This window comes from Streptomyces sp. NPDC022552 (genome assembly GCF_055561875.1).
Genome location: NZ_JBVHGJ010000007.1, coordinates 55858 through 286543, shown reverse-complemented (window position 1 = coordinate 286543; position 230686 = coordinate 55858). Strand labels below are relative to the sequence as shown.

At 71.7% G+C, this 230686-nt stretch carries 197 protein-coding genes, 3 tRNA genes, 1 pseudogene and 1 riboswitch (2 of these 202 running past the window's edge); of the genes and pseudogenes, 120 read left to right on the top strand and 81 right to left on the bottom strand.

Going from position 1 to position 230686, the window contains the following annotated elements; all coding sequences use genetic code 11:
* From ACZ3OF_RS20925 to ACZ3OF_RS20905, 5 genes are all read left to right on the top strand, one after another.
* A protein-coding gene (locus ACZ3OF_RS20925; RefSeq protein ID WP_361671607.1) for a GNAT family N-acetyltransferase crosses the window boundary here: on the top strand, positions 1–202 show its end. It extends 323 nt beyond the left edge of the window; only the last 202 of its 525 coding nucleotides appear in the window; the start codon falls outside the window, past its left edge; its stop codon occupies positions 200–202.
* A 61-nt stretch (positions 203–263) separates the two neighbouring features.
* Positions 264–554 carry a DUF4229 domain-containing protein gene (locus ACZ3OF_RS20920; RefSeq protein ID WP_361671610.1) on the top strand — a complete coding sequence of 97 codons (291 nt, stop codon included), beginning with the start codon at positions 264–266 and terminating at the stop codon, positions 552–554.
* A 352-nt stretch (positions 555–906) separates the two neighbouring features.
* Positions 907–2223: a dicarboxylate/amino acid:cation symporter gene (locus ACZ3OF_RS20915; protein ID WP_467306109.1), complete on the top strand. Its 1317-nt coding sequence runs from the start codon at positions 907–909 to the stop codon at positions 2221–2223.
* Between the two features lie 405 nt (positions 2224–2628).
* The gene (locus ACZ3OF_RS20910) at positions 2629–3462 is read left to right on the top strand and encodes a hypothetical protein (RefSeq protein WP_467306107.1); all 834 of its coding nucleotides are present in this window, start codon (positions 2629–2631) and stop codon (positions 3460–3462) included.
* An 83-nt stretch (positions 3463–3545) separates the two neighbouring features.
* Positions 3546–4181, top strand: coding sequence for a TetR/AcrR family transcriptional regulator (locus tag ACZ3OF_RS20905; protein ID WP_361672155.1), 636 nt, complete (start codon positions 3546–3548; stop codon positions 4179–4181).
* On the opposite strand, the gene ACZ3OF_RS20900 is transcribed toward ACZ3OF_RS20905, so the two are convergent.
* Positions 4141–5010, bottom strand: a complete 870-nt coding sequence (locus ACZ3OF_RS20900; protein ID WP_467306105.1) for a MaoC family dehydratase — start codon at positions 5008–5010, stop codon at positions 4141–4143. The two genes, ACZ3OF_RS20905 and ACZ3OF_RS20900, sit on opposite strands and share 41 nt — an antisense overlap.
* Before the next feature lie 95 nt (positions 5011–5105).
* Between ACZ3OF_RS20900 and ACZ3OF_RS20895 the strand changes: the two genes are divergently transcribed.
* A complete protein-coding gene (locus ACZ3OF_RS20895) occupies positions 5106–6998 on the top strand; it encodes an AMP-dependent synthetase/ligase (RefSeq protein ID WP_361671621.1) in 1893 nt (630 codons plus the stop codon).
* On the opposite strand, the gene ACZ3OF_RS20890 is transcribed toward ACZ3OF_RS20895, so the two are convergent.
* The 5 genes from ACZ3OF_RS20890 to ACZ3OF_RS20870 all read right to left on the bottom strand — a co-directional run bounded on the left by ACZ3OF_RS20890 (position 6988) and on the right by ACZ3OF_RS20870 (position 12903).
* Complete coding sequence (locus ACZ3OF_RS20890; RefSeq protein ID WP_361438266.1) at positions 6988–7236, bottom strand: SCO4226 family nickel-binding protein; 249 nt, start codon at positions 7234–7236, stop codon at positions 6988–6990. The two genes, ACZ3OF_RS20895 and ACZ3OF_RS20890, sit on opposite strands and share 11 nt — an antisense overlap.
* 43 nt (positions 7237–7279) lie before the next feature.
* The gene (locus ACZ3OF_RS20885; protein ID WP_467306102.1) at positions 7280–7933 is read right to left on the bottom strand and encodes a pyridoxine/pyridoxamine 5'-phosphate oxidase; all 654 of its coding nucleotides are present in this window, start codon (positions 7931–7933) and stop codon (positions 7280–7282) included.
* Positions 7934–7985: 52 nt separating this feature from the next.
* Entirely contained in the window at positions 7986–10280 is a 2295-nt protein-coding gene (locus ACZ3OF_RS20880; RefSeq protein WP_467306099.1) for an FG-GAP-like repeat-containing protein, read from the bottom strand.
* Positions 10281–10360: 80 nt separating this feature from the next.
* Positions 10361–11608, bottom strand: a complete 1248-nt coding sequence (locus ACZ3OF_RS20875; protein WP_467306098.1) for an FAD-dependent monooxygenase — start codon at positions 11606–11608, stop codon at positions 10361–10363.
* A gap of 119 nt (positions 11609–11727) precedes the next feature.
* Positions 11728–12903: a thiolase C-terminal domain-containing protein gene (locus tag ACZ3OF_RS20870; RefSeq protein WP_467306096.1), complete on the bottom strand. Its 1176-nt coding sequence runs from the start codon at positions 12901–12903 to the stop codon at positions 11728–11730.
* Between the two features lie 33 nt (positions 12904–12936).
* Between ACZ3OF_RS20870 and ACZ3OF_RS20865 the strand changes: the two genes are divergently transcribed.
* The 3 genes from ACZ3OF_RS20865 (at position 12937) to ACZ3OF_RS20855 (ending at position 15093) form a co-directional block, all read left to right on the top strand.
* Positions 12937–13308, top strand: a complete 372-nt coding sequence (locus ACZ3OF_RS20865) for an iron chaperone (protein WP_361671632.1) — start codon at positions 12937–12939, stop codon at positions 13306–13308.
* 148 nt (positions 13309–13456) lie between these two features.
* Positions 13457–14623, top strand: coding sequence for an acyl-CoA dehydrogenase family protein (locus tag ACZ3OF_RS20860; RefSeq protein WP_361671633.1), 1167 nt, complete (start codon positions 13457–13459; stop codon positions 14621–14623).
* Positions 14623–15093, top strand: coding sequence for a nitroreductase family deazaflavin-dependent oxidoreductase (locus ACZ3OF_RS20855; RefSeq protein ID WP_361671634.1), 471 nt, complete (start codon positions 14623–14625; stop codon positions 15091–15093). Before ACZ3OF_RS20860 ends, ACZ3OF_RS20855 begins: the two co-directional genes overlap by 1 nt.
* Positions 15094–15251: 158 nt before the next feature.
* On the opposite strand, the gene ACZ3OF_RS20850 is transcribed toward ACZ3OF_RS20855, so the two are convergent.
* Positions 15252–15899, bottom strand: coding sequence for a TetR family transcriptional regulator (locus ACZ3OF_RS20850; RefSeq protein WP_361438282.1), 648 nt, complete (start codon positions 15897–15899; stop codon positions 15252–15254).
* A 249-nt stretch (positions 15900–16148) separates the two neighbouring features.
* On the opposite strand from ACZ3OF_RS20850, the gene ACZ3OF_RS20845 reads away from it, so the two are divergent.
* Entirely contained in the window at positions 16149–17027 is an 879-nt protein-coding gene (locus ACZ3OF_RS20845) for a VOC family protein (protein ID WP_361671636.1), read from the top strand.
* 103 nt (positions 17028–17130) lie between these two features.
* Positions 17131–19527, top strand: coding sequence for a protein serine/threonine kinase AfsK (afsK, locus tag ACZ3OF_RS20840; RefSeq protein WP_361671638.1), 2397 nt, complete (start codon positions 17131–17133; stop codon positions 19525–19527).
* Positions 19528–19549: 22 nt separating this feature from the next.
* Here the strand turns inward: afsK and ACZ3OF_RS20835 are convergent, their stop codons facing one another.
* Positions 19550–20188, bottom strand: coding sequence for a hypothetical protein (locus ACZ3OF_RS20835; RefSeq protein WP_467306090.1), 639 nt, complete (start codon positions 20186–20188; stop codon positions 19550–19552).
* 105 nt (positions 20189–20293) lie between these two features.
* Between ACZ3OF_RS20835 and ACZ3OF_RS20830 the strand changes: the two genes are divergently transcribed.
* Positions 20294–20860, top strand: coding sequence for a hypothetical protein (locus ACZ3OF_RS20830; RefSeq protein ID WP_361671643.1), 567 nt, complete (start codon positions 20294–20296; stop codon positions 20858–20860).
* Positions 20861–20945: 85 nt separating this feature from the next.
* The gene (locus ACZ3OF_RS20825; RefSeq protein WP_467306088.1) at positions 20946–21449 is read left to right on the top strand and encodes a hypothetical protein; all 504 of its coding nucleotides are present in this window, start codon (positions 20946–20948) and stop codon (positions 21447–21449) included.
* 15 nt (positions 21450–21464) lie between these two features.
* Here ACZ3OF_RS20825 and ACZ3OF_RS20820 read toward each other — a convergent pair whose 3' ends face one another.
* The 3 genes from ACZ3OF_RS20820 to ACZ3OF_RS20810 are packed head-to-tail and all read right to left on the bottom strand — an operon-like array spanning position 21465 to position 23816.
* Complete coding sequence (locus ACZ3OF_RS20820; RefSeq protein ID WP_361671648.1) at positions 21465–22235, bottom strand: enoyl-CoA hydratase/isomerase family protein; 771 nt, start codon at positions 22233–22235, stop codon at positions 21465–21467.
* Positions 22232–22657 (bottom strand): Zn-ribbon domain-containing OB-fold protein, encoded by a 426-nt coding sequence (locus ACZ3OF_RS20815; RefSeq protein ID WP_361671651.1) that lies wholly within the window; start codon positions 22655–22657, stop codon positions 22232–22234. Before ACZ3OF_RS20815 ends, ACZ3OF_RS20820 begins: the two co-directional genes overlap by 4 nt.
* Positions 22658–22673: 16 nt before the next feature.
* Complete coding sequence (locus ACZ3OF_RS20810; RefSeq protein ID WP_361671654.1) at positions 22674–23816, bottom strand: lipid-transfer protein; 1143 nt, start codon at positions 23814–23816, stop codon at positions 22674–22676.
* A 92-nt stretch (positions 23817–23908) separates the two neighbouring features.
* Here ACZ3OF_RS20810 and ACZ3OF_RS20805 point away from each other — a divergent pair, with 92 nt between their 5' ends.
* Positions 23909–25459 carry a FadD3 family acyl-CoA ligase gene (locus ACZ3OF_RS20805; RefSeq protein WP_361671656.1) on the top strand — a complete coding sequence of 517 codons (1551 nt, stop codon included), beginning with the start codon at positions 23909–23911 and terminating at the stop codon, positions 25457–25459.
* Positions 25460–25556: 97 nt separating this feature from the next.
* Positions 25557–26213, top strand: coding sequence for an LppU/SCO3897 family protein (locus tag ACZ3OF_RS20800; RefSeq protein ID WP_361671658.1), 657 nt, complete (start codon positions 25557–25559; stop codon positions 26211–26213).
* Positions 26214–26252: 39 nt separating this feature from the next.
* Here the strand turns inward: ACZ3OF_RS20800 and ACZ3OF_RS20795 are convergent, their stop codons facing one another.
* The 5 genes from ACZ3OF_RS20795 to afsR form a co-directional block, all read right to left on the bottom strand.
* The gene (locus ACZ3OF_RS20795; protein WP_467306084.1) at positions 26253–28502 is read right to left on the bottom strand and encodes an FG-GAP repeat domain-containing protein; all 2250 of its coding nucleotides are present in this window, start codon (positions 28500–28502) and stop codon (positions 26253–26255) included.
* A 47-nt stretch (positions 28503–28549) separates the two neighbouring features.
* Positions 28550–30799 (bottom strand): FG-GAP-like repeat-containing protein, encoded by a 2250-nt coding sequence (locus tag ACZ3OF_RS20790; RefSeq protein ID WP_467306082.1) that lies wholly within the window; start codon positions 30797–30799, stop codon positions 28550–28552.
* 133 nt (positions 30800–30932) lie between these two features.
* The gene (locus tag ACZ3OF_RS20785; protein WP_467306080.1) at positions 30933–31121 is read right to left on the bottom strand and encodes a hypothetical protein; all 189 of its coding nucleotides are present in this window, start codon (positions 31119–31121) and stop codon (positions 30933–30935) included.
* 337 nt (positions 31122–31458) lie between these two features.
* A complete protein-coding gene (locus ACZ3OF_RS20780; protein ID WP_361671670.1) occupies positions 31459–31635 on the bottom strand; it encodes a hypothetical protein in 177 nt (58 codons plus the stop codon).
* 202 nt (positions 31636–31837) lie between these two features.
* Complete coding sequence (gene afsR, locus ACZ3OF_RS20775; protein WP_361671673.1) at positions 31838–34801, bottom strand: SARP-family global regulator AfsR; 2964 nt, start codon at positions 34799–34801, stop codon at positions 31838–31840.
* Between the two features lie 155 nt (positions 34802–34956).
* On the opposite strand from afsR, the gene ACZ3OF_RS20770 reads away from it, so the two are divergent.
* The gene (locus ACZ3OF_RS20770) at positions 34957–36174 is read left to right on the top strand and encodes an amidohydrolase family protein (RefSeq protein ID WP_361671676.1); all 1218 of its coding nucleotides are present in this window, start codon (positions 34957–34959) and stop codon (positions 36172–36174) included.
* 55 nt (positions 36175–36229) lie between these two features.
* Here ACZ3OF_RS20770 and ACZ3OF_RS20765 read toward each other — a convergent pair whose 3' ends face one another.
* Complete coding sequence (locus ACZ3OF_RS20765) at positions 36230–37102, bottom strand: hypothetical protein (RefSeq protein WP_361671678.1); 873 nt, start codon at positions 37100–37102, stop codon at positions 36230–36232.
* Positions 37103–37308: 206 nt separating this feature from the next.
* Here ACZ3OF_RS20765 and ACZ3OF_RS20760 point away from each other — a divergent pair, with 206 nt between their 5' ends.
* The 6 genes from ACZ3OF_RS20760 to ACZ3OF_RS20735 all read left to right on the top strand — a co-directional run bounded on the left by ACZ3OF_RS20760 (position 37309) and on the right by ACZ3OF_RS20735 (position 45451).
* On the top strand, positions 37309–38229 hold the full coding sequence (locus tag ACZ3OF_RS20760) for an LLM class F420-dependent oxidoreductase (protein WP_361671681.1): 921 nt from the start codon (positions 37309–37311) through the stop codon (positions 38227–38229).
* Positions 38230–38243: 14 nt separating this feature from the next.
* Positions 38244–39005 (top strand): SDR family NAD(P)-dependent oxidoreductase, encoded by a 762-nt coding sequence (locus ACZ3OF_RS20755; protein ID WP_361671683.1) that lies wholly within the window; start codon positions 38244–38246, stop codon positions 39003–39005.
* 108 nt (positions 39006–39113) lie between these two features.
* Entirely contained in the window at positions 39114–40238 is a 1125-nt protein-coding gene (locus tag ACZ3OF_RS20750; RefSeq protein WP_361671685.1) for an LLM class flavin-dependent oxidoreductase, read from the top strand.
* A gap of 160 nt (positions 40239–40398) precedes the next feature.
* The gene (locus ACZ3OF_RS20745) at positions 40399–42138 is read left to right on the top strand and encodes an N-acyl-D-amino-acid deacylase family protein (protein WP_361671687.1); all 1740 of its coding nucleotides are present in this window, start codon (positions 40399–40401) and stop codon (positions 42136–42138) included.
* Positions 42135–43586 carry an aldehyde dehydrogenase family protein gene (locus tag ACZ3OF_RS20740; protein ID WP_467306074.1) on the top strand — a complete coding sequence of 484 codons (1452 nt, stop codon included), beginning with the start codon at positions 42135–42137 and terminating at the stop codon, positions 43584–43586. The genes ACZ3OF_RS20745 and ACZ3OF_RS20740 overlap by 4 nt, the downstream gene beginning before the upstream one ends.
* A 293-nt stretch (positions 43587–43879) precedes the next feature.
* On the top strand, positions 43880–45451 hold the full coding sequence (locus ACZ3OF_RS20735) for an APC family permease (protein ID WP_361671692.1): 1572 nt from the start codon (positions 43880–43882) through the stop codon (positions 45449–45451).
* An 89-nt stretch (positions 45452–45540) separates the two neighbouring features.
* Here ACZ3OF_RS20735 and ACZ3OF_RS20730 read toward each other — a convergent pair whose 3' ends face one another.
* Positions 45541–45759, bottom strand: coding sequence for a hypothetical protein (locus ACZ3OF_RS20730; protein ID WP_361671695.1), 219 nt, complete (start codon positions 45757–45759; stop codon positions 45541–45543).
* A 72-nt stretch (positions 45760–45831) separates the two neighbouring features.
* Here ACZ3OF_RS20730 and ACZ3OF_RS20725 point away from each other — a divergent pair, with 72 nt between their 5' ends.
* Positions 45832–46317 carry a GNAT family N-acetyltransferase gene (locus ACZ3OF_RS20725; RefSeq protein WP_467306071.1) on the top strand — a complete coding sequence of 162 codons (486 nt, stop codon included), beginning with the start codon at positions 45832–45834 and terminating at the stop codon, positions 46315–46317.
* Here the strand turns inward: ACZ3OF_RS20725 and ACZ3OF_RS20720 are convergent.
* Positions 46289–46756, bottom strand: coding sequence for a carboxymuconolactone decarboxylase family protein (locus ACZ3OF_RS20720; RefSeq protein ID WP_361671701.1), 468 nt, complete (start codon positions 46754–46756; stop codon positions 46289–46291). The two genes, ACZ3OF_RS20725 and ACZ3OF_RS20720, sit on opposite strands and share 29 nt — an antisense overlap.
* Before the next feature lie 117 nt (positions 46757–46873).
* Positions 46874–47629, bottom strand: a complete 756-nt coding sequence (locus ACZ3OF_RS20715; RefSeq protein ID WP_361671704.1) for a GNAT family N-acetyltransferase — start codon at positions 47627–47629, stop codon at positions 46874–46876.
* A gap of 99 nt (positions 47630–47728) precedes the next feature.
* On the opposite strand from ACZ3OF_RS20715, the gene ACZ3OF_RS20710 reads away from it, so the two are divergent.
* Entirely contained in the window at positions 47729–48262 is a 534-nt protein-coding gene (locus ACZ3OF_RS20710) for a GNAT family N-acetyltransferase (RefSeq protein WP_361671705.1), read from the top strand.
* Here the strand turns inward: ACZ3OF_RS20710 and ACZ3OF_RS20705 are convergent.
* Positions 48243–49763, bottom strand: coding sequence for a CehA/McbA family metallohydrolase (locus ACZ3OF_RS20705; protein ID WP_467306067.1), 1521 nt, complete (start codon positions 49761–49763; stop codon positions 48243–48245). The genes ACZ3OF_RS20710 and ACZ3OF_RS20705 overlap by 20 nt on opposite strands.
* A gap of 101 nt (positions 49764–49864) precedes the next feature.
* Between ACZ3OF_RS20705 and ACZ3OF_RS20700 the strand changes: the two genes are divergently transcribed.
* The 3 genes from ACZ3OF_RS20700 (at position 49865) to ACZ3OF_RS20690 (ending at position 54655) form a co-directional block, all read left to right on the top strand.
* Positions 49865–50698 carry an LLM class F420-dependent oxidoreductase gene (locus tag ACZ3OF_RS20700; protein ID WP_467306065.1) on the top strand — a complete coding sequence of 278 codons (834 nt, stop codon included), beginning with the start codon at positions 49865–49867 and terminating at the stop codon, positions 50696–50698.
* A gap of 88 nt (positions 50699–50786) precedes the next feature.
* A complete protein-coding gene (locus ACZ3OF_RS20695; RefSeq protein WP_361671712.1) occupies positions 50787–53378 on the top strand; it encodes a bifunctional FO biosynthesis protein CofGH in 2592 nt (863 codons plus the stop codon).
* Positions 53379–53536: 158 nt separating this feature from the next.
* Positions 53537–54655, top strand: coding sequence for an ADP-ribosylglycohydrolase family protein (locus ACZ3OF_RS20690; RefSeq protein WP_361671714.1), 1119 nt, complete (start codon positions 53537–53539; stop codon positions 54653–54655).
* A gap of 16 nt (positions 54656–54671) precedes the next feature.
* Here ACZ3OF_RS20690 and ACZ3OF_RS20685 read toward each other — a convergent pair whose 3' ends face one another.
* Both ACZ3OF_RS20685 and ACZ3OF_RS20680 read right to left on the bottom strand, forming a co-directional pair.
* Positions 54672–56219 carry a sodium:solute symporter family protein gene (locus ACZ3OF_RS20685; RefSeq protein ID WP_361671716.1) on the bottom strand — a complete coding sequence of 516 codons (1548 nt, stop codon included), beginning with the start codon at positions 56217–56219 and terminating at the stop codon, positions 54672–54674.
* A gap of 209 nt (positions 56220–56428) precedes the next feature.
* On the bottom strand, positions 56429–57211 hold the full coding sequence (locus ACZ3OF_RS20680) for an SDR family oxidoreductase (protein WP_361671718.1): 783 nt from the start codon (positions 57209–57211) through the stop codon (positions 56429–56431).
* 83 nt (positions 57212–57294) lie between these two features.
* On the opposite strand from ACZ3OF_RS20680, the gene ACZ3OF_RS20675 reads away from it, so the two are divergent.
* Positions 57295–58128: a hypothetical protein gene (locus tag ACZ3OF_RS20675; RefSeq protein ID WP_361671721.1), complete on the top strand. Its 834-nt coding sequence runs from the start codon at positions 57295–57297 to the stop codon at positions 58126–58128.
* A 105-nt stretch (positions 58129–58233) separates the two neighbouring features.
* Here ACZ3OF_RS20675 and ACZ3OF_RS20670 read toward each other — a convergent pair whose 3' ends face one another.
* From ACZ3OF_RS20670 to ACZ3OF_RS20660, 3 genes are all read right to left on the bottom strand, one after another.
* Positions 58234–58434 carry a DUF397 domain-containing protein gene (locus ACZ3OF_RS20670; RefSeq protein WP_137988782.1) on the bottom strand — a complete coding sequence of 67 codons (201 nt, stop codon included), beginning with the start codon at positions 58432–58434 and terminating at the stop codon, positions 58234–58236.
* Positions 58435–58678: 244 nt separating this feature from the next.
* Complete coding sequence (locus tag ACZ3OF_RS20665) at positions 58679–59539, bottom strand: helix-turn-helix domain-containing protein (RefSeq protein ID WP_361438358.1); 861 nt, start codon at positions 59537–59539, stop codon at positions 58679–58681.
* A gap of 179 nt (positions 59540–59718) precedes the next feature.
* Positions 59719–60423 carry a GOLPH3/VPS74 family protein gene (locus ACZ3OF_RS20660; protein WP_352187145.1) on the bottom strand — a complete coding sequence of 235 codons (705 nt, stop codon included), beginning with the start codon at positions 60421–60423 and terminating at the stop codon, positions 59719–59721.
* 162 nt (positions 60424–60585) lie between these two features.
* On the opposite strand from ACZ3OF_RS20660, the gene ACZ3OF_RS20655 reads away from it, so the two are divergent.
* The 5 genes from ACZ3OF_RS20655 to ACZ3OF_RS20635 all read left to right on the top strand — a co-directional run bounded on the left by ACZ3OF_RS20655 (position 60586) and on the right by ACZ3OF_RS20635 (position 66599).
* Entirely contained in the window at positions 60586–62979 is a 2394-nt protein-coding gene (locus ACZ3OF_RS20655; protein WP_467306056.1) for a D-alanyl-D-alanine carboxypeptidase family protein, read from the top strand.
* A gap of 252 nt (positions 62980–63231) precedes the next feature.
* Positions 63232–64920 (top strand): MFS transporter, encoded by a 1689-nt coding sequence (locus tag ACZ3OF_RS20650; RefSeq protein ID WP_467306055.1) that lies wholly within the window; start codon positions 63232–63234, stop codon positions 64918–64920.
* Positions 64921–64942: 22 nt separating this feature from the next.
* Positions 64943–65791 (top strand): adhesin, encoded by an 849-nt coding sequence (locus ACZ3OF_RS20645; RefSeq protein ID WP_361671729.1) that lies wholly within the window; start codon positions 64943–64945, stop codon positions 65789–65791.
* Between the two features lie 93 nt (positions 65792–65884).
* A complete protein-coding gene (locus ACZ3OF_RS20640) occupies positions 65885–66139 on the top strand; it encodes a hypothetical protein (RefSeq protein WP_361671731.1) in 255 nt (84 codons plus the stop codon).
* A gap of 25 nt (positions 66140–66164) precedes the next feature.
* Positions 66165–66599: a hypothetical protein gene (locus tag ACZ3OF_RS20635; RefSeq protein ID WP_361671733.1), complete on the top strand. Its 435-nt coding sequence runs from the start codon at positions 66165–66167 to the stop codon at positions 66597–66599.
* A gap of 101 nt (positions 66600–66700) precedes the next feature.
* Here the strand turns inward: ACZ3OF_RS20635 and ACZ3OF_RS20630 are convergent, their stop codons facing one another.
* From ACZ3OF_RS20630 to ACZ3OF_RS20600, 7 genes are all read right to left on the bottom strand, one after another.
* Positions 66701–67645 (bottom strand): right-handed parallel beta-helix repeat-containing protein, encoded by a 945-nt coding sequence (locus tag ACZ3OF_RS20630; protein WP_467306052.1) that lies wholly within the window; start codon positions 67643–67645, stop codon positions 66701–66703.
* Between the two features lie 25 nt (positions 67646–67670).
* A tRNA-Arg gene (locus ACZ3OF_RS20625) sits at positions 67671–67743 on the bottom strand.
* 318 nt (positions 67744–68061) lie between these two features.
* Positions 68062–68886: an ABC transporter permease gene (locus ACZ3OF_RS20620; protein WP_467306050.1), complete on the bottom strand. Its 825-nt coding sequence runs from the start codon at positions 68884–68886 to the stop codon at positions 68062–68064.
* Positions 68883–69896 (bottom strand): ATP-binding cassette domain-containing protein, encoded by a 1014-nt coding sequence (locus tag ACZ3OF_RS20615; RefSeq protein WP_361671742.1) that lies wholly within the window; start codon positions 69894–69896, stop codon positions 68883–68885. Before ACZ3OF_RS20615 ends, ACZ3OF_RS20620 begins: the two co-directional genes overlap by 4 nt.
* A 278-nt stretch (positions 69897–70174) precedes the next feature.
* Complete coding sequence (locus ACZ3OF_RS20610; protein ID WP_361671745.1) at positions 70175–72451, bottom strand: MMPL family transporter; 2277 nt, start codon at positions 72449–72451, stop codon at positions 70175–70177.
* A 457-nt stretch (positions 72452–72908) separates the two neighbouring features.
* Positions 72909–73745 carry a DUF4097 family beta strand repeat-containing protein gene (locus ACZ3OF_RS20605; protein ID WP_361671747.1) on the bottom strand — a complete coding sequence of 279 codons (837 nt, stop codon included), beginning with the start codon at positions 73743–73745 and terminating at the stop codon, positions 72909–72911.
* Between the two features lie 103 nt (positions 73746–73848).
* Positions 73849–74382, bottom strand: a complete 534-nt coding sequence (locus ACZ3OF_RS20600) for a hypothetical protein (protein ID WP_361671749.1) — start codon at positions 74380–74382, stop codon at positions 73849–73851.
* 172 nt (positions 74383–74554) lie between these two features.
* On the opposite strand from ACZ3OF_RS20600, the gene ACZ3OF_RS20595 reads away from it, so the two are divergent.
* Entirely contained in the window at positions 74555–76453 is a 1899-nt protein-coding gene (locus ACZ3OF_RS20595) for a class I adenylate-forming enzyme family protein (RefSeq protein ID WP_467306046.1), read from the top strand.
* Here the strand turns inward: ACZ3OF_RS20595 and ACZ3OF_RS20590 are convergent.
* Positions 76440–77729 carry a M6 family metalloprotease domain-containing protein gene (locus ACZ3OF_RS20590; protein WP_361671751.1) on the bottom strand — a complete coding sequence of 430 codons (1290 nt, stop codon included), beginning with the start codon at positions 77727–77729 and terminating at the stop codon, positions 76440–76442. The genes ACZ3OF_RS20595 and ACZ3OF_RS20590 overlap by 14 nt on opposite strands.
* Before the next feature lie 298 nt (positions 77730–78027).
* Here ACZ3OF_RS20590 and ACZ3OF_RS20585 point away from each other — a divergent pair, with 298 nt between their 5' ends.
* Together ACZ3OF_RS20585 and ACZ3OF_RS20580 are read left to right on the top strand one after the other, a co-directional pair.
* Complete coding sequence (locus ACZ3OF_RS20585) at positions 78028–78702, top strand: TetR/AcrR family transcriptional regulator (RefSeq protein WP_467306044.1); 675 nt, start codon at positions 78028–78030, stop codon at positions 78700–78702.
* Positions 78703–78809: 107 nt separating this feature from the next.
* A complete protein-coding gene (locus tag ACZ3OF_RS20580; protein WP_361671757.1) occupies positions 78810–80321 on the top strand; it encodes an MFS transporter in 1512 nt (503 codons plus the stop codon).
* Between the two features lie 37 nt (positions 80322–80358).
* Here ACZ3OF_RS20580 and ACZ3OF_RS20575 read toward each other — a convergent pair whose 3' ends face one another.
* Positions 80359–80889, bottom strand: a complete 531-nt coding sequence (locus ACZ3OF_RS20575; RefSeq protein ID WP_361671760.1) for a MarR family winged helix-turn-helix transcriptional regulator — start codon at positions 80887–80889, stop codon at positions 80359–80361.
* Between the two features lie 124 nt (positions 80890–81013).
* Here ACZ3OF_RS20575 and ACZ3OF_RS20570 point away from each other — a divergent pair, with 124 nt between their 5' ends.
* Complete coding sequence (locus ACZ3OF_RS20570) at positions 81014–81802, top strand: dioxygenase family protein (RefSeq protein WP_361671763.1); 789 nt, start codon at positions 81014–81016, stop codon at positions 81800–81802.
* A 56-nt stretch (positions 81803–81858) separates the two neighbouring features.
* Here ACZ3OF_RS20570 and ACZ3OF_RS20565 read toward each other — a convergent pair whose 3' ends face one another.
* Both ACZ3OF_RS20565 and ACZ3OF_RS20560 read right to left on the bottom strand, forming a co-directional pair.
* A complete protein-coding gene (locus tag ACZ3OF_RS20565) occupies positions 81859–82905 on the bottom strand; it encodes a questin oxidase family protein (RefSeq protein ID WP_361671766.1) in 1047 nt (348 codons plus the stop codon).
* Between the two features lie 49 nt (positions 82906–82954).
* Complete coding sequence (locus ACZ3OF_RS20560) at positions 82955–83494, bottom strand: GNAT family N-acetyltransferase (RefSeq protein WP_361671768.1); 540 nt, start codon at positions 83492–83494, stop codon at positions 82955–82957.
* Between the two features lie 147 nt (positions 83495–83641).
* On the opposite strand from ACZ3OF_RS20560, the gene ACZ3OF_RS20555 reads away from it, so the two are divergent.
* Positions 83642–84649 carry a sigma-70 family RNA polymerase sigma factor gene (locus tag ACZ3OF_RS20555; protein WP_361671772.1) on the top strand — a complete coding sequence of 336 codons (1008 nt, stop codon included), beginning with the start codon at positions 83642–83644 and terminating at the stop codon, positions 84647–84649.
* Between the two features lie 81 nt (positions 84650–84730).
* Here the strand turns inward: ACZ3OF_RS20555 and ACZ3OF_RS20550 are convergent, their stop codons facing one another.
* Positions 84731–85687 (bottom strand): helix-turn-helix transcriptional regulator, encoded by a 957-nt coding sequence (locus ACZ3OF_RS20550; RefSeq protein WP_361671774.1) that lies wholly within the window; start codon positions 85685–85687, stop codon positions 84731–84733.
* A 62-nt stretch (positions 85688–85749) separates the two neighbouring features.
* Here ACZ3OF_RS20550 and ACZ3OF_RS20545 point away from each other — a divergent pair, with 62 nt between their 5' ends.
* From ACZ3OF_RS20545 to ACZ3OF_RS20530, 4 genes are all read left to right on the top strand, one after another.
* On the top strand, positions 85750–87288 hold the full coding sequence (locus ACZ3OF_RS20545) for an MFS transporter (RefSeq protein ID WP_467306037.1): 1539 nt from the start codon (positions 85750–85752) through the stop codon (positions 87286–87288).
* Positions 87289–87536: 248 nt separating this feature from the next.
* Entirely contained in the window at positions 87537–88298 is a 762-nt protein-coding gene (locus ACZ3OF_RS20540; RefSeq protein WP_361671778.1) for a DeoR/GlpR family DNA-binding transcription regulator, read from the top strand.
* On the top strand, positions 88295–89248 hold the full coding sequence (gene pfkB, locus ACZ3OF_RS20535; RefSeq protein WP_361671781.1) for a 1-phosphofructokinase: 954 nt from the start codon (positions 88295–88297) through the stop codon (positions 89246–89248). The genes ACZ3OF_RS20540 and pfkB overlap by 4 nt, the downstream gene beginning before the upstream one ends.
* Positions 89245–91281, top strand: a complete 2037-nt coding sequence (locus ACZ3OF_RS20530; protein ID WP_467306034.1) for a PTS fructose transporter subunit IIABC — start codon at positions 89245–89247, stop codon at positions 91279–91281. The genes pfkB and ACZ3OF_RS20530 overlap by 4 nt, the downstream gene beginning before the upstream one ends.
* 73 nt (positions 91282–91354) lie before the next feature.
* On the opposite strand, the gene ACZ3OF_RS20525 is transcribed toward ACZ3OF_RS20530, so the two are convergent.
* Positions 91355–92704, bottom strand: coding sequence for a hypothetical protein (locus ACZ3OF_RS20525; protein WP_467306033.1), 1350 nt, complete (start codon positions 92702–92704; stop codon positions 91355–91357).
* Between the two features lie 277 nt (positions 92705–92981).
* Here ACZ3OF_RS20525 and ACZ3OF_RS20520 point away from each other — a divergent pair, with 277 nt between their 5' ends.
* Together ACZ3OF_RS20520 and ACZ3OF_RS20515 are read left to right on the top strand one after the other, a co-directional pair.
* Positions 92982–94172 carry a tetratricopeptide repeat protein gene (locus ACZ3OF_RS20520; RefSeq protein WP_467306031.1) on the top strand — a complete coding sequence of 397 codons (1191 nt, stop codon included), beginning with the start codon at positions 92982–92984 and terminating at the stop codon, positions 94170–94172.
* A 9-nt stretch (positions 94173–94181) separates the two neighbouring features.
* Positions 94182–95756: a glycosyltransferase family 39 protein gene (locus ACZ3OF_RS20515; RefSeq protein WP_361671791.1), complete on the top strand. Its 1575-nt coding sequence runs from the start codon at positions 94182–94184 to the stop codon at positions 95754–95756.
* A gap of 57 nt (positions 95757–95813) precedes the next feature.
* On the opposite strand, the gene ACZ3OF_RS20510 is transcribed toward ACZ3OF_RS20515, so the two are convergent.
* From ACZ3OF_RS20510 to ACZ3OF_RS20500, 3 genes are all read right to left on the bottom strand, one after another.
* Positions 95814–96590, bottom strand: a complete 777-nt coding sequence (locus tag ACZ3OF_RS20510; RefSeq protein WP_361671794.1) for a DUF6227 family protein — start codon at positions 96588–96590, stop codon at positions 95814–95816.
* A 133-nt stretch (positions 96591–96723) separates the two neighbouring features.
* Positions 96724–97794 carry a P1 family peptidase gene (locus tag ACZ3OF_RS20505; RefSeq protein ID WP_361671797.1) on the bottom strand — a complete coding sequence of 357 codons (1071 nt, stop codon included), beginning with the start codon at positions 97792–97794 and terminating at the stop codon, positions 96724–96726.
* A 26-nt stretch (positions 97795–97820) separates the two neighbouring features.
* The gene (locus tag ACZ3OF_RS20500; RefSeq protein ID WP_361671798.1) at positions 97821–99005 is read right to left on the bottom strand and encodes a low temperature requirement protein A; all 1185 of its coding nucleotides are present in this window, start codon (positions 99003–99005) and stop codon (positions 97821–97823) included.
* A gap of 202 nt (positions 99006–99207) precedes the next feature.
* Here ACZ3OF_RS20500 and ACZ3OF_RS20495 point away from each other — a divergent pair, with 202 nt between their 5' ends.
* From ACZ3OF_RS20495 to ACZ3OF_RS20455, 9 genes and pseudogenes are all read left to right on the top strand, one after another.
* Complete coding sequence (locus tag ACZ3OF_RS20495) at positions 99208–100632, top strand: MFS transporter (RefSeq protein ID WP_467306026.1); 1425 nt, start codon at positions 99208–99210, stop codon at positions 100630–100632.
* A gap of 169 nt (positions 100633–100801) precedes the next feature.
* Positions 100802–102096 (top strand): annotated as a pseudogene (locus tag ACZ3OF_RS20490) (pyruvate formate lyase family protein).
* Between the two features lie 115 nt (positions 102097–102211).
* Positions 102212–103009: a pyruvate formate-lyase-activating protein gene (gene pflA, locus ACZ3OF_RS20485; RefSeq protein WP_467306182.1), complete on the top strand. Its 798-nt coding sequence runs from the start codon at positions 102212–102214 to the stop codon at positions 103007–103009.
* An 82-nt stretch (positions 103010–103091) separates the two neighbouring features.
* Positions 103092–104165, top strand: coding sequence for an MFS transporter (locus ACZ3OF_RS20480; RefSeq protein ID WP_467306180.1), 1074 nt, complete (start codon positions 103092–103094; stop codon positions 104163–104165).
* Positions 104162–106480 carry a molybdopterin oxidoreductase family protein gene (locus ACZ3OF_RS20475; RefSeq protein WP_467306024.1) on the top strand — a complete coding sequence of 773 codons (2319 nt, stop codon included), beginning with the start codon at positions 104162–104164 and terminating at the stop codon, positions 106478–106480. Before ACZ3OF_RS20480 ends, ACZ3OF_RS20475 begins: the two co-directional genes overlap by 4 nt.
* 8 nt (positions 106481–106488) lie before the next feature.
* Positions 106489–107085 carry a 4Fe-4S dicluster domain-containing protein gene (locus ACZ3OF_RS20470; protein ID WP_361671807.1) on the top strand — a complete coding sequence of 199 codons (597 nt, stop codon included), beginning with the start codon at positions 106489–106491 and terminating at the stop codon, positions 107083–107085.
* Positions 107085–107741 (top strand): Rieske (2Fe-2S) protein, encoded by a 657-nt coding sequence (locus ACZ3OF_RS20465; protein ID WP_361671809.1) that lies wholly within the window; start codon positions 107085–107087, stop codon positions 107739–107741. The genes ACZ3OF_RS20470 and ACZ3OF_RS20465 overlap by 1 nt, the downstream gene beginning before the upstream one ends.
* On the top strand, positions 107738–108178 hold the full coding sequence (locus ACZ3OF_RS20460; protein WP_361671811.1) for a hypothetical protein: 441 nt from the start codon (positions 107738–107740) through the stop codon (positions 108176–108178). The genes ACZ3OF_RS20465 and ACZ3OF_RS20460 overlap by 4 nt, the downstream gene beginning before the upstream one ends.
* Positions 108179–108264: 86 nt before the next feature.
* Positions 108265–108486: a hypothetical protein gene (locus tag ACZ3OF_RS20455; RefSeq protein WP_361671814.1), complete on the top strand. Its 222-nt coding sequence runs from the start codon at positions 108265–108267 to the stop codon at positions 108484–108486.
* A gap of 19 nt (positions 108487–108505) precedes the next feature.
* Here the strand turns inward: ACZ3OF_RS20455 and mscL are convergent, their stop codons facing one another.
* The 6 genes from mscL to ACZ3OF_RS20425 all read right to left on the bottom strand — a co-directional run bounded on the left by mscL (position 108506) and on the right by ACZ3OF_RS20425 (position 114460).
* Positions 108506–109096, bottom strand: coding sequence for a large conductance mechanosensitive channel protein MscL (gene mscL, locus ACZ3OF_RS20450; protein WP_467306020.1), 591 nt, complete (start codon positions 109094–109096; stop codon positions 108506–108508).
* A 123-nt stretch (positions 109097–109219) separates the two neighbouring features.
* A complete protein-coding gene (locus tag ACZ3OF_RS20445) occupies positions 109220–109774 on the bottom strand; it encodes a hypothetical protein (protein WP_361671818.1) in 555 nt (184 codons plus the stop codon).
* Between the two features lie 155 nt (positions 109775–109929).
* Positions 109930–110781 (bottom strand): S-methyl-5'-thioadenosine phosphorylase, encoded by an 852-nt coding sequence (locus tag ACZ3OF_RS20440; protein ID WP_361671821.1) that lies wholly within the window; start codon positions 110779–110781, stop codon positions 109930–109932.
* A 145-nt stretch (positions 110782–110926) separates the two neighbouring features.
* Positions 110927–111256, bottom strand: a complete 330-nt coding sequence (locus ACZ3OF_RS20435) for an FmdB family zinc ribbon protein (RefSeq protein WP_361671823.1) — start codon at positions 111254–111256, stop codon at positions 110927–110929.
* A 68-nt stretch (positions 111257–111324) separates the two neighbouring features.
* On the bottom strand, positions 111325–112638 hold the full coding sequence (locus ACZ3OF_RS20430; RefSeq protein ID WP_361671825.1) for an MFS transporter: 1314 nt from the start codon (positions 112636–112638) through the stop codon (positions 111325–111327).
* 301 nt (positions 112639–112939) lie between these two features.
* On the bottom strand, positions 112940–114460 hold the full coding sequence (locus tag ACZ3OF_RS20425) for a potassium/proton antiporter (protein WP_361671829.1): 1521 nt from the start codon (positions 114458–114460) through the stop codon (positions 112940–112942).
* Positions 114461–114729: 269 nt separating this feature from the next.
* Between ACZ3OF_RS20425 and ACZ3OF_RS20420 the strand changes: the two genes are divergently transcribed.
* On the top strand, positions 114730–117453 hold the full coding sequence (locus ACZ3OF_RS20420) for a penicillin acylase family protein (protein WP_361671833.1): 2724 nt from the start codon (positions 114730–114732) through the stop codon (positions 117451–117453).
* On the opposite strand, the gene ACZ3OF_RS20415 is transcribed toward ACZ3OF_RS20420, so the two are convergent.
* A complete protein-coding gene (locus ACZ3OF_RS20415; RefSeq protein ID WP_467306015.1) occupies positions 117443–118057 on the bottom strand; it encodes a 5-formyltetrahydrofolate cyclo-ligase in 615 nt (204 codons plus the stop codon). The genes ACZ3OF_RS20420 and ACZ3OF_RS20415 overlap by 11 nt on opposite strands.
* Positions 118058–118162: 105 nt before the next feature.
* Between ACZ3OF_RS20415 and galU the strand changes: the two genes are divergently transcribed.
* The 7 genes from galU to ACZ3OF_RS20380 all read left to right on the top strand — a co-directional run bounded on the left by galU (position 118163) and on the right by ACZ3OF_RS20380 (position 123585).
* Positions 118163–119089: a UTP--glucose-1-phosphate uridylyltransferase GalU gene (gene galU / locus ACZ3OF_RS20410; RefSeq protein WP_361671838.1), complete on the top strand. Its 927-nt coding sequence runs from the start codon at positions 118163–118165 to the stop codon at positions 119087–119089.
* Positions 119090–119093: 4 nt separating this feature from the next.
* A complete protein-coding gene (glp, locus tag ACZ3OF_RS20405; RefSeq protein WP_467306012.1) occupies positions 119094–120431 on the top strand; it encodes a molybdotransferase-like divisome protein Glp in 1338 nt (445 codons plus the stop codon).
* Between the two features lie 57 nt (positions 120432–120488).
* The gene (gene moaC / locus ACZ3OF_RS20400; protein ID WP_361671843.1) at positions 120489–120980 is read left to right on the top strand and encodes a cyclic pyranopterin monophosphate synthase MoaC; all 492 of its coding nucleotides are present in this window, start codon (positions 120489–120491) and stop codon (positions 120978–120980) included.
* The gene (locus ACZ3OF_RS20395; protein ID WP_361671845.1) at positions 120977–121597 is read left to right on the top strand and encodes a MogA/MoaB family molybdenum cofactor biosynthesis protein; all 621 of its coding nucleotides are present in this window, start codon (positions 120977–120979) and stop codon (positions 121595–121597) included. The genes moaC and ACZ3OF_RS20395 overlap by 4 nt, the downstream gene beginning before the upstream one ends.
* Positions 121594–122217, top strand: a complete 624-nt coding sequence (locus ACZ3OF_RS20390) for a GNAT family N-acetyltransferase (RefSeq protein WP_361671847.1) — start codon at positions 121594–121596, stop codon at positions 122215–122217. Before ACZ3OF_RS20395 ends, ACZ3OF_RS20390 begins: the two co-directional genes overlap by 4 nt.
* 142 nt (positions 122218–122359) lie before the next feature.
* Positions 122360–123415 carry a divisome protein SepX/GlpR gene (gene sepX, locus ACZ3OF_RS20385; protein WP_361671850.1) on the top strand — a complete coding sequence of 352 codons (1056 nt, stop codon included), beginning with the start codon at positions 122360–122362 and terminating at the stop codon, positions 123413–123415.
* A 96-nt stretch (positions 123416–123511) separates the two neighbouring features.
* Positions 123512–123585: transfer RNA gene (locus ACZ3OF_RS20380), tRNA-Ala, on the top strand.
* Between the two features lie 105 nt (positions 123586–123690).
* Here ACZ3OF_RS20380 and ACZ3OF_RS20375 read toward each other — a convergent pair.
* The gene (locus tag ACZ3OF_RS20375; RefSeq protein ID WP_361671852.1) at positions 123691–124596 is read right to left on the bottom strand and encodes a trypsin-like serine peptidase; all 906 of its coding nucleotides are present in this window, start codon (positions 124594–124596) and stop codon (positions 123691–123693) included.
* 98 nt (positions 124597–124694) lie between these two features.
* Positions 124695–125189 (bottom strand): GNAT family N-acetyltransferase, encoded by a 495-nt coding sequence (locus tag ACZ3OF_RS20370; RefSeq protein ID WP_467306007.1) that lies wholly within the window; start codon positions 125187–125189, stop codon positions 124695–124697.
* Between the two features lie 42 nt (positions 125190–125231).
* On the opposite strand from ACZ3OF_RS20370, the gene ACZ3OF_RS20365 reads away from it, so the two are divergent.
* A complete protein-coding gene (locus ACZ3OF_RS20365) occupies positions 125232–126029 on the top strand; it encodes an exodeoxyribonuclease III (protein WP_361671858.1) in 798 nt (265 codons plus the stop codon).
* A 106-nt stretch (positions 126030–126135) separates the two neighbouring features.
* Here the strand turns inward: ACZ3OF_RS20365 and ACZ3OF_RS20360 are convergent, their stop codons facing one another.
* Positions 126136–126756, bottom strand: a complete 621-nt coding sequence (locus ACZ3OF_RS20360) for a MerR family transcriptional regulator (RefSeq protein WP_361672165.1) — start codon at positions 126754–126756, stop codon at positions 126136–126138.
* Between the two features lie 173 nt (positions 126757–126929).
* Between ACZ3OF_RS20360 and ACZ3OF_RS20355 the strand changes: the two genes are divergently transcribed.
* The 4 genes from ACZ3OF_RS20355 (at position 126930) to ACZ3OF_RS20340 (ending at position 130597) form a co-directional block, all read left to right on the top strand.
* Positions 126930–128474 carry a flavin-containing monooxygenase gene (locus ACZ3OF_RS20355; RefSeq protein ID WP_467306004.1) on the top strand — a complete coding sequence of 515 codons (1545 nt, stop codon included), beginning with the start codon at positions 126930–126932 and terminating at the stop codon, positions 128472–128474.
* Positions 128471–129421, top strand: coding sequence for an alpha/beta fold hydrolase (locus tag ACZ3OF_RS20350; RefSeq protein WP_467306002.1), 951 nt, complete (start codon positions 128471–128473; stop codon positions 129419–129421). Before ACZ3OF_RS20355 ends, ACZ3OF_RS20350 begins: the two co-directional genes overlap by 4 nt.
* A complete protein-coding gene (locus ACZ3OF_RS20345) occupies positions 129418–130299 on the top strand; it encodes an SDR family oxidoreductase (RefSeq protein WP_467306000.1) in 882 nt (293 codons plus the stop codon). Before ACZ3OF_RS20350 ends, ACZ3OF_RS20345 begins: the two co-directional genes overlap by 4 nt.
* 109 nt (positions 130300–130408) lie before the next feature.
* Entirely contained in the window at positions 130409–130597 is a 189-nt protein-coding gene (locus ACZ3OF_RS20340; RefSeq protein WP_361671871.1) for a hypothetical protein, read from the top strand.
* A 57-nt stretch (positions 130598–130654) separates the two neighbouring features.
* On the opposite strand, the gene ACZ3OF_RS20335 is transcribed toward ACZ3OF_RS20340, so the two are convergent.
* Positions 130655–133933 (bottom strand): S41 family peptidase, encoded by a 3279-nt coding sequence (locus ACZ3OF_RS20335; protein WP_361671873.1) that lies wholly within the window; start codon positions 133931–133933, stop codon positions 130655–130657.
* 175 nt (positions 133934–134108) lie between these two features.
* Between ACZ3OF_RS20335 and ACZ3OF_RS20330 the strand changes: the two genes are divergently transcribed.
* Both ACZ3OF_RS20330 and ACZ3OF_RS20325 read left to right on the top strand, forming a co-directional pair.
* Positions 134109–134681 carry a TetR/AcrR family transcriptional regulator gene (locus ACZ3OF_RS20330; RefSeq protein ID WP_467305997.1) on the top strand — a complete coding sequence of 191 codons (573 nt, stop codon included), beginning with the start codon at positions 134109–134111 and terminating at the stop codon, positions 134679–134681.
* 109 nt (positions 134682–134790) lie between these two features.
* Positions 134791–136962 carry an MMPL family transporter gene (locus tag ACZ3OF_RS20325; protein WP_467305995.1) on the top strand — a complete coding sequence of 724 codons (2172 nt, stop codon included), beginning with the start codon at positions 134791–134793 and terminating at the stop codon, positions 136960–136962.
* Between the two features lie 185 nt (positions 136963–137147).
* Here ACZ3OF_RS20325 and ACZ3OF_RS20320 read toward each other — a convergent pair whose 3' ends face one another.
* Positions 137148–138110, bottom strand: coding sequence for an endonuclease/exonuclease/phosphatase family protein (locus ACZ3OF_RS20320; RefSeq protein ID WP_467305994.1), 963 nt, complete (start codon positions 138108–138110; stop codon positions 137148–137150).
* A 70-nt stretch (positions 138111–138180) separates the two neighbouring features.
* Positions 138181–138540 (bottom strand): SsgA family sporulation/cell division regulator, encoded by a 360-nt coding sequence (locus ACZ3OF_RS20315; protein WP_361671883.1) that lies wholly within the window; start codon positions 138538–138540, stop codon positions 138181–138183.
* Positions 138541–138673: 133 nt separating this feature from the next.
* Between ACZ3OF_RS20315 and ACZ3OF_RS20310 the strand changes: the two genes are divergently transcribed.
* From ACZ3OF_RS20310 to ACZ3OF_RS20285, 6 genes are all read left to right on the top strand, one after another.
* Positions 138674–139741 (top strand): energy-coupling factor ABC transporter permease, encoded by a 1068-nt coding sequence (locus ACZ3OF_RS20310; protein ID WP_361671886.1) that lies wholly within the window; start codon positions 138674–138676, stop codon positions 139739–139741.
* 1 nt (position 139742) lies between these two features.
* Positions 139743–140504 carry a cobalt ECF transporter T component CbiQ gene (cbiQ, locus tag ACZ3OF_RS20305; protein WP_361671888.1) on the top strand — a complete coding sequence of 254 codons (762 nt, stop codon included), beginning with the start codon at positions 139743–139745 and terminating at the stop codon, positions 140502–140504.
* Positions 140501–141247: an energy-coupling factor ABC transporter ATP-binding protein gene (locus ACZ3OF_RS20300; protein WP_467305990.1), complete on the top strand. Its 747-nt coding sequence runs from the start codon at positions 140501–140503 to the stop codon at positions 141245–141247. The genes cbiQ and ACZ3OF_RS20300 overlap by 4 nt, the downstream gene beginning before the upstream one ends.
* Before the next feature lie 75 nt (positions 141248–141322).
* A complete protein-coding gene (locus tag ACZ3OF_RS20295) occupies positions 141323–142498 on the top strand; it encodes a serine hydrolase domain-containing protein (protein ID WP_361671892.1) in 1176 nt (391 codons plus the stop codon).
* A 48-nt stretch (positions 142499–142546) separates the two neighbouring features.
* Positions 142547–143317, top strand: a complete 771-nt coding sequence (locus ACZ3OF_RS20290; protein ID WP_361671894.1) for an SDR family NAD(P)-dependent oxidoreductase — start codon at positions 142547–142549, stop codon at positions 143315–143317.
* Positions 143318–143359: 42 nt separating this feature from the next.
* Positions 143360–143932 carry a GNAT family N-acetyltransferase gene (locus tag ACZ3OF_RS20285; RefSeq protein ID WP_361671896.1) on the top strand — a complete coding sequence of 191 codons (573 nt, stop codon included), beginning with the start codon at positions 143360–143362 and terminating at the stop codon, positions 143930–143932.
* Between the two features lie 52 nt (positions 143933–143984).
* On the opposite strand, the gene ACZ3OF_RS20280 is transcribed toward ACZ3OF_RS20285, so the two are convergent.
* The 3 genes from ACZ3OF_RS20280 to ACZ3OF_RS20270 form a co-directional block, all read right to left on the bottom strand.
* Positions 143985–144836, bottom strand: coding sequence for a DMT family transporter (locus tag ACZ3OF_RS20280; protein WP_361671898.1), 852 nt, complete (start codon positions 144834–144836; stop codon positions 143985–143987).
* Positions 144833–145342: a YbaK/EbsC family protein gene (locus tag ACZ3OF_RS20275; protein WP_467305987.1), complete on the bottom strand. Its 510-nt coding sequence runs from the start codon at positions 145340–145342 to the stop codon at positions 144833–144835. The genes ACZ3OF_RS20280 and ACZ3OF_RS20275 overlap by 4 nt, the downstream gene beginning before the upstream one ends.
* A 185-nt stretch (positions 145343–145527) precedes the next feature.
* The gene (locus ACZ3OF_RS20270) at positions 145528–147162 is read right to left on the bottom strand and encodes a penicillin-binding transpeptidase domain-containing protein (protein WP_467305985.1); all 1635 of its coding nucleotides are present in this window, start codon (positions 147160–147162) and stop codon (positions 145528–145530) included.
* A 123-nt stretch (positions 147163–147285) separates the two neighbouring features.
* Here ACZ3OF_RS20270 and ACZ3OF_RS20265 point away from each other — a divergent pair, with 123 nt between their 5' ends.
* Positions 147286–147585 (top strand): heavy metal-binding domain-containing protein, encoded by a 300-nt coding sequence (locus tag ACZ3OF_RS20265; protein ID WP_361671907.1) that lies wholly within the window; start codon positions 147286–147288, stop codon positions 147583–147585.
* Between the two features lie 317 nt (positions 147586–147902).
* Positions 147903–148436 (top strand): hypothetical protein, encoded by a 534-nt coding sequence (locus ACZ3OF_RS20260; RefSeq protein ID WP_361671909.1) that lies wholly within the window; start codon positions 147903–147905, stop codon positions 148434–148436.
* 306 nt (positions 148437–148742) lie between these two features.
* Here ACZ3OF_RS20260 and ACZ3OF_RS20255 read toward each other — a convergent pair whose 3' ends face one another.
* Complete coding sequence (locus ACZ3OF_RS20255) at positions 148743–150485, bottom strand: dolichyl-phosphate-mannose--protein mannosyltransferase (RefSeq protein WP_361671911.1); 1743 nt, start codon at positions 150483–150485, stop codon at positions 148743–148745.
* A 52-nt stretch (positions 150486–150537) separates the two neighbouring features.
* Between ACZ3OF_RS20255 and rsmI the strand changes: the two genes are divergently transcribed.
* The 6 genes from rsmI (at position 150538) to ACZ3OF_RS20225 (ending at position 156155) form a co-directional block, all read left to right on the top strand.
* A complete protein-coding gene (gene rsmI, locus ACZ3OF_RS20250; protein WP_361761567.1) occupies positions 150538–151425 on the top strand; it encodes a 16S rRNA (cytidine(1402)-2'-O)-methyltransferase in 888 nt (295 codons plus the stop codon).
* Positions 151426–151564: 139 nt separating this feature from the next.
* The gene (locus ACZ3OF_RS20245) at positions 151565–152032 is read left to right on the top strand and encodes a hypothetical protein (RefSeq protein ID WP_361671916.1); all 468 of its coding nucleotides are present in this window, start codon (positions 151565–151567) and stop codon (positions 152030–152032) included.
* A 51-nt stretch (positions 152033–152083) separates the two neighbouring features.
* On the top strand, positions 152084–152953 hold the full coding sequence (locus ACZ3OF_RS20240) for a TatD family hydrolase (protein ID WP_467305980.1): 870 nt from the start codon (positions 152084–152086) through the stop codon (positions 152951–152953).
* Positions 152954–153038: 85 nt separating this feature from the next.
* On the top strand, positions 153039–154301 hold the full coding sequence (locus ACZ3OF_RS20235) for a ubiquitin-like domain-containing protein (protein ID WP_467305978.1): 1263 nt from the start codon (positions 153039–153041) through the stop codon (positions 154299–154301).
* Between the two features lie 16 nt (positions 154302–154317).
* Positions 154318–155190: a 16S rRNA (adenine(1518)-N(6)/adenine(1519)-N(6))-dimethyltransferase RsmA gene (rsmA, locus tag ACZ3OF_RS20230; RefSeq protein WP_361671923.1), complete on the top strand. Its 873-nt coding sequence runs from the start codon at positions 154318–154320 to the stop codon at positions 155188–155190.
* A 32-nt stretch (positions 155191–155222) separates the two neighbouring features.
* Positions 155223–156155: a 4-(cytidine 5'-diphospho)-2-C-methyl-D-erythritol kinase gene (locus ACZ3OF_RS20225; RefSeq protein ID WP_361672167.1), complete on the top strand. Its 933-nt coding sequence runs from the start codon at positions 155223–155225 to the stop codon at positions 156153–156155.
* Between the two features lie 18 nt (positions 156156–156173).
* Here ACZ3OF_RS20225 and ACZ3OF_RS20220 read toward each other — a convergent pair whose 3' ends face one another.
* The gene (locus ACZ3OF_RS20220) at positions 156174–156866 is read right to left on the bottom strand and encodes an SMP-30/gluconolactonase/LRE family protein (RefSeq protein WP_467305975.1); all 693 of its coding nucleotides are present in this window, start codon (positions 156864–156866) and stop codon (positions 156174–156176) included.
* Positions 156867–157022: 156 nt separating this feature from the next.
* Here ACZ3OF_RS20220 and ACZ3OF_RS20215 point away from each other — a divergent pair, with 156 nt between their 5' ends.
* From ACZ3OF_RS20215 to ACZ3OF_RS20165, 11 genes are all read left to right on the top strand, one after another.
* Complete coding sequence (locus ACZ3OF_RS20215) at positions 157023–158336, top strand: acyltransferase family protein (RefSeq protein WP_467305973.1); 1314 nt, start codon at positions 157023–157025, stop codon at positions 158334–158336.
* Between the two features lie 158 nt (positions 158337–158494).
* Positions 158495–160327: a serine/threonine-protein kinase gene (locus tag ACZ3OF_RS20210; RefSeq protein WP_467305972.1), complete on the top strand. Its 1833-nt coding sequence runs from the start codon at positions 158495–158497 to the stop codon at positions 160325–160327.
* A gap of 84 nt (positions 160328–160411) precedes the next feature.
* A complete protein-coding gene (locus tag ACZ3OF_RS20205; protein ID WP_467305970.1) occupies positions 160412–162220 on the top strand; it encodes an ABC-F family ATP-binding cassette domain-containing protein in 1809 nt (602 codons plus the stop codon).
* A 135-nt stretch (positions 162221–162355) separates the two neighbouring features.
* Complete coding sequence (locus tag ACZ3OF_RS20200) at positions 162356–164221, top strand: outer membrane protein assembly factor BamB family protein (RefSeq protein WP_361671933.1); 1866 nt, start codon at positions 162356–162358, stop codon at positions 164219–164221.
* Between the two features lie 16 nt (positions 164222–164237).
* On the top strand, positions 164238–165800 hold the full coding sequence (locus ACZ3OF_RS20195; RefSeq protein ID WP_467305968.1) for an outer membrane protein assembly factor BamB family protein: 1563 nt from the start codon (positions 164238–164240) through the stop codon (positions 165798–165800).
* A gap of 45 nt (positions 165801–165845) precedes the next feature.
* Positions 165846–167669 (top strand): outer membrane protein assembly factor BamB family protein, encoded by a 1824-nt coding sequence (locus tag ACZ3OF_RS20190; protein WP_467305967.1) that lies wholly within the window; start codon positions 165846–165848, stop codon positions 167667–167669.
* A 178-nt stretch (positions 167670–167847) separates the two neighbouring features.
* Positions 167848–168537, top strand: a complete 690-nt coding sequence (locus ACZ3OF_RS20185; RefSeq protein WP_260230064.1) for a helix-turn-helix transcriptional regulator — start codon at positions 167848–167850, stop codon at positions 168535–168537.
* Positions 168538–168686: 149 nt separating this feature from the next.
* A complete protein-coding gene (galT, locus tag ACZ3OF_RS20180) occupies positions 168687–169730 on the top strand; it encodes a galactose-1-phosphate uridylyltransferase (RefSeq protein ID WP_361671939.1) in 1044 nt (347 codons plus the stop codon).
* Complete coding sequence (gene galE / locus ACZ3OF_RS20175) at positions 169727–170707, top strand: UDP-glucose 4-epimerase GalE (protein WP_361671941.1); 981 nt, start codon at positions 169727–169729, stop codon at positions 170705–170707. The genes galT and galE overlap by 4 nt, the downstream gene beginning before the upstream one ends.
* Positions 170704–171864 (top strand): galactokinase, encoded by a 1161-nt coding sequence (galK, locus tag ACZ3OF_RS20170; RefSeq protein ID WP_361671943.1) that lies wholly within the window; start codon positions 170704–170706, stop codon positions 171862–171864. The genes galE and galK overlap by 4 nt, the downstream gene beginning before the upstream one ends.
* Positions 171865–172175: 311 nt before the next feature.
* Positions 172176–172949 carry a response regulator transcription factor gene (locus ACZ3OF_RS20165; RefSeq protein WP_361438528.1) on the top strand — a complete coding sequence of 258 codons (774 nt, stop codon included), beginning with the start codon at positions 172176–172178 and terminating at the stop codon, positions 172947–172949.
* On the opposite strand, the gene ACZ3OF_RS20160 is transcribed toward ACZ3OF_RS20165, so the two are convergent.
* Positions 172908–173405, bottom strand: coding sequence for a MarR family winged helix-turn-helix transcriptional regulator (locus ACZ3OF_RS20160; RefSeq protein ID WP_361671946.1), 498 nt, complete (start codon positions 173403–173405; stop codon positions 172908–172910). The two genes, ACZ3OF_RS20165 and ACZ3OF_RS20160, sit on opposite strands and share 42 nt — an antisense overlap.
* Positions 173406–173536: 131 nt before the next feature.
* On the opposite strand from ACZ3OF_RS20160, the gene ACZ3OF_RS20155 reads away from it, so the two are divergent.
* Complete coding sequence (locus ACZ3OF_RS20155) at positions 173537–174379, top strand: trans-aconitate 2-methyltransferase (protein WP_361671948.1); 843 nt, start codon at positions 173537–173539, stop codon at positions 174377–174379.
* Positions 174380–174474: 95 nt separating this feature from the next.
* On the opposite strand, the gene ACZ3OF_RS20150 is transcribed toward ACZ3OF_RS20155, so the two are convergent.
* The 3 genes from ACZ3OF_RS20150 to ACZ3OF_RS20140 all read right to left on the bottom strand — a co-directional run bounded on the left by ACZ3OF_RS20150 (position 174475) and on the right by ACZ3OF_RS20140 (position 178047).
* Positions 174475–176184, bottom strand: a complete 1710-nt coding sequence (locus ACZ3OF_RS20150; RefSeq protein ID WP_361671950.1) for a VCBS repeat-containing protein — start codon at positions 176182–176184, stop codon at positions 174475–174477.
* Between the two features lie 214 nt (positions 176185–176398).
* On the bottom strand, positions 176399–177073 hold the full coding sequence (locus ACZ3OF_RS20145) for a TetR/AcrR family transcriptional regulator (protein WP_361438535.1): 675 nt from the start codon (positions 177071–177073) through the stop codon (positions 176399–176401).
* Positions 177070–178047 carry an acyl-CoA desaturase gene (locus ACZ3OF_RS20140; protein WP_361671952.1) on the bottom strand — a complete coding sequence of 326 codons (978 nt, stop codon included), beginning with the start codon at positions 178045–178047 and terminating at the stop codon, positions 177070–177072. Before ACZ3OF_RS20140 ends, ACZ3OF_RS20145 begins: the two co-directional genes overlap by 4 nt.
* Positions 178048–178270: 223 nt before the next feature.
* Here ACZ3OF_RS20140 and ppc point away from each other — a divergent pair, with 223 nt between their 5' ends.
* Entirely contained in the window at positions 178271–181000 is a 2730-nt protein-coding gene (gene ppc / locus ACZ3OF_RS20135) for a phosphoenolpyruvate carboxylase (protein WP_361671954.1), read from the top strand.
* 67 nt (positions 181001–181067) lie between these two features.
* Here the strand turns inward: ppc and ACZ3OF_RS20130 are convergent, their stop codons facing one another.
* The 7 genes from ACZ3OF_RS20130 to ACZ3OF_RS20100 all read right to left on the bottom strand — a co-directional run bounded on the left by ACZ3OF_RS20130 (position 181068) and on the right by ACZ3OF_RS20100 (position 186754).
* Positions 181068–181826 carry an LPXTG cell wall anchor domain-containing protein gene (locus ACZ3OF_RS20130; protein WP_361671957.1) on the bottom strand — a complete coding sequence of 253 codons (759 nt, stop codon included), beginning with the start codon at positions 181824–181826 and terminating at the stop codon, positions 181068–181070.
* A 139-nt stretch (positions 181827–181965) separates the two neighbouring features.
* Entirely contained in the window at positions 181966–182409 is a 444-nt protein-coding gene (locus ACZ3OF_RS20125) for a hypothetical protein (RefSeq protein WP_361671959.1), read from the bottom strand.
* A 39-nt stretch (positions 182410–182448) separates the two neighbouring features.
* A complete protein-coding gene (gene pth / locus ACZ3OF_RS20120) occupies positions 182449–183045 on the bottom strand; it encodes an aminoacyl-tRNA hydrolase (protein WP_467305958.1) in 597 nt (198 codons plus the stop codon).
* A gap of 126 nt (positions 183046–183171) precedes the next feature.
* A complete protein-coding gene (locus ACZ3OF_RS20115) occupies positions 183172–183774 on the bottom strand; it encodes a 50S ribosomal protein L25/general stress protein Ctc (RefSeq protein WP_361671964.1) in 603 nt (200 codons plus the stop codon).
* A 254-nt stretch (positions 183775–184028) separates the two neighbouring features.
* Positions 184029–185003 (bottom strand): ribose-phosphate diphosphokinase, encoded by a 975-nt coding sequence (locus ACZ3OF_RS20110; RefSeq protein WP_361438549.1) that lies wholly within the window; start codon positions 185001–185003, stop codon positions 184029–184031.
* 121 nt (positions 185004–185124) lie between these two features.
* Entirely contained in the window at positions 185125–186573 is a 1449-nt protein-coding gene (gene glmU / locus ACZ3OF_RS20105) for a bifunctional UDP-N-acetylglucosamine diphosphorylase/glucosamine-1-phosphate N-acetyltransferase GlmU (protein ID WP_467305955.1), read from the bottom strand.
* Between the two features lie 109 nt (positions 186574–186682).
* Positions 186683–186754 (bottom strand) — tRNA-Gln (locus ACZ3OF_RS20100).
* Positions 186755–186947: 193 nt separating this feature from the next.
* Here ACZ3OF_RS20100 and ACZ3OF_RS20095 point away from each other — a divergent pair.
* Positions 186948–188276 (top strand): sensor histidine kinase, encoded by a 1329-nt coding sequence (locus ACZ3OF_RS20095; RefSeq protein WP_467305953.1) that lies wholly within the window; start codon positions 186948–186950, stop codon positions 188274–188276.
* Positions 188277–188313: 37 nt separating this feature from the next.
* On the opposite strand, the gene ACZ3OF_RS20090 is transcribed toward ACZ3OF_RS20095, so the two are convergent.
* Both ACZ3OF_RS20090 and ACZ3OF_RS20085 read right to left on the bottom strand, forming a co-directional pair.
* Positions 188314–188805: an SUKH-3 domain-containing protein gene (locus ACZ3OF_RS20090; protein ID WP_361671970.1), complete on the bottom strand. Its 492-nt coding sequence runs from the start codon at positions 188803–188805 to the stop codon at positions 188314–188316.
* A 10-nt stretch (positions 188806–188815) separates the two neighbouring features.
* Positions 188816–189325 carry a YwqJ-related putative deaminase gene (locus tag ACZ3OF_RS20085; protein WP_361601044.1) on the bottom strand — a complete coding sequence of 170 codons (510 nt, stop codon included), beginning with the start codon at positions 189323–189325 and terminating at the stop codon, positions 188816–188818.
* A gap of 243 nt (positions 189326–189568) precedes the next feature.
* Between ACZ3OF_RS20085 and ACZ3OF_RS20080 the strand changes: the two genes are divergently transcribed.
* From ACZ3OF_RS20080 to ACZ3OF_RS20070, 3 genes are all read left to right on the top strand, one after another.
* A complete protein-coding gene (locus ACZ3OF_RS20080) occupies positions 189569–190561 on the top strand; it encodes an SMI1/KNR4 family protein (protein WP_361438561.1) in 993 nt (330 codons plus the stop codon).
* A 7-nt stretch (positions 190562–190568) separates the two neighbouring features.
* The gene (locus ACZ3OF_RS20075; RefSeq protein ID WP_467305949.1) at positions 190569–193343 is read left to right on the top strand and encodes an SUKH-4 family immunity protein; all 2775 of its coding nucleotides are present in this window, start codon (positions 190569–190571) and stop codon (positions 193341–193343) included.
* A 106-nt stretch (positions 193344–193449) separates the two neighbouring features.
* The gene (locus ACZ3OF_RS20070) at positions 193450–194379 is read left to right on the top strand and encodes a cellulose-binding protein (RefSeq protein ID WP_467305947.1); all 930 of its coding nucleotides are present in this window, start codon (positions 193450–193452) and stop codon (positions 194377–194379) included.
* On the opposite strand, the gene ACZ3OF_RS20065 is transcribed toward ACZ3OF_RS20070, so the two are convergent.
* A complete protein-coding gene (locus ACZ3OF_RS20065) occupies positions 194367–196052 on the bottom strand; it encodes an MFS transporter (RefSeq protein ID WP_467305945.1) in 1686 nt (561 codons plus the stop codon). The genes ACZ3OF_RS20070 and ACZ3OF_RS20065 overlap by 13 nt on opposite strands.
* A gap of 241 nt (positions 196053–196293) precedes the next feature.
* Here ACZ3OF_RS20065 and ACZ3OF_RS20060 point away from each other — a divergent pair, with 241 nt between their 5' ends.
* The 3 genes from ACZ3OF_RS20060 to mfd all read left to right on the top strand — a co-directional run bounded on the left by ACZ3OF_RS20060 (position 196294) and on the right by mfd (position 203563).
* A complete protein-coding gene (locus ACZ3OF_RS20060; RefSeq protein WP_361671976.1) occupies positions 196294–197082 on the top strand; it encodes an ABC transporter ATP-binding protein in 789 nt (262 codons plus the stop codon).
* Entirely contained in the window at positions 197079–199652 is a 2574-nt protein-coding gene (locus tag ACZ3OF_RS20055) for an ABC transporter permease (protein WP_467305943.1), read from the top strand. The genes ACZ3OF_RS20060 and ACZ3OF_RS20055 overlap by 4 nt, the downstream gene beginning before the upstream one ends.
* Before the next feature lie 380 nt (positions 199653–200032).
* Entirely contained in the window at positions 200033–203563 is a 3531-nt protein-coding gene (mfd, locus tag ACZ3OF_RS20050; RefSeq protein ID WP_361671980.1) for a transcription-repair coupling factor, read from the top strand.
* A gap of 88 nt (positions 203564–203651) precedes the next feature.
* Here mfd and ACZ3OF_RS20045 read toward each other — a convergent pair whose 3' ends face one another.
* Positions 203652–204929: an SGNH/GDSL hydrolase family protein gene (locus tag ACZ3OF_RS20045; protein WP_361671982.1), complete on the bottom strand. Its 1278-nt coding sequence runs from the start codon at positions 204927–204929 to the stop codon at positions 203652–203654.
* A 146-nt stretch (positions 204930–205075) separates the two neighbouring features.
* The gene (locus ACZ3OF_RS20040; RefSeq protein ID WP_361671985.1) at positions 205076–205288 is read right to left on the bottom strand and encodes an antitoxin; all 213 of its coding nucleotides are present in this window, start codon (positions 205286–205288) and stop codon (positions 205076–205078) included.
* A gap of 121 nt (positions 205289–205409) precedes the next feature.
* Between ACZ3OF_RS20040 and ACZ3OF_RS20035 the strand changes: the two genes are divergently transcribed.
* Both ACZ3OF_RS20035 and ACZ3OF_RS20030 read left to right on the top strand, forming a co-directional pair.
* A complete protein-coding gene (locus ACZ3OF_RS20035; protein WP_467305939.1) occupies positions 205410–206084 on the top strand; it encodes an HNH endonuclease family protein in 675 nt (224 codons plus the stop codon).
* Between the two features lie 40 nt (positions 206085–206124).
* The gene (locus ACZ3OF_RS20030) at positions 206125–206871 is read left to right on the top strand and encodes an N-acetyltransferase (RefSeq protein ID WP_467305937.1); all 747 of its coding nucleotides are present in this window, start codon (positions 206125–206127) and stop codon (positions 206869–206871) included.
* Positions 206872–206964: 93 nt separating this feature from the next.
* On the opposite strand, the gene ACZ3OF_RS20025 is transcribed toward ACZ3OF_RS20030, so the two are convergent.
* Both ACZ3OF_RS20025 and ACZ3OF_RS20020 read right to left on the bottom strand, forming a co-directional pair.
* Positions 206965–207732, bottom strand: coding sequence for a hypothetical protein (locus ACZ3OF_RS20025; protein ID WP_467305935.1), 768 nt, complete (start codon positions 207730–207732; stop codon positions 206965–206967).
* A gap of 119 nt (positions 207733–207851) precedes the next feature.
* The gene (locus ACZ3OF_RS20020) at positions 207852–208643 is read right to left on the bottom strand and encodes a DUF4352 domain-containing protein (RefSeq protein WP_361671995.1); all 792 of its coding nucleotides are present in this window, start codon (positions 208641–208643) and stop codon (positions 207852–207854) included.
* Positions 208644–208867: 224 nt separating this feature from the next.
* Here ACZ3OF_RS20020 and ACZ3OF_RS20015 point away from each other — a divergent pair, with 224 nt between their 5' ends.
* The 4 genes from ACZ3OF_RS20015 (at position 208868) to ACZ3OF_RS20000 (ending at position 213710) form a co-directional block, all read left to right on the top strand.
* Positions 208868–210940 carry an N-6 DNA methylase gene (locus ACZ3OF_RS20015; RefSeq protein ID WP_361671997.1) on the top strand — a complete coding sequence of 691 codons (2073 nt, stop codon included), beginning with the start codon at positions 208868–208870 and terminating at the stop codon, positions 210938–210940.
* A gap of 109 nt (positions 210941–211049) precedes the next feature.
* Positions 211050–211664, top strand: a complete 615-nt coding sequence (locus tag ACZ3OF_RS20010) for a hypothetical protein (protein WP_467305932.1) — start codon at positions 211050–211052, stop codon at positions 211662–211664.
* Entirely contained in the window at positions 211661–213181 is a 1521-nt protein-coding gene (locus tag ACZ3OF_RS20005; protein WP_467305930.1) for a protein kinase domain-containing protein, read from the top strand. The genes ACZ3OF_RS20010 and ACZ3OF_RS20005 overlap by 4 nt, the downstream gene beginning before the upstream one ends.
* A 121-nt stretch (positions 213182–213302) precedes the next feature.
* The gene (locus ACZ3OF_RS20000; protein ID WP_361672005.1) at positions 213303–213710 is read left to right on the top strand and encodes an LppU/SCO3897 family protein; all 408 of its coding nucleotides are present in this window, start codon (positions 213303–213305) and stop codon (positions 213708–213710) included.
* Between the two features lie 121 nt (positions 213711–213831).
* Here ACZ3OF_RS20000 and ACZ3OF_RS19995 read toward each other — a convergent pair whose 3' ends face one another.
* Entirely contained in the window at positions 213832–214449 is a 618-nt protein-coding gene (locus tag ACZ3OF_RS19995) for a hypothetical protein (RefSeq protein WP_467305927.1), read from the bottom strand.
* Between the two features lie 137 nt (positions 214450–214586).
* Here ACZ3OF_RS19995 and ACZ3OF_RS19990 point away from each other — a divergent pair, with 137 nt between their 5' ends.
* A complete protein-coding gene (locus ACZ3OF_RS19990) occupies positions 214587–215114 on the top strand; it encodes a GNAT family N-acetyltransferase (protein ID WP_361672010.1) in 528 nt (175 codons plus the stop codon).
* A 29-nt stretch (positions 215115–215143) separates the two neighbouring features.
* Here ACZ3OF_RS19990 and ACZ3OF_RS19985 read toward each other — a convergent pair whose 3' ends face one another.
* On the bottom strand, positions 215144–217549 hold the full coding sequence (locus tag ACZ3OF_RS19985) for a YfhO family protein (RefSeq protein ID WP_467305924.1): 2406 nt from the start codon (positions 217547–217549) through the stop codon (positions 215144–215146).
* A gap of 125 nt (positions 217550–217674) precedes the next feature.
* Between ACZ3OF_RS19985 and ACZ3OF_RS19980 the strand changes: the two genes are divergently transcribed.
* The 3 genes from ACZ3OF_RS19980 (at position 217675) to ACZ3OF_RS19970 (ending at position 220461) form a co-directional block, all read left to right on the top strand.
* A complete protein-coding gene (locus ACZ3OF_RS19980; RefSeq protein WP_467306176.1) occupies positions 217675–218661 on the top strand; it encodes a glycosyltransferase family 2 protein in 987 nt (328 codons plus the stop codon).
* A 145-nt stretch (positions 218662–218806) separates the two neighbouring features.
* On the top strand, positions 218807–219451 hold the full coding sequence (locus ACZ3OF_RS19975) for a SurA N-terminal domain-containing protein (RefSeq protein WP_467305923.1): 645 nt from the start codon (positions 218807–218809) through the stop codon (positions 219449–219451).
* A 29-nt stretch (positions 219452–219480) separates the two neighbouring features.
* The gene (locus tag ACZ3OF_RS19970) at positions 219481–220461 is read left to right on the top strand and encodes a nucleoside triphosphate pyrophosphohydrolase (RefSeq protein WP_361672016.1); all 981 of its coding nucleotides are present in this window, start codon (positions 219481–219483) and stop codon (positions 220459–220461) included.
* Positions 220462–220532: 71 nt separating this feature from the next.
* Here ACZ3OF_RS19970 and ACZ3OF_RS19965 read toward each other — a convergent pair whose 3' ends face one another.
* Positions 220533–221738, bottom strand: a complete 1206-nt coding sequence (locus ACZ3OF_RS19965; RefSeq protein ID WP_467305920.1) for a globin domain-containing protein — start codon at positions 221736–221738, stop codon at positions 220533–220535.
* Positions 221739–221836: 98 nt separating this feature from the next.
* Between ACZ3OF_RS19965 and ACZ3OF_RS19960 the strand changes: the two genes are divergently transcribed.
* The 8 genes from ACZ3OF_RS19960 to ACZ3OF_RS19925 all read left to right on the top strand — a co-directional run.
* Positions 221837–223090 carry a cytochrome P450 family protein gene (locus ACZ3OF_RS19960; RefSeq protein WP_361672022.1) on the top strand — a complete coding sequence of 418 codons (1254 nt, stop codon included), beginning with the start codon at positions 221837–221839 and terminating at the stop codon, positions 223088–223090.
* A gap of 194 nt (positions 223091–223284) precedes the next feature.
* On the top strand, positions 223285–224199 hold the full coding sequence (locus tag ACZ3OF_RS19955; RefSeq protein WP_467305917.1) for a transglycosylase family protein: 915 nt from the start codon (positions 223285–223287) through the stop codon (positions 224197–224199).
* Between the two features lie 259 nt (positions 224200–224458).
* A riboswitch (cyclic di-AMP (ydaO/yuaA leader) is annotated at positions 224459–224634 on the top strand.
* A gap of 3 nt (positions 224635–224637) precedes the next feature.
* Complete coding sequence (locus tag ACZ3OF_RS19950) at positions 224638–225327, top strand: transglycosylase family protein (RefSeq protein WP_361672027.1); 690 nt, start codon at positions 224638–224640, stop codon at positions 225325–225327.
* 373 nt (positions 225328–225700) lie between these two features.
* On the top strand, positions 225701–226987 hold the full coding sequence (eno, locus tag ACZ3OF_RS19945) for a phosphopyruvate hydratase (protein WP_361672029.1): 1287 nt from the start codon (positions 225701–225703) through the stop codon (positions 226985–226987).
* 106 nt (positions 226988–227093) lie between these two features.
* Positions 227094–227567 (top strand): FtsB family cell division protein, encoded by a 474-nt coding sequence (locus ACZ3OF_RS19940; protein WP_361672031.1) that lies wholly within the window; start codon positions 227094–227096, stop codon positions 227565–227567.
* 96 nt (positions 227568–227663) lie between these two features.
* Positions 227664–228203, top strand: a complete 540-nt coding sequence (locus ACZ3OF_RS19935; RefSeq protein ID WP_391801028.1) for a DUF501 domain-containing protein — start codon at positions 227664–227666, stop codon at positions 228201–228203.
* Positions 228200–229114 carry a Ppx/GppA phosphatase family protein gene (locus tag ACZ3OF_RS19930; RefSeq protein ID WP_361672035.1) on the top strand — a complete coding sequence of 305 codons (915 nt, stop codon included), beginning with the start codon at positions 228200–228202 and terminating at the stop codon, positions 229112–229114. The genes ACZ3OF_RS19935 and ACZ3OF_RS19930 overlap by 4 nt, the downstream gene beginning before the upstream one ends.
* 369 nt (positions 229115–229483) lie before the next feature.
* On the top strand, positions 229484–230686 hold the 5' portion of the coding sequence (locus ACZ3OF_RS19925) for an NAD(P)/FAD-dependent oxidoreductase (RefSeq protein ID WP_361672038.1). 177 nt of this gene lie beyond the right edge of the window; only the first 1203 of its 1380 coding nucleotides appear in the window; the start codon lies at positions 229484–229486; the stop codon falls past the right edge of the window.

Below are 230686 nucleotides of genomic sequence, written 5' to 3'. Positions count from 1 at the left end.
CGACCTGATGGCCGCCGTCGAGGACGCGGTCCGCGGCTTCGACGGGATCGAGGCGATCCGGCTCACCTGCCGCGGCGGCACCGGCGTCGACCGCTTCTACGGCGCCTGCGGCTACAAGGAGGTCGGGCGGGTGCCCGGCGCGATCCGGGTCGCCGAGGGCGACGACCGCGACGACATCTTCATGCTGCTCCCCCTGCATTGATCACGTTTGTCCCGTGCTTCACTGGTGGGGCGAAACGACACAGACAGAGAAAGGGGCCGTCGTGGCCGCGAACGGAACGGGTGCTGCGACCCTCCGCTACACCCTCATGCGCCTCGGCGTCTTCGTCGGCTGCTTCTTCGTCCTCTGGGGGCTCGTCTACCTCGGCGTGCTGCCCCGGGGCCTCGGCGACTCCAACCTGCTCTGGGTGCTCCTCCTCGCCATCGTGATCTCCGCGCCGCTCAGCTTCGTGCTGCTGCGGGGGCAGCGGGACGCGATGTCGGAACAGATCGTGGCCAAGGTGGACCGGGCGAAGGACCGTCTGGCGGAGAACCGGTCGCGCGAGGACGCGTAAGGTCCGGGTAAGTTTCATCACAGTACAAACACCCCGGTCAGGAGCTTCGAAGGCTCCTGACCGGGGTGTTCTGCGTTTCGGAGGCAGGGAACGCTCTCGGCATCTCAAAGAAGGGCTTTGAGGTTCTCAAAGTTCAAGTGTTAACGTACCTGCCATGACGACAGCACTGCGCCTTCCCGATGCCGCGAGCACCCCGCTCGTGGCGCGCCTGCATGTCGATCTGTGCCGCTGTATGTCCGCGGTCTGTTGCCGCGAGCTCTGACCCCGGCATCATGCGGCGGTACCGCAAGAACGCGTGTGTACCGCACCCCCGTCCCCGTATTACCCCGATACGCATCGCTGGAGTGTGTCTGTGTCCGCGTCCGCGTCCACGCCCGAGACGAAGTCCCCGACTTCCTCCCGAATACCCAAGATCCCCTTCTGGGCCCAGATCGTCGCCGGTCTCGTACTCGGCGTCCTGCTCGGCTGGCTCGCCCGCAGCCAGGACATCAGCTGGCTGAAGGAGACCCTCGGCCAGGTCGGCGACATCTTCGTCCAGCTCCTGAAGCTGGCCGTCGCCCCGCTCGTCTTCTTCGCGATCCTGGTGTCGATCACCAACCTGCGCAAGGTCAACAACGCCGCCCGGCTGGCCGCCCAGACCCTGGTCTGGTTCATGATCACCTCGCTGATCGCGGTCGGCATCGGCCTCGCGATCGGCCTGATCACCAACCCGGGCGCCGGCACCGGCCTCACCCCGCAGGACGGCGAGCTGCCGAAGCGCGAGGGCACCTGGATCGACTTCCTGACCGGGATCATCCCGTCCGACGTCATCACGCCCTTCACCGAGCTGAACGTCCTTCAGATCGTCTTCATGGCCGCCGTCGCCGGTATCGCCGCGCTGAAGCTCGGTGACCGCGCCAAGCCGATCCTCACGCTCTCCGAGTCGGTCCTGGAGCTGCTCCAGAAGGCCCTGTGGTGGGTCATCCGCCTCGCCCCCATCGGCACCGTCGGCCTCATCGGCTTCGCCATCGCCGACTACGGCTGGGAGCTGATCGGCAAGTACGCGACCTTCACCGCCGACGTCTACATCGGCTGCGCCCTGGTCCTCTTCGGCGTCTACCCGCTGCTGCTCGCGACGGTCGCCAAGGTCAACCCGATCCAGTTCTTCAAGGGCGCCTGGCCGGCCATCCAGCTGGCCTTCGTCTCCCGCTCCTCGGTCGGCACGATGCCGGTCACCCAGAAGGTCACCGAGCGCCTCGGCGTCCCGAAGGAGTACGCCTCCTTCGCCGTCCCGTTCGGCGCCACGACCAAGATGGACGGCTGCGCCGCGATCTACCCGGCGCTCGCCGCGATCTTCATCGCGCAGATCTTCGACGTGCAGCTGGGCATCCAGGACTACCTGCTGATCGCCTTCGTCTCGGTCGTCGGCTCCGCGGCCACCGCGGGCCTCACCGGCGCGACGGTCATGCTGACCCTGACCCTCTCCACGCTGGGCCTCCCGCTGGAGGGCGTGGGTCTGCTGATGGCGATCGACCCGATCCTGGACATGATCAGGACGGCGACGAACGTCGCGGGTCAGGCGCTGGTTCCGGTCGTCGTCGCCGCCCGCGAGAAGATCCTGGACGTCGACGCGTACAACTCCGCGTCGTCCTCCCCGATCGAGGACCGCGAGCCGGCTCTCGCCGCGTAACGGCCGGGCGCACAGCCGCCGTCGATGCCCATGCCCCCGGTCACGGGGGTGTGGGCATCACGCGTTCCAGCCCCGCGGACGCGGCACCGCCGAGGTCTTCGCGGGGGCCGTGACCACCCACCGGGGCGCGTGGTCACGCGCTCCGGTCGGGTGCGGTTCACCAGGAAAAGGAACGGGAGAGAACCCTCCCAACCAGCCCCCCGACCCCCCCAACTGCCCATGTCACACTAACGGCTGACGCAGTGTCGGAGACGTGGATCGGTGCGGTACGGTCTGCCGCAACAACGGCATATGCAGCTCGGCCCCCGGCAGGACGGCAATCCTGACCGAGGGCCTACCGATCAGGAAGTCGACACCTTCCCAATGGCTGAACCGAAGTCTAACGCGACCGTGTCCGCGCATCCCGTGTCTCACGTGATTCCCGAGGGCGCGCCCCGGTCCGGTGTGATCCACATCCGGCACCGCCACACCGAGCGCTTCACGGTCGTCGGCAACCATCTCGCCCAGCACGAGGAGCTCTCCGCCGTCGCGATCGGGCTCGCCGTGTACATCCAGTCGCTGCCCGACGGGGTCTCCGTGACCGCCAAGGCGCTCGCGCTCCGCTTCCGGGAGGGCGAGAAGACCGTCCGCCGGGCGCTCAACGAGCTGGAGAGCGCCGGATACCTGGCGCGCCCCCGAATCCCCGTCGGCGGCGGCAAGTTCGCCACCCGCACGCTCTCGTACGACAAGCCCGGCGCCGCACCCGAGGCGGACCCCGATCCCGATCCCGACCCCGATCCCGAGCCGGGCCGCGTTTCCGGGCGGAAGCCCGGTCCCTCGCCGAAGGCCCTTCCGCCGAGGCCGGTGGCGCCCCCGCCGCCCAGGCCTGCCCGTCCCGCCCCCACTGGCCCCGCCGCCGATCTCCTCGTCCGCCTCCGGCTCTCGGATCCCCGTCTGCTGCTCTCCGCCAGGGACGTCGAGCGGCTCGCTCCCGCCGTCGAGACGTGGCTGGACCGCTCCGCGTCCCCCGCCCAGATCGCCCGCACCCTCACCGCGAACCTGCCGCCGGAGCCCGTCCCCATCCATCACTCGGCGCGTTTCCTGGAGTACCGCCTCACGGCCTTGCTGCCGCCGCCACTCCCCGCCGCACCCGCGCCTCCGCCCGGTCCACCGCCCCTGACCACCTGCGACGGCTGCGAACGCGCCTTCCGCAGCCACGATCCCGAGGAGCGGTGCGGCGACTGCAGGGCCGCGGCCTGAGGCAACCGCACGTAGGCTCTTCCCCGGTGCAGGCGAGTGGGGTGGGAAGGGTGGCCGAGGTGGCTGGCGCGAAGGTCAAGCGGATGCCGCGGGCGGTGCGGGAGCGGCAGATGATGGACGCCGCCGTGCAGACCTTCGGGCAGCGGGGGTACCAGGCCGCGTCCATGGACGAGATCGCCGAGCTCGCCGGGGTCTCGAAACCGCTGGTCTATCTGTATCTGAACTCCAAGGAAGAGCTCTTCACCGCCTGCATCCGGCGGGAGGCGCAGGCGCTGCTCGCCTCCGTCGCCGCCGGGGTCGACGCCCGGCTGCCGGCCGAGGAGCAGCTGTGGGCCGGGCTGCTGGCCTTCTTCACGCACGCCGCCGAGCACCCCGACGGGTGGGCGGTCCTGAGCCGGCAGGCGCGGACGCACGGGGAGCCGTTCGCCGGCGAGGCGGCGCGGATGCGGGACGAGATCGTGGCGTACGTGGGGACCCTGATCGGGGCCGCCGCGCGGGAGACGCACCGCGAGACCGACCGGGACCCGGAGCTGGCCGAGCGGGACGTCGCCGGGCTCTCCCAGGCGCTGGTCGGCGCGGCGGAGTCGCTGGCCTGCTGGGCCAACGAGACGCCGGGGATGACGGCCTGGGAGTCGGCGGCGACGCTGATGAACTTCTCCTGGGCCGGGCTCGGCAACCTCATGAAGAGCGAGCGCTGGTCTCCTCGCACTCCCCGCTGAAGCCGCTGAAGCCGGTGAAGCCCGTGAGGTGCAGGCGGTCGCCGGAGCTCAGCTGGAAGCCGCCCTTGCCGTCGGCGCCGTGGCGGACCGTGCGCGGCAGCAGGACCGGTGCCCTGAACTCCGCTCGTGCGTACGGGAATTCACCCGCGCCGTCCTGTTCCGCCAGGCAGCGCGCGAACGTCCACATGCCGTGCGCCACGGTCCTCGGGAAGCCGAAGGCCCGTGCGGTGAGCGGGTGCAGGTGGATCGGGTTCCGGTCGCCGGAGACGGCCGCGTAGCGGCGGCCCAGGCCCGGTGGGAGGTGCCACTCCGTGGTCGTGGGCAGGATCGGGGTCTTCGGGGGCGGGGTGGCCCCTGTGCGCGTGTGGCGGGCCAGGTAGCCGCTCGCCGACTCCCACACCAGGCGGCCGCCGAGGCGCGCCTCCGTCACCATCGTGACCTCGGTGCCCCGGCGGTGCGGCCTCGTCTCCTGTGCGTACACGGTGAGTTCGGGGCGGTCGGCCGCCGTCAGCGGGGCGTGCCGGGTGATCGTGATCCACGTGTGGACGAGCCCGAGCAGAGGGAGCGGGAAGTCCCGGCGGCTCATCAGCCGCCTCGCCGACGGGAAGCCGAGGACGTGGGGGTAGGTCAGGGGGAGCGGCCCGCCGGTGCGGTAGGGGAAGCCGCAGACGCGGGAGTACGCGGCGAGGCGGTCCTCGTCGACGCGCAGCGGGCCGCGCGTGATCCGGGTCCGGGGCGGCGGGGTGTCCGGGCGGGCCCGGGTGAACGGGGCGCGGGTCACGGCACCGGCCAGGGCGAGGAGGTCCGTCAGCGCGTCACGCGTGGCCATTGTCCCAACTCCCTGCCGGGTCTTAGATTTACTGAAAAGTAAGGTTACTCGTACGTCAGTAGCCGGTGTCCATCCCGACGGCCGAGGAGCCGCACGTGCCCGACAACGAGCCGCAGCCGTACGTCACCGTCGTCGCCGGGAGGGTGCGCGAGGCCTCCGTACCCCCGCTCGCACCCCCGGTCCGGCGCGGCTCGCTCGCCGACATCCCCTACGACAACGCCCGCGCCGAGCCGGACGCCGTCGTCTTCGGGCGCAAGCGGTCCGGCGGCGGGCGCAAGGGGACCGGCGACACCTGGGAGGACGTCACCGCCTCCGCCTTCGCCGCCGAAGTCCACTCCGTGGCCAAGGGGTTGATCGCCGCCGGCCTGCGCCCCGGGGACCGGCTCGCCCTGATGGCCCGTACCACCTACGAATGGACCCTGCTCGACTTCGCCTCCTGGGCCGCCGGGCTGATCACCGTCCCCGTCTACCCCACCTCCTCCGCCTTCCAGACCCGCTGGATCCTCCAGGACTCCGGCGCGACCGCCTGTGTCGTCGAGGACACCGCGCTGGGCCGGATGGTCTCCGCCGAGCGCCGCGGGCTGCCCGGCCTCGCCCACCTCTGGGTCCTCGACTCCGGCGCCGTCGACCAGCTGCGCAAGGCCGGGGCGCACGTCCCCGACGAGGCCGTGACCGCCCGCCGCGGCCTGCTCACCCCCGAGACCCTCGCCACGCTCATCTACACCTCGGGCACCACCGGCCGCCCCAAGGGCTGCGCCCTGACCCACGCCAACTTCTTCGCCGAGGTCGACAACGCCATCGCGTTCCTCCACCCGGTCTTCCGTGAGATCAGCAAGGAGGTCCCGGCGACCCTGCTCTTCCTGCCCCTCGCGCACGTCTTCGGCCGGATGGTCGCGATCGGCTGCGTGCGGGCGCGGGTACGGCTCGGGCACGCGCCGTCCATCGAGAACGGCGACCTGCTCGCCGACCTGGCCGGTTTCCGGCCCACGTTCCTGCTGGCCATCCCCTACGTCCTGGAGAAGGTGTACAACTCCGCCCGGGCGACGGCGGAGCGGAGCGGCCGGGCCGGCTCCTTCGACCGCGCGGCCCGCGTCGCCCGGCGGTACGGGCACGAGGACGAACCCTCGCTGGGGCTGCGCGCGGCACGGGCGCTGTACGACCCGCTCGTCTACCGGCGGATCAGGGACGCGCTCGGCGGCCGGGTCCGGCACGTGATCTGCGGCGGATCGCCGCTGGGGACGCGGCTCTCGGAGTTCTACTCGGGCGCGGGCATCGAGGTCTACGAGGGGTACGGCCTGACGGAGACCTGCGCCGCCGCGACGGTCACCCCGCCGCGCCGGCCGCGCACCGGGACCGTCGGTCGGCCACTGCCCGGCACGGCGGTGCGGATCGCCGACGACGGCGAGGTCTGGCTCAAGGGCGGCCATGTCTTCGCCGGCTACTGGGACGCACAGCGCGGGGTCGCCCTGCCCTACACCGACGAGGGCTGGTTCCCGACCGGGGACCTGGGCGCGCTGGACGAGGACGGCTATCTGCGGATCACCGGCCGTACGAAGGACATCCTCATCACCTCGGCGGGCAAGAACGTCGCCCCCGCCCCCCTGGAGGACTGGATCCGAGCCCATCCCCTGGTCGGCCAGTGCATGGTCCTCGGCGACAACCGTCCGTACGTCACCGCGCTGCTCACCCTGGACCACGAAGGGCTCGTCCACTGGCGGCGGATGCGGAAGAAGGACCACATCGCGCTCCGTGAACTCGCGCGGGACGAGGAGCTCCTCGCCGCGCTCCAGCGCGCCGTGGACGACGCCAACCGGCTGGTGTCACGGGCCGAGGCGGTCCGCGCGTTCCGCGTCCTGACCGCCGAGTGGTCGGAGACCAGCGGTCATCTGACGCCCTCGCTGAAGCTGAGGCGGGGCGCGGTGCTGCGGGACTTCGCCCGCGAGATCGAGGAGATGTACGCGGGCGAGGGCGCGGCGGTCACACCATGAGGCTCACTTCGTGGATCTCGTCGGCGGCGTGCCCGGTGCGGGCGTGAATGCGCTGGACCGCCTCGGGCGAGGGCCCGTGGGAGAGGCAGTAGACCGTGCCGGACTCCGGGTCGGCCCAGGCCTTCTCGAAGTGGACGCCCTCGTCCTTCTCGATCGCGAGGTCGGCCGCGTGCGCTTCCCGCAGCTCGTCGGCGGTGATTCCCACCATGTTCCGGTGGACATCCATGTACGTACCCATGGTTCTCACACCTCCTTCTCTCATGGTGCGCCCCGGCCGGCGGTCACGGCCAGAGCAGCTCGCTGACCCAGCCGCCGGCCTCCCGGCGGTAGCGCAGCCGGACGTGGCGCCGCCGCTCGTCGCCCTGGAAGAACTCGACCTCGGCCGGTTCCAGGACGTAGAGCGTCCAGCTCTCGGCGTGGGCGCCCGGCTCCGCCTCCGCACGCCGCCAGGCCGCCTCGCTCACCAGGCGCAGCTCCTCCAGCGACCCCAGCACCTCGCTCTGCCGGCCCACGAGCGCCGAGGCCAGCGCCCCGGTCGTGCGGGCGTGCAGGTCGGCGTACGCCTCGTCCCGCGGCGATGCCGAGACCCGGCCGCGGACCCGGACCTGGCGGCCCTGGCGGGGCCAGTAGAAGCCGAGCGCGGCCTCGGGGCGGGCGGCGAGCTGGCGGCCCTTCGCGCTGGTGGCGTGCGAGGCGAAGTGCCAGCCGCGCTCGTCGGCACCGTGCAGCATCACCGTACGGACGTCGGGCCGTCCGTCCTCGTCCACGGTCGCCAGGGACATGGTGTGCGGTTCGACCTGCCCGACCCCGGCCGCCGACACGAACCAGTCGTGGAAGAGGGACAGGGGCGCGGCGGGCGCCGCGCCGGGGTCGAAGACGGGCAGCTCGGTGTCCCAGACCCGCAGCGAACGGAGGGCGCGGTCGAAGTCGCTCATGCGGAAACCCTAGGCCGAAGCGCCGACGCCGCGGCGCCCCGGCCTCAGGTCGTCAGAACCCGGCCTCGTAGAAGAGGTCGTCCAGGAGCACGCCGTTGGACTTCCTGGCCTTGAAGGGCGCGTTCCGGTCGCCGGTGCCCGCGTAGAAGTACGACCCGGCGCCGGTGGCGGCCCCCCGCTTCAGCGCGAGCAGGTCGGGACGGCCGTCGCCGTTGCCGTCGCCGATCCCGATGATGTCGTTGTACGTGTTCCAGCCGCTGCCGATCCGCGTCCGGGCGGTGAAGGTGCCGTCTCCCCTGCCGAGGTACAGCCAGAGGACGCCGTCCTTGTCACGCGCGACGAGGTCGCCGGCCGCGCCGCCGGCGAGGTTGCCGGTGGCGGTGAGCTGGTTGTAGATCCCCCAGCCGGTGCCGATCTTCTTCCGCGTCGAGAAGGGGGCACCGGCGTTGCCCGTACCGCTGTAGAGCCAGAGGACGCCCGCCTTGTCGGTGGCGACCAGGTCCGCCCTGCCGTCGTCGGTCAGGTCGCTGCCGCCCGCGAGCTGGTCGTAGATCTGCCAGCCGGCGCCGATCTTCGTCCGGGTGAGGAGCGGCTTCGTTCCCGCGCCGGTGCCCTGGTAGAGCCAGAGTGCCCCGCTCCTGTCCCGGGCGATCGCGTCGCTCACGGACGTGCCCGCCACGTCGCCGACGGACTCCATCCGGTCGTAGATCTGCCAGCCGCCGCCGACGTTCCAGGCACCCGCGTGGACGAGATTGTCGTCGGCCTCGGACAGGTGCGTCCCGACGCGGGTGAGGGCCCCCGACGTGTCGCGGACGAAGATGTCGGGCGTGCCGTTGTCGTCGTGGTCGTGCGGGGCGACGGGGCGGGTCACGGTGAACCGCCCGGTCGCCGTCAGCTCCGGGCCGATGCCGTCGTCCGGCCGCGCGGTGAGCTCCCAGGTGTACTCACCGTTGAGGGCGGGGCTCGCGGAGTCGAGGGTCGACAGGTCCTTGCCGTTCCAGTGCAGGCTGACCTTGCGCGGTGCCGTGGTGGAGTTCGTCGTGTGCACGAGCGGCCACTGCTGGCTCCGGCCCGTCCGTACGTGGACCAGCGTCGCCCACACGTACGCGTCGCTGCGGGACAGGTCCCAGCTCAGGTCGACGCCCTTGGCGAGCTGTTCACCGGTGATCACGGACGGAACGGTGCTGCCGAGGAGGGTCACGGCGGTCGCCTGGCCGGTCGGCGCGACCAGGGTGGTGGCAGGCTTCCCGTCCGGGCCGAGGGCCACCCGGTAGAGCCCCTCGCCCTTGGCCAGGGTGCCGCCCCGAACCATCAGGGAGCCGTCCGGGGCGGGGACGGAGGAGGAGAGGTGGGTGAGCAGCTCGACGGTCTCACCGGTCTCGGCCGACTCGGCGGTGAGGGGCCGTGGCGGTGTGGGTGTTCCACCGTGGTACGAGCCTCCGCCCTGGTCGAGCCGGGATGGTTCGCCGAGGGTCACCCAATCGCCCACGAGGCGGAAGTCGTCCTCGTAGTAGCTCTTCGTCCGGATCCGCCTGGTCTCGGTCGAGCCGCGCCGCGCGGCGCCGATCACCCGCTCCCCGTCCACCCATTCGTGCCATGCCACATGAGTGCCGGAGACGGCTGCCTCCCACAGGCGGGCGGGAGAGCCGGCCTGGACGTGTGCGGACACGACGGCTGCCGTGGCGAGATCGACGACGGCCTTGCCACGGATCTCGTTCAGGCCGAGCCCGCAGTCGAACACGGCGGTGTCCTTGGAGTACGCCGCCACGTTGAGGTCGCAGGCACCCTGCGGCATGCCGGTCACGGGGCGGTCGGTCAGGGAGCCGCCCTCCACGGTGATCAGGTGGGGCAGCCAACCCCCCTCCGGGGATTCCACGAGGACGATCAGCGTGGAGCCGATCGCGCCCGCGAACCAGTAGCCGTCGCCCAGCTCGTCGAGATCCACCTCCACCGGAGCGGCCGAAGGAGCGGCCATGTCGTGGATCTTCAGGACCCGGTTGTCCATCGGGTCGGCCTGGTCGCCCGTCACCACGAAGTCCGAGACCCCGCCGGTCACGAACGCGGCGGCCGGCAGCACGGCCGAGGTGCCGTCCGAGTACCGCGTCCAGCGGTACTCGGGGGTGCCGGAGTGGGTCTTCGACAGGAAGCCGGAGGTGCCGGCGCTGACGACCTCCGCGTTCAGCGGGAACCGTACGGCGGTCTCCTGCGGCGTCGTGTCGGCGGTGGTGGCCGGAACGGCGGCCACGGCCGAAGGCGTGGCCAGGGTCGCCCCGGTGGCCGTGAGGACGGCGGTGACGGCCAGGGCCGTCAGGCGGCGGCCGGGTCTGTGCGTATACGTGTGCTTCACGATCTTCCCTCCCCTAGAGCGCAGGACAGTAGCGGGTACTCCCGGCCGGCTTCCTGCCGGGGAGGGTGTCCTCTCCGCCGTCAGGCGGCGATGTTCCGCCGGCCGTCCCCGTACTCGTTCAGCGGGACCGCGTTCGCCGCGCGCTGGATCTCGTCGCGGATCTTCTTCGCGATCAGGTTCTTCCAGGGCGTGCGGGGGAGCGTGCGCACCATCAGCATGCGCAGGGCGATCTTCCAGCGGGCGGAGACCGGCATCTCCTTGGCGAAGCCGGCCGCGAAGCGCTGGTTCAGCTCCACGCCCGGCCGCATCACGCGCTCGTACGCCTCGAAGGCCGTGCGGTGGTCGCCGTGGGCCGCGGCGAGTTCGCCCGCGAGGACGTACGCGCCGGTGAGGGCGAGGCCGGTGCCCTGGCCCGAGGCGGGGGAGGTGCAGTGGGCGGCGTCGCCGACGAGGACGACGCGGCCGCTCGACCAGCGGTCCATCTCGATGAGCGCGATCGCGTCCAGGTAGAAGTCGTCGGCGCCGGCCGCGTCGGCGATCAGCCGCGGGATCTCCCAGTCGTCGCCCGCGAACGCGTCGGCGAGCAGCCGCTTCTGGGCGTCGGTGTCCCGGTGGTCGTAGGACAGTTCCTCGGGCGCGGCGAAGACGAAGCAGTTCTTCGCGGTGTGCGCCTGCTCGCCCGCCGTGCTGTAGACGGAGACCAGCTTGTCCGGGCGGGCGTGGTAGGTCTCCCAGCGTGTGAGGCCCAGACGGTTGGGGCCGGTGAAGATCGAGACGTACGCGCCCAGGTACCGCCGGAAGCGCCGCTCGTCGCCGAAGACGAAGCGCCGGGTGGTGGAGTGCATGCCGTCCGCGCCGACGACCAGGTCGAAGCGCCGGCGCCGCCCGCTCTCGAAGGTGACGTCGACGCCGTCGCCGTCGTCGTGCAGGGCGGTGATCGAGTCGCCGAAGACGTACTCGACGTCCTCGCGGGTCCGCTCGTACAGGATCCGGGCGAGGTCGCCGCGCATGATCTCGTCGTCCTGCTCGACCCGGCCGCCGAAGATCTCCGCGGGCATGTGGCCGACCGTGCGGCCCCGGGCGTCGACGTACGAACCGCCCTCCATGTCGGTGGACCCGGCGCGGATCTCGTCGAGGATCCCCATCCGGCGGCAGACCTCGACGGCGGTGCCGCGGATGTCGACCTTGTAGCCGCCGGTGCGGAGTTCGGGGGCGCGCTCGACGACGGTCGGGGTGAAGCCGTGGCGGTGGAGCTGGAGGGCGAGGGCCGGTCCGGCGACCGAGGCGCCGGAGATGAGGACCGTCCTGGCGGCGGGCGTGTGCGTCATGGCGGGACTCCTCGTCGGGTGGGTGCGGGGCCGGCACGGCCCCGCACCCATGACTGTACGGATGTCCTACACGCTTGTCTATGACGAATGTATAGATCCTGGCGGTGAGGGGTCCGGACTCAGCCGCGCCCGAGCACCACCGTTCCCGAGGAGCAGAACCAGCCCCCCGTCCCCGACGCCACCGCCAGCTCCGGCAGGCTGCCGTCCGGCCGGCGCACCTGGAGCCCCGGCGCCTCCCCGCGCAGCTGCCGCACCGCCTCCACCAGCAGGAACAGCCCCCGCATCCCCGGGTGGCAGGCCGAGAGCCCGCCTCCGTCCGTGTTCACCGGCAGCCGGTCCTTCTCCGCGACGAACGGCCCGCCCTCGCCCTTCGGGCAGAAACCCAGGTCCTCGAGCGTCACCAGCGTCATGTACGTGAAGGCGTCGTAGATCTCCGCGAGGTCCATGTCCTCCGGCCGCACCCCCGCCCGCTCGAACGCGAGACGGCCGCTGACCGCCGCAGGGGAGACCGTGAAGTCCTCCCACTCCGACATCGTGGTGTGCGAGACGTGCTCGCCGGTGCCGAGGATCCACACCGGCGCCTTCGCCGTGTCCGGTACGTACTCCTCGGCGGCCAGCAGTACCGCGCAGCCGCCGTCGCTGCGGATGCAGCAGTGGAGCTTGGTGAACGGGTCGGCGATCATCGGGCCGCCGAGCACCTCGTCGACCGTGACGGGCTCGCGGAACATCGCCTCCGGGTTGAGCGCGGCGTTCGCCCGCGCCTGGACGGCGACCTCGGCGAGCTGCTCCAGGGTCGTCCCGTACTGGTGCATATGGCGGCGGGCGGCCATCGCGTACTTGGCGATCAGGGTGTGGCCGTACGGGACCTCGAACTGCAGAGGGCCGCGCGCCCCGAACGAGAGGTTCGAGGTGCGCCGCCGGGCCTTGATGTCGGCGCGGGCGGTCGAGCCGTAGACGAGCAGGACGGCGTTGGCGTGGCCCGCGGCGATGGCGTCGGCCGCGTGCGCGGCCATGACTTCCCAGGTGGCGCCGCCGACGGCGGTCGAGTCCACCCAGCGGGGGCGCAGCCCCAGATACTCGGCGACCTCGACGGGTGCGAGGGTGCCGAGCCCCGCCGAGGCGAGACCGTCGATCACCGAGCGGTCGAGTCCGCTGTCCGCGAGGGCGCGGCGCGCGGCCTGGGCGTGCAGAGTGTAGGGAGTGGCCTCGTCGACCCGGCCGCAGTCGGAGAGGGATATGCCGACGACGGCGACGCGGCGCCCGGCGCGGTCGCGGTTCCGTGAAGTGGTGGGCATGAATCTGACGGTACATCAGATGTGGAGAATCGGATGGCGAGAAGCACGGCCGAAGACGTCGACTCGTACCTCGCCGAGATCGTGGAGCCGGACCGGCTGACCGCCCTCGTGCGGCTGCGCGAGCTCTGCCGCACCGAGCTGCACGGCTTCGAGGAGGCCATGGCCTACGGGATGCCCACGTACCGGCGGCCGGGCGGCGAGCCGGAGATCGCCTTCGCCTCGCAGAAGCAGTACATCTCCTTCTACCTGATGCGGCCGGACGTCCGGGAGGGCTTCGAGCAGCGGCTCGCCGACCAGGACATGGGCAAGGGATGTCTGCGCTTCCGGCGCCCGGAGCGCGTCGACTTCACCCTCGTACAGGATCTGCTGCGCGCGACCGCGAAGGCGCCGGGCGACATCTGCTGAGCGGGCGAGAGCGCCGCGGCCGGCGCCATGACCGGACGCCGCGGCCACCGGCCACCGGCGTTCCCGCGAGATCCGCCCCTCCAGACTCTGGGTTTCTTCCTCCGCCCGCCCTAGCATGACGGGCCGTCAGATACCGGAGGGGAGCTCCATGGACGCCGCCTTCACCGCGGAGCAGGACGAGATCCGCCGCACCCTGCGCGAACTGCTCGCCAAACGCTCCGGACCCGCCGAGGTCCGCGCCGCCGTCGCGACCCCCGAGGGGTACGACACCGACCTGTGGAACCGGATGTCCGGCACCCTCGGACTGCCCGGGCTCGCCCTGCCCGAGGAGTACGGCGGCGTCGGCTGCGGCCCCGCCGAACTCGCCCTCGCCTGCGAGGAGACCGGCCGCGCCCTCGCCCCCTCCCCTCTCCTCGCCACCGCCCTCCTCGCCGCCCCGGCGATCCGCGCCCTCGGCGCCGAGCAGCAGCGCGCCGACCTGCTGCCACGCATCGCCGACGGCTCCCTGACCTGCGCACTCGCCGTCCCCGGCGCCTCACTGGCGCTCGCCCTCGGCCTGACCGGCGACAACCGCTCCTGGGCCGCCGGCGGCGGACGGGCCGGCGGCGTCCAGGCGCGAGCCACCGGCGGGGGATGGCAGCTGTACGGGGAGGTGACACAGGTCCTCGACGGGCACAGCGCCGGCCTGCTCGTGGTCGCCGCCCACGCCGGCGGCTTCGCGCGAAGCCGGACCCTGCTCTTCCTCGTCCGCGGGGACGCGGCCGGACTCGTCCGCGTACGGCAGCCGACCCTGGACGCGACCCGCTCCCAGGCCTCGATCCAACTCCGCGACGTGAAAGCCGAGTTGCTCGGCGAAGAACCGGTCGACGTGGTCGGGACGCTCGCCGGGACCGGACGGACGGCCGCCGCGGCTCTCGCGGCCGAGGCGATCGGCGCGGCGCAGGCCGCCCTGGACCGCACGGTCGAGTACGTCGGCTCCCGCGAACAGTTCGGGCGGCCCGTCGGCTCCTTCCAGGCCGTCAAACACCGGATCGCCGACCTGTACGTCCAGGTGGAGGCGGCGCGCTCGCTGACGTACGGCGCGGCCCGCGAACCGGCGACCGGGGCGCTCGCCCTCGCGGCCGCCCTGGAGGCGCTGCGGACGGTCGCCGGCGAGACGATCCAGCTGCACGGCGGCATCGGCTTCACCTGGGAGCACGAAGCGCATCTGTACATCAAACGGGCGACGGCCGACGAGCTGCTCTTCGGTCCCGCGCGCCGGCTTCGCGAGCGGGCGGCCCAGATGACGGGCCTCTTCGGAGAGGTGGCGGCCTGATGCCCGTCGGAGTGCGTCTGATGCAGAAGGTGTCGTCCACGAGGACGTTCGCGAAGGTCGCCCCGCACTTCATCCCGGCGATGGACCGGGCCGTGCACCGGCTGACGCGCGGCAAGGTGCTGCTGAGCGCCCAGATGCTGCCGGGGGTGATCCTGACGGCGAAGGGCGCGAAGTCCGGGCAGCCCCGGGTCACCCCGCTCGCGTGCATGCCGGAGCCCGCCGGGACCTGGCTCCTGATCGGGTCGAACTTCGGGCGGGACGGACACCCGGCCTGGACGGCGAACCTGCTGAAACACCCCGACGCGGAGGTGAGTTGGCGCGGCGAGACGATCCCGGTACGGGCGGAGCTGCTGACGGGGGAGGAGCGCGCGGAGGCATGGCGCGCGGCGCTCGCCTTCTGGCCGCCGTACGCGACGTACCAGCAGCGGGTGGAGCGGGAGATCAGGCTCTTCCGCCTGACGAGACGGTGAGCCCACCGCGACCGCCGCCGGAACGAGGAACGCCGGCGGCGGTCTCACGAAGGGGACCGCCGCCGGCGCGACAGGACGGACGAGGAACGGGCAGGCGGGAGCGGTGGGCATGCCCGCGTGGCGGGCGTGCGGGGTGTACCGGTCGAGCAGGCGCGACGTTACTTCGTCGGCTTCTTGCCGGTGATGCCCAGATGCACCAACAGCGCCAGATTCGGCTTCAGTTCGGCCTGCTTGACACCCCAGGTCTGGAAGCCCTTCTGGTGCCCGGCGACCGAGGCCAGCATCGCCACCAGGGAGCCCGCCATCGCCGCGGGGCTGACGTCCTTGTCGACCTTGCCCTTCGCCTGGAGCTCCTTCACGCTGTCCGTAAGGGAGTTGGTGACGGAGTTCAGGATCTTCATGCGGATCTTGTAGAACCGTTTGTCGCCCTCCGCGGCGCCGAGGTCCACGACCCGCAGGATCGCGTCGTGCTTGCGCCAGAAGTCCAGGAAGCCCTCGACCAGTTCCTCGGAGGTCTGCCAGCCGGCCTTGCCGACCCAGGAGCGGCCGGAGACCAGCTCGGTCAACGCGGCGCCCTCCTTGGCCATTTCCTCCGCGATCTCGAGGACGGCGCCCTCGACGTCGGGGAAGTACTGGTAGAACGTCGCGGGTGAAGTGCCCGCCTTCCGGGCCACGTCGATGACCTTGACGTCCCGGTACGGCGAGGAGCTGAGCATCTCGCTGAGGCAGTCGAGCAGCTTCTGCCGCGTCGCCTGGCCGCGTCGTCCGGCCACGCGGCCGTCGACGGTGCGTACTTGTCCTGTCATGCCGTCAGCTTACCGAGGGGTGATCGGCGCGCGATTCGGCCGACTGCAAATGGGGTGCACCCGCCGGACGCCCCTCCCGGCGGCGCCCGGAGCGGCGGAAGGATCAGCTCCATTCGAAAAGGCTTATTAACAGCCTGTGGACAACTTCGGTGGACAACTCGGTGAGAGCCCCGCTCGCCGCCTCCCTATATGGCGGTATGTTCGATTATGGGGCGTGCGGGGCGGGTCCCCGCGGCCTAGCGTGGAGGCATGGCCGTATTCACAGAGGGCACCCCGTGCTGGGTGGAGGCGCAGCTCCCCGACCTCGAGGCGGGCAAGCGGTTCTACGGCGAGCTCTTCGGCTGGACCTTCGACCCCGACCGCGACGAGGCCCTCAGTGACGGCAGGCGCGTCGCCGGACTCGTACCGAAGCGGGACGGCAGGATGCCCACCACCTGGACCGTCTACCTCGCCACCGAGAACGCGGGCACGCTCGCGGCCCGGATCAAGGCGGCCGGCGGCCAGATGATCATGGAGCCGTACCCGGTGGGCCCCTTCGGCGTCCTCGCGCTCGCCGCAGACCCCGGCGGCGCCGTCTTCGGACTGCGGCAGGCCGGTGACGACGAGGGCTTCGAGAAGACGATGCTCCCCGGCTCCTTCTGCTGGATGGAGGTCTATACGAGGGAGCGGGACGCGGTCGACACCTTCTACGCCTCCGTCTTCGGCTACCTCGGCCGCCAGGTGGACGCGGACGAGGAGGGCAGGGAGGGCGGCTTCGACTACCGCGTCTGGTCCCCGCCCGGCTCCCGCCCCGGCGACGACACCGCCTTCGGCGGCCGGGCCGTCCTCACCGACGCCTTCCCGGCCGAGATGCCGGGGCACGTCCTCCTCTACTTCGCCGTCGCCGACTGCGACGCGGCCTGTGCGACCGCCGTCGACCTCGGCGGCCGGATCACGAACCCGCCCTTCGACACCCCGCACGGCCGCATCGCCGTCCTCCACGACAACCAGGGCGCCCGCTTCGCGGTCCTGGCGGAGTCGGACGAGCCCTCGGACGCATCGGTGGCCGGGTCGTCGACCGAAGCGGTGGGCGACGAACCCGCCGAATCGGCCGAAAGGGCTACCTCCGCGTCCGACGATATGCACTGAGACACCCCGATCCGCCCCCGGGTTCGCAACCGTCGCCCCGGACAGGAAGAATCAGGGCCACGGGGCCGTATTCTCATGGCCCGTACGGGGAGGTGGCAGGCAAGTGGAGCAGCTGACGCAGCACGACCCGAGACGGATCGGGCCCTTCGAGGTGCTGGGCCGGCTCGGTGCAGGTGGCATGGGTCTCGTCTATCTCGCGCGCTCGGCGTCCGGGCGGCGCGTGGCGATCAAGACCGTGCGGACCGAGCTCGCCGAGGACCAGCTGTTCCGTGTCCGTTTCACCCGTGAGGTGGAGGCCGCGCGGGCCGTCTCCGGCTTCTACACGGCCGCCGTCGTCGACGCCGACCCGCGGGCCGCCGTGCCGTGGCTGGCCACCGCGTACGTTCCCGCGCCCTCCCTCGAAGAGATAGTGAACGAGTGCGGGCCGCTGCCTGCCCAGGCCGTGCGCTGGCTGGCCGCCGGGGTCGCCGAGGCCCTGCAGTCCATCCACGGCGCGGGCCTGGTCCACCGCGACCTGAAGCCGTCGAACGTCCTCGTCGTCGAGGACGGTCCCCGGGTGATCGACTTCGGCATCGCCTCCGGGGTCTCCAACACCCGTCTGACCATGACCAACGTCGCCGTCGGCACGCCCGCGTACATGTCGCCCGAGCAGGCCCGTGACTCGCGCAGTGTCACCGGTGCCAGCGATGTCTTCTCGCTGGGCTCGATGCTGGTCTTCGCCGCCACCGGCCACGCCCCCTTCCATGGCGCCAACCCCGTCGAGACGGTGTTCATGCTGCTCAGGGAGGGTCCGGACCTGGAGGGGTTGCCGGACGAGCTGCGTCCGCTGATCGAGTCCTGTATGCAGATGGACGTCTCGCGCCGTCCCTCCCCGGCCGACCTCCAGGCCCAGCTCGCTCCCCATCTCTTCGGCCCGGGCAGTGACGACAGCGGTACGGCGTCGGCGTGGCTGCCGCAGTCCGCCACCGCCATGATCGAGACGCGCCGCGGTGGCCGCCCGAGCACCCCGCCGCCCCCGGCCGCCCCGCCCGCGCCGCCGCGGCCGCCCCGGCAGGCGCCGGAGTGGAGCGCCGACCCGCGCCCGGGCCATGGCGCCGATCCGCGTCCCGGTGGTGGGCGGCACGCCGCCCCGGCCGAGTCCGGTGGTCCGGTACGCCTCGCAGGCGCCGCCGTCCCGATCGGCCCCGGCCCCCGCGTCGCCGACACCCGCGCCGCGATCGGCCAGGTCGCGGACACCGCCACCGGCTGGATCCGTCCGCCCGGCGGCGGCGCGAACGGCGCCGAGCCCGGCCCTCCGCCGGGCGCCCGCCCGCTCTCGGTACCCGCTCCCGCGCCGGAGGCGGCGCCCGAGCCCGCGCACTGGCGGCCCTGGCGCTTCCGGATGTCGAACGACGTATGGGGCACCCCGGTCGTCGCCGGCGACCTGCTGTACGTGACCTCCTTCGAGGTGCACGCCCTGGACGTGGCCAGCGGCCGCCGCCAGTTCAAGACGCGGGACGTCGCCTGGTCGATGGCGGTGGCCCAGGGCCGTATCCACGCCTCCGACGGGCCGACGCTCTACGCCCTCGACGCGACCGACGGCAGTGAGCGCTGGCGGCTCCAGACGGACGCCTGGGTGTACTCGCTCAAGGTCGACCGGGGCACCGTCGTCACCGGCACCAGGGGTGGCGGCGTCCAGGGCTGGGAGGCCTCCAACGGCGCCAAGCTGTGGGAGATCACCGGCGCGCAGACGGACTTCGAGACCCCGGAGGCGGGGCCCGCCGTGCACGGCGACACGGTGTACGTGTGGCGCGACGCCCGGCTCCAGGCGCTGGACGCCCGTACGGGTGTGGAGCGCTGGTCGTACCCGGTCGGCGACGCCGCCTCGTGCGGCAACGTGCCGGTGCGGATCGCTCCGGCGGAGGACGGCTGCGTGTACGTCTCGGCCGGCACGCGTGTGCTGTCGATCGACATCGCGGGCGGGCACGTCCGCTGGCACTTCGAGGCGCCCGCCGTCTTCCTCTCGCCGCCGGCGTTCGCGCCCGGTCCGGCCGTCACGGGCGGCGGGGTCTATCTCGCCGACTACCTCGGCACGGTGTACGCGCTGGACGCGACCACCGGCCAGGACCGCTGGCGGATCGCGACCGAGTCGCGCCAGTCGATCGAGCCGGTCCTGGTCGTCGACGGCAATGTGCACGTGGGCAGCGGCAGCGCGCTCTACACGCTCGACGCGGTCACCGGCACGCCGAAGTGGCGGTTCGCGGCGGGCGGCGAGCTCACCGGTACGCCGGTCGTCGCCGACGGCCGGGTGCACTTCGGTTCGGCGGACCACGTCCTGTACACGCTGGACGCGACGGGCGGCCAGCTGCGCTGGAAGCTCGCGACCGGCGGCGAGATCACCGGCTCGCCGGTGGCGCGGGGCGGGGTCGTGTACGCGTGCAGCAAGGACCGCTGCGTGTACGCGCTGGACGCGGTGAAGGGTACGGCGACGGGTCGGGGGGCGGCGGCGCCGAGGGCGTGAGGGCTGCCCGGACCTTGCCGCGTCAGGCGCGGTGGTTCGGGGGCTGTTCGCGGTCCGGCCGGTCGCGGTCCGGGTCCCAGGCCGGGAGGTCCATGGTCCGCGTGGGTGACCCGTAGGGGTCGTCGTACGGGCCTTGAGGGCCTCCGCCGTCCGGCGGCATCGGCTCCGTGGGGCCGGTGGGCTGCGCGGGATACGCGGGCTCTGCCGACCGGGCATGTCGCGGTCCGCCGACGGGGATGCTGTGCCGGCGGGTACGGCCCGACATGACCACCGAGGCCAGCAGGAGCAGTACCCCGCCGCCGAGGGCGTTCGCGACGCCGTCACCGAGCCCCGTACCGTCGTCGGCGACCGTCAGGCCGCCCTCGACCTGGCTGACGCGGACCATCCACAGGATGGTGAAGCCGAGCACGGTCAGTCCCGCGAACGCCACGAGCAGGCGGGACCGGAACACCACACCGGCGAGGGTCACCAGGGCCGCGAAGGCGAACGGCAGCAGGATCGAACCGATCAAGTCGGCCTTGGCGTCGGTGATGCCCCCGAACAGGTCCTCGATGCGGTAGTCGCTGCCGTGACGGCCGTCGTACCAGGCACGGAAGGGGCTCCAGACGGCGGCCGTCGCTCCGGCGAGGGCCAGGATCGAGCCGATGACGTTGCGGACCATCGATCGGCCTCCTTACGGTCCGGCTCTCGGTGTCGACGCTACGCCGGGTGCGGGGGCCCCGCCACGCGGCGCTAGGGTGGCGCGGACACGACAGGAAGGCCGGGAATGGCAACGGGGACGGCGCGCCGCAGGGGCCTCAGGCTCGCGGCGACGCTCACGGTGGTGGTGCTCGCGCTGACGGGTTTCCAGACGGGCAAGGGCAGCGGCGGCAGCGGGAGCGGCAAGAGCAGGAGCGGCGGCTCCGACGGTGGTGGCTGCTCCAGCTCCAAGAAGAAGAACGACGACTACGACTACGAGTACGACGACGCCGGGAGCGGCGGTTCGGGCGGCAGTACCTACACCGCCACGCCCACGCCCACCACGAGCTCGACCTCGGACGTGGACGTCGTGGTCGTCGACTGCGTCGAGCCCGCGCGGAAGAAGCGCAAGGGCAGGCCGGCCCGCAAAGCCGACACGACCGCCACGCTGCGGATCACCTCCCGCGCGGCCGTCACGGAGACGTACAAGGTCGAGATCGGCTTCGAAGGCTCCGGCGGTGCGGACGTCGACGAGGCGGGGAAGCTGGTGACGGTCGAGCCGGGCGAGACGAAGACCTTCGACCTGGCGATGGAGTCGCCGAGGACGGTCGACCGGGTCAGGACGTGTGTGATCGCAGGCGTCTCCGTCCAGTAGGGTGACGTGCGCTCGTCAAGACGAGTGCGTTCACTCCGGCATTTGCACTCTGGTATTCGTACACACACTCAACGGGGGTTGAAGCGTGAAGCTTCGTCATGTCCGCGCCATCGCTGTCTTCGGTATCGCTCTGGTCGCGCTCACCGGCGCCCGCGGCTCCAGCGGCGGCAGCTGCAGCGGCGGCAGCTCCAGCAGCGGCGGGTCGGACAGCAGCAGCTCCAGCAGCGGTGGTTCCGACAGCAGCAGCTCCAGCAGTGGCGGCCTGACCAGCGGCGGTGTCGGCGGCTCGTCGAGGGACAAGGCCCAGCGCGACATCCGCATCGACGAGTGCAAGCTCAGCGCCGACCGCAAGAACCTGGTCGCCAAGGTGACGATCACCAACAGCGACTCCTCGGCGTACCTCTACGACGTCTCCCTTCAGTTCAAGGGTGACCCGAGCGCCGCCGTCGCGATGGCGAAGGTCGACGACGTGCGCGTCGAGGCCGGCGCCTCGACGCCGGCCGAGGCGACCACCGCCTACACCGGCACCGGCGACGGCTCCGAGTACACCCAGTGCGTCGTCGTCGACGCCGACCGCACCATCGGCTGACCTCGGTACCAGGCCTCAGCGGGTCCGGAACTCCGGCGCCCTCCTCGTGAACAGCTCCGCCTGCCGCTCCGGCGGCAGGTTTCCCAGGGCGACGAGGTGCGGCGCGTGGGCGAGGGCCTGTGCGCGGGCGGCCTCCTTGGCCGACCACAGGGCGCGGACCGTGCCCTGGACCGCCTCGGTCGGGTACGCCGCGATGACGGCGGCGGCCCGGCGGGCGGCGTCCAGCGCCCCGCCGGGCTCCGTCAGCTCGGAGACGAGCCCCGTCTCGTACGCCCGGCGGGCCGAGATCCGCTCGGCCGTCCCCATCAGTGCCATGCGCGCCACCTCCCCGAACGGCATCCTCTGCGCCATGTGGATGGTCTCGAAGGCGCTGACCATCCCGTAGGTGGTGTGCGGGTCGAAGAAGGTCGCGCCCTCGCCGGCGACGAGGAACTCCGCCTCCCCGAGCAGATAGAACGCCCCGCCGCAGGCCATCCCCTCCACGGCGGCGACGACCGGTTTCCACAGGTCGTTCGCCTTGGGGCCGATCGCGACGAGCGGATCGTCGATCGTGTACGGGGAGGAGGGCTGCGGGACATCGGCCGACCGGTCGATGCCGGTGCAGAAGGCCCGGGTGCCCGCCCCGGTGACGACGACCGCCCGCACCTCGTCCTCGTACCGGAACCCCCGCCAGGTCTCCGCCAGGCGGCGCGCCATGTCCAGGGTGATCGCGTTGTGCTTGTCGGCCCGGTCCAGGGTGACGACCGCGACGCCCGTCTCCTTGTCGCGTACGACGGTCAGGCTCATCCGCGCTCCAGGAGCCAGCGGGGCACGGCCATGCCGTCGATCTCGGTGAACGCGACCCGTACACCCGCCCCGATGCGCAGCCGCGCCGGATCGACCGAGTCGAGCGCCGCGCCGGGGTCGGCCACGACGTTGCCGACGAGGCGGATGCGGGGTGCGTCGGCGAGCTCGACGACGACGGTGTTGTACGGGGCCTGGGCGGCGTAGTCGGGCAGGAGCGGCGGGTGGGGCAGGACGTACGACCAGATCCGGCCGCGGCCGGACATCAGCCGCCACTCCGCGGCGAAGGACTGGCAGTGCGGGCAGCAGGGCCGGGGCGGGAAGCGCAGCTCACCGCAGTCGGCGCAGCCCTGGATCCTCAGTTCGCCCCGGGCGGTGTACTCCCAGAAAGGGGCACCGTCCTCGTCCACGACAGGCGTCAGCATGTGGGGTCTCAACTCCTCAGGCTCGAAGCAGGATGGCCGATGTGGGGACGCCCTCGCCGGCGGTGACGAGGCAGGTGGCGGCGTCCGGGACCTGGGCGGTGGAGGTGCCGCGGAGCTGCTTCACGCCCTCGTTGATGAGGTTGAAGCCGTGGACGTACGCCTCGCTGAGTCCGCCGCCGCCGGTGTTGATCGGCAGCCGTCCGCCGATCTCCAGCGCGCCGCCCTCGGTGAACGCGGCGCCCTCGCCGCGCTCGCAGAAGCCGTAGCCCTCCAGGGAGAGCGGGATGAGCGGGGTGAACGCGTCGTAGATCTGGGCGACGTCGACGTCCTGGGGGCCGAAGTCGGCCTGCTTCCAGAGGTGCCGGGCAGCGGTCCAGGCGGGGCCGGTGAGCGGGTCTTCGTTCCAGTAGTTGACCATCCCGTGGTGCTGGGAGGGCAGGCCCTGGGCGGCGGAGTGGACGTAGACGGGCTTCTGGCGGCAGTCGCGGGCCCGTTCGGCGCTGACGATGACGCATGCCAGCGCCCCGTCCGTCTCCAGGCAGTTGTCGAAGAGGCAGAGGGGTTCGCTGATCCAGCGGGCGGTCATGTACATCTCGCGGGTCAGCGGACGGTCGTACATGATCGCGTCCGGGTTCTGGTTGGCGCGGTTGCGGCAGGCGAGGGCGACGTTGAACAGGTGGTCGCGGGTGGCGCCGTACTCGTGCATGTAGCGGCGGGCGAGCATCCCGATCTCGTCGGTGGGCCGGAGCAGCCCGAAGGGCCGGGTCCACTGGCCGGGGGTGGGCAGCTGTACGGCGGTGTTCTTCCACGGCCGGGGGCCGCTGCCGCGCTTGCGTGACCGCCAGGCCACTCCGACGCTCGCCTGCCCGGTGGCGACGGCGGCGGCGAGATGGCCGACGGTGGCGCACGAACCCCCGCCGCCGTAGCCGACCTTGGAGAAGAAGGTGACGTCACCGGCGCCGATGGCCTTGGCGACCTCGACCTCGTCGGTCTCCTCCATCGTGTACGAGGCGAAGCCGTCGACCTCGGAGGACGCGATGCCGGCGTCGTCGAGTGCGGCGAGGATCGCCCGGCAGGCGAGCGTCTTCTCGGACTCGGGGAGCTGTTTCGCGAATGGTGTCTGTCCGATCCCGACGATGGCCGTGGCGTCCCTGAGCACTGCAACCTCCCCGATCGCGAGCTGCTGACAGCGCGTCAGGCTACAGCTAATCTGACGGATAGTCAGCTACGGGTGCGGCGGAAGGAACTGTGATGCGCGGCGACCTGGAATGGGGCTCGATAGCGGGCCTCGTGCGCGCGGCGGCCGAACGGTACGGGACGGCGGAGGCGGTGGTCGACGGCCGCACCCGCGTCTCGTACGAGGAGCTGGGCGAGCGCGTCGAACGCGCGGCCGCGGCCTGTCTCGCCGCGGGCGTGGAGCGCGGCGACCGGGTCGCGATCTGGGCGCCCAACACACTGGACTGGATCGTCTCGGCGCTCGGGGCGGTGACGGCGGGCGCGGTGCTCGTCCCGCTGAACACCCGTTTCAAGGGCACCGAGGCCGCGTACGTGCTCTCCCGCTCCCGGGCGAAGCTGCTCTTCGTCACCGGGACCTTCCTGGGCACCTCGTACGTCGCCTCCCTGCGCCGCGCCGGGATCGAACTCCCGGACCTGGAAAGGGTGGTGGTGCTCGCGGACGCGGCGCCCGAGGACTACACGACCTGGAAGGACTTCCTGGCGGAGGGAGAGGCGGTCTCCTCGGCGGAGGTCCGGGCCCGGGCCGACACCATCGACTCCGCCGCGCCCTCGGACATCATCTACACCTCGGGGACGACCGGCGCCCCCAAGGGCGCGGTGATCACGCACGCGCAGACGCTGCGCTGCTACGGCATCTGGTCGGAGCTCGCCGGCCTGCGCGAGGGCGACCGCTATCTGATCGTGAACCCGTTCTTCCACACCTTCGGCTACAAGGCCGGGATCATCGCCTGTCTGATGCGCGGGGCGGTGATGGTCCCGCAGTCCGTCTTCAACGTGGACACCGCCCTCGCGAACATCGCCGCCGAACGCATCTCGGTCCTGCCGGGACCGCCTACCCTGCACCAGTCGCTCCTGGACCACCCGGCGCGCTCCTCGTACGACCTCTCCGCCCTGCGGCTCGTGGTCACCGGCGCGGCCGTCGTCCCGCTGAGGCTGGTGGAGCGGCTGCGCGGTGAGCTCGGGGTCGGCACGGTCCTCACGGCGTACGGACTCTCCGAGGCGAGCGGCATCGTCACCATGTGCCGCAGGGGCGACCCGGCCGACGTCATCGCGACGACCTCGGGCCGGCCGATCCCGGACACGGAGGTCAGGCTCTCGGCGGCGGGCGAGGTCCTGGTGCGCGGCCACAACGTGATGAGCGGCTACTTCGAGGACGCGGAGGAGACGGCGCGGGCCGTCGACGCGGACGGCTGGCTCCACACGGGCGACGTGGGGGTCCTGGACGAGGCGGGCAATCTGCGGATCACGGACCGCATCAAGGACATGTTCATCGTCGGCGGCTTCAACGCCTACCCGGCGGAGATCGAGCAACTCATGGGGCTGCACCCGGACATCGCCGACGTCGCGGTCATCGGCGTGCCCGATCCGCGGCTGGGGGAGGTCGGGAAGGCGTTCGCGGTCCGGCGGCCGGGGGCGAGGGTCACGGCGGACGACCTGATCGCGTGGGCGCGGCGGGAGATGGCGAACTACAAGGTCCCGAGGGAGGTGGAGTTCGTGGAGGAGCTGCCCAGGAACGCGAGCGGGAAGGTGGTGAAGGGGGTGCTGAGGTCACAACTGCGTCGCTGACCGGCGGAACCCCGTCTTCAGGGCGGGCGGGCCGGGAACAATCCGCAACGCACGGCGTCCCGCGTCCCCTCTTCCTCGTCTCCCCTTGGAGCAGCCGGTGTCGTCTCCTCACCTCTCCATAACCCTGACCCCGCAGCAGGCGGCGACAGGGGTGACCCTGACCCTCACCCTGCCGACGGGCCCCGCCCACATCCAGATCCCGCCGTGCCGCAACGGCGACCTGATCCCGGCGCAGGTCGGGAACAGCACGGTGCTCCTGCGCATCCAGGTCGCCGGCCAGGCCCAGCCGGCGCGCAAGGCGAGCCCGTGGGGCTGCCTGGTGACGCTCGGAGTGATCGGCGCGGTGATCGCGGCCCTGGTCCTGACGGACGACAGCGACGACGAGGCGCCGACGGCCGGTTCGCCCGCGGTCACCACCACGGCGACCCCGTCCCCGTTCCCCACGACCGACCCGGCCCCCACCACGACGACGGAGGCCCCGCCGGACCCGTACACGAAGGGCACGTGCCTCAACGGCACACTTCCGGACTCGACGACGGCGCAGAGCGTGAGCGACATCGACGAGGTGGACTGCTCGGCGTCGGACGCGCACTACCGGGTGATCCAGACGTTCCCGCTGACCTCGGACCTGAACCGCTGCAACGCCAACCCGAAGACGCAGTACGCCTTCTCGCACCGCTACACGATCAACGGCGCGACGATCAACGAGTACGTGTACTGCCTGGTGGGCCTGGGCTCGTACGCACGGGGGTAGCGGCGGCCGGCGTCAGCGGCCCGGTCCCGGCGGGCTGGTTCAGTAGACGTCGGTGGGACGGGACACCGGTAGCGAGGCGACCGATCCGGCGGGGTATCCCAGGGGGTGGCGCCAGTTGCCGGTGCTCGTGTGGCGGATCAGGGAGCCGTTGGGGTACACGCCGATCAGATCGGCGCGCCCGTCGCGCGGGTGGTCACCGATGCCGATCAGGACGGAGTACGCGTTCCAGCCGTCGCCGATGCGGGTTCGGGTGGCGAAGGTGCCGTCGCCCTTGGCGAGGTAGAGCCAGAGGACGCCGGCCTTGTCGCGGGCGATGAGGTCGCCGTGGGCGGCGCCGCCGAGGTTGCCGGGGAGGGTGAGCTGGTTGTAGATCTGCCAGCCGCCGCCGATCTTCTTGCGGGTGGTGAAGGGTGTGGTGGCGTTGCCGGTGCCGGGGTAGAGCCAGAGGGTGCCGGTCTTGTCGGTGGCGAGGAGGTCGTTGCGTCCGTCACCGGTCAGGTCCGAGCCTCCGGCGAGTCTGTCGTAGATCTGCCAGCCGCCACCGACCCGCACACGCGGCGCGAGGCCCTTGCCGTTGCCCTGATGGAGCCAGAGAACACCGGTGGTGTCGCGGGTGACCAGGTCACCGGCGGTTGTACCGCCGACATTTCCTGTCGCGGCGATCCGGTCGTACGTGTTCCAGCCGGTGCCGATCTGCGTCGCGGGCAGGGACGGCGGCTGGGGATCCTGGTCGTAGCTCACGAGGTACCGGCGCCCCTCGTGCAGCGACAGGCGTCCCTGCGCGTCGCGGACGAGCAGGTCGGGTGTGCCGTTGTCGTTGAAGTCGTGCGGGCGGACCTGCCGGGTGAGGGTGAAGGAGCCGGTACGGACGACGTCCGGGCCGATGCCATTGGCGGGCCTCGCGGTCATCGTCCACGTGTAATCCCCGTTGTACGCAGGGAACTTGTCGTCGAAGGAGCCGTCCCAGGTGACGGTGAAGGGTTCGGCCGCCGTGCGGGACGTCAGGGTCGGGGAGGTCCACGAACGGCCCGAAGCGGTGTGGCGGATGCTCACACGCACCTCGGCGTTGTGCCGGGTGAACGTCCACGAGGGATTCAGCGAGCCGCCCGCGCGGTCGAGGTCGACTGTTCCGGCCGGTGCGTTCTCGGTGGTGACGGCGAGCGCGGTGGGGACGCCGGTGGTCGCCAGCAGGCTGACGGCGGGCGCGGCGCCGTCGTCTGCGCCGGGCGCGATCCGGTACACCCCCTCGCCCTGATCGACGGTGCCGCCGGCGGCGAGCAACGTGCCGTCCGGGGAGGCGACGAGGCTCGACGCGTGCGCGAGGAGCGGGACGGTCTCGCCCGTCTTCAGCGAACGGGCCGTCACCGGGTGCAGGGGTTCGGTCCGGGGGGAGCTGCCGCCGCCGAGCGCGCTGTACACGGCCCAGTCGCCGACGATCCGCACGGTCGTCCGGGCGTTCGTCTCCAGGTCGACCGGGCGCGGCAGTTCGGTGCGGGTGATCCGGGGTTCGCCCCGCCGGACGGTGGCCAGACTGCTGCCGTACTCCTCCAGCTCCAGCCAGGCCAGGCGCGTCGGCGACGCGGTCGCGGGCTGGTGCCCGGCCCTGCCGTAGACGTGGTCGTACGTCTCGACCACCGACGCCGAGACGACGTCCACGACGGCCAGCTTCTCGCTCCACACGCCGCCCACGACGGAGTGGTACCGGGCGAGGAAGGTGTCCGGCCCGGCGCTCTCCGCCGCGACCAGATCGTCGGCGGGGAGGCCCTGCACGGCACGGTCCACGGTTCGGCCCTGGGCATCCCTGCTGACGACGTGCAGCTCCCGCCCGCCGGTCGTGCCGGGGAATGTCCGCGTGACGAGCGACGTGCCCTGGTGGAGCAGGGGCACCGGGGTGCCGACGAGTTCGGTGGTGCTGTACGAGACGACTTCGCGGCCCGTCGCCATGTCGAGGTAGGTGCGCTTCGGACCCTCGATCCGTACGACGAGGTCGGTGCCCTGGCTCGCCTCGTACCGTCCGGCGGGCAGCGGGGTCCGGGTCCCGTCGTACGCGATCCAGGTGTGGACGGTGGCCGTGCCTTCCGCGTGGGAGGTGAGGAAGCCGGTCGGGCCTGCGGAGACGACGGCCGAGCCGGCCGGCACGGAGAGAGCCGCTGCCGGTTCGGCGGCGGGCGCCTGCGCGGCGGGGGCCGCCGCGACCGCCGGGACCGTGACTCCTGCGGCGGTGACGGCGAGGACGAGGGCGACGACGGCGCGGAGCCGGCGCCGGGTGGGGTGTCCGTGGGTGTTCACGGGGCGGCTCTCCTTGTGGAACGTGCTGTACGAGTGCGGGTGTTGCATCAGAAGATCTCGCCGTTCCAGTACTCGTACCGGGGGAGGACGGTCTTGCCCGAGTCGAACGGGGCCCTCCACTGCCCTGTGCCCCGGTAGACGACCATCACGGGGTACTGGCCCTCGTCCTCCCGGTGGGCGATCAGTTCGTTCCGGCCGTCGCCGTCCACGTCGCCCACGCCCGCGACGCCCTTGTACGCGTTCCAGCCGTCGCCGATGCGGGTTCGGGTGGCGAAGGTGCCGTCGCCCTTGGCGAGGTAGAGCCAGAGGACGCCGGCCTTGTCGCGGGCGATGAGGTCGCCGTGGGCGGCGCCGCCGAGGTTGCCGGGGAGGGTGAGCTGGTTGTAGATCTGCCAGCCGCCGCCGACCTTCTTGCGGGTGGTGAAGGGTGTGGTGGCGTTGCCGGTGCCGGGGTAGAGCCAGAGGGTGCCGGTCTTGTCGGTGGCGAGGAGGTCGTTGCGTCCGTCGCCGGTCAGGTCCGAGCCTCCGGCGAGTCTGTCGTAGATCTGCCAGCCGCCACCGACCCGCACACGCGGCGCGAAGGGCGCCCTGGGGTCGCCCTTGCCGTCGTAGAACCAGAGGACCCCGGTCTTGTCCCGGGCCACGAGGTCGCCGTTGCGGGTGCCGCCGAGGTTTCCGGTCGCCGTCATCCGGTCGTACGTGTTCCAGCCGTGGCCGATCCGGGTCTCGTCCGCGCCCTCGTGACTGCCGAGGCGGGTGATCTGCCCGGCGTCGTACAGGGAGAGATAGCCGAACTCGCGGACCAGTACGTCCGGTGCGCCGTTGCCGTCGAAGTCGTGCGGCCGCGGCGCACGCGTGAGGTTGAAGGAACCGCTGCGCTCGATGCTCGGGCCGATGCCGTTGGCGGGCGCGGCCGTCAGCTTCCAGGTGTAGGCGCCGTTGTAGGCCGGGTAGCCGATGTCGAACCACCCTTCCCAGGTGGTCGCGGGGTGGGTCAGCTCGCCGCCGGGCCAGTAGGTGTACGGCTCGGCGGTGCGGCCCGTGGCGGTGTGCGTCAGTTTCAGCTTCAGCGTCGCGTTGGAGCGGCTGAGCCTCATGGAGGCGGTCAGCTGCCCGCCCGCGCGGTCGAAGTCGAAGGCGCCGGTCGGCGGCAGGCTCTCCGAGAGCACCGTGAGGGCGGTCGGCCGGCCGGAGCCGCGCACGAGCGTGGCGGCGGGCCTGCCGGTGGTCCTGTCCGGGGCGATCCGGTACAGCCCCTCGCCCTGCGCGATCGTCCCGCCGAGAACGAGCAGGTTCCCGTCCTGGTCGTAGGCGGTGGACGACGCGTGGTCCAGAACCGGGAACGTCTCGCCGGTGGTCAGGGAACGGGCGGTCAGCGCGTACAGGGGATCGGCGCCGGTGGAGGACGTGCCGCCGCCGGGCCGGACGTACAGCGCCCAGTCGCCGAGCGGGCGGACCTCGACGCCGCGGGCGTCGCCCGTGGTGGTCAGCGGCACCCGCTGCACGTCCTGCGTGCCCCGGGGCACGTAGGCCAGAACGGGACTCCGGAGCGACTCGATCCACGCCACGTGGTTCGAGGACCGGGCGACCGAACCGATCTCGGACGACGAGTCGGCGACGGCCTCATACGTCTCCGTCACGTCGCCGGTCGCGATGTCCACCACACCGAGCCGCCGCACGTAGCCGGATGATTCGGCACTGCCGTATCCGATGACGATCTGCCCCGGCCCGGCGTCGTGCAGGTCGTATTCGTAGCGGTCGCCCGGCCTGGCGACCGGGCGGCTGACGGTCCGGCCGTTCTCCACGGAGACCAGGTGGTGGGTGAGCTTGCCGTTCAGGTAGTGGCTCATCACCAGCGTCGTGCCGATGACCCTGCGCAGGTAGAGCTCGCCGGAGGTGGTGAGGCCCGACGTGTCGATCACGACCGGCGCCGACGTCCCGCTCATGTCGGTGAGCGTGTACACGTTCCCGTCCTTGGACGCGACGAGGTCCGTACCCGTACTGCCCCACTTGGGCCCGGCGGGGAGCGTGACGGTGGCTCCGCCCGCGAAGGGCGTCCAGCGGTAGACGGCGGAATCGGGCTGCCAGCCCGTGCTGGTGAGCATGCCCGTCCGGCCCGCGCTGAGAAGCTTCGCATCGGCCGGGATGTCGAGCGGGGCCCGCTCGTCCGCCGTCCGCTGAACGGTGACGGCGGAGGACACCGGCCCTGCCGCGAGGGCGGGGGCCGTGAGACCCCAGGCGGTCACCGTGACGACGGCGACGGCGAGGCGACGGCCGGCGGGGCCGAGGTGCTTCAAGGGGGTTCCTTCCGGGGCTGCGGTCGTGGCGTCCATTCGCCACGACCACAGGACTCACGACGACCGGTCAAGGTTGTACGGCCGCGTGTACCACCTCGGAGGTCTGCATCCTGGTCGGAGCCCGCCCTGGTCGTCAGGTCGCGTGGAAGTCCTGGGGGCCGGCGCCCGTGGCGTGGAAGTCCTCGTGGGTGGTGCTCGTGGCGTGGAAGTCCTGGGGGCCGGAGCTCGTGGCGTGGACGTCCGCCAGGGCCGGTGTCGCCGTGCCGATGGCGAGCGCCGCGGCCACGACGGCTCCGGCCAGCAGGCGTTGGGTGCGGGACATGAGCAACTCCTTGTGAGAAGACGGACGTGCGTCGCTCCAGCCTGCGCGATCGCGAACGCCGGTTCGATGGTTGCGTGCCGTTCCGGCCAGGGATTGGCCGGGAGCTCGTAGCGCGCGCAAGAGGGGCCGGGCGGATGCCCGGCCCCTCCTCGCTGTCCGGCGCGCCGCGCGCGTCAGGCCCTGTCCGACCGGTCCCCCCGGCCGTCGGACGTCCCCCGAGCCTTGCGCGTCGGCATCCCGGACAGTCACGGCTTCGGCAGCTCCCCCGATGGCGCCGCCGGGGCCGTCCCCCGTCGCGAGCCGGCCCCTCGTTCCCCCGTGGGCCGGCCCGGGTCGTCTACGTGAGGGGCTCACCCGTCGCGTGGGCGTCCAGCGGCTTGACGGGCTTGACGGGCTCGCTCGTCGCGTGGGCGTCCAGCGGCTTGATCGGCTCGCTCGTCGCGTGCGCGTCGCCCAGCGTGGTGATCTCCTCGCCCGTGGCGTGGGCGTCAGTGGGCTTGAGGTTGTCGGCCATGAAGGTCATCTCCTGTAGCTGATGGACGTGGCGAGAGCGACGCCCGCCCGGCGATTCCCCCGTGGATCGCCGGGTGGGACGTCCAGGGCCGATCACCCTAACGGTGGGGCCTCATCGCGATCCGTCTGCCCCCCGACGCGGCGGATCGACACACATGAGAGTGCCGTGCGGCGATAAACGATTGATGAACGACCTGGTGCGGTCACGCCACGGCGGCCGGGTGCAGCAGCGCGCGGACACTCGTGGCCTCGGGGGAGTCGAGCTCCTCGAAGACCGTGAGCGCCTCGCGCCAGCACACCCGCGCCCGGTCGATCTGACCCAGCGCCGACAGGCCGCGCCCCAGCACCGTCAGGACGTTGGCCCGCCGCCACTCGCCGCCGATCCCGTGCAGTACGGCGAGCGCCTGTTCCGCGTGGGAGGCCGCCGAGGCGGACTTGCGCTCGGCGAGATTGACCTCGGCGAGTCGGAACAGCGTCATGCCGTGCCACAGCTTCTGCCGGCTCTCCTGGAAGACGCTCAGCGCCTCGGTGAGGACGGCGCGCGCCTGACCGGTCTCGCCGGCCTCGGTGAGCGCGAGGCCGAGCGCGTACTTGCCGTTGGCGAGACGCAGCGGCAGACCGTCGTCCGACTTCTCGTAGATCGCGATCCCCTGCCGTGCCAGCTCGACCGCGCTGGTGATGCGGCCCATGGCGAGGTGCACCCGGGACAGGTTGCACAGCGCGCTGGCCTCCCCGGGCTTGTTCTGGTCCGCCCGGAACGCGGCGAGCGCCTGCGAGAGGTGGGTCTCCGCGTCCGTGTGCCGGCTCTCGTAGAGCGCGATGATCCCCAGCTGGTTGGGGGCCTGTGCCGACGAGACGGGGTCACCGGCCGCGAGGCCGGCCTCCAGCGCGCGGCGGGCCTCGTCGGCCGCCTCGCCGAACCGGCCCGAGGTGCTGTGCACATGGGTGAGCATCGTCCGGGACCGGCCCTCCGCCCGCATCTCCCCCGCCTTGGCCGCGGCCTCGCTCACGGCCGTGGCCGCCTGCGCGAACTGGTGCGTGTTCGCCCCCGACTCGGCGAGGTCGACGGCTGCCATCAGGAGGTCCGCGGCGCGACGGAGGAGGCCGTTGCCGGCGGACTGGCGGGCGCAGGCGAGGAGGCCGTTGGCCTCGGTGAAGAGCCAGTCCAGGGCGGATTCCTGCGTGTCGAAGGCGAGACCGGGGTACTGGGTGCGCTCGAAGTGCTCGAGGACGCGCTCCCCGGGGCGCTCGATCGCGTACACGCGGGCCGCCGTCGACAGATAGAAGTCCAGCAGCCGGGAGAGCGCCAGTTCCCGTTCCACCGGAGGCTGTTCGTCCCTCTCCGCGCACGCACGCGCGTAGAGCCGCACCAGGTCGTGGTAGCGGTAGCGGCCCGGGGCCGCCGATTCGAGGAGCGAGGTGTCGACCAGCGCCTCCAGGAGGTCCTCCGTGTCGTGGAGTTCCAGGTCGAGGACGGCCGCGGCCGCCGCGAGGGAGATGTCCGGGCCGTCGGCAAGGCCGAGGAGGCGGAACGCACGGGCCTGGGCCGGTTCCAGCTGGCCGTAGCCGAGTTCGAAGGTGGCCTTGACGGCGAGGTCGCCGGCCTGGAGTTCGTCCAGGCGGCGGCGCTCGTCGGCGAGCTTCGCCGCCAGGACGGCCACCGTCCAGGTGCGGCGCGCGGCCAGCCGGGAGGCGGCGATACGGATCGCCAGCGGCAGGAAGCCGCACGCGGCGACCACGTCGAGGGCCGCTTCCCGCTCCGCCGAGACGCGCTCCTCGCCGACGATCCGGGTGAAGAGCTGGAGCGCCTCCTCCGGCGACATGACGTCCAGGTCCACCAGGTGCGCCCCGGCCAGGTCCACCATCCGGATGCGGCTGGTCACCAGCGCCGCGCAGCCCGCCGTGCCCGGCAGGAGGGGGCGGATCTGGGCCGCGTCCCGCGCGTTGTCGAGCAGTACGAGGACCCTCCGGCCGTCCAGCGTCGAGCGGTACAGCGCCGCCCGCTCGTCCAGCGAGTCCGGGATGGCGGAGTCGGGCGTGCCGAGGGCCCGCAGGAACGCGCCGAGGACCGTCTCGGGAGCCGCGGCACGGGAGCCCGCGCCCTGGAGGTCGACGTAGAGCTGTCCGTCGGGGAAGTGCGGCCGCGCCTCGTGGGCCACGTGCACGGCGAGCGTCGTCTTGCCGACGCCGCCGATGCCCGCGAGCGCCGACACGGCCATCACGGAGCCCTCCGCCGTGGCCAGCCGCTTCCCCAGCTCCCGTACGAAGGAGTTGCGGCCGGTGAAGTCCGGGACCGTCGCGGGGAGTTGCGCGGGCCGGGCGACGGCGGGCGCCGGAGCCGATTCCTCGACCGGGCGGGCCAGTTCGGTGTCCGCCTGGAGGATCCGCTGCTGGAGGCGGGAGAGTTCCGGGTTCGGGTCGACGCCCAGCTCGTCGGCGAGGAGCCGGCGGGTGTCCGCGTAGACCGCGAGCGCCTCGGCCTGCCGGCCGCTGCGGTAGAGGGCCAGCATGAGCAGTTCGCGCAGGCGCTCCCGCAGCGGGTGGGCGGCGGTCAGCGCGGTCAGCTCGGAGACGGCCTCCGCGTGCGCGCCGGCCTCCAGGTCCATGTCGAGCCGGGTCTCCAGGAGCTGGAGCCGCCACTCCTCCAGGCGTACGCGCTGGGTCTCGGCGTACGGCCCCGGTACGGAGGCCAGCGCCTCGCCGTCCCACAGCCCGAGGGCCTTGTTCAGCCGGGACCTGGCCGCCGCGCGGTCGCCCGCGCCGCGCAGTTTGTCGGCCTCGGCGGCCAGCTCCTGGGCGACGTTCAGGTCGAGGGCGCCGGCGTCGGCGGTACGGATGGCGTAGCCGCCCGACTCGCTGACCAGGACCCCGGTGTCGAGGATCTTGCGCAGCCGTGAGGCGTAGGTCCGTACCGCCGCGAGCGCCTGCGAGGGCGGCTCGTCGCCCCAGATGGCGTCGATCAGTTCGGAGGCCGTCGCCGTGCGCCCGTCGCGCAGCAGCAGCGCTGCGAGCAGGGCCCGCTGCTGGGGCGAGCCCGAGGGGAGGGCGGCGCCGTCCCGCCAGGCGCGCACCGGGCCGAGCACGCTGAAGCGCAGGTCGTCCGTGCGGACGCGACCTGTCAGCGGAGCTCGCTGCTCCGGAACGTGCGGGCCGTTCTCACGGTCCATAGCTCCCCCTGCCGTACCGCTGGTTTCGCCCCTGACAGTCTGCCTTGCCCGGAGGGGATGCGTCAGCATCGGGTCACTGTCTGCACAAGTCCTGCCACATGATTCGGCCGACCAATTAGCTGACGGGTCGTCAGATCGGCGCTACCGTGAAACGCATGGAGACCTTCCCGAAGATCATCTCGGTGGACGACCACACCGTGGAGCCGCCTCACGTCTGGCGGGACCGGCTCCCGTCCAGGTACCGCGACACCGGACCGCGGATCGTCCGCGCGCCCCTGAAGGAAATGACCTTCCTCGGCGGCAAGTTCGCACCCGTCATGGGTGCCAAGGGCGACGACGGCCCGATCGGCGACTGGTGGGTGTACGAGGATCTGCACCGGCCGCTCACCCGCCTCGACACCGCTGTCGGCTACGACAGGGACGAGATCAGGCTCGAGGTCATCACCTACGAGCAGATGCGCCCCGGCTCGTACAGCGTCCCCGACCGGCTGGCCGACATGGACGTCAACCACGTCCAGTCCGCGCTCTGCTTCCCCACCTTCCCGCGCTTCTGTGGGCAGACCTTCACCGAGGCGAGCGACCGCGAGCTCGGCCTCCTCGGCGTCCGCGCGTACAACGACTGGATGGTGGAGGAGTGGTGCGGGCCCGAGGCCCGGGGTCGGCTGATCCCGCTCACCCTCGTACCCCTCTGGGACGCCGAACTCGCCGCCGAGGAGGTGCGGCGCAACGCCGCCCGCGGTGTCCGCGCCGTCGCCTTCTCCGAGATCCCGCCCCACCTCGGGCTCCCGTCGGTCCACACCGACCACTGGGACCCGTTCCTTCGCGCCTGCGACGAGACCGGCACCGTCGTCGCGATGCACATCGGCTCCTCCAGCCGGATGCCGTCCACCTCCGCCGACGCCCCGCCCGCGGTCGGCTCCACCATCACCTTCGCCAACTGCTGCTTCTCGATGGTGGACTGGCTGATGAGCGGGAAGTTCGAGCGCTTCCCCAACCTGAGGATCATGTACGCCGAGGGGCAGATCGGCTGGATCCCGTACATCCTGGAGCGGGCCGACGTCGTCTGGGAGGAGAACCGGGGCTGGGGCGGAGTCGCCGACAAGGTGCTGCGCCCGCCGTCGGAGCTCTTCGCCGAGCACGTCTACGGCTGCTTCTTCGACGACGCCTTCGGCCTGAAGAACCTGGACGCGATCGGCGTAGGGAACGTTCTCTACGAGACGGACTACCCGCACTCCGACTCCACCTGGCCCAAGTCGCGCGAGGTCGGCGAGGCGCAGATGGGGCACCTGGCACCGGACGTCGTGGAGAGGATCGTGCGCGGCAACGCGATCGAGCTGCTCGGCCTGACGGCGGACGGGCTCTGGGTGCCGTGACGCAACGACGAGCGGCCGCACCCCGTCGTGGGGTGCGGCCGCCATGCCGTACGGCTCAGCCGAGGCGGACCGAGGAGATCGTGTCGTCGAAGCCGATCGACGCGAGGTCGGCGATGTTGCCGCTCACCGACTTCGACGTGCCCTTGCAGTCCTTCTCCGTCCAGATCTTCACCGTGCCGCTCGCCTGGAGCGAGGAGGCCCGGTCGTTCCGGCCCACGTTCTGGCAGCCGGTGCCGGCCAGGCCCTCGGACGGGTCGCCGAAGTTCGTCTCGTCGGAGAGGGTGACGCTGCTGTTCCCCCCGGTGGGCGCGGAGCCGCCGCCCGCCTTCGTGCCGCTCGGCGTCACCCCGAACCAGGTGCCGCCGACGCCCTGCCCGTTGGTGTCACCGGGGCGCAGGTCCTTGGCGAAGCGGTAGACCGGCCAGCCGCCGATGGTGACCTGGAGGTTGCCGTCGTCGCGCTTGACCACGCCCACGTCCGACTTCTTCACGCCGTCGATGAAGATCCGTCCGCCCGGCGCGACGACGACCGGCGGCCAGGTGGTGGCGCAGGCGTCGTTGCAGGTGGACTTGGACGGCTTCGCGGTGTCGTTGTCGAAGCGGTAGAGCGTGAAGCCCGCGCCGTTGACGACGACCGGGTCGAGGGCGCCCGCCCGGGCCGCGCTCAGCTGGACCCACTTCTGCGGCTTGCCCGGAGCGTTCGCCCAGTCGCCGGTCTTCGGCTGCGCGTTGTTCTGCTTCGCCGTACCGCTGAGGAAGTCGAACGCGGACCCGGCGGCGCCGGTGCCGGATCCGGCGTTCCCGGTCCCGGTCGCCGCGCTCCCGGCGGGCCTGTCGGCGGCCTTGTCCTCGGTGCCGCCGCAGGCGGTGAGCAGCAGGGCGGCGGCCGTGGTGGCGGCGGCGATCATCCCGAAGCGCTGGGTGTTCATGGTTCCCCCTGTGTGTGGTGTGCGTTGCCTTCGCGGGGGAGTACGGAGACGGCTGTAGGGGGCACTCAGCCGGTTACGTGCCTGAGACAGGCCCGGGACGGTTCCGGCACGGCGCCCCCCGACCCCTTGTCTGATGACCCGTCAGAAGCGAGCATGAGGGCCACTCAATCGATATGACGAATCGTCAGATCCATAGGGGGTCCACCATGGTGGTCTACGGGATGCAGCTCCCGGTCCAGTCGCAGAGCACCCTCTACGCCGAGCCCTGGGAGGCCGCCGCGGGCCCCGCCGACCTGGTGGAGATCGCCCGCGTCGCCGACCGGACCGGCTTCGACTACATCGCGAGCTGCGACCACGTCGCCATCCCGCGCCGACTCGCCGGACCCATGAGCACGATCTGGTACGACCCGGTCGCCACGCTCTCCTTCCTGGCCGCCGCCACCGAGCGCGTCCGGCTGCTCTCGCACGTCGCCGTCGTCGGCCTGCGCCACCCCCTGGTGACCGCCAAGGCGTACGCGACGCTCGACCACCTCTCCGGCGGCCGCCTGGTCCTCGGGGTCGGGGCCGGGCACGTCCAGGAGGAGTTCGAGGCGGTCGGGGCCGACTTCGCCGGGCGCGGGGGCGTGCTCGACGAGACGATCGACGCGCTGCGGGCGGCCCTCGGCCCGGAGGAGTACCCGGAGCACGCGGGCGAGCGCTTCGCCTTCAAGGACCTCGGGCAGCTGCCCCGGCCCGCCCAGGAGCATGTGCCCGTCTGGGTCGGCGGGTCCTCGCCGGCCGCCGTGCGCCGGGCCGCCCTCAAGGGGGACGGCTGGCTGCCCCAGGGCGACCCGCGGGACAGGCTCCCCGCCCAGATCGCCCGGCTCAAGGCCCTGCGCGAGGAGGCCGGGATCGAGGACCCGATCACCGTCGGGGCGATCGTCGAGGCCCTGTACGTCGGCGAGGCCGGCTGGGACGTCGGCCGGCGGACGCTGTCGGGCAAGCCGGAGGCCCTGGCCGAGTCGCTGAACGCGTACGGCGCGATGGGCGTGCACCAGATCCAGGTCCGGTTCCGCTCCCGGAGCCGTACCGAACTCACCGATCAGATGGCGGCGTTCGCCGCCGAGGTCGCCCCCCACCTGAGCTGAGGAGTTGGACGGACATGGGCAAGCTGGACGGACGGGTCGTCGTCGTCACGGGCGCGGCGCGCGGACAGGGCGAGCAGGAGGCGCGGCTCTTCGCCGCCGAGGGGGCCCGGGTCGTCCTCGCCGACGTGCTCGACGCTCCGGGCGAGGCGCTGGCCAAGGAGCTGGGGGAGGAGCGGGCGGTCTACGTCCACCTCGACGTCACACGGGAGGAGGAGTGGACGGCGGCGGTCACCGCCGCCAAGGAGCGCTTCGGGCGGATCGACGGCCTGGTGAACAACGCGGGCATCCTGCGCTTCAACGAGCTGGTCTCCACGCCCCTGGAGGAGTTCCAGGCAATCGTCTCGGTCAACCAGGTCGGCTGTTTCCTGGGGATCCGTACCGTCGCGCCCGAGATCGAGGCGGCCGGCGGCGGCACGATCGTCAACACCGCCTCGTACACGGGTCTGACGGGTATGGCGGGCGTCGGCGCGTACGCGGCCACCAAGCACGCCGTGCTCGGGCTGACCCGGGTCGCGGCGCTGGAGCTGGCGGCCAAGGGGATCCGGGTCAACGCGGTCTGTCCCGGAGCGATCGACACCCCGATGAGCAACCCGGAGGGCGTGGACCCGGAGGCGACGGCCGGGCTGTACCGGCAGCTCGTGCCGATGGGGCGGATCGGGAAGCCGGAGGAGGTGGCGGCGCTCGCGCTCTTCCTGACCGCCGACGACTCCTCGTACATCACCGGGCAGCCGTTCGTCATCGACGGCGGCTGGCTGGCGGGCGTGAAGCTCTTCTGACCGCTTCTGACGCTCCATCAGGTATTGACGCACCTGCCGCGCGGTGCGAAAGTCGGGCACATCGAGAATCTGATGGTACGTCAGAAACAACGAGGACGGTGAACCCCCTTGGAATTCGGGATCTTCGTACAGGGATACGTCGGCAAGCGTGCCGAGACCGATCCCGAGGCCGAGCACAAGGCACTGATGGAGGAGACCGAGTACGTCATCCAGGCGGACACGTCCGGGTTCAAGTACGCCTGGGCCTCCGAGCACCACTTCCTGGAGGAGTACTCGCACCTCTCGGCGAACGACGTCTACCTCGGCTACCTCGCCCACGCCACCGACCGGATCCACCTCGGCTCCGGCATCTTCAACCCCCTGGCGCCGGTGAACCACCCGGTCAAGGTCGCCGAGAAGGTCGCCATGCTCGACCATCTCTCCCAGGGCCGCTTCGAGTTCGGCTCGGGGCGCGGGGCGGGCTCCCACGAGATCCTCGGGTTCATGCCGGGCATCACCGACATGAACCACACGAAGGAGATCTGGGAGGAGACGATCGCCGAGTTCCCCAAGATGTGGCTCCAGGACGAGTACGTCGGCTTCCAGGGCAAGCACTGGTCCCTGCCGCCGCGCAAGGTCCTGCCCAAGCCGTACGGGAAGTCCCACCCCGCCATGTGGTACGCGGCCGGCTCGCCGTCCTCGTACGCGATGGCGGGCAGGAAGGGGCTCGGCGTCCTCGGCTTCAGCGTGCAGAAGGTCTCCGACATGGAGTGGGTCGTCGAGTCGTACAAGACCGCGATCAAGGAGGCCAGGGCGGTCGGCGACTTCGTCAACGACAACGTGATGGTCACCTCGACCGCGATCTGCGCCGAGACGCACGACAAGGCCGTCGAGATCGCGGTGAGCGGCGGGCTCAACTACCTGCAGTCGCTCCTCTTCCGCTACCACGACACCTTCCCCCGGCCCGAGGGCATCCCCGAGTGGCCGGAGCTGCTGCCCGAGTACAGCGCGGAGATCATCGAACTCCTCATCGCGGAGGAGCTGATGATCTGCGGCGACCCGGACGAGGTGCTGCGCCAGTGCAAGCGCTGGGAGCAGGCGGGCGCGGACCAGCTGTCGTTCGGGCTGCCGATCGGGATCAGTTACGAGGACACGATGAACACGATCAAGCTGATCGGCGAGCACGTGATCCCCAAGATCGACACGGACCCGGTCCACCGCACGACCCGCTTCCGCCAGGCCGCGACGGACTGACGGGGCTCGCCCACCGGGCCGGGGCTCCCCGCCCGACACGAGCGCGGGGCGGTGTCTTCCCGGACCACCGTTCCGTACCGGCCCCGGCCGGGGACGTCGTAGCCGCGGCCGGCTACCGCGTCCCCGGCCGGGGCGTGTCCACGCGCAGAAAGGGACCGTCATGCTCGACCACCTGATCAAGGGCGCCACCGTCGTGGACGGCACCGGCGCCCCCGCCTTCGTCGCCGACGTCGGCATACGCGACGGGCGGATCGCCCTGATCGCCGCGCCCGGTACGACGACCGAGAGCGCACGCACCACCGAGGACGCCACCGGTCTCGTCCTCGCCCCCGGCTTCGTCGACCCCCACACCCACTACGACGCCCAGCTCTTCTGGGACCCCTTCGCCACCCCCTCCATGAACCACGGCGTCACGACCGTCGCGGGCGGCAACTGCGGTTTCACGCTCGCGCCCCTCCACCCGGACCGGCCCGAGGACGCCGACTACACGCGCCGCATGATGTCCAAGGTCGAGGGCATGGCCCTCAAGGCCCTGGAGGAGGGCGTCGACTGGAGCTGGTCCTCCTTCGGCGAGTACCTCGACGCCCTCGAAGGACGGATCGCCGTCAACGCGGGCTTCATGGTCGGGCACTGCGCCCTGCGCCGGTACGTGATGGGCGCCGAGGCCGTCGGCGGGCAGCCCACGCCCGAGCAGCTCGACCGGATGACCGCGCTGCTCCACGAGGCGATGGAGGCCGGCGCCTGGGGCCTGTCCACCACCCAGTCGTCCACCCACTCCGACGGCGACGGCGCCCCCGTCGCCTCCCGGCACGCCACCCCCGCCGAACTGATCGCGCTCTCCGCGGCGGTCGGCGAGCACGAGGGCACCCAGCTCGAAGCGATCCTCGCCGGCTGCCTCGACCAGTTCTCCGACGAGGAGATCGACCTCTTCGTCGACATGACGGCCGCCGCCGGACGCCCCCTGAACTGGAACGTCCTCACCATCGACGCCACCGTCCCCGAACGCGTCCCCCGCCAGCTCGTCGCCTCCGAACGCGCCCGCAAGTCCGGCGGCCGGATCGTCGCGCTCACCATGCCGATCCTCACCCCCATGAACATGTCGCTCGGCACGTTCTGCGCCCTCAACCTCATCCCGGGCTGGGGCGAGATCCTGGCGCTTCCCGTGCCCGGGCGGATCGCGAAGCTGCGCGACCCGGACGTCCGCGCCGAGATGCTGCGCCGCGCCGACTCCAAGGAGGCCGGCGTCTTCCGCCGCCTCGCGCACTTCGGCCGGTACGTCATCGGCGACACCTACAGCCGCGAGAACGAGGGCCTCACCGGGCGGGTCGTGAACGACATCGCCGCCGAACGCGGACAGGACCCCTTCCAGTGCCTCGTCGAGATCTGCGCCAACGACGAGCTGAGGACCGTGCTGTGGCCCATGCCCACCGACAACGACCCGGCCTCCTGGGCGCTGCGCCGCGAGACCTGGGAGCACGAGGACGTGCTGCTCGGCGGCTCCGACGCCGGTGCGCACCTGGACCGCATGTGCGGCGCCCCGTACACCACCCGCTTCCTCGGCGACTGTCTGCGCGGCCGCAAGCTGGTCCCGCTGGAGCAGGCGGTGAAGATGCTCAGCGACGACCCCGCCCGGCTCTTCGGGCTGCGTGAGCGCGGGCGGATCACCGAGGGGTTCCACGCCGACCTGGTCCTCTTCGACCCCGAGCGGATCGACGCGGGCCCGGCGACCCTGGTGCACGACCTGCCCGGGGACAGCCCCCGGCTCGACTCGCGGGCGGTCGGCGTCGTCTCCGTCCGCGTCAACGGCGTGGAGACCATCCGCGACGACGAGGTGACCGGTGCGATCCCCGGCAGGGTGCTGCGCTCGGGCCGCGACACGAGGACGGTGTCCACCAGGTGACGCAGCGACTCTTCATCGGCGGCGAGTGGGTCGAGCCCGACGGCGGGCACTACGAGGTGGTCAACCCGGCCACCGAGGAGGTCGTCGGCCTTGCGCCCGAGGCCTCCCGCGACCAGGTGTACGAGGCGGCGGACGCCGCCCGGGAGGCCTTCGCGACCTGGTCCCGTACGAAACCGGAGGAACGGGCCGCGATCCTCGACCGGGCCGCCGACCTCATGGCCCGCGACGCCGACGCGCACACCGTCCTCGCGCAGGCCGAGACCGGCGCCACCACCGGCACCGCGCGCGGCATGCAGGTCGCCGTCGGCTCCTCCCGGTTCCGGCGGTACGCGCGCGGCGCCCTGGAACCGGTCGAGCAGGCGCTGCCCCCGCAGATCAACGAGGCCGGACCCATGGGGAAGGCCGGGGTCTTCGGCGCCGTCGCGGTGCGCCGCCCGGTCGGGGTGGTCACCTGCATCACCTCGTACAACAACCCCTGGGCCAATCCGGCCGGCAAGGTCGCCCCGGCGCTCGCCATGGGCAACACGGTCGTGGTGAAGCCCGCCCCGCAGGACCCGCTCTCCGTGTACGCGATGGCCCGGGCGCTGGAGGAGGCGGGCGTCCCCGCCGGTGTCGTCAACGTCGTCACGGGCACGAGCACCGCCGTCGGCGAGGCGGCCGTCGACTCCCCGGCCGTCGACATGGTCTCCTTCACCGGCTCCACGGCCGTCGGGCAGCGCATCGGCGAGGTCTGCGGCCGGGCGCTGAAGCGGCAGCTGATGGAGCTGGGCGGGAAGGGCGCGGCGCTGGTCCTCGACGACGCCGACCTCGACTCCGCCGTGATGGGGATCGGCACCACCTTCTCCTTCTACAGCGGACAGATCTGTACGGCCCCGACCCGGGTGCTCGCCCAGCGCGGGATCTACGAGCAGCTGATCGAGAAGCTCACCGGCTATCTGGCCTTCATGAAGGTCGGCGATCCGACGGTGCAGGGCACGGTGGTCGGCCCGGTGATCTCGGCGGCGCACCGTGACCGGGTGGAGGCATACGTCGAGCTGGGGCGGAAGGAGGGCGCGCGGGTGGTCGCGGGCGGTGAGCGCCCGGCCATGGAGCGCGGCTTCTACGTGGCGCCGACGCTGCTCGCGGACTGCACCAACGACATGCGGGTCGTCCGGGAGGAGATCTTCGGCCCGGTCGTCGTGGTCGTCCCCTTCGACGACGAGGAGGAGGGCATCGCGCTGGCGAACGACAGCGACTACGGGCTGCTCGACTACGTGTGGTCGGGTGACGTGGCCCGCGCATTCCGTATCGCGGCCCGGCTGAGGGCGGGCGGCGTCGGGGTGAACACCATCGGACGGAACATGGAGGCGCCGTTCGGCGGGTTCAAGAAGAGCGGCGTGGGGCGGGACGTGGGGTCCTACGCACTCCATGCGTACAGCGAGACGCAGGCGGTGGTCTGGCCCGGCTGACATCCGCCCCGGCGCCGGCCGCCCCCGGTCCCGGCGCCGGCCGACCCCCCTCCCCGCGCGGCCCGGAAAATTCTTCGGGAAAATTTGGAAACGGACATTTAGGGCAGTGCTGCGGTTCCCGCATATCGGACGGCTTCTGAGACGCCTGCCAATCGGTCGGTGTCGGCGCGTGGTCGATCTTTCAATCAATGCCGAGAGGGTCTTGTCGCCCTCTCAATGCAAGGTGAAGATCGCCCCATGTCCTGGAGTCGTCTCCTCCGGATGTGGAAACCGCAGCACTTAACGTCCTGTTCATGACTCAGGTGGATGCACGGCCCCAGGCCGGAGACACGGTAAGGGGCGTCACCGCCTCGGGTGAGAGCCAGGGCGTACGCACCAAGGGCCTCGGCGGAAACTCCGTAGGGCTGATGGGCAGTGCCGTCATCGGCATCTCGACCGTCGCCCCCGTCTACTGTCTGACCTCCACGCTCGGCTCCACGGCCGGCGAGGTCGGGCTCCAGATGCCCGCGATCTTCCTCGCGGGGTTCCTCCCGATGCTCCTCGTCGCCTTCGCGTACCGGGAGCTCAACCGGGTGATGCCGGACTGCGGCACCTCCTTCACGTGGACGGTCAAGGCCTTCGGCCCCCGGATCGGCTGGATGTGCGGCTGGGGCCTCGTCATCGCGACGATCATCGTCCTGTCCAACCTGGCCGGCGTCGCGACCTCGTACTTCTGGCTCCTCGCCGGGGAGATCACCGGCAGCGAATCCATCGCCGCCCTGGACGACAACAAGGCCGTCCACATCCTCACCTGCCTCGCGCTGATCGCCCTGGCGACCGCGATCAGCTACCGCGGGATGACCGCCACCAAGGGCGTGCAGTACGCCCTCGTCGCACTCCAGCTCGTCGTCCTCGCGCTCTTCGTCGCGATGGCCTTCCAGAAGGCCGGCAGCGGCTCCTTCGACACCGGGCTCTCCTTCTCCTGGGAGTGGATGAACCCGTTCGCCGTCCAGTCCTTCGCCGCCTTCACGGCCGGTCTGTCCCTCTCGATCTTCATGTACTGGGGCTGGGACGCCTGCATGGCGACCAACGAGGAGACCACGGGCAGCGCCAAGACCCCCGGCCGCGCCGCGCTCATCGCGATGGTCGTCCTGGTCGGCTCCTACCTCGCCACCGGCGTCGCCGCGCAGATGGCGGTCGGCTCCGGCGACAGCGGCCTCGGCCTGGCCAACCCGGAGACCTCCGACAACGTCTTCGCGGCCCTCGCCGGACCGGTCATGGGCCCGGCCCTCGGCATCCTGCTCTTCATCGCCGTCCTCGCCTCGGCGGCGGCCAGCCTCCAGACGACGTTCATCCCGGTGGCCCGCACAGTGCTGGCGATGTCGACGTACGAGGCGCTCCCCGCGTCCTTCGCCAAGGTCCACCCGCGCTTCAAGGTGCCGGGCAAGGCCACGATCATCGCGGGCGTCGCCACCGGCGTCTTCTACACGGTGATGACCCTGGTCAGCGAGAACGTCCTGGTCGACACGATCTACGCGCTCGGCCTGATGATCTGCTTCTACTACTCGCTGACCGCGTTCGCCTGCGCCTGGTACTTCCGCAAGGAGCTCTTCCGCTCCGGCCGGGACTTCGTCTACAAGGGCCTGTGCCCGGTCCTCGGCGGCGTCCTGCTCACCGCGGTCTTCGGCAAGACGCTCTACGACATGTGGGACCCCGCCTACGGCAGCGGCTCCTCGGTCCTCGGCGTCGGCTCGGTCTTCGTGATCGGTGTCGGGCTGCTGCTGGTCGGCCTGGTGATCATGCTGGTCATGCAGCGCCGGAGCCCCGCGTTCTTCCGCGGCGAGGTGCTGACGAAGGAGACGCCGTCGCTGGTGGTCGCGGACTGACGCCGCGGACGTGAACACCTGAGCCATGACGGAACGAGGTGGCGGGACCGGAAGACGGTCCCGCCACCTCGTTCGTACGTCCGTCGCGGTCAGCGGCCGGGGAGCAGCCCCTCCACGGTCGCGTTGGCGGCGGGCATCCCGGCCGCCGAGGCCGGCTTCTCCTGGGGGTCCAGGAGGCCGCTCAGCGGGACGACGGACGGGAGGTTGGCGTTGCCGAGGTCCATGGTGTCGGCGGCGGCGGACCCGGCGGCGCCGATGCTCCCGGCGAGGGCGAGACCGGTCAGGGCCAGGTTGCGGATCATCTTCATGCCGGGACCAACGAGCGGCCCCCCGACCAGGTCGCGCCCGCCGGGACACGGAGCTCTCCCTAGGATGCGTCCGTGCATACGGAACAGACATGGTCGCTGCGCCCCGGGCGGGCGGAGGACGTGGAGCCGATCGCCGACCTGCGGGCGGTCGTGATGCGCGACGACCTGGTGCGGCTCGGCCGCTACGACGAGCACCGGGTACGGCAGCGGCTGCGCGACGGCTTCTCCCCGGAACACACCTCGGTCGTCGAGACCGAGGGGGCCCTCGTGGGCTGTGTGACCTTCCGCCCGTACGACGACGGGCCGGGGCTGTACATCGAGCACTTCTACCTGGCTCCCGAGGCCCAGGGCAGGGGCCTCGGGACGGCGGTCCTGCGGGAGCTGCTGGCCCGGGCGGACGAGCAGTCCCTTCCCGTACGTCTCGTCGTGGTGCGCGGCAGTGCGGCCCGGCGCCTCTACGAACGCGAGGGATTCACGGTCGAGTCGTGCGAGGACCCGATCGACGTACTGATGGTGCGCGAGCCGCCGGTCAGAGAGCCACGCCCGCCGGCTGCCTGATCGTCACGTTGATCCGGTTGAACAGGTTGGTGAGGGCGACCATCATCACGATCGCCGAGAGCTGCTTCTCGTCGAAGTGGTCGGCGGCCGCGTCCCACACCGCGTCCGGCACGGCGTCCGAGGTGTCGGCCAGCCGCGTCGCGTGCTCGGCGAGCGCCAGCGCGGCCCGCTCCTCGTCGGTGAAGTACGGCGCCTCGCGCCAGGCCGCGACGGCGAAGAGCTTCTCGTCGCTCATCCCGGCCTTCCGGGCGCTCTTGACGCCGAAGTCGACGCAGAAGCCGCACCCGTTGATCTGGCTGGCACGCAGGTGCACGAGCTCCAGCGTCGACTCCGGGACTCCGCCCTGACGGGTGGCCTTCACCAGCTCCTGAATGGCGGCTCCGGCGCCGGGGAGGACGTAGGCGGGGTTGGTCATCCGGGGGGTGATCTCGTGCAGCATGGTGGTCGCTCCTTCAGCGGTCCGTGTTCCTGTGGGCCGTTCCTGCCGGCTTCACTGCACTGACGGAGCCCGCGACGCGGATGTGACACGTCCGGAGAAGTTTTTTCCGGAGGATTCTCAGGAGGCCGCTTCCGCGATCAGGGCGGTGGCGACCGTACGGAAACCGAGGCGGCCGTAGAGGCGGGCCACGGACTCGTCCGTGGCCGTCAGGAAGACCGTCTCCACACCGCGGGCGCGGGCGTCCGCGATCAGGGCCGCCGTGACCGCGAGACCCAGGCCCCGGCGGCGGGCGGCCGGCAGGGTGCCGACGCCGACGACCTCCGAGACGGGGCCGACGGGCTGGTGCTGCCCGGCGGACAGCGCGCCGCCGTCCGTGTCGACCGCGGCGGCGAGGTGGGTCAGGCCCGCCGCGATGCGCGCGGCGAGCTGGGCGGCGGCGGCCGGAGACGGCGCGACGCCGAAGGCCGCGTACGGGACGGCGGCCGCACTCGGCAGGACCGGGTCCTCGGCGCCGACCGTCCGCACGGTGACGCCCTCGGGAACGGCGGGCGCCGTGCCCTCCCCCTCCAGGACCATCAGCGGATGCTCACGCACCACCAGACCGCTCTTCTCGACGGCCGCGCGCAGCCCCGGCGTCGTCTCCGCGACCCACTCGAAGGCCTCCGGCGCGCCCAACTCCCGCTGCCGCGCCCGCACCCGGTCCACCTCGCCGGCCGACACGTCCCCGGAGTGCCCGAGCGTCGGCCGGGCGTAGTACGGCCACCCCTCCCCCTCCCGTACGAACAGGGTGAGCGGCCCGAACTCCTCGGCCCGCGCGGCGGATCGGGGAACGGCGTCGTAGTAGGTCTCGAGTCGGCTCAGCATGCCGGACATCCAAGCATCCGGGCCAAGGAAGCACAGGTGGATTTCCCCGCATGCGCCCTTGGCCGGGCGGTGACGCGGGTGGCGGGCACGGTGCGGGACGATGGGGGCATGACCGAGATCCTCACGCCCCGCCTCCTGCTCCGCCGCTGGACCGACGACGACCTCGTCCCCATGGCCGAGATCAACGCCGACCCCGAGGTGATGCGCTGGATCGGAGACGGATCCACCCGTGACCTGGAGCAGACCGCCGAGGACATCGAGCGGTGGGAGGAGGAGTGGGACGAGGAGGGCTTCGGGCTCTTCGCCGTCGAGCTCCTCGGCTCCGGTGAGCTGATCGGCTTCGCCGGGCTCTCCGTGCCCCACTTCCTGCCCGAGCTGGCGCACGAGGTGGAGATCGGCTGGCGGCTCGGCCGGCCCTTCTGGGGGCAGGGATACGCCTCGGAGGCCGCCCACGCGGCCCTGGAGTTCGCGCTCCAGGACCGCGGCCTCGACCGGGTGGTCGCCATCACCCACATCTCCAACTCGGCCTCCGAGAAGGTCATCCACAAGCTCGGGATGACCCCGGAGCGCGAGGCCGAGCACCCGGAGTTCGGCGTCCCGCTGCGCGTGTACGCGATCGACCTCAGCGAGTACCGGGGCTGATCCCGCGCGCCTCCAGGAACACCGGGTTCGTGAAGGCCGCGAGCGCGCCCGGCAGCGGCGGCAGCGTCGCCGGGTGCCGCACCTCGGCCCGTACGTAGGAGGCGTACGCGGCCGTCGTCACCCACTCCACCGGCTGCCCGGTCGCCGGCGCCGTGTACAGGACGCCCTGGTCCGTGACGAAGCGGACCGTGCCGCCCGCCGGGGCGCCGCTCACCGTCAGCCGGGCGGTGACGGGCTGGTCCGCCGGCACCCGCAGACGCCCGCCGATGCCCGTGGTGCGCCCCCGGCCGTCCGTGACCGAGAAGTCCAGGGAGACGGACGAGGACTCGGCGACGTACGAGCGGCCCGCGCGCAGGCCCTCCAGGATCGCCTCCCGGCTCAGCTCGTCCGCCAGGACCACGGTCTGCGGGGTGCCGACACGGTCCGGGTCACGGTGGGCGTCGGAGTTGCCCATCGCCGGGGTCCAGCGGCCCTTCGCGAGCGCCGCGTCCCAGCCGGCCAGCGACACCTCGTCGTCCGGGGTGTAGGGGCCGTTCCACACCTCGACCGCGTCCGCGTCGCCGAGGCCGAACTTCCAGGTGCAGCCGATGCAGGTGGCGTGCGGGTGCGCCGGCACGACCAGGCCGCCCGCCCTGCGGATCTCTCGCGCGAAACGCCCGAAACGGTTCTCCCGCGCCCGGTAGCGCCAGTCCACGAACGTGCCCGGGTCCGTGCCCACGGCCAGGACGTGGCCGTTGCGGGTGGTGACCTCCTCGCCGAGGAGGATCAGCAGGTCGTCCCCGGCTGCCTCGGCCCACGCCCCGTGCCCGGCATGGGTGTTGTGCTCGGTGGCGGTGAGGAAGTCGAGCCCGGCGGCGCGCGCGAGCGCGGCGACCTCGGCGGGCGTACGGCGCCCGTCCGAGTGCACGGTGTGCAGATGGCTGTCGCCGCGGTACCAGGCCCTTCCCCGGCCCTCGGCCCGCTCGGGCGGGTACACGGGCCTGGGCGTGGGCGGGGAGGCACCGAAGCGCAGGGTGATCGTCACCGAGTACGTGAGCCCCCGCGGCGCCACCGTGTACGGGGCGAGCACGACGAACCAGGTCCCGGCCTTCAGCGGACCGGCGACATAGCCGGGCGTCGCCTCGTCGGCGCGGAGGAAGAACTCCGTGCGCGCCCCGCCCGACCACCCCCGGAAGCCCTTGCCGCCGAGCTCGGTCCCGCGCTGGTCGAAGATGCCGATGTCCAGGGCGTTGCCCTGGGTCCCGGCGGGGACGGCCGGCCGCTCGTACGCGTACGAGACATGGATCTCGCGCACCCCGCGGGGGATCTCGACCGGGAGGTACACGTAGTCGGGGGAGCCGGGCGGCAGCGTGCCGCCGACCGTCTCCGTCCGGTCGCCGCCGGGGGATCCCCCGGGGGAGCCGTCGGGGGTGTCGGCGGCGTGCGCGAAGCTCACGCTTCCCAAGGTAAGGGCGGAGGCGACGCTCGTCGTCAGGAGCGTTCGTCGGGTCGTTTCGCTCATGTCCGGCACCCTCGTAGTAGGGCGTGAACTCCCGGACAACGCAAGAGGCCCGACGCGCCGCACCTCTCGGAAATCCACGCCGCAGCCCCTACCGTGCCGCTATGCGGATCTCGACCACGATCTTCCTGACCGACGAGACCATCACCCCCGTCCGCCTCGCGCGCGAGCTCGAACAGCGGGGCTTCGCAGGGCTCTACCTGCCCGAACACACCCACATCCCGATCGACCGGGCCACCCCCTACCCCGCGGCGGGCACCGAGCTGCCGCGGGAGTACGGCCGCACCCTCGACCCGTTCGTCGCCCTCGGCCAGGCCTCCGCCGTCACCGAACGGCTGGAACTCGGCACCGGCATCACGCTGATCACCGAGCACGACCCGATCGACCTGGCCAAGCAGATCGCCACCCTGGACCATCTCTCCGGCGGGCGCTTCACGCTCGGCATCGGCTTCGGCTGGAACAAGGAGGAGGCCGCGGACCACGGCGTGGAGTGGTCGACACGGCGTGAACTCGGCCGGGAGCGGATGGCGCTGATGCGCGCGCTGTGGGCCGACGAACCGACGGCGTACGAGGGTGAGTTCGGGGTGTCGGTGCGGGCTTCCTACGCCTACCCCAAGCCGGCCGGCGGCGCCCCGCGCACCCTGCTCGGCGGCGCCGCGGGCCCCAAGCTCTTCGCGCAGATCGCCGAGTACGCGGACGGCTGGATGCCGATCGGCGGCCGTGGCCTGACCCGGTCGATGCCGGTGCTCCGCGAGGCCTGGGAGCAGGCGGGACGCGACCCTAAGACCCTCCAGGTCGTCCCGTACGCGGTCCTCCCGAACCCGGGCAAGCTCGCGCACTACGAGGAGCTGGGCTGCGAGGAGGTGGTGCTCCAGCTGCCGCCGGGGGACGAGACGGAGGTCCTGGGGGTGCTGGACGAGTTCGCCCCGTACGTGTGAGGGCTCACGCCACGGCCGGAGGCCTTTCCCGCACGACGGCGTCCGACGGGGCCTCCTGCCTGCCCGAGGGCACTCGTATGCTCGGTCCATGACGGATCAGCAGCCCGGGCAGGCAGGACGGCCCACCGAGAACGCCATGCGCCGTGCCCTCAAGCGGGCCAGGGACGGAGTGGCGCTCGATGTGGGCGAGGCCGCCGTGCTGCTCCAGGCGCGGGGAACGGATCTGGACGATCTGGTCGCCTCCGCGGGGCGGGTGCGGGACGCGGGCCTGGAGGCCGCCGGGCGCCCGGGGGTCATCACGTACTCGAAGAGCGTCTTCATACCGCTCACCCGGCTCTGCCGTGACAAGTGCCACTACTGCACGTTCGTGACCGTGCCGGGGAAGCTGCGCCGCGCGGGGCACGGGATGTTCATGTCCCCCGACGAGGTCCTCGACATCGCCCGCCGCGGCGCGGAGCTGGGGTGCAAGGAAGCCCTGATCACGCTCGGCGACAAGCCCGAGGACCGCTGGCCCGAGGCGCGCGAGTGGCTCGACGCGCACGGCTACGACGACACCCTCGCGTACGTACGGGCCATGGCGATCCGCATCCTGGAGGAGACCGGTCTCCTCCCGCACCTCAACCCGGGCGTGCTGTCCTGGACGGACTTCCAGCGGCTCAAGCCCGTCGCGCCGTCCATGGGCATGATGCTGGAGACGACGGCGACCCGGCTCTGGTCCGAGCCCGGCGGCCCGCACTTCGGCTCCCCCGACAAGGAGCCGGCCGTCCGGCTGCGGGTGCTGGAGGACGCAGGCCGGTCGTCCGTGCCGTTCACCAGCGGGCTGCTCATCGGGATCGGCGAGACGTACGAGGAGCGGGCCGAGTCCCTCTTCGCGCTGCGCCGGGTCTCCCGGGCGTACCACTCCATCCAGGAACTGATCATCCAGAACTTCCGCGCCAAGCCGGACACGGCGATGCGCGGCATGCCGGACGCCGAACTGGACGACCTGATCGCCACGATCGCCGTCGCCCGGCACATCATGGGCCCCTCGGCCTGCCTCCAGGCCCCGCCGAACCTCGTCGACGAGGAGTACGGACGGCTCATCGGCGCCGGCATCGACGACTGGGGCGGGGTCTCCCCGCTCACCATCGACCATGTGAACCCGGAGCGGCCCTGGCCGCAGATCGACACCCTCGCGGAGAAGTCCCGCGCCGCCGGCTTCGAGCTGCGCGAACGCCTCTGCGTCTACCCGGAGTTCGTGGGTCGCGGCGAGCCCTGGCTCGACCCCCGTCTGCTGCCGCACGTGCGAGCGCTCGCCGACCCTGAGACCGGGCTCGCGAACCCGGACGCCCAGGTGCGCGGGCTGCCCTGGCAGGAGCCGGACGAGGCGTTCACGGCGGCGGGCCGCACGGATCTGCACCGGACGATCGACACCACCGGCCGCACCCACGACCGCCGCGAGGACTTCGACGAGGTCTACGGCGACTGGGAGGCGCTGCGCGAGGCGGCGATTCCCGGCATGGTCCCCCAGCGCATCGACACGGACGTCCGGGCCGCGCTCGCCACCGCCGCCGACGACCCGACGAAGCTCACGGACGACGAGGCCCTCGCCCTGCTGCACGCCGACGGTCCCGCGCTCGACGCGCTGACCCGGATCGCCGACGACGTGCGCAGGTCGGTGGTCGGCGACGACGTCACGTACATCGTCACCCGGAACATCAACTTCACCAACGTCTGCTACACCGGCTGCCGGTTCTGCGCCTTCGCGCAGCGGCGCACGGACGCCGACGCCTACACCCTCTCGCTCGACCAGGTCGCCGACCGGGCGCAGCAGGCGTGGGAGGTCGGCGCGGTGGAGGTGTGCATGCAGGGCGGCATCCACCCGGACCTGCCCGGCACGGCGTACTTCGACATCGCGCGGGCGGTGAAGGAGCGCGTGCCCGGGATGCACGTCCACGCCTTCTCGCCGATGGAGGTCGTCAACGGCGCCACGCGGACCGGGCTCTCGATCCGGGAGTGGCTGACGGCGGCGAAGGAGGCCGGGCTCGACTCGATCCCGGGCACGGCCGCCGAGATCCTCGACGACGAGGTCCGCTGGATCCTCACCAAGGGCAAGCTGCCGACGGCCACCTGGATCGAGGTGGTGAAGACGGCCCACGAGCTGGGCATCCGCTCGTCCTCGACGATGATGTACGGACATGTGGACCAGCCCCGGCACTGGCTGGGCCACTTCCGCACGCTGGCCGGGATCCAGCAGGAGACCGGCGGTTTCACGGAGTTCGTGACGCTGCCGTTCATCCACACCAACGCGCCCGTCTACCTCGCGGGCATCTCGCGGCCGGGCCCGACGGTCCGGGACAACCGCGCGGTCACGGCGATGGCGCGGCTGCTGCTCCACCCGTACATCCCGAACATCCAGACCAGCTGGGTGAAGCTCGGCGCGGACGGCGCCGCCGAGATGCTCCGCTCGGGCGCCAACGACCTGGGCGGCACCCTGATGGAGGAGACCATCTCCCGTATGGCGGGATCCAGTTACGGCTCGTACCGCTCGATCCGGGATCTGGTCGCCATCGCGGAGGCGGCCGGGCGGCCGTCCCGCCCGCGCACGACGCTGTACGGCGAGGTCGCCGAGGAGCGGCAGCGCGCGGCGACGGCGTCGGACGGCCATCTTCCGGAGCTGCTGCCGGTGCTGGGGGACTAGCGGGGGTCCTTAGAGGTGCCGGAACTTCCGGTGGACGGCGGTCGAAGACGGACAGAAAGGCGTCCGATCGCAAAAGGTTCCGTCCCGCGAACGAGCGAACTCGGTCGATTACAGTGCTGCGAGATCTGAGCGCCGAGGTTTCCGGGGGAGGGCACGTCGTGACCACAACCGCTGCGGCCGTGTGGGGCCGCGCCGAACAGCAGGACTTCCGCGCCCGGGTCCGCGGCTGCCTCCTCGGCGGTGCCGTGGGCGACGCCTTCGGCGCGGGCGTCGGGGCGCTCTCCCTGGAGGGGATCAGGACCGCCCACGGGCCGGAGGGCCTCATGGAGCCGGTCCCGGCGTACGGCAGACGCGGCGCGGTCACCGCCGCCACCCAGATGACCCTGTTCACCGTCGACGGGCTGATACGGGCCCAGGTCCGCCGCGACACCGGCGCCTGGCACCCGCCCACCGACGTCCACCGCGCCCATCTGCGCTGGGCGGCCACCCAGCGCGACTGGGGCCCCGACGAGCGCCGCAGGGACAACGGCTGGCTCGCCCGCGAGGAGTGGCTCTACGCCCGCCGCGACCCGGCCCGCGCCTGCCTCACCGGCTTCGGCGACGAGGTCCTCGGCACCCTCGACCGGCCCAAGAACCCGGAGGCGACCGACTCCGGGGCGCTCGTCCGCTCGGCGCCCTTCGGCCTCCTCGTCGGCTGGGAGCCGCAGCTGGTCTGCCAGCTCGCCGTCGAGTGCGCGGCACAGACCCACGGCGACCCGGCCGCCCACCTCGCGGCCGGCGCGCTCGCCGTCGTCGTGCACGGCCTGGCGCGCGGCGAGAGCGTGGACGGCTCGGTCCAGCGGGCGCTGGCGCAGCTCACCCCGCGCGCCGGCCACGAGCCCGTCACCGACGCGCTCCAGCGGGCGCTGGGAGCCGTACGCCAGGGGATGCCGAACGCCGTACGGGTCACGGATCTCGGCGCGGACGAGGACCGGGCCGAGGGCCAGCTCGCCGCGGCCGTGTACTGCGCCCTCGTCGGCGAGGACATCCGCCACGGGCTGCGCCTCGCGGTGAACCACGACGGCCCGTCGGCCGTGACCGGAGCCGTCACGGGCGCGCTGCTCGGCGCCCTGCACGGCGAGACGGCCCTCCCGCCGGCCTGGCTGGCCGAGCTGGAGGGCCGTTCGACGATCCTTGAACTCGCGGACGACTTCGCGATGGAGATGACCCAGGGCGCCGCCCTGCACAGCCCCGCGGAGTCGCACCCCGGCTGGCTCGCCCGCTACCCCAGGGGCTGACCGGGCGCCCCGCCCGTCACGCCAGGGGCTGACCGGCCGGCTCACCCGAGGCCTGCGGCGGGACGGCGGCGCCGCCGTCCGCGTCGGGGTCCTGGTTGATCTTGGCCAGGATCGCGTCGCGCTCCGGGGTGTCCTCGGGCTTGATGAAGCCGATGAGGATGTACAGGATCAGCGAGGTCGCGAGCGGCGACACGATCTGGATCTGGAGCTCGATGCCGTCCAGGCCGTAGTTGGTCAGCCAGAAGACGAACAGACCCGCGGCCCAGGAGACCAGCGCCGCCGTGGGGCCGGACTTCCGGAAGGTCTTCAGCAGACCGAGCATGAACGGGATCGCGATCGGGCCCATCAGACCGGCCACCCACTTGATGACGACCGTGATGATGTCCTTGAAGGTGGGCGAGTTGACCTGGGTGGCGACCGCCATCGACAGGGCGAGGAACGCGATCGTCGACCAGCGCGCCGCGATCAGTCCGGCCTGCTGCGTCCAGCTCCGCGCCGCCTTGCTCATCACGGGGGCGATGTCGCGGGTGAAGACGGCCGCGATGGCGTTGGCGTCGGAGGAGCACATGGCCATCGTGTGGGAGAAGAAGCCGACGATGACCAGACCGAGCAGCCCGTGCGGCAGCAGCTGTTCGGTCATCAGGGCGTAACTGTCGGAGGCGTCGGGCTTCTTCGGGTCGACGAGCAGCGGCGCGACCCACATGGGGAAGAAGAGGACCAGCGGCCAGACGAACCACAGGACCGCCGACAGCCGGCCGGAGCGGGTGGCCTCGCGGGCATTGGGGGTGGCCATGTAGCGCTGGGCCTGGTTCCACATGCCGCCGCTGTACTCGAAGGTCTTGATGAAGAGGTAGGCGAGCAGGAAGGTCAGTGTGTACGGGCCGGCCGTCGGCGCGGTGTGGCCCTGGAGCTCGGGACGGTCCCAGACGTCCCACAGCGCGCTGATCCCGCCCAGTTCGGCGAGGACGGCGACGAGCATCGCGATACCGGCGAAGAACTGGATGATGAACTGGCCGAGTTCGGTGAGGGCGTCGGCCCACAGCCCGCCGACCGTGCAGTAGATGCCGGTGATCACACCGGTGATGAGGATGCCCTGGTTGAGGGAGATCCCGGTGAAGACGGAGAGCAGGGTGGCGATCGCGGCCCACTTGGCGCCCACGTCGACGATCTTCAGCAGGACGCCGGACCAGGCGAGCGCCTGCTGGGTGGGGAGGTTGTACCGGTTCTTCAGGTACTCCAGCGGGGAGGCCACATGGAGCCGTGAGCGCAGCCGGTTGAGGCGCGGCGCGAAGAGATGGGCGCCGATCGCGATCCCGATCGCGATCGGGAAGGACCAGGTGACGTACGAGGTGACGCCGTACGTGAACGCGATGCCCGCGTACCCGGTGAACATCACCGCGCTGTAGCCCGACATGTGGTGCGAGATGCCGGAGAGCCACCAGGGCATCTTGCCGCCGGCGGTGAAGAAGTCGGAGACGTTGTCCACGCGCTTGTGGGACCAGACTCCGATCGCGACCATGACGCCGAAATAGCCGATGAGCACGGCCCAGTCGAGACTGTTCATTGAGCCCCCTCCAGGGGTCCGGTCCGTCTTGTGAACGCCGTTCATGGTGTGGGGAGTCGCAGGGCCAGGACAACGCGGCGACAGGTCAAGAGAACGTAAAATCGTTCTTCTTGCTGACCTGCATTCACATTCCTGAACGCAGATAGGGTCAAAAAGGGCCGCACGGTACGCCGTCGCGTACCGTGCGGCCCGATCTCCGCCCGCGGGGGCTACCGCATCAGCTCACCCGCGTTGACGAGGAGCGACTGCCCGGTGATCGCCCGGGCCCGGTCGGAGGCGAGGAACGCCGCCGCCTCCGCCACGTCCCCGTCGGTCGCCAGCTCGGGCAGCGCCATCCGCTCCGTGAGCCGGCCGAGCACCTCGGCCTCCGGCACCTCCTCGGTGTGCGCCGTGAACTGTACGTACGCCTGGACCGGCGGGCCCCACATCCAGCCCGGCAGCACGGTGTTGACCCGGATCCGGTGCGGGCCGAGCTCGCGCGCCATCGAGTACATCGCCGAGGTCAGCGCCCCCTTCGAGGCCGCGTACGCCGCCTGCCGCACCTGGGAGGGTGCCGCCACCGCCGACTGCGTCCCGATGAGGACCACGGAGCCACCCCGTGCCTTCAGGGCCGGCAGGCAGGCGCGGGTCATCCGCAGGGTGCCGAGCAGATTGACATCCAGGACGCCCTGCCAGGTGGCGAAGTCGGCGTCCTCGATCCCGCCGAAGTAGCTGTCCCAGGCGGCCACATGGACGACGGCGTCGACGGCGCCGAACCGCTCGACCGCGAGCGCGGCGAGCGCCTCGCACTGTGCCTCGTCGGTGATGTCGGTGGCGCGATGCGCGGTGTGGCGGCCTTCCGGATCGATCTCGGCCGCCGACTTGGCGAGGTTGGCCTCGGTACGCGCGCCGAGGACCGCGTTGCCGCCGTCCCGTACGACCGTCTCGGCGATCCGGTGCCCGAGCCCCGCGCCGACTCCCGACACGACCACGGTCTTTCCCTGGAGCAGCATCCGGGTGCCTCCCGACTCTGGCCATTCATCTGACGGCCCGTCAGAGTAGGGGGCTCCACCGGACTTGGGAAGGGGTTCTCGAAGTGAGCGAGGAGACGCGGAGCGAGGCGTACGCGGAACTGGCGGCGGTCGGCCCGTACGGGGTCCGCCCCGGCCACGCGCTGATCACGATGGTCGAACCGCACCCGGGCCACGAGTGGGCGTACAACCGCTGGTACGAGGACGACCACTACTACGCGGGCGCCATGGCGATGCCCTGGATGTACGCGGGCCGCCGCTGGGTCGCCACCCGCGAACTCCAGGAACTGCGCCGCCCGGAGAAGTCCGCCGTCGCCCAGCCCGTCACCGCCGGCTGCTACCTCTCCACGTACTGGGTCACCGACGGCCGCTACGACGAGCACATGAAGTGGACCGTCTCCATCAACAAGCGGCTCAACCGCGACGCCCGCGTCTACCGCGACCGTACGCACGTCTTCACGGCCTTCCAGGACCACGAGGCGACCGTGTACCGGGACGGCGCGGCCGGTCCGCGCGACTTCCACGCCCTCGACCACCCGTACCAGGGGCTGATCCTCCAGGTGGTCGACGCGGAGGGGCCGGAGGCGCGCGCCGAGCTGCTCGAACGGCTGGTCGCGCGCGAACTGCCCGGGCGGCTCGCCGGCTCCCCGGCCGCGATGGTCACCGTCTTCCGCCCGACGCCGCTGCCGGGGGACAGGATGACCTACGTGAAGCAGGTCGAGGGCGTCGACACCCGGCTGACCCTGCTCTGGTTCCTGGAGCGCGACCCGCGCGCCTGCTGGGCGGAGCACTTCGCCGACCTGGAGACGGTGGGCGGGGACGCGGGCCGGGTGGAGCTGGTGGCACCGTTCATCCCGACCGTGCCGGGCACCGACCGGTACGTGGACGAACTGCGCTGAGGGCAAAGCCGAGCCCCCTCGGCCAGGACGGCGGACCGGTCGAGAGGGCTCTTTCCGTACTGCGTGCGCGGCGCTGCTCGGTGCTGCTCGGGCGCATGACCGGGCTCAGAGAGCCCCGTTGCTCACTTCGCCGACGAAGGCGTTCCACGACGCCGAGCCGAAAGCGATGGACGGACCCTCGGGGGCCTTGGAGTCCCGGACCGCGATCGCCGCGACGACGGGCGACTTGACTTCGACGCAAGCCCCGTTGCCGCCGGAATAGGAGGACTTCGTCCAGGTGTCCGTAGCGCCCTGAATAATGGCCATGTTCTTCACTCCGGTTCTGCCAGTAGTGTGTCGCGCCAACCTTCATGCTGGCGTGATCGACGCTACTCGCCGGTCCCGTCGCGTGGGGCCGTCGTTCACCCGACCGGATGGCATATTCCAACTGGGCTTCCGCTGGAGCGAGTCCGGGGTGTACCGTACGGGCCTCTTCAGTCGGGGGCCGGGCCGAATGGCCGCTTTCACCCCCGAATCAGAGAATTCGGATGGATCAGTCGTTTCAGGCGATTCAGCCGGCCGCGTAGGACTTGGCGATGTCCGAAATGAACTCCCGGGTCTGCTCGACATTCAGCGCCTGGGCCCGGAGATGTTCGTACATCACGCTGTACTTGGCGACGTCCTGCGCCTTCTCCAGATACAGGTCGCTCGTGACGCCCTCGATGTAGACGACGCTCGAATCGGACGTGTCCGGGAATTCCAGGATCGCGTAATGGCCGCTGATGCCCGGATGCGCCCCCATCTCGAACGGCAGCACCTGGACCGTGACGTGCGGCAGGTGCGACTGCTCGACGAGGTGCTCCAACTGCTGGATCATCAGCTGTCTGTTGCCGACCACCCGGCGCAGCGCGCCCTCGTCGATGACGGCCCACAGCCGCAGCGGACGCTCCTCGTCCTTGATCCGGTCCTGACGCCGGGTGCGGACGGTGACCCGTTTGTCGATGTCCGTCGGGCTCGACTCCGGCAGCGCGCCGGTGATCACGGCCTCCGCGTAGCCGTGCGTCTGGAGCAGGCCGGGGATGATCTGCGGCTCGTACACCCGCAGGCTCTCCGCGTCCGTCTCCAGGCCGATGTAGACGCTGTACGGGATGTCGCCGAAGGCGTGCCACCAGCCCTGCTGGCGCGAGTCCTTGGCCATCTGCATCAGCGACTCGACGACACGCTCGTCCTCGACCTCGTAGACCCCGCACAGGTCGCGGACATCGCGCTGACTGATGGAACGGCGGCCGTTCTCGAGGCGGCTGATCTTCGACTGGGAGACGAGGAGACGCTCGGCGACCTGCTCGGCCGTCATGTTCTTCGCTTCCCGGAGCCGGCGCAGCTCCTGGCCCAATCGGCGTCGCCTGACGGTGGGGTTGACGTTGGACGCCACGGAAACTGCACCTCCGGCTGTCGGCTGCGTAGCTGTACGTATCTACTGCTTGGCAGACTGCCACCAAAGGTGCGGTGTGCGCTGGGAAATGACGACAACGTGTGCGGGGCGGCCCTGAGGCCCACCCCGCACACGTCGTCCGTGCGGCTCCCGGATCGGGTTCTGTGGTGCGTACGTGCTCAGTGCGCGGCGACGCGGGCCATGCTGCCGCGGCGCGGCTGCTGTGGAACGCCACCCGGCGCACTGCGGCGCGGCTGGGCGGCCACACCGTTCTGGACGTCCATCACGGCATGCGCCACGAGTCCGCCCATGGGGTCGTGCCGGATCAGGTCGCGCAGCCGGGACCGCGACGACCGTCCTTCGTTCCCCGGGTACAGGTGCTTGCCGAGACCGACCGCGTGGGCCAGTGCGGCGAGCGCCGCGGTCCGCGGGTCCGGCGGTACACCGGTGCGGATCGCACTGTCCAGCCGGGCCCTGATGTCCCGGCTGATCGCCGTGTCCGTCGCTTGGTAGCGAGTCGTCGGCAGTACTCCGCACATCTGGCCCTCCACGGCATGCACCATGCCGCAGCGCTCCAGATGAGCGAGGTAGATCTGGCGCAGCCCCAGTCGGGGCCCGCCAATCCAGTGGACGGCCCGTACCGGGCTGCCGCGTCGGCGCAGCAGTTCCAGTGCGGAGTCCAGAGTCGGATCTCCGGTCGGCCGTGGCATCACCACGGCGATACGATCCCCGTCAGGGGCTATCCGTCCTGCCAGAGCCAGCTCCACTAGCTGTGCTCCGGCCAGGCCGAGGTCGAGCGACTGCGGCTGCGCTGTGGTACCCGTGGCCGGGTCCAGAGCGAGCAGCAGAAGCTCCTCCGGAATTGTTCTGCGGCTCCTGCCCATCCATGCCTCCCCGCGTGGATGAGTCACAGGGTGACCCCTCTCACATTCATCTGTCGAGAGCGCCTGGGTGCTTCGTACGGGAACCAGTAGGTATGTCGTTCTCGTCTAGCACGGGGGCCAAGGGGTTCACACAGGACACTGATACATGGTTCGGACGTACTCATGACGCATGGAGGAGGCACGGTGGCGGGCGAGTCCCCCGACAAGGCGGAGCAGCAGGAGTCCTCGAAGGAGACGACTGCCGGCGGTGGCGGCCGGGATCCGCGGCTGTCGGTTCTCCGTGAGCCCGCGTCACCGGTCCGGGTCGACCAGCCGACGGCCGTCTTCAGGACCCTGGCCCCGCGGACGTCGGAGGACGACGCTCCGGCGGAGTCGGCGGACGCTGTGGAGCCGGTGGGCGTCGAGGAGTCGGTGGACGCCGAGGGTTCGGTGGACGTCGAGGAGTCTGCGGACGTCGAGGGTTCGGCGGATTCCGCCGACTCCGCGGACTCGGACGGGGAGGGCGACCGTCTGAGGGCCGCCGTGGCGGCCTGGGTCGCCACCGGGGACGAGGACGAGGGCGGGGAGCCCGAGGATTCGGGTGCCGAGGCGGCGGCCACGTCCGCCACCCCCGCCGCGGACGCTCCGGAGGCCGACGGCGCCGACGAGACGGCCGACGAGACGGCCGACGAGGGCGACGACGCGGGCGAGGCCGCCGAGGCGCCGCAGGAGGCCGTCAGCGGCTCGACGGAGCCCGAGCCGTCCGGCGACGACGACGAGACCGACGGCGTGGACGACGACCGAGACGCGGCCGAGGTGTCCGACGAGGCATCTGCCTCGGACGGCGACGGCAGCTCCGGGCCCGCCCCCGCCGGTGAGTCCTGGTTCGCGCGCAAGCCCGGCACGGAGAAGGCCGAAGCCGACGCCGAGAGCGAGGCCGAGGCCGAGGCCGAGACCGAGACCGAGACCGACGAGCCGGCGGCCGACGCCGAACCCGTCGATCAGCCCACCACCATGTTCAAGGCCGTCCGGCCACCGGTCGTGGACCAGCCGACGACCGCGCTGAAGCTCCCGCTCCCGCCGAAGCCCGCCCCGGAGCGTCCGAGCACCTTCGTACCCCTGCGGCCCGAGACGCCGGCGCCCGCGCCCAAGGCGCCCAAGGCGCCCGCGGCGCCCAGGGCGACCCCGGCGGCCTCCGAGGCCCCGGCCGCCCCGAAGGCCTCCGCCCCCGCCCCCGTACCCCCGCCGTCGCTGGCCGAGGCCGAGCGGACCAGGCAGCAGCCCATGCCGCCGCTCCCTCCGCTCGACCTGCTCGCCGAGCTGACGAACACCCCGCCCCCGCCGCCGACCCCCCTGCGCACCACCATGCGGCGCGTGCGGATCTGGACGCCGCTCGTCATCCTGCTGCTGATCGTCTTTGCAGTCGTACAGTTCGTCAGACCACTGCCCAACGCCACCCTCACGCTCTCCGCCGCCCCCACCTTCACCTTCGAGGGCGGCGAGTTGCAGATGCCGTGGCCCACCGAGGGCCAGGGCGCCGCCGAGGTCGAGGGTGTCGGCTCGCTCGGCACGTACGGGGCCCAGAAGCCCGCCCCGCTCGCCAGCGTCGCCAAGACGATGACGGCGTACGTGATCCTCCGCGACCACACGATCAAGGGGAGCGACAAGGGCCCCGAGATCGAGATCGACAAGAAGGCGGCCGACGAGGCCGGCGCGCAGTTCGAGTCGACGGCGGCGGTCAAGGAAGGCCAGAAGTACACCGAGAAGGAGCTGCTCCAGCTCCTCATGATCCCGTCCGCGAACAACGTGGCCCGACTGCTCGCCCGCTGGGACGCCGGCTCGGAGGCCGCGTTCGTCGAGAAGATGAACGCCGCCGCCAAGGACCTCGGGATGACGCAGTCGACGTACACCGACCCGTCGGGCCTGGAGTCGACCACCGTCTCCACCCCGCAGGACCAGCTGAAGCTGGCGAAGGCGGTCATGCAGTACGACGTGTTCCGGGAGATCGTGAACATGCCGAACCTCACCGTCGACGGCATCCCCGGCCAGATCGAGAACAACAACAACATCGTGCTGGAGCCCGGTGTCAGCGGGATCAAGACCGGCTCCTCGACGCCCGCAGGCGGCAACCTGCTCTGGTCCGCGAACACCGTGATCGACGGCAAGCAGCGCCGGATCCTCGGCATCGTCATGGGAGCGAAGGACGCCAAACTGCTGCACGAGAAGCTCCAGCTGTCGATCGACTACAGCCTCAAGCTGATCCAGCAGGCGCAGAAGGACGTCACCTCCGCCGCCGTGGTCCGCAAGGGCCAGGTCGTCGGCTACATCGACGACGGCCTCGGCGGCCGCACCCCCGTCGTCGCCGACAAGGAGCTCAAGGCCGTCGGCTGGCCGGGTCTGAAGGTCGACCTGGAGCTGACCGACGGCGGCAAGGCCGTCCCGCACACCGGCAAGGCGGGCGACGTCGTCGGCCAGGTGTCCATCGGCACCGGCACCGGCAAGGTCAGCGCGCCCGTCTCCCTCCAGAAGGACCTGGTGGAGCCCGGCTTCGACAAGAAGCTGACCCGTCTGGGCTGACGTGTCAGGGCGCCCCGGCCTCTCCGGGGCGCCCTGCTGTTAGCGTTCCGGAGACCAGGACATGGGCGAAAGGCAGTTCGGGAGCAGTACGGGAGAGGGCCGCGAGTGACCACCGCCGAGCCGACACGCGCCGACCAGAGCGCGCCCGCGCGCCCCTCCGTGTCCGCGCGAATAGATCTCCCGACGCCCCGGCAGCCCGCGGAGCCGACTCCCGCGCCGCGCCCGCGCCGGCGGCGCCGCCGTTACCCCGTCATGATCGCGACGGCCCTCGCCGCGCTCACGCACGTGCTGTGGTTCTTCCTGTTCGCGAACAGTGGCGGCGACCTCGCCGCGCAGGACGCGTGGGCGGAGTTCGTGGGCCGTCACCCGGACTCCGCGTACAACCTCGCCTGGTACGGCGGGATGCACCCGGTCTCGTACAGCGTCGTCTCGCCGTACGTGATGTCGGTGCTCGGCGTGCGGTCCACGATGATGATCGCGGGCACGGTCTCCGCCGGACTCACCGCGCTGATCCTCGTGCGGGTACGGGCGGTGCGCAATCCGCTGGCGTGCTCGCTGGCCGGCGTCTTCGCGTTCCTGTGCAACGCGCTGTCGGGGCGCGTGACGTTCGGGCTCGGCATGATGTTCGCGCTGGGCGCCGTCGCGGCCGTCTTCTGCTGGCCGCACCGCTGGCGCCGCAGGCGCTGGGCGAAGGCGGCGGTCGCCGCCCCGCTCGCCGGTCTCGCGACCGCCTGCAGCCCCGTCGCCGGGCTCTTCCTCGGCGTCGCCGCGGCGGCGCTCTTCCTGAACCGGCGGCGCCCGGGCGCGTACGCACTCGGTCTCGCCCCGGTGCTCGTCGTCGCGCTCTCCTCCTGGCTGTTCCCCTTCTCCGGAACGCAGCCGATGTCCTGGGCGTCGACCGCGCTGCCGTTCCTCTTCGGGGTGCTGTGCCTCGTCCTCGTACCGCGCGACTGGCGCACGGTCCGTACCGGCGCGGCCGTCTACTCCGCGGGCACGCTGCTGACCTGGCTGATCGACTCGCAGATCGGCTCGAACGTCTCGCGGCTCGTGATGCTCTTCGCGGGTGTGGTGCTGCTCGCCGCGCTGCCGTACGCGGTCCCGCGGTCCCGTAAGTGGTACGCGATCCTGCTGGCGTTCGCCGGGCTGAACACCTGGATCGGCTTCAAGGGCGTCGACGACGTCATCCGTACCGCCCCGGACGCGTCGTGGACGCGCGAGGTCGCGCCGCTGATCAACCAGCTCCAGGTGCGCGGCGCGGAGAAGGCGCGGGTCGAGGTCGTACCGGCCTCCAGCCACCGCGAGTCCTCCGCCCTCAGCCCGTACATCAACCTGGCGCGGGGCTGGAACCGGCAGGCGGACATGGAGCGGAACCCGCTCTTCTACGACGACACCCTGAACGCCACGAACTACCAGGACTGGCTGGACCGCTGGGCGGTCCACTACGTCGTCCTGCCGACCGGGGCGCCGGACTCGGGCGCGGAGCTGGAGGCGGAGCTCGTCGCGGACGGGCTGCCGTATCTGAAGCAGGTCTGGTCGGACGAGAACTGGCGGCTGTTCGAGGTGGAGAACCCCACCCCGCTGGCGAATCCGCCGGCCGAGGTGCGGCGGGCGGGCGCGAACGAGGTCGTGATCGAGGTCGACAGCCCGGGGCGGGTGCTGATCCGGGTGCCGTACTCGCCGTGGCTCGCGCTGGTCGACGAGAACGGCGGCAAGATCGCGCCGCCGGAGGAGACGGAGGCGTCGAAGGCGGCCCGCGAGGAGTCGCCGACGGAGCTGGAGAAGGTCTTCCTCAACGAGTCCGGCTGCCTGCTGAAGGCGGAGGCGGACGGCGAGGGTGACGAGTGGACGGAGCTGCTGGCGCCGAAGGCGGGCGTGTACCGGCTGTCGGCGCCGTACAAGTTCTTCCCGCGAGGAACCGCATGCCCGGAGGAACTCCGCTGATTCGGCCGTAGGGTGTGCGGCTATGGCATGCGATCAGTGCGGTGGAGCGGGCAGGGGCCCGCTGCCGGGAATGGCGTGCCGGCGCTGCGGCGGCGTCGACCGGACGGGGACACGGCGGGGCGGGGTGTGGGCGCTCGTGGCCGTCGTGGCGGTGGGCTGCCTGGTGCTGGTGGTGTCCCTGAGCGGGACGGAGGAGCAGCCGCCTCCGGCGGCGGCATCGGATCCGCCGGTACGGACGCTGCCGACGCGGAACGGCCCGACGGCGTTCCCGGGCGGCGAGCCGGCACCGTCGAGCGCGCCGCCCGCCGACACGTCCCCGACGACGTCCGCCCACCCGTCCACGCCCCCTCCCTCTCCCCACCCTTCGGGAGTTCCGTACGAGGTGTGGGCGGGCCCGGGCTGCACGGGCGGGGCGTACAGGGAGACGGGCCGGTACAGCGACGGCTTCGAGGGCTGGTACACCGTGCGAGTCGGCGGCTTCCGGGGCGGGGGCTGCGACGGCCGCTTCTCGGCCATGCCGATGTCGGGCAGCTCGACGAAGGACGGTGACAACCGGGCGACCTGGAGCTGGCACGTCGGCCCGGGGTACGAGACGTGCGCTCTGGCGGTCCACGTCCCGAGCCCGCCGCGCCCCCAGGACGCGGCCGGCGAGCCCTCCGTCTACCAAGTCCTGGCGAACGGCACTCCGTTCGCCACGTTCACCGTCTACCAGCCCGCGAACGTCGGCGCGCTCCTGCCCGTCGGTACCTACCCCCTCGGTACCCCCACCTTCACGGTCCGCCTCCTCGACCGGGGCCAGGACTGGGGCTCCGCGTCGCGGGAGGGGGCGCACCATGCGGCGGGCCAGATGCGCCTGACGTGCGAGGCGTAAGGACGCAGGAATGTTGACTCGGTTCACAGCGCATGATCTCATTGCGTCAGCTCACGCAATCGCTGCTGGGGTCGACTGTCTGGGGGATCAACCGTGGGTCTGCTGCTCTCCCTTGCGATCGGCCCGCTCCTCCGATGGGGCCTGACGCTGGCCCAGTTCGGCGGGGCGACCCTCGCCGCCCTGGGCACGGCCTGGCTGACCCGCCACACCTGGGCGGCCCGCGGCGGCGCCGGTCGACTCGTGCTGCCGCCGGGCGCGTTCGTGCTCGTCGGAGTGGGGGCGATGATGCTCACGGTGGCATCGCTGACGCTCTCGGCGGGAGAGCACATGGGCCTTCTCGACCAATGACAGCACGAACCGTAGGAGTACGACCGTGAACGCGAAGCGCCGCCGACTGCTACTGGCCGCCGTGGCTCCCATGCTCGAGTCCGGGGAGCAGGTCGAGGTGACCGCCGTCGTGAACCTGAGCACGGTCTCGGTCCGCCGCACGGCCGCCTTCGCCGCCGCCTCGGCGATCATGAGTGGCGGCGCCATGGCGGTGATCCCGACGCCGGTGCCGATGTACCTGGCGATGACCGGCCGTCGGATCTTCATCTTCCGGGCGAACCCGATGTTCGCCCGCCCGGAGGAGCACCTGATGACGATCCCGCGCGAGGGCCTGGTCCGCTCGGAGATCAAGGAACGCGTCCTCAACTCCTCGTTCGTCATCTCCTCGCCCCACGACACCCAGGCCCTCCAGATCACCTTCCCCCTCCTGGCCCGCAAGGCGCGCAACGACGTGGCAACGGCCTTGCCGGTGGCGCCCTGACACCGCCACCGTGCCCAGGAGGCGGCCAGGGTGGCTGACGGGGGGCGGAGACCGAAGGGCACCCCTCGATGCCGAGGGGTGCCCGATCTTCTCCTGAAGCACTACCGCGGACCGGGGCGCTGGTGGGCGCCGATGTCGGTCGTGCCGTAGAGGCGGTTGCCGAAGTAGTCGTGCCTGCCCGGGTTCTCGATCGGTGTGCCCGCGCCGAGGGCGGGGGAGCCGGGGCGCAGCCGCAGGTCGCTCGGGCTGTCCGGGGTGGCGTCGAGGAACCTCGGGTCCGCCGTGACCGCGTGGGCGTCGCCCGCCGGGACGGCGCCCACGCCCACGTAGAGGTTGTGGTCGTAGGTGTTCAGCGCGTCGACGATGGGGGAGCCGCCCTCGGCGGTGCTGACGAAGATGTTGTTGCGGAAGGTCACCCCGCCCTTGCCGTTGTCGCTCACCATGGCCGTGCCCGTCCGGTCGGTGACGACGGTGTTGTTGTACACCTGGGTGTTGGTCGTCGCGGCCGGGCAGACCACGGAGATCACCCCGTACGGCGGGCTCCACGTGTTGCGGTCGCCGATGCTCACGTTGGAGCGGAAGACGTTGTCGGCCGACGTCATCCCGGTGGCGTTGCAGACGAGCAGGAAGCCGCCCTCGTTGTCGTGGCTGTAGTTGTACTGGTAGACGTTGCGGTTGTTCCCGCCGTCGAAGTCGAAGGCCTGCGAGTCGAGCGTCCCGTGGCCGCCGGTGACCTCGTTGTACTGGTAGACCGCGTCGTCGAGGTTCCACGCCCAGACACCGACGTTGTAGCCGGCGGAGCGCATGTTGAACCCGTCGACGTAGTTGTGCTCGACGAGCGCGTGGTGGCCGTGCTGGAGCACGATGCCGTCGCCCCCGACGTCGATCACCTCGTTGTCCCGGATGGAGCATCGAGCCGCTCCGACCCCGCGGAAGGGCGCGACACTCGCCACCGGGCGCGCGCCCGACCAGACCTGAGCAAGGCGCGGCCCCGGCGGCGGACCGCCCGTCGATGTCCGGCGTGGATGCCGAAGACCCCCAGCCATGATCGGCTGGGGGTCTTCTCGCTTGTGCCCCCGGCAGGATTCGAACCTGCGACACCCGCTTTAGGAGAGCGGTGCTCTATCCCCTGAGCTACGAAGGCGGGGATCCGTCGGAAAGCCTGTCCGGACAGTCTGCCTGGAGCGGTGGACTGTTCAGGCCTGCTTGGCGACAGGTCGTGGTGGCAGCCCGGGAGGGCGTAGCCACCGCGGTCAGTGTAGCGGGTGGTGCTTGATCCGAGGGTGGAGAGAGGTGCGTACCGGCCGAGGCCGCGGGCGTGTGGGTGATCTTGGGTGGCCGGCCGGTGCCCGGCACGGGGCGTTGGGCGCGGTACGCGTAGGGCTCGTGCGCCGGCCCCGGTGCCTCGCCTGGGGTTCAGGTGAGGTGCCGGGGCCGGTTCGCGGGGTCGGGGCCGGGGGGGTCAGCGGGTTACCTCACGGTTGAAGACCGCGCGGGACCAGAGGTAGCCGATCAGGGCCAGGGCCGCGCACCAGGCCAGGGCGATCCAGCCGTCGTTGCCGATCGGGGTGCCGAGGAGCAGGCCCCGCAGCGTCTCGTTGATCGGGGTGAAGGGCTGGTACTCGGCGAACCAGCGCAGGACCGTCGGCATCGAGTCCGGGGTGACGACCGCGCTGCCGAGGAAGGGCAGGAACGTCAGCGGCAGCGGGCCGTTGCTCGCGGCCTCGACCGTCTTGGCGCCCATGCCCATCGCGGCGGACAGCCAGGCCATGCCGAAAGCGAGGAAGACGAGCAGGCCCAGGGCGGCCAGCCACTCGACCAGCGAGGCGTTCGGGCGGAAGCCGATCGCGAGGGAGACGCCCGTGACCAGGACGAGGACCGCCGTGACCTGGATGACGCTGCCGAGGACATGGCCCGTGAGGATGGAGCCGCGGGAGATCGACATCGTACGGAAGCGGTTGACGATGCCCTCCGTCATGTCGGTGCAGACCGACACGGCCGTCGCGACGGCCCCCGAGGTCGCGGACATCAGGATGATGCCGGGCACCAGGTAGTTGGTGTAGTCGCCGCGGTCGTCGCCCGCCCCGATGCCCATGCCGAGCGCGCCGCCGAAGACGTACACGAAGAGCAGCAGCATCAGCAGCGGCATCACGAGGATCGAGATCGTCATCGAGGGGTAGCGCTGCATGTGCTTGATGTTGCGGCGCAGCATCGTCATGGAGTCGCGCAGGGCGTACGAGCGGGTGGCCTTGGCGGGCTCGGCCGGGGTGAGGGTCGCGGTGCTCATCGGGTCGACTCCTTCTGGGCGATGGTGGAAGCGGTGGGGGCGGCGGCCGGGGCGTGCTGCCGGCCGGTGAGGGTGAGGAAGACGTCGTCGAGGTCGGGGGTGTGCACCGTCAGCGACTCGGCCTGCAGCCCGGTGCCGTCGAGCGTGTCGAGGATGGCGCGGAGGTTGGCGACCGAGCCGTCGCTGGGGACCTGCAGGGTGAGCGACTCGGCGTCGAGGGCGGCGGTGCCGAAGATCGTGGCCGCCGAGGCGAGCTGGTCCTCGTCGGCGAACTGGAGGCGGACATGGCCGCCGGGGATCAGCCGCTTCAGCTCCTCCGCGGTGCCTTCGGCGACGAGCTTGCCGTGGTCGAGGACGGCGATGCGGTCGGCGAGGTGGTCGGCCTCCTCCAGGTACTGCGTGGTGAGGAAGATGGTCACGCCCTGATCCGTGACGAGGTCCCGGATGAGCTCCCACATCACGCGGCGGCTGCGCGGGTCGAGGCCCGTCGTCGGCTCGTCGAGGAAGATGATCTGCGGCCGGCCGACCAGCGTCATCGCGAGGTCGAGCTTGCGGCGCATACCGCCCGAGAAGGTGGCGACGTTCTTGCGGGCCGCCTCGGTGAGCTCGAACCGCTCCAGGAGCTCGGCCGCGCGGCGCCGGCCCTCGCTGCGGCTCAGGTGGTTCAGGTCGGCCATGAGGAGCAGGTTCTCCTCGGCGGTGAGCAGTCCGTCGACGGCGGCGAACTGTCCGGTGACGCCGATCAGGCCGCGTACGGAGTCGGCGTCGGCGGTCACGTCGTGGCCCGCGATCCGCGCCTGGCCCCCGTCGGCCGTGATCAGCGTGGAGAGGATCTCCACCGTGGTGGTCTTGCCCGCCCCGTTGGGGCCGAGCAGGGCGAAGATCGTGCCCTCGGGGATCCGCAGGTCGATGCCGTCGAGCACCACCTTGTCGCCGTACGACTTGCGCAGGCCGATGGCGGAGATCGCCGCGGCGCGCGTGCTGGTGGCCGCTGTGGTCGCGGTGTTCATGGGAGCGGGCCTTTCTCTTCCGGGGAGTCCTGGGGTGGGTCTGGTGGGCCGGCGAGCCTGCCGGGTTTGGCGCCTCGTGGCGCCATTCCCGTGCCTCGCTTGCGCCATCATCGTGGCACATTCGTGGCGCCATGTCGAGCCCTAGTGGCGCCACTTGTGCCGTCAAGTGGCGCCGCGGCGCCTGGCCTGCGGTTTCGCCGTCCCGTGCGGAGAGCAGAAAGCGCCCCCGCCCGGCCTGAGCCGGTGCGGGGGCGCCTCGCGGAGGGCCGTGGGCCCGTTCAGCCGACCAGGGTGCGCTCCCGGTCCTGGCCCTGGTCCCGGCCCGCCGGCCGGGCCTGTGCCTGGCCGAGCTTCTCGCCCTCGACGTCGACCCGGGGCAGGATCCGGTCCAGCCACTTCGGCAGCCACCAGGCGGACTTGCCGAGCAGGGCGAAGAGCGCGGGCACGATCGCCATACGGACGACGAAGGCGTCGAAGAGCACGGCGATCGCGAGGGCGAAGCCGATCATCTTCACGAAGTCGTTGTCCTCGACGATGAAGCCCGAGAAGACGCTCATCATGATGATCGCGGCCGCGCTCACCACCCGGCCCCCGTGGCGGAAGCCGTCGACCACGGCTTCGGCCGGGCGTGCTCCGTGGGCGTACGACTCACGCATCCGGCTGACCAGGAAGACCTCGTAGTCCATCGCGAGGCCGAAGACCACGCCGATCATGAAGATCGGCATCGTGCTCATGATCGGTCCCGGTGCGTCGATGCCGAAGACATCGGCGAGCCAGCCCCACTGGAAGACCGCCACGACGGCACCGAGCGCCGCGGCCACCGAGAGCAGGAAGCCGAGGGCCGCCTTGAGCGGGACCAGGACGGAGCGGAAGACCACCATCAGGAGCAGGAACGCGAGGCCCACGACCAGGCCCAGGTAGGGCAGCAGCGCGTCGTCGAGGGTCTGCGAGAAGTCGATGAACATGGCCGTCTGGCCGGTCACGAGGATCCGGGACGCCGTGCTCCGCTCCAAGCCGCCCGCGGTGTCGCGGAGTTCGCGGACCAGCTCCTCCGTCTTCTTCTCGGTCGGTCCCGTCTCCGGGATGACGTTGAGGATCGCTGTGTCGCCCGCCTTGTTCGCAGTGGCCGGCGAGACCGAGGCCACGCCGTCCGTCTTGAGCAGCGCCTTGCCGACCTCGTCGCCGACGGCCTTCGCGTCCTGGGTGCCCGTGGTCTGCACGGTGACCATCAGGGGGCCGTTGAACCCGGGGCCGAAGGACTCCGAGAGCAGGTCGTACGCCCTGCGCTGCGTGGTCTCCGTCGACATCTGGCCCTCGCCAGGCAGGCCGAGCTCGAGGCCCGCGGCCGGTACGGCGACGGTGCCGAGGCCCACCACGCCGACGAGCAGCACGGCGACGGGGTGACGCAGGACGTAACCGGCCCAGCGGGAGCCCAGGTTGGGCCTGGTCTTCCCGGCCAGCTTCGCCGCGTGCTTGGCGGCCCGGCGCCGCTTGCGGTCCGACAGCGGCTTGACGGCGTACGCCAGGCGTCCCCTACGGGCCATCACCTTGACCGGCGCGAAGCCGAGGAGGGCGGGGACCAGCGTGATCGCGACGAGTACCGCGACCGCGACCGTGCCAGCCGCGGCGAGGCCCATCTTGGTGAGCATCGGGATGTTCACCACGGCGAGCCCGGCGAGGGCGACGATGACCGTGAGGCCGGCGAAGACGACGGCCGAGCCCGCGGTGCCGACGGCCCGTCCCGCCGCCTCTTCGGGGGTGCGTCCCTCGGCCCGCTCGGCGCGGAAACGGGACACGATGAACAGCGCGTAGTCGATGCCGACCGCGAGGCCGATCATCATCGCGAGCGTCGACGTCGTACCCGACAGGCCCAGCGTCGAACCGAGCGCCGTGATGCCCGAGATGCCGATGCCGACGCCGATCAGCGCGGTGATCAGCGGCATTCCGGCCGCGATCACCGAACCGAAGGTCAGGACGAGGACGATCGCGGAGACCAGGATGCCGATCTGCTCGCCGGTGCCGCCCATCGCCTGCTCGATCCTCACGGCGTCACCGCCGGCCTCGACGGTGAGTCCCGCCTCACGGGCCTGCTCCGTGGCCGCGTCGAGAGCGTCGTGCGCCTTGTCGTCGACCTCCATCGCGGGGACCTTGTACGTCACCACCATGTAGGCGGTCGTGCCGTCCTTGCTGATGCTGACGGCGGGGGAGTCGTACGGATCGGAGACACCCGCCACCTGCGGGGACGACGCCCCCAGCCCGGCGACGAGGCGCACGACCTCGGTCCGCTGCGCGGGATCCGTGATCTTCGCGCCGGCGGGGGCGCGGACGACGACCCGGGCACCGGCGCCGTCGGCACGCGCGTCCGGGAACTTCTCGGTCAGCAGGTCGAAGGCCTCCTGCGACTCGGTGCCGGGCATCGAGAACGTATCGGCCGGTGGCGCCGGCGTGGTGGAGGCGGCGAAGCCCATGCCGCCGAACACCAGCAGCCAGAGCAGCACCATCACCCCCCGGCGGCGGAAGGCGAGGCGGCCCAATCTGGAAAGGAACGTAGCCACGGTGGGGCTCCCGTAAGGGTCGATGGTGGTCAGTGCGGTGGGGTGCGGTGCCGTGCGGTGCCGTGCTGCGTGGGGTGCGTGGGGTGCGTGGCGTGCGGTGGAGAGCGGCGGGTTGTCCGGCCCGGCCGCGGGCAGCGCGAAATGGCGCCTTGGTGGCGCATGGGTGGCGCTGGTTTGGTGCACGGCTGATGCGAGCGGGCATCGCCATCATGGCATAGATATGGCGCCAATGCGAGCCATAGTGGCGCCATCAATGTGATGTGTGGCGCCGTGCCGTCGCCTCAAGAGGGCCGGCGGGCCGACGGCGCTGGGCGCGGGTCAGGCGGGGGCCGACGAGGGCATGGTGCGGCCGGGGTACGCCTCCCGGTGCCGGGGCCGTACGGGATTCCGGGGGCCGAAGGGCGGCCGGCTCGTCAGGCCGCCCTTCGCGTGGCGTCAGCCGGGGGAGAGCCGGCTCTCAGGCGCGGCGGATGATGATGTCGCCGACGCTCGTACGGCCCCGGACCTCGACCGTCTCGTCGGACTGGCCCGGCCCCTCGGCCGCCCCCAGCTCGTTGCGTACGCGGCCCGCCTTGGACCGCACGTCGAGCCAGGCGGCCGTGCCCTCGGCGATGCCGACCTCCAGACCGCCCGCTGCGGAGTCCAGGGTGATCTGCCCGCGCACCACCTCGTCGAGGCGGATCGCGCCGCTCGCCGTCTTGGCGGTGACCGAGGACCGGGCGCGTGCGACGCCGATGGGGCCGTTGGACGAGTTCACGCGCAGCTCGCCGCCGACCTCGCCGATCGTGGTCTCGCCGTTCAGGTTCTTGATGGTCGCCGCGCCGTCGATCCGGCCGACCCGCACCCGGCCCGACCCCTGGATCTCGGCCTCGCCCGTTGTGCGGTCCACCAGGATGTCGCCGTGCGAGGTCTTGAGCCGTACGGCCGCGGCCTCTTCCAGCTGGATGTCACCGGCGGCGGTCGTGAGGCGGCAGTCGCCGAACCGTCCCTCGCCGATCAGCTCGCCGAGGCCCGTGCTGCCGGTCAGCTCGGAACCCGCGGGCAGTTCGACGGTCACGTCGACAGCGCCGACCTTGCCGAAGAGTGAGCGCTTCTTGGGTCCCTTGACCAGCAGCTTTCCGCCTGCGCAGGTGACCTTGGTCTCCGCGGCGGCCTGGATGTCCAGCTTGTCGCCGGGGTCGCTCGGCACCACCTCGACGACGGTGTCGGTGCGCTTGCCCGCGACGATCCGGGCCCGCCCGATCTCGATCTCGACGGTGGCGGAGAGGGGTTCGGGGGTTTCGAACGTGGGCATGGCTGTGCCGTCCTTTGGCTGGGTGGAGGTAAGTGCCGGGGTGGTGTGCCTCGGTGGGGCTGTGGGGCAGGGGCGCGAGGTGTTCTGCCGGTTCCGGGTGCGGCTAGCGGACCCAGCCCGTGAATCCCTGCCCGACGGCGGGTCCCACGCCGGTCGTGCCGGTGCGGGTACGGCCCGTCGTGCCGGGTTCGAGGGCGGCGGTCACGGCCCGGACGAGCCAGGCGTTGACCGAGAGCCCCTCGCGGCTCGCGGCCTCCTCGACCCGGGCCTTGAGCTGGGCCGGCGGCCGGAAGTTGATGCGCGAAGTGGCACCCTCCTCGACCTCCACGGGAAGCGTCGGCGGGGGCGGCGGGGCCGGCAGCGAGGTCTCGGCCTCTTCGAAGATGTCGGCGGTGGGCGGCGGGGTCACCACGAACTCGGGGTTCAGACCGCGCAGGCGCAGGTCGACCGAGCCGGGCGCCAGGTCACGGGTGACCTCGTCCATCGCGTCCGACAGTGCGTTGAGCAGCGTCAGGCGGGCGGCCGACTCGAGCTGACCGGTGAGCCGGTCGGCCAGGGCGCGGGCTTCGTCGCCTCCGGCCTCGGCGGCCACGCCGAGCTCATGGCGGAGATTGTCTACGTAGGGCGTGAGGTCCATGACGCAATGGTGGCACCATCGTGGCGCCATTGCAAGTTCCGTGGCGCCATGTTGTGCCACGGTGTCGCCGTGTTGGCGCCATGGCTTCCCGGTGGTCGCTTCCTCGCCGAGGGGTCGGGCCGGTGTACGGGCCGGTTGACGGGGTGGCAGGGTGGACCTAGCGTCCGAGCGGGTGAGCAAGCGCTCAGGGAAGGTGGTCGTCGTGGGTGGCGTCGTCGATCGGCTGGTCGAGCCCGGGGCGCTCTTCGCCGTCGAGGGCGGGGTGTACGTCGAGGGCCCCCGCACGCTGCGCGAGTTCGTCGAGGCCACCTGGGCCTACGGGGACCGGCCGTTCCTCGTCTCCGAGGACGGGGTGATGAGCTACCGGGAGTTCTTCGACGCCGCCTGCGGGCTCGCCCGGAGCCTCGTCGATCAGTACGGGCTGCGGCCGGGCGACCGGGCCGCCGTCGCCATGCGGAACCATCCCGAGTGGCAGATCGCCTTCTGGGCCGCCCAGCTCGCGGGCCTCGTCGCCGTACCGCTCAACGCCTGGTGGACCGAGGACGAGCTCACGTACGCCCTCGACGACTGCACGCCCCGCATCCTCCTCGTCGACGGGGAGCGCGAGGAGCGCGTACGGGCGTGGGCGCGGGAGCACCGCGTACCCGGCATCGTCTTTCACGGTGGAGGCCGGAGCGGCGACGGCGGTGGCAGTGAAGGCCGGAGCGGCGAGGGCGTTGGCAGTGAAGGCCCTGGTGGTGACGGCCCTGGCGGTGACGGCCCTGGCGGTGACGGCGGCGGCCGGCTCCCGCGCGGCGGATTCCCGGCGTACGTACGCGACACCGACTCCCTCCTCGGGCCTCCGCCCGTCGAGGTCCTGCCCGAGCACGACGCGACCATCATCTACACGTCCGGCACCACCGGCCGCCCCAGGGGCGCCGTCGCCACCCACCTCGCGCAGGCCGGGGCCGCGATGAATCCGCGGTACTACGCCGCGGCCTCCGCCCTCGGCCGCGGCACGGTGCCCGGACAGGGGCCGGCGCCCGTCTCGCTCACCACGTTCCCCTTCTTCCACGTGGCAGCGTTCACCTCGTTCTACTCCGTCATGGCCGCCGGCGGGACCCTCGTCCTCATGCGGAAGTGGGACGCCGACAAGGCCCTGGAGCTGATCCGGCACCACCGCGTCACCCACTACGCCGGCGTCCCGACCACCGCCCTCCAGCTGCTCGACCGCGCCGAGGCGACCGGCGATCCGCTGGAGAGCCTCGTCATGCTCAACACGGGAGGAGCCGCCGCCCCGCCCGAGCTCGTGGCCCGTCTCGCCGCCGCGTACGGGGAGCGCGTCGAGCCCCGTAACGGCTACGGGCTCACCGAGACCTGCGGCGGCGTGTTCGCCAACTTCGGGGCCGAGTACCGCGCCCATCCGCGCAGCGTCGGCCGCCCCACGCCCGCCACCGAGGTCCGCGTCGACCGGCCCGACGGCGACGGCGTGGGGGAGCTGTGGCTGCGCGGACAGTCCCTCGTCCGCGGGTACTGGGGTGACGAGGCCGCCACCCGGGAGGCCTTCACCGACGACGGCTGGTTCCGCACCGGCGACCTCGCCCACGTCCGCGACGGGCGCGTCACCCTCGTCGACCGGCTCAAGGACATGGTGATCCGGGGCGGCGAGAACGTGTACTGCGTCGAGGTCGAGGCCGTCCTCCACGACCACCCGGACGTCCTCGACGCCGCCGTCCTCGGCGTGCCGCATCCCACCCTGGGGGAGGAGGTCGCCGCCGTCGTACGGCTCAAGGCGGCGTCGACCGTCACCGCCGAGGAGCTGCGGGCGCACGCCGGGGCCCGCCTCGCCGCGTTCAAGGTGCCCGCGCACGTCCTCGTACGGGACGACGAGCTGCCCCGCAACGCCACGGGGAAGGTGCTGAAGCGGCAGCTGCGGGAGACGCTCGCGGAGCTGCACGGCCTCCCGGGACCGCGCACGGACCGCCGGGCCGACGTCCGGGCCGATGCCGACGTCCGGGCCGAGGCCGGTGTCCGGGCAGACGATTCGGTCAATCTCCGGGCCGACGTCCCCGCCGCAGTCAGGACCGTGTGATCCGGACGCGGTACGCGCCCTTCGCGTCCTCGTCCACCACCGTGATCCGGATGCCGTTCGTCCGGTCCGTGAAGGTCTCGCCCGGGCGGTACGGGGCGTCCGACAGCTCCGCGTGGACGTTCGGGCGGCGCGTGCAGCCGCCGCTGTCCTTGTCGCTGTCCGCCACGGTCACCGGGCCGTGCCCGGTGTCGACGTCCGACTCGACGCGGTAGATCAGGACCCCCGGCTCGCAGACGGCCTCGTCGTTGCCCTCGCGGGTGCGGACCTCGACCGCGTACCCCGACTTCTCGGAGAGCGGCGCGAAGGCCAGCTTCCGGCCGCCCGCCGTGGCCAGCGGGGTCAGGAGGTACTCGGTGGTGCCCTGCCGGGACGCGCAGCCGACCTGGTCGTTGTCGAGCCAGCCCAGCTTCCACTTGTGCCAGCCGAGCAGGTCGTTGTTGGCCCCCCAGTCCTCGGACATGATGTCCCAGTGCCCGACCGTGCCCCCGCCGTCCACGGTGTACAGGTCGGGCAGGCCGAAGACATGGCCGTTCTCGTGCGGCAGGACGCGGTAGCCGGTCTCGGCGTACGTCCCCGAACCGTCGTCCTGGCGGCTGTAGACGAAGGACGTGTTGGAGAGCGGGACCCCGTCCGCGTACGGCGCCTCGTCGTTCCCCGAGAAGGTCACGGACAGGACGGTGTCCAGGGCCGAGGGCCCGGCGTTCGGGGTGACCAGGATGTTGACCAGGTCGTACGCGCTGAAGTCCACCTTCGGGTCGGCGGCCTTCACGATGTCCTCGACGAGGCCGCGGTAGCCCGGTTCGTACGGTGAGCCGCGCTCTATCCCGTACGAGGCGAACGGCTGCGGCATCCGCAGCCAGTCGGGTATCGGGGCTTCGGGGTGGTAGTGCAGGCGCCCGTACGAGCTGGTGCTGAACCATTCCGCCGTCTGCGGGAAGAACTCGTCGTACCGGCCGAGCGCCGTGCCCTCCCCGGGCGCGTCGGGGAAGTCGACCATCAGGTTGAGGGCTCTGACGCGGCCCGTGGAGCGGGCGTAACCCGGGGCGGTGGGCATCCCCTCCGACATCTGCACACCCATCGTCGTCGCGATCCGGCACGGCCCGAGCGCCGCCGAGGCGTCCGCGCCGTCCGCGGGGGGCGCGGAGGCCACCGGGCCCGCCGTCGCGGGTGCCGGGCCGGGGAGCGTGGAGCTGGCCGAGGCGAGTGCGGCGAGTGCGACGGCCGCCGTCGCGGCGAGAGCGACGGGTCTGCGTATGTGCCGGCGGGTCTGCTGCATGCGGTCGCCTCTCCTGATCAGAGCTGCTGCTCGATCAGCCTGTGTCGAGAGGCGCGGGGGCGCGCGCCGGGTTGGCCCGATCGTGGGTATTCCACGAGGCACGGGAGATGTGACCCACATCACATTCCAGGCGGGAAATAACCGGGGACTCGCTCCCCGTTTACGCCTGTGTTCGAGGAAGTGGGGACTCGATCCCCGGATCGAGATCTCGGTCGTGATCTCAGGTGTGGATCGCGGATGTGGATCTCGATCTCGGATGTGGATCTCAGATGTACTCAGATGTGAAGGAGGCCGTGGCGTGACCACCGAAGCCGACACCGCGCCCGCCCGTCGCGCACCCCGCCCGCGGGCCGACGCCCTGCGCAACCGGGAGCGGATCGTCGCGGCGGCCCGGGAGATGTTCGTCGAGTTCGGCCCGCAGGTGCCGCTCGACGAGATCGCGCGGCGCGCCGGGGTCGGCAACGCCACGCTCTACCGCAACTTCCCCGAGCGCAACGACCTCATCCACGAGGTCGTCGTTTCCGTCACGTCGCGCACCTCGGACCTGGCGGAGGAGGCGGCCGCGGCCGTGGACGCGGGGGAGGCCGACGCCTTCGACGCGCTCCGCCGCTTCACCCATGGCGCCGCCGACGAACGGATCGGCGCCCTGTGCCCGATGCTCGACGGCTCCTTCGACGCGAACCACCCCGAACTGCACGCCGAACGCGAGCGGTTGGAGTCGGCCGTACAGGGCCTCGTCGACCGTGCGCACCGGGCGGGCGAGCTCCGTGCCGATGTCGGTGTCGGGGACCTGCTGGTGGCCGTGTCCCAGCTCACCCGCCCGCTCCCGGGCACCGCCTGCCTGAACATGGACCGCTTCGTCCACCGCCATCTGCAGCTGTTCCTGGACGGTCTCGAAGCGCCCGCGCGCTCCGTGCTGCCCGGCTCGGCCGCCACTCTGGAGGATCTGCGGGGCGACTCCCACGAGCAGTGACCCCGAGCCGACCGTCCCGTGACCCGGTCGCGCACCTGAGCATCCCTTTGTAAAACCCCGTACTTACGTCCAGTTTTTCCTTTACGTACCAAGAGGTGGCTACCCCCATGTCCGAAACGGATCCCAGGCGCTGGAAAGCCCTGGTCTTCATCGCCCTCGCCCAGCTGATGGTCGTGCTCGACGCGACGATCGTGAACATCGCGCTGCCCTCCGCCCAGCAGGACCTGGGGATCTCGGACGGCAACCGGCAGTGGGTCATCACGGCCTACGCCCTCGCCTTCGGCGGTCTGCTGCTCTTCGGCGGACGCATAGCCGACCTGTGGGGCCGTAAGCGCACCTTCGTCGTCGGTCTGATCGGCTTCGCCGCCGCCTCCGCGCTCGGCGGGGCCGCGACCGGTGAGGCGATGATGCTCGGTGCCCGCGCGCTCCAGGGCGCGTTCGGCGCGCTGCTCGCGCCCGCCGCGCTCTCCCTGCTCGCGGTGATGTTCACCGACGGCAAGGAGCGCGCCAAGGCCTTCGGCATCTACGGTGCGATCGCCGGTGGCGGTGGCGCCGTGGGTCTGATCCTCGGTGGCTTCCTCACCGAGTACCTGGACTGGCGCTGGACCTTCTTCGTCAACATCCCCTTCGCGATCGTCGCCGCCGTCGGCGCGTACTTCGTGATCCGTGAGCCGGCCGGCGGCCGCAACCGCTCGCCGCTCGACATCCCCGGCGTGATCCTGTCCACCCTCGGTCTGGTCGCGCTCGTCTACGGCTTCACCCGCGCCGAGTCCGAGGGCTGGTCGGACGCCACGACCATCGGCATGTTCGTCGGCTCCGCCGTGCTCCTCGCCGCGTTCGTCCTGACCGAGGCGAAGGTCAAGTCCCCGCTGCTGCCGCTGCGCGTCCTGACCGAGCGCAACCGTGGCGGTGTGTACCTCTCGCTGGGCCTGGCCGTCATCGCGATGTTCGGTCTGTTCCTCTTCCTGACGTACTACCTCCAGGTCGTGAAGGGGTACTCGCCGGTCAAGACGGGCTTCGCGTTCCTCCCGATGATCGCGGGCATGATCATCGGTTCGACCCAGATCGGTACGCGGCTGATGACGCGGGTCCCCCCGCGCTGGCTGATGGGTCCGGGCTTCCTGACCGCCGCCGTCGGCATGCTGCTGCTGACGCAGCTGGAGATCGGCACCTCGTACGCCGGTCTGATCCTCCCTGCCCAGCTGCTGCTCGGCCTCGGCATGGGTACGGCGTTCATGCCGGCCATGTCGCTCGCGACGCACGGCGTCGACCCGCGGGACGCCGGTGTGGCCTCCGCGATGGTCAACACCTCGCAGCAGGTCGGCGGCGCCATCGGTACGGCTCTGCTGAACACGATCGCGGCCTCGGCCACGACCGCGTACATCGCCGACAACGCGGCCGGTGCCACGACCCAGGGCGCCCAGAAGCTGCTCCAGCTCCAGGGCATGGTCGAGGGCTACGCGGCAGCCATCTGGTGGGCCGTCGGCATCCTGGCCGTCTCGGCGGCGATCGCCGTCGCCCTCATCAACACCGGGAAGCCGGACGTCGGCGTGGTCGCCGGCTCCGGTTCGGGCGAGGGTGCCGAGGACGAGGTGAAGATCCCCGTCATCGCGCACTGACGTCCCGTCCCCGTACCGCCGCCTGCCCTGGTTCCGCTCAGCGGAGCCAGGGCAGGTCCGCGTTCGGGTCCGTCGGCTGGAGGCCCTCCGCCATCACCTTCATGATCTCGCCGAGCTGGGCCACCTGTTCCGGACCGAGCCGGTCGAACATCGCCTGCCGCACGGCGGCGACATGGCCGGGAGCCGTTCGCCTCAGCACCTCGAACCCCTCGTCCGTGAGACGCGCGAACTGCCCGCGCTTGTCGGACGGGCAGTCCTCGCGCACCACCCAGCCGCTCTTCTCCAGGCGGGCGACGGCGTGGGAGAGCCGGGAACGGGTGATCTTGGCGTCCTTGGCCAGTTCGGTCATCCGCAGCCGCCGCCGGGGCGCCTGGGAGAGGTGGACGAGCAGGCCGTAGTAGACGTGCGGCATCCCGGCGTCGCGCTGCAGCTGGCGGTCGAGATGGTCCTCGAGGAGGGTGGTGGCGTGGAGGTACGCGCGCCAGACGCGCTGCTCCTCGTCGCTGAGCCAGCGGGGCGCGTCCGTGTGTGCCGCCGTGCCGTCGGGTGCCGTGGTCATGCGGTCCATCCTACGACTCGTCCTTGAAAGTTGAACTACATCGTCCTACGCTCAGGGTGAGGCACGCTTGAACCTTCAAGCATTGAACCTCTCTGCCCCTTACCCACCCCTCGGATCACGGGAGGCGGTCGTCATGGACGCCACGCTGGAACGGATGCCCGCCCTCTACCTCTCGCACGGCGCCCCGCCGCTCGCCGACGACCCGGTCTGGCCCGGCGAGCTGGCCGCCTGGTCCGCCGGCCTGCCGCGGCCCAAGGCGATCCTGATGGTCTCCGCCCACTGGGAGGAGGCCCCGCTCGCCCTCGGCGCGACCGAGACCGTCCCGCTGGTCCACGACTTCTGGGGATTCCCCGAGCACTACTACCAGGTGCGGTACGCGGCCCCCGGCGCGCCCGGACTCGCCGCGTCCGTCCGTGCGATGCTGCGCGGTCCCGGTACGCCGGTGCAGGACATCCCCGACCGGGGGCTCGACCACGGCGCGTACGTCCCGCTGGTGGAGATGTTCCCGGACGCCGACGTTCCCGTACTCCAGATCTCCCTGCCCACCCTCGACCCGCGGAAGCTGATGGACATCGGCCGCCGGCTCGCGCCGCTGCGCGACGAGGGCGTCCTCATCGTCGGCAGCGGCTTCTTCACCCACAACCTGGCCGCGCTGCGGCACGTGGGGGCCGGGGTGCCGGGCTGGTCGGCGGAGTTCGACGACTGGGGGCGTCACGCGCTGGAGGCGCGGGACATCGACGCGCTCCTGGACTTCGAGCACACGTCCCCGGCGGGCCGCCTGGCCCATCCGCGTACGGAACACTTCGCGCCGCTGTTCGTCACCCTGGGCGCGGCGGACGCGGCCGGTGACCTGGACGGAGGGCGGAGCGTGATCGACGGCTTCTGGATGGGGCTCGCGAAGCGCTCGGTCCAGTTCGGGTAGGGGATGCGGCGGGTCCGGCGGGTCCCGGGGTCCGGCGGCTCCGGCTTCCGGGGGCTCTAGAAGGCCGGAGGGTTGAGATCGATCGCGCGGACGGCGGCGGTCAGTGCGAGCGGGTCGCCGACGTCGAGCGCGGTGTCGGCGAACTTGATCGTGTGGTCGTCGCCATGTGCCGTGGCCCGCTCGAAGATCTCCTCCGGGGTGAGGGCCGTCCCGCTGTACGGCGCCGGCTCGCGCGGCGTGTAGGCCGCGGTCACGGCGGCCGAGGCGGCCCAGGCGGCCGCGAGGCTCGCCGGCCAGAGCTCGCGCGGGAGTGCCGGGAGCGCGCGCAGGACGGCGTTGGGCGCGGTCGCCGCGTGGACCAGCATCGTGGGCTCGCCGTGGCCGTGCGTGGCGTAGCGGTGGGTCGCGGCCGTGACCAGCTCCGTCAGCGAGGCGCGCGCGGTGTCGGGGTCGGCGGTCGTCCCCCAGCTCGGGAACGCGGTCAGCTGCGCGAGGCGCGTGCGGATCCCGCCCTCCTGGTCGGGGACGGGGGGTACGGCGTCGAGGGCGGCGGCCGCGGTGGGTGCCGGGGCCAGCGGGGTGAGCGCGGGCAGCGGCTGTGCGCGGGCCGCCCAGTAGCCGAGCGCGTGGGCCAGCTCGGTGCGGCGCGGCGCCGTCTCCTCGGTCGTCAGCAGGGTGCGTACGGCGTGACCGGTACGGATCACGGGGTGGGTCGCCCCGGCCGCGATGCCCGGGAGCAGGCGCGGCCACCACTCGGCGAGCACCTCGCGCCAGGGCCGTTCCGATGTCTCCCGCTCGAAGAAGCAGGCCCAGTCGGCGATGCGCGCCGGGTCGCCGAGCGCCTCGCGCCAGGTGGCGGCGGTGACCGGGGTGTGGGGCGCCGGCATGTCCTCCAGCTTGGGCCGGTACCGGTCCAGCCAGCGGTGCACGGCGGGGGCCTGGCCGTGGCGCACGAGAGATTCGACGGCCATGGGGGCGTGGTTGCTGAGCCAGCCGTTCCGCTCCGGGCCGCTGGCGTGGAGACGCTGGAGGGCTTCGTCGAGGATGCCGGAGCTGTCGATGCCAGGGCTGTCGGTGCCTGAGATGCGCGCGGTGTCGGTCATGGTCGTGACCGTAGGCGGGGCGGTATCTCGTCCGTAACGGTCGGGGGACCTAGTCCCCGGGGCCGAGCCGCTTCTCGTACCAGGCCACGTCCCAGTACCGGCCGAACTTCCGGCCGACCTCTCCGTACGTACCGATGTGGCGGAAGCCGAACCGCGCGTGGAGGCGGATCGAGGGCTCGTTCGGCAGGGCGATCCCGGCGTAGGCGCGGTGGACGTCCTCGGCCGCGAGGGCCTCGAAGAGCCGCTCATAGAGGAGTGTGCCGATGCCGCGGCCGGCGGCGTCGGGAGAGAGGTACACGCTGACCTCGACGGAGGTGGAGTACGCCGGTTTCGGGCGGAACGCACTACTGGTGGCATATCCGAGAATTCGACTGTTCGCCCCTTTCCGGACATCGTGAGCAACCAGAAGGCGATGCGGGCCGTCTTCAGGGTGGGAGCGGAGCCAGGGGAGCCGCCGTTCCGGAGTGAAGGGCTCGGTGTCGAAGGTGATCGCGGTCTCACGGACGTAGTGGTTGTACAGCTCCGTGAGCGGCGCCAGGTCACCTTCCGTGCCCGGCCTGACCTGCACCTCTGTGTCTCTGAACGGCATGGGACCCCCTCGGTGGCGGCACAGGGTACTGCATGATCGCGAAAATCGATGCGCCGCGTGGGAATTCTGTCCTGATTCCAGTCGTTGTTTCCGTCGGATGCAGGGCACCCGAAAGGGTGTCGCGACCTACTCAGCAAGGGAGCACGCATGGCAACCCGTGCCGTCGCCCGTCGTCAGTCCTCCGCCACCAGCGGTAGCGGCAAGAGCCGGGCGAGCAGCGTTCGCGTCGTGGGCGGGGAGATCGCCGACCGCGACCTGGTCGGCATGTACCTCGACGAGATCGCCCGCACGCCCCTCCTCGACGCCGCCAAGGAGGTCGAGCTCTCCCAGACGATCGAGGCGGGTGTGTACGCCCGGCAGATCCTCGACGGCGAGGTGGACTCCGAGGCGGGCGGCGCGTCCCGTGAGGAGCTCGAAGCCCTGTACGAGGCGGGCGAGCGTGCCAAGGACCTCTTCATCAAGTCGAACCTGCGGCTGGTCGTCGCGGTCGCGCGACGCTATCCGCGTAGCGGGCTGCCGCTGCTCGACCTGATCCAGGAAGGGAACGCGGGCCTGGTGCGCGCGGTCGAGAAGTTCGACTACGCGAAGGGCTTCAAGTTCTCGACGTACGCCACGTGGTGGATCCGTCAGGCCATCACGCGGTCCATAGCCGACCAGTCGCGCACGATCCGGCTCCCCGTCCACCTGGTGGAGGAGCTGGGGCGGATCCGGCGTGTGCAGCGCGAGTTCAACCGGGAGAACGGCCGGGAGCCGGAGCCCGCGGAGATCGCGGCGGAGCTGGGCTCGACGCCCGAGCGCGTCGTGGACGTCCTGGACTGGGCGCGCGATCCGGTCTCGCTGAACATGTCGGTGGACGACGAGGGCGAGACGCAGTTCGGCGACCTCCTGGAGGACACCTCGGCGGTGTCGCCGGAGCAGTCGGTACTGACGCTGCTGCGCAGCGAGGAGCTCGACGACCTGATCGACAAGCTCGACCACCGCACGGCGTCGATCATCCGGATGCGGTACGGCATCGAGGACGGCCGCGAGCGCACGCTGACGGAGGTCGGCAAGGAACACGGCCTGACCCGTGAGCGGATCCGCCAGATCGAGAAGCACGCGCTGCTGGAGCTGAAGAAGATGGCCCGCGACACGGGCTTCGACGCGGTGGCCTAGAGCGGCCGGCCCCCCGGCCCCTGGGAGCGTGGCGTCCGGGGGGCCGGGCCCCTATGCGCCCCGCCCGCCCGGCCTCGGCCCCTACCCCGTGGCCGCCGACAAGCGGGCGCCCAGGTCCTTGGCGTACGTCAGCAGAGCGGACGGGGCGTGGATCGTGAAGGGGGCGTCCACCAGGGCCAGGCGGATGGCCAGCCATTCCGTGGAGTCCGTGGTGCGCGTGCGCAGCCGGCACGTGGTCGGGCCCGTCGGTGCCGGGGCGAGGTGCGCCGGGAGGCGGGCGGTCACGAAGTCGGCCGGGGCGTCGAAGGTGACGTCCAGGTCCAGTTCCGGCTGTGCCCGGGACATCGAGCGCGTCATGTACTCGGCCGCGCCGCCCGCCGGAAGCTCCCGCGGGGCGAAGCGCGCCCCCGTGGCGAAGGGTTCGGACACCCGGTCGACCCGGAACGTACGCCAGTCCTCGCGCTCCATGTCGTACGCCACGAGGTACCACCGCCGTCCCGTCGACACGAGCCGGTACGGCTCGACCAGGCGGCGCGACTCGGTTCCGTCCCCCGCGCGGTAGCCGAACCGCAACCGCTCCTGTGCCGTCACCGCGCCCGCGAGGGCCGTCAGTGTCGACGGCGCGACCGTCGCCCCGTCCCCGCGCGTCAGCGGGATCGTCGCGTTCTGCAGCGTGGAGACCCGGTGGCGCAGCCGCGACGGCAGCACCTGCTCCAGCTTGGCGAGCGCCCGCACCGACGCCTCCTCCACGCCCTCGATCGCGTGCCCGGCCCCCGCCCGCAGGCCCACCGCGATCGCGACCGCCTCCTCGTCGTCGAGGAGCAGCGGAGGCATCGCCGTACCGGCGACCAGGCGGTACCCGCCCACCGCGCCCTTCGTCGCCTCCACCGGATAGCCGAGCTCCCGCAGCCGGTCGATGTCCCGGCGGATCGTGCGCGCGGAGACCGAGAGCCGCTCGGCGAGCTCGCTGCCCGGCCACTCGCGCGGCGTCTGGAGCAGCGAGAGCAGATTCAGGAGTCGTGCCGGAGTGTCCGTCATGTGTTCCAGCATGCGACGCATCTAGGACATCAGCTGACCTATATGGCCTCTACGTTTCTCGTATGAGTTCACACGAGACCGCCGTGCCGGGTGCAGCGGCCACCGACCGCAGGCGCTGGATAGCCCTCGCCATCGTCATGACCGCCGCCTTCATGGACCTGGTCGACGCCACGATCGTCAACATCGCGATCCCGAGCATCGAGCGGGACCTCGGCGCGTCCTTCGGCGCGATCCAGTGGATCACCGCCGGTTACGCCCTGGCGTTCGCCGCCGGACTGATCACCGGCGGCCGTCTCGGCGACATCTACGGCCGCAAGCGGCTGTTCCTGCTCGGCACTGCCGGCTTCACCGTCGCCTCCGCGCTCTGCGGCTTCGCCGCGAGCCCGGAGATGCTGGTCGCCTCCCGCCTGCTCCAGGGCGCGGCCGCGGCGATGATGGTCCCGCAGGTCCTGTCGATCATCCACGTCACCTTCCCCGCCCACGAGCGCGGCAAGGTCTTCGGCATGTTCGGCGCGATCATCGGCCTCGGCGCGGTCTCCGGCCCGCTCCTCGGCGCGCTGCTCACCCAGTGGAACATCGCGGGCCTGGAGTGGCGCCCGATCTTCCTCATCAACCTGCCGGTCGGCATCGCGGGCATCATCCTGGGCCGGAAGTTCATCACCGAGTCGAAGGCGCCCAAGGCGCTCCGCCTCGACATCGTGGGCGTTCTGCTCGTGACGCTCGCGCTGCTGATGCTGATCTACCCGCTGACGCGCGGCCGCGAGCTGGACTGGCCGCTCTGGGGCCACCTGTGCATGGCCGGCAGCCTCGTCGTCTTCGCCGCCCTCGTCGCGTACGAGAAGTACAAGACGAAGAAGGACGGCTCCCCGCTCCTCGAGCTGACGCTGTTCAAGGTGAAGAGCTTCGCGGCCGGTATCGCCGTCCAGCTGACCTTCGGTGTCGTGATGGGCATCTTCTTCCTGGTCTGGACGCTGTACATGCAGATCGGCCTCGGCTGGAGCCCCCTGAAGGCGGGTCTGACGGGCGTGCCGTTCTCGATCGCCGTCTCCACGGCGGCCGGTCTGTCGGTGCAGAAGCTCGTCCCGCGCTTCGGCCGCAAGGTGCTGCAGACGGGTGCGGCGACGATGGCCGCGGGCATGCTCCTCTACCTGTGGGAGGCCGGGCGGTACGGGACCGGCATCGAGGCCTGGCAGATGATCGCGCCGCTCGTCGTCATGGGTCTGGGCATGGGCCTGATCGTGGCCCCGCTGACGGACGCGGTCCTCTCGGACGTGCCGCGCGAGCACGCGGGCTCGGCCTCGGGCCTCATCAACACGACCGGGCAGATGGGCAACGCGCTCGGACTCGGGCTCGTGTCGGTCGTCTTCTTCGGCGTGATCGACGAGGAGCGGCTCGCGAAGGCCCCCGCGGAGGTCGGAGCGGCGTTCACGGACGCGTTCCAGAACGCGCTGGGGTGGGCGGTGGCGGTGCTCGCCGTGATCTTCCTGGTGATGTTCGCGCTGCCGGCGAAGCCGAAGCAGCACATCGAGGGCGCGGACGACGCGGACGGGGGCGCGGACGACTCCGTGGACGTCGAGAAGGAGCCGGTGCTCACGCACTGACCTTCCGCGCGGCGAGCCGCCGCGTACGACGGCGACGCAAGGCCCGGACCGGGGCGCCCCCGGTCCGGGCCTTGCGCCGTACCGGAGCGCCGACGGGCCGGTTCCAAGGGCCCGGGGCCTTCGGCCCGATTCCCGGCCGATGCCCGTTCGTGTCCGTAAGGGTGCCCGAATTCGTTTACTTTCTGCTCACGGGGGCGTAGCCTGCCAGTTAAACCACAAGTTCGGGCATGGAACGGACGTAAAACCACATGTACGCACCCGAGCGACAGCAAGCGATCCTCCGGCTCGCCCGGGAGAGCGGACGCGTCGACGTCCTCTCCCTCGCCGAGGAGTTCCAGGTCACCGCCGAGACCGTACGGCGGGACCTGAAGGCCCTCGACCGGGCCGGACTCGTACGCCGGGTGCACGGTGGCGCGATACCGGCCGGGCGGCTCGACTTCGAGCCGGACCTGGCCGAGCGTGAGGCGACGGCCGCCGACGAGAAGGAACGGATCGTGCGGGCCGCGCTCGCCGAACTCCCCGACGAGGGAAGCGTCGTGCTCGACGCCGGCACCACCGTCGCCCGGCTCGCCGCCGATTTCCCCCTCGACTGCGGGCTGACCGTCGTCACACACGCCCTGCCCGTCGCCGCCCGGCTCGCCGACCACCCCGGCATCGACCTCCACCTCGTGGGCGGCCGGGTCCGGCACCGTACGCGCGCCGCCGTCGACGCCTGGGCGCTGCGCGCGTACGGGGAGATCCGCGCCGACGTCGCCTTCCTCGGCGCCAACGGCTACTCGCCCGACCTCGGGCTCACCACCCCCGACCTCGCCGAGGCCGCCGTGAAGCGGGCCGTGATCGCCTCCGCCCGCCGGGTCGTCCTCCTCGCCGACTCCGCCAAGTTCGGCGAGGAGCACTTCGCCCGCTTCGGTGCCCTCACCGACGTCGATCTGCTCATCACCGACAGCGGGCTCAGGCCCGAGGACGCCGCGGCGATCGAGGCCGCGGGAACGGAAGTCGTACGCACATGATCCTCACCGTCACCCCCAACCCCTCGCTGGACCGGACGTACGAGGTCCCGGCCCTGGAGCGCGGCGAGGTGCTGCGGGCATCCGTCGAGCGGATGGACCCCGGCGGCAAGGGCGTCAACGTCTCCCGGGCCGTCGCCGCCGCCGGACACCGGACCGTGGCCGTCGTCCCGCTCGGCGGGGCACCCGGCGCGCTGGTCGCCCAGCTCCTGGCCGATCAGGGGATCGAGGTCGCGCCGGTGCCGGTGGCCGGCCACACCCGCTCCAACATCGCGATCGCGGAACCGGACGGCACGCTGACGAAGGTCAACGCCCCCGGTCCTGAGCTCACTCCGGGCGAGTCCGAGACCCTCCTCGCGACCGTCGGGGCCTACTCCCCGGCCGCGGACTGGATCGCCTGCTGCGGCAGCCTGCCGCGCGGCCTCGCGCCCGAGTGGTACGCGGAGCTGGTCACCCGCGCGCACGGCGCGGGCGCCCGGATCGCGCTCGACACCTCGGGCCCCTCGCTGCTCGCGGCCCTCGCGGCCCGGCCGGACGTCGTCAAGCCGAACGCCGACGAACTGGCCGAGGCGGTGGGCCGGCCCCTGACGACCGTCGGCGACGCGGTGAAGGCCGCGGAGGAGCTGCGGGGGCTCGGCGCAGGCGCGGTGCTCGCGAGCCTGGGCGCGGACGGCCAACTCCTCGTCTCCGCCGCGGGCATCTGGTACGCCACGGCGCCGGTCGACGCGGTCCGCTCCGACGTGGGCGCGGGCGACGCGTCCCTGGCCGGATTCCTCGCGGCTGGGGGAGAGGGCCCCGAGGCGCTGGCGGCGGCGGTCGCGCACGGCGCGGCGGCCGTCCGACTGCCGGGGAGCGAGATGCCCACCCCGGCCGATCTGAACCCGCCGGCGGTCACGGTGACCGACGACGTACCCCTCGACCGAGTACTCAGCGAGCAAGGGAGCCCGCGATGAGCAGAATGATCACCGCGGACCTGGTCGATCTCGACCTGTCCGCCGGCACCAAGGAAGCGGCGGCCCGCTCGCTCGCGGAGCGCATGGTCGCTCTCGGCCGAGTGACGGACCTGGACGGCTTCCTCGCGGACGTGGCCGCCCGCGAGGCCCAGATGCCGACGGGCCTCGACGGCGGCATAGGCATCCCGCACTGCCGCAGCGCCCATGTGGCGGCCCCCACCCTCGCCTTCGGCCGCTCCCGCGCGGGCATCGACTTCGGTGCCGCGGACGGCCCGGCGGACCTGATTTTTCTGATCGCGGCCCCGGCGGGAGCGGACGACGCCCATCTGACGATCCTCTCCTCGCTGGCCCGTCAGCTCATGGACGAGGACTTCACGAGGGCGTTGAGGTCGGCGAGTTCGGCGTCGGAGGCGGCGGCCCTGATCGCGGGCGAGGAGTCGGAGGCCGAGAGCGCCGAGGCGGACGGCTCCGCCGGCGTGGACGGCTCCGTGGGGGCGGACGGCTCCGCCGGCGTGGTCGCGGCGGCCCCCGCGCCCGCGCCCGCCGAGGCGGCCCCCTTCCGTATCGTCGCCGTCACCTCCTGCCCCACCGGCATCGCGCACACCTACATGGCCGCCGAAGCCCTCGAAAAGGCGGGCGAGGCCGCCGGTGTCGAGGTCGTCGTCGAGACGCAGGGGTCCGCCGGGTTCACCCGGCTCGACCCGGCGGTCGTCGAGGCCGCCGACGGCGTCATCTTCGCGCACGACGTTCCCGTACGAGAGAAGGAACGGTTCGCCGGAAAGCCGACCGTCGACGTCGGCGTCAAGGCCGGCATCAACCGGCCCGCCGGGCTGATCTCGGAGGTCCGAGGCAAGGCCGAACGTGGCGAGTTCACGGCTCCCACCGGGAGTCCGACCCCGGTCGAGAGCGCGGGCGAGCCCACCGAGGGTTACGGCACCAAGCTCCGCAAGTGGCTGATGTCCGGCGTCAGTTACATGGTCCCGTTCGTCGCCGCCGGCGGCCTGCTCATCGCCCTCGGCTTCGCCATCGGCGGCTACGACATCGACAAGGCCCCCTCCGTCGCGGAGCACTTCGCCTGGGGCCAGGCCGACAGCTGGGCCGCGCTGATGTTCCAGATCGGCGGCCTCGCGTTCGCCTTCCTCGTCCCGGTCCTCGCCGGTTACATCGCGTACGGGATGGCCGACCGGCCGGGCCTCGTACCCGGCTTCGTCGGCGGTTCGATCGCCCTCACCATCGACGCGGGCTTCCTCGGCGGCCTGGCCGCCGGTCTGATCGCGGGCGGGACGGTCCTCGCCATCCAGAAGGTGAAGGTGCCCGCGGCCCTGCGGGGCATCATGCCGGTGGTCGTGATCCCGCTGCTCGCGTCGATCGTCGTCGGCTTCCTGATGTTCCTGGTGATCGGCAAGCCCATCGCCGGTCTCCAGAACGCCCTCACCGACTGGCTCTCCGGCCTCTCCGGCGCCAACGCGGTCATCCTGGGAGCCCTGCTCGGCCTGATGATGTGCTTCGACCTCGGCGGCCCGGTCAACAAGGTGGCGTACGCCTTCGCCGTCGGCGGCCTCGCCACCCCCAACGAGGGTTCCCTGAAGGTCATGGCGGCGGTGATGGCCGCCGGTATGGTCCCGCCGCTCGCGATGGCGCTCGCGACGACCGTACGCGGCAGGCTGTTCACCAGGACCGAGCGGGAGAACGGCAAGGCGGCCTGGGTCCTCGGGGCCTCGTTCATCAGCGAGGGCGCGATCCCCTTCGCCGCGGCCGACCCGCTGCGGGTCATCCCGGCGGCCATGGCGGGCGGCGCGGTCACCGGCGCGCTGTCGATGGCCTTCGAGTGCACGCTGCGGGCCCCGCACGGCGGCATCTTCGTGATCCCGCTGATCGGCAACCCGCTGCTGTACCTGCTCGCGATCGTGGCGGGCACGGTGGTCAGCGCCGCGCTCGTGATCGTTCTGAAGGGCGCGCGGAAGTCGGCGCCCGAGGGGGCGGGCGCGGGGGAACTGCCCCAGGCTGAGACGAAGGTGGCGGCAGCGGCCTGACCGGCCCCGCGTGAGGTGCCCCGAGGGGCGGTGCGCTCCGTGAGCCCACCGCCCCTCAGGCGTACCGCTCAGGTCAGGGGCGGTTCACTGCACCTCCGGCGTCCAGGGCGCGGGAGAACTTGGTGTTGCGCAGCACCACCGGTGTCGGTGTCGTCTGCTGGGTCCAGGGCTCGTCCCAGACGAAGCTGGTTCCGCCGACATCACCGTGTGTCTGCCACACGGTTCCGTCCGTGGTGAGCACCTTGACGTACGCGTTCGCTCCCCGAGCCTCGATGCCCACAGCGCATACGTTCGCGGGGTAGTCGGGGTTGGCCGGGTCCTCGGGCGGCCCGACGATCGGGTCCGCGTTGGTGAGGTCCTGCCAGACGATCGTCCCGCCGAGCGTCGGCCCCCGGCCGGCGAACACATTGCCGCCGGTGAGGACGGCCTGGAAGTCCTCGGGACCAATGGGCGGAGTGTGAACGTCGATGTCGGCGCAGGGTCCGGTGTCGCCCGTGGCGCCAGTTGCGCCCGTGGCACCCGCCGGCCCGGTGTCGCCGGTGGGTCCGGCGGGTCCGGTGTCGCCGGTGGGCCCGGCGGGTCCGGTGTCGCCCGTGGCCCCGGTGTCGCCCGTGGCCCCGGTGTCGCCGGTGGGCCCGGTGTCGCCGGTGGCTCCCGCCGGCCCGGTGTCGCCGGTGGGTCCGGCGGGTCCGGTGTCGCCGGTTGCCCCGGCGGGGCCGGTGTCGCCCGTGGCCCCGGTGTCGCCGGTGGGCCCGGTGTCGCCGGTGGCTCCCGCCGGCCCGGTGTCGCCGGTGGGTCCGGCGGGTCCGGTGTCGCCGGTGGGCCCGGTGTCACCCGTGGCTCCCGCCGGTCCGGTGTCGCCGGTGGGCCCGGTGTCACCCGTGGCTCCCGCCGGGCCGGTGTCACCCGTCGCACCCGTGGCCCCGGTGGCGCCCGTCGCTCCCGTGGGACCGGGCGGGCCCGGGGGGCCCTGCTCGCAGTGGTCCGGGCCCTTCATGGGGAGTGCCCGTACGTAGTGGTCGTGGCCCGAGGCGGCCTGCAGGTACTGCGCGAGGCTGCCGCCCGTGAACTGCTGGACGTGGTGGTCCACGTAGCCCGGGAGACCGCCGGGGGCTGCGCCCTCCTGCGGCATCGCGGCGTTCTTCTCGTTGGAGACCGGCCCCCACACCTCCGGCGGCGGGCCCTCTTCGTGGTGCGGGCGCGGGCCCTCGTGGTGCGGGCGGTCCCTGCACTCGTCGCCGCCCGACGGCGCGTCCGCGGCGTTCACCCCCGAAGACCCGGCCGCGCGCTGCGGCGCGGCGGATACGGGGGCCGTGAGGCCCGTGAGAACAAGTGCGATCGATGCGATGGCACCTCCGTTGAGCCAGGCGCGGCGTCGCGGAAGCGGGCCCAGTGCGGACCTGGTCCTGGAATCAGGACTCATGCAACAGCTCCTTCTTCATCCGGATCGAGTGATTCACCGGAAGCGAGTTCGAGCTTCCTTTCAGATCATCGGACTGCGATCGCGGCGCCTTTACGGCTCAGAGGGGACTGTCAACGCCTTGGCCTACCGCCACCATCCCCCTGGGTGCGTACGGCGTGGCGAACCTGAAGGCGCCTGTCGGCGTGCCGTCCCCGATGGTCCCTGGCCTGTGCTTATGGTCGCCCCCCGCCGACGCACCGAAAGTGGTGTTGCCGTGAAGCCATCCATCTGCTTGTGCATGATCGTCAAGAACGAGGCGCGCGTCATCGAGCGCTGCCTCGCCTCTGTCCGTGACCTGGTGGACACCTGGGTCATCTCCGACACAGGTTCGACCGACGGCACCCAGGACCTGATTCGCAAGGCTCTCCACGGAATCCCGGGAGAGCTGCACGAGGAGCCGTGGGTCAACTTCGGGCACAACCGCAGCCTGAACATCGCCCACGCCCGCGGCCGGGCCGACTACCTTCTGCTCCTCGACGCCGACCTCGTCCTGCGCCAGGACGGCCCGCTGCCCCCGCTGACCGCCGACGCGTACATGCTGACCCACAGGGGCGCGCTGGAGTACCGCATCAAACGCCTGGTCAGAGGCGATCTGCCATGGAGGTACGAGGGGGTGACCCACGAGTACCTCACAACCGACCGGGACCACATCCAGGAGAACCTCGACGCTCTCGCCATCGACGACCACCACGACGGCGGCTCACGCCACGACAAGTTCGAACGGGACGCCCGGCTCCTGAGCGCCGAGCTCGACCGCGACCCCACCAACCCCCGTACGGTCTTCTACCTCGCGCAGACCATGCGCGACATGGGCCGCGCCGGGGAGGCGATCACGCTCTACGAGCGCCGCGCGGCCATGGGCGGCTGGGGCGAGGAGGTCTACTACGCGCTGCTCCAGTCCGGTGTGCTCAGGGCCGAGTCCGGCGACTGGCCGGCTGCCATGGACACGCTCACGCGCGCCTGGGACTCACGGCCGGAGCGCCTCGAAGCCTGTTACGAACTGGCCGCGCGGCTGCGCAAGATGCGCCGCCACCACACCGCCCACGCGATCGTCTCCGCGGTCCTCGACCGGGAGCAGCCGCGCGACGACGTGCTGTTCCTCCAGCCATGGGTGTACCGCTGGGGACTGCTGTTCGAGTACTCGATCACCGCGTACTGGGTCGGCGACCACGCCGCCTCGCTCGCCGCCTGCGACCGGCTGCTCGCCCTGCCCGACCTGCCGGAGCCGTACCGCAAGCAGACCCGCGCCAACCGCGAGTTCGCCGTAGGCAAGCTCGCCGCCGCCCCGATCCCGCACGCGGCCACCGCACCGCACTCCGCTGCCCCCGCGGCCGCGCCGCCCGAGACCGCTTCCGCGGCCGCGCTGCCCGACGCTGCTCCCGCGGCCGCTCCGTCCGCCGCCGACGCGCCCGCGCCGGTGCGCGGCTAGGGGCCGGCTGTGGGTACGCCCTCCTCCGTCGCCGCCGAGGTCCGGGATCCCGCTCCGGCCGCCACCCGCCGCCCCGCCGCACCGCGCGGCGAGGGCGGGCTGCGGCACGGTGTCTGGCTGTGGCCGGCGCTTCTCGCCCTCGCCCTGACGCTGTACGAGATCGACCACCCGCTGCTGTGGGAGGACGAACTCAACACCTGGGACATGGTGACCCGCTCCACCGGCCGTCTCCTCGACACGGTGGGGAACGTGGACGCGGTCCTGACCGCCTACTACCTGCTGCTGCACGGGTGGACGGTCGTCTTCGGCGACTCCGTCACCGCCCTGCGGATGCCCTCCGCCCTCGCGATGACCGGTGCGGCGGCCTGTACGGCGCTGATCGGGCAGCGGTTGTTCGGCCGCCGCGCCGGGCTCGCCGCCGGGCTGCTCTTCGCCCTCACCCCCGTGGTGGTCCGCTACGCCCACGAGGCCCGCCCGTACGCCCTGGTCGTCCTCGCCGTCGCCCTGGCCACGCTGGCGCTGCTGCGGGCCCTGGACCGGCCGGAGCGCGTGGGGCGCTGGGCCGCGTACGCCGGGTGCGTGGCCGCGGTCGGGCTGCTGCACCTGATCGCGCTCACGGTGTTGGCCGGGCAGCTGGTGGTGGTGGCCGCATGGGCCCGTGTCGACCGCGCCCTCGCCGTCCGGGCCGGGCTCGCCGCACTGGCCGGGGTGGCCGCCGCGGCGCCGGCGGCGGTGCTCGGCAGCAGGCAGGCGTCACGTCAGATCGCCTGGATCCCCCAACCGGATCTGGGGAGCCTGGCCGCCTTCCTCCCGCAGCTGTACGCCTCCGGGACGTTCGCCGGGGCGGTGACGCTCCTCGCCGTGTCGGCCTGGGCGGAGCGCCGGCGGGCGGGCCGCGCCGGCACGCCTGCGTCGACGAGCGGCAGCTCCTGGCGGCCGGCCTCCCGGGGGCCGGTCCCGGCCGTGACCGCCATGGCAGTGCTGCCGGTCCTCGTCCTGTGGGCGGTCTCGCACGGCGACATCTCGTACTTCTTCCACCGGTACCTGCTCTTCACCCTGCCGGCGTGGGCGGTCCTGGCCGGTGCGGCGCTCGCCGCGCTCCGTTCCCGCTCGGTCCTCGCCGCCGCCCTGGTCGCCGTGGCCGTGCTGAGCCTGCCGGAGCAGCGGTCGGTGCGCGAGACGTACGCGCACTTCTGGCACGGGGTGGACTACAAGGGCGCCGCCGAGACCATCGCCAGGTACCACCGGCCGGGCGACGCCGTGGTGTACGACCGGGGCGAGGACTACTGGCGTCTCCTCGACCTGGGCGTCCGTCACTACCTGCCCGACGAGCTGCGGCCCCGGGACGTCTTCCTGGCCCGCTCGGCCGCGGACCGCGCGGACCTGTGGTCCTCGGAGTGTCCGGACCCGGCGGCCTGTCTGGGGCGCGAGGCCCGGATCTGGCTGGTCGTACCGGAGGGGGCGGCCGACCCGCTGGACGCGCTCCCCGCTCCCCAGGCGGGTGCCCTGCGGAAGCACTACACCGCGACCGGCACCGAACGTCTGACCGGTGTCACGGTGGCCCTCCTGGTCCGCAAGCCCTGAGCGAGCGGAGGGCCCAGGCGGGAGCAGGGCCTCTGCTCCCGCCTCGAACCGCCCGCCTCACCGCACCCGCGCGCGGTGCTCCATCGCGTCGCGGGCCGTGCGCTCGTCCTCGTAGACCTCGCACATGTGGCGGCCGTCCGGTGTCGCCGTGTGCTCCACCTCCCAGAGGCTCATCTCCGTGCCGTCGAGCAGCAGGAACGCGTGCTCGTAGAGGGTGAAGCCGGCGTCCCGGCCGCCCTCCACCGCGCAGTGGCGGCCGAACGCCTGCGTGATGTGGTGCGCGTACGCCACGCGGAGCCGGCGCGCGGTCTCCTCGCCGGGACGGTCCTCGTTCTCCGCGCGGCGCAGCACCCGGCGGGCGTGGTCCGGCGAGTCGTCGGGGACGTACCTCCTGGGCTGCTTCGGTATCCGGCGGGACAGCAGGGCGCCCAGCAGCTCCAGGTCGTTGTCCTCGTCGAAGTCCAGGTCGGTGGAGCGTTCGGCCCCCCAGCCCGGGGAGAAGCGGGCCGGGAGCCGGGAGGCGGCGAGCCGGGCTTCCGCCTCGTCCGCGTACAGCTCGTGCTGCACGGCGCCGTCCCGGCCGGAGTTGTGCACCAGCTCCCACAGGCCGAGCGCCGTGCCGTCGGCCAGGAGGTAGGTGTGGTGGTACGTGGTGCGGTGCAGCGACGCGCTGTGGTGCGAGGAGTGCAGCGCGCTGGAGTGGGCGAACGCCGTCTCCAGGCGCTCGATCGTGGAGTCGGGCAGGTCGAAGGAGTTGAGCGCCCGGCCGAGGAGCCGCTCAAGGTGCGTCTCGGTCGTCTCGTACGGATCGTGATGATCCCGCGGATCGTTCAAGAGGGTCTCCAGGCCGTCGCCGCATGTCACTTGGTGCTTGCTTAACGTAGTCCCTGGGTCTGACATCGTGTCCGGGGTTCGGCAAAACGAAGGGGGCGTGCGGGAAGTTCCCGCACGCGGGTGGGTGATCGCCTCAACTCCCTTTGTTGGACGGGGAGTCGACAACCGGGCCCGGTCCGTACAGCTCGCGGTACGAGGGGAAGTCCCCGCCCGGTCCCGCCACCCCCTCGGCGGTCTCCCGGACCGCCCGCACGATCGCCCGGGTCACCATGTCCGCGCCCGCCGCGAGGATGTCGTTGAGGGCGAGCGGACCGGCCTCCGGCGCCAGGTCGCGCGCGCCGGTCGCGAGGGCGAAGACGGTGTCGCCGTCGTTGAGGAGATGCACCGGACGGACGGCGCGCGCGATGCCGTCGTGCGCCGTGCCCGCGAACTTCTGCGCCTGCGCACGGGTCAGCGCGGCGTCGGTCGCGACGACCGCGAGGGTGGTGTTGAGGGGCGGCGGCGTGTTCCTCGCCATGGCCTCGGCGAGACGCAGCTTCGCGGCCTCGTGGACGGCCGGCTCCGGGTGGGCGGGGCGGCCCTGGAAGTACTCCCCGTACAGCGCGCCCGTCTCGGGATCGACCGCCGAGCCGACCGCGTTGACGACGACCAGCGCGCCGACCGTGATCCCCGACTCCAGGACCGTGCTCGCCGTGCCGACCCCGCCCTTGAGCCCGCCGACGACCGCCCCCGTGCCCGCGCCGACCGCGCCCGTCCCCACGCGCGCGTGCAGCTCCGTCGCCGCGGCGGCCTCCACCGCGGCCCGCCCCGTGGACGCGTCCGGCCGGGCCGCGAAGTCGCCGCCGCGGCCCAGGTCGAAGACGCAGGCGGCGGGGACGACCGGGACCACGTGCGAGGGCTCTGGCCCGACCCGTACCCCTCGCCCCCGCTCCTCCAGCCAGGCCATCACTCCGGCCGCCGCGTCCAGCCCGTAGGCGCTGCCGCCCGTCAGGACCACGGCCTCGATCCGCTGGACGACGTTACGGGGGTCCAGTGCGTCGGTCTCCCGCGTGCCGGGGCCGCCGCCGCGCACGTCCACGCCGGCCACGGCCCCGCCCTCCGGGGCGAGGACGACGGTGGTCCCGCTGAGGGCTCCCGGCCCCGCCACGCGCGCGTGGCCCACCCTCAGCCCGGTCACGTCCGTGATTGCGTCATGCTTCGTCATGGTCCTTGCGTACCACGCCCGTTCGGTCAGTGGCCGTGGCCGGGTCCGGCACCGTGCGAGACGGGGTTGCGCGCGGCCAGCGTCACCCCGACCGCCACGGTCGCCGCCGCGACGAGACCGGCGAGCAGGACCGCCCAGCGGCCGGCGAACGTGCACATGAGGATCGCCAGCGACGAGACGGGCAGGACCAGCTGCTGCGCGATGCCGACCTTGAAGTACCGGGCGTGCAGCAGCCACACGCAGAGCAGGAAGAGCGCGGCGGGGATCGTCACGGCGGAGGAGGCGGCGAGGGTGGAGATCTGGGCCTTGCCCACCGCCTGCTCGACGGCGATCTCGATCCCGGCGCCGATGGCGGCGGCGGAGGCGAAGATGAGGTAGTGGCCGTAGCCCCAGAGGAACGCCACCCGGTTGGCGTGCAGGCGGACGTGGGCGGGGGCGGCGAAGTAGATCCACCAGGCGGCGTAGACGATCAGCAGGCCGCCCGCGGCGATCGGGAGCAGCTCGCCGAGGGCGTCGTACTCGCTGACCCCCGTCTTCACGGCGACCGTCGCCGCCGCGATGGTCTCGCCGAGCACGATGATCGTGAACAGGCCGTAGCGCTCGGCGATGTGATGCGCGTGCCAGTGGGTGGTGGCGTGCCGCTCGGCGACCGCCGGGACCGCCAGCTCGGCGACGATCATGACGAGGAAGATCCAGCCGCGGGCGGATTCGGGGGCCCAGAGGAGAGCGGTCCAGCCGATCTGGCAGAGGACCACGCCGCCCGCGTACTGCCGGCACATCGCGCGCTCGGCGGGGTCCGTCGCGTGGTGGGCGGCGCGCAGCCACTGGAAGGAGAGGGCGAGCCGCATGACCACGTAGCCGAGCACGGTGACGGAGAAGTCGTCCTCGAAGACGCGGGAGATCCCGGCGGCGAGGATGAGGACACCGGCGATCTGGACGAAGGTGGCGACGCGGTAGAGGACGTCGTCGTTGTCGTAGGCCGAGGCGAACCAGGTGAAGTTCATCCAGGCCCACCAGATAGCGAAGAAGACCATCGCGTAGTGGGAGATGCCGTCGGCGGTGTGGTGCTCGGCGACCGCGTGCACGAGCTCGGCGCCGGCCTGGGCGACGGCGACGACGAAGCAGAGGTCGAAGAAGAGCTCGAGCGGTGTGGCGGCGCGGTGCGCCTCGGCGCGGGAGCGCGCGATGAGGGGCAGGAACGGTTGCGTCATGCGCCAAAGAACATCAGAGCGGGGCCCGGCCCGCCGCCTTTGGCACGCGGGCCGCGGCGGGCAGGGCCTGGGGTGTGTCCCTAGGGCCCGGGGATGACGGGACCTCCGCCCGCCAGGGTCACGACCATGGCCTCTGACCTGGCCCCGAGGCCCGGACGCAGCCTGGAAGGGCAAGGAAAGCCCCGATCCTCAGGGAAGCGCCATGAGTTCCGTACTCCAGGAGACCAGAGCGGCGACGAGCGGGCCGGCACCCTCGTACGACGCGGAGCAGTACCGCCCCGGCCGGCCGATCACCGACTGGGAGCCGGAGAACGAGCTCTTCTGGAAGTCGATCGGGAAGCGTGTCGCGAGCCGCAATCTGTGGATCGCGGTCCCGGCGCTCCTGGTGGCCTTCGTCGTCTGGCAGGTGTGGAGCGTCACCGCCACCAACCTGAAGGACGTCGGCTTCGGCTTCTCCACCTCGCAGTTGTTCTGGCTGACCGCGATCCCCGGTCTGACGGGCGGGACGGCCCGGATCTTCTACACCTTCCTCGGCCCGAGGATCGGCCAGCGCCGCTTCACGGCGCTGTCGACGGTCGTGCTGGTCGTGCCGCTGATCTGGCTGGGCATCGCGATCCAGGACCCGTCGACCCCGTACGTCGTCATGGTCGCCATCGCGGCCCTGTGCGGTATCGGCGGCGCGAACTTCGCCTCCTCGCTCGCGAACATCGGCTTCTTCTTCCCGAAGGCGAGGAAGGGCAGCGCGACCGGCATCAACGGCGGTCTGGGCAACCTGGGCGTCTCGGCGGTCCAGCTGCTGACGCCGATCGTCATCACCTGGTCGACGATCGCGATCGGAAAGGCCCAGCAAAAGGCCGACGGAACCCCCGTCCACCTCCAGAACGCGGCCTTCATCTGGGTGCCCGTGCTGCTCGTCCTCGCGGCGGTGGCGTGGTTCGGGCAGAACGACCTGAAGGTGGCCTCCACCCCCTTCAGCCAGCAGAAGATCATCTTCAAGCGCAAGCACAACTGGCTGATGACCTGGCTGTACGTCGGCACCTTCGGCTCCTTCATCGGCTTCGCAGCGGCCCTGCCGATGCTGATCAAGACCACGTTCCCGGACTACTCCGTCGCCACCTACGCCTGGATGGGGCCGGCGGTCGGCGCCCTGGCCCGGTGGGCGGGCGGCCGGGTCGCGGACAGGGTGGGCGGCGCGCGGGTGACGATCCTGTCCTTCGTGGGCATGGCGGCCTCGATCATCGGCGTCATCGCCTTCCTTCCGTCGGGGTCCGACGCGGGCAGCTTCTACGGCTTCTTCTTCTGCTTCCTCGCGGCGTTCTTCTTCTCGGGCATCGGCAACGGCTCGACCTTCCGCCAGATCCCGGTGATCTTCCGGGGAACCCATCTGAAGGGGCTGACGGAGGGCACCCCGGAGTACACGAAGGCGCTGAAGCAGTCGGAGATGGAGTCCGGCGCGGTCACCGGCTTCACCTCGGGCATCGCCGCCTACGGCTTCTTCTTCATCCCGGCCCTCTTCGGCTCGATGGCCGTGACCAGCGCGATGTGGGGCTTCGTCGCCTTCTACGCCAGCTGCACGGTCGTGACCTGGTGGTTCTACGCCCGCAAGGGCGCGGAGGCGCCCAGCTGACCGGCGTACCGACCGCGCTCCGACAAGGCCCCGCTCAGGCGGGGTCTTTCCGCATGCCGGGAAGGGGACCGAAGACCGTCGATCGGTGACCAATGCCGACCCGAATGATCGATCAAAAGGCGTGCAATGGAGGTGAGCAACGACGCGATCGAATGATTCGAAGAAGGCGGTGCGGGCGATGACTGCGACCCCTGCTGAGGCAGCGGTGACCGACGGGGCCTGGAAGGGCTTCAAGGGCGGACTCTGGCGCGACGCCGTCGACGTCCGCGACTTCATCCAGCAGAACTACACGCCGTACGAGGGCGACGACTCCTTCCTGGCCGGGCCCACCGAGCGCACCACCGCCGTGTGGAAGGCCATCACCGACCGCTTCCCCGAGGAGCGTGCCAAGGGCGTCCTCGATGTCGCGTACGACATCCCCTCCACCATCACCGCCCACGCCCCCGGCTGGATCGACCGCGACAAGGACCTGATCGTCGGCCTCCAGACCGATGCCCCGCTGAAGCGCGCGATCATGCCGTACGGCGGCTGGCGCATGGTCGCCGGCGCCCTGGAGACCTACGGCTACCCGGTCTCGGCCGAGCTGGAGAAGGTTTTCACCGAGTACCGCAAGACCCACAACGCCGGTGTCTTCGACGCCTACACCCCCGAGATCCGCGCCGCCCGCAAGGCCGGCGTGGTCACCGGTCTCCCCGACGCCTACGGCCGCGGCCGCATCATCGGCGACTACCCCCGTGTCGCCCTCTACGGCGTCGACCGGCTGATCGCGGTCAAGCAGGGCGAGAAGGAGGAGCTCAACTCCCTTCCCGTGGACGGGCGTTCGCTGGAGGAGGCGATCCGGCTGCGCGAGGAGCTCGCCGAGCAGATCCGCGCGCTGGGCGAGCTGAAGACGATGGCGGCAACAACGACGACCGCGCCGACGAGATCGCGGTCTGGCTGGTCGAGGAGTTCATGCGGAAGGTGCGCAGGCACCCGACCTACCGGAACGCGGAACACACCCAGTCCGTCCTGACCATCACCTCCAACGTCGTCTACGGGAGGAAGACCGGCAACACCCCCGACGGGCGCCGCGCCGGAGAGCCGTTCTCCCCGGGTGCCAACCCGATGAACGGCCGCGACATCCACGGCTATGTGGCCTCGGCCCTGTCGGTCGCCAAGCTGCCCTACGAGGACGCCGAGGACGGCATCTCGCTGACCAGCACGGTCACCCCCGACGGCCTGGGCCGGACCCCCGAGGGGCGGATCAGGAACCTGGCCGGTGTCCTCGACGGCTACATGGCGAGCGACGGCTTCCACATGAACGTCAACGTCCTCGACCGGGATGTGCTGATGGACGCCATGGAGCACCCGGAGAACCATCCGCAGCTGACCATCCGGGTCTCCGGATACGCGGTCAACTTCGTCCGGCTGACCCGCGAGCAGCAGCTCGACGTCCTCAACCGCACCTTCCACGGCTCGCTGTAGACGCCCCCGACCGCGCGCCCCGGGGCCGGTCCACACCTCGGCCCCGGTGCCTCGCACCCCTTCGGAACGGAGAGGTCCTGCCATGACCACGGCGACGACCACGGCGAAGACCACCATGACCGGCACCACCGGCACGATCGCTGTCGGCCCCGCCACACCAGCCGCCGCGGTCACCCGCCGCCCCTCCGAGGGCTCGGTGCACTCCTGGGACCTGTCGACCGGCGTCGACGGCCCCGGCACCCGCTTCGTCACCTTCCTCTCCGGCTGCCCGCTGACCTGTCTCTACTGCCACAACCCCGACACCTGGCGGATGCGGAGCGGCACACGCGCCTCCGCCGACGACGTGATCGCCGAAGCGCGGAAGTACACCCGCTTCATCTCGGCCTGCGGAGGCGGGGCCACCGTCTCCGGCGGTGAACCTCTTCTCCAGCCCGTCTTCGCCGGCGAGCTGCTCCACCGGATGAAGCACGAGCTCGGGCTCCACACCGCGCTCGACACCTCCGGCTTCCTGGGCGCCCGCGCCACCGACGCCCTGCTGCGCGACACCGACCTCGTCCTCCTCGACATCAAGTCCTGGGACCCGGACACGTACAAGAAGGTCACCGGCCGCCCGCTGAAGCCGACCCTGGACTTCGCCCGCCGCCTCGCCGACCTCGGCCAGGAGGTCCACGTCCGCTTCGTGCTCGTCCCGGGCCTGACCGACGACCCCTCGAACATCGAGGGAGTCGCCGCCTTCACCGCCGGCCTGGGCAATGTCTCACGCGTCGACATCCTCCCCTTCCACAAGCTCGGCGAAGCGAAGTGGCAAGCACTCGCCATGCCCTTCACCCTCCACGACACCCCTTCGCCGACCCCCGGTCGGCTCGACGAGACCCGTGCCGTCTTCCGCTCCCACGGCCTGAACGCCGTCTGAGCGACACGCTCACTCGCCCGGCCCGCAAAACAGAATGAATTCTGGCAAATCGTCCTAGCGTGTCCGCGTGACCGAGCCACCCCTGACCGAGCAACCGCAGAGCCCCGCGCCCGTCGTCCAGACACCCGCCGACGTACGCCGCCGGGCCGCGCTCGCCGGAACCGCCGTCTCCGCGCTGCTGATCGTCGCGATCGTCCTCGGCAGCCGGCTACTGCGCGACTTCGACTCGGCGCTCCTCCCGTACGCCGTCGCCACCGTCTTCCTCGCCTTCGGCGTGGCCTACCGCTACACCGTCTGGATCTCCGCGCCGGGCGCCCGCCGTCTCTTCAGGCAGGGCTGGCGTTCCTTCTTCTCGGCCGCCAACTTCCGCAAGGCCCCCACCGCGCTGCCGAAGATGACCGCCACCTATCTCGGCTTCCAGAAGTTCCTCGGCGCCCGGTCCCACGCCCGCTGGGCGGCACATCAGCTGATCTTCTGGGGCTGCATCCTGGCCGCCCTGATCACTTTCCCGCTCACCTGGGGCTGGTTCACCTTCACCTCGTCCACCGGGTCGGGGCCCGGCTACGAGATGCGCATCTGGGGCTTCAAGGTCCTCGGCTTCGACTCCCTGAACATCGTCGGCTGGCTGATGTTCCACGGCCTCGACGTCGCCGCCGTCCTCGTCATCCCCGGCGCCGCCTACTTCCTGTGGCGCCGGATGAAGGACCGCGGCGCCATCACCGGCCAGCGCTTCGCCTACGACCTGGTCCCGCTGATCGCCCTCATCGTCATCTCCGTGACCGGGCTCCTGCTCACCTTCTCGTCGATCTTCCTGCACGGCGGTGGCTACGAGTTCCTGGCGATCCTGCACATGGTGTCGGTGGTCTTCACCCTCATCTACATCCCGTTCGGGAAGTTCTTCCACATCGTGCAGCGGCCCGCGGCCGTCGGTATGCAGCTCTTCAAGTACACCTCCCGCCGCAAGGAAGGCGACGAGGTGCTCGCCTGCCGCCGCTGCCAGGAACCCATCGACACCGCTCCCTACGTCGAGAACCTGCAGGGCACCATGCGCGACCTCAAGCTCGGCTTCGACCAAGGGCCCGAGTACTGCCCCCGCTGCAAGCGCGTGATGCGCGGCAGCGCCTATCTGACCCACGTCAAGAAGGGCTTCAAGTGACCCAGCAGCACGTGGGCCGGCACCAGCAGCTCCCCCTCGACCCCTCGATCGCCCCGCCCGGCACCCGTAACTTCCGGGACGCCGGCGGCATCCCCGCCGACCGCTGGCACGCCGACCAGAACGGCGAGACGCTCGTCCCCACCCACTGCTGCTTCTGCGGCGTCCAGTGCGGGATGTACCTCCGTGTCGACAACGGCGGCAAGGTCTTCGGTGTGGAACCCCGCAACCACGACATCAACCGGATGCGGCTCTGCCCCAAGGGCATCAACGCCTATCAGCAGGTCAACCACCCCGACCGGCTCACCGCCCCGCTGATGCGCCGCAACCGCGACGAGGAGTTCCGCGAGGCGAGCTGGGAGGAGGCGCTCGACTTCACCGTCGCCGAGATCCGCCGCATCCAGGCCGAGTACGGCAACGACTCCTTCGGCCTGCTCGGCGGGGCGAGCCTCTACTCCGAGAAGACTTATCTTGTCGGCAAGTTCGCCCGCGTGGCCCTCAAGTCCCGGCACGTCGACTACAACGGGCGCCTGTGCATGGTCTCCGCCGCCGGAGCCAACAAGCTGGCCTTCGGCATCGACCGGGCCGGCAACCCGTTCTCCGACATCCTCCTCACGGACTGCCTCCTCATCGCCGGCTCCAACGTCGGCGAATGCTTCCCCGTGATGACCCAGTACCTCTGGGGAGCCCGGGACCGCGGAGCGTCCCTGATCGTCGTCGACCCCCGTGAGACGGCGATCGCCCGCACCGCCGACCTCCATGTCGCGATCAAGCCGGGCACCGACTCCGCGTTCTTCAACGCCGTCCTGCATGTGATCGTCGCCGAGGGCCTCACCGACGACGCCTATCTCGCCGCCCACACCACCGGCTGGGACGAGGTGAAGAGGACCGTCGAGGCCTACCCGCCGTCCCGCTCGGCCGAGGTCTGCGGCGTGCCCGAGGAGCAGATCGTGCGCACCGCCCGGATGTTCGCCGGCGCGGACCGGGCCATGGCCTGGCACGCCCGCGGCGTCGAGCACCACTCCCAGGGCGTCGAGAACTGCCTGACGATCATCAATCTGTGCACCGCCACCGGGAACATCGGCAAGCCGGGCGCCGGCTACGGCACCATCACCGGCCAGGGCAACGGTCAGGGCGGCCGGGAGCACGGCCAGAAGTCCGACCTGCTGCCCGGCGGCCGCTCGATCACCAACCCCGAGCACCGACGCCAGATCTGCGAGATCTGGGGCATCGAGGAGTCCGAACTCCCGCCCGCCGGCACCTCCATGATGGAGATGGTCTGGCAGATGCAGCGCGAGGAGATCCGCGGACTGATCGGCATCTGCAACAACCCCTTCGTCTCCCTCCCCAACTACGGGACCGTCAAGAACGGCTACGACACCCTCCAGTTCCACGCCCAGTTCGACTTCTTCCTCTCCGAGACCGCGGCCAACGCGCACGTCGTCTTCCCGGTCACCGTCTGGGCCGAGGACGAAGGCGTGATGGCCAACGCCGAGGCGCGGGTCGTCAAGCACAACAAGGCGCAGGAACCGCCCGCCGGGGTCCACACCGACACCTGGGTGATCTGCGAGCTCGCCAGGCGCCTCGACGCAGGGGACAAGTTCGCCTTCCCCGACTCCCGCTCGGTGTTCGAGGAGCTCCGCGTCGCGTCGGCCGGAACGGTCAACGACTACTACGGCATCACCTACGAACGCCTGGAGGAGACCGGCGGCATCGCCTGGCCCTGCCCCGCCACCGACCACCCGGGCACCCCGCGCCTCTTCGAGGACGGCAGGACCTACCACCCGGACGGCAAGATCCATATGCAGGTCGTCGAATGGCACCCGCCGATGGACCCGTACAGCGAGGAGTACCCCCTCTCGCTCACCACCGGCCGCACCGTCGCCCACTTCCTCTCCGGCAACCAGACCCGTCGCCTGGGCGCCCTCGTCGAACAGACCCCGCGGCCCTGGGTGGAGGTCCACCCCTCCCACGGCTTCCGCAACGGCGAACCCGTCCGCGTGGTCACCCGCCGCGGCAGCGAGGTCTTCCCCGCCCTGGTCACCGAGGCGATCCGCCCCGACACCGTCTTCGTGCCGTACCACTGGCCGGTCCCCACCGCCGCCAACGCCCTCACCATCGACGCCCTCGACCCCCGATCCAAGATCCCCGAGTACAAGGTCTGCGCGGCCCGCATCGAGGCCGCGGAGCGGATCGACGAGGTGCCCGAACCCCCGACCGCCCCCGGGCACCACGCCTACCCGGAGACGCAGGTCTCCCGTACCGACCCGCTGCCGCCCACGTCCCCGCAGGGCCGTGGCACCTCGGAGAGGAGCTGACGCCGCTCATGATGGGCCGCACGATCTTCATCGACCCGGGGCGCTGCATCGGCTGCCAGGCGTGTGTCTCGGCCTGCCGCGAGTGCGACTCGCACCGCGGGAAGTCGATGATCCATCTCGACTACCCCGACGAGGGGCACTCCGTCGCCTCCCTTCCCACGGTCTGCATGCACTGCGAGGACCCGGTCGCCCCCTGTGCCGAGGTCTGCCCCGCCGACGCCATCCTCGTCACCGCCGACGGGGTGGTGCAGCAGGCCGACACCACCCGCTGCATCGGCTGCGCCAACTGCGTCAACGCCTGCCCCTTCGGCGTCCCGAAGATCGACCTCCAGGCGAAGCTTCAGATGAAGTGCAACCTCTGCTACGACCGCACCGCCTACGGACTCGCCCCGATGTGCGCCACGGTCTGCCCCACCGGCGCGCTCTTCTACGGAACCCTCGAAGAGCTCCAGGCCGAGCGGCCCGGCGTCCAGGTCGCCGACTCCTTCACCTTCGGCTCGACGACCGTCTCCACCGGAGTGGCGATGGTCGTCCCCGCCGACAAGGTCCAGTGGCCGGTCCCCGGCGGGCTCCCCGTCGTCGAGATCAACGGGAAGGCTGTCTGATGAGCGTCACCGAGCAGCCCCCCGCCGAGGGCCAGGGCGCGGCCGACGCCGCCCAGGAGGCGCTGCACGACCGCATCGCCGCCGACTCGCTCACCACCCGGCGCGACTACCTCCGGATCGTCGCCACCGTCTCCGGCGGCCTTGCCATCGGAGGCATCGGCGTCGCCTCCGGGATCCTCCACCGCCACGGCGACTCCGACGGGACGCCCGAACCGAAGAAGATCGCCGACCAGCTCCTGCCCGGCGAGTCCCTCGCCTTCCGCTACCCCGAGGAGGCGGACCGCGCGGTCGCGATCCGTATGGAGGACGGCACCCTCGCCGGCTACTCGGCCGTCTGCACCCACCTCGCCTGCGCCGTGCTCTGGCGCAAGGACCGCGGCAGCGAGGGCGAGCTGTACTGCCCCTGCCACGAAGGGATCTTCGACGCCCGTACGGGAGAGGTGACCGCGGGCCCACCCCCGCGGGCGCTGCCGAAGGTGATCCTGGTGGAGGAGGCCGACGGCAGTGTCTGGGCCATCGGCACCACCCGCTCCGGGGAGAGCGTCCAGGAGAGCCTGTGCCGTCAGCTCGGGGACGAGCGACCGGATCTGGCCGAGCGCCTCGGCTGCCCGGGCGCCTCCGCGCGCGGCGCCGTCACGAGGAGCGAGCGCACATGACCGACACGCCCTTCCCCCGGGACCCCGAGGTCCCCGACCGCTCTCCTGGCGCCCCCGACCGGGGCCCCGGCGCCGCGCCCGGGCAGCCGCCCCGCCCCGCCTACACCCCCGGGAGCGCGCAGCCCCGGCTGAACCGCCCGGTCCACGAGCGCTACCCGCAGATCCGGCCCACCAGCGGATACGGCGACCCCCGGGTCCGCCATACCGGCCCGGGCCCGGGCGCCGGTACGGAGCAGGAGCCCGAGCGGTCGTCGAAACTGAGCGCCCGCCTGGCCCTGGCCCTCACCGTCGTCATCGGCCAGCTCTGGGGGCTGACGATCGTGGTCGACGAGTGGATGGCCGGGGACACCGGAACGGCCTGGTGGGGGGCCGGCTTCCTCGTCCTGTCGTTCCTCGTCGTCCTCGGCCTCTGGCTGCTCGACCCGAAGGACCGCTGACCGGTCGGCACACGACCGCCGACCGGGCCGCCGGGACCGCCGAAATCGCCGGGTTCAGGGCCGCGCACCCGGCGTACCCTGGACCTATGAGCACCGCCCCCGCCCACGGACCGCGAGACCCGAAGCAGCCCGGCAATGAGTCCGACCCCGAGAACACCACGAAGCCGAAGCTGATCTTCGACGATCCGCTGGACCAGCAGTCCGCGGACGATACGGACCGCGGGTGGGGCGAGCGGCCTCACGGTGGCAGCGACAGTGCCGCCGATCTCGCGCGGTTCCTCGAAGAGAAGCCGCCGCACCACCTCTGATGCCGGTGCGAGTCGCCGGCTAGGGGGTGGGGTGCGTCCCGGTGCCGGTCCCGGTGCCGCTTCCACCGGAGCCGGAGCCGGTGCCGCTTCCTCCGGAGCCCGTTCCCGGGCCCGTACCAGTTCCCGTACCCGTCCCGTTCTCGTTGCCCGAGTTCGGGCCCCGCTGGGCGACGAGCAGGTCGCGGATCTCCTTCAGGACCTCCAGCTCGCTGATCTCCAGCGTCTCCTGGACGCCCTGCTTCGCCTTGTCGTGGGCGGCCCGCCTGGCCAGGTACTTCGCCATGGGAAGCACCATCAGGAAGTAGACGACGGCCGCCGTGATCAGGAAACTGAGGACGGCGCTGAGCACCAGGCCCCACATGATCGGGATGCCGGAGACCACGTTCCCCGCGTCGTCGACCACACACGGACCCTTGAGGCAGGACCGGTAGCTCTCCAGGTCCTTCGTACCGAAGGCGCCGACCAGCGGGTTGATGACACCCTTCACCACCGAGTTCACGATGTTGGTGAACGCGGCACCGATGACCACCGCCACCGCGAGGTCGATCACATTGCCGCGCATGAGGAAGGCCTTGAAGCCTGCCACCACGCCTTCGTTCTTCGGACTCACCAGGGTGCCCTTCGTCGCTTGTGCATGAAGTCGTGCAAGTAGCGCTGCCATTAGGCAGCGAACGACGCAGATGCGTCCAATCCGTACACACGGAACGGTTACTTGACAGGCAGTCCGTGCGAATCAGCACAATGTCACCGCCAGTTGGGACGTGACACCCGCGCCCGCCAGAGCCGTAGCCGTCGACCGTGGAACGGACAGGACGACCAACGCCCCACCGTCCGAACGAGTCTCGCCCATGGCCGGAACGTCGGCCACTCGGGCACCCCTGGCGACCACGCGCGCCCCACCGTCCCCGCTACTGCCTCCGCCCATCGGAGAGTTGGGCGCCGCGATCACATCCACCAGGTCGCCGGGCCGCAGCAGCCGCACGGCTTCCGCGTCGGCGATCCGTACCGGCGCCGACACCAGCCGCACCACAGGCGGCCGGTGCCGCTCCCGCGTCTCCGTGGGCGGGGGATGGCCGGCGGAGACCTCGCCCCCGCCCGCGACCGCCAACGCGGCCACGCTCATCGCGAGGACCGCCGCCGGGGCCCGCCGCCGGCGCCGCAGCGCCCGTCGCAGCCGCAGCCGCCCGCCCCGTACCCGCAACGGTTCGAACGGCGGGACCGCGCACGTCGCGGGAACGGGGGAGTGGTCGGCGTAAGGAAGAGGGCCGGGGAGAGCTGAGGTCGTCATGGCAGCACCGCCTGTCGGGAAGGAGTCGTACCGTCCTCCGGCCGTCCGGAGAACAGCTCCCACCATCCCGGCTCCGCGAACATCCCGCCGCGGCCTGTGGATCACCCGCCGCCCGTGGACAACTCCCTCACTCCCCAGGGGGATTGCCGACGCGACTACGGAAGCTCGATCCCCAGGTCCCAGCCGTCGTGCGCGTGCGTGCACAGGCAGTCCCGGTCCGCCGTGTCCGGCAGCGCGCCCACCGCGTCGAAGAGCACCTCCCGCAGCCGCCCCACGTTCGCGCCGAACACCCGCATGACCTCCGTGTGCGAGACCCCGTCGCCGGTCTCCGCGCCCGCGTCCAGGTCCGTGACCAGCGCCAGCGAGGTGTAGCAGAGCCCCAGCTCCCGGGCGAGGACCGCCTCCGGGTGCCCGGTCATGCCGACCACCGACCAGCCCGCCGCCGCATGCCAGCGCGACTCCGCGCGGGTGGAGAACCGGGGCCCCTCGACGACGACCATCGTGCCGCCGTCCACCGGCTCCCAGCCCTTCCCCCGGGCCGCCTTCAGGGCCACCCGCCGACCGTCCGGGCAGTAGGGGTCGGCGAAGGTGGTGTGCACGACGTTCGGCACGGCCCCGCCCCAGGCCTCCGGCAGCGGCTCCCCGTCGAAGTACGTCTGCGTCCGCGTCTTCGTCCGGTCGACCAGCTGGTCCGGTACGACGAGGGTGCCGGGCCCGTACTCCTCCCGCAGGCCACCCACCGCGCACGGTCCGAGCACCTGCCGTACACCCACGGAGCGCAGCGCCCACAGGTTGGCGCGGTAGTTGATCCGGTGCGGCGGCAGCGTGTGGCCCCGGCCGTGCCGGGGCAGGAAGGCGACCCGCCGTCCCGCCACCTCGCCGAGGAAGAGGCGGTCGCTGGGGCTGCCGTACGGGGTGTCGACGGACACCTCCGTCACGTCCTCCAGAAAGGAGTAGAAGCCCGAGCCGCCGATCACACCGATGTCCGCAAACGCGTTGGTCGCCATGGCGGTCACATTATCGGCCCGAAGAACGGTTTTTCGGCGCGAAGATCGGGTGCGAGGGACGGCTCATCGGCGCCCGAAGAGCGACGAAAGCCCCACCGCGCACAGCGGTGGGGCTTCCGTGAGAACCGGGGTCGAGAGACCTGGATCAGGCGGCCGAGCTGGAGCTCGACGCGCTCGACGTCGAGGACGCGGACGAGCTCGACGAAGCGGCCGGCTTCGCGTCCGAGGACGACGACGAGGAGGTCGACGACGCGGCGGACTTCGACGACGACGAGGCGGGCGAGCTGGAGCTCGACGAGCCGCGGCTGTCGTTCCGGTAGAAGCCGGAACCCTTGAAGACGATGCCGACCGCCGAGAACACCTTCTTCAGGCGTCCCTTGCAGCTCGGGCACTCGGTCAGCGCGTCATCGGTGAACTTCTGCACCGCCTCGAGGCCCTCGCCGCACTCGGTGCACTGGTACTGGTAGGTCGGCACTTGTCTTCCTCCTGGCACTCACACTCATCGAGTGCTAACGACGATCCATAGTGACGTATTCCGCGGGATCAGTCCACCGTCACCGGCACTCGGTGACCGATACCACGCGCCGCGACCCGGCCCGACGCCCGGGGGGCCAGCCGCGAGCGCAGCGCCAGGAGCGTGGCCAGGGCGAGCGCCGTGCCCACAAGCGGCACCAGGAATCCGGCGCTCGAGCCCTGCTCGTCGGCGAGGCGGCCGGCGACCGTGACGGCCGCCGCCTGCCCCAGCGCCACGGCGCCGGTGAGCCAGGTGAAGGCCTCGGTCCTGGCGGAGGCCGGGACCAGGGTCTCGACGATGGTGTAGCCCGTGATCAGGGCCGGGGCGATGCACAGACCCACGATCAGGCCGAGCGCGCCGAGCAGCAGCACGGACTGCGCCGACCAGAGCAGCGAGGCCGCCACGGTCAGTCCGGCGTAGCCCAGGATCAGACGCTTGCGCGGGCCGATCTTCCAGGCGATGGCGCCGCACGCGATGCCCGCGAGCATGTTGCCCGCGGCGAAGATCCCGTACAGCAGACCGTTGGCGCCCGGGTTGCCGATCTCCTCGGAGAACGCGGTCAGCGAGACCTGCATACCGCCGAAGACCGAGCCGATGCCCAGGAAGGCGATGGCCAGAACTCGTACGCCGGGGATCGACAGGGCGGAGACGCGCGGCTCGCCGGCGGCGGCCGCGATGAGGCCGTGGGCGGGCTGGGTGCTCCGCTGGGCGGCGAAGAACAGACCGCCGAAGAGCGTGAGCGCCGCCTCGGCGATCAGACCGGCCGCCGGGTGCACGCCGGTGCAGAGCGCGGTGGCGAGGACGGGACCGACGACGAAGGTGAACTCGTCCGTGACCGACTCGAAGGCCGCGGCCGTCGGCATCAGCGGGGAGTTCTCCAGCTTCGCCGCCCAGCGGGCGCGGACCATCGGCCCGATCTGCGGGACGGAGGCGCCGGCCGGTACGGCGGCGAGGAAGAGGGCCCACATCGGGGCGCCCGCCAGGGCGAGCACGACGAGGAGGGAGACGGCGGCGGAGTGGATCAGTACTCCGGGGACCAGGACGGCGCGCTGACCGAAGCGGTCGGCGAGCTTGCCGCTCTGCGGGGCGAACATCGCCATGGAGACGCCGGTGACGGCGGCGACCGCGCCGGCGCTGCCGTACGAGCCGGTGGTGTGCTGGACGAGCAGGACGATGCCGATCGTCAGCATCGCGAACGGCTGCCGGGCGGCGAAGCCGGGGAGCAGGAACGACAGCGCTCCGGGGGTGCGCAGGAGCTGCCCGTATCCGGCACGCCTGCCGGAGGCCTTCGTGGCCTTGCCCGTCTCGCCGGTCTGCCCGGTCGTGCCGGGTACGTCGGCCATGTCCGTCTTCGTCGCGGACGTGTCAGGCGTGTCAGAAGTGACCGTGGACACCACGGTCCTTGCCTTTCTGCCGCCTGGTAGCGCGCCCGTGCACGGTGGTGCGGGCGCCGCCGAGAGCTGTCCTCATGCGCGGAACTGCGGTAGATACCGGGCCCCACTGCGGAGGGCTTCACGGCCGCCATACGGTCGCGCCAGCTCTGCGTCAGGCAGAGTTGGTTCGATCTAGTGTGCCTTCATGGTACAGGGAAAGGGCGTCTTCCCGCCTGGGAAAACGCCCTTTCGTTCGAAACTGCGCCTGTGATTAACCGGACGTTCGCTTGGTGAAGGGCAGATGCGGCCAGTGCGAGTGCGGCCCCTTGGGCGCCGACACGGCCGTCGCGCCGCCCGTCCCCAGCCAGCCGGCCAGCTTTCCGCCCTGTCCGACGGACCGCAGCCGCCGCTCGGTGGCGTCCCGCACCGGGTCGGTCGCGATGACGAGGAGTTCGTCGTTGTACCGCAGCACGGTCGCCGGACCGGGCACGAAGCTCTTCTCCTCGCGTACGACGAGGGTGACCGCGGCCCCGGCCGGGAGGCGCAGCTCCGCGACCTCCACGCCGTGCATCTTCGAGCCCTCCGGGATGGCGACGGACAGCAGGTGTCCGCGCAGCCGCTCCAGCGGGGCCGACTCGACGCCCAGGTCGGCGGCCTCGGAGGAGCCGCCCAGCTTCAGCGCCTTGGCCAGCCAGGGCAGCGTCGGGCCCTGGACGAGGGTGTAGACGACGACGAGCACGAAGACGATGTTGAAGACACGCTCGCTGCCCTCGATCCCGGACACCATGGGGATGGTGGCGAGAATGATGGGGACCGCTCCGCGCAGGCCGGCCCAGGACATCAGGGCCTGTTCCTGCCAGGGGATACGGAACGGCAGCAGGCTGACGAAGACCTCCATGGGCCGCGCCACCACCGTCAGGACCAGGCCGATGACCACGGCGGGCCAGAAGTCGTCGGCCAGCTTGGTCGGGGTGACCAGCAGGCCGAGCAGGACGAACATGCCGATCTGGGCGATCCAGCCGAGACCCTCGGCGAAGCCGCGGTTGGCGGGGGCGTGCGGCAGCTTCGCGTTGCCGAGGACCATCGCGGCCAGGTAGACGGCGAGGAAGCCGGAGCCGTGGGCCAGGGCGCCCGCCGCGTACGCCGTGACGGCGATGGCCATGACGGCGATCGGGTAGAGGCCGGAGGCGGGCAGGGCGACGTGCCGCAGTCCGAAGGCGCCGAGGAAGCCGACCCCGAGGCCGACGGCGGCGCCGATGGCCAGCTCCAGGAAGATCGTGCCGACGAGGACGTACCAGGAGTCGACCGGGCCGACGGCGGAGAAGGCGACGACGAGGATGACGACCGGGGCGTCGTTGAAGCCGGACTCGGCCTCCAGGACACCGGTCACGCGCGAGGGCAGCGGCACCTTGCGCAGGACGGAGAAGACGGCGGCGGCGTCCGTCGAGGAGACGACCGCGCCGATGATCAGCGCCTGGCGCCAGTCCAGGCCGACCAGATAGTGGGCGGCCGCGGCCGTGATGCCCACGCTCACCGCGACGCCGACGGTCGACAGCACGACCGCCGCGGGCAACGCGGGTTTGATCTCCTTCCACTTGGTGCCCAGGCCGCCCTCGGCCAGGATCACCACGAGTGCGGCATAGCCGATCACCTGGGTCAGTTCGGCGTTGTCGAAGGCGACGTTGCCGATTCCGTCCTGCCCGATCGCGACCCCGATCCCGAGATACAGCAGCAGGCTGGGGAGCCCGCTCCGGGACGAGATCCGCACCGCCGCGACAGCGATGAGCAGCACGAGCGAGCAGATGAGCAGGAGTTCATTGAGCTCGTGGACAGTCAGTGGCCGATCCTTCCCCTCGCGTGCGGCCGGATCGTTCCTCCAGCAGCCGGTACTTCGTTACCTTACCTAATCTTTAACGCTTTCTTGACGCGTTCCTTGCTTGTCCTCGATCGCCAGTGCGATCTTGGGTGGCCCTCTTGGTGACACCGCGTCCGGGCCTTCCGGAGGCTGCGCCTAAGGTTGCTCCCGTACTCCAGGACCACCCTGCCCCTCGAAGGACAGCGATGCCCTCCAACACGACCGCGCCTCCCGCCAAGAAGAAGGGGCGACGTGCCCGCCTGATCGTCCTCGTCCTGGTCCTCGCACTGGTCGCGGGCGTCGGCTTCGGCGGGTACTGGGGCGTCAGCACCGTCCGTGCCTCGTTCCCGCAGACGACGGGCGAACTCCGGCTCGACGGCCTCTCCGGCGAGGTCGAGGTCAAGCGCGACGCCTACGGGGTGCCGCAGATCTACGCCGACACCGAGGCCGACCTCTTCCGCGCGCAGGGCTACGTCCAGGCGCAGGACCGCTTCTACGAGATGGACGTGCGCCGTCATATGACGGCCGGCCGCCTCTCTGAGATGTTCGGCAAGAGCCAGGTCGACACCGACGCCTTCCTGCGCACCCTGGGCTGGCGTGAGGTCGCGCAGGACGAGTACGACAAGGTCCTGTCGGCGGAGACGAAGAAGAACCTCCAGGCCTACGCCGAGGGCGTCAACGCCTACCTCAAGGGCAAGGACTCCGCCGACATCTCCGTCGAGTACGCGGCGCTCGCCTTCTCCAACGACTACGCGATCGAGCCCTGGACGCCCGTCGACTCGGTGGCCTGGCTCAAGGCCATGGCCTGGGACCTGCGCGGCAACATGCAGGACGAGATCGACCGCTCCCTGATGACGAGCCGGCTGAGCGAGCAGCAGATCAAGGACCTCTACCCGGGGTACCCGTACGAGCTGCACCAGCCGATCGTGCAGAACGGCGCGGTCGACAAGGCGACCGACGCGTTCGACCCGAAGGCCAAGGCGAAGAAGAACGACGACGGCAGCGGGACCACGCCGGGCGGCGCCCTGGAGGGCATGCAGTCCCAGCTCGGCGCGCTCTCCGACTCCCTCGACGACATCCCCGCGCTGCTCGGCCCCAACGGCAACGGCATCGGCTCGAACTCGTGGGTCGTCTCCGGGAAGTACACGACCTCCGGCAAGCCGCTCCTCGCCAACGACCCGCACCTCGCCCCGATGCTGCCGTCGCTCTGGTACCAGATGGGTCTGCACTGCCGCTCCGTCTCGGCGACCTGCCGCTACGACGTCGCCGGCTACACCTTCTCCGGCATGCCGGGCGTGATCATCGGACACAACGACACCATCGCCTGGGGCTTCACCAACCTGGGCGCCGACGTCACCGACCTGTACCTGGAGAAGGTCGGGGACGACGGCTACGTGGTGGACGGCAGGACCAAGCCGTTCACGACCCGCGAGGAGACCATCAAGATCGCGGGAGGCGGCAGCCGGAAGATCACGGTCCGCTCGACCGAGCACGGGCCGCTGGTCTCCGACCGCTCCTCCGAGCTGGAGAAGGTCGGCCAGAAGGCGCCCGTCGGCAACGTCGCCCCGGACCGTGGCACCGGCTACGGCGTCTCCCTCCAGTGGACCGCCCTGCAGCCCGGCAAGTCCATGGACGCGGTCTTCAGGCTCAACCGCGCGAAGAACTTCAAGGAGTTCCGCGCCGCGGCCGAGGACTTCACCGTCCCCTCCCAGAACCTGATCTACGCCGACGCCGAGAACATCGGCTACCAGGCGCCGGGCAAGATCCCGCGGCGCGCCAAGGGTGACGGCACCGTACCGGCGCCCGGCTGGGACTCCTCGTACCGCTGGAAGGGCTACGTCCCGTACGACGAGCTGCCGTACGAGCAGAACCCCGACCGCGGCTACATCGTCACCGCCAACCAGGCCGTCGTCGACGCCGACAAGTACCCCCACCTCCTGACGGAGGACTGGGGCTACGGCTCGCGCAGCCAGCGGATAAACGACCTCATCGAGTCGAAGATCAAGGACGGCGGGAAGATCTCGCCGGACGACATGCGGACCATGCAGATGGACAACCGCAGCGAGATCGCGACCCTCCTCAACCCGCTCCTGCTGAAGATCGACATCTCGGACCCGTACGTCCGTGAGGCGCAGAAGCTCCTCGAGGGCTGGGACTACACGCAGGAGCCCGACTCGGCCGCCGCCGCGTACTTCAACGCGGTCTGGCGCAACGTCCTCAAGCTCGCCTTCGGCGACAAGCTGCCCAAGGAGCTGCGGGCCGAGGGCGACTGCATCAGCGTCCGCCCGGCCGACTCCACCGGCCTCCCGGTCGACGAGCAGAACAAGCGCGTACGGGAGTGCGGCGAGCGCGACGGGGACACGGCGCAGCCGGACGGCGGCGACCGCTGGTACGAGGTGGTCCGCCCGCTGCTCAAGCAGGAGAACAGCGCGTGGTGGAAGACCGAGGCCAACCGCACGGACCAGGCCACCGAGAACCGTGACCAGCTGCTCGCCCGCGCCATGGAGGACGCCCGCTGGGAGCTGACCGCCAAGCTCGGCAAGGACGTCTCCACCTGGAGCTGGGGACGGCTGCACCAGCTGACCCTGCAGAACCAGACGCTCGGCACCGCGGGACCCGGCTTCGTCCAGTCCATGCTCAACCGCGGCCCGTGGAACCTGGGTGGCGGCGAGGCGGCGGTGAACGCGACCGGCTGGAACGCGGCCGGCGGCTACGAGGTCGTCTGGGTGCCGTCGATGCGGATGGTCGTGAACGTCGGCGACTGGGACCGCTCCCGCTGGATCAACCTGTCGGGCGCCTCCGGTCACGCGTACCACGACCACTACACCGACCAGACCGACAAGTGGGTCAAGGGCGAGCTGCTCGACTGGTCCTTCGGCAAGGCGGCGGTCGACGCCTCGACGAAGGACACGCTGCTCCTCAAGCCGTAGAAGGCTCCTGAGGGCGCTCGAAGCGCCTGACCCCCTCCGGGGTCACCACCGCGTGCACGGGGTGGTCGTGCGGTTCCTCCGGGACCCGCGCGACCACCTCGTTCGCGTAGAGGAGCACCACGAGCGCCGGGTCCTCGCCCGCCCGCGCCAGCCGGGCGAGGACGCGGTCGTACGAGCCGCCGCCCCGGCCGAGCCGCATCCCGCGGCCGTCGACCGCGAGGCCGGGCAGCAGGACCACGTCCGCCGCGCACACGGCCTCGGGGCCGAGCCGCGGACCGGTCGGCTCCAGGAGGCCGCGGCCGGCCTTCGCCAGATGCTCCGCACCCTCGTACGCGGCCCAGTCGAGATCGTTGTCGGGCAGCAGGACCGGGAGCAGGACGCGGGCGCCGTTCGCGCGCAGCGCGTCCAGCAACGCGCGCGTGCCCGGCTCGCGGCCCACCGACACGTAGGCGGCGACGGTCGAGGCCTCCGCCAGCTCGGCCAGGTCCCGCGCACCCCGCGCGAGCAGCTCGCCCGCGGCTTCGACATCATGGCTGGTCAGCTGGGCGCGAGCCGCGAGGAGTTGGCGGCGCAACGCAGCCTTGTCGGACATGTCTGCCGTCATCGGGACATCATGTGGTGCTCACTAACCTCTCGTACGTGTCGTTATGCACAGGAAGTTAATCGGAGCCCCATCTTCCTCTCATTCCGAACGGCTATGGTGCTCCGCATGACTCAGTCGCCTTCCCGGATCACCAAGGCTGTCATCCCGGCCGCCGGTCTCGGCACGCGCTTCCTCCCGGCCACCAAGGCCACCCCGAAGGAAATGCTGCCGGTCGTCGACAAGCCCGCGATCCAGTACGTCGTCGAGGAGGCCGTGGCGGCCGGACTCTCCGACGTCCTCATGATCACCGGTCGGAACAAGCGGCCCCTGGAGGACCACTTCGACCGGAACTACGAGCTGGAGGAGGCGCTCGCCCGCAAGGGCGACGAGGAGCGGCTCTCCAAGGTTCAGGAGTCCAGCGACCTCGCCACCATGCACTACGTGCGTCAGGGCGCCCCGCGCGGCCTCGGACACGCCGTGCTCTGCGCGGCCCCGCACGTCGGCGACCAGCCCTTCGCCGTGCTGCTCGGCGACGACCTGATCGACCCGCGCGACCCGCTGCTGGCCCGGATGGTGGACATCCAGGAGCGTGAGGGCGGCAGCGTGATCGCGCTCATGGAGGTCGAGCCCGAGCAGATCCACCTGTACGGCTGTGCGGCGGTCGAGGCGACGGCCGACTCCGACGTCGTGAAGGTGACGGATCTGGTCGAGAAGCCGGACGCGGACGAGGCGCCCAGCAACTACGCGATCATCGGCCGCTATGTTCTGGATCCGGCCATCTTCGCCATACTGCGTGAGACCGAGCCGGGCCGTGGCGGCGAGATCCAGCTGACCGACGCTCTGCAGAAGCTCGCCAAGACGTACCAGTCGGCACCGAGCGGCGAGGGGAAGATCGGGGGTCCGGTCCACGGCGTGGTCTTCAAGGGCCGCCGCTATGACACCGGCGACCGCGGGGACTATCTGCGTGCCATTGTCAGACTGGCGTGCGAACGTGAAGACCTGGGCCCGGACTTCCGGACCTGGCTCCGCAGTTACGTCAGCGAGGAGATGTAGCACCTTGAGCAGCAGTACGGCACCGGTGTCAGGCGATCCCTGCGCGGGTCCCTCGCGCGACCTGTGGTCGGTGGACGAGCACCTGGACGACGTCCTCGGGGCGATCGTCCCGCTCGAACCCATCGAGCTGCAGCTGCCCGACGCCCAGGGCTGCGTCCTGGTCGAGGACGTCACGGTGCCGGTCGCGCTGCCCCCGTTCGACAACAGCTCCATGGACGGGTACGCGGTCCGGGTCGCCGATGTCGCCGGCGCCACCGAGGAGTTCCCCGCGGTCCTGACCGTGATCGGTGACGTGGCCGCGGGCGCCGGCGGCCTGCCGGTCGTCGGCCCCGGCCAAGCCGCCCGGATCATGACCGGCGCCCCGCTGCCGCCCGGCGCCGAGGCCGTCGTCCCGGTCGAGTGGACCGACGGCGGTACGGGCGAGGGCGCGGCGAGCGGGATGCGCGCCGCCAGCGCCGACCCCGAGGGCGCGGGCGGCGAGGTCCGCGTCCACCGGGCCGCCGAGGCCCGCGCGCACGTCCGCGCGCGGGGCAGCGACGTCCAGGCCGGTGACCTGGCCCTGGAGGCGGGCACGGTCCTCGGACCGCCGCAGATCGGGCTGCTCGCCGCGATCGGCCGCGCCACCGTCCGCGTGCGCCCCCGCCCGCGGGTCGTCGTGATCTCCACCGGCAGCGAACTGACGCAGCCCGGTGAGGAGCTGGGCGAGGGTCAGATCTACGACTCCAACAGCTTCGCGCTCGCGGCCGCCGCGCGCGACGCCGGCGCCATCGCCTACCGGGTCGGCGCCGTCACCGACGAGGCCGACACCCTGCGCGCCACCATCGAGGACCAGCTGATCCGGGCCGACCTCCTCGTCACCACGGGCGGGGTGAGCGTCGGCGCGTACGACGTGGTCAAGGAGGCGCTGACGACGGCCGGCCAGTTCGAGGGCCAGGTCGACTTCCGCAAGCTGGCCATGCAGCCGGGCAAGCCGCAGGGCTTCGGCACGATCGGCCCCGACCACACCCCGCTGCTCGCGCTGCCGGGCAACCCGGTCTCCTCGTACGTGTCCTTCGAGCTCTTCGTACGGCCCGCGATCCGGGCCCTGATGGGCCTCGGCGACCTTCACAGGCCGCGGGTCCGGGCCGAGCTGGCGGCCGACAAGCCGCTGCGGTCCCCCTCGGGCCGCCGCCAGTTCCTGCGCGGGACGTACGACGCCGAGACCGGCACCGTCACTCCGGTGGGCGGCTCGGGCTCCCACCTGATCGCGGCGCTCGCGCACGCGAACGCGCTGCTCGTCGTACCGGAGGAGACCATGGAGGTGGCGCCCGGCGCCGAGCTGGACGTGGTCCTCCTCGGCTGAAGAGGGCCTGGTGGCGGTACCGTGGCGTCCCACACAGCGACCGGGAGTGTCACGGCCATGAGCACGCAGCAAGGACTCACCCACATCGACGAGGCGGGGGCGGCCCGCATGGTCGACGTCTCGGCGAAGGACGTCACGGCGCGGACCGCGCGCGCCAGTGGCCGCGTCCTGGTCTCGCCGCGCGTGATCGAGCTGCTGCGGGGCGAGGGCGTACCGAAGGGCGACGCGCTCGCCACCGCCCGCATCGCCGGGATCATGGGCGCCAAGAAGACCCCGGACCTGATCCCGCTCTGCCACCCGCTGGCGGTCTCGGGCGTGAAGCTGGACCTCACGGTCGCGGACGACGCGGTGGAGATCCTGGCGACCGTGAAGACGACGGACCGCACGGGCGTCGAGATGGAGGCCCTGACGGCGGTCTCGGTGGCCGCGCTGACGGTGGTCGACATGATCAAGGCGGTCGACAAGGGCGCGGTCATCTCCGACGTACGGGTGGAGGAGAAGACGGGCGGCAAGTCGGGCGACTGGACCCGGGAAGGGGCCGGGTCGTGACGCGCGGGGGCCGGGTGACCGGGGCGCACGGCCACGGGGACCGGGCCGGCGAGGGCCGGGCTCACGGAGAGCGGACTCTCGACGAGCAGGTCGCGGCGGCGCTAGGCGCCGACTTCGGCGGCGCCCTCACCGCCCCCTACGCCGCCCTCGTCGTCACAGCCTCCAACCGGGCCGCGGCCGGGGTGTACGAGGACAAGGGCGGGCCGCTGATCGCCGAGGGCCTGGCGCGGATGGGCTTCGCGGTCGACGGCCCGCAGGTCGTGCCGGACGGCGCGCCCGTCGAGGCGGCGCTGCGGGCCGGGGTCGAGGCCGGGTACGACGTCATCCTCACCACCGGCGGCACGGGCATCTCGCCGACCGACGCCACGCCCGAGGCCACCCGCCGGGTCCTCGACCACGAGATCCCCGGCATCCCCGAGGCGATCCGCGCGTACGGCCGGGAGAAGGTGCCCACCGCGGCGCTCTCCCGTGGCCTCGCCGGCGTCGCGCGCGGGACGCTGATCGTGAACCTGCCGGGCTCCGCGGGCGGGGTCCGCGACGGCCTCGCCGTCCTGGAGCCCCTCCTCGTGCACGCGGTCGACCAGATGCGCGGCGGCGACCACCCGAGACCGTCATGATCCCGACCTGGCCCGTGGTCCTCGCCGACGGCGATGTGGTGCTGCGGCCCATAAAGATGCGCGACCAGCGGGCCTGGCGTGAGGTGAACCGGCGCAACCGGGACTGGCTGCGTCCCTGGGAGGCGACGATTCCGCCCCCGGCGCCCGGTGGTCCGGTCGCTCAGCGGCCGACGTACCGCCAGATGGTCCGTCATCTGCGGGCCGAGGCGAACGCGGGCCGGATGCTGCCGTTCGTGATCGAGTACCGGGGTGAGCTCGTCGGTCAGCTGACGGTGGCGGGGATCACCTGGGGCTCGATGTGCTCGGGCCACGTCGGGTACTGGGTGGACAGCGCGGTGGCGGGCCGGGGCGTGATGCCGACGGCGGTCGCGCTCGTGGCCGACCACTGCTTCCGCACGGTCGGTCTGCACCGGATCGAGGTCTGCATTCGGCCGGAGAACGGTCCCTCGCGCCGGGTCGTCGAGAAATTGGGATTCCGGGAGGAGGGGCTGCGGCCGCGCTACCTCCACATCGACGGGGCGTGGCGGGACCACCTCGTCTTCGCGCTCACGGCGGAGGAAGTCCCCCAGGGGCTGCTGAGGCGCTGGCACCAGGCACGTCCCGCCCACCCTGCTCAATGAAATAAATGTTCGAATTCAATCAGCAGTTGATCGCCAATCGATCTGAACAATCACAAAAAAGTTCAGTGATATCAGCCAGATCGTGCGACACACCGGGCCAATTGGCCGATGCCCGTAACGGAACCCCTCTACGGTGTGAGGCGTGAGCAGCAGCGGCCTCATCTACGCAGTCATCGTCGGGGCCTGGGCCGCCTACTTGGTGCCGATGTGGCTCCGCAGGCAGGACGAGCTCAACGAGGCCCGCCCGACGGAACGCTTCAGCACCGCCATCCGGCTGCTGTCCGGACGGGCGGGAATGGAGCGCCGGTACGCCAAGGAGCTGAAGGACCGGGAGCCCGACGTGGACCCGGACGTGGAGACGGAGCATTTGAGCTCGGTCGACGTCCGGGCCTTCTCCGCGCCCGCGGCCAGGACGGAAGCCCGTATGGAGGTCCCGGAACCGGGCCCCGGGCCGGACCGCAAGCGTGAACCGTCTCCCGTGCGGCGGCCCTCGAAGGCGGCCGCCGAGCGCGCCCGCCGGGGCAAGGTCCTCGCCCGGCGCAGACGGACGACGGTCGTCCTCTTCCTCGCCTTCACCCTCGGCGCGGTCGTCGCCGCCGTCGGCGGCCTGGCGTTCCTGTGGGCGCCGGCCGTCCCCGCGGTGCTGCTGAGCGCGTACATCGTGCATCTGCGGACGACGGAGCGCCGGCGCTTCGTGTACGTGATGGACCGTCGGCGCGCCGAGGCCGCGGCGGCACGGCTGCGCGAGAGCCGCCCGCGCCGTCCGGCCGCGCCCGCCGAGCCGGAGGAGGAGCAGCCGGCCCGACCCGAGCCCGAACCGGCCCCCACGGTCTCCCCGCAGGAGGCCGGCCGCCGCGCGCTCGTCGAGCAGACGGACCACGCGGAGTGGGTGGACCAGCAGCGCGAGCGTGGCCCGGCCCGCGGCGACAGCTGGGAGCCGGTCCCGGTCCCGCTCCCCACGTACGTCACCGCCCCGGTCGCCCCGCGCGCCACGAGCGGCATCGACATCACGGACCCGGAGACCTGGAGTTCGGCCCGCTCCTCCACGGCGGCCCCGGAGCCGGCCCCGCCGGCTGCCCCGGACCCGGCGCCGCGCCAGCGCACGGCCCCGCCCCGCGGCGCCCGCCGCGACCACGGCCGCACCCCGCTCTTCGACCAGTACGCGGACGACGACCGCCCGCGCGCGGCCAACGAGTGACCCCCGGCCGGGGGCTCCCCGGAGCCCTCGGCTGACCTGCGGGGGAACGGATTTCACTGCACCCCGATCGGGATGCTAATGTTTCACACGTCGCAAGGGCCTGTGGCGCAGTCTGGTAGCGCACCTCGTTCGCATCGAGGGGGTCTGGGGTTCAAATCCCCACAGGTCCACAAGCGCAGACGGAGATCCCGTCCGATCGAAAGATCGGACGGGATCTTCGCTTTTCCGGGCGGAGTTGACGCCGACGCCCGTGACCGGGCGGGACCTCTCAGGTGTCAGGACGCCTGGGCGCGGTCGTACAGGGCCTTCGCGTCGTTGCCGAAGTACGGGCCGAACATGCGGTTCGGGAGGAACGTGTAGCCGAAGCTGTTCACCGAGACCTGGAGGCCCGTGCCCGTGGCCTCGCTGAAGCCGGAGAACCAGGGGCCGCCGCTGGAGCCGCCCGTCATGTTGCAGGCGAGGCTGTGGTCCTGGGAGAACAGGAAGTCCTTCGAGGAGTTGCCCGCGCAGTGGATGAGCTTCGAGCCGTCGTACGGGGACGCCGCCGGGAAGCCGAAGGCGTACATCGGCTTGTTGTAGCCGCCGTTGAACTGGAGGCCCTGGGCGCCCGTGACCGAGGTGAGGGTCCTGCCGTTCAGCGGGGCCACGACCGCCGCGCCCACGTCGTAGTTGATGTCCTCGCTCGCCTCCCACTGCGGGGTGGTGAGCGTCTTCGTCGCCGTCCACTGGCCGTACGGCGCGTTGCCGTTGTCGTAGGCAGGGACGAAGACCCAGTTGGTGTGCCACGAGCCCTGGTACTTCACGCAGTGCCCGGCCGTGATCACCGTGCTCTGGTTCTGGCTGGTGACGGCGTTGCCGGAGCAGGAGGCCGTACGGCCCTGGAAGGTGAAGAAGACCCGGCCGGACGTCTTCACGACGGCGCCGCCGCCCGTCCAGGGGCCGCCCGGCTGCGGGAAGGCCGTCGGGGCGATCGTGGTGGGGGTGGACGAGCCGGCGACCCGCTTGAGGGTCTTGAGGGCCCCGGGGGTGACCTCAAGATCCAGCGGGACCGCCGAGCGCATCCGCTCCGCGGTCCAGAAGGCGGGCTTCTCCGCCGCTTGAGCCGAGGTCGCGGTCAGGGCTCCGGTCAGCAGGGCTCCGACGGACAACAGGACCGCTGCGACTGTGCGATGGCGTCTCACGCATGTCTCCTTCTGCCGAGGCAGGTGGGGGATGAGAACGGTGCGGATCGACGTGCGTGGGCAGCGTGCCAGAAGGTGCGGAGAATGTCAGGGGCGCGTCAGAGATTTTCGGTCAGCGGCTTCGCGTAGCAGCGGCTGCTCTCGTAGTCCCGGTAGTAGCCGAACTTCACGCACAGCTCGTATCCGCTGGAGGCGTACAGCGCCATCGCCTCGGGCTGCGCCGTGCCCGTCTCCAGGACCATCCGCGTCCGGCCGGCCGCCCGGGCGTCCGCCTCCAGGGCCGCCAGGATGCGGCGGGCGAGGCCCAGGCCGCGCGCCTCGGGAGCCACGAACATGCGCTTGAGCTCGGCGTCGCCGTCCGCGTACCCCATGTCGTTCTTGTCCTGGGTGCGCCAGCCGCCGGACGCGACGGGGCGGTCCTCGGCGTCGTACGCGAGGAGGTAGAGGCCGCGGGGCGGTACGAACATCCCGGGGTCGAGCGGGGTGTCGTCACCCTCGCCGTAGCGGGCGGCGTACTCCAGCTGGACGGCGGCGTCGAGCTTGGCCGCATCGGGGTGGTCGTACGGTACGGGTCGTATAGTCATGTTAGGCATTGTATGTGTATGCGGCCTTGCGGGTGTCGGTATCCTCCCCGGATGCTCACTGTCACGTCCGTCAATGTCAATGGACTCCGAGCCGCGGCCAAGAAGGGCTTCGTGGAGTGGCTCGCCGGCACCTCCGCCGACGCCGTCTGCCTCCAGGAGGTACGCGCCGAGGAGGCCCAGCTTCCGGCCGAGGTCCGGGCGCCCCAGGGCTGGTTCACCGCACATGCGCCCGCCGCCGCCAAGGGGCGCGCCGGCGTCTCCCTCTACACCCGGCGCGAACCCGACGCCGTGCGCGTCGGCTTCGGGTCGACCGAGTTCGACGGCAGCGGCCGGTACATCGAGGCCGACCTGCCCGGCGTCACCGTCGCCAGTCTCTACCTCCCCTCCGGCGAGGTCGGCACCGAGCGGCAGGACGAGAAGATCCGCTTCATGGGCGAGTTCCTGCCGTACCTGAAGGGGCTGAAGGAGCGCGCCGCGGCCGACGGCCGCGAGGTCGTCGTCTGCGGCGACTGGAACATCGCCCACCGCGAGGCGGACCTCAAGAACTGGAAGGCCAACCAGAAGAACGCCGGCTTCCTCCCCGAGGAGCGGGAGTGGCTGAGCCGCGTCTTCGACGAGGCGGGGTACGTCGACGTCGTCCGCGCCCTCCACCCCGACCAGGACGGGCCGTACTCCTGGTGGTCGTACCGCGGACGCGCCTTCGACAACGACTCCGGCTGGCGCATCGACTACCAGGTCGCCACCCAGCGCCTCGCCGGCAAGGCCGTGAAGGCGTACGTCGAGCGGGCCGCCACGCACGCCGAGCGGTGGAGCGACCACGCGCCCGTGACGGCGGTGTACGAGCTCTAGGCGCGGGCGGCGCGGGCACCGCTCATGGGGGCCGCGGAGCCGGTTCGCGGAGCCGGTTCGCGGAGCCGGTTCGCGGAGCCGGTTCGCGGGGGCCCGCGCCGTCATCTCATGAGGGTTCGCGCAGTCGGCGGTCCAGCGCCATCGACAGTTCCGCCTCCACCACGCTCTTGGCGAGCGGGCGCAGCCGCTGGATGTCCTTCTCCTCGGCGTGCTCGCGCAGGAGTTCGGTGAAGAGTCCGGCCAGCGCCTCCGCGTGTTCGCGGACCGCCCGTCCCGCCTCCAGGACGGCGGCGAGCGGGATGCCCTCCTTCACCAGGGCCGCGGAGACGTCGAGCAGCCGTCGGCTGATGTGGACGATGGCGTCGCCGTCGGTGGCGAGATAGCCGAGGTCGAGGGCGGCCAGCAGGTTCTCGGGTGTGACCTCGTCCGTGAAGTAGTCGGCCAGCTCCTGGGGGGTGAGCCGAATCGGTTCTTCCTCGGTCGGTTCGCCGAGGCCGAGGACCTCGCTGACGTCCTTGCCGCTCTCGAAGGCGGTGTTGAGGTCGGCGATGCCGTTGAGGGTGTGGCCGCGTTCGAGCAGTGCGGCGATCGTGCGGAGTTTGGCCAGGTGGTGGTCGTCGTACCAGGCGATCCGGCCCTCGCGGCGGGGCGGGGCGATCAGCCCGCGCTCGCGGTAGAAGCGCAGGGTGCGCACGGTGATGCCGGCCGCCGCCGCGAGCTCGTCCATGCGGTACTCGCGTACGTCCTTCACGTCTTCCGATCGGTCTGCCACGCCCGCCAGCCTATGTTGTACCGCCGGTAACTTTCCCTCGTCCGCCCCCTACCGCTCGGTATGCCGCTGCTCTACAGTCCCGACTGTGCCAGTGATTGCTGGCGGGATTGTGGCGCGTGGGAGGCGGCATGGCGAAGCACGAGCACGTACGCGTGGTGGTGATCGGATCGGGGTTCGGCGGTCTCGGGGCGGCCGTCCGGCTGCGCCGCGAGGGGATCACCGACTTCGTCGTCCTGGAGCGAGCCGACTCGGTGGGCGGCACCTGGCGCGACAACAGCTATCCCGGCTGCGCCTGCGACGTCCCGTCGCACCTCTACTCCTTCTCCTTCGCGCCCAACCCCGACTGGCCCCGCACCTTCTCCGGACAGCGCCACATCCGCGCCTACCTGGAGCACGTCAGCGACACCTTCCGGCTCCGCCCGCACCTGCGGCTGAACCACGAGGTGTCGCTGATGCGCTGGGACGCCGACGAGCTGCGCTGGGAGATCGAGACCAACCAGGGCTCCTTCACCGCCGATGTGATCGTCTCGGCGACCGGGCCGCTCTCCGACCCGAAGATCCCCGACATCCCGGGGCTCGCCGACTTCCCCGGCAAGGTCTTCCACTCGGCGCAGTGGGACCACGACTACGACCTCACCGGCAAGCGCGTCGCCATGGTCGGCACCGGCGCCTCCGCGATCCAGATCGTGCCCGCGATCCAGCCCCAGGTCGGGAGGCTGACGCTCTTCCAGCGCACCCCGCCGTGGGTCATGCCCCGCATGGACCGTGCCATCACGGGCGCCGAGCGCTGGCTCCACCGCACGGTCCCCTTCACCGGGACCGCGCGCCGCGGGCTGCTCTGGGGGATCCGCGAGCTCCAGGTCAGCGCGTTCACCAAGCGCCCGGGCGAGCTCGGCCTGGTCGAGTCCCTCGCCAAGGCCAACATGGCCAAGTCGATCAAGGACCCGGCGCTGCGGGCCAAGCTGACCCCCTCGTACCGCATCGGCTGCAAGCGCATCCTGCTCTCCAACGCGTACTACCCGGCGCTGGCCGAGCCCAATGTGGACGTGGTCGCCTCGGGGCTGCGCGAGGTGCGCGGCTCGACCGTCGTGGCCGCCGACGGGACGGAGACCGAGGTCGACGCGATCGTCTTCGGTACGGGATTCCACGTCACCGACATGCCGATCGCGGACCGTGTGGTCGGCGCGGACGGCGTCCGGCTCTCCGAGGCGTGGAAGGACGGGGTGCAGTCGCTGCGCGGCGCGACTGTCGACGGCTTCCCCAACTGGATGACGATCATCGGACCCAACACGGGTCTCGGGAACTCCTCCATGATCCTCATGATCGAGTCCCAGCTGAACTACATGGCCGACTACCTCCGCCAGCTCGACGTCCTCGGAGGCCGCGCCGCGCTCGCCGCCCGGCCGTCCGCCGTCGGCGCCTGGAACCGCAAGGTGCAGGACCGGATGGAGCGGACCGTCTGGAAGTCGGGCGGGTGCGACAGCTGGTACCTGGACGCCAACGGTCGCAACACCACGCTCTGGCCGGGCACGACGAGCGAGTTCCGGCGCGAGACGCGACGGGTGGACCTCGCGGAGTACGAGGTGCTGCGGCCGGCGGTCGCGGAGAAGGCGCCGACGGCGCGTCGAGGCGCCTCCGCGTCCGCGTCCCGCAAGAAGGAGACGGTCAAGTGAGCCGTCTCCTCGGGTCCCGTACGGGATCGCTGCCGCACCCGCGCGAGGTCATCGCCGTCTCCGCCGACGGCGCCCGCGTCCATGCCGAGGTGTACGGCCCCGATGACGCCCCGGCAGTCGTCCTGGCCCACGGCTGGACCTGCTCGATCGGCTTCTGGGCCGAGCAGATACGGGACCTCGCCCGGGACCACAGGGTCATCGCCTACGACCAGCGCGGCCACGGCCGCACCCCCGCCCCGGCCGGCCCCTCGGGCTACTCGACGCGGGCGCTCGCCGACGACCTGGAGGCCGTGCTCGGCGCGACGCTCCGTCCCGGCGAGCGTGCGGTCCTCGCCGGGCACTCCATGGGCGGCATGACCCTGATGGCGGCCGCCGCGCGCCCCGCCTTCCGGGAGCACGCGGCCGCGGCCCTGCTCTGCTCGACCGGGCCGTCCCGGCTCGTGGCCGAGTCGCTCGTCGTACCGCTGCGGGCCGGCGGCCTGCGGACCCGGCTGACCAGGGGGATCCTGGGAGCGAGGGCGCCGCTCGGCCCGGTCACCCCGATCTCCCGGAAGATCCTCAAGTACGCGACGATGGGCCCGGGTTCCGCGCCCGAGCGGGTCGACACCTGTGCCCGGATCGTGCACGCCTGCCCCCGCCGCCCGCGGGTGGCCTGGTCGCGGGTGCTCGCGGAGCTCGATCTCGGCGCGGGCGTACGGGAGATGGAGCTGCCCGTGGCCGTGATCGTCGGCACTGCCGACCGGCTCACGCCGCCCGTGCACTCCCGCGCCCTGGCCGCCGCGCTGCCGCGGTGCGTGGGGTTCGACGAACTGGCCGGGATGGGTCACATGACGCCGGTGGAGGCGCCGGAGGCGGTGACGGCCCGGATCAGGGAACTCGTCACCACCTACGGAGAGGCGCAGGTGCGGGTTCAGGTGCAGCAGGGACAGAAGGAGGGAGCGGCATGAGCAGGGTCAGCCTGGAGGGCCAGGTCGCCGTCGTGACCGGAGCGGCCCGGGGTGTCGGTGAACTCCTCGCCCGCAAGCTCTCCGCGCGCGGCGCGAAGATCGCGCTGGTCGGTCTGGAGCCGGAGGAGCTGAAGCAGGTCGCCGGCCGGCTGCACGCCGAGGCCGACTGGTGGCACGCGGACGTCACCGACCACGAGGCGATGGCCACGGTGGCGACCGAGGTCAAGGAGCGCTTCGGCAAGGTCGACATCGTCGTCGCCAACGCGGGCGTCGCGGCCGGCGGCCCGTTCGTGGACTCCGACCCGGTCGCCTGGCGGCGGGTCATCGAGGTCAACCTGATCGGCGGGGCCGTGACGGGGCGGGCGTTCCTGCCCGTCCTGATGGAGTCGCGCGGCTACTTCCTGCAGATCGCCTCGCTCGCGGCGATGACCCCGGCGCCGATGATGACGGCGTACTGCGCGTCCAAGTCCGGCGTCGAGGCATTCGCCCACAGCCTGCGCGCCGAGGTCGGGTACAAGGGCGTGAAGGTCGGTGTCGGCTACCTCTCCTGGACCGACACGGACATGGTCCGGGGCGCGGACCAGGACGACGTGATGAAGGAGCTGCGGCAGCGGCTGCCCTGGCCGTCGAACCGTACGTACCCGCTGGGCCCGGCCGTGGACCGGATCGTCGCGGGCATCGAGCGGCGCTCGGCGCACGTCTACGCCCAGTGGTGGCTGCGCGGGATGCAGTCCACGCGCGGCTACCTGCCCGGGATCATCGCGGCGGTCGGGCAGCGCGAGATGAAGCGCTTCGAACCCCGCCTGGCCGGGGTCTCCAAGGGCCTCGTGGGGGCGGGAGGCGAGGCGGACGAACAAGCCCGCTCGGGGCGCGTGTGACGGTCCGTAACTGATCGAAATGCGCGGAATGTGACGTCATGCCACGCTGGTCGAGGCCCAAGGGGCGAGCCGCCCCGTTCCCCTCACACCCTTCTAGGAGTGAACCTTCATGGGCATGCGAGACCAGTTCGAGGACAAGGCGAAGCAGGCCGCCGACCAGGCGAAGCAGAAGATGGGCAGGGCGAAGGACGAAGCGTCCGAGCGCGCCTCCCGGGCCAAGGGCCGCCCCTCCGAGGAGGAGCAGCGCCGGGCCCAGCACGAGGGCCAGGACCGCCTCGACATGGACTACGACGCCTGACGTCTGTCCTCCGAAGGCGCACCCGGGACGCCGGGTGCGCCTTCCGTGTTGTGCCGGCTAGGTGCTGGACCTCGGGGGGAGCTTCGGGCGGGAGCGGTCCGGGACGTCCGCGTAGCCGGGCGGGGCCGACGCAGGGGTCTCGGCCAGCAGCGAGAGCGCCACCTCGACCGCGTCGTCGAGCTGGGCGTGCCGGCCCTCGGCCCAGTCCAGCGGGGTCCGCAGGATCGCCAGGTCGGGGGCGACGCCCTGGTTCTCGACCGACCAGCCGTACTCGTGGAACCAGGCCGCGTTCATCGGCACCGTGATCTGCGTACCGTCGCCCAGCCGGTGCCGGCCCGTCATGCCGACCACCCCGCCCCACGTGCGCTGCCCGATCACCGGCCCGAGCCCGAGCAGCTTGAACGCGGCCGTGATCATGTCGCCGTCCGAGGACGTCGCCTCGTCCGCGAGCGCCACGACCGGACCGCGCGGGGCGTTCGAGGCGTACGACACCGGCTGGGCGTTACGGGTCAGGTCCCAGCCGAGGATCTTGCGGGTGAGCTTCTCCACGACCAGCTCGCTGATGTGGCCGCCCGCGTTGCCGCGCACGTCCACGATCAGCGCGGGCCGGGAGACCTCCATCCGCAGGTCGCGGTTGAACTGCGCCCAGCCCGAGCCGCCCATGTCGGGGATGTGCAGATAGCCGCACTTGCCGCCGCTGACCTCCCGTACCACCGCTCGCCGCTTGGCCACCCAGTCCTGGTAGCGCAGCGGCCGTTCGTCGATCAGCGGCACGATCGCCACCCTGCGCGCCCGCCCTTCCCCCTCCGCCGGCCGGAAGGTCAGCTCGACCGTCGTACCGCCCGAGGAGGACAGCAGCGGATACGGTCCCGTCACCGGGTCCACCGGGCGGCCGTCCACATGGGTGAGGACCGCGCCCTCCCGGATTCCCGTGCCCGCGAGCGGCGAGCGCGCCTTGGAGTCCGACGAGTCGCCCGGCAGGATCCGCTTGACCATCCACCCCCCGTCCCGGGGCACGAGGTTGGCGCCGAGCAGGCCCATCGGCCGCTCGTAGTGCGGTGGTCCCTCGTTGCGCCGGGCGGGCGTCACGTACGCGTGCGAGGTGCCCAGCTCCCCCATCACCTCGCGCAGCAGATCGGCGAAGTCGTCGGGGGACGCGACGCGTTCGACGAGGGGACGGTACTGGTCGAGGACGGCCGGCCAGTCCACCCCGCACATGTTCGGATCCCAGAAGTAGGCCCGGACGATCCGGCCCGCCTCGTCGTAGGCGCCCCGCCACTCCGCCTCCGGGTCGACCTCGTGCAGGATGCGCCGCAGGTCGATGTAGACGGTCGAGTCGCCGTCCCCGAGCTCCGTCGCAGGCACCGCACGCAGCTCGCCCTCGTCGACCACGACGAGCCGTGACCCGTCGCCGCTGACCGCGAACCAGTCCAGGTGCTGCACCAGTTCGGTCTTGCGGGCCTTGGTGATGTTGAAGTACTCCAGCGTCGGCCGGCCCGTCGTGTCGGCCGGATTGGCGAAGGTCTCGCCGAGCGCGCCGGAGATGGGCCAGCGCAGCCAGACCAGCCCGCCGCCGCTGACCGGATACAGCGCCGAGTACTTGGACGCGGAGACCGGGAAGGGGGTGACCCGGTCCGCGAGCCCCTCCACCTCCACGATCGTGGTGCCCTCCCCGCCCGCTGCCTCGCTCTCGGCCTCGACCGGGTCGAGCCCGCCCGCCGCCGGTCGTCCGTCCGGCAGCAGCGCGAAGGGGGAGGGCGTGGCGGAGGAGAGCGGTACGAGATACGGGCGGCAGCCCAGCGGGAAGGAGAGGTCGCCGGTGTGCACGTCGTACACCGGGTCGAAGCCCCGCCAGGAGAGGAAGGCGAGATAGCGGCCGTCGCGGGTGAAGACCGGATTCTCGTCCTCGAAGCGGCCGTTGGTGACGTCGACGATCGTCCGGGCGCCCGGGCCGGCGATCCGGGCCATCTTGATCTGCCGCAGCGAACGGCCGATCCCGGGGTGCGCCCAGGTCAGCCAGGTCCCGTCGGGGGAGAACGCCAGGTCGCGCACGGGCCCGTTGAGGGAGCGGATCAGCTCGGTGGTCTCGCCGGTGGACTCCTCCGTGGCGTCGAGGAGCAGCAGCCGGCCGTCGTTGGAGGCGATCGCGAGGCGCTCGCCGTCGGGGTCGGCGATCATCTCCTCCACCCGGCCGAGTTCGCCCGTGGCCAGTCGGCGCGGCTCCCGTTCCCCGCTCGCGCGCGGCAGGTACGCGACCTCGATGGCGTCCTCGCCCTCGGCGTCGGTGACGTAGGCGACCTGGTCGCCGCTGCCCAGCATCTCCGGCAGCCGGACCCGTACGCCCGGGGTGTCGGTGATCGTGCGGGCCGGGCCGTCGCGGTGGGTGAGCCAGTACAGGCTGCCGCGCACCGAGACCGCGCTCGCCCGACCCGTCTCGTCGACCGAGAGGGCGTCCACGTGGTTGGCGGCCGGGACCTGGTAGCGCCGCCGTCCGGCGCGCGGGCCGCCGAGCCGTACCTCCAGCTTGCGCGGGGCGGAATCGGGGACGGTCAGGTCGTCGACGATCCACAGGTCGCCCGCGCACTGGTAGACCACCCGTCGGCCGTCGCTGGAGGCGTGCCGGGCGTAGAAGGCGTCGTGGTCGGTGTGGCGGCGCAGATCGGTGCCGTCGGGCCGGCACGAGTAGAGGTTGCCGACGCCCTCGTGGTCGGAGAGGAACGCGATCCGGCCGGCCACGAACATGGGCGCGTCGAGATGGCCGCCGATGTCCGGCAGCAGCTGCTCGCCGTGCAGCCAGAGGCGTCCGGTGGCCCCGCCGCGGTAGCGCTTCCAGGCGGCCGGTTCGTGCGGGGGCTTTCCGGTGAGGAGGAGCGTGCGGCGCTCTCCGTCGAGGTCGGCCACGGCGATGTCGGAGACCGGTCCCCAGGGCATCCGGCCGCCGGGCGAGCCGTCGGTGGGGACGGTGTAGGCCCAGGAGAAGTACGAGAAGGGCTGGCCGTGCGAGGAGACGGCGAGGATGTCGCCGTCCGGGGACCAGGAGCAGACCCGGGTGTCGGTCGAGCCCCAGTAGGTGAGCCGCCGGGAGGGGCCGCCCTCGACCGGCGCGAGGTGGATCTCGGGGTCGAGGCTGCGCCAGGTCGTGTACGCGATGTGGCGGCCGTCGGGCGAGAAGCGGGGGTGGCCGACCCGGGTCCGGTCGACGGTGACCCGCCAGGCGCGGCCGGGGTGGTGGCCGTCGGGCACGAGGGGTGCGACCCAGAGGTCGTCCTCGGCCGCGAAGCACAGCAGGTCGTCGTGGAGGTGCGGGTAGCGGAGATACGCGGCGTCGTCACTCACCCCCCAATGCTTTCCACCCTGATGGGGTGCGGCAACTCGTACGGGTTTTCGTGCCCGGCCGTGCGCCGCGGGCGGGCGCGTGTGGCCCACGACACGTACGAAACGGTTTCGTTTCGCTGGCGGCGGGGGTACCTTCGAGGTGTACGAAACAGTTTCGTTCGAACGGAGACCGGTCATGGCGCGCAGCAGGCTCACCCCAGAGCGTGAGTCCGAGCTGTACGGCGCCGTGCTCGACCTCCTGCGCGAGGTCGGCTACGACGCCCTCACCATGGACGCCGTCGCCGCCCGCACCCACTCCAGCAAGGCCACCCTCTACCGCCAGTGGGGGAGCAAGCCCGAGCTGGTCGCCACGGCACTGCGCGACAACAAGCCCATCAAGCTCGCCGAGATCGACACGGGCACCTTGCGCGGCGACTTCCAGGCGATCATGGAGCTGACGGACGACTGCCAGATGGAGAAGGACACCGCGCTGATGCGCGGCCTCGCCCAGGCGGTCCACGCCAACCCCGACCTGCACCAGGCGCTGCGCGAACTGCTCATCGAACCCGAGATGAGCAACCTGCGCGACACCTTGGAACGGGCGGTGGAACGGGGCGAGATCAGCGCCGACAACCCGGCGCTGAAGTTCGTCCCGCACATGATCATCGGGGCGTTCGTCGCCCGTCCGCTGATCGAGGACCAGCCGATCGACCGCGCCTTCATCACCGACTACGTCAACGCCGTCGTGCTCCCCTCACTCGGCGTCTGACACTCCCCACAGCACCACCCGCAAGCCCGCACCACCTGACGTCGCACCGCTCACGCCGTCGGGCCGGCTCCCCATGCCCTGTCCCACCACGAATTGGGAGTAAGCCCCCGTGGCCACGTTCCTCTACAAGCTGGGTCGCTCCGCCTTCCGGCGCCGACGGCTCGTCGCCCTGCTCTGGGTGGCGCTGCTCGCGCTCGCCGGAGTCGGCGCGGCCACCGCGCCCGCAGCGACCTCCAGCTCCTTCTCGATCCCCGGTACCGAGGCCCAGAAGGCCTTCGACCTTCTTGAGCAGCGCTTCCCCGGCGGCAACGCCGACGGGGCCACCGCCCGCGTCGTCTTCAAGGCCCCCGAGGGCCAGAAGATGACCGACCCGGCCAACAAGGCCAAGGTCCAGGACGTCGTCGCCGAGCTGAAGTCCGGCTCCGACGAGGTCGCCTCCGTCGCCGACCCGTACACCGCCCAGGCGGTCTCCAAGGACGGCTCGACCGCCTACGTCTCCGTCAGCTACAAGGTCTCCGGCATGGAGCTGAGCGACGCGACGCGCGAGGCGCTGCAGAAGACCGGGCACGACGCGCAGGGTCAGGGCCTGACCGTCGAGATCGGCGGTGACGCGCTCCAGACCATGCCGGAGACCGGCGCGGGCGAGATCGTCGGCGTGGTCATCGCGGGCATCGTGCTCGTCATCACCTTCGGTTCGCTGGTCGCCGCGGGGCTTCCGCTGCTCACCGCGATCATCGGCGTCGGGATCGGCGTCTCCTCGATCACGGCGCTCGCGAACGTGCTCGACCTCGGCTCCACCACCTCCACCCTCGCGATGATGATCGGCCTCGCGGTCGGCATCGACTACGCCCTCTTCATCGTCTCCCGCTACCGCGCGGAGCTCGCCGAGGGCCGGGAGCGCGAGGACGCCGCGGGCCGCGCGGTCGGCACGGCCGGCTCGGCCGTCGTCTTCGCCGGTCTCACCGTGGTCATCGCCCTGGTCGGCCTCGCCGTCGTCAACATCCCGATGTTGACGAAGATGGGCTTCGCCGCGGCCGGCACGGTCGTGATCGCGGTCCTGATCGCGCTCACCCTGATCCCGGCCCTGCTCGGCTTCGCCGGCGCCAAGGTCGTGGGCCGCAAGGAGCGCAAGGGACTGAAGAAGGCCGACGACGACCAGGCGAAGCCCAACATGGGCACCCGCTGGGCCCGGTTCGTCATCCGCCGCCCGATCATGGTCCTGCTCGTCGGTGTGCTCGGCCTCGGCGCGATAGCCCTGCCGGCCGCCTCCCTGGAGATGGGTCTGCCGGACGACGGCGCGAAGCCGGCCTCCGCCACCGAGCGCCGGGCGTACGACCTGCTGTCGGACGGGTTCGGCCCCGGGTTCAACGGTCCGCTGATGGTCGTCGTCGACGGTGACAAGGCCGCGGCCGATTCCACCGTGAAGAAGATCGAGGGCCTGGACGGGGTCGTGGCGGTCACGCCGCCGACGCCCAACAAGGCCGGCGACACCTCGATGATCACCGTCATCCCGAAGGACCGCCCCTCCTCGGTCGAGACCGAGACCCTGGTCCACGACATCCGGGACACGACCGGCGACGACGTCCTGGTCACCGGCGCCACCGCGATGAACGTCGACTTTTCGCAGAAGATGAACGACGCGCTCGTGCCCTACCTGGCGCTGGTCGTCGGACTCGCCTTCCTGCTCCTCATGGTGGTGTTCCGCTCGATCCTCGTTCCGCTGAAGGCGGCCCTCGGCTTCCTGCTCTCGGTGGTCGCCGCCCTCGGCGCGGTCGTCGCGGTCTTCCAGTGGGGCTGGCTCGGCTCGCTGTTCGGGGTCGAGCAGACCGGCCCGATCATGTCGATGATGCCGATCTTCATGGTCGGTGTGGTCTTCGGTCTCGCCATGGACTACGAGGTCTTCCTCGTCACCCGGATGCGCGAGGCGTACGTCCACGGGGAGCGGCCCGGCGAGACGATCGTGACCGGCTTCCGGCACAGCGCCCGGGTGGTCACCGCCGCCGCGGTGATCATGATCGCGGTCTTCTCCGGCTTCATCGGCATGACCGACCAGATGATCAAGATGATCGGCTTCGGTCTCGCCGTCGCCGTCCTCTTCGACGCGTTCGTGGTCCGCATGGCGATCGTGCCCGCGGTGCTCGCGCTGCTCGGTCACAAGGCGTGGTGGCTGCCGAAGTGGCTGGACAGGGCGCTGCCGAACGTGGACGTGGAGGGCGAGGGCCTGGCGGCGAAGGACGCCGAAGGGCCCCAGGACCCGGAGCGCGAGCTCGTGAAGGTCTGAGCCCCTGGGCGGCTCGTCGGTCCGAGCCCCTGATGAACTCCGGGGCGGCTCCTTGAGCGGAGGAGGAGTACGCCCCGGATCGCGCCGGAACCCGTGGGGACGGGGAGCCGACGCGGCACCGCGCCGTCATCGTGTCGAGTCCGACACGATGACGGCGCGGTCGCGTTCGGGGTCTCCCGGGACGGTCAGGCCGCCGGGGGAGTGATCGTCACGCTCTCGATGAGCACGTGGTGGTCCGAGCGCGGGGTGTCGGCGACCAGACACCAGCGCCTCGCCTCGCTGCTGAACAGGTGGTCCAGCTTCCATCCGCCGTCATGGGTGTCCCGGCCGTCGCGGACCGCCCCCTGCTGGTCGCACTCCTGGTAGCCGGGGGTGCCCGCGCCCTGGGAGTAGAGTCCGGCCGGCCAGATCCAGGTGTCGGGGTTGCCGGCCCGGTCCGGAGGGCTCGCGTTGAAGTCGCCGCCGAAGGCCACCTTCGGGAAGCCGGAGACGACCCGCTGGATCTCCGCGAGCTGGTCGTCGCGGTAGTCCCAGTCCGGGTGCTCGGGGTTGGCGTTCTTCGTCGACACGTGCACATTGCAGAGCCGTACGCCGAAGTACGTCGCCGTCGCGCACTGGAACGGCGGGTTGAGGCCGGTCCACGGCTGGGTCGTCGGGTACTGCTGGGCGTCCGCGAGGCCGGCCTTGACCACGATCGCGGTGCCCACGAGGTCGTTCGGGTCGGACCCGGCGCCGGTCGCGCAGGGGCTCGCGGTCCGTACGCCCTTCTGGGACCAGTGGTACGGCGCGAAGCTCTTGCTCCAGCCCGCGCCGAGCTTGGTCATCAGGTCGTCGAGGCCGCTCGCGCAGACCTCCTGGAGCAGGACGGCCTGCACGTAGTGGCTCTGCACGTACTGCTTGACCACGTCGGCCTTCTCCGCCGCCGTGCCGGTGCCCGTGCAGCCCCACCGCTCGACGCCGCACATGTTCCAGCTCATGACCTGCAGGTTCGTTCCCGGCGGCGGTGTCGCCGCCACCGACGCCCACCCTGCCACCGATGTCGCCTTCGGTGCCGGTGCCTCCGTGGCCTGCGCCGACGCGCCGGAGACCGATGCCCCGGACAGGGCCAGCAGGGCAGCGCCCAGCGCGCCCCACAGTCGCTTCTTCACGTGGATCCCCCATGATCGTCTTACTGACGACCGGAACTCTACGGGGCGAGCGACCTGGTGGAGGCGGGGCCTACGGGGCCATCGACGCGGTGACGGCGTAGGTGTGCTTCAGGAAACGGAGGAGGGCCGTGGTGTCGAACTGGACGACCGCGACCCCGTCGGCCGTGTGGAACTCGACCACCGTCTGCACCCGGCCGCAGGGCCAGACGCCTATGTCGCCTATGCGGGTCGGAGCCCGCATCCCCGTTTCGAGGAGCTCGCGCGGGAAGGACCACTCGATGTTGCCGGGGAAGACGAAGCGCACGGTGGCGGGATCGAACCCGGGGTCGTAGCGCAGGGCGACCGGGACGGGACGGGAGAGGGGGGCATCGCTGATGATCCGGCCTTTGGCGTGGTCCTGGATCTCATGGCCTTCCGCGGTGGGGGACATCGAGCCACTCCTCACACTCGTCTTATTTACACCCTAATGTCCCATATTTTGAGGCGCCCGCGCGGGGGAAGCCGCCTTTCTGTGACCTGTGCGCTCTTGCAAGCACTTTGCAGGAGCGCTCATCATTCGGGACGTGCATGTACCTGACGGATTCATCAACGCCCCCGTATCGGCCGTCGCCGGTGTCGTCGCCGCCGGCGCCGTAGCCGTCAGCCTGCGCGGAGCCCGCCGCGAGCTCGGCGACACCTCCGGTGCCGGAGGCCACGTCGGGGAGCGGGCGGCCCCGCTCGCCGGTCTCGTCGCGGCGTTCATCTTCGCCGTACAGATGCTGAACTTCCCGGTCGCCGCCGGGACCAGCGGACATCTGCTCGGAGGCGCGCTCGCCGCGATCCTCGTCGGGCCGTACACAGGCGTGCTCTGCATCGCCGTCGTCCTGCTGATGCAGGGCATCCTCTTCGCGGACGGCGGACTCACCGCGCTCGGCGTGAACATCACCGTCATGGGCGTGGTCACGGTCGTCGTCGCGTACGCGCTCTTCCGCGGACTCGTGCTCGTCCTGCCGCGCACCCGCCGCTCGGTGACCGTCGCCTCCTTCGTGGCCGCGCTCGTCTCCGTACCCGCGTCGGCCGCCGCCTTCACCCTCGTCTACGCGATCGGCGGCACCACCGCCGTACCGCTGGGCAAGGTGTTCACCGCGATGGTCGGCGTGCACACCCTCATCGGCATCGGTGAGGCCGCCATCACCATGCTGACCGTCGGCGCGGTCGTCGCCGTCCGCCCCGACCTCGTGTACGGCGCCCGAGGGCTCACCGCCCCGCTCAAGCTGCGGATCGACGGCGAGCTGGTCGACGCCGCGCCGGCCCGCGACTTCGCGCCCGTCGCCGCCCGCTCGCCGAAGAAGTTCTGGCTCGGTGGCCTGGCCGCCGCCCTGCTCCTCGCCGGTTTCGTCTCCTTCTACGCCTCCGCGAGCCCGGACGGCCTGGAGAAGGTCGCGGCCGACAAGGGCTTCGACAAGAACGTCGAGGAGCACGACGCCGCCGGCTCCCCGCTCGCCGACTACGGCGTCGAGGGCATCGAGACCGCCCGGCTCTCGGGCGGCCTCGCGGGCGTGATCGGCGTCGGCGCGACGCTCGCCGTCGGCACGGGCGCCTTCTGGCTCGTCCGCCGGCGCCGTGCGGAATCGACCGGAGCGCAGGTCTGACGTGGGAGCGGGGCACACGCACAAGCTGTACCGGCGGGGCGTCTCGCCGGTGCACGCGCTGCCCCCGCACACCAAACTCGCCGCCGTCCTCGCCTTCGTGGTGGTCGTGGCCTCCACACCCCGCGAGGCGGTCTGGGCCTTCGCCCTCTACGCGATGCTGCTCGGCGCCGTCGCGGCGGCGGCCCGCGTCCCGGCCGGGTTCCTGCTGCGACGGCTGCTGATCGAGATCCCGTTCGTGGCCTTCGCCTTCCTGATGCCCTTCGTGGTCCCGGGCGAGCAGACGGAGGTCCTCGGGATCTCCGTCTCCGTCCCCGGCCTGTGGGGCGCCTGGAACGTCCTCGCCAAGGGCACCCTCGGCGTCGCCGCCTCCGTGCTGCTCGCCGCCACCACCGAACTGCGTGAGCTGCTCCTGGGCCTCCAGCGGCTGAAGCTCCCGCCGCTCCTCGTCCAGATCGCCTCCTTCATGATCCGGTACGGCGATGTGATCACGGACGAGATGCGCCGCATGTCCATCGCCCGCCGCTCGCGCGGCTTCGAGGCGAAGGGCGTGCGCCAGTGGGGCGTCCTCGCCAAGTCCGCGGGCGCGCTCTTCATCCGCTCGTACGAGCGGGGTGAGCGCGTCCATCTCGCGATGGTCAGCCGGGGGTACACGGGATCCATGCCGGTCATCGACGAGGTGACCGCGACCCGGGCGCAGTGGGCGCGTGCCGCCGCCCTGCCGCTCACCGCTCTGCTGATCTGCCTCCTCGGATGGACGCTATGAACGACGCCCCCTCGCTCGAAGTCCGCGGCCTCGCGTACGCCTACCCCGACGGCCACCAGGCCCTCTTCGGCGTCGACCTGACCGTCGAACGCGGCGAGCGGGTCGCGCTGCTCGGCCCCAACGGCGCGGGCAAGACGACCCTCGTCCTCCACCTCAACGGCATCCTCACCGGCGGCGCGGGCACGGTCGCCGTCGCCGGGCTGCCGGTCGAGAAGCGGAACCTGGCCGAGATCCGGCGCCGGGTCGGGATCGTCTTCCAGGACCCGGACGACCAGCTCTTCATGCCGACCGTCCGCGAGGACGTCGCCTTCGGCCCGGCGTCGGCGGGGCTGCGGGGCGCGGAGCTCGAGGCCGTCGTCCACCGGGCCCTGGAGCGCGTCGGCATGGCGGAGTACGCGGACCGGCCGCCGCACCACCTGTCGTTCGGGCAGCGGCGGCGGGTGGCGGTCGCGACCGTCCTCGCGATGGAGCCGGAGATCCTCGTCCTGGACGAGCCGTCGTCCAACCTCGACCCGGCGTCCCGCCGCGAGCTCGCGGACGTCCTGCGCTCCCTGGACGTCACCGTCCTCATGGTCACCCACGACCTTCCGTACGCCCTGGAGCTCTGCCCGCGCTCGGTGATCCTCAGCGAGGGCGTGATCGCCGGGGACGGCCCCACGGCCGATGTCCTCGCCGACGAGGATCTGATGACGCGCAACCGCCTGGAACTCCCGTACGGCTTCGTTCCCCGCCCCGTGACCTGACTGTTCCGACCCCGGAATCGGCGGTCCCGGAACGACGTTGCACCATGGGGGTACGAGCGAGAAGGAGTGTGGGACGTGGACGTCCGGGGCACGGTGGCGGCGGGATTCGAGCCGGTCAGGGACGCGTTCCTGCGCAACTTCGAGCAGCGCGGCGAGCGGGGCGCGGCGGTCGCCGTCTACCGCGACGGCGTCAAGGTCGTCGACCTGTGGGCGGGCACCCGCGACGTCGACGGCGAGACCCCCTGGGCCATCGACACCGCGCAGGTCGTCCGCTCGGCCACCAAGGGCGTCGCGGCCGCCGTACCCCTGCTGCTCCACCAGCGCGGCCAGCTCGACCTGGACGCGCCGGTCGGCACGTACTGGACGGAGTTCAAGGCGGCGGGCAAGGAGCGGGTGAGCGTACGGCAGCTCCTCGCGCACCGGGCGGGCGTGCCGGTCCTGGACCGGCCGCTGACGCTCGCGGAGGCCATCGACCCGGTGACCGCCCAGGCGGCGATCGCCGCGCAGGCCCCGGTCTGGGAACCGGGCACGGCCCACGGCTACCACGCGCACACCTTCAGCTGGCTGCTCTCCGGCCTCGTCCACCGGGTCACCGGCCGCACCATCGGCCGCTGGGTCGCCGAGGAGATCGCCCGCCCGCTCGGCCTCGACCTCTGGATAGGCCTGCCGGCCGACGAGGCGGCGCGGGTCGGCCGCCTGGGCCCGGTGGAGGAGCGGGAGCCCTCCGACAGCGGCGCCCTGAAGCTCCGCCCCAAGCGCTCGGTCACCGAGGCCTACAGCAACCCCGACTCCCTCACCCGGCGCGCCTTCGGGGCGGTCGACCCCAAGCCCGACGAGAACGACCCGGCGTACCGCGCGGCCGAACTGCCCGGCTCGGCCGGCGTCTCCACGGCCCGTGCCCTCGCCCGCTTCTACGCCTCGACACTCGGCCCGGTCGACGGCGGACCCCGCCTCTTCGCCCCGGCGACCCTCACCCTCGCCCGCACCGAGGAGTCCGCGGGCCCGGACCGCGTCCTGATGGTGGGCACCCGCTTCGGCCTGGGCCACATGCTCCACGGCCCGGCCTCCCCCCTCCTCGGCCCCACCTCCTTCGGCCACCCGGGCCGAGGCGGCTCCCTGGCCTTCGCGGACCCGGAGTCGTCCGTCGCGTTCGGCTACGTCACGAACGGCATGCGCAAGACGGTGACGGCGGACCCCCGGGCCCAGTCCCTGGTCCGCGCGGTCCGAACCTGCCTCGACCAGGGGGCCTGAGCCGTCGTACGTCTGGTGCGCGCCGGGCGGGCGGTGTGTGATCGGCGCATGGACAGATTCGAGGGGTACGCGGCGCTGGTCACCGGTGGGGCTCGGGGGATCGGGGCGGCCAGCGCGCGGAGGCTGGCGGAGGAGGGCGCGCGGGTCCTGGTCGCCGACGTGGACGAGGACGTGGCCAGGGAGACGGCCGACGCGCTGCCCGGCGCCCGGGCCGTGCGGTGCGACGTGGGGGATCCGGAGTCCGTGGCCGCCGCCGTCGCGTACGCGGCGGAGACGTTCGGCGGACTCGACGTGCTGGTCAACAACGCCTTCGCCCGGGACCGGCCGGACGTCGGGCCCTTCGAGGACGAACCCGAGGACGGCTGGCGGCAGCAGTTCGACGTCACGCTGATGGGCGCCGTCCGGTGCGCCCGGGCCGCGCTCCCGCTGCTCGCGGCGGGCGGGCGCGGGGCGATCGTCAACATCGGGTCCGTCAACGCCGAGGCGGACTTCGGCAACCACGCCTACAGCGCGGCCAAGGCCGGGATCGCCTCCTTCACCCGTACCCTCGCGGGCGACGCGGCCCCGCGCGGCGTGCGCGTCAACCAGGTCACCCCGGGCACGATCGCGACGCGCGGCTGGGAGTCCCGCGAGGACCGCCTGGCCGCCCTCGCCGACCGCGTCTACCCCCTGGGCCGCGTCGGCACCCCCGAGGACGTGGCCGCCGCGGTCGCCTTCCTCGCCTCCAGGGACGCGGCCTGGATCACCGGCACGACACTTCGCGTGGACGGCGGGCTGCTGGCGGTGAACTCCCACTTCGCCGAGGTGCTCGGGGAGTGACGTGAGCCGACCCGGCGCGCGTGGGCCGTGCCATCGTGGGGTATGGCCATCGAGGTTCGTCCGGCGTCCGTCTTCGAGGACGTCCGGACCCTGCTCGGTCCCAAGTCGCCCGGGGCCAACGTCTGCTGGTGTCTGAGCTACCGGATCCCGTCGAAGCTCAACAACGAGCTCCGCGGGCCGGCGCGCGGTGAGTACGTCGCCGAGCTGTGCCGGGGCCGGCTCCCGCCCGGGGTCATCGCCTACGACGGCGACGAGCCGGTCGGCTGGGCCGCCGTGGCGCCGCGGGCGGACACCTCCTTCGCGCGCAGCCGGAAGATCCCGCACGTCGACGATCTTCCGGTCTGGTCGCTCTGGTGCGTGCGGGTGCGCCCCGGTCACCGGAAGAAGGGGATCTCGCACGCCCTCATCGCCGGCGCGGTCGACCTCGCCCGCTCGCACGGCGCACCGGCGATCGAGGCGTACCCCCTCGACAACGGCGACGCCAAGGTCGACCTGACCATGGCGTACGCCGGGCTGCGGAAGAACTTCGAGCGGGCCGGGTTCGTCCACGCCGCCGACACCACCTCGGTGCTGGCCGGTCACCCCCGGGTCCTGATGCGGCTCGACCTGAGCTGACACCCGCGTGCACGGCGGGCCCGGCTCCCTGCGGCGTACGCCCGCCGGCCGGTCACGCCGTGGTCAGCATCAGCCCGATGCCCACCACCATCAGCCCCGCCGCCGCGATCCTCGGACCCCCGAAGCGCTCCTTGAAGAACAGCGCGCCGATCGCCGCCCCCACGATGATCGAGGACTCCCGCAGCGCCGCGATCGGGGCGAGCGGCGCCTTCGTCTGCGCCCATAGGACCAGTCCGTACGCGGCGACCGACAGGCACGCGCCGAGGAGCCCGCGTGCGGCGTACGGGCGCAGCTGGGGGAGCAGGGCGGCGCGGCGGGTCCACAGGGCGTACGCCGGGATGGCCAGGCCCTCCAGGACCATCAGCCACGCGATGTAGCCGAGCGGGGTGCCCGAGGCGCGCACCCCGACGCCGTCGACGACGGTGTACCCGGCGATGGCCAGGCCCGTCGCCCCGGCCGCGAGCAGCGCCGCCCAGTCCGGGCGTCTGCCCGAGCCCCGGATGCCCCACAGGGCCAGGCCCGTCAGGCCCGCGCAGGCGACGGCCACCCCCGTGAGCTGCCACGAGTCGGGGATCTCGTCGACGAAGACCGCCGCGAGCAGGGTCACCGCAAGCGGGGCCGTACCGCGGGCGATCGGGTACATCTGCCCGAAGTCGCCCAGCGTGAACGACCGCATGAGCAGGACCATGTAGCCCACGTGCAGCACGGCGGAGGCGATCAGGTACGGCCACGCCGCGGCCGCCGGCATCGGTACGAAGAGGGCCGCGACACCACCGATCAGCGCACCGCCGCCGGATATCAGTGTGAAGGAGAGCAACTGGTCGCGGATGGTGTGGGCCATCGCGTTCCAGGCGGCGTGCGTCACCGCGGCGAGCAGGACCGCCGCCACGACCAGCGGCGTCACGCGGCCGACCGCTCGCGCACGTCCACAAGTGCCCCGCCCGCGTGGGCGATCAGGGACTTCGGGTCCAGCGCGAAGACCGTGTGCGGGGTGCCCGCGGCCGCCCACACCACGGCGTGGTCGAGCAGCCCCCGGTCGGCGAGGACCCGCGTCCGGGTGCGGTGCCCGAACGGCGGGACGCCGCCGATCGCGTACCCGGTCGTCTCCCGTACGACCCTCGCGTCGGCCCGCGTCACCGCCTCGGCGCCCAGCTCCGCGCGCACCCGCTCCACGTCGACCCGCGAGGAGCCGTCCATCAGCACGAGGACCGGGACGCCGTCCGCCGAGAAGATCAGCGACTTGACGATCTCGGACACCTGGCAGCCGATGGCCTCGGCGGCCTGGGCGGCCGTGCGGGTCTCGTCCGGGAAGCTGCGGATCTCGACATCGAGGCCCAGCTCCCGCAGGGCGGCGGCGAACTGGGGATGCGCGGGGGAACCGGGGGACGGGGGAGCTGAGGGAGACGTCATGGCCCGCACGCTAGCGTTCCGTGTACGGGCCACGCGACTCGATTCCAGCAGCGCGCAGCCGCGAGCGAGCCTGCCCCCGCGAGCCGCCCCTCGCGCACGCTGCCACGAGCGAGCCCCCTGCGCCGCGTCGCCGCGCCGGGCCGCCGCGCTGAGCCCCTGCGCCGGTCGCCGCGCCGGCCCCCGCCTCACCCCGCCCGCAGCACGCTCGCCACGACCTTGCCCGCCGAGTCTCCGCCGTGACCGCCCTCGCCCACGACCGCCGCCGAGGCGAGGTCGTCGGAGTAGGCGGCGAACCAGCTGTTGGACGTGGCCTGGTTGTCGACCTCCGCCGAGCCCGTCTTCGCGCCCTTGTCCCCGCCGACCGACCCCATCGCCTTCGCGCCGGTTCCTTCGCCGGTGGCCGTCGCCCGCATCATCGCCCGCAGCTGTCGGGAGACCGAGTCCGGCAGGGAGCGCGAGGCCTCGGCGAACGTCCGGCCGTCGAGCTTCCGGGAGACCAGGAACGGCTGCTTGAACGTCCCGTACTTCGCGGTGGCGGTGATCGAGGCGATGTTGAGGGCGTTCATCTGCACCGTGCCCTGCCCGATGTACTGCGCCGCCGCCTCGCCCTCCACCGCCGGCGGGACGGACCCGTCGACGGACTGGACGCCCGTCTTCCAGTCGAGGCCGATCCCGAAGACGTCCTGGGCCTCCTTGCCGAGCGCCGAGTCGTCGTCCACATCGTCGATCAGCTTGATGAAGGCGGTGTTGCAGGACTTGGCGAAGCTCCGCGAGAACGGGACGTTCCCGAGCTCGAAGTACTCGAGGTTGTGGAAGGTCCGGGTGTAGTACCGGACCTCCTTCGGGCAGGGGGCGACCCCGTTCGCCGTGACGAGCCCCTTCTCCAGGAGCATCGCGGCCGTGACGATCTTCAGGGTCGAGCCCGGCGCCTGCCGGCCCTCGAACGCCGCGTTGAAGCCGCCCGACGGGCTGTTGGCGACCGCCCGGATCTCGCCCGTGGACGGCTTGACCGCCACCACCGACGCCTGGCCGTACTGCTTCACCGCCTGCTCGGCCGCCGCCTGCGCCTGCGCGTCGATGGTCGTCTCCAGGCGCCCGGGCCTGCCCTTCACATGGGTCACGAGCGTGGTGTTCGGGGTGCCTTCCGGGCCGGACTCGATCCAGGTCTCGACCCCCGGCTGCCCGCCGACCTTCGCCCCGTACTTCTGGCGCAGCTGCTCCAGGATCGGCCCGAGGGACGGGTACTTCTCCGCCGTCAGCTCCAGGCCCTTGCGGTCGACGGCCGTGATCGCGCCGGTCTTCGCGGCGCCGGTGTGCAGGGTCGCGCCGTCGGTGAGCTTCGGGTGGATGACCGCAGGCTTCCAGTCGACGAGCGGCCGCCCGGTGGAGAGGCCGCGCACGACGGTCAGTTCGGAGTCGTACGTCCAGGGCTTCGACTGCCCCTCGTACGTGACGGTCGCCTTCACCGTGAACGGCACCTTCGGGCCGACCGGTGTACCCGCGGTGATCTCGGCCTTGGAGACCTTCGCGCCCACGCCGAAGTCGGCCACGACCGGCCCGGCGTCGACGGGGTTGTTGGTCAGCTGCCCGGCCCGCTCGGGCTCACCCGCCGCCCACGCGGCGAGGAACTCCTCGGCGGTGTCGGTGACCTCGTCCTCGGTGACGGGCCCGGACCGCTTCTCCTGCGAACTGGCAGCGGAAACGCCCCCACCGGAGGCGCCGCTGATCCCCTGCCAGAGGTTGTAGCCCCCGTAGGACACCCCACCCGCCACGACGACGAAGACTCCGCCGACGATCGCAACTTTCGTACCACCGCGCATCTCTGTGGATCCCCCTCCCCAGAAGCCCCAGGCGCCCCAGAGCCCGAACAGTCAAGCACTCGCCACAGTTGCTGTCACCCGACATCCGCCGGTCGCGCGTTCGCGCCGCGAGAAGATGGCGCGATGGACCGAAAGATCAGGAAAGAACTCGAGGAACTCGACCGGAGGGACCAGGCCGCCGGTGACGCCAGCATCAGCTTCTACACGGCGACGGTCGACGCACCGCCTCACCCGCACACCGTCCTGGGCATAGCCGCAGGAGACAAGAGGGCGACCCCGATGGAAGCGGTGCTGAGCATGCAGCGCCGGGCGAGTGACATCGGCGCCGACGGGGTGCTGGGCGTGTCGATCATCGCGGTCGGGACGCACACCGACATGTTCCTCGCGTACGGCACCGCCGTCCAATGGGCGCACTCCGAGTAGGCGAAAGGGCGCGTCCGCCCGCCGCACAGCATGGGCCTGCGTACCCCCACGGCGAGCGGGGTGGCGGCGGCCTAGCGTGGAGGAGTTCGGCTCTGGCCCCTGCCGGGGCCAGGGCTTCCTGCCCGGCTTCCGATTCGGATCCCGCTTCGGCGGCAGGGCTCTGGGGCATAGGAGGCCGCACAGCCGCACACACACCACCGGGGTTCGCGCCGCTGGTTGGGACGGAGACAGATGGCGCAGTCGTCGTGGAGTGAGTACCGGCCGGGGCAGCGCTTCCCGGGGGTGATCGGCCGGACGACCGATGAGTCGAGTCCGGCGTGGCCGCAGCCGGTGCGGGCGGTGGCGGGTGCGCCGAACGTACTAGCATCACCGCCGACGTCGAGATCCCGCCCGGCGGCGCGCAGGGCGTCCTGCTCTGCCAGGGCACCAACGCCGGCGGCTGGTCCCTCTACGTCAAGGACGGCCGCCTGCACTACGCCCACAACTACGTCCAGCGGACCCTGCACCACGTCGCCTCCGGCGAGACCCTGCCCGAGGGGCGGCACGCGCTCCGTTTCGAGTTCGAGCCCACCGGTGCCCCGGACATCGCCCACGGCAAGGGTGCACCCGGCCGCGCCCAGCTCTACATCGACGGACGCCTGGTCGGACAGGGCGACATGCCCGTGACCACCCCGATCACCTTCAATCCGGGCGGCATGGCCTGCGGCGCCAACCCCGGGTCTGCCGTCACCCCCGACTACCAGGCGCCGTTCCGCTTCACCGGCACCCTCCACAGCGTCACCCTCGACCTGTCCGGCGACCTCATCCTCGACGCCGAGAGCGAGATGCGCATGCACATGGCCCGCCAGTGACCCCGATGAAGCCTCGCGGATCAAGGGTAGACCGGACCTGACCAGCAACGGAGCTCGGCCTTCGCCCTCTGCGGAGCCCTTCACCAGCAGCCATCGAGGCGGCCTCGGCCGTAAGCGACACCGGACAAGTGGTCCTTCAAGACCATGTGGACAAGCCGAAGAAGCCGAAGGACGTCAAGTAGACCGGTTTGCCGGTCACCTGCGACGACTGCGGCCGTCTGAGGGCCGCCGAGAGTCACCGCCGGCCGCCAACAACCACCAAAAAGGCGCGGCCGACGGCCGCGCCCTCTTGATGCTCAAGCCCTGCTAGACCCACGTGTCGAGCCACATCCGATTCCGCCACTGGTCCAGCGGGATCGACGTTCCCGTGTACAGCGGCCAGAAATAGATGAAGTTCCACACGATGAGGAGAACGAGAACTCCCGACGCCACCGCCCCGAACGTCCGGCGCCTTTCCGAGGAGCCCGCCGGGCCGATCATCGCGCCGATCATCATCGTCACCGCGAGGCAGAGGAACGGCACGAACACCACCGCGTAGAAGAGGAAGATCGTGCGTTCCTGGTAGAGGAACCACGGCAGCCAGCCCGCCGCGATCCCGCACGCGATGGCGCCCGCTCGCCAGTCACGGCGGAAGAACCAGCGCCACAGGACGTACAGGATCGCGAAACAGGCCGCCCACCACAGCAGCGGCGTGCCCAGGGCCAGGACCTCCTGGGCGCACTTCTCCGTCGCCGTCGTCGGGCAGCCCGCCTGGCCGGGGGCCGGGGACTCGTAGAAGTACGAGACCGGGCGGCCCAGGACGATCCAGCTCCACGGGTTCGACTCGTACGTGTGCGGCGAGTTCAGGCCCACGTGGAACGTGTAGACCTCGCTCTCGTAGTGCCACAGGCTCCGCAGCCAGTCCGGCAGCCACGACCAGATGCCGCCGCCGTTCACCTTGTCCTGCTCCGCCGCCCAGTTGCGGAAGTACCCCTTGTCCGTGACGATCCAGCCCGTCCACGTGACCAGGTACGTGACGATCGCGACCGGCACCACCGAGACGAACGCCGGGATCAGGTCGCGCCTCAGCACCGCCGCGTACGGGCGGAACGCCCCCGCCGTACGCCGGCCGCCGACGTCCCACAGCACCGTGAGGAGCCCGAAGGCGACCATCACGTACAGGCCGTTCCACTTGGTCGCCGCCGCGAGCCCCAGCGAGATGCCCGCCGCGATCCGCCACGGCCGCCAGCCGAGCCGCAGCGTCTCCGCGACCACCGCGTCCGGCCGCAGGACCCCCTCCGCGTCCACGGGCAGGGCCCCCGCCAGCTTCCGCCGCGCCCAGTCGCGGTCCACCACCAGACAGCCGAACGACGCGAGCACGAAGAACATCAGCACCTGGTCGAGCAGCGCCGTCCGGCTCATCACGAAGTGCAGGCCGTCCACCGCGAGCAGCAGACCGGCCAGACACCCCAGGAACGTCGAACGGAACAGCCGCCGCCCGATCCGGCACAGCATCAGCACGGACAGCGTGCCGAGCAGCGCCACCATGAAGCGCCAGCCGAACGGTGTGAAGTCGAAGATCTTCTCGCCGAGGCCGATGACCCACTTGCCCATCGGCGGATGGACCACATAGCCCGGGTCGGTGGGGACAGCGACCGCGTCGGGGTCGGCCAGGATCGACTTGTCGACGTCCTTCGGCCACGCCCCCTCGTAGCCCTGGTTGATCAGTGCCCAGGAGTCCTTGGCGTAGTACGTCTCGTCGAATATCACCGCGTGCGGCTTGCCGAGGTTCCAGAACCGCAGCACCCCCGCGAGCAGCGCGACGAGCAGCGGACCGCCCCAGGCGGCCAGCCGCCATACCCGGTCGCCGGAGCCCGGTGAGAGCCCGAGCAGCGACCACATCCGCTGCGAGGGCCGGGTGTACGACGGTACGAGACGCTCCCGCAGCCCCGGTCCGGCGGCGCGCCCGGCGGGGGGCGTGTAGCCGAAGCGCCGCAGACGCTGCTGCCACGACGGGGGCTCTTCCACGGCGCGCTGACCCTGCAGGGTCTCGGGTGCGGTACTGGTCACCGCGCCATCGTAGGGAACGCGCCTGTGCGCGTCGCCTCTCCGCCCTGCGAGGATGACCCATGTGACAGGAACGCTGGTACTTGCAGGGACTCCCATCGGGGACATCGCGGACGCCCCGCCGCGGCTCGCGGCCGAGCTGGAGACCGCCGACATCGTCGCGGCGGAGGACACCCGGCGGCTGCGCGGCCTGACCCGCGCCCTCGGCGTGCACACCTCGGGCCGGGTCGTCTCGTACTTCGAGGGCAACGAGTCCGCCCGGACGCCGGAGCTGGTCGAGGCGCTCGCCGGCGGCGCGCGCGTGCTTCTGGTCACCGACGCGGGCATGCCGTCCGTCTCCGACCCCGGCTACCGCCTGGTCGCCGCCGCCGTCGAGCAGGACATCAAGGTCACCGCCGTCCCCGGCCCCTCCGCCGTGCTGACCGCGCTCGCCCTGTCCGGGCTGCCCGTGGACCGCTTCTGCTTCGAGGGCTTCCTGCCCCGCAAGGCCGGCGAGCGGCTCGGCCGGCTCCGCGAGGTCGCCGACGAGCGCAGGACCCTCGTCTACTTCGAGGCCCCGCACCGGCTCGACGACACGCTCGCCGCGATGGCCGAGGTCTTCGGCGCCGAGCGCCGCGCCGCCGTCTGCCGCGAGCTGACCAAGACGTACGAGGAGGTCAAGCGCGGCGGCCTCGGCGAGCTCGCGGAGTGGGCCGCCGAGGGCGTACGGGGCGAGATCACCGTCGTCGTCGAGGGCGCCCCCGAGGCCGCGCCCGCCGAGCTCGACGCCGAGGAGCTGGTGCGCAGGGTGCGGGTGCGCGAGGAGGCGGGGGAGCGGCGCAAGGAGGCCATCGCGGCGGTCGCCGCCGACGCGGGCCTGCCCAAGCGCGAGGTGTTCGATGCCGTCGTCGCGGCAAAGAACGCGGCTGTGACGGGCCCCGGAAAAGGTAAAGAGCTATCGTGAAAAGCAAAGCCAAACCCCGCGCGGCGGGCCTCCTGAGGGCCTGAGAGCAAGGGAACGCCCAAGGACGTTCCACGGTTCGTCCGGCGCTGATGCGCTCCGGCCCGAAAAGGCGTCCACTGGTCGGTGGAGAGGAGCTGGCATGAGTGAGATCACCGGCACCGGCATATCCGTCGCCCATGAGGCGTACGCCTTCGCCTGCATGCGCTGCGGCTACGGCTGGGAGCAGGCGTACGACATCGAGCACCACGTCGACGCCGCCGGCCAGGAATTCGTCGTCTACAAGGCCGGTGGTGAGCGGGTTCCCTCACCGCTGTCCAGTCCGACCTGCATGAACTGCGGCGGCCACGTCGTCCGCATCATGCGCGCGGGTCAGGTTTCCTCGGTCCTGGACTCGTGGGAACAGGCCTATCACCGGAACGTGGCGGGGACGCCGCACCGGCCGGTCACCCCGGCCGGGCCGATCGGCCTGGCGGGGCCGATCGGGCAGGACCTGGAGCGGGAGGAGGGCCCGGCCGCACCGGAGGCGGACGCCCCCGGCCCCGTGTACGTACGGGAGTCCCGGCGCCGCCTGTCGGACCTGTTCCACCGCAAACCGCCGGCGTCCTAGCCGCGGACTCCCACCGCGAGCGAACCCATGGCCCCTCGTACGATCGGGGCCATGAGTTCGAAGGACGCCCCGCCGCCGCTGCCCGAACCGCTCCTGGTCCCGGTGGCGGATTCCCACACGCACCTGGACATGCAGTCCGGCACCGTCGAGGAGGCCCTCACCAAGGCCGCCGCCGTCGGGGTCACCACCGTCGTCCAGGTGGGCTGTGACATCAAGGGCTCCCAGTGGGCCGCCGAGACCGCCGCCGCGCACGAGAACGTGCACGCCGCCGTCGCCCTGCACCCCAACGAGGCGCCCCGGATCGTGCTCGGCGACCCGGACGGCTGGTCCCGCCAGGGCGCCCGCGAGGCGGGCGGGGACGCGGCGCTGGACGATGCCCTCGCCGAGATCGACCGCCTCGCCGCCCTGCCGTACGTCCGCGCGGTCGGCGAGACCGGCCTCGACTTCTTCCGCACCGGCCCCGAGGGCATGGCCGCCCAGGAGCGCTCCTTCCGCGCCCACATCGAGATCGCCAAGCGGCACGGCAAGGCGCTGGTGATCCACGACCGCGAGGCCCACGCCGACGTCCTGCGGGTGCTGGACGAGGAGGGCGCGCCGGAGCGGACCGTCTTCCACTGCTACTCCGGCGACGCCGAGATGGCGGAGATCTGCGCCGCGAAGGGCTACCACATGTCCTTCGCCGGCAACATGACCTTCAAGAACGCGCAGCCGCTGCGCGACGCCCTCGCCGTCGCCCCGCTGGAGCTCGTCCTGGTCGAGACGGACGCCCCGTTCCTGACCCCGGCGCCGTACCGCGGCCGGCCGAACGCGCCGTACCTCATCCCGGTCACCGTCCGCGCGATGGCCGCCGTGCGCGGGATCGCGGAGGAGGAGCTCTGCGAGGCGATCGCCGTGAACACGGCCCGCGCCTTCGACTACTGACTTCGATCACCGATGCATAACGGTTACGTGTTGTAGTCGAGTCGTTTTGGAGAGTGATCGCCGCCGAGGCTAGGGTCCCGGCCTCGTGAGCACTTCCCAGGGCAGTCACCGAGCCGGACGGCGGTCGGCGCCGACCGTGCCGCCGCCCGTGTCCGTCCACGAGCAGCCGACGCAGGAGGCCGTCCTCGTGCCGGGACAGGGCTCCCGCGCCGAGGCCCGGCGCGCCGCCCGCCGCCGCAAGGCCAGGCCGGGCCCCGGCGACAGCCTGCGGCGCATCGTCCCGCAGGCCCTCGTCGTCGCCTTCCTGGCCGGCGGCACGAGCGCCTTCGTCGCCAACGACAAGGCGATCCGGCTCTCCGTCGACGGCGTCCCGCGCACCCTGCACACCTTCGCCGACGACGTCGACGAGCTGCTCGCGGACGAGGGCCTCGCCGTCGGCTCGCACGACATCGTGGCCCCCGCCCCCGGCGCGGTCCTGACCAGCGGCGACGAGGTCGTCGTCCGCTACGGGCGGCCCGTCGCCCTCACCCTCGACGGACAGCGCCGCCAGGTGTGGACCACCGCCAGGACCGTCGACGGCGCCCTGCGCCAGCTCGGTGTACGGGCCGAGGGCGCGTTCCTCTCCGTCTCCCGCAACGCCCCCATCTCCCGCCGGGGCCTCTCCCTCGACGTCCGCACCGAACGGACCGTCACCCTCCTCGCCGACGGCCGCGAGCGGACCCTGCGCACCAATGCCGCGACCGTCCGCGAGGCCGTCGAGGAGGCCGGGATCACCCTCTCCGGCCAGGACACCACGTCCGTACCGCCCGGCTCCTTCCCGCGCGACGGCCAGACGATCACCGTCCTGCGGATCACCGGCACCCAGGAGATCCGCGAGGAGCCGATCCCGTACGCGGTCGAGCGGACCCGCGACCCCGAGCTCTTCGCGGGCACGGAGGTCGTCGAGCGGCAGGGCGCGCAGGGCGTGCGCCGCGTCACGTACAGCCTGCGGACCGTCAACGGCGTCCGGCAGAAGCCGAGGAGGACCGGCGAGGAGATCGTCCGCGAGCCCGTCACCCAGAAGGTGCGGGTCGGCAGCCGGCCGCTGCCCACGTCGGTCGCCGGCGCGGACGGGCTCGACTGGGGCGCGCTCGCCGCCTGCGAGTCCGGTGGCCGGCCGAACGCGGTCGACCCCTCGGGGACGTACGGCGGGCTCTACCAGTTCGACCCCGGCACCTGGCGCTCGCTGGGCGGCACCGGGGTCGCCCAGAACGCGTCCGCCTCGGAGCAGACGTACCGGGCGAAGAAGCTCTACGTGCAGCGGGGCGCGAGCCCCTGGCCGCACTGCGGCCGAAGGCTCACCCGGTGAGCCGTAGGCTGTACCGGTGAGCACCACCACCGGCCCCGACGGCCCCGACGCCCTCCTCGGCCCCGCCGACATCCGTGAACTGGCCGCCGCCCTCGGCGTGCGCCCCACGAAGCAGAAGGGCCAGAACTTCGTCATCGACGCCAACACCGTGCGGCGGATCGTCCGCACGGCGGAGGTGCGCCCCGACGACGTGGTCGTCGAGGTGGGCCCCGGGCTCGGCTCGCTGACCCTGGCGCTCCTGGAGGCCGCGGACCGGGTGACGGCCGTCGAGATCGACGACATCCTGGCGGGTGCGCTGCCGTCGACCATCGCCGCCCGGCTGCCGGCGAAGAAGGACCACTTCGCGCTGGTCCACTCCGACGCGATGGACGTCCAGGAGCTGCCGGGCCCGGCGCCGACGGCGCTCGTCGCGAACCTGCCGTACAACGTGGCCGTGCCGGTCCTGCTGCACATGCTCGACCGCTTCCCGACGATCGAGCGCACGCTCGTGATGGTCCAGGCGGAGGTCGCGGACCGGCTGGCGGCCAAGCCCGGCAACAAGGTGTACGGCGTGCCGTCGGTGAAGGCGAACTGGTACGCCGAGGTGAAGCGGGCGGGCTCGATCGGCCGCAACGTCTTCTGGCCGGCGCCGAACGTCGACTCGGGCCTGGTCTCCCTGGTCCGGCGTACGGAGCCGGTCGCCACGACCGCGTCGAAGAAGGACGTCTTCGCGGTCGTCGACGCGGCGTTCGCGCAGCGCCGCAAGACCCTGCGGGCCGCGCTCGCCGGCTGGGCGGGCTCGCCCGCGGCGGCGGAGGAGGCCCTGGTCAAGGCGGGCATCTCCCCGCAGGCCCGCGGTGAGGCCCTGACGGTGGAGGAGTTCGCGAGGATCGCGGAGGCGAAGGCGTGAGCGGCACGGGTCCGGGCACGGGGCAGGGCGCGATGACGGAGCAGGACGTGGACGGAGTGAAGTCCGTCGCGCGGAGCGTCACCGTGCGGGTGCCCGCCAAGGTCAACGTCCAGCTCGCCGTCGGCGCGGCGCGGCCCGACGGGTTCCACGACCTGGCCAACGTCTTCCTCGCCGTCTCCCTGTACGACGACGTGACCGCGACGCCCGCCGACGAGCTGACCGTCACCTGCGAGGGCCCCGACGCGGACAAGGTGCCGCTGGACCGGACCAACCTGGCCGCGCGCGCGGCGGAGCTGCTCGCCGCCCGGCACGGAATCTCCCCGGACGTGCACCTGCACATCGCCAAGGACATCCCCGTCGCCGGCGGCATGGCGGGCGGCAGCGCGGACGGCGCGGGCGCGCTCCTCGCGTGCGACGCCCTCTGGGGCCTGAACTCCTCGCGCGCCGAACTCCTGGAGATCTGCGCCGAGCTCGGCAGCGACGTGCCGTTCAGCCTGGTCGGCGGCGCCGCCCTCGGCGTCGGCCGCGGCGAGAAGCTGACGGAGCTTCCGGTGGGCGGCACGTTCCACTGGGTCTTCGCCGTCGCCGACGGCGGACTCTCGACGCCCGTGGTGTTCGGCGAGTTCGACCGCCTCACCGAGGGCGTCACCGTCCCCGAACCCGCCGCCTCCCCGGCGCTCCTGGACGCCCTGCGCACCGGGGACGTGACCACCCTGGCCGGTGCGCTGGCCAACGACCTCCAGCCGGCCGCCGTCTCCCTGCGGCCCGCCCTGAACGCCACGCTGGAGGCCGGCACGGCCGCCGGCGCCCTGGCGGCCCTCGTCTCGGGCTCCGGGCCGACGACCGCCTTCCTGGTGAAGGACGAGGACGCGGCCCGCGCGGTCGCCGACGCCCTGACCGCCTCCGGCACCTGCCGCACGGCCCGCGTGGCCACGTCGCCGGCGCCCGGCGCGACGGTCCTGTAGCCCTCCAGGGGCCGTCCCCTAGCCCTTCTTCAGCGTGGCCAGGAGCAGATTCGGGTCCGGGACCTCCTTGAAGAAGGACGCGCTGGTGACGTAGACGGTCTTGCCGCGCACTGCCACGGACGTCGGGTTGGACAGCCCGTCCCGCTCCGTGAGCACGATCGTGTGCGTCCCGTCGGGGCGTACGAGGGCGACGTCGTCGCTCATGATCAGCGCGGCGAGGACGGTGTCGCCCTTCCCGGTGAAGCCGAAGTCGTCGATCCAGGCGAGCCCGGTCGCCCGCGTCTCGATCGGGCCTGCGGTTCCGTCGGCGCGTACGGGGATGCGCAGCAGCGTCTGGCGGTCGGTGTTGGACACCCACACGGCGCCGTTGTGGAACTTGAGGCCGTTGGGGCCGACGCCGGCGCCGGCGGGCGGGGCGATGGGCTGGAGCGCGGTGCCGGTGGCCCAGGCCGTGGGCGTACCGCCCTCCTGCGGGACGCTCCACACGATGCCGTGGACCGAGTCGGCGACGTACAGCGTGCGGCACTTCTCGTCGAGGGCGAGGGCGAGGGCGTTCGGGAACCCGTCGGCCGGCAGCTGGGCGATCTGCACGGGCGCGCCGCCGTCGGGGTCGACGCGCCAGACGCCGGTCTCGGTCGTCCCGGTCGCGTACGTGACGTAGAGGGTGACGGGGGTCGGGTTGTACGGTGCCGGTGCGGCAGCCGTGAACACCCACGAACATGACGAACCGTCAGGTGAGGGGCGGGGTGCCTGGCCGGGTGGTCGCCCGTACGGGCCGACGACTTGGGGCCAGTCGGCCCGTACTCAGAGCCGAGTTGAGTATCCGAGCGCTGCCGGGGGCCCGCCGCCGGGCGGGACCGTACCCGTATGGGAAACAGCGCAGTCGGCGCGCGGGAACTCGCCGCCGCCACGCCCGCGACGCGGGACCGGTACGTCGACCTGCTTCGGGTCGCCTCGCTCGGCGTCGTGGTCCTCGGCCACTGGCTGATGGCAGCGGTGACCGGCGACGGGTCGGTGGGCAACCTGCTGGCCGTCGTGCCGGAGCTTCAGGTGGTGACCTGGGCGCTCCAGGTCATGCCGGTGTTCTTCTTCGTGGGCGGGTTCGCCCACGCCCTCGCCCACCGCTCCCGCCCCGCCTACGCCGCCTTCCTGCGTGCCCGGCTCCAGCGGCTCCTGCGCCCGACGATGGTGTTCGTCGGGGTGTGGGGAAGCGCCGCACTCGTGATCCAGCTCTTCGGCGCGGACGGAGGGCTGACCGGCGTCGCGCTGCGCCTCGTCACCCAGCCGCTCTGGTTCATCGGGATCTACCTCGCCATGGTGGCGTTCACGCCGCCGCTCCTGAAGCTCCACGAGCGGTGGGGCTGGGGCGCCTTCGCCGTGCTCGCGGGCGGGGCGGTCGCCGTGGACGTGCTGCGGTTCGCGTTCGACGTGCCCTTCGTCGAGTTCCTGAACTTCGCTTTCGTCTGGCTGGCCGTCCATCAGCTCGGCTTCCTCCGGGCCGACGGCATGATCCGCCTCCCCGGCGCCCTCGCCGCCGGCGGCCTGCTCGGCGCGGGCCTCCTCGTCGCCCTCGGGCCGTACCCGCTCTCCATGGTCGGGATGCCCGGCGAGAAGGTCTCCAACATGGCCCCGCCGACCCTGGCCCTGCTCGCGCACGGCCTCTGGCTCGTCGGCGCGGTGGAGCTGCTGAAGGGCCCGGGCGCCCGGTTCGCGGCCCGCGCCGGCGTCTGGCACAAGATCGTCGCCGCCAACGGGATCGCCATGACCGCGTTCCTGTGGCACCTGACCGCGATGCTCGGTGTGTACGGGGCGTTCCTCGCGCTCGACGTGACGCTGCCCGCGCCCGCGACCGGCGCCTGGTGGGCCCAGGTCCCCCTCCGTATCGCCGCCGCGGCCGCCCTCACCGGCCTGCTGGTCGCCGCCTTCCGCCGCTTCGAACGCCCGGCCGCCCAGCGCCCGCCCGCCGGCTCGGCCCCGCTCGCCGCCGTCGGCGTCACCCTTGCCCTCTTCGGCGTCCTCGGTCTGTCGATGACCGGCTTCGGCGGCCTCCTGGAGGGCCACGCGGCCACCCTCATAGCCGTCCGTGTCACCGCCCCGGCGGCCGTCGCGATGGCCCTCGTGGGCTGGCTGCTCGTCGAACGGGCGGGCCGCGCACGGATTCCGGGACAGCGCTCGCACTGATTATTCGTCAGGTCGGCTGCGTTCCAATGAAGTTGGCGCGTCGTGACGGCCTTCGACCGGCCGGACCAGGGCGTCGGACGGCGCCCCTCCGCGTACGCCTACGCTGGTGCACGCGACAGGGCGGCATCGGCGAGGTACGACGGATCGGAGCGTGACACGTGACGGGGGCGAACGGCGGAGAGCTGGTCGGCGAGGTTCTCGGCGGGCGGTACCGCGTGACCGCCACGATCGGGCGCGGTGGCATGGGTGTGGTCGCCCGGGCCGTGGACCAGGTGCTGAACCGCGAGGTCGCCGTCAAGGTCCTGCGGGCCTACACCGACGCGTCCCCGGCCGAACTGGCCGATCTGCGGGTCCGCATGGAGCGCGAGGCGCAGGCCGCCGCCCGGATCCGGCACAGCGGTGTGGTCACCGTGCACGACGTCGTCGAGGAGCGGGGGCTGCCCGTCATCGTCATGGAGCTCGTCGACGGGCCCTCCCTCGACGACGTCCTTGCGGAGCACGGCCCGCTGGACCCGCGCGAGGCGGCCGCGATCGGTGCCAAGCTCATGGACGCGCTGGACGCGGCGCACCGGGCGGGCGTCCTGCACCGGGACGTCAAGCCGGGGAACGTGCTCCTCGAGCGTGGGGGCCGCGTGGTCCTCACCGACTTCGGCATCGCCAGCATGGAGACCGGCGGCGACGAGGCCCTGGCCAAGCTGACCCAGAGCGGCCAGATCGTCGGCTCCCTCGACTACCTGCCGCCGGAGCGCGCGCAGGGCCAGGAGCCGGGGTCCGCCTCGGACGTCTGGTCGCTCGGCATGACGCTGTACGCGGCCGTGGAGGGCGCCTCGGCCTTCCGCCGCACCTCGGTCTGGTCCACGCTGGCGGCGATCGTCGGCGAGCCGCTGCCGGAGCCCGTGCGCGCCGGACCGCTCGCTCCCGTACTGCGGGCGCTGATGGCCAAGGATCCGGGGCAGCGCCCCGACGCCGCGCGGGCCCGCGAGATGCTGGAGGCGGTCGCCGCGGGCAGGACGCCGACCCACGCGCCGGGGCCCGTACAGGCCCCCGCCGCTGCTCCCGTACAGGCACCGGCCCCCGCCCCCGCTCCCGTACATGCCCCCGCGCCTGCTCCCGTACAGGCACCGGCCCCCGGTCCCGCCGTACCGCCCGGTGCCTTCGGTCCGGCCGCGGCACCGTTCCAGCAGCCCGCCCCGCAGCCGGGCCTCCCGCCCGCCCCGCACCCCGGCATGCAGCCCGCCCCGCACCCCACCCCGCAGCCGCACTTCCAGCCCGCCCCGCAGCCCGGCGCACCCGCCGGCCCCGGTAGCCGTGCCGACACCCGTACCGCGGCCGTCCGTGAGCGTCGGCGCGGCGGCCGTACCGTCGTCGCGGCCGCCGTCGCCACCGTCCTCGTGGGCGGCGGAGTCGCCTACGGGCTGATGAACACGGAGAACGAGCCGGCCGGCGGCGGCTCGGCGGCCGCACCTCCCACGGCGAGCGCCCCGGCCGACGGAGACATGTCCGGCAGCGGCGGTTCGGACGACGGCCCGACCTCCCCGGGGGACCTGACGTCCATGAACCCCGACGCGACGCCTGGCGGCACCCCCTCGGGCGCGGGCGGGGAGCCGGGTCCCACCCCGACGGCGTCCGGCGACGGCGGCGAAAAGCCCTCCGCGCAACCGTCCGCGTCCCCCTCCGCCTCCACGAAGCCCACACCCAGCTCCACGAAGGAGCCCGCCCCCGCCACCACGGCGTGCACCGGCTGGGCCCACTCGAACCGCAGCGACGGCTACGGATACCTGGCCCAGAACTCCCACCTCTACACCGGGCCGTACGCGGAGTGCGGCTGGGTGACCGCGGTGAAGGACGGCGTGAAGATCTACTACCACTGCTACGTCACCAACGCCCACGGCAACAAGTGGATCTACGCCCGAATCCAGAACACCGAGACCGAGGGATGGGTGTTCGCCGACAAAACCACCGGGGGGAGCGGCACCCTCGCCCGCTGCTAGGCCCCGAGGATCTCGCCGGACGCCGCCCTGCCGGCCCGGCGTCTACCCTTGGACGTCGATCCATCCCCCCGTACAGGAGTCAAAGTGGCCGTCAACCTGGTCAATGTCGAGGCTGTCAGCAAGGTGTACGGCACACGTGCCCTGCTCGACGGCGTCTCGCTCGGCGTCTCCGAGGGTGACCGGATCGGCGTCGTGGGCCGCAACGGCGACGGCAAGACCACCCTCATCCGGATGCTCGCCAAGCTGGAGGACGCCGACACCGGCCGGGTCACGCACAGTGGCGGGCTGCGGCTCGGAGTGCTCACGCAGCACGACTCGCTCGACCCGAAGGCCACCATCCGGCACGAGGTCATCGGCGTCATGGCCGACCACGAGTGGGCCGGCAGCGCCAAGATCCGCGACGTGCTCACCGGCCTCTTCGGCGGGCTCGACATGCCCGGCTTCGACCAGGGCCTCGACACGGTCATCGGCCCGCTCTCCGGTGGCGAGCGGCGCCGGATCGCGCTCGCCAAGCTGCTCATCGAGGACCAGGACCTGATCGTCCTCGACGAGCCCACCAACCACCTCGACGTCGAGGGCATCTCCTGGCTCGCCAAGCACCTCCAGGAGCGCCGTTCCGCGCTCGTCTGCGTCACCCACGACCGCTGGTTCCTCGACCAGGTCTGCACCCGCATGTGGGACGTGCAGCGCGGTGACGTGCACGAGTACGAGGGCGGCTACTCCGACTACGTCTTCGCCCGCGCCGAGCGCGAGCGCATCGCGGCGACGGAGGAGGTCAAGCGGCAGAACCTGATGCGCAAGGAGCTCGCCTGGCTGCGGCGCGGCGCCCCCGCCCGTACCTCCAAGCCCCGCTACCGCATCGAGGCGGCCAACGAGCTGATCGCCGACGTGCCGCCGCCGCGCGACACCTCCGAGCTGATGAAGTTCGCCAACGCCCGGCTCGGCAAGACGGTCTTCGACCTGGAGGACGTCACCGTCACCGCCGGCCCCAAGACGCTGCTCAAGCACCTCACCTGGCAGCTCGGGCCCGGCGACCGCATCGGTCTGGTCGGTGTCAACGGCGCCGGCAAGACCTCCCTGCTGCGGGCGCTCGCCGACGCGGCCGTCAGCCAGGGCGAGCAGCAGCCGGCGGCCGGGAAGATCGTCGTCGGCAAGACCGTACGGCTGGCCTACCTCTCCCAGGACGTCACCGAGCTGCCCGCGACGCTGCGCGTCCTGGAGGCCGTCCAGCAGATCCGCGACCGGGTCGACCTCGGCAAGGGCCGCGAGATGACCGCGGGTCAGCTGTGCGAGCAGTTCGGCTTCTCCAAGGAGAAGCAGTGGACGCCGGTCGGCGACCTCTCCGGTGGCGAGCGGCGCAGGCTCCAGCTGCTGCGCCTGCTGATGGACGAGCCGAACGTCCTCTTCCTCGACGAGCCCACCAACGACCTGGACATCGAGACCCTGACCCAGCTGGAGGACCTCCTCGACGGCTGGCCGGGCTCCATGGTCGTCATCTCCCACGACCGGTTCTTCATCGAGCGCACCACCGACCGCACGTTCGCGCTGCTCGGCGACGCGACCCTGCGGATGCTGCCGCGCGGTATCGACGAGTACCTGGAGCGGCGCCAGAAGATGATCGAGGCGTCGGTGCCCACCCCGGCCGCCGCCACGACCGCGCAGACGAAGCCCGGCCTCTCCGCCGCGGACGCGCGCGCCGCGAAGAAGGAGCTCCAGAAGGTCGAGCGCCAGCTGGACAAGGTCTCCGAGAAGGAGGCCAAGCTGCACGCGCAAATCGCCGAAAACGCCACCGACTTCGAGAAGGTCGCGAAGTTGGACGCCGAGCTGCGGGAACTCGCGGGTGAGCGTGAGGAATTGGAGATGCGTTGGCTGGAATTGGCGGAGGATGCGTAGAGAAGCCGTGCGAAACGCGTAACGAGGGCATCACGGGCCGGTCCTCCCTTGGGAACAAGGGGTGGACCGGTCGCTTTTGCGCCATCCCGCGAGTGGTAGAAAGAAAACCCGCTCACACCAAGGGGGAACGCGCTGATGACCCAGCCGCCCAGCAACCAGCCGCCGGGCTTCGGCGCACCGAATCCGGACCCGAACCAGAATCCGGATCCGAATGCGGCTCAGAACCCGGTTCAGGGCCCGCCCCAGGGCCCGCCGCCGATGCCGCCGCAGGCCCCGCCGATGCCGCCCCAGGCTCCGCCGGTCCCGCCGCAGGCTCCGCAGGCCCCGGCCCCGCAGACGCCGCCGCCCGCCGCGCCCGGTCCGTACAACCAGCCGCCGCAGCCGGGTTACGGGTACCCCCAGCAGCAGCCGGGCCCGTACAACCAGCCGCCGCAGGCCGGTTACGGCTACCCCCAGCAGCCCGGGCCGTACGGTCAGCAGCCCGGCCCCTACGGCCAGCAGCAGCCCGGTCCCTACGGCGGCTACCCCGCCCCGGCGCCCGCGCCCGGCGGCAAGAACCCCTTCAAGGGCAAGCCGGCCGTCATCGTCGCCGCGGCCGTGGCCGCCGCGCTCGTCATCGGCGGCGGCAGCTGGTTCGCGCTCAGCGGTGGCGACGAGGACAAGCCGGTCGCCAAGCCGACCGCCACCAGCGACACTCCGAAGCCGTCCGAGTCCGTCGACCAGGGTGACGGCAACGGTGACGGCGGAGGCCGCAACGGCGAGGACGACCTCAACGCCGGCCGCAAGCCCGGCGAGGCCAAGATCAACTGGCTGCTCAAGAACAACGTCGACCTCCCCCGCAACGGCGCCGACGTCTTCGGTCCGTGGGTCGTCGGCGATGTCGTCGCCAAGGCCATGTACAAGGGCATCAGCGGCTACGCCCTCGGCGACGGCGCCTCCAAGTGGCACCTCGACCTGCCCTTCGACGTGTGCGCGGCGGCCCCCGAGCCCGCCGCCGACGGCACGACCGTCATCGGCATCAACGACAAGGCCGGTGACCGCGCCGACTGCACCGTCCTTCAGCAGGTCAACCTGAAGACGGGCAAGGCGGGCTGGAAGAAGACCCTCGACAAGGGCACCGGCTTCAGCTCCCTCTCCGACATCACGCTCGCCATCAGCGGCGGCACCGTGACGGCGGCCGGCACCAACAACTCCTGGGGCTTCTCGCTCAGCGACGGCAAGCAGCTCTTCGGCAAGCCCGCCACCGGCCAGTGCCAGCCGTACGCCTTCGCGGGCGGCGCGAAGCTGATCGCCGCCGCCAGCTGCCGTACGAGCGACGTCAACAAGAAGCAGGAGCAGATCAGCGAGGTCGACCCGAACACCGGCAAGCCCCGGTGGACCTTCAAGCTCCAGCCCAACTGGGAGGTCGACAAGGTCTACTCGGTGAACCCGCTCGTCGTCTCCGCCCAGCAGCGCGACGAGAAGAAGTGGACCGTCTTCGCCGTCACCCCCGACGGCAAGCTGCGTTCGCAGATCCAGGGCGGCAACGACAAGTACGCCCCCGACTGCGGCGGAGGCGCGTTCGTCATCTTCGGCCGCAACCTCCAGGGCTGCCAGGGCGTGGCCGCCGACGCCGGCACCTTCTACATGGCGACGGACTCCGAGTACCGCCAGGCCAACGCCGTCGTCGCGTTCGACCTGAACACCGGCAAGCAGAAGTGGCGCGCCGCCGCCCCCGCCGAGCGCACGATCACCCCGCTGCGCATGGAGGGTTCGGAGGTCGTGGTCTACATGAAGGCGATGTACGACAAGGGCGGCGCGGTCGCCACGATCGCCCCGACCGGCGGCACCCCGAAGATCCTCCAGCAGCACCCGCTGGCGACGGCCGAGATCGAGGACGACTACTACAACCCGGCCTACGTCTACTCGGGCGGCACCTTCGTCGTCGCGGCGGGCCGCGTCAGCGCCCGGAACGACGCGGAGGAGAAGGAGACCAAGACGATGATGGCCTTCAGCAAGTGAGGGCCGGCCGAATCCGATGACGACACCTAGACAGCCGGAGCCGCCCGCGCCGACGTACGGGCCGTACGGACGACTCAATCCGTACGGCGGCGGGGGCTCCGGCCCCGCCGTGCCGCCTCAGGCACCGCCACCACCCGTTCGCGGGAAGCGCCGCCGTACGACCGCCGTGATCGCGGCGGTCGTGGCGCTGCTGCTCGCCTCAGGCGGCGTGGCCTGGTACGCCCTGGGGGGCGACGAGGGCTCTCGGGGCACCGACGACGCCAAGGCGTCGCCGGCCCCCACCGCCTCGGGCGCGGCGACCCCGTCCGCCGGGCCCTCGGGTCCGCCCGCCCCGGACGCCGCCGACGCGGCCCGCTACAACGCGGGCCGCGCTCCCGGCGAGGCCTCCGTCCTGTGGGTCCGGAAGAACGACATCGACGTCACCACGCTCACCGGGGACGTCTTCGGCCCCTGGCTGGTCGGTGACACCCTCGTCACCGCCATGTACCGCACGGTCACGGCCCATTCGGTCGTCGACGGCACGGTGAAGTGGCGGATGATGCTCGACACGGAGATCTGCCGTGCGTCGCACGACGTCTCGGCCGACGGGAAGATCGTCCTCGCCCGCAAGGACCGTCTCCACGCGGACGTCGACGAGTGCCGTCAGCTCCAGGCGATCGACCTTCGCTCCGGCAGGTCCAGCTGGCAGCGGAAGATCACGAAGGAAGGCGACTTCGACTTCGGTACGGACTTCTCGCTGGCGATCAGCGGCGGCACCGTCACCGCGGGCCGGGACCTCTACTCGACCGGGTACCGCCTGAGCGACGGCAAGCAGCTGTTCGGCCGGTGGGAGAAGAGCGAGTGCCAGCCGTACGCGTACGCCGGAGGCCCGAAGCTCATCGCCGCGGTCTCCTGCACGAAGGACGTGAACAAGCCGCAGGAGGAGATCCACGAGGTCGATCCTGTGACCGGGAAGTCCCGCTGGAAGTACCGGCTCCCGGTCGGCTACCGGGTGGACCACGTCCTGTCCGTGCGCCCGCTCGTCGTCTCGGCCGACAACCGTGCCCAGGGCACCCACGGCATGGTCGTCCTCAACGAGGACGGCACGAAGCGGACGTCGCTCAAGGGCCCCGGCTTCTATGACGAGGGGTGCGACGACGACACCGCCCAGCAGGGCAACCTGCAGCGATGCCAGGTCGTCGCGGACGACACCCACGTCTACATCGCGATCGAGGGAGCGCCCAAGGGCAAGGGCAACGAGATCGCCGCCTTCGACCTCGACACCGGCACCATCGTGCGGCGCATCGGGGGAGTCGAGGGGCGCAGGTCCTGGCCGTTGCGGATGGAGGGCGGCTCACTGGTCGTCCGGAGGGCCGCGCTGCTCGACGAGCCCGGTTCGCTGGCCACCGTCGCGCCCGGCGCGACCGAGCCCGTCGAGACGCTCCGGCTGCCGCGTGTGACCGGGCGCCTGGAGTCGCGCTTCCACGATTCCCCGGCGCTGTACGTCGACGGCCGGTACATCCTTGTGCAGCAGCTCGTCGTGGGTGCGAACGACTCCGAGGAGATGAAGAGGGAGACGCTGTTGGCCTTCGGCAAGTGACACCGACCCCCGCCCGTCCTCCCACACCTCAGAGGTATCCACACCATGACGCAGCCGCCGCCCCCGCCCAGCCAGCCCCCGGGCCCACCGCCGAACCAGCCGCCGCAGGGCGGGTTCGGTGCGCCGCAGGACCCGCCGCCCGGGGGGTTCGGCGCGCCCACGCCGCCGCCGAACCAGCCGTCGTACGGCTACCCCCAGCAGCCGCCGACCCAGCCGCAGTACGGCTACCCGCAGCCGGAGCAGCCGCCGACGCAGCCGCAGTACGGCTACCCGCAGCCGGAGCAGCCGCCGACGCAGCCGCAGTACGGCTACCCGCAGCAGCCGCAGCAGCCCTACGGGTACCCCACCCAGCCGCAGCAGCCGTACGGCTATCCGCAGCAGCCCGCGCCCGTGGCCCCCGGTGGCGGCAAGAAGCTGTCCGCGCAGATGCAGATCGTCATCGCCGCCGTCGTCGCCGTCGCCCTGATCGTCGGCGGCGGGATCTGGTACGCCAACTCCGGCGGCGGCGAGGAGAACGACACCGCGGGAGGGACCACCGGCTCGACCCAGGAGCAGAACAAGGGCGGCAACGGCCTCGGCGGCAACGGCAAGGAGAAGGTGCCGGGCAACACGCAGGCCACGCTCAAGTTCCAGCTCCCCGAGCCCAAGGTCGAGGACATCACCGACGTCGGCGGCTCCTGGATCACCGACAAGGCGTACGTCAAGACCGGCGTCAACTCGATCGTCGGCTACGACCTCGACAAGGGCACCCCGGTCTGGACCCTGCCCCTGCCCGGTCAGGTCTGCGGCACCTCGCGCCACACCACCGCCGACAACAAGACCGCCATCCTCTTCGAGGCGACCAAGCGTGTCGGGCCGAAGTTCTACCAGCCGTGCACCGAGGTCGGCGTCATCGACCTGACCACCGGCAAGCTGGTGTGGTCCACCTCCGTCACCGGCGGCAACGCGGGCGACGACAAGGCCAAGTTCAGCGAAGTCACCCTCAGCGGCACGACCGTCGCGGCCGGCGGCACCGACGGCGGCGCCGCCTTCGACCTGGCCAACGGCAACCCGCGCTGGAAGCCCCAGGCCAACGCCCAGGACTGCTACGACATGGGCTACGGCGGCGGCGAGGGCCTCGTCGCGGCGCGCAAGTGCGGTTCGTACGGCAGCCAGTACGTCGTCATCCAGAACCTCAACCCGACGACGGGCCAGCCCATCTCCCAGTACAAGATGCCCACGGGCGTGGAGTACGCGGCGGTCGTCTCGACCAAGCCGCTCGTGGTCGCCGCCGACGTCGGCGACACCGCCGGTGACGGCAGCGGCATCTCGGACTTCTTCTCGATCGACGAGAAGACCGGCAAGCTGAAGGTCAAGATCGCGGCGAACGCGGACCGTTTCGCGGGCCGTTGCCGCTCCACCGAGGTCGAGACGTGCAGCAAGGTCGTCGTCGGCAACGGCCGGCTCTACCTGCCCACCGAGGAGCACGAGGGCTCCACCGGTGAGTACGGCGACGAGACGAACGAGATCCTGTCGTTCGACCTGACCACCGGGAAGCAGGCCCCCGAGAAGGCCGACGCCGGTGACCGGTACACGCTGATCCCGCTGCGCATGGACGGCGGCAACATCATCGCGTACAAGGCCCCGCCGTACGACAAGGGCGGTCAGATCGTCTCCATCGACGGCGGCACCATGAAGTCGACGCTGCTCCTGGAGAACCCGTCGGACAAGACGGTGCGGGACGCCGAGGGCAGCTTCTCGGCGGACTACTCCGAGATGCTCTACGCGAACGGCCGGATGTTCATCTCCGCCGTCAACCTGAGCAAGCCGCGCGAGTCGTCCTCGACGAGCGACAAGGAGTACCTGGCACTGGCGTTCGGTACCAGCTGACCCGTGCCGCACGGCAGCACAGCCCGGCGCGTCGAATCACTCGACGCGCCGGGCTGTTTGCGTGGGCCCCTGTTGGGTGAGTATTCGACAGTCTGGGGGGACAAGCGTGTAGTTTGCCGGGTCATCGGAGTGGCTGGGGCCGGGGGACGGCTCCAGGGGGGAACTGAGGGGTTGCTCGATGGGCGTGCGGCTCATGGTGGTCGACGACCACCGACTGCTCGCCGAGGCGTTGGCCTCGGCACTGAAACTGCGCGGGCACCGGGTGCTCGCGGCGGCGGCCCCGGTCGCGGGCGCCGCGGAGCTGGTGGTGAGCCGGGCGCCCGAGGTGTGCCTGCTGGGCACGGCGGCCCCGGCGGAGCCGGGGGCCTTCGACCCGATCGTACGGATCAAGCGGGAGCGGCCGCAGGTGGCCGTGGTCGTGCTGGGCCCTGTGCCCTCGCCGCGCGGGATCGCGGCGGCCTTCGCGGCCGGCGCCTCCGGATACGTACGGCACGACGAGCGCATCGAGGGCGTCGAGCGGGCGCTGATCAAGGCGCGGGCGGGGGAGTCGGCGGTGGCGCCGCAGCTCCTCCAGGGGGCCTTCACGGAGCTGCTCAACCCGGCGGCGCAGCCCGACGACGAGGGGCAGCGGCTGCTGCGGATGCTGACGCCGCGCGAGGTCGAGGTCCTGGTCCGGGTGGCGGAGGGCGAGGACACCCGGCTGATCGCCGCCGGGATGGGGATCGCGCCGAGCACGGCGCGCACCCATGTGCAGCGGGTGCTGATGAAGCTGGGTGTGGGGTCGCGGCTCGAGGCGGCGGCGCTGGCCGCGCGCACGGGCCTGCTGGACCGCGCCCCGGTGCCGGGAGCCCGCAGCGAGTATCCGTGACGGTCATCTGTCGCGCGTACCCCTAGCCGCGTCCGCGGCCTGACGCATCCGACGTCAACCTGCGCGATGCGCGCTCACCGTTGACTCATGATGTTTGATTGTGGTTCCTTGTGCGTGGTTCTGTTTGGTTCCCCGTCTGAGGACACCCCGTGAAGAAGACCGTCACCACCCTCGCCGACGGGCGCGAGCTCATCTACTACGACGCGCGGGACGACGCCGTCCGGGACGCCGTAGACGCCCGAGAGCTCGACCCCGTCTCCTCCGCCTCCGAGATCCGGTACGACGCGCTCCTCGGGGACTTCGTCGCCGTCGCCTCGCACCGCCAAGGCCGGACCTACCACCCGCCGGCCGACGCCTGCCCGCTCTGCCCGTCCCGCGACGGCCTGCTGAGCGAGATCCCGGCCGCGGACTACGACGTCGCCGTCTTCGAGAACCGGTTCCCCTCGCTCGCCGGGGAGAACGGCCGGTGCGAGGTCGTCTGCTTCACCTCCGACCACGACGCCTCCTTCGCCGATCTCACCCCCGAGCGGGCGGCGCTCGTCCTCGACGCCTGGACCGACCGGACGGCCGAACTCGCCGAGCGGCCCGGCGTCGAGCAGGTCTACTGCTTCGAGAACCGCGGCGCCGAGATCGGCGTCACCCTCGGCCACCCCCACGGCCAGATCTACGCGTTCCCGTACGTCACCCCCCGTACGGCCCTGATGCGGCGCCAGGCCGCCGAGCACCGCGCCCGCACCGGACGCAACCTCTTCGACGACGTCGTCGCCCGTGAGCGGCGGGACGGGGGCCGCGTGGTCCTGGAGAGCGAGCACTGGATCGCCTTCGTGCCGTACGCCGCGCACTGGCCGTACGAGGTCCATCTCCACCCCACCCGCCGGGTGCCCGACCTGCGGGCGCTCGACGAGGGGGCCCGCACAGCCTTCCCACAGATCTATCTGGAACTCTTGAGGCGCTTCGACCGGATCTTCGGACCCGGCGAGCCGCCCACGCCGTACATCGCCGCCTGGCACCAGGCGCCGTTCACCGGCGCGGACCGTGAGGAGTTCGGGCTGCACCTGGAGCTTTTCACCGTCCGCCGGGCGCCCGGCAGACTGAAGTACCTCGCGGGCACCGAGTCCGGCATGGGCGCGTTCATGAACGACGTACCGCCGGAGGCGGCGGCCGAACGACTCCGAGAGGTGGCAGGCAAGTGACGGCTGCGACATCGAAATACCTGGTGACCGGCGGCGCGGGATACGTCGGGAGCACGGTCGCGCGCCATCTGATCGAGGCGGGTCACGAGGTGACCGTCCTCGACGACCTTTCCACCGGCTTCGCCGAAGGCGTCCCGGCCGGCGCGGAGTTCATCGAGGGCCGCATCCAGGACGCCGCCACGTGGCTCGACGGCTCCTACGACGGCGTGCTGCACTTCGCCGCTTTCTCCCAGGTCGGCGAATCGGTCGCCAAGCCCGAGAAGTACTGGGAGAACAACGTCGGCGGAACGATGGCCCTGCTCGCCGCCATGCGCACCGCGGGCGTGGGCAGGCTGGTCTTCTCCTCCACGGCCGCCACCTACGGCGAGCCGGAGTCCGTCCCGATCACGGAGTCGGCGCCGACCGCCCCGACGAGCCCCTACGGCGCCTCCAAGCTGGCCGTCGACCACATGATCGGCGGCGAGTGCGCAGCCCACGGGCTGGCCGCGGTCTCGCTGCGCTACTTCAACGTGGCCGGTGCGTACGGCGCCTGCGGGGAGCGGCACGAGCCCGAGTCGCACCTGATCCCGCTCGTCCTGGAGGTGGCTCTCGGCCGGCGCGAGGCGATCAGCGTGTACGGCGACGACTATCCGACCGGTGACGGCACCTGCGTGCGCGACTACATCCACGTCGCCGACCTCGCCGAGGCCCACCTCCTCGCCCTGGACGCCATGACCCCCGGCGAGCACCTGATCTGCAACCTCGGCAACGGCAACGGCTTCTCCGTGCGCGAGGTCGTCGAGACCGTCCGCAAGGTGACCGGCCACCCGGTCCCCGAGATCATGGCCGCGCGCCGGGCCGGCGACCCCGCCGTCCTCGTCGCCTCGGCCGAGGCCGCGCGTGAGCGGCTCGGCTGGATTCCGTCCCGCCCGGACCTGGCGGACATCGTCTCGGACGCCTGGGCGTTCGCCCAGGAGCGGGAACGGGAGCGCGGATGAGCGTGGCGGGCGAGTTCGAAGCGCTGTACGGGGCGGCGCCCGAGGGGGTCTGGGCCGCCCCCGGACGCGTCAACCTGATCGGTGAGTACACCGACTTCAACGACGGCTTCGTGATGCCGCTGGCCCTGCCGCACACCGCGGTCGCCGCCGTCTCCCGGCGCCACGACGGGGTGCTGCGGGTCCACTCCGCCGACGTCGGGGGCGGGATCACCCGGCTCGACCTGGACGCGCTGGAACCGCTCGCCCCGCTCGCGGGCGGTTCCGGCGCGAGCTGGGCCGCCTACCCGGCCGGTGTCCTGTGGGCCCTGCGCGAGGCCGGGCACCCGGTCACCGGGGCGGACATCCACCTCGCGTCGACCGTGCCGACCGGGGCGGGCCTGTCGTCCTCCGCCGCCCTGGAGGTCGTGACCGCGCTCGCCCTGAACGACCTCTTCGGCCTCGGGCTCTCCCGCCCCGAGCTCGCCGTCGTGGCCCAGCGCGCCGAGAACGCCTTCGTCGGCGTCCCGTGCGGGGTGATGGACCAGATGGCGTCCGCGTGCGCGATCGAGGGCCACGCCCTCTTCCTGGACACCCGGGACCTCTCGTACCGGCAGGTGCCCTTGGACCTCGCCGCGCAGGGGCTGCGGCTCCTCGTGGTGGACACGCGGGTGAGGCACGCGCTCGGGGACGGCGCGTACGCGGAGCGACGCGCCGGGTGCGAAGCAGGCGCGCGGGCGCTCGGTGTGCGCACGCTGCGCGAAGTCCCGTACGTGCAACTGCCCGACACCCTCGCGCGTTTGAGCGAGGAATCGGTTCGCCGCTATGTCAGGCACGTGGTTTCGGACAATCAGCGGGTCGAGCGGACGATCGCCCTCCTCGACGCCGGGGACGCGGCGGCCGTCGGTCCCGTCCTCAATCAGGGCCATGCCTCGCTCCGGGACGATCTGCGCGTCTCCTGCCCCGAGTTGGACCTCGTGGTCGAGGCGGCGAACGCGGCCGGCGCGCTGGGGGCGCGGATGACGGGCGGCGGTTTCGGTGGCTCGGCGGTCGTCCTTGTGGCCCAGGAGCGGGCGGACTCCGTGGCCGCGGCGGTCGGGAAGGCCTTCGCCGAGGCCGGGTTCACCGCACCGCGTGTCTTCCCCGCCGTGCCCTCCGAGGGGGCCCGCCGGGAGTCGTAGGCGGAGTGCCCGGCGGCCGGATGGTGAGAACGCCTTCGGAATTGTCGACTTCTGTCGCGACGGTGTCCTTGTGACACAGCAGTCCCATCGTGTTCGGCCACTTCTCCCAATCGGCTTCCCCTGTGGCCCCCCACCCGTACTCTGATGCACAGCGCCGGTGGGGGCCGGTGCTGATCAGGGGGCGAGACCAGTCGGGTACGGCGCCCGGGACGGGGTAACTGTCACTGCACGGCGGCGGCCGCGCGATCGACGGACCCTCGTCCCCGGAGCCGTACCCGCGCCGGTCCGTTCCTCGACACTTGGGGGTGTCCGTGGCTCGTATCCGGGTCCTGGTGGTGGACGATCACCGCATCTTCGCCGAGTCGCTGGCCGCCGCGCTCGCTGCGGAGCCCGACGTCGACGTGTCCGCCGCGGGCAGCGGTCCGGCCGCCGCGCGCTGTCTGGACCGCGCGGTCGCCGAGGGGCGCCGGTACGACGTGATGCTGGTCGACGCCGACCTGGGCACGGTCGCCGGACCTGCCGCCTCCCTGACGGTCGCCCAGGCCGTACCGGACGACGGCGGGGGTGTCGTCGACGGCATCTCGCTGGTCGCCGGGGTCCGTTCGACCCAGCCCTCCGTCCGCACGGTCGTCCTCGCCGAGAAGGACGACCCGCACCGGGCCGCGCTCGCGCTGCAGGCCGGGGCCTCGGGCTGGGTGGCCAAGGACTGCTCGCTGCAGCGGCTCCTCGCCGTGATCCGCGGGGTCCTGCGCGACGAGACGCATCTGCCGCCGGCGCTGCTGACCGGCGTCCTGCGGGAACTGACGGCGGCCCGGAAACACCGCACCGAGAGCGAGCAGCTCGTGGAGTCGCTGACCCCGCGTGAACGCGAGGTGCTGCGCTGCATGGTGGCCGGGCTGGGCCGCAAGGCGGTCGCCGAGCGGCTCTTCCTCTCCCCGCACACCGTCCGTACGCATATGCAGAACGTGCTCGGGAAGCTGGGCGTGCACTCCACGCTCGCCGCGGTCGCGCTGGCGCGCCGCGCCGGGGTCGGACCCGCCGAGCTATCCGGGGATGTTGTCGAACGGGGCGGTCAGCTGGCGTAGCAGCCCCGCCAGTTCGCCGCGCTCGGCGCGGGAGAGCTGCGCGAGGATGGCCCGCTCCTGGGCGAGCAGTCCGGCGAGTGCCTGGTCGGCCCGGTCACGCCCCTCGGGCGTCAGACGGACGAGCACCCCGCGCCGGTCGCTGGGGTCGGGGAGCCGCTCCACCAGGCCCTTCTTGGTGAGCCGGTCGATGCGGTTGGTCATGGTGCCCGAGGTGACCAGCGTCTGGGTGAGGAGCTGGCCGGGGGAGAGCTGGTACGGAGCTCCCGCGCGGCGCAGCGAGGTGAGGACGTCGAACTCCCAGGGCTCCAGCTGGTGCTCGGCGAAGGCGAGCCGACGTGCGCGGTCGAGATGGCGGGCGAGCCGCGAGACGCGGCTGAGCACCTCGAGCGGTTCCACGTCGAGGTCCGGGCGCTCGCGGCGCCATGCAGCGACCAACCGGTCGACCTCGTCCTCCATGACGATCAGTGTAGAGGGTCTGTTGACATAAAGTCTCTTGACGTCAAGATATATTCGGATGGACTATGGGGAAGGACCGGGCCGGGACCTAGTTCCGCTTCGGCAGCTCGTTCCAGCAAGGGGGCTCGAACATGCATTCCGCACCATCTTCCGCTTCCGCCGCGCCAACGTGGGATCCGCAGCAGTACCTGCGGCATTCCGGCCACCGCACCCGTCCGTTTCTCGACATGCTCTCCCGAATACCGCGTCTTCCCTCCGTGGGCAGCCCGGCCAGGATCGCCGACCTCGGCTGCGGTCCCGGCAATGTGACCGTGCTCCTCGCCGACCGTTGGCCCGACGCCCACATCACCGGATTCGACCTCTCTCCCGACATGCTGGAACGGGCCGAGAAGGACTGGGCGGGCACCACGGCCGGCGGCGGCTGGCTGGACTTCCGCCCGACCGACGCGGCGCACTGGACCCCGGAAGAGCCCTACGACCTGATCGTCTCCAACGCCGCCCTGCAATGGGTCCCCAACCATCCCGAGTCCTTCGCCGCCTGGATCGACGCCCTCAAGCCCGGCGGAACGTTCGCCTTCCAGGTCCCCGGCAACTTCACCGCGCCCAGCCACGCACTGCTCGGCGAACTCTGTGACACGCCCCAGTGGCGCGCCCGTCTCGCCGGCGAGGGGCGCCGCTTCGTCCACATCCTCGACCCGGCCGACTATCTCCTGCGCCTGACCGACCTCGGCTGCGTGACCGAGGTCTGGGAGACCACCTACTCGCAACTCCTCCAGGGCGAGGACCCCGTCCTCGACTGGGTCAAGGGCACGGCTCTCCGGCCCGTCCTGACGGCCCTGGAGGGCGACCAGGAGGCGACGGACGCCTTCCTCGCCCAGTACCGCGACCTGCTGCGCGCCGCCTACCCGCCGGGCCCGCGCGGCACGGTCTTCCCGTTCCGGCGGATCTTCGCGATGGCGACGAAGCCGTCGTGACGGCGGCGCGGTGAAACGGCGTCGTGACGCACGGGCGCCCCGCACCGGCAGACCGGTGCGGGGCGCCTTCGCGTGCCGTGTCCGCCCCGGGGGCGTCAGGACATCGTGTTGTAGATGCCGAAGCCGTTGCCGATCTTGGCCCGCGCGGTGAACTTGCTCGCGGAGGTGTTCAGGTAGCTGTACAGGTCGCCCGCCGACGTCACACCCAGCAGGTCGCCCTTGCCGTCGGCGTTCAGGTCGCCGGGCGCGACCAGCTTGGCGTACGTGTTCCAGCCGCTGCCGACCTTCACCCGCGCCTTGAACGGCGTGGCCGCGACACCCGTGCCCGGGTACACGTACAGGTCGCCGCCCGAGGTGCGGGCCACGATGTCCGTGCGGCCGTCGTTGGTGTAGTCGCCCGCGCCGATGATCTTGTTGTAGACACCCCAGCCGCCGCCGACCTTGACGCGGGACGCGAACGCCGTGCCCTGGCCGTTGCCCCGGTACAGGTAGAGCGTGCCGGAGCCGTCACGGGCCAGCAGGTCGCCCTTGCCGTCGCCGCTCAGGTCACCCGCGCCGACGAGCGTGTTGTACACGCCCCAGCCGGCGCCGATGTAGTCGCCCTGGATGTAGAGGCCGCCCTCGTAGACCTCCGCGATGTCGGACGAGCCGTCCGGGTTCAGGGAGGACAGGTGCGTGAAGTTGGCGCCCGCCCAGCCGCCCGGGTCGCCGAGTTGGCTGCGCGAGGCGAGCTTGCCGGTGGTCCTGCTGCCGTACCAGAACATCGTCCCGGCCTTGTCCCGCGCCAGGAGGCCTTCCTTGTTGCCCGTGACCGGGATGTTGCCCGCGCCGCCGAACTGCGGGACGCCGTCCCAGCCGCCGGGGTCGCTGGACTGCGAGCGCGGCGCCAGCGTGCCGTCGCCCCTGCCCAGGTAGTACCAGAGCGTGCCGGCCGTGTCGCGGGCGATCAGCTCGGTGTGGCCGTCGCCGTTGTCGTCGCCCACGGCGAAGATCTGGTTGTAGACGTTCCAGCCGCTGCCGGTCTTCACGCGCGAGGCGAACGGCGCGGCCGGGTCGCCCGTACCGGCGTAGAACCACAGCGTGCCGGCCGTGTCACGGCCGTACAGGTCGGCCTTGCCGTCGCCGTTGTTGTCGGAGACGCCGACGAGCTGGTCGTAGATGCTCCAGCCGCCGCCGACCCGCACGCGCGCGGTGAACGGCGCGGTGGGGTCGCCGGTGCCCAGGTAGAGGTACAGGCTGCCGCCGTGGTCGCGGCCCAGCAGGTCGGCGCGGCCGTCGGCGTTCACGTCACCGGGCGAGACGATCTTGTTGTACGTCTGCCAGCCGGTGCCCCGCCACGGCACGTCCGCCGGGCCGCTGGGGGTCATGTCCCGGTACAGGGAGAGCACACCCTGCTCCGACAGCATCAGGACCTCGGGACCGCTGGTGTCCCCGCCCTGGTTGCCGATCGGGACGATGTCCTTCGTCAGCTCCGCCTCGTACAGGGTGACGAGGCCGCCCGCGCCCGTGGACGTGGCGGTGTACACGTCGCCGCTCCAGGCGCGGTAGATCAGGTCGCTGATGCCGTCGCCGTCGAAGTCCGACAGCTGCGGGGCGGCAGCGGTGGCACCGTCGGCGGCCGCGCCGCCCGCACGGGCGGCGTCGGACGAGGGACGCGTCAGCGTCGGCGGGGTGAAGGCGGAGGCCGGCTTCTCGACGGCGGTGTGCGGCGTGGGCTGATCGGCCGACGCCGGGGTCGCGAGCAGCATGCCCGCGGAGAGGACGAGAGCGGTGCATGCCGCGAGGCGCGCACGCGTGGTGTGCACAGAACGCAAGAGATCCCCCCCAGGGATCAGAAAATTCTTCGGACCGGGCGCAGGGGTCCGCGACGCCTCCGTACGACGCGTACGCGCGTACGAAGGGCGAACACCCCCCCGGATGTGGAGGGGAGCATACCGCCGATCACCGACAACGGGCCCACGAATACCGCGGGGCGATCAGGGCCCGGGCGGCCGGCGGCCCGGGGCCCGGCCGCGACGGTCAGGACTTGCGGTGGCCTATCAGGCGCGGCTTCTGCTCAAGGCCGTCGAGGCCGTGCCACGCCAGGTTCACCAGATGCGCGGCCACCTCCGCCTTCTTCGGCTTGCGGACGTCCAGCCACCACTGGCCCGTCAGCGCCACACTGCCCACCAGCGCCTGCGCGTACAGCGGCGCCAGCTTGGGGTCGAAGCCCCGGGCCTTGAACTCCAGACCCAGAATGTCCTCGACCTGTGTGGCGATGTCACTGATCAGCGACGCGAACGTGCCCGTCGACTGCGCCACCGGCGAGTCACGGACCAGGATCCGGAAGCCGTCCGTGTACCGCTCGATGTAGTCCAGCAGCGCGAACGCCGCCTGCTCGAGCAGCTCCCGCGGATGCCCCGCCGTCAGCGCCCCCGTCACCATGTCGAGCAGCTGGCGCATCTCCCGGTCGACCACGACCGCGTACAGGCCCTCCTTGCCGCCGAAGTGCTCGTACACCACCGGCTTGGAGACCCCGGCCTTCGCCGCGATCTCCTCCACCGACGTGCCCTCGAAGCCCTTCGCGGCGAAGAGAGTCCGGCCGATGTCCAGCAGCTGCTCGCGGCGCTCCGCGCCCGTCATCCTCACCCGGCGGCCACGCCGTGGTTTGTTCTCGCTGCTGGTACTGCCGTCGATCGCCACGTTCTCCATCATGCCGCGTCGACGGGCTCGCCCCGGCGCCGGGCTTCGATCCGGGAGGCGTTCGGCCAGCGCACGTCGTACGCCCAGCCCAGCTGCTCGAACCAGCGGATCAGCCGCGCGCTGGAGTCGATCTGGCCGCGCAGCACACCGTGGCGTGCCGACGTCGGGTCCGCGTGGTGCAGGTTGTGCCAGGACTCGCCGCACGACAGGACCGCCAGCCACCACACGTTGCCGGAACGGTCACGCGACTTGAACGGCCGCTTGCCGACCGCGTGGCAGATCGAGTTGATCGACCATGTGACGTGGTGCAGCAGCGCGACCCGGACCAGCGAACCCCAGAAGAACGCGGTGAACGCGCCCCACCAGGACATCGTCACCAGGCCGCCGACCAGCGGCGGGATCATGAGCGACAGCATCGTCCAGTAGATGAAGTCACGGGAGATGCGGCGGATCGCCGGGTCCTTGATCAGATCAGGTGCGTACTTGGCCTGCGGCGTGCGCTCCTCGTCGAACATCCAGGCGATGTGCGCCCACCACAGGCCCTTCATCAGCGCCGGCACCGTCTCGCCGAACCGCCACGGCGAGTGCGGGTCGCCCTCCGCGTCGGAGAACTTGTGGTGCTTGCGGTGGTCCGCCACCCACCGCACCAGCGGACCCTCCACCGCCAGCGAGCCCATGATCGCCAGCGCGATCCGCAGCGGACGCTTCGCCTTGAACGCGCCGTGCGTGAAGTAGCGGTGGAAACCGATCGTGATGCCGTGACAGCCGATGTAGTACATGGCCACCAGCAGGCCCAGATCGAGCCAGCTCACCCCCCATCCCCAGGCCAGCGGCACCGCCGCGAGCAGGGCCACGAAGGGCACCGTGATGAACAGCAGCAGCGTGATCTGCTCGATGGACCGCTTGCTGTCGCCGCCGAGCGTGGCGGAGGGCAGTTCGGAGAGGTCTTGGCCGGTGGGTTCGAGTACCTCGGGGCTGGAGGTCATGGGTGTCCCCTGGGGGTGAGGGTGAGGGAATGGAGCCGCGCCTACGGGACCGTAACCTACGGCGACGTAAGTATGGCAGCGCCGTGGCGCGCGGCAAGAGGGCACACGAGGGGCTAGCGAGTGTCCAAGGAATGGACACCTATCCTGTTGGCGTCGGACAGCGCGGTCCGCAAGCCTTCAGTACCCCTCCAGATGTGCCCGAACACTGCAAGGAGCCGCACCTGTGAGCAGTGCCGACCAGACCCCCACCGCCAGCGCCGAGCTGCGTTCCGACATCCGCCGACTGGGCGATCTGCTCGGCGAGACGCTCGTCCGCCAGGAGGGCCACGAGCTTCTCGACCTCGTCGAGAAGGTCCGCCGGCTCACCCGCGAGGACACCGAGGCCGCCGCCGAGCTGCTCGGCGAGACCGACCTGGAGACCGCGACCAAGCTGGTGCGCGCCTTCTCCACGTACTTCCACCTGGCGAACGTCACCGAGCAGGTCCACCGTGGCCGTGAGATGCGCGAGAAGCGCGCCGCCGAGGGCGGACTGCTCGCCCGCACCGCCGACATGCTCAAGGACGGCGACCCGCAGCACGTCCGCGACACGGTACGGAACCTCAACGTACGGCCGGTCTTCACCGCGCACCCCACCGAGGCCGCCCGCCGCTCGGTCCTCAACAAGCTGCGCCGGATCGCCGCCCTCCTGGAGACCCCGGTCATCGAGGCCGACCGGCGCCGCCACGACCTGCGGCTCGCCGAGAACATCGACCTCGTCTGGCAGACCGACGAACTCCGGGTCGTCCGCCCCGAGCCCGCCGACGAGGCCCGCAACGCCATCTACTACCTCGACGAGCTGCACGCAGGCGCCGTCGGCGACGTCCTGGAGGACCTCGCCGCGGAACTGGAGCGCGTCGGCGTCGAGCTGCCCGCCGGCACCCGCCCGCTGACCTTCGGCACCTGGATCGGCGGCGACCGCGACGGAAACCCCAACGTCACCCCCCAGGTCACCTGGGACGTGCTGATCCTCCAGCACGAGCACGGCATCACCGACGCCCTCGAACTCATCGACGAGCTGCGCGGCTTCCTCTCCAACTCCATCCGCTACGCCGGAGCCACCGAGGAACTCCTCACCTCCCTCCAGCGCGATCTGGAGGGCCTGCCGGAGATCAGCCCCCGCTACAAGCGGCTCAACGCCGAGGAGCCGTACCGGCTCAAGGCCACCTGCATCCGGCAGAAGCTCGTCAACACCCGCGAGCGCCTCGCCAAGGGCACCCCGCACCAGGACGGCCGCGACTACCTCGGCACCTCCGAGCTCGTCCACGACCTCGCCCTGATCCAGACCTCGCTGCGCGAGCACCGCGGCGCGCTGTTCGCCGACGGCCGGATGGACCGCACCATCCGCACCCTGTCCGCCTTCGGCCTCCAGCTCGCCACCATGGACGTCCGCGAGCACGCCGACGCCCACCACCACGCCCTCGGCCAGCTCTTCGACCGGCTCGGCGAGGAGTCCTGGCGGTACGCCGACATGCCCCGCGACTACCGGCAGAAGCTGCTCGCCAAGGAGCTGCGCTCCCGCCGCCCGCTCGGCCCGACGCCGGCCCCGCTGGACGCCGCGGGGCAGAAGACCCTCGGCGTGTTCGGCACCATCAAGGAAGCCTTCGAGCGCTTCGGCCCCGAGGTCATCGAGTCGTACATCATCTCGATGTGCCAGGGCGCCGACGACGTCTTCGCCGCCACCGTGCTCGCCCGCGAGGCCGGACTGCTCGACCTGCACGCCGGCTGGGCCAAGATCGGCATCGTGCCGCTCCTGGAGACCACCGACGAGCTCAAGGCCGCCGACGTCATCCTCAACGACATGCTGGCCGACCCCTCCTACCGCCGCCTCGTCTCGCTCCGCGGCGACGTCCAGGAGGTCATGCTCGGCTACTCCGACTCCTCCAAGTTCGGCGGCATCACCACCTCCCAGTGGGAGATCCACCGCGCCCAGCGCCGGCTGCGCGACGTCGCCCACCGGTACGGCGTGCGGCTCCGTCTCTTCCACGGCCGCGGCGGCACCGTCGGCCGCGGCGGCGGCCCCTCGCACGACGCGATCCTCGCCCAGCCCTGGGGCACCCTGGAGGGCGAGATCAAGGTGACCGAGCAGGGCGAGGTCATCTCCGACAAGTACCTCATCCCGTCCCTGGCCCGCGAGAACCTCGAACTGACCGTCGCCGCCACCCTGCAGGCCTCCGCCCTGCACACCGCGCCGCGCCAGTCCGACGAGGCCCTGGCCCGCTGGGACGCGGCCATGGACACCGTCTCCGAGGCCGCCCACACCGCGTACCGCAGGCTCGTCGAGGACCCCGACCTGCCCTCGTACTTCTTCGCAGCCACCCCCGTCGACCAGCTGGCCGACCTGCACCTCGGCTCCCGGCCCTCCCGCCGCCCCGACTCCGGCGCCGGCCTCGACGGACTGCGCGCCATCCCGTGGGTGTTCGGCTGGACGCAGTCCCGGCAGATCGTCCCCGGCTGGTTCGGCGTGGGCTCGGGCCTCAAGGCCCTGCGCGAGGCCGGCCTGGACGCGGTCCTCGGCGAGATGTACGAACGCTGGCACTTCTTCCGCAACTTCCTCGCCAACGTCGAGATGACGCTGGCCAAGACGGACCTGCGGATCGCCCGCCACTACGTCGACACGCTGGTGCCGGACGAGCTCAAGCACGTCTTCGCCACCATCGAGGAGGAGCACGCGCTCACCGTCGCCGAGGTCCTGAAGGTGACGGGCGGCCAGAAGCTGCTGGACTCCAACCCGGTGCTCCAGCAGACCTTCGCCATCCGCGACGCCTACCTGGACCCGATCTCCTACCTCCAGGTCGCCCTCCTCGCCCGTCAGCGCGCCGCCGCCGAGCGCGGCGAGGACCCGGACCCGCTGCTCGCCCGGGCCCTGCTGCTCACGGTGAACGGCGTGGCGGCGGGCCTGCGCAACACCGGCTGACGCCCGTCCCGTGAACGACAAGTGCCCCCATCGGCCGGACCGATGGGGGCACTTCGTTTCACCGTGCTCAGTGCTGCTGGGCCTTGCGGCGGCGCATCACCAGGACGGAACCGGCACCGGCGAGGGCGACGGCGACGGCGGCGATGATGCCGACGGGGGCGCTGGAGCCCGTCTCGGCGAGGTCACCGTCGGAGCTGCCGGTGGACGCGGACGGGGTCGCACCCGTCGAGGGGGACTCCGAGGACGACGGCGACTCGCTCGGCGTGCCGGTCGAGGCGCTCTCGCTCGGCGTGCCGGAGGGGGTCTCGGACGGCGTCTCGGACGGGGTCTCCGACGGGGTCTCCGACGGGGTGCCGGACGGGGTCTCGGACGGCGTGTCCGTCGGCGTCGGGGTGGTGCTGGCGGGGCAGGTGTGGGAGAGGTTGAACCACTCCTTCTTGGCGGTGCCCTTGACCTCGGCCGATGCCGAGATGAGCTCGGCGCCCGGTGCGGAGCCGACGTAGGCGTGCTTGTCGGACGGAGGGCCGAAGACCGTGATGGTCTGAACGCCACCCGGCTTGAACTCCACCGTCAGCTTGGTGAAGACGGCGTTTTCACCCTTGCCACTGCCCGGCAGCACGAAGTGCCAGCCGTCCTGGCCCGTCGGGATGTCGCCGCAGACCTTCTCCTTGTCGCCGGTCCACTCCGAAGCGGTCAGCGGAAGGTCCTTCGCCTGGTGCAGGGGGAGGACCGTCGGGCCGTCGGTGGCCGAGGCCGCCGGGGCGAGGGCCAGGGAGCCCGCCATGGCCGCGACAAGCGCGGCTGCGGGGATGAGGGATCGTCGCATGTGCAGTCGTCCATCTGGGAGATGAGAGGGTTGCCGTGGGAGGTGGCGGACGCAGCCTATCCGCACGCTTAAGTCACCCTTAACCCAAAGGTTCATAACGATCCGGACGGATCGCGCCACGATGTCCGGAAAATGCCGATCAGAGGGCGAAGAACGCCCCCACCAACAACGCCCCACCCACGCCCGCCATCGACCACGCCGTTCGCGTCAGCCGCAGACCGCCTCCGATGAGCGGTGCCGCCAACAGCAGTGCCCCGCCCAGCGGCAGCCAGGCGTGCAGGCCGCCGCCCCACCCCACACGCACCGCCTCGCTCGTCCCCGGCTTCACCACCACGGGCAGCGTCTGCCCCTTCTCGGCCGCGACCGAGCGGGCGATGGTCAGGGTGGCATGCGACGACGGCGGACCGTCCGGAACATAACGGCCGCTGCACGTCTCGTCGTTGCAGCCGGTCACCGTCAACGTGCCGTGCTCACGGCCCTTCGGAAGCAGGACGTGCTGCGCCGTACCCCACGACGACCAGGCTCCGGCGACGAGGAGCAGCAGGGCGACCAGGGCCATGGCGGCGTTACGGGCGTGCGTCATGACCCGCGATCGTACAGTCGTACGGCGACGAGGGAACGGTCAGGAGTTGTACGCCGACTGCGCCCGCTCCAGACCCTCCGCCACCAGGCACTCGACGGAGTCCGCCGCCCGGTCCACGAAATAGTCGAGCTCCTTGCGCTCCGACGACGCGAAGTCCTTCAGAACGAAATCCGCCACCTGCATCCGCCCCGGCGGACGCCCGATGCCGAACCGCACCCGGTGGTAGTCCGCGCCCATCGCCTTCGTCATCGACTTCAGACCGTTGTGGCCGTTGTCGCCACCGCCGACCTTCAGTCGCAGCACCCCGTAATCGATGTCCAGCTCGTCATGGATCGCCACGATGTGCGCCGTCGGCACCTTGTAGAAATCGCGCAGCGACGTCACCGGGCCGCCCGACAGGTTCATGTACGACATCGGCTTCGCGAGGATCACCCGCCGGTTGGCCGGCCCCGGAGGACCCATCCGGCCCTCCACCACCTGCGCCTGCGCCTTCTGCGCCCGCTTGAACTTCCCGTTGATGCGCTCGGCGAGCAGGTCCACCACCATGAAGCCCACATTGTGGCGGTTCGCGGCGTATTCGGGGCCCGGATTGCCGAGACCGACGATCAGCCAGGGGGCGTTCGCGTCGTCCGTCATCGTGGGGCGTCTCCTCGTCTGCGTACTACTGGGCGGGGAACAAAGGAACAGGGCAACAGGGGCACAGAGGAACGGGGTGGCGGGCCGCAGCCCACCACCCCGTCCGCGTCAAGCAGAGCCTACGGCTCAGGCCTCGGCGCCCTCGGCGGCCTCGGCGGCCTCGCCCTCACCCTCGGCGGCCGGCTCCTCGGCCTGCGCGGCCAGGACCTGCAGGACGACGGCGTCGGCGTCGGTCACCAGGGTCGAGCCCTTCGGCAGCGCGATGTCCTTGGCGAGGATGGAGGCACCGGCCTCCAGGCCCTCCACGGAGACCGAGACGGCCTCGGGGATGTGGGTGGCCTCGGCCTCGACGGAGAGCGTGTTCAGCACGTGCTCCAGCAGGTTGCCACCGGCGGCCAGCTCGCCCTCGGCCTGGACCGGGATCTCGACCGTGACCTTCTCGCCACGCTTGACGAGAAGCAGGTCGACGTGGACCAGGAAGCCCTTGATGGCGTCACGCTGGACGGCCTTCGGGATCGCCAGCTCGCTCTTGCCGTCGACGTCCAGGGCCAGCAGGACGTTCGGGGTACGCAGCGCGAGCAGCAGCTCGTGGCCCGGAAGGGTCACGTGGACCGGCTCGGTGCCGTGACCGTAGAGAACGCCGGGAACCTTGTTCTCGCGGCGGACGGCGCGGGCGGCGCCCTTGCCGAACTCGGTACGAACCTCGGCGGAGATCTTCACCTCGGACATATGCACTCCTCGTAAGCAGAAACGGAACAGTGTGGCTACCCGGCCACGACTGGCCTGCTACGAAGAGCGCGTCGATAACGGACCGCCGCACCTCACCGGTACGGCCTCCCTCGCCGAGCAACTACGGCAGTCTACTCGTCCCCCGCCGCGCCACCCAATTGGATCACCCGAGCCACCCCGCCGACCCCGCCGGGCACGAGAAAGACCCGCCTCCCACGAAGGGAAGCGGGCCTTGCTCAGGGCCTACGAGCCGCTCAGTGCTCCTCGAAGAGGCTCGTCACCGAACCGTCCTCGAACACCTCGCGCACCGCACGCGCGATCGTCGGCGCGATCGACAGAACCGTGATCTTGTCGAGCTCCAGCGAACCCGGCACCGGCAGCGTGTCCGTGAACACGAACTCGCTCACCTTCGAGTTCTTCAGGCGATCGGCGGCCGGCCCCGAAAGAATGCCGTGCGTCGCCGTCACGATGACGTCCTCCGCGCCATGCGCGAACAGCGCGTCCGCAGCGGCGCAGATCGTGCCACCCGTGTCCACCATGTCGTCGACCAGGACACAGACCCGGCCCTTCACGTCACCGACGACCTCGTGGACCGTCACCTGGTTGGCGACGTCCTTGTCACGACGCTTGTGCACGATCGCCAGCGGCGCGTCCAGACGGTCGCACCACCGGTCCGCCACCCGCACACGGCCCGCGTCCGGAGACACGATCGTCAGCTTCGTACGGTCCACCTTGCTGCCCACGTAGTCCGCCAGGACCGGAAGCGCCGACAGGTGGTCCACCGGACCGTCGAAGAAGCCCTGGATCTGGTCCGTGTGCAGGTCGACCGTGAGAATCCGGTCCGCGCCCGACGTCTTCAGCAGATCCGCGACCAGACGGGCCGAGATCGGCTCACGGCCACGGTGCTTCTTGTCCTGGCGTGCATAGCCGTACGACGGGATGATCACGGTGATGCTCCGGGCGGAAGCCCGCTTCAGAGCATCGATCATGATCAGCTGCTCCATGATCCACTTGTTGATCGGAGCCGTGTGGCTCTGGATCAGGAAGCAATCCGCGCCACGAGCCGACTCCTGGAAACGGACGTAGATCTCACCGTTCGCGAAGTCGAAAGCCTTGGTCGGCACGAGGCCGACACCCAGCTGGTGCGCGACCTCCTCGGCCAGCTCGGGGTGGGCGCGGCCGGAGAAGAGCATCAGCTTCTTCTCGCCGGTCGTCTTGATCCCGGTCACAGCACTGTCTCCTCAGACGTGTCCTCTGGTCGCGACCACAGCGCTCCCGTGCGCGTGTGCGAGCCAGCCGAATTTATGTGCACGTATCACGGTACGCCGAGTTCGACGTACCCGTTTCCGGTCAGCTTTCGCCGGCGGGCTCCTCCGCAGCCGCCTGAGCAGCCTGGGCGGCAGCGCTACCGGGCCGCTTCCGAGCCACCCAACCGTCGATATTCCGCTGCTGGCCACGGGCGACAGCGAGCGAACCGGCCGGTACGTCCTTCGTGATGACGGACCCCGCGGCGGTGTACGCACCGTCCCCGATCGTGATGGGTGCCACAAACATGTTGTCCGACCCGGTCCGGCAGTGCGACCCGATCGTCGTGTGGTGCTTCGCCTCACCGTCGTAGTTCACGAAGACGCTCGCCGCGCCGATGTTCGTGTACTCGCCGATCGTGGCGTCACCCACATAGGAGAGGTGCGGAACCTTCGTACCCTCGCCGATCGTGGCGTTCTTCATCTCCACGTACGTACCGGCCTTGGCCTTCAGGCCAAGGTTCGTGCCCGGACGGAGATACGCGAACGGCCCCACGGACGCGCTCTCGCCGATCACGGCGGAGTCGGCGACCGTGTTGTCCACCCGGGCGCCCTTGCCGACCGTCGTGTCCTTCAGGCGCGTGTTCGGGCCGACCTCGGCGTCCTCGCCGATGTGCGTCGCGCCCAGCAGCTGCGTACCCGGGTGGATGACGGCATCCGGCTCGAACGTCACCGTGACGTCCACGAGCACGGACGACGGGTCGACGACCGTCACGCCGGCGGTCATCGCCCGCTCGAGGAGACGCCGGTTGAGGAGGGCACGCGCCTCGGCCAGCTGCACGCGGTTGTTGATGCCCAGGATCTCGCGGTGATCACCGGCGACGGACGCGCCGACCCGGTGACCGGCCTCACGGAGGATCGACAGCACGTCGGTGAGGTACTCCTCGCCCTGGCTGTTGTCCGTCCGGACCTTGCCCAGGGCATCGGCGAGCAGCCGGCCGTCGAAGGCGAAGACACCGGAGTTGATCTCCATGATGGCGCGCTGCTCGTCGGTCGCGTCCTTGTGCTCGACGATCGCGGTCACGGCACCGGACGCGGCGTCGCGGACGATGCGCCCGTAGCCGGTGGAGTCCGGCACCTCGGCGGTCAGCACGGTGACGGCGTTGCCGTCGGCGGCGTGGGTGGAGGCGAGGGCCTTGAGGGTCTCCCCGGACAGCAGCGGGGTGTCGCCGCACACGACCACGACGGTGCCGTCGGGGACCTGGCCCAGCTCTTCGAGACCCATGCGGACGGCGTGACCGGTGCCGTTCTGCTCGTGCTGGACGGCGGTGCGGGTGCCGGCGTAGTGCGCGTCGAGGTGCGCGGTGACCTTCTCACGGGCGTGCCCGACGACCACGACGAGGTGCTCGGGCTCCAGCTCGCGCGCGGCGGACACGACGTGCCCGACAAGGGAGCGTCCGGCGATTTCGTGCAGGACCTTGGGGGTCTTCGACTTCATGCGGGTGCCCTCACCCGCTGCGAGGACGACGACGGCGGCCGGGCGGTTGGCGCTCACGGGAATGCCCTTCGGCTTCGGGTGGTGGACACCCGCAGGATACCGGGGGGTTCTGGAGCGGAAATGAGTGCGGGTCCCGACGCTGGAGGTCGGAACCCGGAACCAGAAGCTCCCCCGCCAGGACTCGAACCCGGACATAAGGCACCAAAAGCCTCAGTGCTGCCAATTACACCACAGGGGATAATATCCAACTAAACCGGACATTCGGTCAGGCCGTCGGATCGGCACCCAACACTATGCCGTACCAAGCCCCCTCGATGCGACGGTGGAGCTCTGCGCTCGATGACCAGCCCCCCGTTCGCCGGTGACGTGCGTCCCTCCCCTGTCCCGTGGACTCCGGAAAATGATTCGCCCCCGCCCGTACGCTGGAGGGCATGACCACAACGGGGGCACACCAGGACGCGACGGGCATGACGCCCAGTGGCCGGTGGTGGTGGGGGAGACGGCGCAGCGCGGTGCTCGACATCGGGCTGGCGGCGGTGTCCGCGCTGGAGTGCGGGCTCGAGGGGGTCGGCTTCGCCGACAAGGCGGGGCTGCCCGTGCCCGTGGGGGTGCTGTTCGGGCTGGTGGTCGGCTCCGTGCTGCTCGTGCGGCGGCGGTGGCCGATCGTCGTCGTCCTGGTCTCGATCGCCGTGACGCCCGCCGAGATGGGCTACCTGATGGGGATCGTCGGGCTGTACTCGCTCGCCGCCTCCGAGGTGCCCCGGCGGATCACGGCCGCTCTCGCCGGCATGTCGTCGGTCGCCGTCTTCATCGTCACGGTGGTGCGCGTGCGGCAGGACGTCACCCAGGGCGATCCCGATCAGCAGCCCAGTGACTGGTACGTGCCGGTCCTCGCGATCTTCCTGACGCTGGGGCTCAACGCGCCCCCCGTTCTCTTCGGGCTCTATATAGGGGCGCGGCGGCGGCTCATGGAGAGCCTGCGGGAGCGTGCGGACAGTCTGGAGCAGGAGTTGTCGCTGCTCGCGGACCGGGCGGAGCAGCGGGCGCAGTGGGCGCGGCAGGAGGAGCGGACGCGGATCGCGCGGGAGATGCACGACGTGGTCGCGCATCGGGTGTCGCTGATGGTGGTGCACGCGGCGGCGTTGCAGGCGGTCGCGTTGAAGGATCCGCAGAAGGCGGTGAAGAACGCGGCGCTGGTGGGTGACATGGGCCGGCAGGCGCTGACGGAGTTGCGCGAGATGTTGGGGGTACTGCGGGAGGACGCGGGTCCGGCCGTGGGTGCCTCCGTGTCTCCCGTCCCGCTGGCCGCGGTGGGGCGGGCGGCGGCCGCGGCGGCCGAGGCGGCTTCGGAGGACGGGCCGTGTCTGGACGCTCTGGCGGATCTGGTCGAGCAGTCCCGTCAGGCGGGTGCGGTGGTCGAGCTGACGGTGCTCGGTGAGGCGCGGGCGTATGCCGCTGAGCTCGAGCGGACGGCGTACCGGGTGGTCCAGGAGGCGCTGACCAATGTGCACAAGCATGCGGCGGGCGCCAAGGTCGTCGTCCGGCTCGCGCATCGCGAGGCGGAGGTCGCGATGCAGGTGGAGAACGGCCCTTCGGACGCGGAGGCGGCGGACGCGCATCTCCCGAGCGGCGGGAACGGTCTGGTGGGCATGCGTGAGCGCGTGACGCGGCTGGGTGGTGTCTTCGTGTCGGGGCCGACGGACGGGGGCGGGTTCCGGGTGTCGGCGGTGTTGCCGGTGGCGGACCGGGTCGCGTCGTAGGCCGGCCGGAGGTGGGATCCGACCCTCGGTCCGGCGTCTACCCCGTCACCAGCCGCCCCGGCTGCACCCCCGTTATCACCGTCGCCAGTGCCGTGTCGATGTCCTGGCCGAGGAACCAGTCGCCCGTGTGGTCCAGGCTGTAGACGCGGCCGTCCAGGTCGATGGCGAGGACCGCCTGGTGTTCGACCTCTTCTCCCAGTGGGGAGATCTCCGTGTCGAGCGCGCGTCCGAGGTCCGCCAGGGTGCGGGCCAGGTGCAGGCCGGCGAGCGGGTCGAAGCGGAGGGTCGCGGGGGCGATCTGGCGGCCCGCGCCGGGGGCGGTGACGTGCAGGCCGCCGAATTCGGCCCACGCCTCCACGGCCGCGGGGAAGACGCTGTGCCGGTGGCCGGCCGGTGAGACGTGTGCGCGCAGCGCGTCGGCCCACTGTTCGGCGAGCTTGATGTCCCAGCGGCCCGGCTGCCACCCCGCCTCGCGGAGGGCGGCGTCGACGTTGACCGGGAACCGGGTGGTGCTCAGGTGGTCGGGCATGTAGGTGCGGTCAGCCGTTCTCGACAGTCGAGGTGGGGTCCACGGTGCGTACACCGAAGTGCGCGAGCATCGCCGTACAGGAACGGCAGGGTGCGGCGTAGCTGCCGTGCAGCGGGTCGCCGTCCTCGCGGATGCGCCGTGCGGTCAGTTTGGCGTGCTTGAGCGAGCGGCGTGCTTCGCTGTGGGTGAGTGCCTTGCGCTGGGCGCGCTTGGAGCGGCCCGTCTCGGTGGCGGTCAGATGGCGGGAGAGCAGGATCGCCTCGGGACAGCGTCCGGTGAAGCGTTCGCGCTGGCCGCTGGTGAGGGTGTCCAGAAAGTCCTGAACGAGTGGGTGCAGGGTGGGCGGTCGGTCTCCGCGGCCCGCGGTGCAGGTGAGTGTTTCGCCACGTACGGAGAGCGCGGCGCCGACCGTGGGGAGGATGCCGTCGCGGCGGAAGCGCAGTAACGGGGCGCGGGTGGGCTCGGTGCTGCTCCAGTTGAGGCGTGGGTCACCCTGCGTGGGCGTCGGTGCTGCGTACATGGTGCGTGTCTTCCCCTCCTGCAATCCCCCGAGTTGCGGGAACAGACTGCCAAATGGGACGCCTCATGTGGAAGCGGGGTACACAAACGGGCGTCGGTGTGTCGGAACTATCGCCGGTGCGTCATCCGCTCGTGACAGTTGGTCACGGACTGTGGCGGTGGACGCATCGGGCCGGGTGGCGGGCTTGTGGCAGCGCATAGGCTGTGCGGAATCAGCCAGCAGCCAGCGCAGGGGGCAACCGCCATGACGACAGGTCGGCTCGGGAAAGCCGCACCGCCGAACGCGGCTTACGCCGGGCAGGTCGTGCACTTCCCGGACCCGGTCCGCGCCTCCCGGCACCCCAGAGGGGTGCGGGTGGACGAACACGGCTATCCGGACTTCTCGCCGTACGCCAGGGCGGCGGCGGAGATCGCCGACCCGCCCGAGGGCTTCGGCGTCGACGAGTTGCGGCTGACGGACTACGTGTCGGCGAACGCGGCGCTCGCCGCGACGGGGCACGAGCTGTGGGACACGATCCCCTCGGTGGCGACGCCGCACGGCTGGACCTGGCACCACGTGGCGGGCGGTCGGCGGATGGAGCTGGTCCCGGTCGAGGTGAAGGCGTTGCTGCGTCATCACGGCGGGGTCGCGACGGCCGCCGTCGATCACGGCAAGCGGGGCACGCGTCCGCTGCAGGAGACCCGGCCGGCCCACTTCGGGGTGCCGAAGGGGCTGGTGTCGGTGACCGAGCAGCAACTGCTCGGGGTGGAGGAGGACCTCGGGTACCGCCTGCCGGGCGCGTACCGCTCCTTCCTGAAGGCGGCGGGCGGTTGCGCGCCGGTGGGCGCGGCGCTGGACGCGGAGCTGGGTCTGCTGGTGGACCAGCCGTTCTTCACGGTGCGCGACGAGGCGGGGGTCAACGACCTCGTCTACGTCAACAAGTGTCTGCGTGACCATCTGACCAAGGACTACCTGGGCGTCGGCTTCGTCCAGGGCGGGATCCTGGCGGTGAAGGTGAAGGGCGACCGGATCGGGACGGTGTGGTTCTGCGCGTACGACGACGCGCGGGACTCCCACGACACGGCCGGGTGGAGTGTGGGCGAGCGCGTGGAGCGGCTGTTGCTGCCGTGCGGTGAGGACTTCGACGCGTTCCTCCAGCGGCTGGCCGGCAATCCGCCGGAGTTGGAGACGGTGGCGAACCTGATGGTGGACGGCGGCTTCGCGCGCGCCGTGCCCGTGGTTCCGGTGGGGGAGTGAACTGGCTGTGGTGACGTTCGCGCAGGCGCAGGAGCGCGCCGAGGAATGGATCAACGGTGATGTGCCGGCGTATCAGCACCGGGAGGTGCGGGTACGGGAGTTCGGGCTCGGCTTCGTCGTGTGGGCGGAGGACCGTGAGGGAGGCCCGATCTCGGACGGTGGCCGGCAGCGTCTGGTCATCGCCCGGGACAGCGGCGAGGCGACGTTGTGGCCCGGGCTGCCGGTGGGCGAGGTGATCCGGCGGTACGAGGAGGAGTACGGGGCCGTTGCCGACGAGGCGGGTTCGCGTGCGACGCCCGCGCCGCCGGAGCGGGTCGATCTGAACGCGACGTCGTTCCTGCTGACTCCGCCGGAGTGGCTGCAGGACGCGGCGGACAAGCTGGGTCTGCCGCCGAAGGGGCCGAACGCGTCGCAGGCGGGCGGGAGTTCGTCGACGCCGGAGGCGACGGCTGACGGTGCGCCGTCCGCCGAGCCGGTGAGCGTTCCGGCTTCCCGTCCGGCGCCCTCCGAAGCGGTGCCTTCCGGTTCGATGGCTTCCGACGCGGCGCCTTCCGATGCGGTGCCGTCCGCCTCGGTGCCGTCCGGTCCGGCGCCTTCGGACGCGGTGCCCTCCGATGCGGCCGCCGGTTCCGCGGACGCGTCGGAGGGGCGGTCGGTCGACTACGAACCGACGGCCTCGGACGGGGTTCCGGCGAAGGCTCCGTCGAGCAGCCCGTGGGCGGACGCCAACGCGAGTTCGGGCGGTGCGGACGGTTCGGTGCCGCTGCCCGCGACGGTCTTCGCGCCGCCGCTGTCGGGCGCGGACGACGAGGACACGCCGCTTCCGGTGGTGGGCGCGGACGCTCCGACGGCCCTGATGTCGGGCGGCAGCGCGCTGCCGCCGACGGCGATCGCCCGGGCCCTCGACCCGAAGGCCCCGCCGCCGCCCGGTGCCGGTGACCCGTTCGCGTCACACGGCCCGGCCTCCCTGGGCGGTCCGGGTGGTACGGGTGCGCCTTCGGCCCCCGGTGGTGGGGGCTCGATCGGTGGCCCCGCCGCGCCGTCGGCTCCGGGAGCTCCCGGAGCCCCTGGCACCCCCGGCGCGTCCGCGCCGGCCGGCGGCCCCGCCGTTCCTCCGCCGCCCGGTGCTCCCGGCACCCCGGGTGCTCCCGGCGCCTCCGGTGCCACGCCGCCGCCGGGTGCCCCCGGCGCGCCCACGCCTCCGCCCGCGCCTCGGGCTCCCGGGGCCGGGGACATCGCGGACGCCGCGACCAGCAAGGCCGCGCTGCCTCCGCGTGCCGCGCGCGGAGGTGGGGGGAATCCTCCTCCGCCGCCGCAGGCGCCGGGTGCTCCCGGTGCGCCCGCCGGGGGATACGTACCGACGCAGATGGTGTCGCAGCTCGGGCCCGACGGGCCCCTGCCGCCCGGACCTCCCTCTCCGCCGACACCTCCGCAGCCCGTCCACCACGCCGCGACCATGCTGGCGCACCCGAGCCAGGGTGGGCCCGGCGGTCCGCCGCCTCCGCCCGCGCCTCCCGGTGCGCCCGGCGGGTCCGACGGTGCGGGTGTCGCGCACGCGGCGACGATGCTGGCCCACCCAGGGCCGGGCGGCATCGCGCCGCCCGGACCTCCCGGCGCCCCCGTCGCCCCGCCCGGACCTCCCGGTGCCCCGGGTGCTCCCGGTGGTCCCGGGACGCCGCCCGGTGGGGTGCACCACGCGGCGACGATGCTGGCGCAGCCCGGTCCGGGTGGACCGCCGGCTCCGCCGATGCCGCCGCCGTCGGTGCCCGGCGCCCCGCCGGCGTACGGATACCCGCAGCAGCCGACCGGTCAGCCGACCGTCGGCCCCGGCTACCAGGCCGTGCTGCGCTACCGCGCTCCCGACGGTTCCGAGGCACAGATCATCCGGCGGTCCGCCCCCGGCACCCCGCACCCGGAGTGGCAGATCCTGCACGAGCTGCGCGCCATGAACGTGCCGCCGCAGCAGGTGCTCGAACTGCACACGGAGCTGGAGTCCTGTGAGCTGCCGGGCGGTTACTGCGCGCGGATGATCCGGGAGACCTGGCCTCAGGCGCGGATCACCAACATCGCGCCGTACGGCAAGGACCACGCGGGCCGTCAGCAGGGCATGCGGCAGCTCCTCACCCACCAGGGCGAGTTGCACCAGGTCGCGGACGGTCCCGCGCGCCCGGCGCCGGTGCGTGCCCCGCTGCCGCAGGTGCAGCCGGCTCCGCCGATCCCCCCGGACGGGATCGCGCAGGAGATGGCGGGTGCCTTCGGGCCCGGTATCTGCCGGTTCGACCAGCGGGCCGTGTCCCGGCAGGGTGTGCCGGAGGTCGTCGCGCTGACCCTCGTATGGGCGGGTCTGCCGGCCGACTTCGGACCGTTCTTCTGGGCGCAGCCGGCACAGCCGGTGGTGCCGACGCTGGCCGAGCTCGCGGCGCAGCGCCAGATCCAGCCGGCGTCGGACGCGGGCTCGTACCTGGTGATCGGCTCCGACTTCGGGCGGGCGATCTGCGTCCAGTACGGGACCGCGCACATCGTCGCCGTACCGGTCGAGGCCGGTCCGGGCGGTGCGCCGGTGGCGCCGCAGTTCGTGAACAGCGGGCTCCCGGAGTTCGCCCGCTCGATGGCGCTGCTGGGACGGATGTGGCGGCTGCGCTTCGGGCTCAACCCGGAGCAGGCGGGTCGCTGGACGGTCGACTTCCAGGCGCAGCTGGCGATGCTGGACCCGGCGGCGCTGGCGTCGCCGGAGAACTGGTGGTCGGTGCTCCTGGAGCAGATGTGGGACGGACTGCTGTAGGCCGCGTGTGACCGAAGGCGCCCGACGTGCACGACACGTCGGGCGCCTTTTGTCGTGTCTGATGGCGCATCCTGGCATTTGAGCCGTTGCGGAAGGAGCGTCAGGAATGAGTTTCGCCGTGGTCGCGCGAGGGCGCGGATACCGCCCCCGGCAGGTCGACCGTCACCTCGCCGCGCTCTCCGGCGAACGCGACGCCGGATGGGAGCGGGCGGCCCGGCTGACGGTCCTCGCCAGGGAGATGGAGGAGGAGGCGGCCCGGCTGCGGGCGGAGATCGAGGCGCGGGAACCGCAGCGGTACGAGTCGCTGGGCGGGCGGGCGCAGAAGATCCTGGAGCTCGCGGAGGCCGAGGACGAGAGCCTCGTACGCGCCGCGGAGGCGGAGGCGCAGTCCCTCGTGGAGGCGTCGGAGGAAGCGGCGCGTACGGCGACGGAGGAGGCCCGCGCGTACGCGGACGCGCTGCTCGCGGAGGCGGAGACCACGGCCACCGAGACCCTGGAGACGGCGCGCGCCGAGGCCGAGACGCTGCGGTCGGCCGCGCGCGAGGAGGCGGCGGGGCGCCGGGCCGCGGCGGGGGTGGTGTTCGACGACCGGGCCCGCAGGGCGGCGGCGCTGCTGGAGGCCCAGCGCGTGGAGCAGGCGGCGGCACGGGAAGAGGCGGAGCGGACGGCGGTGACCCGGGCGGCCGAACTGGACGCCCACCACGAGGAGCTCGTCGCGGCTGCGCGGTCGGAGGTCGCGGAGGCCGAACGCGCGCTGGCGCGGACGGAGGAGGAGGCCCGGCACGGCCAGGAGGACGCGGAGGCGCGGGCGGCGGAACTCCTGGTGGAGGCGCGGTCCCGGCGGGAGCGCGTCGAGCGCGAGACGGAGCGCGTACTGCGGGAGCACGAGGAGGCGCGTGAGGAGATCCACGCGCACATGGAGCACATCCGCGCCGCGCTCGCCTCGCTCACGGGTCGCGGGCCCGCCGAGGAGGGTGGTACGGACGAGGACGTCGACGGGGAGGCGGCGGCAGGGGACGGTGATCAGGCCGACTGACCGCGGTCCTGGTGCTCCGTCAGGACCGGGAAGCGGCGCGGGGCCAGGGTGAGGAGGACCAGCAGGGCGAGGGCGGCGGCGCCCGCCGCGCCCAGGTAGACGTAGTCGACGGCCGCGTCGACCGCGCGGCGGAGGGTGTCGTCGGCGTGGTCCAGGGCGTACGCGAGGCTGTCCAGATCGGTGCCGGTGCCCAGGCGGGAGGCGAGGACGCCGTTGGCGATCGCGCCGAAGAGGGCCGCGCCGACGCTCTGGCCGACCTGGCGGCAGAAGAGGACGGACGCGGTGGTCGTGCCGCGTTCCTCGTACGGGACGGTCGACTGGACGCCGACGATCAGCGGGAGCTGGAAGAGGCCCAGCGCGCCGCCCAGGAGGAGCATCAGCAGGGCGGGCTGCCAGGGCTCTCCGGGGAAGGGGAGGAAGGGGAAGGCGAGCAGCACCAGCAGGGCGAGGGTGATGCCGACGACGGCGGTCTGGCGGAAGCCGATGCGGTTGTAGACGCGGTTGGAGAGGGCGGCCGTGACGGGCCAGCTGAGGGTCATCGCGGAGAGGACGAAGCCGGCGGCGATCGGGCCGAGACCGAGGACGGACTGGGCGTAGGTGGGCAGGAAGACCGTCGGGGCGACCATCAGCAGGCCGAGCGCGCCGAGGGCCAGGTTGACCGCGGAGATGGTGCGGCGGCGCCAGATCCAGCCCGGGATGATCGGGTCGGCGGCCCGGCGTTCGACGAGGACGGTGACTCCGGCGAGGGCGAGCGCGCCCGCGAAGAGGCCGAGGGAGGGCGCGGAGAGCCACGGCCAGGCCACGCCGCCCTGGACGAGGGCGGTGAGCAGGAGGGACCCGGTCGCGAAGATGGTGACCGCGCCCGCCCAGTCGACCGACACCTTCCGTACGACGGGCGCCTTTCGTACGACGGGCGCCTTCCGTACGACGGGTATCTTCCGGTACCAGCGCGCCTTGCGCGGCGCCCCCGCGTCCCCACGCGCCGCCTGCGGGTCCCCCTGCCCGTCCACCTGCGCCGCCGAATCCGCCGCCCCGGCCGCCTTCCGTTCCGGTTCGACCAGGTAGCGGCCGACGAGCCACAGCGCCACCAGGCCGACCGGGAGGTTGATCAGGAAGATCCAGCGCCAGTCCGCGTATCCGGCGAGGAGGCCGCCGGCCGCCGGACCGGCGACCGAGGCCGTCGCCCAGACGGAGGAGAGCTTCGCCTGGATCTTCGGGCGCTCCTTCAGCGGGTAGAGGTCCGCGGCGATCGTCTGGATCGTGCCCTGGAGCGCCCCGCCGCCGAGGCCCTGCACGATGCGGAAGGCGATGAGCGAGCCCATGTTCCAGGCCATGGCGCACAGCAGTGAGCCGATGAGGAAGAGGATCGTTCCGGCGATCAGGACCGGCTTGCGGCCGAAGGTGTCGCAGAGCTTTCCGTACACCGGCAGGGTGACCGTGACGGCGAGCAGATAGCCGGAGAACAGCCAGGAGAAGACGGACAGGCCGCCGAGGTCGCCGACGATCTGCGGTACGGCGGTGGAGACGACCGTGCCGTCGAGCGCGGCGAGCGCCATGCCGAGCATCAGCGCCGCGACGACCGGACCGCGCCCGCGCGGAGTCGTCGCCGTTGCCGCGGCCTGCCGCGTCGTCGTCCGTGACACTCCGGCCCCTCCATCCGATGGGTCGTACATCTAATTCCGTCGGCCTAGCCTCCCACTCGAACCGCGGGTGGAGAACCCCTAGGGGTCCCTCCCCCATAGAGGGCAGGGGCTGTTCGTCCCGGCGGAGGAGGAGAACGGGGCCCCTCTGTCTTTAGCTTGTTCTTACGGATAACCCCAGGGCGAAGAGTGCGCCCAGCACCAGTGATCCGCGCCCCCCTTTCTCGCAGACTCGGACACGAGTCGGATCCGTACCAGGCATAGGAGACATACCGTGACTTCGGCTGTGACCATCACCCAGCACGGGGAGACCGCAGGGAGGACGGCCGTGGCCGCGCGGGCGCGGCAGGTCGTCAAGGCGTACGGAGCCGGTGAGACCCGCGTCGTCGCGCTCGACCACGTCGACGTGGACATCGCCCGTGGGCAGTTCACCGCGATCATGGGCCCCTCGGGCTCCGGCAAGTCGACGCTGATGCACTGCCTCGCCGGGCTCGACACCGTCACCAGCGGCCAGATCTTCCTGGACGACACCGAGATCACCGGGCTGAAGGACAAGCGGCTGACGCAGCTGCGGCGTGACCGGATCGGCTTCATCTTCCAGGCGTTCAACCTGCTGCCGACGCTCAACGCGCTCGAGAACATCACGCTGCCGATGGACATCGCCGGCCGCAAGGCGGACCGGCAGTGGCTCGACCGCGTCGTGTCGACCGTCGGTCTCGCCGACCGTCTCGGGCACCGGCCCACGCAGCTCTCCGGCGGTCAGCAGCAGCGCGTCGCCGTGGCTCGCGCGCTGGCCGCCCGGCCGGAGATCATCTTCGGCGACGAGCCGACCGGAAACCTCGACTCCCGTGCCGGCGCCGAAGTCCTCGGCTTCCTGCGGCAGTCCGTGGACGAGCTCGGTCAGACCATCGTGATGGTCACCCACGACCCGGTCGCCGCCAGCTATGCCGACCGTGTGCTCTACCTCGCGGACGGCCGGATCGTCGACGAGATGTTCCGGCCCACCGCCGACGCCGTCCTCGACCGTATGAAGGACTTCGACGCCCGTGGGCGGACGTCATGACCGTCCTCAAGTCCTCCCTGCGCAACTTCTTCGCGCACAAGGGCCGCATGGCGCTCTCCGCCGTCGCCGTCCTGCTCTCCGTGGCGTTCGTCAGCGGCACGCTGGTGTTCACGGACACCATGAACACCACCTTCGACAAGCTCTTCGCCTCGACCGCCTCGGACGTCACGCTCAGCCCCAAGGACGCGGCGGTCGACGACGAGACCCCGCAGTCCGGCCGGCCCGAGACCCTGCCGGCCTCCCTCGTGGAGCAGGTCCGCAAGGCGGAGGGCGTCAAGGCCGCCCAGGGCGCGGTCATCTCCCTGAGCGTGACCGTCGTCGACTCCCGTGACAAGAACGTCGGACCCACCAGCGGCGCCCCGACGATCGCCGCCAACTGGAGCGCCAACGAGCTGCGTTCGGTGGACGTCGCCTCCGGCCATGAGCCGCGCGGCCCCACCGAGGTGATGGTCGACGCAGGCACCGCCGAGAAGCACAAGCTGAAGATCGGCGACGAGCTGCGCACCATCGCCGTCACCGGCGACTTCACGGCGAAGATCTCCGGCATCGTCGAGTTCAAGGTCACCAACCCCGGTGCCACCGTCGTCTACTTCGACACCGCCACCGCACAGCGTGAACTCCTCGGCAAGGAAGGCCTGTTCACCCAGATCACGGCCGACGCCGCGCCCGGGGTCAGTGACGAGAAGCTGAAGAGCAACATCGTCTCCGCGGTCGGCGGCGGCTACACGCTCCAGACGGCGGCCGAGGTCGCCGACGCGGGCCGCGAGGACGTCGCCGGGTTCCTCGACGTCATGAAGTACGCGATGCTCGGCTTCGCCGGGATCGCCTTCCTCGTCGGCATCTTCCTCATCGTCAACACCTTCTCGATGCTGGTCGCCCAGCGCACCCGCGAGATCGGCCTCATGCGGGCCATCGGCTCCAGCCGCAAGCAGGTGAACCGTTCCGTCCTCGTCGAGGCGGTCCTCCTCGGCGTCGTGGGTTCGATCGCCGGTGTCGCGGCCGGCGTCGGACTCGCCGTCGGCCTGATGGAGCTCATGTCCTCCATGGGCATGGAGCTGTCCACCGAGGACCTGACCGTGAAGTGGACGACGCCCGCCGTCGGTCTCCTCCTCGGCATCGTCGTCACCGTCCTCGCCGCGTACATCCCGGCGCGGCGGGCGGGCAAGGTCTCCCCGATGGCCGCCCTGCGCGACGCCGGCACCCCGGCCGACGGCAAGGCCGGTCTGGTGCGGGGCGCGGTCGGCCTGTTCCTCACGCTCGGCGGCGGTGCCGCGCTGTGGACCGCGACCCAGGCCGAGAAGGCCTCGGCCGGCTCCCTCTGGCTCGGCCTCGGCATCGTCCTCTCCCTCATCGGCTTCATCGTCGTCGGGCCGCTGCTCGCGGGCGGTGTCGTCCGGGCCCTGGGCGTCGTCGTCCTGCGGGTCTTCGGACCGGTCGGGCGGATGGCCGAGCGCAACGCGCTGCGCAACCCGCGGCGTACGGGAGCGACCGGCGCCGCCCTGATGATCGGGCTCGCGCTGGTGGCCTGTCTGTCGGTGGTCGGCTCGTCGATGGTGGCCTCGGCGACGGAGGAGCTGGACCGCTCGGTCGGTGCGGACTTCATCGTGCAGTCGGCCAACGGTCAGCCGATCATGCCGCAGGCGCAGGCCGCTCTGGAGAAGACGCCCGGTCTCGCCCACGTGACCGAGTACACCTGGGTCGAGGCGACGATCACCGACCCGGCCGGCAAGCCGGTGGACAAGGGGCTCGTCGCCGCGGAGCCGTCGTACGCGGAGGATCTGCGGCGCGACACGACGGCGGGCGAGCTGTCCGCCGCGTACGGGGCGAACGCGATGTCGGTGGGCAGCGACTACGCCACGGAGCACGGCGTGAAGGTCGGCGACGAGCTGACCGTCGCCTTCAAGGGCGGCGACAGCGCGAAGCTGAAGGTCGCGGCGATCACGTCGGACGAGAACAACGTCGACAAGGGCGTGATGTACACGAACATCACCACCATGGAGCGGTTCCTGCCCGTAGACAAGCAGCCGCAGAGCATGATCATGTTCGCGACGGCCGAGGACGGCAAGGAGACGGAGGCGTACGCGGCGCTCAAGGACTCGCTCGTCGCCTACCCGCAGTACAAGGTGCAGAACCAGGCCGACTACAAGCAGGACCTGAAGGACCAGGTCGGCCAGTTGCTCAACATCGTGTACGGCCTGCTGGCGCTGGCGATCATCGTCGCGGTGCTCGGTGTGGTGAACACGCTCGCGCTGTCGGTGGTCGAGCGGACGCGGGAGATCGGCCTGATGCGGGCGATCGGCCTCTCGCGCCGCCAGCTGCGCCGCATGATCCGCCTGGAGTCGGTGGTCATCGCCCTCTTCGGCGCGCTGCTCGGCCTCGCCCTGGGCATGGGCTGGGGCACGGCGGCCCAGAAGCTGCTGGCCCTGGAGGGCCTCGGGGTCCTGGAGATCCCATGGCCGACGATCCTGACGGTCTTCGTCGGTTCGGCGTTCGTGGGCCTGTTCGCGGCGCTGGTCCCGGCGTTCAGGGCGGGCAGGATGAACATCCTGAACCCGATCGCGACCGAGTAGACCCCAGGGGAGTCACGGGGGTGCCCCCCACGGGCTGTACGGCCCCGGTGGACCGGTCCGGTCCACCGGGGCCGTCACGTGCTCGGACGGACAGGACCGGCGGGCGGACAGGGCCGGCGGGCGGACATGACGGAGCACGGACGGACGGGACCGGCGCGTCGTGGAGCGGGATGCGCCCGCAGGGGCCGTCGAGCCTGCCGAGGCGCCACCCGATCCGCTCTTTTCACCCCTCGGGGTGAAGGCCGTCCCCCGCGCCCGCGTCCCGCCCACGTCGTAGGCTGGTCCCACCCGGCCGCCGCGCCGGGACCCCCGGCCCGTTACACGTGTCGGGCTGTTCGCGTTGCCCGCCCCCGTCGTCCGAACCCGGGATGGAAAGCTCCATGAGCCTGCACGGTCTGCTCGACCTCGTCGTCAAGGACGCGGCCCTCGCCGAAGCGGTCAAGGCCGCGTCCGACGGTCGCCGCACGCACGTGGACCTGGTCGGCCCGCCGGCCGCCCGGCCCTTCGCCGTCGCCGCGCTGGCCCGCGAGGCGGGCCGGACCGTCCTCGCGGTCACCGCGACCGGCCGGGAGGCCGAGGACCTGGCCGCCGCCCTGCGCAGCCTCCTCGACCCGGACACGGTCGTCGACTACCCCTCCTGGGAGACGCTCCCGCACGAGCGGCTCTCACCCCGCTCCGACACCGTCGGCCGGCGCCTCGCCGTGCTGCGCCGCCTCGCCCACCCGTCCGCCGACGACCCGTCCGCCGGCCCGGTCTCCGTCGTCGTCGCGCCCGTACGGTCCGTGCTCCAGCCGCAGGTCAAGGGCCTGGGCGACCTGGAGCCCGTGGCCCTGCGCACCGGGCAGACGGCAGATCTGAACGAGATCGTGGAGGGCCTCGCGGCCGCCGCGTACTCCCGGGTGGAGCTGGTCGAGAAGCGCGGCGAGTTCGCCGTCCGCGGCGGCATCCTGGACGTCTTCCCGCCGACCGAGGAGCACCCGCTCCGGATCGAGTTCTGGGGCGACGACGTCGAGGAGATCCGTTACTTCAAGGTCGCCGACCAGCGCTCCCTCGAGGTCGCCGAGCACGGCCTGTGGGCCCCGCCCTGCCGCGAGCTGCTCCTCACCGACGAGGTGAAGCGGCGCGCCGCCGCCCTCGCGGAGGAGCACCCGGAGCTGGGCGAGCTGCTCGGCAAGATCGCCGAGGGGATCGCCGTCGAGGGCATGGAGTCCCTCGCCCCGGTCCTGGTCGACGACATGGAGCTGCTCCTGGACGTCATGCCGAAGGGCTCGATGGCCGTCGTGTGCGACCCGGAGCGGGTCCGTACGCGCGCCGCCGACCTCGTCGCGACCTCGCAGGAGTTCCTCCAGGCGTCCTGGGCGGCGACCGCGGGCGGCGGCGAGGCGCCGATCGACGTCGGCGCGGCCTCCCTGTGGGGGATCGCGGACGTACGGGACCGGGCACGCGAGCTCGACATGATGTGGTGGTCGGTCTCCCCCTTCGCGGCGGACGAGACGCTGGACGCCGACACGGTGAAGCTGGGCATGCACGCGCCCGAGTCGTACCGCGGCGACACCGCCCGGGCGCTCGCCGACACCAAGGGCTGGCTGGCCGACGGCTGGCGCACGGTCTATGTCACCGAGGCGCACGGCCCGGCGACCCGCACCGTCGAGGTCCTCGGCGGCGAGGGGATCGCGGCGCGGCTCGACGCGGACCTGGCCGAGGTCACCCCGTCGGTCGTCCACGTGGCGACCGGCTCCATCGACTACGGCTTCGTCGACCCGGTGCTCAAGCTCGCCGTCCTCACCGAGACCGACCTGTCCGGCCAGAAGGCGGCCGGCAAGGACGGCCAGCGGATGCCGGCCAAGCGCCGCAAGACGATCGATCCGCTGACCCTGGAGGTCGGCGACTACATCGTGCACGAGCAGCACGGCGTGGGCCGGTACATCGAGATGGTCCAGCGGACCGTGCAGGGCGCCACCCGCGAGTACCTCCTCGTCGAGTACGCCCCGGCCAAGCGCGGCCAGCCCGGCGACCGGCTCTACATCCCGACCGACCAGCTGGAGCAGGTCACCAAGTACGTCGGCGGCGAGGCGCCCACCCTGCACCGGCTCGGCGGCGCGGACTGGACGAAGACGAAGGCGCGCGCGAAGAAGGCCGTCAAGGAGATCGCCGCCGACCTGATCAAGCTGTACAGCGCCCGGATGGCGGCCCCCGGCCACGCCTTCGGCCCCGACACCCCCTGGCAGCGGGAGCTGGAGGACGCCTTCCCGTACGCGGAGACGCCCGACCAGCTGTCCACCATCGCCGAGGTGAAGGAGGACATGGAGAAGACGGTCCCGATGGACCGGCTGATCTGCGGTGACGTCGGTTACGGCAAGACGGAGATCGCGGTCCGCGCGGCGTTCAAGGCGGTCCAGGACGGCAAGCAGGTCGCGGTCCTGGTCCCCACCACGCTCCTCGTCCAGCAGCACTTCGGCACGTTCTCGGAGCGGTACTCGCAGTTCCCCGTCGTCACCCGCGCGCTCTCCCGCTTCCAGACGGACACCGAGTCGAAGGCGACGATGGAGGGTCTGAAGGACGGTTCCGTCGACATCGTGATCGGCACCCACCGCCTGTTCTCCTCGGAGACCAAGTTCAAGGACCTGGGCCTGGTCATCGTCGACGAGGAGCAGCGTTTCGGCGTCGAGCACAAGGAGCAGCTGAAGAAGCTCCGCGCCAACGTCGACGTCCTGACGATGTCCGCCACCCCCATCCCCCGTACGCTCGAAATGGCGGTCACTGGCATCCGCGAGATGTCGACGATCACCACCCCGCCGGAGGAGCGGCACCCGGTCCTCACCTTCGTGGGGCCGTACGAGGAGAAGCAGATCGGCGCGGCCATCCGCCGTGAACTCCTGCGCGAGGGCCAGGTCTTCTACATCCACAACCGGGTCGAGTCGATCGACCGGGCGGCCGCGCGGCTGCGGGACATCGTCCCGGAGGCGCGGATCGCGACCGCCCACGGCCAGATGTCGGAATCGGCCCTCGAGCAGGTCGTCGTCGACTTCTGGGAGAAGAAGTTCGACGTGCTGGTCTCCACGACGATCGTCGAGTCCGGCATCGACATCTCCAACGCCAACACGCTCATCGTGGAGCGCGGTGACAACTTCGGGTTGTCGCAGCTGCACCAGCTCCGTGGCCGTGTCGGCCGTGGGCGCGAGCGCGGGTACGCGTACTTCCTCTACCCGCCGGAGAAGCCGCTGACCGAGACCGCGCACGAGCGGCTCGCGACGATCGCCCAGCACACCGAGATGGGCGCGGGCATGTACGTGGCGATGAAGGACCTGGAGATCCGCGGCGCGGGCAATCTGCTCGGCGGCGAGCAGTCGGGCCACATCGCGGGCGTCGGCTTCGACCTGTACGTACGGATGGTGGGCGAGGCGGTCGCCGACTACCGGGCCTCCCTGGAGGGCGGTGTCGAGGAGGAGCCGCCGCTGGAGGTCAAGATCGAGCTGCCGGTCGACGCGCACGTCCCGCACGACTACGCGCCGGGCGAGCGGTTGCGCCTCCAGGCGTACCGCGCGATCGCCTCCGCCAACACGGAGGAGGACATCAAGGCGGTACGGGAGGAGCTCACCGACCGCTACGGCAAGCTGCCCGAGCCGGTGGAGAACCTGCTCCTGGTCGCCGGGCTGCGGATGCTGGCCCGTGCGTGCGGCGTCGGCGAGATCGTGCTCCAGGGCCCGAACATCCGCTTCGCACCGGTGGAGTTGCGGGAGTCGCAGGAGCTGCGGCTGAAGCGCCTCTACCCGCGGACGGTCATCAAGCCGGCCGTCCACCAGATCCTGGTGCCGCGTCCGACGAGCGGGAAGATCGGCGGGAAGCCGGTGGTGGGGCGCGAACTGCTGGCGTGGACGGGCGAGTTCCTGACCACGATCCTGGGGTCGTGACCACGGTCCGGGGATCGTGACCACGGTCCGGGGGTCGTAGCGGCTCCGGGTCGGCCGTGCCCGCTCCAGGGCACGGCCGACGGGGTGATCAGAGCCGGTCGAGGTCGAGCGCCTCGGCCATCGCCTTGTATCCGGCGTCGCCCGGGTGCAGGTGATCGCCCGAGTCGAACGCCGGGAGCATCCGGTCCGGGTCGGCCGGGTCGGCGACGGCGCGGTCGAAGTCGACCACGGCGTCGTACGCGCCGGAGGTGCGGACCCAGTGGTTGAAGGCGTCCCGCTTGGCCTCGTTGACCGGGGTGTCGTAGAACGAGCCCTTGATCGGGGTCAGCGTCGCGCCGACGACCCTGATGCCCCGGGCGTGGGCCTGGCGGATCAGGGAGCGGTGGCCCTCGATCAGCTGCTCGACCGAGACCTCGGGGGTGGGGCCGCCGGGGAAGGCCGGGCCGCTGCCGCCGAAGTCGTTGATGCCTTCGAGGAGGATGACCGTCCGCACGCCCGGTTCGGTGAGGACGTCCTTCTTGAACCGCTCGATGCCCTTCTCGCCCGCCCAGTTCGTGTCGTTGGTGACCTGGTTGCCGCCGATGCCGTGGTTGAGGACGCCGCGGGGCCTGCCCGCGGCGGCGAAGCGCTCGGCCAGCTCGTCGGGGTAGCGGTTGTTCGCCTCCAGGCCCGAGCCGACGCCGTCGGTGATGGAGTCGCCGAAGGCCACGATGCCGTCCCGGCGGGCGGGAGCGCCGCCGCTCACCTCCAGACCGGAGAGGTAGTACCAGGAGCCGCTGCTCTCCTTGAACGCGGTGGCGGCGCGGTCGGAGCGGTGGTCACCGTCCGCGCGGTAGCTGGTGGCGGACGCCATGTGGTGGAAGGTGGCGGGGCCGGTGGGCGCGGCGAGGTAGAGGGTGACCGTCACCGACTCCAGCGCCTTCACGGTGAACGGCACGCCGTCGCTGTACGCCGTGCCGCCGGCGGGGATCGTCACCGAGCGGCCCTTGCCGAAGGAGAGTTGCCGGACGGAACCGGCCTTCACGGAGGCGCCCTCGTCCGTGCGGGCCACGGTCGCGCCGGTGATCCGCAGCGGGGTCGTGCCGTAACGGTTGGACAGTTCGATCCGGGCCTTGGTGCCGCCGGTGGTGACCCGGACGACCTGGCGGACCGTGTGGTCGGAGAAGCCCGCCTGGGACCAGTTGGGGCCGAAGGGGGCGGTCGGGGCGTGCGGCGAGGCGGCCCAGGCGCCGCGCCATGTGCCGCCGTCGTGCCGGGGTTCGGCGGCCACGGAGCCGCCGAGGGGGAGGGCGGTGAGCGCGGCGGCGGTCAGGACGGCAACGGTCGTACGTCGTAAGGGTGTTGTGATCCGGGTCAAGGTCGTCATGCAGGGGACAATCGGAGATGGGCTCCGGTTATTCCGTGACGTCTGTGACGTGGGTGGTGGCGTGTGCGGACCGGGCGGTCAGGACGCACCGCGGCCGTGGGGCGCGTGTGACGCGCGCCCCACGGCCGGACGTGTGCGGACGAGCCTCAGGTGGTCGGGGGCTGGTCCTGTCCCCGCTGGGGGTCCTGGCCCCGCTGCCTGTCGATGTAGTCCTGGGCCTTCTGCTGACCCTGGTCGACCTGGCCGGCGTGCTTGCCGCCGGTCTTCTGGTCGATCATGTCGCCGCCTCGGTCGACGCCCTGCTGGGCCTTGTCCGGGTGCTGGCCCATCATGCCCTTGAGCTTGTCCATGATCCCCATGATGTGCGCGACTCCTTCGAAAGGGACATACGGCTCATTCGACGCTACGCGCCCCCTGTCGTTTCCGCGCGCCGAACGGCTCAATGGTCTGGACCACGGAGGGTCTGGCTAGGATCCCGGCGTGCTCAGCTATCGCGGGACCTTCCCCCTCGCCGCCCTCGCCTCCGCCGTCCTCATAACCTCCGGCTGTACGCCGTCCCCTGACGACTCCCCGGCCGAGGGCGCCCCCGGCGCGCGCGGCTCCGCCCTCGCCGCCGTGGACACGCTCACCGTCAAGGGCCGCGCCCCCAAGACCGGGTACGACCGGGAGAAGTTCGGCCGGGCCTGGGTCGACGTCGACGGCAACGGCTGCGGCACCCGCGACGACATCCTCAAGCGCGACCTCGCGGACGTCCGCTTCAAGGACGGCCGCTGCAAGGTCGCCTCCGGGGTCCTCGCCGACGACCCGTACACCGGGGACCGCGTCGACTTCGTCCGTGGCCGCAGCAAGGTCGACATCGACCATCTCGTCGCGCTGTCCGACGCCTGGCAGAAGGGCGCGCAGAAGTGGGACGCGGAGAAGCGGCGGCGGTTCGCCAACGACCCGCTCAACCTGCTCGCCGTCGAGGCGAGCGCCAACCGGCGCAAGTCCGACGGGGATGCGGCGACCTGGCTGCCGCCGAACAAGGAGTACCGCTGCACGTACGTCGCCGCGCAGGTCGCGGTGAAGAAGAAGTACGGGGTCTGGGTGACGAGCGGCGAGCGCGACGCGATGAAGAAGGTCCTCGGCCGCTGCCCGGAGCAGAGGCTTCCGTAAATCGTTTCTCCGGGACGCGAACGGTCGTTAGCCTGCGATCATGGAGCTGAACATAACGACCCTCGCCGAGCGCCCCGAACTCGAAGGCCCGATGTGGGCGATGAAGGACCTCTGGCCGGAGTTCACGCTCAACGACCCGGTGGGCTGGTCGCACTACGGCCGGATCGTCGCGGAACTGCCGGAGTACGTCCTCGTCGCCACCGACCCCGAAGGCAAGGTCGTCGCCCGCGCGCTCAGCGTCCCCTTCCAGCTCCACGCCAAGGGCCGCGGCGAACTGCCCGCCACCGGCTGGGACCAAGTGCTGCTCTGGGCGTTCTCCGACCGGCGGCACGGGCGCGTCCCCGACACGGTGAGCGCGATCGAGGTCACCGTGGACACGAGCGCGCTCGGTCAGGGGCTGTCGGCGAAGATGCTCGGCGCCATGCGGGACAACGCCCGGCGTCTGGGCTTCTCGGAGGTCGTCGCCCCGGTCCGCCCCAACGGCAAGCACCTGGAGGCCGCGTCCTCCATCCACGAGTACGCCTTCCGTACGCGCGAGTCGGACGGTCTGCCCCAGGACCCGTGGCTGCGCGTCCACGTCCGCGCCGGCGCCACGGTGGAGGCCGTCTGCCCGGCCTCGATGACCGTCGCCGCCTCGGTGGAGCAGTGGCGTGCCTGGACCGGTCTGCCGTTCGACACGGACGGCCCGGTGGAGGTCGAGGGCGCGCTGGTCCCGGTGCACTGCGAGCTCTCCCGCGGCTACGCGGTCTACGTCGAGCCGAACGTGTGGGTCCGCCACACGCTGTGAACAGCGGCACCCTGTGAACAGCGCGAAGGGTGTGACGGCCGCCCCCCTCCGGTGGCCGTCACACCCTCGCTGCCGCGCCCGCGTCCGTGCGGGTCAGCCGGTCTTCTCCTCGGACACCACGTCCTTGGCCGCAGGCGCCTTCGCCTCGACCGGCTTGCCGTAGTCGGTGAACGTCATCGTCCCCGGCTCCTCGCCGCCCGCCGTCACGACCTTCAGGATGTGCGGCTCTCCCTGCGTCGCCACGTAGAGCGTCGTCGTCTCGCCGCCGGACTTCTCCGTGAGCGTCAGCGCCTTCTTGCCGCCGACGGTCGTCTCCTTGCCCTTGGCCGCGAAGTTGATCCCCTGCTCGAAGTCGCCGAGGAGCGACTCCAGATCGCAGAGTTCCAGGTTGTCCTTGGCGTCCGGGTCGGTCACCGGCGTCTTCACCCAGCGGCCCTTCAGCTCCTTGAGGATCGCCGCCTGGACCTCGGCCGGCTCGCCCTCCCCCTGGGCCCGCAGGAACGCCTCGTCGAAGCGGAGGTAGACGTCCTTGTCGTCGGCCTTGATCAGCTCGGCCGTGCCCGTCGTGCCGACGGTCAGGGTGCCGGCGCACTTCCCGCCGGTGTCCATCGCGAGGTACGCCTTCATCGGCCCGTCGGTCGTCTTCGTGGCGAGGTCGAGGGTCAGGGAATCGGCCTTCTTCGTCGCGGCGATCGCCTTGTTGGCGATCTGAGGTCCGGTCAGGTCCCCGAAGGGGCCGGACGCGGCGGCCTTCGTGTCGTCGGAGAAGGGGCCGCAGGCGGTGGCGCCGAGCGCGACCGTGGCGCAGAGCACGGAGACGAGGGCCGTGCGACGGGTTCGGGGGCGGCGGGCGGCAGACATGGTGGGTTCTCCGGGGGTGGGGAGGATGGCGGGCGTACGAAGGGCTGAGCGGTGGGGGGGTGCGGCGGGGCCGGCGGTGCCGGGTGCGGCGGGGTGAGGCGGAGGCGGGGGCCGGAAGGTCAGCCGACCTTCAGCTCCCACTGGGAGGCCTCGTGGTCCAGGCTGGCGCTGACCTCGACCGTGAGGTCCTTCGCGTCCTTCGCGGCGTCGAAGGCGTAGACGACCGTGGACTTCTTGCCGGGCAGGATGGTGCCGCTGAAGCCGGTGCCGACCTTGTCGTCGTAGATCTGCTCGGCGGTCACGCCCTCCTTGCCGGCGCGGGCGGTCACCGTCGCCAGCGCGGCGTCGAACTTCTCCGTGCCGCCGTTCTCGATGACGACGGTCACCTGGTACGCCTTGTTGCCCTTGGTGTGGCCGGACGCGAACTCGCCGGGCTTGTACTCCTTGGCCTCGGAGACCGTGACCTTGATGTCGTCGTAGATCGCGGTGTCACCGGCGGCGAGGCCCTTGCCGACGTTCTCCTTGCCCGCGCCCCCCTTGCCCGTGCTGCTCGACGGGTCCTTCGGGGCGGACTCCTCGATGACCTTGTCGAGCTCGTTCACCGCGTCGTTCACGACGGTGTACGTGATGACCGCACCGACCACCGAGAGGATCAGGGCCGCGAGGCCGAGGACCGCACCGGTCGTCGTCACGCCCTTGTTGCTCGCCTCGCCGCGCTTCACCCGGCCTCTGCCCGCGAGACCGAGGATCAGCGCGATCAGGCCGAGGATGCCGGCCAGCCAGAAGAGCAGCGGGATGACGCCGGAGATCGTGCCGATGATGCCGAGGACCAGCGCCGCGGTGCCGAGCCCGTTGCGCACGGCCACGTGCGGGACCTGCGGGACCTGCGGGGTCTGGGTGTCGTACGACATGGGTGTCCTCCCGGACATGACGTGCCGATGGTTGACCGAGGCCCTTCCGGACCCCGTGGAGCGATGAATCAATAACAGCAGAGCCTGTGAACCGAGTCAACACGGTTCACGGGATTTGAATCGGCTCACGCTGTGAAAGGGTGGGTCTTGCGTTCATCGGTAAGATCCGGGGTCACAGCACGGGTACGCGGGGAATCGTGCGGACAGCCAAGGGAGGCAGCCAGGTGCCGGAGCACGCAGCAGAGGTGACCGCCGCCGGGATCGCCCGGCTCGCCGGAGTCGGACGGGCCGCGGTGAGCAACTGGCGGCGCCGCCACGCCGACTTCCCCCGGCCCGTCGGGGGCACGGAGACCAGCCCCTCCTTCGCCCTCGCCGACGTCGAGCGCTGGCTCCGCGCCCAGGGCAAGCTCGCCGAGGTCCCCCTGCGCGAGCGCGTCTGGCAGCAGATCGCCGGCCATCCGGCGGGCGCCGTCACCGCCCTCGCCCAGGCGGGCTCCGTCCTGCTGCTCGTACGGGACCGCTCCACCGCCTGGCCGACGCTCGCCGCCGTCTCCGACGAACGGCTCGCCGAGACCCTGCCGGTCGCCCTGGAAGAGGTCCTCACCGAACGCTTCGGCGTCGAGCGGGCGGTCCGTACGCCAGCCGCTGCCGAACTGGCCCCCGCCGTACCCCTCCTGCGCGGGGCAGCGGACCTCGCGGCCGAGATCGGCGCCCGCCAGGCCTTCGAGTTCCTGCTCGGCCGCCACCTCGACGCCAACCCGCGCCAGTACACGCTGACCCCGCCCGGCCCCGCCGCCCTGATGGCCGCGCTCGCCGCCCCCGGCGCGGGCCCCCGCCCCACGGTCCTCGACCCGGCCTCCGGCACCGGCGGTCTGCTCCGCGCCGTCGACCACCCCGGCGCCCTGCACGGCCAGGACGCCGACCCCGACCTGGCCGCGCTCACCGCCCTGCGCCTCGCCCTCGCCTCCGACGCCGACATCCGCGTACGCACCGGGGACAGCCTGCGCGCCGACGCCTTCCCGCACCTCACGGCGGACACCGTGCTCTGCCACCCGCCGTTCAACGAGCGCAACTGGGGCCACGACGAACTGGCCTACGACCCCCGCTGGGAGTACGGCTTCCCGGCCCGTACGGAATCCGAACTGGCCTGGGTCCAGCACGCCCTGGCACGGCTCCGCCCCGGCGGCACCGCCGTCCTGCTCATGCCGCCCGCCGCCGCCTCCCGCCGCTCCGGCCGCCGCATCCGCGCCGACCTCCTGCGCAGGGGCGCCCTGCGGGCCGTCGTCGCCCTGCCCGCCGGCGCGGCCCCGCCGTACGGCATCCCGCTCCACCTGTGGGTGCTGCGCAAGCCGGCCCCCGGCGCCACCCCCTCCCCGGAGCTCCTGGTCGTCGACACGACCGGCGACCACATCGGCGGCGCGGGCCGGGACAAGCTCGACTGGCAGGCCGTCCACACCGCCGTCCTCGACGCCTGGCTGCCCTTCGACAGGCAGGGCACCGTCACCGAGACCCCCGGCGCGAGCAGGGCCGTGCCCGTCATCGAACTCCTCGACGACGACGTCGACCTGGCCCCCGCCCGCCATCTGCCGCCCCCGGCCGCGGGCGGCGGCGCCGGAGAACTCCTCGCGGTCCGCGACCGGCTGGCCGAGACCCTGGGCCGTACCGTCACGCTCACCCCGCCCCCCGCGCTGCCCGCGGACACCGCCGCCGACCCGGCCGCGGCCGCCCGGCCCACCGGCGTCACCGTCGGCGAACTGGCCCGCACCGGCGCCCTCGAACTGCGCGCCGGCGGCACCGGCACGGCCTCCTTCACCGGCGCCCCCCTCCGGGTCCTCGGCGAGAACGACGTCTTCTCCGCCCAGCCGCCCTCCGGATCCCTCCCCGACGGCGCCCCCGAGGAGCCCGTCGTCCTCGCCGAGGGCGACGTCGTCGTCCCCGTCCTCGGCGGCGGCTCCCTGGCCCGGGTCGTCGACGCGACCACCGCAGGGGCCGCCCTCGGCCGCAACCTCCAGCTCCTGCGCCCCGACCCCGCCGCGCTCGACCCCTGGTTCCTGGCCGGGTTCCTGCGCGGCACCGCCAACACCCGTCAGGCCAGCAGCTACGCCTCCACCGCCACCCGGCTCGACGTCCGCCGCCTCCAGCTCCCGCGCCTGCCGCTCGCCGAACAGCAGCGGTACGGGGAGCGGTTCAGGGCCCTCGCCGAGTTCGAGGACGCGCTGCGGCTCGCGGGCCGGCTCGGGGAGCAGCTGGTGCAAGGGCTGTACGACGGGCTGGCGGACGGCACGGTGGCGCCCTGAGCGGTGGCACCGTGATCGGTCCGGCAACGGTTCGGTACATCCCCGAGCCGTTGTCCCCGTCGGTGTATACGCTCGTCTCCGCAACCGAACCGAACGCACAGGAGCAGGAATGTACGGCCACGGCTATGTGCCTCCGCCACCACCGCGTGCCCTTCCGGCGTCGGTGATCGTGCTCCGCGTGCTCTTCGCCATGCTGCCGCTGTTCAGCATCGGGTTCCTGACGTGGGGGACGATGATCCGGCTCGCCGTCGTGACCCGTCGTACGCTCGACTGGATCCTGTGCGGGGTCTCCGCGGCCGTCATGATCACCGGCATGGTGCTGCTGCCGGAGGACATCGAGACGACGCAGGCGGACGTCGCCATGGGGATGATCCTCCTCAACGCGGCGGCGTTCACGGTCTACTTCCTGGTCGTCGACATCAAGCACGACAAGGTCCGCCTCGGTCTCGTGTCCCCGGCTGCCGCCGGCGCGTACAGCCCGTACGGGACGACCGTGCCGCGACCCCAGACCGGTTACGGCTACCCCCGGCAGGCTGTGCCGCCCCAGCCGGCCGTCCCGCCGCAGGCCCAGCCGCAGCCGCAGCACCAGCCCCCGCACCAGCCGGTCCAGACCCCTCAGCCCGCGCCCCGGATCGACCAGGTCCGCGCCGAGCTGGACGAGCTGAGCGACCTCCTCCGCAAGGAGCCGAAGGACCAGAGGGACCCGCGAGAGGGCGGTCGGTGAACGGACGCGTCATCGGCGGGCGGTACGAGCTGTCCACCGTCATCGGCCAGGGCGGCATGGGCCAGGTCTGGACGGCGTACGACGGACGGCTCGACCGCCGTGTCGCCGTCAAGCTGCTCCGCCCCGCCACCATGACCGGCCCCGCCACCGCCGCCGAGGAGCTGCGCCGCCGCTTCGTGCGCGAGTGCCGGGTCACGGCCCAGGTCGACCACCCGGGCCTGGTCACCGTCCACGACGCGGGCAGCGACGGGGACGACCTCTACCTCGTGATGCAGTACGTCGACGGCGCGGACCTCGCCGACCATCTCGCCGAGCACGACCCGTACCCCTGGGAGTGGGCCGTCTCCGTCGCCGCCCAGCTGTGCGCGGTGCTCGCCGCCGTGCACGCGGTGCCGATCGTCCACCGCGACCTGAAGCCGCGGAACGTGATGGTGCGTCCGGACGGCACGGTGACCGTCCTCGACCTCGGTGTGGCCTCCGTCCTGGACACCGACACCACCCGTCTCACCCACACCGGTTCGCCGATCGGCAGCCCGGCCTACATGGCGCCCGAGCAGGCCATGGGCGGCGCTGTCGGCCCGTACACCGATCTGTACGCGCTCGGCGTCCTGCTCCACGAACTCCTCAGCGGCAACGTCCCGTTCGCCGGATCCACCGCGCTCGGTGTGCTGCACCGGCACCTGTACGAGCCGCCGCTGCCGGTCCGCCAGCTGCGCCCCGAGGTGCCGGAGGCCCTGGAGGCGCTGGTGCTGCGGCTGCTCACCAAGGACCCGCAGCACCGCCCCGCAGGCGCGCACGAGGTGTACGAGGCCCTGCTGCCGATGCTTCCCGCGCGCGGCGCCCCGGCCGGGCCGCTCGACCCGACGCGCCCCTTCCTGCGCCCGCACGCGCCCTGGCCCGACCGCGCCTCCACCCCGCCCCCGCCGGTGGCCCCTCCGGTGCCGCCGCCGGTCGCCCGCCCGGACGTGGCCGCCACGGTCGACGAGGTCAAGCGGCTGCTCGGCGAGGGCTCCCTGACCCGCGCCGTCGACCTGCTCGGATCCATCCTGCCCGCGGCCGCCGCGGAGCACGGCGAGCACTCGCCGGTCGTCCGCATCCTGCGCAAGCAGTACGCGACGACGCTCATGGACGACGGCCAGTACCGCCGCGCCCTCCCGGAGCTCCGCCGGCTCGCGGAGGACCGCACGGCGGAGTCCGGCCCGGCCGACCCGCAGACCCTGCAGTTCCGTTACGAGGCGGCGCAGTGTCTGGAGCAGCTGGGGGAGACGGCCGCCGCGCTGACGGAGTACCGGTCCCTGCTCCCGTTCGTCGAACACGGCGCGGACCAGAGCCGGTTCTTCGACATCCGACGCCGGATCGGCAACCTGCTCCTGGCGATGGGCGACCACACGGCGGCCCATCAGCAGCTCCAGGGACTCCTGTACGACACGGAACGGGCATACGGCCCTTATCACGCGCTTCCGACGGACCTGCGCCGGGCGCTGGCGCGCCAGCAGCAGATGGGCCGCTTCGCCTGACGGGGCGCCAGAATCACGAGTCCACAACTGATGAGGAAGTGGATCTTCCGGGTCCGTTTTGCCCTTTCCGTGCGCTGTAGCGTTCGCGTCTGATCATGTTCACGTCCCCAAGGAATCCCTCATGACGACGCAGCCGCCCGCCTCCCCCGAGCAGCCCATCGCGCCCGCCGAGCAGCCCCTGGCACCCGCCGAGCCGGCGAAGAAGAAGCGCAGCATAGGCAAGACGATCCTGAGCGTCGTCGTGGCCATCGCCGCGATCCTGTTCTGGAAGCTCGGTCTCCCGTACCTGACGGGTGAGGCGCCCGTGTCCGCCAAGGTCGGCGAGTGCGTGACGGTGACCGGCCCGGACAACGACCCCGAGGTCAGCACCAAGCCCTGCGGCGAGAAGGTGCCCGACCTCTACAAGGTCGTGAAGGTCGTCGACGACACCTTCGACGTGGAGAAGTGCGGCGACGCGGGTGAGGTCGCCCTCGCGCAGCAGCTGGAGTCGTACAAGTTCGTCCTCTGCCTGAACCCCGTCAAGAACTGACGCGTGTCCATGTGAAGGGGGCCGGACCCGGCGGGGTCCGGCCCTTTCGCGATGACGAACCGAACCCCGAGCCGGACCCGGAGGCCTCGGAACCCGAGCCCGATCCCCGGACGGCCCGGCATCAGGATGTGGGCGCGTCCAGCTGCGGCGCCGGCCGCACCTCGGTGACGCTCACGCCCTCCGGAGCGCCGAACGCCTCGACCATGACGCCGTTGTCGATGTCGGTCACCTCCAGAGCCACGTGCTCGGCTCCCACGCGAAGGTCGAGCCTTGCCACGGGCTCCCCCGAGAAGTCCGGCATACGGTGGATCCGCGCCGCCGGGTAGTTCAGGCTCGCCAGCTTCTGCCGCAACTGCTCGTACGTGGCCGTGTCCGCCCCCGCGAACGCCCTGCTGATGCGCAGGCGGTGCCTCTGTGCGACGCACTCCTCTGTCGAGGTCAGCGGCACCGCGTCGACCAGGACGGGCAGGGTGGAGTCGGGGGTCGGCTCCACTGCCGTGGTGTCGACCCCGGAGGGCGACGCCACGCCATCGACGCCGCTGGAGACGTCGGGGGCACAGCTCTGCGAGAAGAGGTCCGCCATCTCGAGGAACCGTGCCTCCATGGCGTCGCTCGCTGCGGCGGTGTTGACCATGGAGGTCTGATCGGCGGTGGCGTTCTGCGAGCCGAAGCCGGCCAGGACGACGGCGCCGCCGAGCGCGGCCGCCAGCAGGGACTTCGGGAAGAGGTTCGATCGCATGTCCGCACTCTGCAGGTTGCTGACAACCGCCGACATGAGCACCCGTACTCAATCCGATGGGTATCAGGCGCAGTTCAGGTTTCGGCGTGTGGGCCGGAGGCCCGCACCCCTGCGGCCGGAGGCGGATACTCGTTCGGGTGACCCTTGATACCGAGAGCCTCCCTACCCCCCGGCTCGCCCTCCTTCCCCTGGCCGTTGCGCATGCCGGGGAGATGGCCGGAGTGCTCGGCGACCCCGGGCTCCACACCTTCATCGGCGGTGCGCCGCCCACCGTGCCGGAGCTCCGTGCCCGCTACGAGCGCCAGACGGCGGGATCGCCCGAGGACGGCGTCACCTGGTGCAACTGGGTCGTCCGGCTCCGGGAGGGGGACGAGGGGCCGCTCGTCGGTACGGTCCAGGCGACCCTCCACCGCGCCGGGACCGCCGAGATCGCCTGGGTCGTCGGGACGCCCTGGCAAGGGCGCGGGATCGCCACCGAGGCCGTCCGGGGGATGGTCGCCCGGCTCACCGAGCACGGCGTGCGGACGTTCGTCGCGCACATCCACCCCGACCACGCCGCGTCCGCCGCCGTCGCCACCGCCGTCGGGCTCATGCCCACCGGGGAGCGGCACGAGGGCGAGGTCCGCTGGCGGCTCGACGTCACGTCGAACCGGACGACGGCCTGATCGCGGCCTGACGGCGATCTGGCTCCGGCTCAGCCCGTCCGCACCGGCGCGTCCGCCCGCACGTCCGTCTCCGGTGGGGCTTTCGAAGAGGAGCCCCCCTGTCGTCCCTGCCGTCCGCGGCGGGCCGACCACCACACCCATCCCGCCACCAGCACCGCCGCTCCGGCGCCCAGGCCCAGGCCCGCTCGCAGGCCCGGCGGGCGGAAGTAGCAGCTCACCGACGTCCGGCCGGCGAGCGGCACGGCCACCAGGCCCCCGTACGAAGCCGCCGGGCGGCCCTCGCAGCTCCATCCCGCGATCCTCGGGGCCGCGATCAGCGCCGTCCCCCTCGTCCCCGGCGGGAGTTCCGCGCGGATACCGCTGTCGGTGACGTCGACCGAGGTCGCCGCCTTCGCGCGCAGGCCCTCCACCGCCGCCGTCAGCCGCCCCCGGTCCAGACAGCCGACCTCGTGGTCACCGCCGCGTTCGCCCTTCAGGGCCACGACCGTGCCCGCCGTCTCCTGAACGCCCAGGGAGGTCAGCGCGGCCCGCCGCTTCGGCATCTGGCCGCTCATCCTCACCGGCGCGCCGCCCGCGCCGAGCCGGGCCGTCCCCCTGAAGTCGGGGGCCCAGAGAAAGACTTCGCTGCCGACCGGACAGGCCGCCTTCCCCGGCAGCGTGTACACCGACGAGCCGAGCAGCATCTCCTGGTTGCGGAACGGAGAGGCCCCGTACCGCGGTACGGCCGCTCCCTCCGGACGTACCGTCACCAGCGGCAGCACCGCGTCCGTCCGTACCACCCGGTCGCCCCGCCACCGCGCGCCGACGCCGAACAGCGCGTCCGTCACCGGGTTGTCCAGGCTCTGCAGATTGCGCCCGCGCGAGGTCCAGCCGCCGCCGAGCGAGGCCAGCGTCTCCGTCAGCACCGTCGGCGTGTGACTGCTGTAGTACGCGGCGCCCTGGCCGCCGAAGAGCATCGGCTCGTTGCCGGTGATCTGCTCGCGGCCGGAGTCGGTGCGGTACGCCGGCCAGCCGTCGGCCTCGGCGAGCGCCGCCGTCCGCCGGTCCTGTTCCGCGCCCCAGGCCGGATAGTCGTCCAGCCGGCCGAGCCGCTCCCGGTCCGCGTACGCCGTGGTCGCCGCCGCCTGCCCGACGAGCGCTCCGGCCAGGAGCGCCGCCGCGACCACCGGGAGCCTCCCGCGCGCGGCCAGCCACAGCGCGCCCGCCGCCGCGGCCAGTCCGAGGGCGAACAGCGGGTACGACCAGCCGGTCACCAGCTCGCTGGCGACCGCGCCGACCCCGACCGCCGCCACCACGCCGACGCCGCCGAGCAGCGCGCGCCGCCCGGGCCAGCCGTACGAGAGGACGGTCCAGGCGGCGAGGACCAGGACTCCGGAGAAGACGAACGTCTGCCGGTACGGGCTGCCGTTCGGGGTGGCGAAGACATGCCACACCAGATGCGTCGGCGCCCACTGCAGCGACAGCGCGACCGCTATCGCGAACCCGGCCCACAGCCACCGTTCCCGGCGCGGCACCTTCCGGTGGAACAGCAGCGCCCCGGCGAGCAGCAGGGTGCCGGTGCCCACGAACGCGGCGGGGGTGTAGAAGCCGTACGTCGCCGGGAGCAGCCGCGCGAGGAAGTCCGGCCAGCCGGCCGCCCGGAACTCGTTCGTCCAGCCCGGGTACGCGTGCGTGGAGCCGAGGAACACCGGTACGAGGACCGGCGCGGCGAGCCCGATCCCGAGCAGCACGGTCGCCATCGCCCGGACCACCACCCGGACGCGCAGCTCGCGAGCGGCCGCGAGCCGGACCAGGAGCACGAGGGCGGCTCCGATGGTCGCCATGTACGCGGTGTAGAAGTTGCCCACCCAGCACAGCGCGACGACCAGTGGACCGAGCAGCGGGCGGCGGCCCTGCCGTGCCCACTCGCCGACCATGACCAGCAGCGGGAAGGCGATCAGCCCGTCGAGCCACATCGGGTTGTACGTGGCCTCGATGACCGACCAGCCGCACAGTCCGTACGACGCGCCGAGCACCGCCGCCGCCCACCAGGGGCCGGGCCGCAGCCGCAGCAGCGCCACCGTCATGGCGGCCGCGGCGGCGGCCGTCTTCAGGACGGTGACGGCGTAGACCGCGTACTCGATGTCCTCGCGCGGGAAGAGCGCCACGAGCAGTGCGAAGGGGCTGCCCAGATACGTCCCGAGGTCGGGCAGGAAGCTGGTGCCCCAGCCGGACTGCCAGTTGAGGAGCAGCCCGCCGTCCCCCCGTCCGTGCAGCAGGTCCCACAGGTGGGCGTGGTACGGGACGAACTGGTTGGCCAGGTCGTTGACGCTCCGGCGTTCCGGACCGAAGGGGAACGTACGGGCGACTGCGTCGCCCGCGAACACCGCGAGGACGGTGAGGAACGAGGCGAGGCCGGCGGACCGGCCCACGGCCGGTCTGGTCTGAGCAGGCATGATGGTGTGAATATGCCAGTACGGAACACGAAATGGTGATCGAGCAGGGCCAGTTCACCGAATGGTCGCCTGGCCGTCATGTCTCGAATCGGCCGGAGACATCCGAGTGGGCTGTCGTGTCCTTCGTGCTGCTCTCGATCGTGGTCCCGTGTTTCAACGAAGAGGAGATCATCGGTCGCTTCCACGACCATGTGACCGCCGAACTCTCCGCTTTCGACGGAGAATTCGAGCTGGTCTATGTGGACGACGGAAGTCACGACCGGACTCTCCCTCTCCTGGAGGGGATCGCCGCCTCCGACCCCCGCGCCCGTTACGTCTCCTTCAGCCGGAACTTCGGCAAGGAGGCCGCGATGCTGGCCGGCCTCCAGCACGCCGAGGGCGACGCGGTCGTCATCATGGACGCCGACCTCCAGCACCCGCCGGAGCTCGTGCACCGCATGGTGGCCCTGCACGCCGAGGGGTACGACCAGGTCATCGCCCGGCGCACCCGCAAGGGCGACCGGGTCACCCGCACCATGACGGCGCGCCTCTACTACTGGGCGATCAACCGGCTGGTCGACGTCGAGCTGGTGGACGGCGTCGGCGACTTCCGGCTGCTTTCGCGCCGTACCGTCGACGCGATCCTCGAACTCACCGAGTACAACCGTTTCTCCAAAGGCCTTTTCGCCTGGGTCGGATTCCGCACCACCACATTCGAGTACGAGAATGCGGTGCGCGAGCAGGGCCGCTCGAAATGGACCTTCGGAAAGCTGCTCAACTACGGACTCGACGGGCTGCTCTCCTTCAACAACAAGCCGCTGCGGGCCGCCGTCTACCTGGGAATGATCCTGGTCTCGGTGGCGCTGGCGTATGCCGCCTGGATCGTCGGCGACGCGCTGGTGAACGGCGTGGACACCCCCGGATACGTCACGCTGCTCGTCATCGTCACGGCGCTCGCCGGCGTCCAGATGGTGATGCTCGGGCTCGTCGGCGAGTACGTCGGACGCATCTACTACGAGGTGAAGCGGCGGCCGCACTTCCTGGTGAAGGCCACGAACGCCGATGTTCCCCGGCCCAGGGCCGCCACCAGCCGAACCGTTACGTCGTTGGTCGAGACAGTCACGACGAAGTAGTGGCCGCGAAGGAGTGGCCCAGGCTCCGGTGACTGCCTAACATCGATCACCGCAAGGTCGTTCCACCCGCCCGTCACCCGACCACCACCCCTCAACGAGGCGCTTCGCGCCGCACCTGCTGAATGACCCACGCCGGGAGGCTCCTTTGCACCGCCGCACTGCGCTCTCCGTCTCCGCCGCGCTCCTCGTCGCGGCGCCGCTGCTCACCGCCTGCGGCGGTGAGGCCCACCCAGGGGCGGCGGCCGTCGTCGACGGCGAACGGATCGAGGTGTCCAGTCTCCAGGCGCAGGTACGGGACGTACGGACCGCGCAGGAGGCCTCGCCGCAGGCGGCGCAGCTGATCGAGGCCACCGGTGACCTCAGCCGCGAGAAGCTCAACGTGATGATCTTCGACCGGGTGGTGGACCGGGTCGCCGAGGACAACGGGATCACGGCCTCGCGCGCCGAGATCCAGAAGGCCAGGGACGAGTTCACCCAGCAGAGCGGCGGCCGGGAGCAGCTCGCCGCGACGCTGCTCCAGCAGCAGGGCGTCGCGCCGGACCAGATCGACGGGGTCGTCCGCCGCACGGTCCTGATGAACAAGATCGCCGCCAAGCTGGGCATCGCGAACACCCCCGCGGGTCAGAAGAAGCTCACCGAGGTCTTCACCGCCGCCTCCAAGGACCTCGACATCGATGTGAACCCGCGCTTCGGCGCGTGGGACGACGACAAGATCCAGCTGGGCACCTTCACGGCCCCCTGGGTGCGCCAGATCAGCCAGGACCCCGCGGCCGCCGAAGCGGGTGCGTAGCCGCCACGGCGTCCACGTAAGGTCGAAGGGTGAACGCTGAATCACCCGTCGAGCCCGGCCGTATCGTCCTGCTCACCGCCAGCCACCGCGTGGCGCCCGGACTGCTGTCCTGGCCCGCGTGGCAGGCGCTGCACGGCGCCGACCGGGTGCTGTGCGCCGACGAACACCACCCGCAGCTGCCGTATCTGCGCGAGGCCGGGGTCGCCGTCGAGCACGCCCGCCCCGCCGCGCAGGACCTCGTCGACGCGTGCGCCGGGGGCCGGACCGTCGTCGTCCTGCCCTCCGGCGAGGGCGACCAGGCGCTCACCGACGGGCTCGCCCGGCTGGCCGGCTCGGGCCGCGTGACGATGCCCGACCTGGAGCTGCTGCCCGGCTCGTACGACCTGCCCGGCGCCCGCCTCCTCGACCTGGTGCAGGTCATGGACCGGATCAGGCGCGAGTGCCCGTGGTCCTCGCGCCAGAGCCACAAGGGACTCGCCAAGTACGGCATCGAGGAGGCGTACGAACTCGTCGAGGCGATCGAGGAGGGCGACCGCGACGAGCTGCGGGAGGAGCTCGGGGACGTCCTGCTCCAGGTCGTCTTCCACGCGCGGATCGCGGAGGAGGACGAGGAGGAACCGTTCTCCGTCGACGACGTCGCCGGGACGATCGTGGAGAAGCTGATCCACCGCCACCCGCACGTCTTCGGCGACGCCAAGGCCGAGACGCCGGAAGAGGTCAAGGAGCACTGGCTGCGCACCAAGGCGATCGAGAAGCAGCGCGACTCGGTCACCGACGGGGTGCCGCTCGGTCAGCCCGGCCTCGCGCTCGCCGCGAAGCTGGCGGGCCGGGTGCGGACGGCGGGCCTGGACGTCGAGCTGCCGAAGGGCGAGGGGATCGGCTACGAGCTGCTCGATCTCGCGGCACGGGCCGAGACGTCCGGCGTCGACCCGGAGGCGGCCCTGCGCGCGGCCGCCCGCGTCTACCGCGACACGATCCTCGCGGCGGAGGCCGCCCTCAGGACGGCGTGATCGCAGGGAGCACGGGGGCCACCGGGACACGCGAGAGCACCGGGAGCACCCGGGCGCCGGCCGGGCCCTGATCAGGGGTGGTGCGGTGCCCGTGCCGCCGGGTCGTGCCAGGGGACTTCCGGGGGGTCGATGAACCACTCCGCCGTGCCGATCCGGCGGGTGCCGAAGCCGGCCACGGCCGGCAGGCGGTCGTGGTGGACGCGTGCAGCGCCCAGGTGGTCGAGGACCGGCAGGGCCTCCGCGAGGAAGCCGGGCGGGCCCGCCAGATACACGTCGTGGGCCGGCCAGTTGCCACAGGTGTACAGCGCGTGGAGCAGCCGCTCGGTCGCCTGGTCGCGGGGGTGGCGGGGCGCGGAGGTGATGTACGTGACGTGCAGCCCGGGTATCCGTTCCCTCAGGCGCTCGGCGTCCTCCTTCCCGTACAGGTACTCCTTCGCGCGCGCGACGAGGAAGAGCCGGGCCTCGACGTCCTCCGGCCTCTCCGCCACCTCTTCGAGGAGCGCCTTGACGGGCGCCCAGCCGGTCCCGGCCGCGATGTAGCTGCGCGGGACCGACGGCGCGGTCCGCGCGGTCAGCGCGCCGCCGGGCGCGCTCAGCCGCAGCCACTCGCCCTCCCGCGTGTCGTCGACGAGCGCCGTGCTCATCGCACCGCCCGGGATGCGGCTGACGTGCAGGTCCACCGTCCCGTCCGCGCGGACGGCGTTGGCCAGGGAGTACGTCCGCCACACCCGGGGGACCCGCAGCGAGCTGACGCCGACGTACTGCCCGGGCCGATGGGCGAAGGGGCGGCGCGGTTTCAGGGTGAGGACCGCCAGGTCCTCACCGAGCAGCTTGCGCCGGACGACGACGGCGTCCCACCACGCCGGCTGCCCCTCGGCCTCGGCCTGGTCGGCGCCTCGCATCATGAGCTCGGCGACGTACCCGTACGCCTCGGTCCACGCCTTCTCGGCCTCGACGGTCCAGGCGGCCCCGGCGGCGTGGGCGAAGGCGGCGGTGAGGCTGGAGCCGAGGGCGGCGTAGAGCGGGGGCGTGGCCAGGAACTTGCGGTGGTCGCGTCCCAGATGGGCGAGGTACTCCGGCAGCCCGGGGTCCTCCAGGTGGGTCACGACATGGGTGAGCGCGGCGAAGAGCCGGTTGCGCTGCGCCCGCATGTCCTCGGGGAAGAGCTCGCGGACGCCCGGGTTGTGCCAGAACAGATGGGAGTAGAAGAAGGTGACGGCATGTTCGGCCCGCCGCTCGACGACGGCGAACGTGCTTCTGAGTAACTGGGCATCCACGCGGGAGAATCTAGGCCACGCGCCTTCACAGGACGATCACATCTGGGGGACCGGTCGGCCCGGAGGCCGGCGCGACGCCGACCTTGTACCGTCTCAGGGTGAGTACGCCCCCCGCCCAGCCCCCCGCTCCCGACCTCTTCACCTGGGAGTTCGCGACCGATCCGTACCCCGCCTACGCCTGGCTGCGCGAGCACGCGCCCGTGCACCGGGCGAAGCTGCCCAGCGGGGTCGAGGCCTGGCTGGTGACGCGGTACGCGGACGCCCGGCAGGCCCTCGCCGACCAGCGGCTGTCGAAGAACCCGGCGCACCACGACGAGCCCGCGCACGCCAAGGGGAAGACGGGGATCCCGGGGGAGCGCAAGGCCGAGCTGATGACACATCTGCTCAATATCGACCCACCCGACCACACCCGGCTGCGGCGGCTGGTCTCCAAGGCGTTCACCCCGCGCCGGGTCGCCGAGTTCGCTCCCCGGGTGCAGGAGCTGACGGACCGGCTGATCGACTCCTTCGCGGCGAAGGGCGAGGCCGACCTCATCCACGAGTTCGCCTTCCCGCTGCCCATCTACGCGATCTGCGACCTGCTGGGCGTACCGCCCGAGGACCAGGACGACTTCCGGGACTGGGCCGGGATGATGATCCGGCACGGCGGAGGGCCGCGCGGCGGGGTGGCACGGTCGGTCAAGAAGATGCGCGGATATCTGGCGGAGCTGATCCACCGCAAGCGGCTCGATCCCGGCGACGACCTGATCTCGGGGCTCATCAAGGCCTCCGACCACGGCGAGCACCTCACCGAGAACGAGGCCGCCGCGATGGCCTTCATCCTGCTCTTCGCCGGTTTCGAGACGACGGTCAACCTGGTGGGCAACGGGGTCTACGCCCTGCTGCGCAATCCCGGTCAGCGCGAGCGGCTCCAGGCCTCGCTCGCGGCGGGGGAGCGCGGACTCCTGGAGACCGGTGTGGAGGAGCTGCTGCGATACGACGGCCCGGTGGAGCTGGCGACCTGGCGGTACGCCATGGAGCCGCTGACGATCGGCGGGCAGGAGATCCCGGCGGGCGACCCGGTCCTCGTGGTGCTGGCCGCCGCCGACCGGGACCCGGCGCGCTTCGACGAGCCGGACACGCTCGATCTGTCCCGGCGCGACAACCAGCACCTCGGCTACGGGCACGGCATCCACTACTGCATCGGCGCACCGCTCGCCCGGCTCGAAGGGCAGATCGCGCTCGCGACGCTGCTGACTCGCCTGCCGGACCTACGACTTGCCGCGGATCCGGCCGATCTGCGGTGGCGCGGAGGGCTCATCATGCGGGGATTGCGCACGCTTCCGGTCGAGTTCTCCCCTTTGGGTGGCTGACGGATCGTCAAGACTGTGACTTTCGCGTGATCTCCGCTGCATCGACTTGTTACTGACGTTCGAATGCCGCTACGTTCACCGTCACCTCAGCAGTCACGCGAAAGGCCCTCCCCATGCGCTCCGGGAACGGACGACACCGCAGACCCCGCCAGGCCCCCGCCATCGTTGTCGCCGCAGGCGTGACGGGATCGGCCTTGGCGCTTCCCCTCCTCGGCGCGGGCTCGGCGTCCGCCGCCGACGCCGCCACCTGGGACCGGGTCGCCGAGTGCGAGTCGGGCGGCCTGTGGAGCGCCCACTTCGGCAACGGGCTCTACGGCGGACTCCAGTTCACCCAGGAGAGCTGGGAGCGGCACGGCGGCCTCGCGTACGCGACCAGTGCGGACCTCGCCAGCCGCGCCCAGCAGATCGCGGTGGCGGAGAAGGCGTTCGCCGCGGGCGACACGCAGTGGGCCACCTGCGCCCCGATCGCCGGGCTGACGAACGACGGCGCCACGCCCGATGTCGACCCGGGCCCGGCCGTGAAGCCGGCGGAGCCCACGGGTCCCCTCCCGGAGTCGAACCGGACCGCGGGCCTTCCGGCCGGATCCGAGACGGCGTCCCCCGAGGCCGACATCCCCGAGACCACCTCGCGGGGGAACGACAGGTCGACCGCGACGCCCGAGACGTCCGGCACGCCCACCGCGCCGACCGCTCCGTCGAGCCCGGGCACCGGGAAGCACCGCGGTGACGCAGCCCCGGAGGAGTCGGTCAATCCGGGCAAGGGTGGCGAAAAGGGTCGGCATGCCTCGCCGACCGATTCCCCGACCGACGCGCCGACTGACATCCCGGCACCTGGCGCGGACGCCGGTGCGGATGCGGCAGATCAGGGCAACCAGGGCAGTAAGGGCAACCCGGACAACACGGCTGCTCAGGACATCGCTGACGCGATCGGTGAATACACCGTCAAGCCGGGCGACAACCTCTCGGTGATCGCCCAGCAGAACGAACTCCCGGGCGGCTGGGGCGCCCTCTATGACGCCAACCGCTCGACGGTGGGTGCCGATCCGGACCTCATCCTCCCTGGCCAGAGCCTCGACCTCAGCCTCGGGTCGACCGCGAACCAGGGATAGTTCGGGGCCGTATGTCCGGTTCTGCGCCAGTGAGACATGGGTCTCTTTGTCTCAACTGGCGCTTCCCGTCCGCAAACTCTGCTTCCGTCACCTCTCACCTGCGTAAATACCCTTCGTCCCGAGGCAAGTAGGGATGATTTGTCCGACCTGGGCCTCTTTGAACTTCCCCCGGGTCTGTGTCTACGGTCAGGACCGCTCGCCACCGCGGGCCCCGTCGACCGAATCGCCGAATCCTGCCGTCGGCCGATGGGAACAGTCGTCGCGTCAAGCGCCGTAGGCAGGAGCGGGGGACCCAAGGTAAGTGCCGCCCCCGGCCGTTGAGACAGACGGCCGACGGACCGGCTTGGGGTGAAGCCGCGCGCAAGGTCGCGCGGCCGGGCAACTCACATGGCCCGAACCCGACAGCTCACCTCGCAGGCGTCGGTGAGGAGAAGTTCCATGCTGTTTTCCACCAAGGGCAAACACCGTCGTCCCTCCAAGGCCACCCGCGCCGTCGCCCTCGCCGGTGTCGCCGGTGTCGCCGTCGCCGCCCCGCTGATGACCGCCGGGTCCGCCTCGGCCGCCACGGCCTCCGAGTGGGACACCGTCGCCCAGTGCGAGTCCGGTGGCAACTGGTCCATCAACACCGGCAACGGCTACTACGGCGGCCTGCAGTTCTCCGCCTCCACCTGGGCCGCCTACGGTGGCACCGCGTACGCCGCGACCGCCGACCAGGCCTCGAAGTCGCAGCAGATCACCATCGCCGAGAAGGTCCTCGCCGGCCAGGGCAAGGGTGCCTGGCCGAGCTGTGGTGTCGGCCTCTCCAGCGCCGCCTACACCGGCGGTGCCGCCGAGACCGCGCCGGCCGCCCCGAAGCAGCAGGAGCGTCAGGCCGAGCAGCCGACGACCCGCAGCGAGACGCGGACCGCCCCGAAGAAGGCCGAGTCCAAGAAGACCGTCACCACCCCGACCGGCAAGAAGGTCAAGAAGGGTGACGGCGAGTACAAGGTCGTCGCCGGTGACACTCTGAGCACCATCGCCGCCGCCCACGACGTCAAGGGCGGCTGGGCGAAGCTCTTCGAGCTCAACAAGGACGTCGTCGAGGACGCCGACCTGATCTACCCGGGCCAGCAGCTTCACCTGAAGTGAGCCCCGCGGCTCGCGTGAGTCCGGCGGCTCACGCGAGTCCGACGACCCTCCCGCGGTGACCACCCCGGTCCGGAGCGTTCTTCCCCCGTACGCTCCGGGCCGGGGTTCCGCGTTCCCGGAGCCAGGGGCCCTGTCAGGCCGGGGTGAGGGCCCCGGCGACGGCCCGGCGGCGGCCCGGAAAGAGGACCGCTCGGGGTTACCGCCGAGTAGTTCTGGGGGTCTTTGGCCCCAGATGCATGCCCTTGGGTCCTTTTTCGTCCCAGGGGGCGGGCGCCCGGCCGACGGGAGCCCTGGAGCCGGTTAGGCTCTTGTCGCAAGGCCAAAGCGACCCTGCACCGCAAGCGTCACATCTAGCGTCACATCCCAGAAGGAGATGCTCGTGCCGTCCATCGACGTCGTCGTAGCCCGGGAAATCCTGGACTCCCGAGGCAACCCCACGGTCGAGGTCGAGGTCGGCCTCGACGACGGCAGCACCGGCCGTGCTGCTGTTCCGTCCGGTGCCTCCACCGGTGCCTTCGAGGCCATTGAGCTCCGTGACGGAGACAAGAACCGCTACCAGGGCAAGGGCGTCGAGAAGGCCGTCCTCGCCGTGATCGAGCAGATCGGCCCGGAGCTCGTCGGCTACGACGCCACCGAGCAGCGCCTCATCGACCAGGCCATGTTCGACCTGGACGCCACGGACAACAAGGCCTCCCTCGGCGCCAACGCCATCCTCGGTGTCTCCCTCGCCGTCGCGCACGCCGCGTCCGAGGCCTCCGACCTCCCGCTCTTCCGCTACCTCGGCGGCCCGAACGCGCACCTGCTGCCCGTTCCGATGATGAACATCCTGAACGGCGGCTCGCACGCCGACTCCAACGTGGACATCCAGGAGTTCATGATCGCGCCGATCGGCGCGGAGTCCTTCTCCGAGGCCCTGCGCTGGGGCACCGAGGTCTACCACACCCTCAAGTCCGTCCTGAAGACCAAGGGCCTGTCCACCGGCCTCGGCGACGAGGGCGGCTTCGCCCCGAACCTGGACTCCAACCGTGAGGCGCTCGACCTCATCCTGGAGGCCATCAAGCAGGCCGGTTACGTCCCGGGCAAGGACATCGCGCTCGCGCTCGACGTCGCCGCGTCCGAGTTCTACAAGGACGGCTCGTACGAGTTCGAGGGCAAGTCCCGCTCGGCCGCCGAGATGACCGAGTACTACGAGGAGCTCGTCTCCGCGTACCCGCTGGTCTCCATCGAGGACCCGCTGTTCGAGGACGACTGGGCCGGCTGGAAGGTCCTCACCGACAAGCTGGGCTCCAAGGTCCAGATCGTCGGCGACGACCTGTTCGTCACCAACCCGGAGCGCCTGGCCCGCGGCATCGAGGACGGCGCCGCCAACGCCCTGCTCGTCAAGGTCAACCAGATCGGTTCGCTGACCGAGACCCTGGACGCCGTCGAGCTGGCCCAGCGCAACGGCTTCAAGTGCATGATGTCGCACCGCTCCGGTGAGACCGAGGACGTCACCATCGCCGACCTCGCCGTCGCCACCAACTGCGGCCAGATCAAGACCGGCGCCCCGGCCCGCTCCGAGCGCGTCGCCAAGTACAACCAGCTCCTGCGCATCGAGGAGATCCTCGACGACGCGGCCGTCTACGCCGGCCGCAGCGCCTTCCCGCGCTTCAAGGGCTGATCAGCTGATCCCGGGGAACCCTCGGTTACGTACGTCCCCGCACCCGGTCCCGTACCGTGTGCGGGGACGCACTTGTTACGGGACGACACAGGGGAGGCGACAGGAGATGGCCGCGAAGGACCGGGACCGGTTCTCCACCGCGACCAGGATCAGGTTGCTCGGCGAGCAGACCGCCGCCCGTGTCTACCGCTCCCAGACCCGCCGTCAGGCCCGCCGCTCCCGGCTCACCGGCCGGGCCGCCTTCCTCGCCCTGGTGGTCTGCTCGCTGGTCGTCGCGCTCGCGTACCCCATGCGCCAGTACGTCTCCCAGCGCGGCGAGATCGCCGAGCAGGAGCGCCAGGCCGCCGACGCCGCCGCGCGCGTCGAGGAGCTGCGGGACGAGAAGGCCCGCCTCCAGGACCCCGCCTACGTCCGCCGGCTGGCCCGGGAGCACCTCCACTACGTGATGCCCGGCGAGACCGGCTTCACCCTGAACGACCCCGAGGCCGAGCGCGCCCGGCGCACCGAGCAGGGCGCCGCCGAGCACCCCTGGTACTCCGACCTCTGGGACGGCGTCGACCGCGCGGACGCGCGCCGCTAGCGCGCGCGACCCGCACACCGGAGCCGACCCGTACCGAAGCAGACCTCCCCACCGACCGCCCCCGACGACACTCCGACGAGAAGACAAGACGTAACGATGGAAACGCCCCCTCCGCAGACCGCACGCACCGAGCCGACCGAGGCGGACGTCGCCGCCTTCGAGCAGCAGCTCGGCCGCCCGCCCCGGGGTCTGCGCGCCATCGCGCACCGCTGCCCCTGCGGCAACCCGGACGTCGTCGAGACCGCGCCGCGGCTCCCGGACGGCACCCCGTTCCCCACGACGTACTACCTGACCTGCCCCCGCGCGGCCTCCGCGATCGGCACGCTCGAGGCCAACGGGGTCATGAAGGAGATGCAGGCCCGGCTCTCCACCGACCCGGAGCTCGCCGCCGCCTACCGGGCCGCGCACGAGGACTACATCGCCCGCCGTGACGCCATCGAGGTCCTCGAGGGCTTCCCGAGCGCCGGTGGCATGCCCGACCGCGTGAAGTGCCTGCACGTCCTCGTCGGCCACTCGCTGGCCGCGGGACCGGGCGTGAACCCGCTGGGCGACGAGGCGATCGCGATGCTGCCGGAGTGGTGGGCCAAGGGCCCCTGCGTCACGCCGTGCACGGACGAGAAGGAGTCGGCGGAGTGACCCGGGTCGCGGGCATCGACTGCGGTACGAACTCCATCCGCCTGCTGGTCGCCGACGTCCACCCCGAGACCGGTGAGCTGATCGAGCTGGACCGGCGGATGACGATCGTCCGGCTCGGGCAGGGCGTCGACCGGACCGGCCGCCTCGCGCCCGAGGCGCTGGAGCGGACCTTCGCCGCCTGCCGTGAGTACGCCGCCGTCATCAAGGAACTGGGCGCCGAGAGGCTTCGCTTCGTGGCCACCTCCGCCTCCCGTGACGCCGAGAACCGCGACGAGTTCGTGCGGGGCGTCCTGGACATCCTGGGCGTCGAGCCCGAGGTGATCACCGGCGACCAGGAGGCCGAGTTCTCCTTCACCGGAGCCACGGGCGAGCTGCACGGCACCGAGACGTACCTGGTCGTGGACATCGGCGGCGGCTCGACCGAGTTCGTCGTCGGCAACAAGCACGTCGAGGCCGCCCGGTCCGTCGACATCGGCTGCGTACGGCTCACCGAGCGCCATGTCCGCAGCGATCCGCCTGCCGCCGAGGAGGTCGCCGCGATCCGCGCCGACATCCGGGCCGCGCTCGACCTGGCCGAGGAGACCGTCCCGATCCGTTCGGCCGAGACCCTGGTCGGGCTCGCGGGCTCCGTCACCACGGTCGCCGCGATCGCGCTGGGGCTCGAGGAGTACGACTCGGAGCGGATCCACCACTCCCGTGTCCCGTACGAGAAGGTCGCGGAGATCGCCGGGTCGCTGCTGGGCTCCACGCACGCCGAGCGCGCCGCGATCACCGTGATGCACCCGGGGCGGGTCGACGTCATCGTCGCCGGGGCGCTCGTCCTGCTGGAGATCATGGAGCGGACCGGGGCCCGTGAGGTCGTCGTCAGCGAGCACGACATCCTCGACGGAATCGCACTGTCCGTGGCATAACGGGCACACGGCGACGCGTCCGGAATCGGTCCGCCGAGAAAGTTCGTGAAGTTCTTCACAAGGAAAAGGGCCCTGATGGGGGCTGTGGAGGGCCATTGGGGCCTCCAACACCCCTGTCGGGGCTCTTTCGTAGGCGGGGAGCCCGGTTCGCTCGATGTTTCCATCGTGTGAATGCACCCCGTGGTTCCGCGTTAACGGGGGCTCTCCGGGCCAGTTCAGTAGGGGTGAACAACGTTCACCCCTGCATCCTGGTTCCTTTGCACGACCATGACCTGGGTCACGTGGGCGGCGGAGTGTAGCAGAGGTACCCGAAGAGCTTGTGAAGGGGCGCACGAGCGACCCCCCTGGGAGGGGTGGATACTCGGATGCATGAGCACCACGGAGCGTCCCAGGATCCTCGTAGTAGGCGGTGGGTACGTAGGCCTGTACGCAGCTCGACGCATCCTCAAGAAGATGCGTTATGCGGAAGCGACCGTCACGGTCGTCGACCCGCGCTCGTACATGACGTACCAGCCCTTCCTCCCCGAAGCCGCCGCAGGCAGCATCTCCCCGCGCCACGTCGTCGTCCCGCTGCGACGCGTCGTGCGCGGAGCCGAGGTGCTCACCGGTCGCGTCACCAGCATCGACCAGGACCGCAAGGTCGCCACGATCGCGCCGCTCGTCGGCGAGGCGTACGACCTGCCGTTCGACTACCTGGTCATCGCGATGGGCGCGGTCTCCCGTACCTTCCCGATCCCCGGCCTGGCCGAGCAGGGCATCGGCATGAAGGGCGTGGAGGAGGCCATCGGCCTCCGCAACCACGTCCTGGAGCAGCTCGACAAGGCCGACTCCACGACCAACGAGGAGGTCCGCCGCAAGGCGCTGACCTTCGTCTTCGTGGGCGGCGGCTTCGCCGGCGCGGAGACCATCGGCGAGGTCGAGGACATGGCCCGCGACGCGGCGAAGTACTACACCAACGTGAAGCGCGAGGACATGCGCTTCATCCTGGTCGACGCCGCCGACAAGATCCTTCCCGAGGTCGGCCCGGAGCTGGGCCGCTGGGGCAAGGAGCACCTCGAGGGCCGCGGTGTCGAGATCTACCTCTCGACGTCCATGGACTCGTGCGTCGACGGCCACGTCGTGCTGAAGAACGGCCTCGAGGTCGACTCCAACACGATCGTGTGGACCGCCGGCGTCAAGCCCAACCCGGCGCTCTCCCGCTTCGGCCTCCCGCTCGGCCCGCGCGGCCACGTGGACGCCCAGCCGACCCTCCAGGTCACCGGCACCGACTACATCTGGACCGCCGGCGACAACGCCCAGGTCCCGGACCTCGCCGCCCGCAAGGCCGGCGTGGAGAACGCCTGGTGCCCGCCGAACGCCCAGCACGCGCTGCGTCAGGCGAAGGTCCTCGGCGACAACGTGGTCTCCGGCATGCGGGGCTTCCCGCAGAAGGAGTACTCGCACTCCAACAAGGGCGCTGTGGCGGGCCTCGGCCTCCACAAGGGCGTCGCCATGATCGTCATGGGCAAGATGAAGATCAAGCTCAAGGGCCGGCTCGCCTGGTACATGCACCGTGGCTACCACGGCATGGCC

Bases quoted from the DNA above. Each gene is read 5' to 3' on its own strand.
- ACZ3OF_RS20905 (WP_361672155.1), top strand. From the start codon at position 3,546: ATGCCGCGGGCGGTGCGGGAGCGGCAGATGATGGACGCCGCCGTGCAG.
- ACZ3OF_RS20900 (WP_467306105.1), bottom strand. From the start codon at position 5,010: ATGGCCACGCGTGACGCGCTGACGGACCTCCTCGCCCTGGCCGGTGCC.
- ACZ3OF_RS20890 (WP_361438266.1), bottom strand. From the start codon at position 7,236: ATGGGTACGTACATGGATGTCCACCGGAACATGGTGGGAATCACCGCC.
- ACZ3OF_RS20885 (WP_467306102.1), bottom strand. From the start codon at position 7,933: ATGAGCGACTTCGACCGCGCCCTCCGTTCGCTGCGGGTCTGGGACACC.
- ACZ3OF_RS20875 (WP_467306098.1), bottom strand. From the start codon at position 11,608: ATGACGCACACGCCCGCCGCCAGGACGGTCCTCATCTCCGGCGCCTCG.
- ACZ3OF_RS20870 (WP_467306096.1), bottom strand. From the start codon at position 12,903: ATGCCCACCACTTCACGGAACCGCGACCGCGCCGGGCGCCGCGTCGCC.
- ACZ3OF_RS20865 (WP_361671632.1), top strand. From the start codon at position 12,937: ATGGCGAGAAGCACGGCCGAAGACGTCGACTCGTACCTCGCCGAGATC.
- ACZ3OF_RS20860 (WP_361671633.1), top strand. From the start codon at position 13,457: ATGGACGCCGCCTTCACCGCGGAGCAGGACGAGATCCGCCGCACCCTG.
- ACZ3OF_RS20855 (WP_361671634.1), top strand. From the start codon at position 14,623: ATGCCCGTCGGAGTGCGTCTGATGCAGAAGGTGTCGTCCACGAGGACG.
- ACZ3OF_RS20850 (WP_361438282.1), bottom strand. From the start codon at position 15,899: ATGACAGGACAAGTACGCACCGTCGACGGCCGCGTGGCCGGACGACGC.
- ACZ3OF_RS20845 (WP_361671636.1), top strand. From the start codon at position 16,149: ATGGCCGTATTCACAGAGGGCACCCCGTGCTGGGTGGAGGCGCAGCTC.
- ACZ3OF_RS20835 (WP_467306090.1), bottom strand. From the start codon at position 20,188: ATGGTCCGCAACGTCATCGGCTCGATCCTGGCCCTCGCCGGAGCGACG.
- ACZ3OF_RS20830 (WP_361671643.1), top strand. From the start codon at position 20,294: ATGGCAACGGGGACGGCGCGCCGCAGGGGCCTCAGGCTCGCGGCGACG.
- ACZ3OF_RS20820 (WP_361671648.1), bottom strand. From the start codon at position 22,235: ATGAGCCTGACCGTCGTACGCGACAAGGAGACGGGCGTCGCGGTCGTC.
- ACZ3OF_RS20815 (WP_361671651.1), bottom strand. From the start codon at position 22,657: ATGCTGACGCCTGTCGTGGACGAGGACGGTGCCCCTTTCTGGGAGTAC.
- ACZ3OF_RS20805 (WP_361671656.1), top strand. From the start codon at position 23,909: ATGCGCGGCGACCTGGAATGGGGCTCGATAGCGGGCCTCGTGCGCGCG.
- ACZ3OF_RS20785 (WP_467306080.1), bottom strand. From the start codon at position 31,121: ATGTCCCGCACCCAACGCCTGCTGGCCGGAGCCGTCGTGGCCGCGGCG.
- ACZ3OF_RS20780 (WP_361671670.1), bottom strand. From the start codon at position 31,635: ATGGCCGACAACCTCAAGCCCACTGACGCCCACGCCACGGGCGAGGAG.
- afsR (WP_361671673.1), bottom strand. From the start codon at position 34,801: ATGGACCGTGAGAACGGCCCGCACGTTCCGGAGCAGCGAGCTCCGCTG.
- ACZ3OF_RS20770 (WP_361671676.1), top strand. From the start codon at position 34,957: ATGGAGACCTTCCCGAAGATCATCTCGGTGGACGACCACACCGTGGAG.
- ACZ3OF_RS20765 (WP_361671678.1), bottom strand. From the start codon at position 37,102: ATGAACACCCAGCGCTTCGGGATGATCGCCGCCGCCACCACGGCCGCC.
- ACZ3OF_RS20760 (WP_361671681.1), top strand. From the start codon at position 37,309: ATGGTGGTCTACGGGATGCAGCTCCCGGTCCAGTCGCAGAGCACCCTC.
- ACZ3OF_RS20755 (WP_361671683.1), top strand. From the start codon at position 38,244: ATGGGCAAGCTGGACGGACGGGTCGTCGTCGTCACGGGCGCGGCGCGC.
- ACZ3OF_RS20745 (WP_361671687.1), top strand. From the start codon at position 40,399: ATGCTCGACCACCTGATCAAGGGCGCCACCGTCGTGGACGGCACCGGC.
- ACZ3OF_RS20735 (WP_361671692.1), top strand. From the start codon at position 43,880: ATGACTCAGGTGGATGCACGGCCCCAGGCCGGAGACACGGTAAGGGGC.
- ACZ3OF_RS20730 (WP_361671695.1), bottom strand. From the start codon at position 45,759: ATGAAGATGATCCGCAACCTGGCCCTGACCGGTCTCGCCCTCGCCGGG.
- ACZ3OF_RS20720 (WP_361671701.1), bottom strand. From the start codon at position 46,756: ATGCTGCACGAGATCACCCCCCGGATGACCAACCCCGCCTACGTCCTC.
- ACZ3OF_RS20715 (WP_361671704.1), bottom strand. From the start codon at position 47,629: ATGTCCGGCATGCTGAGCCGACTCGAGACCTACTACGACGCCGTTCCC.
- ACZ3OF_RS20710 (WP_361671705.1), top strand. From the start codon at position 47,729: ATGACCGAGATCCTCACGCCCCGCCTCCTGCTCCGCCGCTGGACCGAC.
- ACZ3OF_RS20705 (WP_467306067.1), bottom strand. From the start codon at position 49,763: ATGAGCGAAACGACCCGACGAACGCTCCTGACGACGAGCGTCGCCTCC.
- ACZ3OF_RS20700 (WP_467306065.1), top strand. From the start codon at position 49,865: ATGCGGATCTCGACCACGATCTTCCTGACCGACGAGACCATCACCCCC.
- ACZ3OF_RS20695 (WP_361671712.1), top strand. From the start codon at position 50,787: ATGACGGATCAGCAGCCCGGGCAGGCAGGACGGCCCACCGAGAACGCC.
- ACZ3OF_RS20685 (WP_361671716.1), bottom strand. From the start codon at position 56,219: ATGAACAGTCTCGACTGGGCCGTGCTCATCGGCTATTTCGGCGTCATG.
- ACZ3OF_RS20680 (WP_361671718.1), bottom strand. From the start codon at position 57,211: ATGCTGCTCCAGGGAAAGACCGTGGTCGTGTCGGGAGTCGGCGCGGGG.
- ACZ3OF_RS20670 (WP_137988782.1), bottom strand. From the start codon at position 58,434: ATGGCCATTATTCAGGGCGCTACGGACACCTGGACGAAGTCCTCCTAT.
- ACZ3OF_RS20660 (WP_352187145.1), bottom strand. From the start codon at position 60,423: ATGGGCAGGAGCCGCAGAACAATTCCGGAGGAGCTTCTGCTGCTCGCT.
- ACZ3OF_RS20655 (WP_467306056.1), top strand. From the start codon at position 60,586: ATGACGCATGGAGGAGGCACGGTGGCGGGCGAGTCCCCCGACAAGGCG.
- ACZ3OF_RS20650 (WP_467306055.1), top strand. From the start codon at position 63,232: ATGATCGCGACGGCCCTCGCCGCGCTCACGCACGTGCTGTGGTTCTTC.
- ACZ3OF_RS20645 (WP_361671729.1), top strand. From the start codon at position 64,943: ATGGCATGCGATCAGTGCGGTGGAGCGGGCAGGGGCCCGCTGCCGGGA.
- ACZ3OF_RS20630 (WP_467306052.1), bottom strand. From the start codon at position 67,645: ATGGCTGGGGGTCTTCGGCATCCACGCCGGACATCGACGGGCGGTCCG.
- ACZ3OF_RS20620 (WP_467306050.1), bottom strand. From the start codon at position 68,886: ATGAGCACCGCGACCCTCACCCCGGCCGAGCCCGCCAAGGCCACCCGC.
- ACZ3OF_RS20615 (WP_361671742.1), bottom strand. From the start codon at position 69,896: ATGAACACCGCGACCACAGCGGCCACCAGCACGCGCGCCGCGGCGATC.
- ACZ3OF_RS20605 (WP_361671747.1), bottom strand. From the start codon at position 73,745: ATGCCCACGTTCGAAACCCCCGAACCCCTCTCCGCCACCGTCGAGATC.
- ACZ3OF_RS20600 (WP_361671749.1), bottom strand. From the start codon at position 74,382: ATGGACCTCACGCCCTACGTAGACAATCTCCGCCATGAGCTCGGCGTG.
- ACZ3OF_RS20590 (WP_361671751.1), bottom strand. From the start codon at position 77,729: ATGCAGCAGACCCGCCGGCACATACGCAGACCCGTCGCTCTCGCCGCG.
- ACZ3OF_RS20580 (WP_361671757.1), top strand. From the start codon at position 78,810: ATGTCCGAAACGGATCCCAGGCGCTGGAAAGCCCTGGTCTTCATCGCC.
- ACZ3OF_RS20575 (WP_361671760.1), bottom strand. From the start codon at position 80,889: ATGGACCGCATGACCACGGCACCCGACGGCACGGCGGCACACACGGAC.
- ACZ3OF_RS20570 (WP_361671763.1), top strand. From the start codon at position 81,014: ATGGACGCCACGCTGGAACGGATGCCCGCCCTCTACCTCTCGCACGGC.
- ACZ3OF_RS20565 (WP_361671766.1), bottom strand. From the start codon at position 82,905: ATGACCGACACCGCGCGCATCTCAGGCACCGACAGCCCTGGCATCGAC.
- ACZ3OF_RS20560 (WP_361671768.1), bottom strand. From the start codon at position 83,494: ATGCCGTTCAGAGACACAGAGGTGCAGGTCAGGCCGGGCACGGAAGGT.
- ACZ3OF_RS20555 (WP_361671772.1), top strand. From the start codon at position 83,642: ATGGCAACCCGTGCCGTCGCCCGTCGTCAGTCCTCCGCCACCAGCGGT.
- ACZ3OF_RS20550 (WP_361671774.1), bottom strand. From the start codon at position 85,687: ATGACGGACACTCCGGCACGACTCCTGAATCTGCTCTCGCTGCTCCAG.
- ACZ3OF_RS20545 (WP_467306037.1), top strand. From the start codon at position 85,750: ATGAGTTCACACGAGACCGCCGTGCCGGGTGCAGCGGCCACCGACCGC.
- ACZ3OF_RS20540 (WP_361671778.1), top strand. From the start codon at position 87,537: ATGTACGCACCCGAGCGACAGCAAGCGATCCTCCGGCTCGCCCGGGAG.
- pfkB (WP_361671781.1), top strand. From the start codon at position 88,295: ATGATCCTCACCGTCACCCCCAACCCCTCGCTGGACCGGACGTACGAG.
- ACZ3OF_RS20530 (WP_467306034.1), top strand. From the start codon at position 89,245: ATGAGCAGAATGATCACCGCGGACCTGGTCGATCTCGACCTGTCCGCC.
- ACZ3OF_RS20525 (WP_467306033.1), bottom strand. From the start codon at position 92,704: ATGAGTCCTGATTCCAGGACCAGGTCCGCACTGGGCCCGCTTCCGCGA.
- ACZ3OF_RS20520 (WP_467306031.1), top strand. From the start codon at position 92,982: ATGATCGTCAAGAACGAGGCGCGCGTCATCGAGCGCTGCCTCGCCTCT.
- ACZ3OF_RS20505 (WP_361671797.1), bottom strand. From the start codon at position 97,794: ATGACGAAGCATGACGCAATCACGGACGTGACCGGGCTGAGGGTGGGC.
- ACZ3OF_RS20500 (WP_361671798.1), bottom strand. From the start codon at position 99,005: ATGACGCAACCGTTCCTGCCCCTCATCGCGCGCTCCCGCGCCGAGGCG.
- ACZ3OF_RS20495 (WP_467306026.1), top strand. From the start codon at position 99,208: ATGAGTTCCGTACTCCAGGAGACCAGAGCGGCGACGAGCGGGCCGGCA.
- pflA (WP_467306182.1), top strand. From the start codon at position 102,212: ATGACCGGCACCACCGGCACGATCGCTGTCGGCCCCGCCACACCAGCC.
- ACZ3OF_RS20470 (WP_361671807.1), top strand. From the start codon at position 106,489: ATGATGGGCCGCACGATCTTCATCGACCCGGGGCGCTGCATCGGCTGC.
- ACZ3OF_RS20465 (WP_361671809.1), top strand. From the start codon at position 107,085: ATGAGCGTCACCGAGCAGCCCCCCGCCGAGGGCCAGGGCGCGGCCGAC.
- ACZ3OF_RS20460 (WP_361671811.1), top strand. From the start codon at position 107,738: ATGACCGACACGCCCTTCCCCCGGGACCCCGAGGTCCCCGACCGCTCT.
- ACZ3OF_RS20455 (WP_361671814.1), top strand. From the start codon at position 108,265: ATGAGCACCGCCCCCGCCCACGGACCGCGAGACCCGAAGCAGCCCGGC.
- ACZ3OF_RS20445 (WP_361671818.1), bottom strand. From the start codon at position 109,774: ATGACGACCTCAGCTCTCCCCGGCCCTCTTCCTTACGCCGACCACTCC.
- ACZ3OF_RS20440 (WP_361671821.1), bottom strand. From the start codon at position 110,781: ATGGCGACCAACGCGTTTGCGGACATCGGTGTGATCGGCGGCTCGGGC.
- ACZ3OF_RS20430 (WP_361671825.1), bottom strand. From the start codon at position 112,638: ATGGCCGACGTACCCGGCACGACCGGGCAGACCGGCGAGACGGGCAAG.
- ACZ3OF_RS20420 (WP_361671833.1), top strand. From the start codon at position 114,730: ATGCCCTCCAACACGACCGCGCCTCCCGCCAAGAAGAAGGGGCGACGT.
- ACZ3OF_RS20415 (WP_467306015.1), bottom strand. From the start codon at position 118,057: ATGACGGCAGACATGTCCGACAAGGCTGCGTTGCGCCGCCAACTCCTC.
- galU (WP_361671838.1), top strand. From the start codon at position 118,163: ATGACTCAGTCGCCTTCCCGGATCACCAAGGCTGTCATCCCGGCCGCC.
- moaC (WP_361671843.1), top strand. From the start codon at position 120,489: ATGAGCACGCAGCAAGGACTCACCCACATCGACGAGGCGGGGGCGGCC.
- ACZ3OF_RS20390 (WP_361671847.1), top strand. From the start codon at position 121,594: ATGATCCCGACCTGGCCCGTGGTCCTCGCCGACGGCGATGTGGTGCTG.
- ACZ3OF_RS20370 (WP_467306007.1), bottom strand. From the start codon at position 125,189: ATGCCTAACATGACTATACGACCCGTACCGTACGACCACCCCGATGCG.
- ACZ3OF_RS20365 (WP_361671858.1), top strand. From the start codon at position 125,232: ATGCTCACTGTCACGTCCGTCAATGTCAATGGACTCCGAGCCGCGGCC.
- ACZ3OF_RS20360 (WP_361672165.1), bottom strand. From the start codon at position 126,756: ATGGACGAGCTCGCGGCGGCGGCCGGCATCACCGTGCGCACCCTGCGC.
- ACZ3OF_RS20355 (WP_467306004.1), top strand. From the start codon at position 126,930: ATGGCGAAGCACGAGCACGTACGCGTGGTGGTGATCGGATCGGGGTTC.
- ACZ3OF_RS20345 (WP_467306000.1), top strand. From the start codon at position 129,418: ATGAGCAGGGTCAGCCTGGAGGGCCAGGTCGCCGTCGTGACCGGAGCG.
- ACZ3OF_RS20340 (WP_361671871.1), top strand. From the start codon at position 130,409: ATGGGCATGCGAGACCAGTTCGAGGACAAGGCGAAGCAGGCCGCCGAC.
- ACZ3OF_RS20330 (WP_467305997.1), top strand. From the start codon at position 134,109: ATGGCGCGCAGCAGGCTCACCCCAGAGCGTGAGTCCGAGCTGTACGGC.
- ACZ3OF_RS20315 (WP_361671883.1), bottom strand. From the start codon at position 138,540: ATGTCCCCCACCGCGGAAGGCCATGAGATCCAGGACCACGCCAAAGGC.
- ACZ3OF_RS20300 (WP_467305990.1), top strand. From the start codon at position 140,501: ATGAACGACGCCCCCTCGCTCGAAGTCCGCGGCCTCGCGTACGCCTAC.
- ACZ3OF_RS20290 (WP_361671894.1), top strand. From the start codon at position 142,547: ATGGACAGATTCGAGGGGTACGCGGCGCTGGTCACCGGTGGGGCTCGG.
- ACZ3OF_RS20285 (WP_361671896.1), top strand. From the start codon at position 143,360: ATGGCCATCGAGGTTCGTCCGGCGTCCGTCTTCGAGGACGTCCGGACC.
- ACZ3OF_RS20275 (WP_467305987.1), bottom strand. From the start codon at position 145,342: ATGACGTCTCCCTCAGCTCCCCCGTCCCCCGGTTCCCCCGCGCATCCC.
- ACZ3OF_RS20270 (WP_467305985.1), bottom strand. From the start codon at position 147,162: ATGCGCGGTGGTACGAAAGTTGCGATCGTCGGCGGAGTCTTCGTCGTC.
- ACZ3OF_RS20265 (WP_361671907.1), top strand. From the start codon at position 147,286: ATGGACCGAAAGATCAGGAAAGAACTCGAGGAACTCGACCGGAGGGAC.
- rsmI (WP_361761567.1), top strand. From the start codon at position 150,538: ATGACCCATGTGACAGGAACGCTGGTACTTGCAGGGACTCCCATCGGG.
- ACZ3OF_RS20245 (WP_361671916.1), top strand. From the start codon at position 151,565: ATGAGTGAGATCACCGGCACCGGCATATCCGTCGCCCATGAGGCGTAC.
- ACZ3OF_RS20240 (WP_467305980.1), top strand. From the start codon at position 152,084: ATGAGTTCGAAGGACGCCCCGCCGCCGCTGCCCGAACCGCTCCTGGTC.
- ACZ3OF_RS20225 (WP_361672167.1), top strand. From the start codon at position 155,223: ATGACGGAGCAGGACGTGGACGGAGTGAAGTCCGTCGCGCGGAGCGTC.
- ACZ3OF_RS20215 (WP_467305973.1), top strand. From the start codon at position 157,023: ATGGGAAACAGCGCAGTCGGCGCGCGGGAACTCGCCGCCGCCACGCCC.
- ACZ3OF_RS20200 (WP_361671933.1), top strand. From the start codon at position 162,356: ATGACCCAGCCGCCCAGCAACCAGCCGCCGGGCTTCGGCGCACCGAAT.
- ACZ3OF_RS20195 (WP_467305968.1), top strand. From the start codon at position 164,238: ATGACGACACCTAGACAGCCGGAGCCGCCCGCGCCGACGTACGGGCCG.
- ACZ3OF_RS20190 (WP_467305967.1), top strand. From the start codon at position 165,846: ATGACGCAGCCGCCGCCCCCGCCCAGCCAGCCCCCGGGCCCACCGCCG.
- ACZ3OF_RS20185 (WP_260230064.1), top strand. From the start codon at position 167,848: ATGGGCGTGCGGCTCATGGTGGTCGACGACCACCGACTGCTCGCCGAG.
- galK (WP_361671943.1), top strand. From the start codon at position 170,704: ATGAGCGTGGCGGGCGAGTTCGAAGCGCTGTACGGGGCGGCGCCCGAG.
- ACZ3OF_RS20160 (WP_361671946.1), bottom strand. From the start codon at position 173,405: ATGGAGGACGAGGTCGACCGGTTGGTCGCTGCATGGCGCCGCGAGCGC.
- ACZ3OF_RS20155 (WP_361671948.1), top strand. From the start codon at position 173,537: ATGCATTCCGCACCATCTTCCGCTTCCGCCGCGCCAACGTGGGATCCG.
- ACZ3OF_RS20145 (WP_361438535.1), bottom strand. From the start codon at position 177,073: ATGATGGAGAACGTGGCGATCGACGGCAGTACCAGCAGCGAGAACAAA.
- ACZ3OF_RS20140 (WP_361671952.1), bottom strand. From the start codon at position 178,047: ATGACCTCCAGCCCCGAGGTACTCGAACCCACCGGCCAAGACCTCTCC.
- ACZ3OF_RS20130 (WP_361671957.1), bottom strand. From the start codon at position 181,826: ATGCGACGATCCCTCATCCCCGCAGCCGCGCTTGTCGCGGCCATGGCG.
- ACZ3OF_RS20125 (WP_361671959.1), bottom strand. From the start codon at position 182,409: ATGACGCACGCCCGTAACGCCGCCATGGCCCTGGTCGCCCTGCTGCTC.
- pth (WP_467305958.1), bottom strand. From the start codon at position 183,045: ATGACGGACGACGCGAACGCCCCCTGGCTGATCGTCGGTCTCGGCAAT.
- ACZ3OF_RS20115 (WP_361671964.1), bottom strand. From the start codon at position 183,774: ATGTCCGAGGTGAAGATCTCCGCCGAGGTTCGTACCGAGTTCGGCAAG.
- ACZ3OF_RS20095 (WP_467305953.1), top strand. From the start codon at position 186,948: ATGACCACAACGGGGGCACACCAGGACGCGACGGGCATGACGCCCAGT.
- ACZ3OF_RS20090 (WP_361671970.1), bottom strand. From the start codon at position 188,805: ATGCCCGACCACCTGAGCACCACCCGGTTCCCGGTCAACGTCGACGCC.
- ACZ3OF_RS20085 (WP_361601044.1), bottom strand. From the start codon at position 189,325: ATGTACGCAGCACCGACGCCCACGCAGGGTGACCCACGCCTCAACTGG.
- ACZ3OF_RS20080 (WP_361438561.1), top strand. From the start codon at position 189,569: ATGACGACAGGTCGGCTCGGGAAAGCCGCACCGCCGAACGCGGCTTAC.
- ACZ3OF_RS20070 (WP_467305947.1), top strand. From the start codon at position 193,450: ATGAGTTTCGCCGTGGTCGCGCGAGGGCGCGGATACCGCCCCCGGCAG.
- ACZ3OF_RS20065 (WP_467305945.1), bottom strand. From the start codon at position 196,052: ATGTACGACCCATCGGATGGAGGGGCCGGAGTGTCACGGACGACGACG.
- ACZ3OF_RS20055 (WP_467305943.1), top strand. From the start codon at position 197,079: ATGACCGTCCTCAAGTCCTCCCTGCGCAACTTCTTCGCGCACAAGGGC.
- mfd (WP_361671980.1), top strand. From the start codon at position 200,033: ATGAGCCTGCACGGTCTGCTCGACCTCGTCGTCAAGGACGCGGCCCTC.
- ACZ3OF_RS20045 (WP_361671982.1), bottom strand. From the start codon at position 204,929: ATGACGACCTTGACCCGGATCACAACACCCTTACGACGTACGACCGTT.
- ACZ3OF_RS20040 (WP_361671985.1), bottom strand. From the start codon at position 205,288: ATGGGGATCATGGACAAGCTCAAGGGCATGATGGGCCAGCACCCGGAC.
- ACZ3OF_RS20030 (WP_467305937.1), top strand. From the start codon at position 206,125: ATGGAGCTGAACATAACGACCCTCGCCGAGCGCCCCGAACTCGAAGGC.
- ACZ3OF_RS20025 (WP_467305935.1), bottom strand. From the start codon at position 207,732: ATGTCTGCCGCCCGCCGCCCCCGAACCCGTCGCACGGCCCTCGTCTCC.
- ACZ3OF_RS20020 (WP_361671995.1), bottom strand. From the start codon at position 208,643: ATGTCGTACGACACCCAGACCCCGCAGGTCCCGCAGGTCCCGCACGTG.
- ACZ3OF_RS20010 (WP_467305932.1), top strand. From the start codon at position 211,050: ATGTACGGCCACGGCTATGTGCCTCCGCCACCACCGCGTGCCCTTCCG.
- ACZ3OF_RS20000 (WP_361672005.1), top strand. From the start codon at position 213,303: ATGACGACGCAGCCGCCCGCCTCCCCCGAGCAGCCCATCGCGCCCGCC.
- ACZ3OF_RS19995 (WP_467305927.1), bottom strand. From the start codon at position 214,449: ATGCGATCGAACCTCTTCCCGAAGTCCCTGCTGGCGGCCGCGCTCGGC.
- ACZ3OF_RS19985 (WP_467305924.1), bottom strand. From the start codon at position 217,549: ATGCCTGCTCAGACCAGACCGGCCGTGGGCCGGTCCGCCGGCCTCGCC.
- ACZ3OF_RS19950 (WP_361672027.1), top strand. From the start codon at position 224,638: ATGCTGTTTTCCACCAAGGGCAAACACCGTCGTCCCTCCAAGGCCACC.
- eno (WP_361672029.1), top strand. From the start codon at position 225,701: ATGCTCGTGCCGTCCATCGACGTCGTCGTAGCCCGGGAAATCCTGGAC.
- ACZ3OF_RS19940 (WP_361672031.1), top strand. From the start codon at position 227,094: ATGGCCGCGAAGGACCGGGACCGGTTCTCCACCGCGACCAGGATCAGG.
- ACZ3OF_RS19935 (WP_391801028.1), top strand. From the start codon at position 227,664: ATGGAAACGCCCCCTCCGCAGACCGCACGCACCGAGCCGACCGAGGCG.